This is a genomic window from Curtobacterium sp. Curtsp22 (assembly GCF_059492135.1).
In genome coordinates this window covers 2,928,753-3,155,578 of sequence record NZ_CP168519.1, presented here as the reverse complement: position 1 = coordinate 3,155,578, position 226,826 = coordinate 2,928,753, and the positions used below count along the sequence as shown (strand labels likewise).

Below are 226,826 nucleotides of genomic sequence, written 5' to 3'. Positions count from 1 at the left end.
GACGCGGTGCGACCTCGAGCGCGGCACGCAAGGGGGCCGCGTTCTTGAACGTCACGGTGCCGGCGAACGACATGTACCAGCCGCGCTCCGCGCAGAGCCGGGCGAGGTCGGGACCGCCGGAGAAGCAGTGGAACACGGTCTTCTCGGGAGCGCCGACACGGTCGAGGACCTCGACCACGGCGTCGTGCGCGTCGCGGTCGTGGATCGTCAGCGCGAGGTCGTGCGCCTTCGCGATGCGGATGTGCTCCTCGAACGAGCGGACCTGGGCGTCGCGGCCGTCCTCGCCGGTGCGGAAGAAGTCGAGACCGGTCTCACCGATCGCCCGGACCCGGGGCAGTGCCGCGAGCCGTTCGATGCCGGCGAGGTGCTCGTCGAGCAGACCCTGTTCCTGCAGCGACGGCGCCTCGTTCGGGTGCAGCGCCACCGCGGCGAGGACCCGGGGTTCCCGTGCGGCGATGGCCGCCGACCACTCCGAGGTGGCCAGGTCGGTGCCGACCTGCACGACACCGCGGACACCGACGCTCGACGCGCGGTCGAGGTGTTCACGGTAGTCCAGCGCGCCGTCGCCGCCGTCGGCGATCTCCATGTGGGTGTGGTTGTCGTAGACCGGGACGACGAGCGCCTCGGGCAGGGGCGGGTAGGTCAGGTCCCGCTTGGACCCGCCGCCGTCACCACGGGCGCGGAGGTGGGCGTCGGTCACGCTGCGCCCTGCTCCGACTGATCGATGCGCGGGAACAACCCGGACTCGAGCGGGACCACGGTCGAGGCACCCTGCCACTCCCAGGCACGGTTCACCCGCTGCTCGGCGATCGATCCGCCGGCACCGATCGAGGCCCAGAGCTTCTCGGTCGCCTTCGGCATGACCGGCGAGAGCAGGACGGCGACGGTACCGAGCCCACGGAGCGCGGTGGCCAGGACGGTGCCGAGCCGCTCGCGCTGCGCGTCGTCCTTCGCCAGCGCCCACGGCTGCTGCTCGGTGATGTACCCGTTCAGCGCGTCGACGAGCTCCCACACCGCGGCGATGGCCTCGTGCGGTGCGAACGCGGCGATGGCGGCGTCGGCGCGCTCGGTGACGGAGACCGCGAGCGCGTCGATCGCTTCGTCGGACGAGGTCAGCGACCCACGCTCGGGCACCGCACCGTCGAAGTACTTCTGCAGCATCGCGACGAGGCGGGAGGCGAGGTTGCCGAAACCGTTCGCGAGCTCGGCCTGGTAGCGGGCGGAGATGTCCTCCCAGCTGAAGTTGCCGTCCTGCCCGAAGGTGATGGCGCGGAGGAAGTAGTAGCGGAAGGCGTCGGACCCGAACGTGTCGGTGATCTCCGACGGCGCGATGCCGGTCAGCTTCGACTTCGACATCTTCTCGCCGCCGACGAGCAGCCAGCCGTGGCCGAACACGCGCTCGGGGACGGGCAGCCCGGCGGCCATGAGCATCGCCGGCCAGATCACCGCGTGGAACCGGGCGATGTCCTTGCCGACGATGTGCACGCTCGGCCAGAGGCGCTGGAAGGCCTCGTCGTCGTCGGTGCCGTACCCGAGCGCCGTGACGTAGTTGAGCAGGGCGTCGAACCACACGTACAGGACGTGGTCGTGGTCCCACGGGATCTGGATGCCCCAGTCGAAGCTCGACCGCGAGATCGACAGGTCGCGCAGCCCCTGCTTGACGAACGAAATGATCTCGTTGCGGACGCTCTCCGGCTGGATGAACAGCGGGTTCGACTCGTACAGGTCGAGCAGACGCTGCTCGAAGTCGGACATGCGGAAGAAGTAGTTGCGCTCGGACAGCACCTCGACCGGGATCGAGTGGATCGCGCAGACCTGCTGCCCCTCGTACGCACCGGTGCCGGGCACGAGGTCGCTCGGCTGCTTGTACTCCTCGCAGCCCACGCAGTAGAAGCCCTCGAACTCGCCCGCGTAGATGTAGCCGTCGTCGTACAGCTTCTGCAGGAACGCCGTCACGCCGCGCTCGTGGCGCTCGTCCGTGGTGCGGATGAAGTCGTCGTTCGCCACGTCGACCGTGTCGAGGAGCGGCTTCCACGCCTCGGTCACGAGCCGGTCGGCCCATTCCTTGGGCGTGACGTCGTTGGCCGAGGCCGTCCGCAGGATCTTCTGCCCGTGCTCGTCGGTGCCGGTGAGCAGCCACGTGTCGTCGCCGCGCTGCCGGTGCCAGCGCGCGAGGACGTCCGCGGCGACCTCGGTGTACGCGTGCCCGATGTGGGGCACGTCGTTCACGTAGAAGATCGGCGTGGTGATGCTGAACGAGGACCCGTCGGACATGCGGACCATCCTACGGGCGGGCGGGAGCCGCATGACGCGCCCCGCGCGCCACCTGTGGAGAACCGGACGGGAGGCGCGGTGCGTGTCCGGAGCCGCGCCTCCAGTCCGGTGACGCTCGCGTCTACCGCGCCGCCAGCGCGCCCTCGTAGAGGTCGCGCTTCGACAGCCCCGTCGCGTCCGCGACGGCCGCGGCCGCCTCCTTCATGCGCGACCCGGCGGCCACCCGCTCCAGCACGAGCCGGACGCCGTCCTCGATCGTCGTGTCGTCGAGCGCACCGGTCGACCCCTCCACGACCACGCAGATCTCACCGCGCACCCCGTCGGCTGCCCACGCCGCGAGCTCCGCGAGGGACCCGCGCCGGACCTCCTCGTGCAGCTTCGTCAGCTCGCGGCAGACGACCGCGCGCCGGTCGTCCCCGAAGCCCGCGGCCATGTCCGCGAGCGTGTCGCCCAACCGGTGCGGCGACTCGAAGAACACCATCGTCCGCTGCTCCCCGGCGAGCGACGCGAAGAGCCGCCGACGTTCCCCGCCCTTCCGCGTCGGGAATCCCTCGAAGCTGAAGCGGTCGGTCGGCAGCCCCGACACGGCGAGCGCCATGAGCACCGCCGAGGGGCCCGGCAGCGCGGTCACCGTGACCCCGGCGGCCGCAGCGGCCTCGACGAGGGGGAAGCCCGGGTCGCTGATGGCGGGCATGCCGGCGTCGGTGAGGACGACGACGTCCTCGTCCCGCGCGAGCTCGACGACCTCGGCCGCCTTCGCCCGTTCGTTGTGCTCGTGCAGCGCGATGAGGCGCGGGCGGTTCTCGATGCCGAGCGCCCGCATGAGGTGGATCGCGGTGCGGGTGTCCTCGGCGGCGACCACACTCGCGTTCGAGAGGGTCTCGACCAACCTCCGGGAGGCGTCTCCGAGGTTGCCGATGGGCGTTGCTGCGAGCACGATCACGGGACCATTGTGGTCGCCTGTGTGCGGCTGCGGGGACATGGCGGCGATCCGTAGGATGCTCTCCGATGACCAGCGAGCTGACCGACGACCGCACCGCCGTCCCCGACGGGCCGGTCGGCTCCCGTCTCGACGACTGGTGGGCGCGCACGCTCTCCACCGCCAAGCGCGTCGCCGTCTGGCGCTGGGCCGGGCCCCTGGCCGTCACGCTGCTGGCCGCGGTGCTGCGGCTCGTCGCCCTCGGACACCCGCACTCGCTCGTGTTCGACGAGACGTACTACGTCAAGGACGGCTGGTCGATCGTGCACCTCGGGTACGAGGGCACCTGGCCGGGCAACCCCGCCGACAGCTCCCAGCCGACGACGGACCAGCGGTTCGCGTCCGGTGAGACCTCGCTGTTCACCAGCGCTGCGGAGTTCATCGCGCACCCGCCGCTCGGCAAGTACCTCATCGGCCTCGGGATGCTCCTGTTCGGCGCGGACAACTCGTTCGGCTGGCGGTTCGCCGTGGCGGTGCTCGGCATCGCGACCGTGTTCCTCACGGCGGTCATCGCCCGGTCGCTCTTCCGCTCGACGCTGGTCGGCACCCTCGCCGGCTTCCTGCTCGCGATCGACGGGCAGGCGATCGTGCTGTCCCGTGTGAGCCTGCTCGACGGGATCCTGACGTTCTTCGTGGTGCTCGGCTTCGGCGCGCTGCTGCTCGACCGTCGCTGGACGTCCCGGCGGCTCGACGCCTGGGTCGCCCGGCGCACGGCAGCCGGCCGCGACACGCTCTGGGGACCGGTGCTCTGGTGGCGTCCGTGGCTGATCGCGATGGGGGTGGCGCTCGGACTCGCGACCGCGACGAAGTGGTCCGGCATGTACTTCCTCGCGTTCTTCGCGGTGTACTCCGTGCTGACCGACATGATGCTGCGGAAGCGGGCCGGCATCGAGTTCTGGTCCTCGAGCGCCTGGCTGCAGCAGGGACCGGCGTCGTTCCTGCTCACGGTGCCGATCGCCGCGGTCACCTACGTCGCGTCGTGGACCGGGTGGTTCGTGTCGAAGGACGGCTGGGACCGCGACTGGATCGCCACGGGCGGGCAGCGCTGGACCGGCGTGCTGTCGTGGGTGCCGGACAGCCTGCAGAACTGGTGGCACTACCAGTCCGAGATCTACGGCTTCAACATCGGCCTGCACACCCCGCACTCGTACCAGGCGAACCCACTGCTCTGGCTGCTCATGCAGCGGCCCACGTCGATGTACTACGTCGGCACGAACGCCGGTCAGGACGGCTGCACGGCGACCCGCTGCGGGGAGGCCATCACCGGCATCGCGAACCCGTTCATCTGGTACGCGGCGGTCATCGCGACCGTGGCGCTGCTGGTGCTCTGGATCCTGCGCCGCCAGTGGGAGTACGCCTTCGTCCTCATGGGCGTCGCGGCGGGGTACCTGCCGTGGCTGCTCTACGTGAACCGAACGGTGTTCCAGTTCTACACGGTCTCGTTCGAGCCCTTCATGGTGATGGCACTCGCCGCGGCGATCGGGTTGGTGCTCGGGTCACGGGACGATGCCCGGCCACGCCGGACCCGTGCGGTCGTCTGGGTCGGCGTGTACCTCGGGGTCGTCGTGCTCGCGTCGGCGTACTGGTTCCCGATGTGGACCGGCATGCAGATGCCGTGGGACTTCGTGCGGTCGCACTACTGGGTGCCGAGCTGGTTGTAGCGCGTGCGCGGTGTCAGGACTGCGCGTGCGCGGCGTCAGGACTGCGCGTGTGCGCCGTCAGGACTGCGCGTGCAGTGCTCGCTCGATCGATTCGCGGTCGAGCGGCTCGCCGAGCATGGGCGCTTCCCGTTCGCCCGGGAGCACGCCCTCGATGAGGACCTCGGCGTAGCGGCGCCACGCGTTCGGGTCGTGCGCGCGGGTGGTGTCCGCGACGGCGCCGACCATCGAGGTGAGCATCGGCAGGTCGCGGTAGTCGAACCCGACCCGCACGACGCCGGCGTCCCGCGCACGGCGGATGATCTCGGAGACCTGGGTCTCGAGTCGATCGCGTTCCTGCACGATCGACGGACGCGACTTGCCGGCACGCACGATGGCGTCGGCGAGGGCCCGGTCGCGTGCCCGGAACTCGAACACGCCCATCAGGTACACCCGCAGGGACTCGCGCGGATCGGACTCGTCCGCTGCACGTGCCGCGGCGTCGTTCATCGCCTCGAACTTGGTGGCGAGCAGCGCCTCGATCAGGGAGTCCTTGTCGGCGAAGCGGCGGTAGACCGTGCCGACGCCGACCCCGGCCTCGTGCGCGATGTCGTTCAGCGTGACCGACAACCCGCGTTCCGCGAAGCACTTGCGTGCCGTCTGCAGGATCAGCTCGCGGTTGCGTGCTGCGTCGGCGCGGAGGGGGCGCTCGAGGTCGGTGGTGCTCACGGCCTCGACGCTAGTTGAACTTTCTGGGAATAAGCGGATGCGGACCTTCCGTTTCGGTCTACACTGGTCACAAGCGGATGCACCGCATCCGCTTCATCCTCCCTCTCCCGGAGCGCCCGACGGCGCGTGCTCCACCATCCCTCCACCTTCTCGAAGGAGGCTGCCGTGACGGCAGAACAGACCGTGCCGACCCCCACCGGGACAGCACCCACGACTTCCGGCTCCACGCCCGACAAGAGCAACCACCGTTGGATCGCCCTGGCGGTCATCGCCCTCGCGCAGCTGATGGTCGTGCTCGACGCGACGATCGTCAACATCGCACTGCCCTCGGCCCAGGCCGACCTCGACTTCGGCACCGACCAGCGCCAGTGGATCGTCACGGCGTACTCGCTCGCGTTCGGGTCGCTGCTGCTCCTCGGCGGGCGGCTCGGCGACCTCTTCGGCCGGAAGAACACCTTCATCATCGGGCTCGTCGGCTTCGCCGTGGCGTCCGTGCTCGGCGGCCTGGCGGACTCGTTCGGCCTGCTCGTCGCCGCTCGTGCACTGCAGGGCGTGTTCGGCGCGCTGCTCGCCCCCTCCGCGCTGGGCATGCTGACGACGACCTTCCGCGACCCGAAGGAGCGCGGCCGTGCGTTCGGCATCTTCGGGTCGATCGCCGGCTCCGGTGCCGCGATCGGCCTCCTCCTCGGTGGCGTGCTCACCGAGTACGCGTCGTGGCGCTGGTGCCTCTACGTGAACGTCGTGTTCGCCGTCCTCGGCGTGATCGGCGCCCTGGTCTTCATGGCGAAGCCGCCGAAGGTCGAGCGTCCGCGCATCGACGTCGCCGGCGTCCTCACGATCACGGCTGGCCTCGTCGGCGTCGTCTACGGCTTCTCGAACGCCGAGACGAACGGCTGGGACTCCCCGCTCACGATCGTCATGCTCGCGGCCGGCGTGGTGCTCATCGCGGCGTTCGTGTTCATCGAGACCCGTGTCGCGCACCCGCTGCTGCCGCTCCGGGTCGTGCTCGACCGTGACCGCGGTGGCTCGTTCATCGCGATCGGCCTGGTGGCGATCGGCATGTTCGGCATCTTCCTGTTCCTGACCTACTACCTCGAGCAGACCCTCGGGTTCAGCTCGCTGCAGACGGGTCTGGCGTTCCTGCCGATGCCGCTGTCGATCATGATCTCGGCGACGCAGATCGGCGGTCGCCTGCTCCCCCGCGTCGGGCCGAAGGTGCTCATCTTCGCCGGTGGTCTCGTCGCGTCGATCGGCCTGCTGCTGCTCCTCCGCACGGACCTCGACAGCTCCTACGCGGGCACCGTCCTGCCGGCGCTCATCGTGATCGGCCTCGGCATGGGCACGATCTTCTCGTCCGCGATGAACACCGCGACGACCGGGGTCGCCCGTGCCGACGCGGGCGTGGCCTCGGCGACGGTGAACACGATGCAGCAGATCGGCGGCTCGATCGGCACCGCGCTCCTGTCGACGATCTTCGCCGACGTCGTGGCGAACAGCCTCTCCGGGCTCTCCGCGGCGCCGACGAAGCTCCAGCAGGCGCAGGCCGTTCTCGACGGGTACCACGTGGCGTTCGGCATCTCGGCGGGCGTGCTCGTCCTGGTCGCCCTGGCCGGTGGGCTCCTCATCAACCGCCAGTCGGTGCGGCTCGCGAAGCTCGAGCACGCCAGCGCGGCGACGACGGGCAGCATCCCGACCGCGGCGCACTGACCCACCCCGCTCGACATGAACGGCCCGTCCCGGTTCCCCGGGGCGGGCCGTTCGTCGCTCGCGGGCTCGCCCTGGGTTGCACGCGGTCTTCGACAACCCGCGGGTGGATCGACTCGCGGAACGTCGCACTCCGCGCGGGACCCCCTCGCGCCCCGACCCGATCCGCGCCAGGATCGAGGGGTGACCGAACACCAGGAAGACCACGCCGCCGTCGTCTCCGTCAGCCGCGACACCGACCACCGGTTCAGCAAGCCGGTCGTGGACGAGGTCGTGCTCGTCGCCGGCTGGGGCATCGAGGGCGACGCACACGCCGGCACCACCGTCCAGCACCGGTCCCGGGTCGCGCGGGACCCCTCGCAGCCGAACCTGCGGCAGGTCCACCTGCTGCACACCGAACTCTTCGACGAGGTCGCCGAGGCCGGATACGAGGTCGCCCCGGGCCAGATGGGCGAGAACGTGACCACCCGCGGCGTCGACCTGCTCGGGTTGCCGACCGACACGCTCCTGCACCTCGGCGACGACGCCTGCGTCCGCGTGACAGGCCTGCGGAACCCCTGCCAGCAGATCAACGACTTCGAGCCCGGGCTCCTCCGCGCCGTGCTCGGTCGTGCCGAGGACGGCTCGGTCGAGCGCAAGGGCGGCGTGATGGCCGTCGTCGTCACCGGCGGGGTCGTCCGCCCCGGAGACCGCATCCGCGTCGAGGTCCCCGCCGGCGCGCCGGAACCGCTCCGTCCGGTCTGACGATCCGCCGCAGGACGCGGCCCGGTTGCGCCGTGTGTCGGTTTCCCTCGCACACGTCAGGGGTGCCGATTACCCTTTCCGGCATGGCCCCCGTCCTGACCTCGCCGCTCGTGTCGACGCAGTGGCTCGCAGACCACCTCGGTGCTGACGAACTCGTCGTGCTCGACGCGTCCGTGCACACCGCGGGGACCGGTCTCGAGACGACGTGGCAGACGGCGCGGGACTCCTACGAGCAGCGCGGACACGTCCCGGGTGCCCGGTACGCCGACCTCGTCGAGGCGTTCTCCACGCCCGACGCCGACGTCCCGTTCACCCGACCCGGCGCCGAGCGGTTCGAGTCCGCCGCCGGCGACCTCGGCGTGACGAACACCTCGACGGTCGTGGTCTACGACGACAGCGTCGGCGAGTGGTCGGCGCGGCTCTGGTGGATCTTCCGCTCGTTCGGCTTCGACTCCGTCGCTGTGCTCGACGGGGGCTTCACGAAGTGGCGGGACGAGGGTCGCCCGGTGCGCGTCGGCGCGCTCCGATCGGCGCCGAAGCCAGCGTCGACCCCGGCGTCGCACGTGGGCGACGCGACGGCGACCACGACCTTCCTCGCGGGCGAGGAGCGTCCGCTCTGGGCCGACCACGAGCGAGTCCTCCGTGCCGTCTCGGGCGAGCAGCCCGCGTCGCTGGTGTTCGCCGCGCCCGAGTCCGCCCTCGGCGCCGAACACCCGCCGATCGTCCCCGGCAGCACCCCGATCACCGTGGACACGCTCGTGGACCCCACGACGAACGCGTACCTGCGCCGTCCCGCCCTCGAGCAGGCCTTCGCGTCCGTGCTCGACGCCGATGAGATCGTCACGTACTGCGGTGTCGGCAGTGCCGCGTGCGTCGACGCCCTCGCGCTGACGGTGCTCGGCCACGAGAAGGTCCGGGTCTACGACGGGTCCCTGCTCGACTGGTGGCGGCGCGAGCCCGAGGCACTGGCCTCCTAGCCCGACGACCCCGGGCGCCAACGCCGGCGGCCGTCTCGGGTTGCACCGCGCCCGCGCCGACTACCGTTGACCCATGAGCACCAGACGCGCGGTCGTCCTCGGCGGTACCGGCGGGATCGGTTCGGCCGTCGCGCGTGCGCTCCTCGACGCCTCCGGACGCGGCGGCGGCGACTGGCAGGTGGACGTGGTCGGCCGGCGCGGTGGCCCCGTCGCCGACGAACTCACCGCGGCGGGAGCGACGTTCACCCCGGGCGACCGTCGCGACACCGCCGTCCTCCGCGACCTCCTCCGCCCCGGCGCCGACCTGCTGGTGGACACGGTCGGCCTCACCCGCGACGACGCCCGGCAGCTCCTGCCCTTCCTCGAGGACGTCGGCTCGACCGTGTTCGTGTCGTCGAAGGCCGTGTACGCCGACGAGCAGGGTCGGCACGCGAACTCGCTGGACAAGCCCGTGTTCGGCGGCGCAGTGACCGAGCTGCAGCCGACCGTCGCGGCGGGCGACGGCGACCCCACCGGTCGTGACGGCTACGGCGCCGCCAAGGTCGCCGCCGAACAGGTGCTGCTCGACCACGGCGCCCCGGTCACCGTGGTCCGGCCCTCGAAGGTGTACGGCGTCGGCATCGGTCGGCCCCGCGAGTGGTTCGTCGTCCGGCGGGCGTTGGACGGTCGGGAGCGCATCCTCCTCGCCGACCACGGCCGCAGCGTCGACCACACCACGGCGGCCAGCGGCATCGGTTCCCTCGTCCGCCTCGTCGCCGACGCACCGGACCGCCGCATCCTCAACGTCGCCGACGACACCGCGCCGAGCGTGCTCGAGATCGTCCGGACCATCGCCGGTCACCTCGACCACCCGTTCGACGAGGTCCTGCTCGACGCCGACGCCCCCGCGTTCGTGGGCACCACCCCGTGGACCACGCCGACGCCGTTCGTGCTCGACACCACCGCTGCACGCTCCCTCGGGTGGGAGCCGCCCGTGTTCGCGACCGCGGTCCGGCCGGAGCTCGACTGGCTCGTCGAGACGGCGCACGCGGTCCCGGTCGGCAGCGACGTGCCGTGGGCCGACGACCCGTTCTGGGACCGGCTGTTCGACTACGGCCCCGAGGACGCAGCCCTCGCCCTCCTGTCGCTCAGCCGGGACTGACGCCGTGCCCCGCTCCGAGGTCCTCTTCATCGGGGGCAGGTCCGGCGTGGGCAAGTCGACCGCGGCAGAGGCACTGCACGACCTGCTCGTCGCCGCCGACGTCCGGCACGCCGTCATCGAGGGCGACTTCCTCGACCTCGCCCACCCCGCGCCGCACGTCGAGCACCCGGAGGCCCGCCTCGCCGAACGGAACCTCGCCGCGATGTGGGCCCGGTACCGCGAACTCGGCCACCACCGGCTCGTGTACACGAACACCGTGTCGGTGCTGGAGCGGGACGCGTTGGCCGAGGCGATGGGCGACGATCCCGTCGTGACCGCCGTGCTGCTCCGCGCCGGCGACACGACGACCGCCGACCGGCTGCGCCGTCGATCTGGTGGGCACCTTCCCGAGGCGCAGCTGGCGCACAGCACACGGACGGCCAGGAGGCTCGACTCGGCTGTCCGAGACGACGTCACCCGGGTGGACACCGACTCCCGGTCGCCGGCCGACGTTGCCGCGCAGCTCGCGTCGCTCGTGGGCTGGGTCGGTCTGCGGCTGCCTGTGGACACCGCGGATCCGTCCACAGATCGCGACTGAGGGCAGCGCACCCAGGACGGTCGAGGCAGGCTGGACGCATGACCGACAACCGCCTCGGCTCCGCCGTCAGCCCGTACCTCCGCCAGCACGCCGACAACCCGGTGGACTGGCGTGAGTGGGTTCCGGAAGCCTTCGCCGAGGCCCGCGAACGCGACGTCCCCGTGCTCGTGTCGGTCGGCTACGCCACGTGCCACTGGTGCCACGTCATGGCACGCGAGAGCTTCTCCGACCCGGGCATCGGCGAGCTCCTCCGCCAGGACTTCGTCGCGGTGAAGGTCGACCGCGAAGAACGGCCGGACGTGGACGCCAGCCTGATGGCCTCGGCGAGTGCCTTCACGCAGCAGCTCGGCTGGCCCCTGACGACGTTCCTCACACCGGACGGGCACGTGTTCTTCGCGGGGACGTACTTCCCGCCGTCGCCCGTCGGGCAAGTGCCGGCGTTCCGGCAGATCCTGGCGGCGGTGCTCGACGCGTGGACCGAGCGCCGGCACGAGGTGGACGCGAACGCGAGTGCGATCGCGGCGGCGATCCGGCAGGGGGCCGAGGCGGACCGGACCGCCCGCGGTGGCGCGGGCGGTGACGGGGACGAGCCGCGCCTCCCGAGCGTCGACGACGTCCGAGCCGTCGTCGACCAACTGGCACAGGCCGAGGACACCACATACGGCGGATTCGGCGGTGCCCCCAAGTTCCCGAGCGCGCCGCTGCTCGAGTTCCTGTCAGACGTCGCCGCCGACGACGCTCGGGCGTCCGCGCTGCTCGAACGTTCCCTGCACGCGATCCGCGCGAGCGAGCTGACCGACGCCGACGGCGGGGTCTTCCGGTACGCGACCAAGCGCGACTGGTCGGTGCCGCACTACGAGCGGATGCTCTACGACAACGCGGGAGTGCTCGCGGTGGCCGGGGCGGAGCAGGCCCGGGGCATCGCCGACTTCCTGCGGGACACGCTCCGGCGTGCGGACGGCGCGTTCGTCGCGGCGCAGGACAGCGAGTCCACCATCGACGGCCGGCGGGTCGAGGGCGAGTGGTACCGACTCCCGCTCGACGAGCGCGGGCGGCTCGATCCCCCGCCGCTCGACGACCAGGTGCTCACCGGGTGGAACGGCCTGGCGATCCGGGGGTTCGCCATCGCCGGGGCCCGCCACGGGGATGCCGAGATGATCGCGCTCGCACGGGGTGCGGCCGACGCGATCGTCGCCGGGCACCTCACGGACGGACACGTGTCGGTGCGGTCGAGCACTCCGCGCGGCGCGTCGACGGCGGCGCCGACCATCGAGGACGTGGGACTCCTCGCCGAAGGGCTCCTCGAGCTCGCCCTCGTCACCGGGGAGCTCCCCTACGCCGACGTCGCGCGCACGCTGGTCGACGACGGCCTGGCCGGGCGGTTCGACACCGACCCGGTGCTCGCGGCAGCCGGCACCGCCACGGGCGAGCAGCCGCAGACCGCCATGCGCTCCGGCACGGTCGCACTCGCCGCGGCCGCCGCGACGCTCGCCGCACTGACCGGCGACGAGTCGTACCGGGGGGCGGCGGTGTCGCTCGTGACCGACCGGGCCGTCACCGGGACGGAGCGGCCGCTCGGGCACGCCGATGCCCTCGGGGTCGCGCTCGCGCTGCAGCGTCCCTCGCGCGAGGTCGTCGTGGTCGCCTCGGACCCGGATGACCCGATCCGTGCGGCGGCCCGCGGCGCTCGGCGTCCGGGGACCGTCGTCGCCACGGTGACCCCGGCGCAGGCGACCGACTGGTCCACCGCGGGCTTCACGCTCTTCGAGTCCCGCGACGGGCTCGACCCCGCCGGGTACGTCTGCCACGACCGCGTGTGCGCCCTGCCCGCGCGGTCGGTCGGCGAGCTGACGGCACAGCTCAGCGCCCCGGACGCCTGACGGGTATCCTGGAATGCTCATGTCGACCACGCTGCCCGTCATCACGTACCCGCCCGAACTGCCGGTGTCGCAGCGGCGGGACGACATCGCTGCCGCCATCCGCGACAACCAGGTCGTGATCGTCGCCGGTGCCACGGGTTCGGGCAAGACCACCCAGCTGCCGAAGATCTGCCTCGAGCTCGGACGTGAGCACATCGGGCACACCCAGCCCCGACGGATCGCTGCCCGGACCATCGCCGAGCGCGTGTCCGAGGAACTCGGGGGCGAGCTCGGCGGCCTCGTCGGGTACCAGGTCCGCTTCACCGACAAGGTGTCCTCCGACACCCGGGTCAAATTGATGACCGACGGCATCCTGCTCAACGAGATCCACTTCGACCGCGACCTCAAGCGGTACGACACGATCATCATCGACGAGGCGCACGAGCGGTCCCTCACCATCGACTTCCTGCTCGGCTACCTCAAGCGGCTGCTCTCCCGTCGGCCGGACCTCAAGCTCATCATCACGAGTGCGACGATCGACCCCGAGTCGTTCTCGCAGCACTTCGGCGGCGCACCGATCATCGAGGTGTCCGGCCGCACCTACCCGGTCGAGATCCGGTACCGCCCGCTCGTCGCGGAGGACGCCGACGACGCCGACCGCGACGACGAAGGCGACGAGGACGATCCGCGGACGGACGACCACGGCGGGCGCACGGCCGACGACCGCGACACGATGCAGGGCATCACCGACGCGCTCGACGAACTCGCGCAGGAGGACCCGGGCGACGTCCTCGTGTTCCTCTCCGGCGAGAACGAGATCCGCGACGCCCAGGACGCCATCGAGGGCAAGCGCTACCCCGGTACCGAGGTCCTCCCGCTCTACGGCCGTCTGTCCGCCGCCGACCAGCACCGGGTCTTCGAGCGGCGCACCACACCGGGCATCCGACGCCGAGTGGTCCTCGCGACCAACGTGGCGGAGACGAGTCTGACGGTCCCCGGCATCAAGTACGTGATCGACGTCGGCACCGCCCGCATCTCGCGCTACTCGCCGCGGGCCAAGGTGCAGCGACTGCCGATCGAGGCGATCTCGCAGGCGAGCGCGAACCAGCGCTCCGGTCGCGCGGGCCGCACGAGCGCCGGCATCGCGATCCGGCTCTACTCCGAGGACGACTTCGAACGCCGCCCGGAGTTCACCGACCCCGAGATCCTGCGGACGAACCTCGCGGCGGTGATCCTGCAGATGATCTCGCTGGGGTTCGGTGACATCGAGGCGTTCCCGTTCCTGCAGCCGCCGGACTCCCGGGGTGTGAAGGACGGCCTCGACCTGCTCCGCGAGCTCCGAGCCGTCGACGCCGCGGGCACGATCACGAAGACCGGCAAGCAGCTCACCCGGTTGCCCATCGACCCCCGGCTCGGACGCATGGTGCTCGAGGCCGGTCGGCAGGGCGTCGGGCGCGAGGTCATCGCCGTCGTGAGCGCCCTGAGCATCCAGGACCCGCGCGAGCGCCCCCTCGAGAAGCGCGCGCACGCCGATCAGCTGCACTCCCGGTTCGCCGATCCGACGAGCGACTTCCTCACCCTGCTCAACCTCTGGAACCACATCGAGGACAAGCAGGACGAGCTCTCGTCCAGTGCGTTCCGCCGCCTGTGCAAGGCCGAGTTCCTGAACTACCTCCGCATCCGCGAGTGGCAGGACCTGTACCGGCAGCTCTCCCGCGCGGCGAAGCAGGTCGACGTCCGCATCGGGCAGGCGCGCTCCGACGACGGCGACGCGGTGCACCGTTCCCTGCTGGCCGGACTCCTCAGCCAGATCGGCCTGCGCGACCGTGAGAAGCGCGACTACCTCGGCTCGCGGAACACCCGGTTCGTGGTGTTCCCCGGCAGTGTCCTCGCCAAGAAGCAGCCGGACGCGGTGATGGCCGCCGAACTCGTCGAGACGAGTCGGCTCTTCGCCCGGACGGTCGGTCGGATCGACCCGGCGTGGGTCGAGCCGCTCGCCGGGGACCTCCTGAAGCGCACGTACGGTGAGCCCCACTGGGAGAAGAAGCAGGGGGCGGCCGTCGCCTACGAACGGGTCACCCTGTTCGGCGTCCCGATCGTCCAGCGCCGCCGCGTGCAGTACAAGCGCGTCGACCCGGAGCACTCGCGTGAGCTCTTCATCCGGCACGCGCTCGTCGAGGGCGAGTGGGACGCGCAGCAGGCGTTCGACCGCGACAACCGCAAGCTGCGGCGCGAACTCGAACAGCTCGAGGAGCGCACGCGTCGCCGCGACATCCTCTTCGACGACGAGCGGGTCTTCGAGTTCTACGACGCCCGCATCCCGGCCGACATCGCGACCACGCGCGACTTCGAGGGCTGGTGGCGGCAGACGAGGCGCGAGCAGCCGGACCTGCTCACGATGCGCCGGTCGGACCTGCTGGACGAAGACGCGGCCGAGGCCGCACAGGACCAGCAGGAGTACCCGACCCAGTGGCGGAGCGGCGACCAGCGCCTCGCGATCAAGTACCGGTTCGAACCCGGCGCGCAGGACGACGGCGTGAGCGTGCAGGTGCCGCTCGCACTGCTCCCGCGCATGCGCGAAGAGGGCTTCGACTGGCAGGTCCGCGGCCTCCGCAAGGAGCTCGTCACGGCGCTCATCAAGTCCCTACCGAAGCAGATCCGGAAGAACGTCGTCCCCGCTGCCGACTGGGCCGAGAAGATCGTCGCCGAGCTCCCCGACGACGCCCCGACCGAGCCGACCGAGTCGTTCCGCGCCACCCTCGCCAAGGCGATCCAGCGCATGACGTACGTGCCGGTGTCGGAGGCGGACTTCGACCTCTCGCGGGTACCGGCCCACCTCCTGCCGACGTGGGCGATCGTCGACGAACGCGGCCGTCGGGTCGAGGCCGGCAAGGACCTCTCGGCCCTGCAGACGAAGCTCAAGGACCGGACACAGCAGAGCGTCGCCTCGGCGACGACGCGCGCCGCAGGGCGTCCAGGAGGCGCGGCTCGCGTCGCGTCCGCTACCTCCGGTGGCGCCGTGGAGCGGTCAGGACTCACCACCTGGCCGTCCGACGACCTGCCGCAGGTGCTCGACACGAAGCAGGCGGGAGGCGTGATCCGCGCGTACCCGTCCCTCGTGGAGGAGGGCGACGGCCCGAAGGCGACGGTCGGCGTCCAGCTGCTCGCGACGCCGTCCGACCGGGCCGTGCGGATGCCCGCGGGTGTCCGGCGGCTGGTCATGCACGCGGTGCCCTCGCCGGTCTCCTACATCCAGTCCCACCTGACCGCGCAGGAGAAGCTCGCACTCGCCGCCAGCCCGTACCCCTCCACCGCGGCGCTCTTCGACGACGTCCTCGCGGCGGTCGTGGACGCCGGGATCCGCCGGGCGCACCCCGACGGGCTGGTGTTCACGAAGACCGACTTCGAGTCCGTGCGCGACACCGTGTCCGCGACCGTCGTCGACACGATGTTCACCGCCGTGTCCGAGGCGGCCGCGGTCCTCGCCGCGCACCGGGCCGCGGAACGGTCGCTCAAGCAGGCGAACTCGATGTCGCTCCTGCCGGCGCTCACGGACATGCGGCAACAGATGGAGCGGCTTGTGTTCCCGGGGTTCGTCTCGGTCGCCGGGCTCGATCGTCTCCGGCGCATCCGGGTGTACCTGCAGGGCGTCGACGCCCGCGTGCAGAAGCTCCTGCAGAACCCCGGGCGGGACGCCACGTGGATGCGCGAGGTCACCGTCGCGACCGACCGGTACATCGACGCGGGCGGCACCTTCCCGCCGTCCGTCGGAGCGCACCCCGAACTCGTGCACACCCGCTGGATGCTCGAGGAGTTCCGGCTCAGTCTGTTCGCGCAGGAGCTCGGCACCGCCGAGACGGTCTCGCTGCAGCGCATCACGAAGGCGCTGGCCGCCGCCCGCTGATCCCGCTAGCCTCGGGACATGGTGGGGACGACGGCAGGGCCGGAACGGGTGCAAGCCCGCTACGGCAGGGCGATCGAGCGCAGGGACGGGCGGGACTTCCCGTACTACGACGGTGATCCGCTGCCGTTGTCGATCCTGCAGTGGGTGGCGGTGATCGCCGCGTGTGCCGTCGGGTTCCTCGTCCTGAGCTTCACCCCCGCGGCGGACAACGTCCAGTCGCTGGTCCCCCGGTTCCTCTTCGCCGCGATCCCCCTCGCGGTGTTCATCGTCTTCACCCGGCGGCACTGGTCGCGGATCTTCCAGCGGACCACGGGGCGGGACGTCCTCACGATGGTGCTGTTCGCGATCGCGAACATCGTCGTGAGCTTCGCGATGGGCATCCTCGTCAAGTACGTCTTCGGCGCGAACGCGAACGGCGCGACGGACGGCGTCCACGGCGCTGCGGAGATCACGACGTTCTACCTCGGCACGGCGATCCAGCTGTTCGGCGAGGAGCTCTTCTCGATCCTGCCGTTCCTGGCCGTGATGTCGTTCTGCTTCCGCGGCGGGATGTCCCGCAACCGGGCGGTCCTGGTGGCCTGGCTCGTCACCGCCGTCTGGTTCGGCGCGGCGCACCTCCCGACCTACGACTGGAACTTCGCCCAGGCGCTCCTGGTCATCGGTGTCGCACGACTCGTCCTGACGCTCGCGTACATCCGCACGAAGAACATCGCCGTCAGCACGGGCGCACACATCATCAACGACTGGGTCCTGTTCACCTCCACCATCCTCACGACGGGAGCACTCCTGTGATCGGCACACTCGACGTCATCGTCCTCGACTGCGCGGAGCCCCGGGCACTCGCCCGCTTCTACGCCGAACTGCTCGGCGGTGAGATCGTCGGCTACGACGAGGAGTGGGCCGAGGTGGCCCTGCCCTTCACGGACCACCGGCCGATCCTCGCCTTCCAGCAGGTGGCGGAGTACCGCGCCCCCGAGTGGCCCGGCCAGGACGTCCCGCAGCAGAGCCACCTCGACGTGAAGGTCGACGACCTGGACGTCGGCGAGACCGCGGTCCTGGCCATCGGGGCGACGGCGACGGGCTCGGGGACGGACACGTTCCGCGTGTACCTCGACCCGGCCGGGCACCCGTTCTGCCTCATCCGTCCGAACGACTGACGGCTCGTGACGGGCATCCGCGCGGTCCTGTTCGACCTGGACGGCGTCATCCGACACTTCCAGCCGGAGCACGTCGAGACCATCGAACGCGCGCAAGACCTGTCCCCGGGAACGATCGAGGCGGTGGCGTTCGCCGCACCCCTGATCGACGAGGTGACGACCGGCCGGATCACCCGAGCCGAGTGGGTCCGGGCCATCGGTGAGCGCATCGGCGACCAGGCCGCCGCCGAGGCCTGGGGCCGACACCCGTTCACCCCCGACGCCGACGTGCTGGCCCTCGCGGACCAGCTCCGCGCCGCCGGGTGCACGACGGCGGTGCTCACGAACGGCACGGACGGCATCCCGGCCGAGGTGGCCTCGTTCGGCCTGCAGGACCGGGTCGACGCCGTGTTCAGCTCGCACGAGATCGGGTTCGCGAAGCCCGATGTCCGGGCCTTCCGGCACGTGCTCGACGCGCTCGGGTTGGACGGACCCGAGGTGTTCTTCACGGACGACTCGGAGCGGAAGCTGGCCGGGGCCGTCGAACTCGGCATGCGGGTCCACCACTTCACCGGGGTCGACGGACTCCGGGCTGCCCTGCGCTCGAGCGGCGTCGACGTCGCCGACAGGTCCAGCCATCGGGCCCGCATCGATCTGCTCGAGGAGGCGATCGACGGGTTCGAGGCGGTGCTCCGGTCCGGTGACCACAGTGCCGTGGTGCCGTCCTGCCCGGGGTGGACGCTGGCGGACCTCGCCGGGCACCTGACCGACATCCACCGCTGGGCCCTCGGTCAGCTCACCAGAACCGAGCCGGACGACCCGGGCGACCCCGACGACCCTGAAGCGCCGGAGCCCGCCGACCTCGCCGACCGGTTCCGCGCCGGCGCGGACCGCCTCGTGGCCGCGCTCCGCGCGCGTCCCGCAGACGCGGCGTGCAGCGCGATCTACCCACCCGACACGGCCGGCACGTGGGTACGACGGCAGCTGCACGAGACGACGATCCACCTGTGGGACGCGCAGCAGGCGGTCGGGGGCGAGCCGCGCCTCCAGGCCGACACCGCGGCCGACGGCGTGCGCGAGGTGGTCGGCGACCTGTACCCGCGCCAGGTGCGCCTCGGCCGCGTCGACCCGTTGTCGGAGACCGTCGTGTTCCGGTTCCCGGACGCCGACGGCGAGGCGGAGCTCGTCGGGACGGCGGGTGCCGGACCGGCGGTCCGGGTGACGGGGCGGGCGGAGGACCTGCTGCTCGTCCTCTGGGGCCGACGCCCGCTCGACACGGTCGCCGTGACGATCGACGGGGACCGTTCGGCACTCGACCAGGCGCTCGCGACGAAGCTGGTCCCATGACCGAGCTCCGCCCCGTCGACCTCGACCGCTGGCCCCGACGCGAACACTTCGAGCACTACCGCGACCGGGTGCCCTGCACGTGGGAGATGACCGTCGAGCTCGACGTCACGGACTTCGCTGAGACCGTGCGCGCCACGGACCGCCGCACGTACGCGTCGCAGATCTGGGCGATCGCCTCGGTGGTGAACCGGCACGCCGAGTTCCGGATGCAGCTGCTCGACGACGGGTCGCCCGCCGTCTGGGACGTGGTGCACCCGATGTTCACCGTGTTCCACCCCGACACCGAGACGTTCTCGGTGCTGACCGTGCCGTACGACGACGATCCGGCGCGCTTCCACGAGGCCGCGGTCGCCACGATGGAGCGCTACCGGGACGACCACCGGATGTTCCCGCAGGAGGACCGCCCGCGGAACGTGTTCGACATCTCGACCCTGCCCGGGGCGTCGTTCACCGGGTTCGCCCTGCACGTGCGGGACGGCTGGGACCACCTGCTGCCGATCTTCACCATCGGCCGGTACCGGTTCGTCGAGGGACGCACCCTGATGCCGCTCGCGCTCCAGGTGAACCACGCGGTCACGGACGGCTTCCACGGGTCCCGGTTCGTCGACGAGCTCCAGACGGTGCTCGCCGAGGCGGGGTGGCTCCGCCGCTGAAGGCCCCTGGTGCCCGCCGCCGCGGTCAGGTCCGGAGTTCGGTCCGCCGCGGCTTCAACCGCTCGGGGGCGTCGGTCGCCGGCGTCCACTCGCAGGTGAACGTCCCGCGGTAGCCGAACAGGAACCCGAAGACGCGGTTGTGCACCTCGAGGTCGACGTGGAACGCCTGGTCGTCGTCCGACCACCACTCGTGGAGGGTCGCGCGACCGCTGAACAGCATCGGGAAACGGAACGCGATCGGCCCCTCGTAGAACCGCTGCGCCTCCGAGGTCAGGACGAGGCCACCGCGGTCGTCGACGGTCAGGTCGAGGTCCACCGCGAGGTGCTGGTGGGAACCGAGGTAGTCGAGCATCCGGCCGTCGACGAGCACCATCGTGGCGTCGAACCGAGCCGTCCGCCCGGGCTTGGTCGTGTAGGTCCGGACGAACGTCACCGTCTCGCGGCCGTACCGGTCACGGTAGGGGTAGTTCTCGATCGTGAACGGCACGTCCGTCCCGACGTCCGGGACGAGGATGTTCCGCAGACGCCCGATCTGCAGGAACGGCACGGTCCACCACGGTCCCCGGCGGATCGACGTCATGACCCCGCGGCCGGTGCACGCCTCGGCGGCGTCGAGACCGACGCCGAACCTGCGGCGCATCTGCGGGTGCAGCCGCTGGAAGTCGGCGCCGAGCGCCTCCTCGAACACCGAGCTCATCGGTCGCCTCCCGGGTCGGGCAACGCTGCCAGGGTGGCGGGCGCGTCGTGCAGCTGGTCGCCTCGCCGGGTGCCCCCGACGGGCGCGCGGCGGGTCCTGGAGGCGCGGGGCCGGTCCCGCCGCCACGGCTGCAGCACCGAGGTGAGCGGCCAGGCCTCCGGCTCGGCCCCGCCTTCCAGCCAGATCCGGAGCCGGTCGAAGCTCCACGCGGTCACCCAGCCGAGGAGCGGCCGGACCACCAGGTCGAGCGGGCCCCAGCCGGAGTCGTAGTCGTAGCCGGTGACGAACCGGGTGCGCCCGTCGTCGGTCGGGACGTACCGCCAGTAGCCGCGGCCGGCCCGGATCGGCGACAGCCGGTCGTCGGTCGCGAACCGGAGCGCCGACGTGCGGGTGCCGTCCGCCCGACGTCGCTCTCCGATGCTCACGCCGGTGCCGTGCACGTCGTGCACCGGGGAGCGCCGGACGTACGTGAAGCGGGCGGCACCGTCGGCGTCCGCCGGCTCGGGGACGATCTCGGAGAAGCGGACGTCCCACCGGACGTGCTGCTCGGGGTCCTGCGTCGCCGCCCACACCCGGTCGACGTCCGCGTCGATGACCGTCTCGACGTAGATGCCGCGCTTCCCCACAGCCCGAGCGTAGGGCACGGAGCGCGCCGGGTTCGGGCAATCCGCGCGACCTGTGACCGTTCCGGTTCGCGATCCCCGGGTTCCGCGAACCGGAACGGTCACGACCGGAGGCGGATGCGGACGTCCGCGAGCCAGCGGAGTCCGGTGGGGGGGGTGGGCGCGCCGGGCTGCGGGACGGGAGGGGCGGGGCGGGGCCGACCCGCGCCTCCCGTCCGTCAGCAGCCGCGTCAGGAGGCGCGCGCCTCCAGCGCCTGCTCGTACTCGCGGCGGATCGCGTCGCCGCCCCGGCGGCGCCAGTCGCGCACCGTCGCCCGCCACGACGAGACCGTCGCCCGCCCGAGCAGCACGTCGTTGATCGCGTTCGTCGCGAACGTGCCGACCGCCGGTCCCTTCGTCGAGTTCGTCGGCGAGTACAGGCCGTAGACGGGGTTCGGCAGTCCGCGGTCGAGCCAGGACGCCAGCGACTCGTACACGGTGTCGGTCATCGTCGGGTTGCCCGCGTAGTAGAGCGGCAGCGGGCACTCGGTGAAGTACTGCAGCGGGAACTCGCCGAGCGCGGTCTCGCTGTTGCCGGTCTTCGTCAGGACCGGGGCGCCGTCGCGGTACTCGAAGTCGCGCCCCTCGATGCCGAACTTGCGGTAGGTCCAGGCCTCGGTGCCGAACGGCGACGCGCACCAGTTCAGGACCTCGAGGAGCATCCGCACCCGGGACTCGGAGCCCGCGGCCACGGACGTGATCGTGTTGTTCAGGTCGCCCAACCAGGGCTTCGCAGCGCCTCCCGACGGTCCGACGAACGGGGCGATCGTCAGCTCGAACCCGGAGCCGGGCGTGGCCTGCTGCAGGAGTCCCGGGATCGCGCTGTACGTGTCGGACAGCATCAGCGCGGAGCCCTGCACGAACCAGACCTTGCCGTTGTAGGCCGTGACGCTGTCGGGGTGGACGAGATCCTCGGCGATGAGCCGGCGCGACACGTCGAGGAGCTCCACGTACTCCTCGAGCTCGTACATGTGGGTGAGGTGCCCGCCCTGCTCCTGCCACTGGTTCGGCAGGCCGAGCATCGGCGCGAGGATGCTCGTCGGCACCGAGGCCAGGGCCCATCGGTTCGCGTGCGGGTCGGAGGCCTGCCGGCAGAGCTGCACGAACTCGTCGACGCTCGAGAACGACGGGTCGACGCCGAGCCGCTCGAAGCGGTCCTGGCGGCGGTGCAGCGCCTGCGAGGTCAGCGGCCCCCGGGGCACGGGGACGCCGTAGATGCCGCCCGAGAACACCGTCCCGCGCCACGACGCCGTCGGCAGGTTCGCCAGGTACGGGTAGTCGCGGACGCCGTTGCCGGAGAGGTACGGGCTGAGGTCGGCGGCCTTCGCCTCGAGGAACTGCGGCAGGTAGGAGAACGCCTGGTTGATCGTGAAGACGTCGCCGAGGGTGTCGCCCGCGACCTGGGTGGCGAACTTGTTGCCGAAGTCCGCGTTCGGGGTGATCGTCAGGTCGAGGTCGATCCCCATCCGCTCGTCGAGGCCCTGCCAGTACGGGTTGCTCCCCTTCGAGGGCGGGACGGGCGAGTTGGTGGGAACGCTGCCGTGCACGGTCGAACCATCGCCGGGCTTGCCCCTGGTCGGCACGAGGGTCGCCGGGATCTTCCGGAAGGCGCTCGGCATGAGCGGGCTCGTCTTCGGCAGGACGGGCTCGGGGCCGCCGGTCCACGGGACGTAGTCCGGCAGCTGGACGGCCTTGTTGATGGCCCGGACGTCGGTGGACCGGGTCACGGTCGAGCAGCTGGCCAGGAGGGTCGTGGCGGCGATCCCGAGTCCGCCCGCGACGAGCGCGCGGCGGCTGATGGAGGTGGTCATGGTCAGCCCTTCACCGCGCCGGTCAGGACACCCTTGGCGAAGTGCCGCTGCAGGAACGGGTAGACGATCAGGATCGGCACGATCGAGACGACGAGGATCGCCATCTGGATCGAGGCCTGCGGGGGCAGCGCGTCGGAGGACGTGCCGAGGTCGGCGCCGCCGAGCTGTGCGTTGTTGATGACGTAGGTGCGCAGGACGAGCTGGAGCGGCCACTTCGCGGTGTCGTTGATGTAGAGCAGCGCGTTGAAGAAGGCGTTCCAGTAGCCGACCGCGTAGAACAGGCCGATCACGGCGAGGACGGCCTTGGACAGCGGGAGCACGATCCGCCAGAAGACCTGGAAGTCGCCGGCGCCGTCGATGCGGGCGGACTCGATGAGCTCCTTCGGGATCGCCATGAAGAACGACCGCATCACGATGACGTTGAACGCGCTGAGGGCCGTCGGGAGGATCAGGGCCCAGTACGAGTCGAGCAGCCCGAACTCCTTCACGACGAGGTAGTTCGGGATGAGCCCGGGCGCGAACAGCAGGCTGACCAGCACGAGGCTCAGGACGAACCCGGAGCCGTACGACCCCGGACGGCTCAGGGCGTAGGCGAGCATCGCGCTGACGAACAGGCTGATGAGCGTCCCGACGACGGTGATCCCGATGCTGACGAGCATCGCGCGGGTGACGACGCCGCCGGCGAAGATGCTCTGGTACGCGCCGAGGTCGAGTCCCTGCGGCCACATCACGAACCCGCCGGCGTCGTTCACCTGGGCGACGGGCGCGAGGCTGGTCGACACGATGCCGACGAACGGCAGGATGACGACGAGGCAGATCACGAGCAGGACGAACCCGGTGAGCAGCCGTCCGGGCAGCGGGGGCGCGTCCGGGCCACCGCGGCGGCGCTTCTTCGTCCGGGGGACGGTCACGGTGTGCGTGGCGGTCACTTCGCCTCCTTCTGGTAGACGCCCGCTTCGCCGAAGACGTGCGCGAGCTTGTTGGCGCCGAGGACGAGCAGGACGCCGACGACGCCCTTCACGAGCCCGACCGCTGCGGCGACGCCCCACTGCCCGCCGAGCACGCCGTTGTTGTAGACGTAGGTGTCGAGGACCTCGCTCGCGGCCCGGCCGACGGCCTGCTGCTGCAGGAGGATCTGCTCGAACCCGACGGTCAGGGAGTCGCCGAGCCGGAGGATGAGCAGCAGGATGATGATGCCGCGCATGCCGGGCAGCGTGACGTGCCAGAGCTGCCGCCAGCGACTCGCGCCGTCCATCTTCGCGGCCTCGTACAGGCTCGCGTCGATCTGGCTGAGGACCGCGAGGAACAGGATCGTCGCCCACCCGGTGTCCTTCCAGATCACCTGGCTGGTCAGCAGGGCGATGAACCCGTTCGGGTTGCCGAGGAAGTCGATCGCGTCACCGCCGGCCGCGCGGATGGCGTTGTTCACGAGTCCGGAGCCGCCGAGGATCTGCTGGAACACCGCGACCACGATCACCCACGACAGGAAGTGCGGCAGGTACAGCACCGACTGCACGACCTGCTTGATCCGCTCGGAGAGCAGCGAGTTGAGCATGAGCGCGAGGATGATCGGCGCCGGGAACACGAACACGACCTGCACGAGCGTGATGAGCAGCGTGTTGCCGAGGGCGCGGAGGAACTCGGGGTCGCCGTCGAAGATGACGGAGAAGTTCTCGACGCCGACCCAGGGGCTGCGGCCGAGCGGCACGAAGGGCAGGTACTCCTGGAACGCGATGAGGTTCCCGAGCAGCGGCAGGTAGTGGAACCCGAGCAGGAGCGCGACGCCGGGCAGGCCCATGAGCAGGAGGACGCGGTCACGGCGGATCCGCTGCCACGTGCTGCGCCGACGGAGCCCGGGGTCGGGTGGTGGTGCCGCTCCCGGGTCGCGCTGTGCAGCGGTCCTCGTGCGGTTCGTCGCACGGTCGTCGAGCTTCGTCACTCGGTGGCCCCCTCCGTTGGATTCCTGGAGCGACCCTGGCGGTGACGGCAACCGTGCGGCAACCCGTTGCCAAACGTTTCCATCGTTGTAACGGTCCATCGGGACGAAGCCGGGTCGCATCGCCGCACCGCGTCCGGCGGACCTCTACGCTGGCTCCATGACGCTGCAGTCAGCACCCCGACCACGCCGGCGGATCGGACTCGTGGGCGCCGGCGGCATCGCGGTCGCGCACGTCCCCGGGCTCCTCCGCCTGGGCGACCTCGTCGTGCACTCGCAGGACGGTGCGCCCGCGCTCGCCGCCGCCTTCGCGGACGAGGCCGCACGGGTCGGCAGCACGATCACCGTCGCCGACTCACTCGACGAGCTGCTCGCCGCGGTCGACGTCGTCGACGTGGTCGTCCCGACACCGGCCCACGCCACCGTCGTCCGCGCGGCACTCGCGGCGGGCAGGCACGTCGTCTCCGAGAAGCCCCTCGCCCGCACCGACGCCGACGCCGACGACCTCGTCGCCCGGGCGGCGGACGCGGGCCTACAGCTCTACCCGGCGCACGTCGTCCGCTGGTTCCCCGCGTACCGGCGCCTGCACGAGGCCGTCACCACGGGCCTCCTAGGCGACCTCGCCGTCCTGCGCTTCTCCCGCTCCGGGGCGTTCCCGACCCGAGTCGCGTGGTTCGGCGACCGGGCACAGTCCGGCGGCATCGTGATGGACCAGATGATCCACGACCTCGACATCGCCCGCTGGGTCGCCGGCCCGGTCACCCGGGTGTCCGCCGTCACCGTCCGCACGGGCGACGACGAGCGCCCGGTCGAGGCCGCGCACGTCCTCCTCACGCACGCGTCCGGCGCGATCAGCCACGTCGCCGGACTCTGGGGACCACCGCACCTGGCCTTCAGCACGGAGTACTCGGTGACCGGCACGCGCGGCAGCCTGTCGCACTCGTCCCTCGCCGAGGAGGACACCCGCGCCGACCTCGCGACCCCGACCGCTGTCGACGGGTTCCTGCCGGCCGTCGACCCCACCGAGGACCCGTACGCCCTCGAGCTCGCGGACTTCGTCGCCGCGTTCGACGGCGGGCCGCTCCCCCGCGTCAGTGCGGCGGACGGTGCCGTCGCGGTACGCCTCGCCAATGCCGCCCTGGCGTCGATCGAGTCCGGACAACCCGTGGAGGTGACGCTGTGACCCTCCGCGTCGGCGTCCTGTCCTTCGCCCACACGCACGCGATCGGGTACCTCTCGGCGCTCGCCGCGATGCCCGACGTCGAGGTGCGCGGGACGGACCCCGGCGGCGTCTCGACCGGCACGACCCTCGGCGAACTCCGGGGCGCTGACCTCACCGGAGCGCTCGGCGTCGACCACGCCGACACGGTCGACGACCTCCTCGCGTGGGGACCGGACGCCGTCGTGGTCACCAGCGAGAACGTGCGGCACCGCGAGTTCGTCGAACGGGCCGCCGCCGCCGGCGCACACGTGCTCTGCGAGAAGCCGCTCGCCACCTCGTGGGAGGACGGCCTCGCGATCCGCGACGCCGTGCAGCGCGCCGGGGTCACGCTGATGATGGCCTACCCGGTGCGGTTCGCGTCGGCGTTCGACCGGTTGCGGGCCACGCACGCGTCGGGTGCGCTCGGCACGGTGTTCTCGGTCCGTGGCGCGAACAACGGCATGCTGCCGCTCACGCGCGACTGGTTCACGGACCCGGCGCTGAGCGGCGGCGGCGCGATCGTCGACCACGTCGTGCACGTCGCCGACCTCGTCGACGGGCTGACCGGCGCGCGACCGGTGTCCGTCACCGCCGTCGCGAACCGCGTGCTGCACGCCGAGCGCGCACGGGCCGAGACGGCCGGGCTCGTGACGGTGACCTACGACACCGGGATGGTCGTCGCGATCGACTGCTCGTGGAGCCGCCCGGACACGGCGCCCGCGTGGGGCGGCCTGACGCTCGACGTCGCGGGGACGGGCGGCACGGTGTCGGTCGACTTCTTCGGCGCGGCGGCCAGGGGGCTCGACGCGGTCGGCGGCCGGCCGATCGAGCTGCGGTACGGGGCGGACCACGACGTGCCGATGCTGCGGACGTTCCTCGACGCGGTGCGGGACGGCGTGCAGCCCAAGCCCGACGTGCAGGTCGGGTTGCGGACGCTGTCGATCGTCCTCGCGGCGCAGGAGTCGGTGCGGACCGGCAGGACGGTGCCCGTCCCGACGGCGTGAGCGACGCGTCGCCCGGCGACCCCACTGCGGACGGGAGGCGCGTGGCGGCCCCGCCCCGCGCCTCCAGTCCGTCACACGGCCGGCCGGGAGGCACGCGACCGGCCCGACCCGCGCCTCCGGTCCGCCACCCGGCCGGGCGGGGCATGCTGGACGCATGACCCTCGAGGAGTACGCCAACTCGTTCGGAGCCGCCGCCGACGCCTACGAGCGCGGACGGCCGGGGTACCCGGACGCGGCGGTCGACTGGCTCCTGCCGGCGGACGCCCGACTCGTCGCCGACGTCGGCGCGGGGACCGGCAAGTTCACGCGGAGCCTCGTCGGACGCGCCGCCGAGGTCGTCGCCGTCGAACCGGACCCGGCGATGCGCGAACGGCTCACCGCGGTGCTGCCCGACGTGCGGGCGCTCGCGGGGACCGGCGAGTCGATCCCCCTCGCCGACGGGAGCGCCGACGCCGTGACCTTCGCGCAGGCGTGGCACTGGGTCGACCCGGTGCGGGGGTCGCAGGAGGCGGCCCGGGTCCTCCGCCCCGGCGGCGTCCTCGGTCTGGTGTGGAACGTCCGCGACGAGACCCGGCCCTGGTCCGCCCGGATCAGCGCGATCCTGTCCCAGCCCGAGTCGCGGGCGAGCGTCCAGAGCGCACCGGTCGTCGGAGCACCGTTCGACGGCGGCGCCGTCGAGCACGAGCGGTTCCCGTGGGTGCACGAGCAGGACCGGTCGGCGTTCCTCGACATGGTCGCCTCGCGCAGCTACGTCATCGTGCTGCCGCCGGACGAGCGCACCGCCCTCCTCGACCGGGTGCGGCGTGTGCTCGACGACGATCCGGAGACCGCCGGGAGCGCGACCGTCCCCGTCGGCTACACCACGTACGTGCACCGGTACGTGCGTCCCTGAGCCGCAGCCGCGCTACGCTCGTGGCGATGCGCGCGACCGTGCGGGACGTGGCTGCCCTCGCCGGGGTGTCGCCGAAGACCGTCTCCAACGTCATCAACGGCGGTGTCGTGGTGCGCCCGGAGACCCGCGCACGGGTCGAGCAGGCACTCACCGAGCTCGACTACGTGCCGAACCTGTCCGCCCGGGGTCTGCGCAACGGACGCTCGGGTGCGATCGCCCTGACGCTCCCCGAGATGGCCAGCGCCTACTCGGCCGAACTCGCGCAGTGGTTCGTCGAACTGTCGCGGGAGCGCGGTTGGACCGTGCAGCTCGACCAGACCGCGAACGACCCCGCCCGCGAGCGGGACCTCGTCTCGCGTGCCCGAGCGCACCTCGTCGACGGGCTGATCCTCAACCCGGTGTCGCTCAGCGCGAGCGTGCTGGCCTCGACCGAGGGGCTGCCCCCGACCGTCGTCATCGGCGAGGTGGAGCCCGAGCACGTCGACCAGGTGCACGTCGACAGCCGTGCCGCGGCCGAGCAGGTGACGTCGTACCTCGTCGAACAGGGCCACCGTCGGATCGCGATCGTCGGTGCCGCCCGTGACGTCGAGGCCACCGCGACGAGCGAGTTGCGGGAGCGCGGGTACCTCGCGGGCCTCGCGGCGGCGGGCATCGGTGCGGACCCGGAGCTGCGGGTCCCGCTGCCGGCGTGGTCGACCAGCGCGGCGGCGTCGGCGTTCGCGGCGTGGCTCGACGAGCACCCGCTGCCCGACGCGGTGTTCGCGTTCACCGACTCGATCGCGTTCGGCGTGCTGCACGTCCTCGCCGCGCGTGGCGTGCGGGTCCCCGAGCAGGTGAGCGTGATCGGGTTCGACGACGTCGACGGGGCCGCGTACGCGATCCCCGCGCTGAGCACGGTGTCGTTCGACCGACGGGCGTTCGCGACGGCGGCGCTCGACCTGCTCACCCGGCGGATCGAGGACCGCGAGGCTCCGCCCGAGACCGTCGTGGTGCCGCACCGGATCGTCGAGCGCGCGAGCGTGGCCACGCGCTGACCGGGGCGGGCGGGTCCGGCGTACGCTCCGCCGCATGAACGCTGCCGACCCGTCGATGCCGACGCTCGCCGCCACCGTGTTGCAGTCGCCGGACCCCCTCGCGCTCGCCCGGTTCTACGGCGCGCTGACCGGCTGGACCGTCCACGAGGACGACCCGACCTGGGCGCGCATCCGCCCCGAGGACGGCCCGGGCCTCTCCGTGCAGTACGAACCCGCCTACGTGGCGCCCACGTGGCCCGGCACCGAGGACGCCCCCGGCATGCAGCTGCACCTCGACTTCCAGGTGGAGGACCTGCCGGCGGCGGTGACCAGGGCGGAGGGGCTCGGCGCTCGTCAGGCGGCGTTCCAGCCGCAGGACGACGTCCGCGTGCTGCTCGACCCCGACGGACACCCCTTCTGCCTGTTCCTGCCGGGCGCCTAGGGCTCAGGCCGGGGTCGGGCCAGGCCGGGGCTCGGCCGGGGTCGGGCCGGGCCGGGGCTCGGCCGTGCCCGGGTGGTCCGGATCCGCCGCGGCCAGCACCGCCGCACGCGTCCGCGGGTCGCCGAGGATGCGGAAGTGCCCGCCGACCGGGACCCGCACGTTCGTCGCTCCGGCGAGCGCACTGCCCTCGGGGATGAGCGTGTCGAAGACGCCGTACACGCTGGTGATGCGGGCGTTCGCGTCGAGCTCCCGTGCGAGGCCGGCGAGCACCGGGTCGCTCGACCGGAACGCCCGCAGGTGGCGGACGGGTGCGAGCCGCGCGTACCCGGAGCCCGCGAACGGCGTCGACACTGCCACCATGCGGTCGATCCGCCCGTGGTCGTCGAGGCGCGTCATCGCGTACTTCCCGATCAGCCCGCCCTTGCTGTGCGCGACGAGCAGGACGTCGCGGAGGTCGTGCTCGTCGAGGTACGCCAGCACCTCCGCCGCGGACTCCGGCACCGGACGCAGGTTGTGCCGCAGCACCGGCAGCACGTGCACGGGGTGTCCCCGGTCGTGCAGGGCGTCCATGAGCGGACGCATGAAGTGCCAGGTCTCGTAGACGCCGGGCACGACGACGACGGGCTGGCCGTCGCCGCTCCGGTAGTCGTCGGCGGTGGTCGGCCCGAGGCTCCGCACCTGCCAGCGGATCGCGTACCACCAGTCGAGGACGGCCCACCGGGTGCGGCGGAGCAGGGAGACGCGGACGGGAGGCGCGGTGCGGTCCGTGCGCGTCCCGTCCGTCCCCGACGTGGTCGCGTCGGTCACCGCAGCCCCTCGAGGGTCTGCACGCGGCGGAACTCCCCCACGAGCCGCGCGAACGCCACCGGATGGCGCTCCTGCACGTGGTGCGGCCCCGGCAGCTCGACGAACGCGCCGCGCGGGGCGGTGGCGGCGACCCGGGCGGACCAGTCGGGGCGTGCGATCGGGTCCTCGGTGCCACGGACGACGAGCACCGGCTGCGCGAGCTCGGCGACGGTGTCCTCGAGGCGGTAGCGGAGCATCGGTCGGAGTTCGGGCACGTACTGCCGCACGCTCCGCAGGTAGTCGGTCACGAGGACGGCGTTCATCCGGGCGCCCTCGACGAAGCCGTCCCGCCCGAGGTCGAGCGCCTGCGTGAGCAGTCGGCGACGACCGGCGGCGATGACCGGACCGACGAGCACGACCGAGGCGACGGCGTCCGGGTGCCGACGGGCCGCCTCGGCGACGACCTGCGTCCCCATCGACTGCCCGACGAGCACGAGGTCCCCGGCCCCGCGGGACCGCACGGCGCGGACGACGAGGTCCCCGAGTTCCGTCATGGTGAGGCGCCGGCTGGCCGCCGGGAGCCCGCCGAAGCCCGGCAGGTCGACGCTCACGGTCCGGTGCGTCGCGGCGAGCGCCCGCTGCGACCGTGCGAACGACCGGTGCGACATCCCGATGCCGTGCACGAGCACGACCGTCGGGGCGAGGGCGTCGTGCACCCTGCCGGCCGGCGCGAGGGTGTGCAGGCGCACGGGGAGTCCGTCGATCCGGACGGTCTCGACTCTCGCGCGCACGATGCGAGGCTACGCGGACGGCGCTGTGCACAGTGACGCACCAGCGTCGTCATCGCCCACGCACAGGCGACCGGTCTGTACTCGTCCTCATGACCGAGCGCACCCCCGTGAACCCCGAGTCCCGCGACGGCGTGGACCCCGCTGCCCACCAGCCCACCACGCCGTACCCCGCCAGCCCGGCCGGCTGGGGCGCCGCACCGACGCCCACCTCGACCGCGACGCTCGACGCCCCGGCGCCGGCGCCCGAGCACCCGTACGCGACACCGGCACCCTCCGCGGGCTCGTGGAACCCGGGCGCCCCGAACGGCGCGACGCCCTGGTACGGGTCCGCGGCGACGCCCCGGCGCGGGCGCGGCCCGCGACCGCCGTGGTTCTGGCAGGTGCTGGCCGTCGGGGTCGGCCTCGGGGCACTGCTCGTCGGTGGCGGCATCGGCTTCGCCATCGGACACGCGATCGGCGGCGGCACGAGTCAGTCCACGACGCAGGTGCCGGGCACGAACGGCGGCACGAACCAGTTCCCCGGCGGCGGCACCGGACAGTTCCCGGGCAACGGCACGCAGGGCGGCACCGGGAGCGGTACCGGCACCGGATCGGACACGAGCGGTTCCTCCGCGAACAGCTGAGGGCTACGCTCCGACCATGCGCAAGGTCACCGCTGGACTCTTCACGTCGGTCGACGGCGTCGTGCAGGACCCGTACACCTTCCAGTACGACTCCTTCGACGACGAGCTCGGTGCGGGCATGGGCGCGTTCATGGCCCGCACCGACACCGTCCTCCTCGGCAGGAACAGCTACCTGGAGTGGTCCGAGTGGTGGCCCGCCCACCCCGACGACCCCTTCGGCCAGTGGATCAACCCGATCGAGAAGCACGTGGCGTCCACCACGCTCGGCGACGACCTGGCGTGGGAGAACAGCACCCGGATCACGGGCGACGTGCCGGAGTTCGTCCGCGGGCTGCAGCAGCGGGACGGCGCCGACATCGCGGTGTGCGGCAGCGTCACGCTCGTCCGCAGCCTGTTGTTCGCGGGGGTCCTCGACGAACTGCAGCTCATGGTGCACCCGGCGATCGCCGGCTCGGGCCGCAGGCTCTTCGAACCGACCGACCCGCCCACGCGCCTGCGCTTGGTCGACAGCACCGTGACGAGCAAGGGCAACGTCGTGAGCACCTACGCGCCGCGCGACGCCTGACGGAGGTGCGCAGCGCCTCCAGGCCGTCGAACGACTGTCCGAACCGCGCGTACCCTCGGTGGTGACCATCTCACCATCCGAGGAAGCCGGAGTCAGCATGCCCCAGGACACCCGCCCGCACGTCGTCATCGTCGGCGGTGGATTCGCCGGTGTCGCGGCCATGCGCGAGTTCGCCGACGCACCGGTGCGGGTCACCCTGGTCGACCGCCACGTCTACAACATGTTCCAGCCGCTCATGTACCAGGTGGCGACCGGTGGGCTGAACGCCGGCGACGTGACGTACTTCCTCCGGAGCCTCCGCGCGAAGCAGAGCAACGCCGAGTTCCGGCACGGGCTGCTCACCGGCATCGACCCGGTCGAGCGGGTCGCCGAGATGTCCGACGGCGAGCACCTGCACTACGACTGGCTGATCCTCGCGAACGGCGTGAACACGAGCTACTTCGGCACGCCCGGCGCGTACGAGTACGCGTACTCGATGTACTCCCGCTCGCAGGCGCTCCGCATCCGCGACGAGCTGTTCACCCGCCTCGAGGAAGCCGCCGCCAACCAGGGCCCCGACGAGATCAAGATCGTCATCGTGGGCGGTGGCGCGACCGGCGTGGAGATGGCCGGCGCGCTCGCCGAACTCCGCGACCAGGCCCTCGTCGGCGCGTACCCGGAGATCGAGCGGGGCAACATCTCGATCACCCTCGTGCACCGCAGCGGCGAGCTCCTCAAGCCCTTCGCCCCGCGGCTGCGTCGCTACGCGGCCAAGGTCCTCCGCAAGCGCGGTGTGGTCCTGCGCCTCAACACCGGCGTCTCCGAGGTCAAGCCCGACGGCGTGATGACGGCCGAGGGCGAGTTCATCCCGGCGTCGCAGGTCATCTGGGCGACCGGTGTGGCCGCGCACAAGGAGGTCTCCGGCTGGGGCATGCCGCAGACCCACGGCGGACGCATCCAGGTGAACGACGACCTCAGCGTGAAGGGCGTCGAGCGGATCTTCTCCGCCGGTGACATCGCCGCGCAGGACGACGCCCTCGCGCAGCTCGCCCAGCCGGCACTGCAGGGCGGACGGCACTCGGCGCGGCAGATCGTGCGGCTCATGGCGGGCAAGCCGACCGAGCACTTCAAGTACTTCGACAAGGGCACGATGGCGACGATCGGCACGAACGCCGCGGTGGCCCAGCTCCGCGGGGGCATCACGATGGTCGGGCCCGTCGCCTGGGCGGCGTGGGTGGCCGTGCACATCGCGTCGCTGCTCGGCAACGGCAACCGGCTGTCGACGCTGTCGCACTTCTTCGTGCGGTACCTCTGGTTCATGCGGAAGCGGGCGATCCCGATCGTCGGCGACGTCCGGCCCGTGCGGCCGAACGGCGACCGCGAGCCCGAGCCCTGGCAGATGCAGAAGGCGGAGTAGGCGCGCGCGGGCGCGCGCTCCGCGGTGGTCCGGACCGGCGACGGCCTGGAGGCGCGGGGCGGGGCCGCCACGCGCCTCCAGGCCGGTGGTCGGTCGCGCTACGCCACCCGCACGTCGGAGTGGGCGCCGGCGGCGATGTCCTCGAGCAGCCCCGGCCCGGTGGGCTCCCACCCGAGGAGCTCGCGCGTGGCCTCGGACGTCGCCGACATCTCCATGCCGAAGAACTGCCCGATGAACCCGAAGTGCGACAGCGCGTCTTGCGGATCGATCGAGGTCACCGGCAGCCCGAGGGCGTCGCCGATGGCCTCGGCGATCGCGCGGGTCGGGATCGCGGTCTCGGCGACGGCGTGCAGCTTGGTGCCCGCGGGTGCCTGCTCGAGCCCGAGCCGGACGAGCCGCGCGGCGTCCGTGACGTGCACGGCCGCCCAGCTGTTGGTGCCGTCGCCGACGTAGCCGGACTCGCCCCGCTCCTGGGCGGCGGCGACGATCGCGGCGATGAACCCGTGGTCGCCGGTGCCGTGTGTGGTTGGGCTGAAGCGGGCCGCGATGGTGCGCACGCCCTGGTCGACGAAGTCGAACCCGCGGTTCTCGCTGCCGCCGCGCATGCTGTCGGGGCCGACGAACGGGCTCGGGTCTGCTTCGGTCGACGGGCGACCCGGGGCGAGGCCGGCGACGCCCGAGGCGACGACGAACGGCCGGTCGGTGCCGACGAGTGCCTCGCCGATGGTCTCGACCGCGGCGCGTTCGCTGGCGTTCGTGGCGGCCGGGTTCGCCCAGTCGTGCTTGTTCGCGAGGTGCAGGACCCCCTCGGACGCGGCGGCCCCGCGGCGGATGGTGTCGAGGTCGTCGAGGTCACCGCGGACGACGGCGACGCCCTTCGCCTCGAGCGCGGCGGCCGACGAGTCGGAGCGGGCGAGGCCGGTGACGGTGTGTCCGGCGGCGAGGAGCTCGTCGACGGTGTGGGAGCCGATCCATCCGGAGGCCCCGGTGACGAACACGTGCATGTGCTTTCCCTTCGCAGGTGTCCACGGCGGTGATGTCATGAACTGACATCACCGTAGCACTCGATGTCAGTCGCTGTCATCAGTAGACTGCGGACATGGCAAGATGGCAACCCGGGACCCGTGAGCGACTGCAGGCCACGGCCCTGCAGCTCTTCGCGGAGCAGGGGTACGACGAGACGACGGTCGCCGAGATCGCCGCCGCGGCCGAGGTCACCGAGCGCACCTTCTTCCGACACTTCGCCGACAAGCGTGAAGTGCTGTTCGCCGGGCAGGACGACTTCCTCGGCATGTTCACCACCCCGATCGAGGCAGCACCGGCCGGCACCCCGCCCTTCGACCTCGTCCGGCTCGCGCTCGACGCCAGCGGCGCGTTCTTCCCCGACGAGCGCCGCCCGTGGTCGCGCGCACGCCAGGGCATCATCGACGGCAACCCCGCACTCGGCGAACGGGAGCTCGGGAAGCTCGCGACCCTGAAGGTCCGACTGGGTGAGGTCCTGCGCGACCGCGGCGTCCCGGAGCCCGCCGCGACCATCGCCGCCGAGACCGCCGTCACCGTGTTCCACCTGTCGTTCGCGCAGTGGATCGCCGACGACGAGGACCGCCCGTTCGCCACCATCGCCCACGAACGGCTCGACGCCCTGACGACCCTGGTGCACCCCGGTCGTTGAGACGGCTCTTACCTTCCGCGAGCATCATGTAACGATCCGGTCACGGCCCGACGGCCCGTGACCCCATCGACAGCATCGCGCAGGAGGCGTCCGTGGCCATCACCACGACCTCGCCGGAGCGGACCCGCACGACATCCGCACCGGCCGACACCGACGGCAGGCACGCACGACCCACGCCCCCGCCGCCGCTCACGAACCGTGCTCCGGCGCTCGACGGGCTCCGGACGGTCGCGATCCTCATCGTGATCCTCTACCACCTGCACGTGCCGCAGTTCGAGGGCGGGTTCATCGGCGTGACGGTGTTCTTCGTGCTCTCCGGGTTCCTCATCTCGACGCTGCTCCTCGGCGAGCACCGCCGCACCGGGCGCATCCGGCTCGGCTCGTTCTGGACGAAGCGGCTCCTCCGCCTCTACCCGGCCCTGCTCGCGCTCGTCGTCGTCGGGCTCGCGCTGTGGAACTGGGTCGGCGACTACAAGGGCGCCTCGTTCTCCCCCGGCGAGGCGGCGTTCATCGCGCTGAGCTACACCGGCAACCTCTTCCGCTCGTACTGGGACACCACGCAGGGCGTCTTCGCGCACACGTGGAGCCTGTCGATGGAGGAGCAGTTCTACCTCGTCTGGCCGCCCGTCCTCGTGCTCCTGTTCGCACTGCGGTCGCGTCGGCGCTGGCTGATGACCGGGCTCGGCGTCGTGATCGTCGGTGCCGCAGCGGCATCGTGGCTGAGCTACCGGACGCCGAACAGCGGCGCGACCCCGGACGTGTACTTCTCCCCCGTGCTCGGCGTCGTGCCGCTGGCGACCGGGTGCCTGCTCGCACTGTTCCTCGACGACGAGCGCTTCCGGACGTGGGCCTCCGGGATCGCCGGCCACGTCGGCACCTGGCTCGGCATCGGGCTGCTCGCCGCGGTGCAGTTCTGGATCGACGACGACTGGACGCAGCACGCCTGGTCGTTCGGCGTCGTGCTCCCGGTGACCGGGCTGATCTCGGCGCTGCTCATCGGTGGGCTGGTGTCGGTGCGGTCGCCGCTGTCGGCAGCGCTCGCGTGGACGCCCGTGTCGTGGTTCGGTCGTCGCGTGTCGTACTCGGCGTACCTCTGGCACCCAGTGGTCATCGCGCTGCTCGGCACGTTCGCGATCGGGGCGTGGGGCAAGGTGTGGCTGGTGGGGGCGGCCCTGCTGGTCGCGGTCGGGGCGGCCTACGCGGTCGAGGTGCCGGTCGAGCGGCTGCGGAAGCGGTTCCGTGAGGCCCGACGGTTGGTCGCCGCGGACCGGTCCGCTCGCGAGACGGCGGACGCGACCGCCTGACGGACGGGAGGCGCGGGTCGGCCCCGCACCGCGCCTCCCGACCCACGGTCTGCCGGACGCGCGACGACCGACGGCGCGTGCACCGCGCCTCCCGACCCGCGGTCTGCCGGACGCGACACGGCTGACGGCACGTGCAACGCGCCTCCGGGATCCGCGTCAGCGGGTGCGACGGCTGCGTCCGACCAGCAGCCCGACGGCGCCGACCACGAGCACCAGCGCGACGACCACCGGCAACCGGAAGGCGAGCTCGGTGACGACCCCGGCGACGCCACCGCCGCCGAGGAACACCCGACCGGCGATCCCGAGCACGGCCAGGACGACGATCGCGCCCGCGGCCACCACGACCGCGGCCTCCCACCGAGCGGGCGGCGGCATCCGACGCGGCGTGCTCCGTCGCCACCACACCACGGCCGCGACGACGAGCCCGAGCAACCCGAGCACGCTCGAACCGTCCTGCACGCCGGCCCAGACCGGGTAGGCCGCCGGACCCTCACGGAGGAACGGGATCGCCTGCACCGCCCACCCGGCCTGGTGCGAGAACGCGTCCCACACGACGTGCGTCACGCTCCCGACGAGACAGGCGACGACGACCGCGACCGCCCGGCGGACCGGCCGGTCCCCGGCACGCGGAGGGGCCGACCAGCTCGCCGGAAGCCGCTCGCGCACGCTCGGTACAGCCTCCGCCCACGCGGGCCGCACCAGGTACCACCAGGCCACGAGGACGACCAGCGCGACCACCAGGTCGATCGTCACGACGCCCACCCACGAGTGCGCCACGACGTAGGGCGGCAGGAACGGCGCGAACAGGACGGCGTCCGGCGCCATGGCTCCGACGGCGACCGCCGCGACGGGCAGCGGGGTGCGGCGGGCGGCCAGGGCGACGACCGCGTGGCTGACGGTGAAGGGCACGACCCCAGCATCGCGGACGGCCCCGGCGGAGCGCTTCGGTCGAGCGGATGACCCCGGGGCGCCGATCGGCTGGGCGGGCGCTGCGTCGACCGTCCGTAGGCTCGGGCCGTGACCACGGAGCGCGTCGACGTCCTCGTCGTCGGCGGTGGGCCCGTCGGCCTCTTCGCCGCGGCGCTCCTCGCGGCCCGCGGGCTCGAGGTCGTGGTGTGGGAACGGCGCGAGGGGGCACCGACCGGGTCCCGCGCGATCGGGATCCACCCGCCGTCCCTCGACGCGTTCGCCGCGATCGGGCTGGACGGGCCGGTCCTCGCCGAGGCCGTCCAGGTCCGCCGCGGGGTCGCGCGCAGCCGTGGCCGGGAGCTCGGCGCCCTGACGTTCGACAACGCGTCGGCCACGCACCCGTACGTCGCGACGCTCGACCAGCACCGGACCGAGGCCCTGCTGCGGGAGCGTCTCGCCGCGGCAGCGCCGGACGCGCTCCGGACCGGCACGGTGCTCTCGGCGCTCGAGCGGCACCCGGACCACGTCGACGCGGTCGGGACCGGCCCCGACGGCGCGGTGGCCGTGCGGGCCCGGTTCGTCATCGGGGCGGACGGCTCGCGGAGCACCGTGCGGGACCTGCTCGGCATCGCCACCACCGGTCGCGACTACCCGGACCGCTACGCGATGGGGGACTTCGCCGACGTCGAGGACCCCGCCGCCCGGACGGACGCGCTCGTCGACGTCGGACCGGCCGGCGTGGTGGAGTCCTTCCCGTTGCCCGGCGACCGTCGTCGGTACGTCGTGCTCCTGGCGTCCTCGGACGATCCGTCGCCGAGTGCCGCGGACCTCGCGGCGATCGTGGCGGCACGCACCGGTGTCCGGCCGGACCCGACGTCCTGCAGCATGCGCAGCGGGTTCGGTGTCCGACGCCGGGAGGCCGAGCGGGTCGGCGTCGGCCGGGTCGTCCTCGCCGGGGACGCGGCGCACGAGATCAGCCCGATCGGCGGGCAGGGCATGAACCTCGGGTGGCTCGACGCGGCCGAGCTCGCGCCGCTCCTCGCGGAGGCGGTCGCCTCGGGCAGCGCCGGCCCGTGGCCGGAGTACGCGCGGCGGCGGCAGGCGGTCGCGCGGCGGGCGGCGCGGCAGGCGGAGGTGAACATGGCGCTCGGCCGTCCGTTCGGCCGTCCGTTCGGCAGGGTGGGGGCGGCCGGACGGGAGGCGCTGCTCCGGACGGTCCTGTCCCTCCCGACCGCGGATGCGCTGGCCGGTGTGTACGCGATGCGGTGGGCGTGACGGGTCACGGAGGTGCGCGGGCGCTGGTGCGTGCGCGGTGGCTGGTCGCGCGGGCCGGGCGCGCGGGCGGGGCGCGCGGGCGGCGGGTCAGGCGACCAGGCGGGCGCCGGCGACGCCGAGCTCGACGACGAGCACGAGCGACGACGCGATGACGAGTCGGAACAGCACCCGCGATGCCCGCCCGGCCAGCACGAGCCGCACCCCGACCCCGGCGAGCGCGACGACCACGACGGTCCCGAGCGCCGCGAGCACCACCCCCGCGCCCCGGACCGGACCGTCCCCGAGCACCTGACCACCGAGCACGAGCAGCGCCGCCACGACGAGCGATCCGAACGCCGTGACGCCCGCGCCCCGGAGCCCGAGCCGGTGCGGGAAGCCCCGGACCCCGGTGGCCGCGTCGTCGACCAGGTCCGGCAACACGTTCGTGCAGTGGATCGCCACCCCGAACACCGCCCCTGTCGCGATCGCCCACCACGCCGGCCAGTCGCCGTCCCGCCCGGCTGAGACCGCCACGACCGGGAGCAGCCCGAACGCGACCACGAACGGCACGACGGACCAGACCGTGCGCTTGAGCCCCGCGTCGTACGCCCACCCCGCGGCCACGAGCACGAGGTGCGCGACGGCGGCGACCGGCCCGAGGAACACCGACAGGACGACGGACGCCCCGGCGGTGCCGAACGCCGCGCGACGGACCGTGCCGACGGCGATCGACCCCTGCGCCACGGGCTTGTCCGACCTGCCGACCGCCCGGTCGCGGTCGGCGTCGATCCAGTCGTTCGCGAGCCCGATCGAGAGCTGCCCGGCGACGACGGTCAGGGCGACGAGGACGACCGTCCACCACGCGTGCCCGACCGCCACGGCGATCACCGTCGCGAGCACGGTCACGGTGACGGTGGGCCCCGGGTGCGACGACGCGAACAGCAACCGTGCGGTCGAGGCCCTGCCGGTGTCGCTCACGTCGTCAGCGTACGCAGGGCCGGCTTCAGGAGCGTGCCGGCACCTCCGCGCCGAAGCGCTCGACGAGCTCGCGCTTGAGCACCTTGCCGCTCGGGCCGAGGGGCAGCGCGTCGAGGACGTGCACCGCCCGGGGGTACTTGTAGGCGGCGATCTCGGCGGCGACGAAGTCGATCAGCTCCTGCGGCGTCGCCGTCGCCTCGGCACGGAGCACCACGGCGGCCTCGATCTCCTGCCCGTGCAGCTCGTGCGGGACACCGAACACCGCGGCCATCGTGACGTCGGGGTGGGTCGCGAGGACCTCCTCCACCTGCCGCGGGTACACGTTGTAGCCGTTGCGGATGATCATGTCCTTCGTCCGGTCGACGATCGTCAGGTAGCCGTCGTCGTCCTTCGTCCCGAGGTCGCCCGTCCGGAACCACCCGTCGACGATCGCGGCGGCGGTGTCCTCGGGACGGTCGAGGTACCCGTTCATGAGGTTGTGCCCGCGGATGACGAGCTCGCCGATCTCGCCGTGGGGCAGCATCACGATCGCGTCGTGCTGCTCCGGGTCGGCGATCTCGACGTCGACGCCCCACACGGGGGTGCCGATCGTGCCGGGGCGCGGCGGCCGTCCGACGTGGTTGAAGGTCGCGACCGGCGAGGTCTCGGTGAGGCCGTAGCCCTCGTGGATCGGCGCGTCGTAGACGTCCTGGAACCGCTCGAGGACCGCCAGGGGCAGCGAGGCGCCGCCGGAGATCGCGTACCGCAGCGTCGGACGGGCATCGGAACGGGTCGCCGCGTCGAGCAGCGCCATGTACATCGTCGGGACGCCCATGAAGATGCCGCACCCGTGCTCGACCATCGCGGCGAGCGCCGTGTCGCCGTCGAACTTCGGCAGCATGACGATCGTCGCGCCGACCCGGAAGCCGGTGTTCATCGTGCAGGTCTGCCCGAAGGTGTGGAACAGCGGCAGGGCGCCGAGCAGGACGTCCCCGCGGTGCATGTCGAACGTCGTCATCAGGTTCGTGTTGACCTGTTCGAGCAGCGAGAAGTGCGACCCCTCCGCGCCCTTGGGCTTGCCGGTGGTGCCGCTCGTGTAGAGGATCGTCGCGGTGTCGAACGGGTGCCGGGGGACGTAGGTGTCGAGCGGTTCCGCCTGCTGCGCGAGCGCTTCGAGTCGGTTCGGCGAGTCGGCCGGGGCGAGCACCGTCACCACGTCGACCTCGGCGAGCTCGGCACCGGCCGCGCCCTCGCCGAGCAGCGGTGCGGCGCAGACGAGCAGCGCGGCGCCGCTGTCGCGCAGGACGTACTCGATCTCGCGTCGCTTGAGCAGCGCGTGCACGGGGACCGCCACGGCGCCGAGCGCGAGGGTCGCGTAGTAGACCCGCGGGAAGTCCTCGACGTTCGGGACGAGCATCGCCACGCGGTCGCCCGGTCCCACGCCGCGGGCCCGCAGCGCACCGGCGTACGCGAGCGTCTGGCTCCAGAGCTCGGCGTAGGTGGTGTGCCGGTCACCGACGATGACGGCGACGTCGTCCGGGTACCGCGCTGCGGACTCGGCGAGGATCGCTGCGACCGAGGCGGTGGCGCTGGTGTGGTGGGTGGCGGTCATGACCGGTCTCCGTCTCCGTCGACGACTCCGTGGACGACTTCTCGGCCCGATCCTACGGCCGCGGTCGCTCTCGGATCCGGCCCCCGTTCAGGCGGGAGCCCGCACGCCCAGACGCCGCCGGCCCACCACGCCCGACGCCAGCGCGATGCCGAGCATCACCACGAGTCCCCCGACCGGCTCGTTCCACCGGACGTGCTCGCCGAGGACCAGCACGCCGAGCACCACCCCGACGACCGGCGTCAGGTAGGTGACCGTCGAGGCGCGACCCGCTCCCCACGCCTGCACCAGCCGCGTGTTCCAGGCGTAGGCCAGCCCCGTGCCCACGCAACCGAGTGCGACCATCGCCCCCACGATCCTCCAGTCCAGCCGTACCGGACCCGTGGCGATGACGGGCGCGACCAGCAGGAGCAGTCCGGAGGCCAGCGTCAGCTGCACCGTCGCGAGCGTGACCGGGTCGTACGCGCTGCCGACCGCCACCCGCCGCAGGTACGCGAGGCCGATGCCGTAGCACGCGGTCATCCCGAGCAGCGCGACCTGCCCCGGCACGCTCGCCAGGACCTCCGGGTCCCCGATGACGTTCCACGGACCGACCAGCACCAGGACACCGACGATCCCGAGCACGATGCCCGCGACCTGCCGTCCGCGGAGCCGCTCGGACGGCACGAGCACCGCGAGGGCCGCCAACGTCATGATCGGCGTCGTCGCGTTGTAGATGCTCGCGAGACCGGACGGCACCGTCTGCTCCGCCCACGCCATGAGCGACGACGGCACCGCGTTGAGGAACACCGACACCACGAGCAGGTGTCCCCAGACCCGTGGCTCCCGCGGCCAGCGACGTCGGGTCGCGAGCAGCACCGCGACGAGCGTGAGCGCGCCGAGGACCGTGCGCACCGTGGCGACCTGCTGCGGTGCGAGCCCGTCGAGCCCGATCTTCGCGAACAGGAAGCTCGAGCCCCAGGTCAGTGCCACGAGGAGGTAGAGGACCGCGTTCATGTCGCCTAGTGTCGACATCCTCGGCGCATGCGGCAAACGCATGTCGCTCATGAACGGATGAGGAAGACGCATGACCGTCTCGGTGCCCCAGCTGCGCGCGTTCGTCGCCACCGTCGACGCCGGCTCCTTCACGGGTGCGGCGTCCACGCTCGGCGTCGGGCAGTCCGCCGTGTCGCACGCCCTCGCCGGGCTCGAGCGCGAGGTGGGCGGTCCGGTGGTCCGGCGCGGGGCGGCCGCCGTCACGACGCCCCTCGGCGACCGTCTGCTGGCCCACGCCCGCAGCGTGCTCGCCTCCGTCGAGGCCCTGGAGGCAGTGGTCCGGCCCGCCTCGGCGCGCGGCACCGTGCGCCTCGCGGCCGTCCCCACCGTCTGCCAGGGCCTGCTGCCGCGGCTCCGCGAGCTGTGGGCGGTGACGCTGCCGGACGTCGACGTGCAGGTCTACGAGGGCGACGACGACGAGATGCCCGAGTGGCTCGAGGCCGGCACGGTCGACGCCGCCGTGCTCGTCGACCCGACGCCGGTGCCGCCGGGCGGTGTGGTCGTCGCGCAGGACGAGATGGCCGCGGTGGTCCGCCGCGACCACCCGCTCGCCGACCTCCCCGCGCTGACGCTCGACGACCTGCACGAGGACGGGCTCGTCGCGGGCGGTGGCGGGTGCGAGCACCAGATCCAGCGGCTGCACGAACTCGACGGGCAGCCGTTCCGGTACGCCCACCGGGTGCGGGAGATGAGCACCATGTTCGGGATGATCGAGCGGGGCGAGGGCGTGTCCATCGTGCCGACGCTCGGGCGGGTTATGCTGCCGCCGGACCTCGTCATGGTGCCGATGGTCCGGCGGCTGTCACGGACGCTCGTGCTGAGCGGACCGACGTCCCGCGAGTGGCACCCGCTGGCGAGGGCGCTCGTCGACGCGGTCTGACCCGCTACCGAGGTGGCGTCGGCAGGATGGGGCGATGGCCGAGACCCACGTGAAGACCTTCGCCTCCCCCGACGAGGCCGCCGCCGAGGCAGCCGGTCTGGACTGGCTCGCCGAGGCCGAACCCGACGGCGGCACCCGGATCGCCCGCGTGCTCGGTCGACCCCGCCCGACGGTCCTCGACCTCGAGCTGATCCCGGACGGTTCGCCGTCGACGCGGCAGGCCGAGCGGTTCGGGCGGTCCCTGGCGCACACCCACGCCGCGGGCGCCGAGCACTGGGGCGCGCCGCCCTCCGGCTGGCCGACGGACACACCCCTGCGGATGGGACGCTCCCGCACGCCGTTCGTCGCCGCGGCGGACGCGCCGGCCACCTGGGGCGAGTTCTTCGCGGAGTACCGGATCCGCGACTTCGTCCGCCGCATCGTCGACGCCGGCGGGTTCGACCACGCCCAGGCAGCCGTGTTCGACCGGGTCGCCGACCGGATCCAGGACGGGACGCTCGGGTCCGCGCAGCCGAAGCTCGTCGGGGACCGGCCGGCGAGGCTGCACGGCGACCTCTGGGCGGGCAACGTGCTCTGGCCGACGGACGCGGAGCCGGTGGACGGGACGACGCCCACGGGAGCGGTGCTCATCGACCCCATCGCGCACGGTGGGCACGCCGAGACGGACCTGGCGCTCCTCGGGCTCTTCGGACTCCCCCGGCTCGAGGCCGTGCTCGCCGCCTACGACGCCGAGTCCCCGCTCGCCGCCGGGTGGCAGGAGCGGGTCGAGCTGCACCAGCTCGCGCCGCTGCTCCTGCACGTGTTCCTGTTCGGCGGCTCGTACACGGGGGCGGCGCTGCGCGCGGCGCAGCGGTACGCGTGACGTCGCACGGTGGGAGGTCGCGGCCGCACTGTGCGGGGTGCCGCGCAGTGTATGACTCGCGGGGCATCCCACCGCGCGCGGAACCTCGCACACTGTGCACCCCCACCGCCGCGGCCGCGCGTCTTAGGGCGCGCATAGCCGACGCAGGGTGACAGTCGGGGAACGCCCGGAATCCTCACTGCCATGACCACGTACCCGATACCCGTGACCGATCGACGCGAGACCGCGCGCACCGACGCGCGGGATCGGCGCCGCAAGCCCGTCGCCCGCCTGTTCCTCGGCGAGCGCGAGGACGCCCGCTGGCTCCGGCCCGCGTTCTGGGCGCTCCTCGCCGTGACCGCCGTGGTGTACCTCTGGGACCTCAGCGTCTCCGGGTACGCGAACAGCTTCTACGCCGCCGCCGTGCAGGCCGGCACGAAGTCGTGGGAGGCGTTCTTCTTCGGCTCCCTCGACTCGTCGAACTTCATCACGGTGGACAAGCCCCCGGCCTCGCTGTGGGTGATGGTGCTGTCTGCCCGGCTGTTCGGCTTCTCGAGCTTCAGCCTCCTGCTCCCCCAGGCCCTCATGGCCGTCGGGTCCGTCGCGCTCGTGTGGGGCACGGTCCGCCGCACACTCGCCCGGCTCGGGGCCACCACGGCGAACGTCGGCGCGCTGCTCGCGGGCTTCGTCGTCGCGGCGACCCCGGCCGCCGCGCTGATGTTCCGGTTCGACAACCCGGACGCGCTGCTCGTCCTCCTCATGACCGCGGGCGCGTACTGCACCGTGCGGGCGCTCCCGAGGGGCAGCTGGAAGTGGATCGCCCTCGCCGGGGTTGCCCTCGGGTTCGCCTTCCTGACGAAGATGCTGCAGGGGCTGCTCGTCCTGCCGGCGTTCGGCCTCGTCTACCTGTTCGCCGCTCGCACCACCTGGGGCAGGCGCGTCGTCGGCCTGCTCGTCGCCGCCGGGTCCCTCGTCGTCGCAGCCGGCTGGTGGGTGGTCGCCGTGTGGCTGTGGCCCGCCGAGTCCCGCCCCTACATCGGCGGCTCGACGAACAACACCGTGCTCGACCTGGTGTTCGGCTACAACGGCCTCGGTCGGATCTTCGGCGGCTCGGGCAACGGCGGCGGAGGCGGCGGCATGACCGGCGGCACCGCGGGCGGTTCGTTCGGCGGGTCGACGGGTCTGAACCGGCTGTTCTCGTCCGAGATGGGCCTCGAGATCTCGTGGCTCCTGCCCGCCGCACTCATCGCGCTGGTCGTCGGCCTGGTCGTCGTCGGCCGCCGTCACCTGGCCGACCCGGCCCGCGCCGGACTCGTGCTCTGGGGTGGCTGGCTGCTCGTCACCGGACTCGTCTTCTCGTACATGTCCGGCACGATCCACCCGTACTACACGGTCGCGCTGGCCCCGGCGATCGCCGGACTCGTCGGCACCGGTGGCGCCCTGCTCTGGCACGCCCGCGAGCGCTTCACCGGCCGCATCGGCCTCGCCGCCATGATCGGCGTCACGGCCTTCTGGGGCTGGTGCCTGCTCAACGAGAACCCGACGTGGCTGCCCTGGCTCCGCTGGGTGATGCTGGCCGGCGGCCTGCTCTCGGCAGCGCTCGTCGTGATGGGCAGCGTGCCGTCGCTCCGCAGGCTCGTCACGATCGGTGTCCTCGCCGGCACCCTGTTCGGGCTCAGCGGCACCACGGCCTACGCCCTCGCCACGACGACCGTCGCGCACTCCGGCTCGATCCCGAGCGTCGGTCCGGCGGGCAGCAGCTCCGGTGGGATGAGCGGCGGTGGCACGGGTGGCATGCCCGGAGGCGCGGGTGGACCCGGCGGGTCGACCTCCGGTTCCGAGAGCGGCGGCTCCACCTCCGACGACGGCTCCCAGCAGGGTCCCGGCGGGACCCCGCCGGAGGGCATGACCGGCGAGGCACCGGAGGGTGCCGACGGGACGGCGCCCGGTGGCGCCTCCGGGACCACCGAGGGCTCGACCGACGGCGCCCCGAGCGGCATGGGCGGTGGCGGGTCGACGACCTCGTCGGCGTTGCAGAAGCTCCTCGAGGCGTCCGACGCGAAGTGGGCCGCTGCCGTCAGCGGCTCGCAGTCGGCAGCACAGCTCGAACTCGACACCGACACCGCCGTCATGGCGATCGGCGGCTGGTCGAGCGACCCGGCACCGACGCTCGCCGAGTTCCAGGCGTACGTCGCCGACGGGGACATCGGGTACTACGTGTCCTCCGGCTCGGGCGGCGGCGGCATGGGCGGCGGATCGTCCACGGCGTCGGCCATCCAGGAGTGGGTCGCGGCGAACTACGAGTCCACGACCGTCGGCGGCCAGACCGTCTACGACCTGAGCAGCACGAAGTGATCGACGACGAGGGCGCGGTGGATAGGCTCGCGGGCGTGACCGGGCAACCGCTGCAGCGCACCGACGGCTCGCCCGTCCGCGCCCTCGTCGTCGACGACGAGCACGCCCTCGCGGACGCCGTCGCCCTCGCGTTCGCGGGTGACGGGTGGGAGGTGCGGGCCGTACACCGCGGGCGTGACGTGCTGTTCGCCGCCCGGGACTTCCGACCCGACGTGGTCGTGCTCGACGTGATGCTGCCGGACATCGACGGGTTCGAGGTGCTCGAACGCCTCCGGGACGCCCGGGACGACGTGCGGGTGCTGTTCCTCACGGCGCGGGACGCCCCCGAGGACCGGCTCGCCGGACTCACGGGCGGCGGCGACGACTACCTGACCAAGCCCTTCGGCATCGACGAGCTGCTCGCCCGGGCGCGGATCCTGGCCCGGACGTCGCCCCGGGTCGCGGCCGTCGGGAGTCCGGCCGCGACGAGCGTCGGCGACCTCCGGCTCGACGAGGACGCCAGGACGGTCACGCGCGCCGGTGAACCGATCGACCTCACCCCGACCGAGTACGAGCTGCTGCGGCACCTCGCGCGGAACGCCAACCGCGTGCTCTCCCGGGAGCAACTCCTGGCGAACGTCTGGGGGATGGACTTCGGCACGTCGTCCAACCTCGTGGACATGTACGTCTCGTACCTGCGCAAGAAGCTCGACGCCGGACGCGAACCGATGCTGCAGACCGTCCGCGGAGCCGGGTACGTGCTCCGGCCGACGACGTGAGCCGACCGCGGACGGCGAGCCGCGCCTCCCGGGCCCGGAACGGCACCGACCGTCGGCGGCGCGCGCCGTCGCTGCGGTGGCGGATCGTGGCGGCCGTGGCGCTCCTGCTCGTCGCGACCAACGTCGTCGTCGGAGCGGTGACGGTCCTCGCGTTCCGCGGGTACCTGGTCGACCGGCTCGACGCGGAACTCGCGACCGCGGCCGAGCGGACCGTCGGCGGACCGGACGGCGAACGGCCACCGCCCCCGTCGACCGGTACCGGCTCCGGCTCGGACCCGGACAACGCGTTCATCGGCGCTCCCGGACAGTCCGCCGGCACCGTCGTCGCGATCCTGCGCGACGGCGCGACCGTCCTCGGCGGGTACACGGACAGCACCGGCCGGCAGCACGGGCTGTCGTCGGCGCAGGAGGCGACCCTGTCGCGCATCGCCAGCGACGGCGACCCCGTGACGGTCGACCTGGGGAAGCTCGGCACCTACCGGGCGCAGGCCGTCGGCGACGACGGCGAAGTCTTCGTGACCGCGCTGCCGCTCGGTGACCTCGACGCCGCCATCGCCCGCCTCCTGCTCGTCATCGGTGTCGTGACGGTCGTCGGGCTGCTCGTCGCGGCCTGGGCGCTGACCCTGCTCGTCCGGCGATCGCTCCGCCCGCTCGAACGGGTGGCGGCCGTGGCCTCCGACGTCACCGAGCTCGACCTGGAGCGCGGGGACACGGACATCCCGGTGCGGGTCTCGGCCGGGGACCTCGCGGCGAACCGCGAGGTCGAGCAGGTCGGCACCGCGCTCAACCGCCTCCTCGGACACGTCGCCCGGGCGCTCACGGTCCGACGCGAGGCCGAGACGGGCATGCGGACGTTCGTCGCCGACGCGTCGCACGAGCTGCGGACCCCGATCGCGACCGTGCGGGCGTACGCCGAGCTCTCGGCGTCGTCGGACGACCCCGACGCGGTCCGCCGCAACGTCGACCGGATCGGGCGCGAGGCGGTGCGGATGGGCGACCTCGTGGAGGAGCTGCTCCTGCTCGCTCGTCTCGACGCCGTCGCCCTGGCGTCCGGACCGGCACCGGCGCGCGAGCCGGTCGACCTGACGTCGATCGTCGTCGAGGCGACGATGGACGCGCGCGCGACCGCACCCGGACACGGGTGGACGCTGCAGGTGCTGGACGACCACCCGCTCGTGGTGTCCGGGGACGCGACGCAGCTGCGGCGGGTCGTGACGAACCTGCTGGCGAACGCGCGGACGCACACGCCGGAGGGCACGTCCGTGGTGGTCTCCCTGCAGCGGACCGGCGACGTCGTGCGTCTCGTGGTCGCGAACGACGGACCGGTCATCCCCACCGAGGTGCTCCCGACGCTGTTCGACCGGTTCACCCGCGGCGAGGCGTCCCGGTCCCGCGAGCACGGCACGAGCGGCCTCGGGCTGGCGATCGTCCGGGCCGTCGTGACCGCGCACGACGGGCTCGTCCGGGTCGCCTCGGAGCCGGGACGGACGGCGTTCACGGTCGATCTGCCGGGTCGGACACCGGACGCCGGCTGACCGGGCCGGTTCGCTCGGGAGCGGCCGAGCAACTAGGTTCGGACGGTGCCCTCACGACTGTCCGCACTCGCCGGTGACCTCCGCATCCGGGCAGGAGTGGCGGCCGTGGTCCTGCTCTGGGCCCTCTACCAGTGCTTCTGGAACATCGGCGGGCCCAACATCACCGGCGACGAGGACATCTACCTCCGCGCCGGGTGGCAGTACGTGCACGGCGACTTCTCGTTCAACCGCGAGCACCCCCCGACCGCGAAGTACCTGTTCGGTCTCGCGCAACTCGTCGCCGGACAGGGGCCGATCGGTCCGCGCGTGCTCGTCGCCCTGCTGACCTTCGGCGTCGGCGTCGCGCTGTACTGGTGGCTGCGGCGCGAGATCGGCTACTGGGGCGCCCTGCTCGCCGCCGCCCTCTGGTGGCTGACGCCGCGCGGTGGTGCCGGTCCGCGCGTCGACCGTCTGGCACTGCTCGACCCGGTGATGACCGCGTTCGCCGTGCTCGCGGTGGCCACGGCGTGGGTGTGGATGCGCGGCGACCGGTGGTGGCTCGCGCCGGTGTCCGGTGCGCTGATGGCCCTGTCGGTGACGTCGAAGGTCTCCACCGTGGTGCTGCTGCCGGTGTTCCTGCTGCTGCCCGTGCTGTTCCGGGCCTGGCGTCGACTGCTCGTCGGCGGCGCGATGTGGGCGGCCGCGTTCGGGCTGGTGTTCGTCGTGTCGTACGTGCCGATGGGGATCCGGTCCGCGATCCGGTACATGATCGAGTTCCAGGAGGGGCAGAACACCACCGGCCACCCGATCACCATCGGCGGCACCGTCTACCGGTTCGCGCCGTGGTGGGCGAACCTGCACTTCATGGAGGCCGGAACGGGGGTGCTGCTGCTCGTCGTCCTCGCGGTCGGGGTCGTCGCGGCGCTGGCGATCCGGGCCGACCGGCTCGTCGCGTACGTCGGCATCGCCCTGGCGCTGCTCGTGGGCTTCTACGTGGTCGTCGCGAAGATCGCGCTGCCCACGTACTACTCGGCGTGGATGCCGTTCCTGCTCGTCCTGGCCGCGATCGGGCTGGCGCGACTGCCGCGTGTGCCGGTGCGGCGGGCGGCCCCGGTCGCGACGGCGCTGTCGCTCGTGCTGGTCGTCTCACTCGTCGTGCCGTCCGTCCGGCTCAGCCAGGACATCGCACGCCAGCACCCGACGGGCATCGCGCTGCTCGGGGACTACCTCGAGGAACAACACGTGCCCGACGGCAAGATCCTGTTCGTGTCGGCGACCCCGGGGCTCTTCGTGCCGTACGTCGCCGAGCGCGGCACCACCCGGGCCGACCAGGGGCCGTACGTCGCGATCGTGGTCGGGAACGACCGACGCTTCCCGCCGTCCGGGGCCGTGACGCAGCTGTTCGACTCGGAGCGGTCGCGGTTCTCGGTCGCCGAGGTCGGCGGACTCCAGGTGTGGCTGCCGAAGGACGGGCGGGTCGTCCTGCAGTCGGGAGCGCTCACCGTCCAGGGCTGACCCGCAGCTCGGCCGCCGGTGGGCTCGCGGCCAGCAGCTCGTCCGCCGGTGGGTGCGCGGCCAGCGCTGAGGCCGTCCGCGCCGTCTGGCACACTGGACGGGAACGGACGGGGTCCCGCATGCCGAACGACTTCGCACGACTGCCGGAGCGGCCGCGCGCCGACGACCTCGTGGTCGAGGTGCCCGCGTTCGAGGACGACCGGCCCCAGCCCGAGCCCGCGCCGCCGGCCGCGGCCCCGGAGCTCGTCGCGGCGACCGAGTTCGCCCGGACGTCGCACGCGCCGGCCACGATCCGGCGGACGCAGGTGCGCGCCGGGGTCTGGATCGCGGGCGTCCCCATCGCGGTGCTCGTGGTCATCGCGGTCGTGCAGGTGCTGTTCGCGCGCTGAGGCGTCGGGACGCCAGGACGCCGAGCTCGGCGCTCGGCGCTCGGCGCTCGGCGCTCGGCGCTCGGCGCTCGGCGCTCGGCGCTCGGCGCTCGGCGCTCGGCGGGAGCTTGCCTCGTCCGCGCCGAGGGTGTCCCGATCGTCAGACGATCGTCCAACGTCCCGCCCGATCGCGTGCGATCGGGCGGCGACCGTCGCAGGCTGGTCCACGTCCGAGCAAGACGACCCGAACGGGTCACCACTGCAGAGATGGGATCGAAGACCATGAAGTCCTTCAAGTCCAAGACCGTGAAGACCCTCGCCGGCACCGCCCTCGGCGGCGCCGTCCTCGCCGGAGCGCTCGTCGCCGCTCCGGCCCAGGCGGCCACCCCCGCACCGACAGCCTCGCAGTCGAGCAGCGTCGACGGCAGCGGGAACGTCAACGTCAACCTCGACCCGGTCGCGATCGTCAACGCGATCCGCGACGCGGTGAACGACCAGAGCGACCGCGGCGGTGCCGTCCAGGCGGCACTCGACGTCGGCTACTGGAACGCCGGCAACCCGGACCGCCTCACCGTCGCGGTCGTGAACAAGAACCAGGACATCTCGGTCGAGGGCGACGTCGCGGACGCCCAGTCCATCGACATCAAGGGCGGAAACTACGTCATCTACTGGTTCAAGGGTCCCGGCCGCATCACCAACAACGGTGACGGCGGCTGGCTGAACTGGGGTGCGTTCGGCAACATCGAGCGCATCGACAACGTCATCAGCGTGAACGGCGGCTGATCCCCCCCTCCCGTTCGACGCCCCCTGGGACCTCGGTCTCAGGGGGCGTCGTCGTGCGCGGCGGCGCCGAGTTCCCGGGACCCGCGAACCGTACGAGCGACGCCACGCACCTCACAGCGGGACCGGATCCAGCCCTTCATGAAGGCGACGGACACCATCGCCGTGCGGTTCGGTGCCCTCCACGAGCGCATCAGCCGACCGAGGTGCCACGCCACGGCCTGCCTGCTGTAGGACGTCTCGCGTGCGATCTCGTCGTTCGACAGACCTCGCGCGGCGAGGGCGAGCATGGTCTCCTCGGTCTCGTCGAGCCCCGGGACCTGCGCGACGAGGTCGATCTCACCGGTCGTGATCTCCGGGGCGAGCGAGGTCTCCTCCGCCGCCGAGGCCACGGGTGCGGACGCCCGACGCCGTTCGTGTGCCCAGGCCTCCGCCCAGCAGGAGCCGAGCTCGTGCGCCACGAGCGACGCACGACTCATCGCGAGCATCGTTCGGCCGGCGTGGTCGACGGCCACCCCGCCGTCGCGCACCACCGAGTGCATGACGACGGCGAACACGCGGATCGCGGGCAGCGCTCCCCGGAGCACGACGGAGACGTCCACCCGCGGGTCCTCGGCGCTCGCCGCCGCCACCGCCCGCAGCCGCGCGAGGCACCCGGCATCGACGGGCTCCCCGTGCTCGACCGCCCGGAGCGCGGCGGGGAGCACGAGCGGGACGATCTGCTCGTAGCGCTGTCGGAGCCAGTCGTGTCCGGCCGGCCGGATGCCGTGGAGCGGCGGAGCGAGCAGGAGCTCCTGGAACTCCTCGCACCGTTCGTCGAGCGCCAGGCCCAACCGTTCCCCCGGCAGCAACGCTGCGGTCCGGTGCGGGTCGTCCTGTGCGGCCACGGCGCCTCCTCGTCAGCACCCGTCGCCCTGACCGACGGGTGTCGCGCTCCTGACGGTACCGATGCACGTCGCGATCGGTTCGCCGTCGGACGTGAACGGTCGCCGAACACCCTCCAGCGTTCTTAGACGCGGCACAGCGGGCTGCTGCGGTCCCCGTATGCCCGGTCCCGAGCATGTGCGGTATGACGGAGACGAACCACACCCTCGACATCGACATCGTCGTCCCCTGCTACAACGAGCAGGACACGCTCGCCGCCCACGTCCGCCGCTTGCACACCTTCTGCCGGACGTCGCTCCGGAACACCTGGCGCATCACGATCGCGGACAACGCCTCGACCGACGACACCGCGCGGATCGCCGACGACCTCGCCGCGATGCTGCCCGACGTGCAGGCGGTGCACCTGCCGGAGAAGGGCCGGGGCCGTGCGCTCAAGGCCGTCTGGGCAGCGTCGCCGGCCACCGTGCTGGTGTACGTCGACGAGGACCTCTCCACCGACCTCGCCGCGCTCGAGCCCCTCGTCGCCCCGCTGCTGTCCGGGCACTCGGACGTGGCGATCGGCACCCGGTTGGCAGGTTCGTCACGTGTGGTGCGCGGCGGGAAGCGCGAGTTCATCTCCCGCTCGTACAACCTGCTGCTCCGCACCACGATGGGGGTGTCCTTCTCGGACGCGCAGTGCGGCTTCAAGGCGATCACCCGGCAGGCCGCGGAACACGTCCTGTCACTGTGCGAGGACGACGCGTGGTTCTTCGACACCGAGCTGCTCGTGCTGGCCGAGCACGCCGGACTGCGGATCCACGAGGTCCCGGTCGACTGGGTGGACGACGTGAACTCGTCGGTGCACATCGCCTCGACCGCGACCGAGGACCTCAAGGGGATGTGGCGGGTCTCCCGCGGGCTCGCGACCGGACGGGTGCCGATCGGCGCCGTGTACGACGCCATCGGCCGCCGTCCGTTCACGCCGCCGCACGTCGGGATCGTCGGGCAGGTGCTGCGCTTCGGGACGATCGGCGTGCTGTCGACGATCGCGTTCGCCGTGCTCTACGCCCTGTTCCGCCCGGCGATCGGTGCCCAGACGGCGGACTTCCTGGCGCTCCTGGTCACCGCGATCGGCAACACGGCGCTCAACCGACGCTTCACGTTCGGGGTTCGGGGACGTGCCGGCGCGGGGCGGCACCACGTGCAGGGGCTGGTGGTGTTCGGGATCGCGTGGGCGATCACGTCCGGGTCGCTGGTGATCCTGCACTCGGCGGCACCGGGATCGTCGCACGGTGCGGAGATCGTGGTGCTCACGGCCGCGAACCTCGTGGCGACGCTGGTCCGCTTCGTCCTGTTCAAGGCGTGGGTGTTCCGGTCCCGGCGTCGTCCGGAGCTCATCCGCCCGGGCACGACCCCGGCGGCGGACGCGAGCACGGCGGCGACCGAGCCGATCGCGGTCGACGAGCGCCACGCCGCCTGACGCCGGCGGCCGGCGGCCCGGCCGGCCCGCGGCCGCCGCGCGGCCCGCGGCCGGGCCGGGCGTTCGCACAACGGAAGTCACTCCGCGCCACGGGGATCCGCGGCGCGGAGTGACTTCGTTGTGCGGAAGCGAACCGCACCGCACCCCCGCCGCACCCGCCCCGCACACCCCCGCCGCGCCCGCGCCGCGCACCCCGGCCCCGCGGTGTTGCGCGGGCGGTATACCGCGCCGTAGCATCGCCTCACCGCACCACAACCCCACAGGGCCCGACTGCCACCATCGGTCTGCCCGCGGCGAGCGCTCCACTGATGCAGCCTGGCCGTCCGCTGCCGGCAACGCCCCACTGGACCTGCACACGTGAACCCCTCCTCCTTCGGTCTCTACGACCCTGCCCGCGAATCGAGCGACTGCGGCGTCGGTTTCATCACCCGACTCGACGGGACGCCGAGCCACGACGTCATCCGCAAGGGCGACGAAGCGCTGTGCGCCATCCCCCACCGCGGCGGCAAGTCCGCCGAGGGTGTCGGTGACGGCGCGGGCGTGAGCATCGACCTGTCGGTGGAGTTCTTCAGCGCGATCACCGGCGAGGAGCTCCGCGCGGGCCACTTCGGTGTCGCGAACTGCTTCGTGCCGAGTGGCGCAGGCCCGGCTGCGGACGCCGAGCGCGCCCGTGCGCAGCAGACCGTCACGGACGCCATCGAGCAGCAGGGCTTCGAACTCCTGCTCGTCCGCGACGTCCCGGTGGACCACTCCGTCGCGCGCCCCGAGGCCGAGCAGTACCAGCTGCCGATCGTGCAGTGGGTCTTCCGCGCCCCCGAGGCGTGGACCCGCGCCGAGGTCGACGCCGCCGCCAACCGCGCCCTCCTCGCGATCGAAGCGGTGTCGTACGGCCAGGCCGCCGCCGACCGCGCCGAGCACGCCGCCCTGTACCCGCTGTCGCTCAGCGCCCGGACCCAGATCCTCAAGGGGCGGCTGAACTCCGGCGAGGTCATCGGGTACTTCACCGACCTGCGTGACCCGCGCCACTCGGTCCGGACGCTCTACTTCCACACCCGGTTCTCGACGAACACCGAGCCGCACCCGACGATGGCGCAGCCGTTCCGCCTGATGGCGCACAACGGCGAGCTGAACACCGACCGGAAGAACCGGCTGTCCGACGAGGCCCTCGCCCGTGCACGGACCCGCAGCATCGTCCGCCCGCCCGGCCAGTCCGACTCGAGCCGCCTCGACCAGACCCTGCAGAGCCGGGTGTTCGACGACGGCCTCGAGATCGTCGAGGCCGTGGTCTCGCTCATGCCCCCGGCGTGGGAGAACGACCGCACCCTGACCCCGGCGGTGCGGGACATGCTCGAGTTCTTCTCGCTGTACGAGGAGAAGAACGACGGCCCGGCCGCCGTGATCTTCAGCGACGGCGACGTGGTCGGCGCACGGCTCGACCGACTGGGATTGCGCCCGCTGCGCTCGGTGCAGACCGCCGAGTACCTGATGGTGTCGTCCGAGGCCGGTCAGGTCGAGTTCGAGCCGGAGGACGTCGTGCACCGCGGCCGCATCGAGGCGGGCGGCATGCTCGTCGTCGACCACCGCACCGGCACGCTCATGCGCACGCGTGAGGTGCTCGAGATGCTCGCCGCGCGGAAGCCGTACGGGACGCTCCTCGACGCCGCGCGCGTCAACCTGGACGACGTCCCGGCGCCGGAGTACCAGCGCACGACGACCACGCTCGGCTACGAGGGCGACCTGTCGCTCGCGGGCCGCTACGTGGCGTACTCGCTGAACCAGGAGAGCTTCCGGTTCATGCTCGACCCGATGCTGCAGAACGGCTCGGAGCGGATCTCGGCGATGGGCTACGGCAACGCCATCAACGCCCTGAGCGACACCGAGGGCGGCATGGCGAAGTACTTCTCGCAGCGCTTCGCCCAGGTGACGAACCCGCCGCTCGACTCGATCCGCGAGGCCGACGGCATGTCGATGCGCGTCGCCCTCGGCGCGAAGCCCGACGGGACGGGTTCGGCGACGCGGCAGCTCGTCGTGGCGTCCCCGATCCTCGGGCACCTCGACATGGTGCGGCTGCGCGAGCAGGACATCGTGCCGCTCGAGCGCTTCGACATGCTCTACGTGCCGGTGCTCGGCGACGAGCAGGCGAACGCCGACGCGGTCCGCACCGCGACCGAGCACCTCGCCGACGCCGTCGCCGCCTTCGCCGAGCGCACCGGCGGCATCGCCGTGCTCACCGACCGCAACGTGTCGTCGACGCACGCGCCCCTCCCCGTCATCCTCGCCGTGGCCGCCGTCAACCAGCGGCTCATCGAGACCGGTCTGCGCCTGCGGATCTCCGTCGTCGCCGAGTCCGGTCAGCTGCCATCGTCACACCACGTGGCGACGGCGCTCGGCTTCGGCGCCGCAGCGGTGTACAGCCTCTCCGCACGTCTCCGTGCGGAGGAGAAGTACCCCGCAGCGCCCGCCCCGGCCGGCGAGCTGACCGCGACCGACCTCGCCCTCAAGCGCTTCCGGAAGGCGGCCGAGAAGGCCCTCGCGAAGACGATGGGCCGCGTCGGGCTCTGCACGGCCGAGAGCTACATCGGCGGCGAGTTCTTCGAGCCGAACTACCTCGACACCCGCGACGACCTGCTCGCCCGGGTCTTCCCGCACATGCAGGCCCCGGTCGGCGGCGTCGGGTTCGCCCGCATCGCACAGGCCGCGACGGACTGGCACGAGCGCGCCCGTACAGTCGAGTCCGAGGGCCAGGTGCCCATGCTCGGCCTCTTCAAGGAGCGCTCGGACGGCGCTGGGCACTCGTTCGGCGTCGCGAGCGTGCGCGGTTTCGGCGGCATGACCGAGGAACGTCCGGCCTTCGAGCGCTCCGGTGACTCCGAGGCACTGCGGCTCCTCACGCTCGGCCAGCTCGACGACGCGTTCGGCATCACCGACACCGCCTACCGCAACACGGGCTACGACCGGCTCAGCGACGCCGAGATCGACGCGCACCGGATCACCCCGGGCTACGTCACGTTCCTCCAGACGACGCACGACGAGCGGTCGCGCCGTCCCGCGGCCCTCCGCGACGTCCTCGCGCTGCCCGCGGACGTCACCGGCATCGACACGGCAGAGGACTTCGCCCGCGAGCTCGGCCGCTTCTCGACCACCGGCAACGCGAGCGTCACGGTGCGCGGGCTCTCCGGCTCGCGTCCGGCCGACGACGGGGACCTTCCAGGAGGCACGGCTCGCTTCCGCCTCGAGCTCACGTCGACGGGGACCACGGGTGCACTGCGCCACGCGGCCCTCGCGGACGGCCTCGCGCTGCTGCACCCCGGCCAGGTCGACGTCGACTCCGTCGACGACACCCAGGTGACGCTCCGCGCCACCGGCTCCGCCGTCGAGATGCTCGCACTGCTCGACCACGCCCCGGCGAGCGTCGCGCTCGACGAGGTCCAGCCGGCGCACGAGATCACCCGGACCCTGGCGTCCGGCGCGATGAGCCACGGCGCGCTCGTCGCCACCGCGCACGAGGCGGTGGCGCACGGCACGAACATGGTCGGCGGCATGTCGAACAGTGGTGAGGGCGGCGAGCACCACTCCCGCTACGGCACGATCCGCGGCTCGCGCATCAAGCAGTTCGCCTCGGGACGGTTCGGCATCTGGGCGGGCTACCTCGCCGACCCGATGCTCGAGGAGCTCGAGATCAAGATCGGCCAGGGCGCGAAGCCGGGCGAGGGCGGCCAGCTGCCCGCGCCGAAGGTCACGGTGGACATCGCCGCGGCCCGTGGTGGCACCCCCGGCGTCGAGCTCATCTCGCCGCCGCCGCACCACGACACGTACTCGATCGAGGACCTCGCGCAGCTCATCCACGACTGCAAGGCCGCCCGTGTCCGGGTGATCGTGAAGCTCGTGTCCTCCGAGGGCATCGGCACCATCGCGGTCGGCGTCGCCAAGGCCGGCGCGGACGTCATCAACGTCGCGGGCAACACCGGTGGCACGGGCGCCGCGGCCGTCACGAGCCTGAAGTACGCCGGCCGCTCGGCGGAGATCGGCGTCGCCGAGGTCCACCAGGCGCTCGTCGCGAACGGCCTCCGCCAGAAGGTCACGCTCCGCTGCTCGGGCGCGCACCAGACCGGTTCCGACGTGGTCACGAGCGCGCTGCTCGGCGGCGACAGCTTCGAGTTCGGCACGACCGCGCTCATGATGCTCGGCTGCGTGATGGCGAAGAACTGCAACGTGAAGTGCCCGGCTGGCCTCACCACGAACGCCGAGGCGTTCGAGGGCGACCCCCGTGCGCTCGCGCAGTACCTGCTCAACATCGCGCACGACGTGCGGCAGATCCTCGCGCGCCTCGGCCTGCGCTCCCTGCGCGAGGCCCGCGGTCGCACCGACCTGCTGCAGCTCCTCGACCACCCGGCGAGCGTCGGGCGCCTCGACGTCCGGGCGCTCCTCGCGCAGGTCCCCGAGAAGCTCGTCGAGGACCCGGAGTACCTCGAGAAGGACTTCCACACCGACGACGCGCTGCTCGAGCGGGTCCGCACGGCCCTGGTCGACCACGAGCAGGCGCACGTGCTCGTGCACGGCGCGCTGCTCGGCAACAGCGACAAGTCCGTCGGCGGCCAGCTCGGCATCGACGTGGAGCGCCTGCTCAACCACGAGCTGCGCGACACCGACCTGTCCGGGCACCCGGCGATCACCACGGACGACCGCGGACGCCGCCGACTCGTCGACGGCGCAGTCACGATCCGCACGCTCGGGTCGGCCGGGCAGTCGTACGGCGTGTTCAACAACGACGGCATCGTGCTCGAGCACACCGGCACCGCGAACGACGGCGTCGGCAAGAGCCAGAGCGGTGGCCGGATCATCGTCCGCGCCCCCGGTGGCGGCAGCGCCGGGCACGGCGGCAACGTCCTCGTCGGCAACTTCGCGCTGTTCGGGGCGACCGGTGGCCGCACCTTCGTCGAGGGCGAGGCCGGCGACCGGTTCGCCGTCCGCAACTCCGGCGCGACCGCCGTGGTCGAGGGCGTCGGGGACTTCGGCTGCGAGTACATGACGGGCGGTGCCGTGTTCAACCTCGGCACCTTCGGCAAGGGCCTCGGCAACGGCATGTCCGGCGGGTTCCTCTACCAGTACGACCCCTCCGGCGAGGTCACCGAGCGCGCGAGCACCGACTCGCTCCTCGTGTTCCCGGTCACCGACACCGAGCGCGGGGCCTTCCACGAAGCAGCGGCGCGCCTGCTGCTCGAGTGGCACCTCGAGGCGACGGGCTCGGCGCTGGCCGAGCGTCTGCTCGCCGAGTGGGAGACCACCCGCCAGCACGTCTTCGTCGGCATGCCCCGGGCGCTCCTGCTCACCCAGGACGCCGGCGAGATCCTGGCCGCGGCGAGCCGGAACGAGCTGCTCGACGAACTGGCGACCTCGATCGCGACGGACAAGCTCCGCGCGTTCAAGGTCGACTACCGCGACCAGCGCGCCGTCCTCGGCGGCCGTGCCCCGTCCCTCGGCGACCAGGGCGACGACATGTTCTCGCTCCTGTCCTCGTACACCGTGCTCGGCGTCGCCCAGGACCTCGCGCTCGAGCGGGTCCCCGGCGCGGCCGGCCCGAACGACCCCCGGGTGACCGAGGCGGTCAAGAACCTCATCCTCACCGAGGACTTCTTCGTGAAGCAGCGCGTCGTGAAGTACCTGCGCGGCACGCTGGACCGCTTCGCGGACGACGAGCTCGCGACCCTCATCGCGATCAAGCGCCTCGACGACTACAAGCGCGCGCTCACGCAGCGGAACAACCGCAGCATGGACGCGCCGGGCACCACCGGGTGGATCATGCACCAGAACGCCAAGAACGACGGCCGCGTCCGCGAGGCCCGCTTCGACGAGCTGCTCGCGAACGCAGCGCTCGAGGACATCGCCCGCCGTGCACCGCAGGCGCCGACCGAGGCGGTGTCCGCGTGAGCCTGCTCCCCCCGACCGGATCGCTGATCCCGGTCGACGCACCGTTCTCGCAGGCCCAGGAGTCCTGGCTCGCCGGGTTCATCGCCGGCATCGCCGCCGCGGGCAAGCGGGCCTCCGGCGGCGCCCCGACGACGACGATCGACGTGCTGTTCGGCACGCAGACCGGCAACGCGGAGTTCCTCGCCGACGAGCTGGTCGCCGGCGCGAAGGCCCGCGGGCTCGGCGGTCGTGCCACCGCGCTCGACGCCGTCACGCCGGAGCAGCTCGCCGGGATGTCCCACGTGCTCGTGGTCACCTCGACGTACGGCGAGGGCGAGATGCCCGACAACGCCGGACTGTTCTGGGACGCGATCCAGGCGAGCACCGTGCCGCGGCTCGAGGGACTGCAGTACGCCGTCCTCGGGCTCGGCGACACGAGCTACGACGAGTTCTGCCAGGCCGGCAAGCTCCTCGACACCCGGTTCGAGCAGCTCGGCGCCACCCGCATCCACGACCGCGTCGACTGCGACGTGGACTACGAGGACCCGGCCGCGCTCTGGACGGCCGCGGTGCTCGACCGTCTGGCGGCGGAGGCGGGCGTGCAGCCCGGCGCGACCACGGCGGTGGCGGCGACCGGTGCGACGACCGCGGCCGGCGGGGCGGGCGCGAGCCGTGCCTCCAGGCCCGGCGCCCAGTGGAACAAGCGCAACCCGTACCCGTCGACGCTGGTCGAGAACCGGCTGCTCTCCTCGCCGCGCAGCGCGAAGGAGATCCGGCACTACGAGTTCGACCTCGGCGACTCCGGGATCGAGTACTCGGCGGGCGACGCGCTCGCGGTCGTGCCGGTCAACGACGAGGTGTTCGTCGGCGAGCTGCTCGAGCAGGTCGGCGCGAACGGCTCCGAGACGCTCGACGGCCGCCCGGTCACCGAGGTCCTGCGGACCGACCGTGAGATCCGGACGCCCTCGAAGGACCTCATCGCGGACCTCGTCCAGCGCGCACCGTCGTCGGAGCTCGCCGCCGTCGTCTCGCACGGTGACAAGCACGAGCTCGACCGCTGGCTGTGGGGTCGCGACGTGCTCGACCTGCTCCGCGACGCCGGACCCGCGGCACCCGGACTCGACGAGCTCCTGCCGAACCTCCGACCGCTGCAGGCGCGCCAGTACTCGATCTCGTCGAGCCCGCTCGCGCACCCGGACCGCATCCACCTGACGATCGCGTCCGTCCGGTACGGGGACCCGCACCGCATGTACGCCGGCGTCGCGTCGACGTTCCTCGCCGACCGGGTCGCCCCCGACGGCACCGTGGACGTCTACCTGCAGCCGAACGCGTCGTTCGGGGTCCCCGCCGACCCGTCCGCGCCGATGATCATGGTCGGCCCGGGGACCGGCATCGCACCGTTCCGCGGGTTCCTGCACGAGCGTGCGGTCTCCGGGGCGACGGGCCGGAACTGGCTGTTCTTCGGCGACCAGCACCGCGACACCGACTTCGTCTACGAGGACGAACTCACCGAGCTGCAGGAGCAGGGCGTCCTGGACCGCCTCGACCTGGCGTTCTCGCGCGACCAGGCCGAGAAGGTCTACGTGCAGACCCGGATGCTCGAACACGCCCCGGAGCTCTACTCGTGGCTCGAGGACGGCGGACACTTGTACGTGTGCGGTGACGCCTCACGGATGGCGAAGGACGTCGAGCAGGCGCTCCTGGCCGTCATCGGGAGCCAGCGGGGCAAGGGCGAGGACGACGCGCAGGCGTACCTCGCCGACATGCGGCGCGGCAAGCGCTACGTCCGCGACGTGTACTGAGCGGCGCGCGCGGCCGGTGCCACGCCCGTCGCCCCGGTGCGGAACCCGAATCCACGACCGGGGCGACGGCGAGGGGGCGCTGTGGGCCGGGAGGCCCCTGATCCGGGACTCCTCGCGCGTCGCGTGGTTCCCCCCTCCGACCGCGGAGCCACCGTCACCGGCTCCCTGGGCCGGAGTCGATCACTCGCGCGGTACGCCCACCGTACTCAGACTGCACGGACGTGCGCGACCCGTTGACCGTTCACGGGCTGTGTGCTACCCGGCGTCGTCGGTGCCGGAGTCGTCGTCCGCGTCGCCGGGCACCACCGCGCGGGACCACGCCGAGTCGTCCGCCGTGCTCGTGTCCGACGGCTCCGGGGTGAGCACGAGACCGGAGCCCGAGGTGGCTGCGGCGTAGAGGTCCTCGAGCCAGCTGCGGTTGATCCGGGGCACCCGGCTGCCGGAGAACTTGAAGTGCAGGCTCACGTTCGGGTGCATCCAGATGGTGCTGCGCCCGTTGCCGTGGACGGCGTCGTCCTTCCACGAGAACGCGAACCGGTGCTCCCGCCGGAGCATGTTCACGATGACGATCTGCAGGTGTGTGAGCGCTCGGTCGTCGATCCGGAGGTCGAGCGGCTCTCCGTCGTAGATGAGCTGACCCATGGGTCCTTGTACACCGCGGGGGTTGTGCGGCGGGCAGGACCGTCGTAACGTACAACCAAATGGTTGCACGAATCGAACTGAGCGATGCCGAGGTCGACCGGGTCTTCCACGCCCTGGCCGATGCGACCAGACGCGACATCGTCCGTCGCACCCTGGTCGGCGAGGCCTCCGTGAGCGCGCTCGCGGACGCCTACGCGATGTCGTTCGCCGCCGTCCAGAAGCACGTCGCCGTCCTCGAAGGAGCAGGACTCGTGACCAAGGAACCCCGGGGCCGCACCCGCATCGTGCGCGCCGAGCCGGGACAGATCGATCGCGTCCGTGGGCTGCTCGACGGCTACGCGGACCTCTGGCGCGGCCGGATCGACCGGCTCGACGCACTGCTGGGAGCAGACCGCGCGCCGCGCGGCGACGACCGAACGCAAGGGAGCCACTGATGCCGACCACGTCCGTCCACACCGACCCCGAGGAGCTCACCATGACCCTCGTGGCCGAGTTCCCCGTCCCCGTCGAACGCCTCTGGGCAGCGTTCGCGGATCCCCGGCAGCTCGAACGCTTCTGGGGTCCGCCCGGGTTCCCCGCCACGTTCACGTCGTTCGACCTCCGTCCCGGCGGCGTCGCCCACTACCGGATGACCTCGCCCGAGAACGAACGGTTCCACGCACTCTGGCAGGTGTCCGAGGTCGACGAACCCCGCCGGATCGCCTTCCGCGACCTGTTCTCCGACGCCGAGGGCACCGTCGACGACTCGCTGCCCGCGAGCGAGACCGTGCTGTCGTTCGACACCGTCGGCAGCGGGTCACGGGTGACGGTGCTGACGTCGTTCGCGTCCTCCGCCGACCTCGACGCCATGCTCGAGATGGGCATGCTCGACGGCTACGAGCAGGCGTTCGGGCAGCTCGACACGGTGCTGGCCGACCTCCGCGAGTACGCCCTCGGCCGGGGCACGGTCACCGAGATCGTGGACGACACCCACGTGGCCATCACCCGCGCGTTCGCGGCGCCGCGGCACCTGCTCTGGCGTGCGCACACGGAGCCGGAGCTGATGCGCCGCTGGCTGCTCGGCCCGGACGGGTGGGAGATGACGGTGTGCGAGGACGACCTGGTCGTCGGCGGCTCGTTCCGGCAGGCCTGGGCGCCCGTCGGGGACACCGAGGGCGAGGCGTTCGGGTTCGAGGGCGAGAACCTCGTCATCGAGCCGGAACGCCGCATGGTCACGACCGAACGGATGACCGGTGCGCCGTTCCCGGCCAACGTCAACGACCTGCAGTTCGACGAGGCCGACGGCGTCACGCTCATGACGCTCCGCATCACCTACCCCGACCGGGAGCAGCGGGACATGATCCTCGCGACCGGCATGACGGACGGCATGGAGACGAGCTACCAGCGTCTGGAACGCGAGGTCCTGTCCGCAGCGGCGTGAGTCGTGACGGACGGGAGGCGCGGTGCCGGCCGGCACCGCGCCTCCCGTCCGTCAGCCGGTCACGTCAGGGACGCGCGGTCACGTCAGGGGCGCGTCGCCTCGTAGCGGCGCGCGCCGCCGCGGACGCCGGCGAAGCGGTACGGCGCAGCCGTGACCCGCGGACGCTCGACGTCCTCGCTCGTCGCGGCACCCGCGGCGTGCAGCTCGCGGTAGGCGTCGACCGAGAGCGGCACCCGGGCGGCGAGGAGCTCGCGGACCCGACCCACACGGCGGTGCTCGCGGTACGCCGGCTGCACGATGCCGGTGATGAGCTCCCCGACGCTGCCGGACCCGTAGCTGAACAGGCCGATGCGCTCCCCGGCGAGGTCGTCGTCGAGGTCGAGCAGTGCGGCCAGCCCGATCCAGAGCGACGCCGTGTAGGTGTTGCCGGTCTGCTTGTTGTACGTGAACCCGAGGGCGAGCTCGGACTCGTCGAAGGGCACCCCGACGTGCTGCGTGAGCTTCCGGTGCGCCTTGAGCGCCATCTTCGTGAACGGCTGGTGGTGGACGAAGCGCACGATGTCCTCGTACGCCGGGCCGCCCTGCCCCGCGAGGTCGTCCCACGCCCCGACGAACGCGTCGACGTAGGCGCTCACGGACAGGCGGCCGTCGACGAGCGCGGTGGAGCGGTCGTTCGGCCGCCAGAAGTCGTCGACGTCGGCAGTGAAGACGCCCGCGGCCGGCTCGATCTCGATGAGGTCGGGGTCGGCGGCGATCAGGATCGCGGCGGCGCCGGCACCCTGCGTCGGCTCGGCGGCGGTGTCGACGTCGTAGCGCGCGACGTCGGCGGCGATCACGAGCACGCGCTCCCGCGGAGCACGCGCGACGATGCCGAGGGCGAGCTGGACGGCAGCGGTCCCGCCGTAGCAGGCCTGCTTCAGCTCGACGACGCGGACGTTCTGCGGCAGCCCGAGCAGGCCGTGCACGAACACCCCGGCGGCCTTCGACTGGTCCACGCCGGACTCGGTGGCGAAGAGCACCGTGCGGATGCCGTCGGCACCGTGGCGGTCGATGATCTCCTTCGCGGCGGCGGCGCCCATCGTGACGATGTCCTCGTCGGGAGCGGGCACGCTGAACGCGTCCTGCCCGATGCCGACGTGGTACTTCGCCGGGTCCACCCCGAGGCGCTCGGCGAGGTCGTCGAGCTCGAGCACGTGGTGCCCGGTCGCGACGGCGAGGTCGTGGATGCCGATGCGGGTCACGCTGCACCTCCGGCGGGCTTCGCGCCGCGACGTTCCATCGCGACGTGGGCGGCCATCAGCTCGCCCGGGTTGGTCTGCGCGGCGAGCAGGGAGAGCTCCCCGCACAGGACGGTCGCGGCGCAGAGGGCGGCGAGCCGGCGTGCGTTGGCACCGGGCTCGCGGTCCTCGCGGCAGCCGAGGCGCACGAGGGCGTCCTCGACGACGGGCAGGTCCCCGCCCTTGCCGTTGCCGACCGTGCCGACGATGAGGTGCGGGAGCGAGGTGGCGAAGTACAGGTCACCGTCGCGGTCCTCGGCGCTCGTGATGCCCTGGGAGCCCTCGACGATGTTCGCCGCGTCCTGCCCGGTGGCCAGGTAGAAGCCGAGGAGCATGTTCGCGTAGTGGGCGTTCGCGGAGCGGATGGCCCCGGCGATGGTCGACCCGACGAGGTTCTTCGCGACGTTGAGCTCGGCGATGCGTGCCGCGCTCGACCGGAGCCGCTTCTCGACGACCTCGCCCGGGATGACGATCTCGGCGACGGTGTTCCGGCCGCGTCCGCGGATGCCGTTCACCGCGGTGGCCTTCTTGTCGGTGCAGAAGTTGCCCGAGACGCTGACGTACCGCAGGCCCGGCTCCCACGCGAGGATCGCCGGCAGGAGCTTGTCCGCCGCCTGCGTGACCATGTTGTGCCCGGAGGCGTCGCCGGTGGTGAACGCGAAGCGCAGGAACAGCAGGTCCCCGACGATCTCCGGGTGCACCTCGATGAGCTTCGCGAAGCGGCTCTGGCCGGCGACGATCTGCTCGAGCTCGTCCTGCCGGGCGAGGATGCGCCCGGTCGCGAGGTGTGCCGCGGCCGCGCTGTCGGCACGGACGACGACCGAACGGGTCATGCGCTCGTCGACGACGGTCGCGACGATGCCGCCCTCGACCATGCGCGAGATGCGGGCACCGCGGCCGACGGACGGCCAGAGCGGCGACTCGTACGTGGCGAGCGGCACCTCGTGCTCGCCCTCCACCGCGTTGCCGCTGATGCGGATCGGCCCCACCCACTTCGTGGGGATCGGGGTCAGCAGGTCAGTCATCGACGCTCCCTTCGGGCGCTTGCACCGCGACGCTGAGGTGTCTGATGTCGTGCGCCTCCCAGGCGCGGTGGATGCCGGCGAGGTCGGTGTCCGCCGGGACGAGCGCGATGCCGCAGTCGCCGCCGCCGGCACCGGACGGCTTGGCCGCCCCGCCCGCGGCTTCGACGACGTCGCACAGGGTCGCGAGTCGCTCGGTCTCGATCTGCGAGCCGACCGACGTGCCGAGGCGCTGGAGCAGCCCACGGGCGCGCCGGAGTGCCCCGAGGGTGCGCTCGGCGTCGCCGGTCTGCAGACCGACGGTGAGGTCGTCGACGCAGGTGCGACTCTCGTCGAGGAACGCCTGGTAGCCGCCGTTGCGGTGCCGACGGACGACACCGACGAGCTTCGTGGTCGAGGCCGGAGAACCGGTCCAGCCCACGAGCAGCTCGAGGTTCTCGGGGGCGGGCAGCCGCTGGACGTCGAAGCCCTCCCACGCGTCCGCGTCGCCGAGGATCTCGGTCACGGTGCGGGTGTCGAGCTGCGCCGCGAGCCGTTCGCGGTCCGGTGCGCTGTAGCGGAGCCAGCCGCCGAAGGTGCTCGCGGCGAGGTCCCCGCCGGATGCGCGCGGGTTCACCCGGATCGTGGCGAGCAGGGCGACCTGGAAGCGCTTCCGCTGCGAGAGCCCGAGTCCGTAGAAGCGGTCGAGGGCCCCCACCGTGGCGACGGTCACCGCCGCGGAGGACCCGAGCCCGAACTTCCGGCCGCTCGCGTCGTCGAGCTGGCTGTGGATGCGGAGGTCGTGGAACCGCGGTGCGATGCCCTGCTCGGCGCGGAGCTTCTCGACGAGGTCGATCGTCGCCATCACGTAGTCGTACGGGTGGTGCTCGGTGTCGAGCGCGATGCCGTCCTCGGCGCGGGTCCAGGTGAGCGGGAGGTGTCCGTACTCCTCGGAGTGCACGCTGCCGGCGCCGTGGCCCTCGCGCACGCGCGCGGTGATGGCGCGGTCGAGGGCGATGATGACGGACGGCTGGCCCGGCTCGACGACGGCGTACTCGCCCGCGACGAACAGCTTGCCGTGGGCACGGAACTCGATCACTCGGCGGACTCCTCTGGTCGGACGACACCCGGTGCGGGTGCCTCCGGGTCCTGCGTCGCAGGGACTTCGGAGCCGAGCAGGCGCGCGCCTGGTCCGGTACCGGACTCGATCACGTCGCCGAAGCCCGCGAGCGCGGACGCGACGGCGCCCCGGTCCTCGGGCTTCGTGAGCACGACGACGTTCGGGCCGGCGTCGGCGGTGGCGTACGCCTCGACCCCGGCGGCACGGAGTTCGGCCACGGCGTCGAACACGGCGACGCTGCGGGCGTTGAGGTAGCGGATGGGCGGGAAGGCGCCCTCGATCGTGGCGTGCATGCGGAGGGCGTTGCTCTCGGTCAGCTCACCGATGCGGGTGAAGTCCCCCGCGGCGCAGGCGGTGAGCATGTCCCCGACGGTCTCGGTGGTCGAGGTCACCCAGGCGGGGTAGAACGGCGACGTCGCGATGGTGCGCCGCATCGCCTCGCGCGAGCCGATCGCCTTCGGGCCGGCGTCGATCGTCACGACGACCATGGCCATCGGCGGCGCGGGGATCGGCTCGGCGTAGGAGCCCTCGTCGTCGCCGGCGTGCCAGACCGCCACGCCACCGGGGATCGACCGGGTGGCCGAACCCGAGCCGCGTCGGGCGAGCCGGGACAGGTCGCGCGCGGAGAGGTCGAGACCGTACGCCGCCGCGGCCGCGGTCGCGAGCGCCGCGAACCCCGAGGCGCTCGAGGCCAGTCCGGCTCCGGTCGGCACGGTGTTCTCGGACACCACCGACGCACGCGCCGAGGACCCGGCGAGCTCGCGCACGAGGTCGAGGAACTGCGCGACCCGCACGAGCGCCCCGTCGGTCGAGACCGAGCCGTTGAGCGTGAGGGTGTCGTCCGCCGTGTCGCCGACGGTCACCGACGTCGTCGTCGGGAACACGTCGAGTCCCATCGAGACGCTGCCGGTCGCCGGCAGGGCGAGTGCGGCGTCTGCCTTGCCCCAGTACTTGACGAGGGCGATGTTGGGGTGCGCGACGGCGGTGGCGGTCATCAGGCGCGGTCTCCGATCGTGGTGGTCCAGGTGGCTGCGGCACCTGCGCCGCGCAGTGCGGCCGCGATGCGGTCCGCGTGGTCGACGTCCGTGGCGAGGGCGATGACGCATCCGCCGCGGCCCCCGCCCGTGAGCTTCGCGCCGAGGGCGTCGGCCGCACGTGCGGCGCCGACGAGCCGGTCCAGGTCGTCGCTCGACACGTCGAGGTCGCTGAGCAGCTCGTGCGCGGCGTCCATCGTGGCACCGAGCGCCTGTGCGTCGCCGTCCACGAGCGTCGCCCGCGCGCGTCGGGCGAGTGCGCCGATCCGGTCGATCACGGCACCGGTGCCGTCCGGGTCGGCGTCGTGACGGGCACGGACGGCGGACACCGCCTCGCGCGTGTGGCCGGGGACCCCGGTGTCGGCGACCACGAAGGCGAACCGGGCGCCGAGCTCGACCGGCTCGATGCGGCCGCCCTCGAACCAGACCGGTGCGTCGGCGACGACCCCGCGGGCGTCGAGTCCGGACGGTCGACCGTGGGCGACCCGCTCGCACTCCTGGATGAGTCCGTGGTGCGCCTCGGCGTCGAGCGTCTCGCCGAGTGCGTCCGCGACCGCCGCGGTCACCGCCGCTGCCACCGCCGCGCTCGATCCCATGCCGCGAGCGGTGGGGACCTCGCTGTCGACGCGCACGTGGAAGCGGCGGTCCGTCACGCCGAAGTGCCGCAGCGTGGCGGTGACCGCGGTGACGGTCGGCATCACGGCGGCGGGTGCGAGGTCGAGCGGGCCGGTGTGCACGGTCGACTCGAGGTGGTGCCCCTCGGCGTCGTCGATCGGCGTGACCGTCGCGACCACCACGGCGTCGATGACCGGCAGGACGAGCGCGGGTGCGCCGTAGACCACGGCGTGCTCCCCGATCAGGATCGTCTTGCCGTGGGACGACGCCCTACCGGTGCGGCGGGTGGGGCCGGCTCCAGTGGTCGCTGAGTTGTCGAGGTCGTTGGTGGTCATCGTGGGTCACGTCAGCCTAACCGTCCCGGCCATGCGCGCGCTCGACGGTGTCCGTACCCCGCCCGTGAGCCCGCTCCACGAGGTCGCCGTTCCGGGCGTACGGTGTGCCGGTTCGTCTACGGGTTCGGTGTCGGGCTCGCGACCGCGCAGCTCACGAGCGTCGTGCTGCGGGACGTCCCGGTCGAGCGGAGCGGCGAGGCCTCCGGCGCCCAGAGCGCCGCCCGGCAGATCGGGTCGGCGCTCGGCATCGCGGTGCTCGGCACGGTGCCGTTCACGTCGACCGGCACGCTGCTGCAGCACCGGCTCGAGGACGCCGGGGCCTCGATCGCGTCCGCGTCGCAGATCGCGGACGCCGTGGTCGCGTCCTCCGGCGGGTCGATCGCGGCACCCACCGAGCAGAGTCCGACTGCGGGAGCCGCTGCGGCCGAGGCGTTCAGTGACGGCACGCGCGCGGCCGCCTGGTCGGCTGCGGGCTTCCTGGTGCTCGGCCTCGCGGCGACCCTGCGCCTGCGCAGTCGCTCCGAGGACACCGAGGAGGCGGGACCGGACGCCGCCCCGGCGACCGCCGACGCGACCGACTGACGGACGGGAGGCGCGGGTCGGCCCCGCCCCGCGCCTCCCGTCAGCCGCACCGGACCCCACGCCGGGGGAGACACTCTCGTCCGCGCAGGTCGCGGGCATCGGCCTCGTCCTCGCCGCGGTCGGGACGGCGGTGACCATGGGCGGTCGACCGGGGCGTGACCGAGACAGATCGGCAACGGGCGTCCCCGATACGGTTGTGCACAACTGAGTTGCGTGCAATGCTTGTTCCATGCCCGTGACCGACGAGATGGTGTGCTTCTCCCTCTACGCGGCGAGCCGTGCGACCACACAGGCGTACCGGACCCTGCTGGAACCGTGGGGGCTCACCTACCCGCAGTACCTCGTCCTCGTGACGCTGTGGATCGAGGGCGACCAGACCGTCTCCGGTCTCGGCGACCACCTGCAGCTCGACTCCGGGACCCTCTCACCGCTCCTGCGCCGCATGGAGCAGTCGGACCTCGTCCGTCGCGAACGTCGCAGCACCGACGAGCGGGTCGTCACGATCACCCTCGGTGACCGCGGCCGCTCGATCCGCGGCGAACTCGCCCACATCCCGTCGACGATCGCCGCCGGGATGGGCCTGCCCGACGAGCACGCGGCGACGGAACTCATCGCGACGCTGCACCGGCTGACCGAGACCATGCACGCCGCTGCGACGCCGAACCGCGCCGCCGCGGACCACTGACCCCACGAAGGAAGGAACACCATGGAAGCCCTCTACACCGCCGAGGCCCTCTCCACCGGCGCCGGCCGCGACGGCCGCGTCGCCACCAGCGACGGCTCGTTCGCGCTCGACCTCGCGATCCCGAAGGAGATGGGTGGCTCCGGCGCCGGCACCAACCCCGAGCAGCTCTTCGCCGCCGGGTACGCCGCGTGCTTCCACTCGGCACTGCAGGGTGTCGCCCGCAGCCAGAAGGTGAAGATCGCCGACTCCTCCGTCGGTGGCCGCGTGCAGATCGGCCCGAACGGCGAGGGCGGCTACCAGCTGGCCGTGCTGCTCGAGGTCGTCCTGCCCGGGCTCGAGCACGACCAGGCACAGGCCCTCGCGGACGCCGCGCACCAGGTCTGCCCGTACTCGAACGCGACCCGCGGCAACATCGACGTCACCATCACCGTCTCGGAGGACTAGTCCATGAGCACCACCCCCACCACCATGCGCGCCGTCGTCCACGAGACCTTCGCCGAGCCGGCCGAGGTCCTCGGCGTGCAGGAGCGCCCGGTCCCCACCCCCGGCGCCGGCGAGGTCCTCGTCCGCACGGTCCTCTCCCCAATCCACAACCACGACCTCTGGACCGTCCGCGGCACCTACGGCTTCAAGCCCGAACTGCCAGCGGCCTCCGGCACCGAGGCGCTCGGCGTGGTCGAGGCCCTCGGCGAGGGCGTCACGAACCTGCAGGTCGGCCAGCGCGTCGCCGGCGGGGCGTTCGGCGTCTGGGCCGAGTACTACACGGCGAACGCCGCCGGGCTCGTCCCGGTGCCCGACGCGATGCCCGACGAGGCCGCGGCCCAGCTCGTCTCGATGCCGTTCAGCGCGATCAGCCTGCTGCACTCGCTCGACCTGCACGAGGGTGACTGGCTGATCCAGAACGCCGCGAACGGCGCGGTCGGCCGCATGGTCGCCCAGCTCGGCGCCGCGCGTGGCATCAACGTGATCGGGCTCGTCCGCCGCGCCGCCGGCGTCGAGGAGCTCCGCGAGCAGGGCATCGAGCGCATCGTCGCCACCGATGCGGACGACTGGAAGGACCAGGTCGCTGCGATCACCGGCGGTGCGCCGATCGTCGCGGGCGTCGAGTCCGTCGGCGGCAAGGCCGCCGGCGACATCGCGAGCGTGCTCGGCGAGAACGCCACCCTCGTCGTGTTCGGCGCGATGGCCTCCCCCACGCTCGAGATCCCGTCCGGCAAGGTCATCTTCGGCCAGCTCACGGTGAAAGGCTTCTGGGGCAGCGTCGTCAGCAAGACGATGCCGGCCGAGACGAAGGGGCAGCTCTTCGGCGAGCTCATCACCCGCGTGCTCGACGGTTCACTGACGCTCCCCGTCGCGGAGACGTTCGCCTTCGAGGACGTCCGCGACGCGGTCCGTGCCTCGGACACCGCCGGCCGCGTCGGCAAGGTGCTCCTGCGCCCGTAGACGCGACAGCGCAACGGACTGGAGGCGCGGTGCCAGCTGGCACCGCGCCTCCAGTCCGTTGCGTCGGTGGGCTCTACCGCCGTGCCTGCTTCGCGGGGACCGTGAAGATGTTGCCGGTGGTGACGCCCTCCTCGACCTCTTCGAGGGTGCGGCCGCGGCTCTCCGGGACGAACTTCCAGATGAAGAGCAGGGCAAGCACGCCGACGATCGCGAATCCGAAGAAGGTCCCGGTGATGCCGGTCGCGGCGACGATGGTCGGGAAGTACAGCCCGAGGAACGCGTTCGCGATCCAGAGGCAGAACACCGCGATGCCCATGCCGAGCGCACGGATCTGCGTCGGGAAGATCTCGGACAGGATCACCCACGTGGCGATGTTGAGGAACGTCTGCATCGAACCCACGAACGCGACGACGAGGAACAGGATGACCCACGGGCGGGCCGGGTTCCCCTCGACGAGCGTCATCGACGCGATGCCGATGAGGAAGTGGCAGACAGTCGTCAGCGAGTAGCCCAGGATGAGCGTCGTGCGCCGGTTGATCTTCTCCATGTTGTAGATCGCGATCACGCCACCGATGACGGCGATGATACCGGGGGCGATGTTCGCGATGAGTGCCGCCGACTGCTGGAAGCCGGACTCGATGAGCACGGTCTGGCCGTAGTACATGATCGAGTTGATGCCGGTGAGCTGCTGGGCGACACCGATGCCGGCGCCGATGAGCACGATGCGGATCAGCCACTTGTTGCCGAGCAGGGTGCGCCAGCCGCTCTGCTGCTGGACCTTCGACTCGAACTCGTTCGACCGCTTGATGTCCTCGAGCTCGGCCTCGGCGCGTTCCTTCGAGCGGATCTGCCCGAGGACCTCGAGCGCCTCGTCGTTGCGGCCCTTCGACGCGAGCCAGCGCGGCGACTCGGGGACGCGCAGCATGCCGACGAACAGTGCGATGGCGGGGAGCGCGCAGACGGCGAGCATGACGCGCCAGACGCCGTTGCCCTCACCCCAGAGGTTGCCGATGATCGCGTTCACGACGAAGGCGGCCAGCTGCCCGATGACGATCATGAGCTCGTTGCGGCCGGAGAGCGACCCGCGGATCTCGTAGGGGGCGAGTTCGGCCAGGAACACCGGGACGACCGTGGACGCACCGCCGACCGCCAGGCCGAGCAGGACACGACCGACCACCATCACGCCGAACACCGGCGCGAACACGCAGATCAGGGTGCCGACGAAGAACGTGACCGCGAGCAGGATGATCGTCTTGCGGCGACCCCAGCCGTCCGCGATCCGACCGCCGAGCATGGCGCCGATCGCGGCACCGAAGAGGAGCGAGCTCGTGACGACGCCCTCGGTGAGGTTCGTCAGGCCGAGCTCCTGCTTCATCGGCAGGAGCGCGCCGTTGATCACGCCGGTGTCGTAGCCGAAGAGCAGACCGCCGAAGGTGGCGACGAGCGCGAGGACGCCGAGGCGGCGGACGTGCGGGCCCTGTCCGACGGGCGGGAGCGGGACGCTCGGGGCTGTCGGTTTGATGTCGACCATGCGGGTGACTCCTTCGTCAGTGATCAGGCTGCATCGCTTGGAAGGATCGTAACCCGAATCCATGTCCTGTCAATCCGTCATGAAGACAACATGACGATTGGATCGCTCCACGAAAGTCCTGGTCAGCGATCATTCGTCGTCGTCGGCCGGCTCGTCCAGCACGTCCCCCAACGACGCCATGTCCGCACCGTGGTCCGTGTAGCGCCGGACCGTCCGTCGCGCCGCGGCGCTCGCGGCACCCGAGAGTCGTGGGTTCTTCCGTGCGGCGTCGGCGACGCGTCCGGCGTGCCCCGCGGTCGACAGCAGGATGTTCGCCAGGGCCCGCGCGTCGCCCGGTTCCGGCACACCCGTGACCGTCCACGCCGTGCGGACCTGTTCGTCGGGCGTGACCCCGCGCCGCGTGCCCATCCGGTGCCAGTCCGAGAGCGAGCCCTCGGTCCGGGAGGCGGCACGGTCGGCCTCTCCCGCCCGCCGACGGTCGGCGTCACGCGCGGCGTCGTCCGCGGCTTCGCTCCGCTCGATCCGGTCGACGAGCCCGTCCGCCCGCTTCCGGACGAGTTCGGCCCGTTCGCGGGCAGCGGCGTCGTCACCGCCGGCTTCGGCGATGCGGGCGGCGTGCGCGGCAGCCGCCGCGGCGAGGATCTCCGAACGCTCCATGCTCCGACGGTAACCCGTGCAGCCGACAGCGCCGCACACGAACCGCGCGCACGGGTTCCGGATAGCCTCCAGCCAGCAGCGGCACCTCGTGCGCTCCCGCACGGTCAGCCGACGACCACGAACGGAAGTGGACGACCATGGCAGGACTCGACGACCTCCTCGGGGCGATCCCGATCGGCGACATCGCGAAGAAGCTCGGCATCGACGAGGCGACCGCGAGGAACGCCGTCAGCCAGGCGGTCCCGGCGCTCGTCGGTGGGCTGCAGAAGAACGTGGAGAACGGTGGCGCGGCCTCGCTCGACAAGGCCCTCGACAAGCACGCCGCGAAGCCGGACCCCAGCACGATCGACGACGTCGACGAGGAGGACGGCAACAAGATCGTCGCCAACGTCTTCGGCGGCAAGCAGCAGGACGTTGCGGCGGCGCTCGGCAGCACCGGCGGCGGCGTGGACCTCGGCGGGATCATCGGCAAGGTGCTCCCGCTCGTCGCCCCGATCGTGTTGAGCAAGCTCGGGAACCAGAAGGCGGCGACGCAGTCGGGCGGTGGCGGGTTCGACATCGGCGGGCTGCTCGGGGGCTTCCTCGGCGGCGGATCCGGTGCGGCCGGCGGGCGGGCGGCGGCAAGGGTGGCGGCGGCCTCGACGTCGGCGGCATCCTCGGCAGCCTGGGCGGCCTGCTCGGCGGCGGCAAGAAGTAGCGCGGCCGGCCGGACTTTCGTGCCCACCGACACTTCACGGACCCGGCGGCGCGTGGACTGTCGGTGAGCGCGAAACGGCCGCCGGCCGCAGGGCGACCAGCAGACGGACGGGAGGCGCGGTGCCAGCCGGCACCGCGCCTCCAGTCAGTCAGGTGCGTGCGTTACTCGCCGCGCAGCTCCAGGTACTTGGCGATGAGCGCCTTCGTCGAGGAGTCCTGCGCGTCCAGCGCAGCCTGGTCACCGTCGACCGCCGGGGCGATCTGCAGCGCCAGCTGCTTGCCGAGCTCGACGCCCCACTGGTCGAACGAGTCGATGCCCCAGATGGTGCCCTCCGTGAACACGATGTGCTCGTACAGCGCGATGAGCTGGCCGAGGACGCTCGGGGTGAGCTCCGGCGCGAGGATCGACGTCGACGGCTTGTTGCCGGTGAACGTGCGGGCGGAGACGATGGCCTCGTCCGTGGTGCCCTCGGCGCGGACCTCGTCCGCGGTCTTGCCGAACGCGAGCGCCTTCGTCTGCGCGAAGAAGTTCGCGAGGAACAGCGCGTGCACGTCCTGCCCGGGCTGCACGGCCCCGCCGTCGCCGGTCTCGTCCTTGAGCGGACGAGCGGGCTTCGCGACCGTGATGAAGTCCGTCGGGATGAGTCGCGTGCCCTGGTGGATGAGCTGGTAGAACGCGTGCTGGCCGTTCGTGCCCGGCTCGCCCCAGAAGACCTCGCCGGTCTCGGTGGTGACGGGCGAGCCGTCCCAGCGGACGCGCTTGCCGTTCGACTCCATGGTGAGCTGCTGCAGGTACGCGGCGAAGCGGTGCAGGTACTGCGTGTACGGCAGGACCGCGTGGCTCTGCGCGCCGAGGAAGTTCGAGTACCAGACGTTGAGCAGGCCCATCAGGACGGGGACGTTCTGCTCGAGCGGCGTCGTGCGGACGTGCTCGTCGATGGCGTGGAAGCCCGCGAGGAACTGCTCCCAGTTCTCCGGGCCGATGGCGATGACGACGCTCGTACCGATGGCGGAGTCGACCGAGTAGCGGCCGCCCACCCAGTCCCAGAAGCCGAAGGCGTTCTCCGGGTCGATGCCGAACGCGGCGACCTTGTCGAGCGCGGTCGAGACGGCCACGAAGTGCTTCGCGACGGCGTTCGACTTCTCGTCGTCGGAGGCGTCGGTGAGGCCGAGCCGCTCCCAGAGCCACTGCCGCGCGAGGCGGGCGTTCGTGAGGGTCTCGAGCGTGCCGAAGGTCTTCGACGCGACGATGAAGAGCGTCGTCTCGGGGTCGAGGTCCGCGGTCTTCTCGTAGATGTCCGCGGGGTCGATGTTCGAGACGAAGCGCGCCTCGAGCCCGGGCTGCACGTACGGCTTCAGGGCCTCGTAGACCATGACCGGGCCGAGGTCCGAGCCACCGATGCCGATGTTCACGACGGTCTCGATGCGCTTGCCGGTGACACCGGTCCAGGACCCGTCGCGGACCTTCGTGGCGAAGGCGTAGACCTTGTCGAGCGTGGCGTGCACGTCGGCGTCGACGTCCTGGCCGTCCACGACGAGCGCCGGCGAGGCACCCTTCGGGCGGCGGAGGGCGGTGTGCAGGACGGCGCGGTCCTCGGTGGCGTTGATGTGCTCACCGGCGAGCATCGCCTGGAAGCGCTCGGCGACGCCGGTGTCCTTCGCGACCTGCAGCAGGTCCTGGAGGATCTCGTCGGTGACGAGGCCCTTCGACAGGTCCACGGTCAGGTCGGCGGCCTGGAACGTGTAGCGCTCGGCACGACCGGGGTCGGTGTCGAACCACCCTCGCAGGTCCGGGGTGAAGCCGTCGGCGATGCCGGCGAGCTTCTTCCAGCCGTCGGTCGATGTGGGGTCGACGGGAGCGGATTCGGTCACTTGGGTCCTCCTGGGATCACCTTCAAGACGTACAAGCCCGCGGGTCACCGCAGCGCTGCGTCGCGGACCGTCTTCGAGCGTAGCGCCGTCCGACGGGTGGCGCGCACCGCCGGACGGGAGCCGCGGGGTGCGTTCGCTGCGCGCGTCACCCGGGCAGCGGGGTGAAGCGGCGCAGGCGCAGGCTGTTCGTCACGACGAACACCGACGAGAACGCCATCGCGGCACCGGCGAGCACCGGGTTGAGCAGCCCCGCCATCGCGAGCGGGATCGCCGCCACGTTGTACGCGAACGCCCAGAACAGGTTCCCCTTGATCGTGCGCAGGGTGGCCCGGGACAGCCGGATCGCCTCGGCCACGACCGTCAGGCGGCCGCTGACCACCGTGATGTCGCTCGCTGCGATCGCCGCGTCCGTGCCGGCCCCCATCGCGATGCCGAGGTCGGCAGCGGCGAGGGCCGCGGCGTCGTTCACGCCGTCGCCGACCATCGCCACACTGCGCCCCTCGGCCTGCAGGCGACGGACGGTCTCGAGCTTCGAGGCCGGGGTGGCGCGGGCGTGCACCTCGTCGATGCCGACCGCGGCGGCGACGGCACGGGCAGCGCCCTCGTTGTCGCCGGTGAGCAGCACCGGGTGCAGGCCGAGCTCCACGAAGCGCCGGACGGCGTCCGCTGCCTCGGGCTTGACCGTGTCCGCGACGACGACCACGCCGAGCGCGCGTCCGTCCGTCGCGACGACGACCGCCGTGCCGCCGTCCGCCTCGGCATCCCGGACCGTCTGCGCCACGGCGTCGGGCACCGTGATCGCCCACGACTCCTCGAGCCACGCGACGGTCCCGACGAGGACGACCTCGCCGTCGACGACCGCCTGGACGCCGGCGCCGGGCGTCGCGGTGAACTGCGTCGCACCGGCGACGTCGAGTCCGCGGGCCCGTGCGGCCGTGACGATCGCCCGCGCGACCGGGTGCTCGGAGCCGTCCTCGACCGCGGCGGCGAGCCGGAGGACGGCCGCGTCGTCGGTGTCCGGCGTGCCGGTGACCGAGCGGAGGGCCATCGACCCCGTGGTGACCGTGCCGGTCTTGTCGAGGACGATCGTGTCGACGCCGCGGGTCTGTTCGAGGACCTGCGGACCGCCGATGAGGATCCCGAGCTGCGATCCCCGGCCGGTCCCGACGAGCAACGCGGTGGGGGTCGAGAGTCCGAGCGCGCAGGGGCACGCGATGATGAGCGTGGCCACCGCCGCGGTGAAGGCCGCCGTCAGGGAGCCGCCGAGGACGAGCCACCCGACGAAGGCCAGCACCGCGAGCCCGATGACGATCGGGACGAAGACGCCGGACACCCGGTCGGCGAGGCGCTGGACCTCGGCCTTCCCGGTCTGCGCGTCCTCGATGAGACGACCCATGCGGGCGAGTTCGGTGTCGGCGCCGACCCGGGTGATCGTGACGACGAGCCGCCCGCCGACGTTGATCGTGGCGCCGGTGACGTCGTCGCCCGGGCGGACCTCGACCGGTACGGACTCGCCGGTGAGCATGCTGAGGTCGACGGCCGACGAACCCTCGCGCACGGTGCCGTCGCTCGGGATCCGCTCCCCCGGCCGCACGACGACCACGTCGCCGACGACGAGCGAGGCGGCGGGCACACGGGACTCGGATCCGCCGCGGAGCACCGTCGCGTCCTTCGCCCCGAGTTCGAGCAGGGCGCGGAGCGCGGCCCCGGACTGCTGCTTCGCGCGGGCCTCCATGTACCGCCCGGCGAGGATGAACACGGTCACGGCGGACGCGACCTCGAGGTACAGGTCGCTCGCCTCGGGGTCGGTGGCGAACCACGAGAAGGTCATGTGCATGCCGGGCATCCCGGCGTCGCCGAGGAACAGCGCGTACAGCGACCACCCGAACGCCGCGAGGACGCCGACGCTCACGAGGGTGTCCATCGTCGCGGCACCGTGCCGGGCGTTCACCCACGCAGCGCGGTGGAAGGGCAGGGCGCCCCAGACGGCCACGGGGGCGGCGAGTGCGAGGGCCAGCCACTGCCAGTTCGGGAACTGCAGCACGGGCACCATCGACAGGACGACGACGGGGAAGGCGAGGACGGCGGAGACGACCAGGCGCTGGCGGAGCGCCGCGGACGCATCGTCCTCGCGCGGAGTGCCGGAGTCGTCCGGTGCGGGCGGAGCGGGCACGGACGCCCCGTACCCCGCCGACTCCACGGCCGCGATGAGCGCGCCGGTGTCCGAGCTGCCGGAGACCGTGGCCTTCTCGGTCGCGTAGTTCACGGTCGCCGTGACGCCGGGGAGCTTGCCGAGCTTCCGTTCGATGCGGGTCGCGCACGAGGCGCACGTCATCCCCGTGATGTCGAGTTCGACCCCGCCGTCCGTCACGACCGCACGACCTCGTAGCCGGCCTCGGTGACCGCGGCGCGGAGCGCGTCGGACGGCACCGGGGCGTCGGACGTCACCGTGACCTCGGACGCACCGCCGGGCACGAGTCGCACCCGGACGTCGGACACGCCGTCGAGCTCGGTGAGTTCCTCGGTGACGCTCATCACGCAGTGGTCGCAGGTCATGCCCTCGACGAGCAGCAGTTCGGTGTTCATGGTGGTTCCCTTCAGGAGCGGACGAGTCGGGCGATGGCCTCGCTGGCTTCGCGGACCTTGGCGTCGGCAGCCTCGCCGCCCTCGGCGACGGCCTCGGCGACGCAGTGCTTGAGGTGGTCCTCGAGCAGCGACAGGGCGACACGCTCGAGCGCCCGGTTCGCTGCGGAGATCTGGGTGAGGACGTCGATGCAGTACGTCTCGTCCTCGACCATGCGGGCGATGCCGCGGACCTGACCCTCGGCTCGGCGGAGTCGCTTGAGCAGGTCGTCCTTGTCGCCGATGTAGCCGACGTGTTCGTGCATGCTGGCCTCCGTCATGGTCAATACGGTACCCCCCTAGGGTATTCCCGAGCACAGAGGATGCAACCGTGGCAGGATGCGCCCATGACCGAGGCGGCGACGAACGGCTTCCGCAGGCTGCGGTTCGCGGACGCCGACGGCTCGGACTACTCCGACATCTTCGAGGCCGAGTACCACGGCTCGGACTTCGCCTCGGACACGTTCGCGACCGAGGACGCCCGCTACGAGTACACGGTCGTGGGCGACGACGACCTGACGCTCCGCACGATGCGCGCCGAGGGCGGGAAGCGCGGTGGCGTCATCGGCCCGCGGGACGACCACGTCGTGTTCTGGCTCACCAGGGGCCAGCTCGAGATGCACTTCGCGGACCGCTCCCGCGTGGTGGAGCCCGGGAGCCCGTACATCGCCTCGGCGTCCGAGGCCTACCGCTTCGAGTCCACGGGCACGGTCTACAACGGCGTGCACATCGCCGACCGGTTCCTCCGCACGGTCGGGCGGGACCTCGGCTTCGCGCTCCCCGACGGCCCGCTCCTGTTCGAGCAGCAGGACGAGGCCGTCGCGCGCCAGGAGCCCCTCCGCCACCTCGTCCGCGAGATCGGCCCGATGCTGGTCGACGACCGCGTGCTCGGACCGATGCGGACGGCACTCAACCGGCGGCTCGCCGTCGTCGTCCTCGACACCTTCCCGATCCGGAACCGCGGATCGGACGTCCCGGTGGCGAACCGTCTGCGGGACGCGGTGCGGTTCATCGAGGAGCACGCCGCCGAACGTCCCTCCGTCCCCGAGATCGCCGTCGCGTGCGGGCTCAGCCAGCGGGGGCTGCAGGACGTCTTCGCGAGAACGCTCGACTCGACCCCGCACCGGTTCCTCCGCGACCACCGGCTCGACCGCGTCCGACGCGAGCTCCTGCACTCGGACGGCGACGAGAGCGTCACCGAGATCGCCCGACGCTGGGGCTTCACGAACCACGGTCGCCTCGCCGGCGCGTACCGCGACCGGTACGGCGAGGACCCGGCCACGACGCTCCGCTCGTCGCGCGCCGCCAAGCCGGGCCGCGCCTCCTGGCGGCTCCGCCGAGCCGTCGAGTTCATCGAGTCGCACCCCGACGAACCGGTGACGCTGCAGGCGATCGCCGACGCGGCGGGCGTGCGTCCGCGCCGGCTCCAGCAGCTCTTCCGGGAGGAACGGGGCGAGTCCCCGATGGCGGCCGTACGGTCGATCCGTGGTGCTGCAGGGCGCAACCAGTCGGACGGAATCAGCGCGGTCCACTGAACGTCCCACCAGCCGGGGTACGGAAACACAGGCATCCGGCGGTGTCTCTGAAAAGTTCCTGAATCCGATCACCCCCGTGTGACGAACGTCTGGTGGGCCCCGTCTCATCCGTGAACAGCAACCGCTGGGAACGCCCGGCGGGTCAACGGAAGGAACGAACATGGCTGACACCACGACCACCACGACTGCTTCGGCTGCGACGGCTTCGGCGGTCGCTCGGAACACGGGCACCCACAGCGGCGGCGTCACGGGCAAGACCACGATCGATGACACGGTCGTGTCGAAGGTCGCGGGGATCGCTGCGCGTGAGGTCAACGGGGTGCACTCCCTCGGCAACGGCGCCGCGCGTGCGATCGGCGCGATCCGTGACGCGATCGGCCAGCGTGACTTCGGTCAGGGCGTCAAGGTCGAGGTCGGCGAGAAGCAGGTCGCCGCGGACATCGTGATCGTCGCGGAGTACCCCGTCGCACTCCAGCAGGTCGCCGACGGCGTCCGCGCCGGTGTCGCCCGTGCGCTGGAGCAGATCGTGGGCATGGAGGTCGCCGAGGTGAACGTGACCGTGCAGGACGTGTTCATCCCGGGTGACGACGACGACAAGGACGACGAGAAGAAGGAAGCGCGAGTCGCATGAGCAACACACTGATCGGAGCCCTCATCGGGGCGATCCTCGCCGTCGTGGCGCTGCAGTTCGGGTTCTGGGGCTTCGTGCTCGTGGTCGTGTTCGGTGCCGTCGGGGCCCTCGTGGCCGCGCTGGTCACCGGCCGCATCGACCGGGGTGCCCTCGCCGACGTGCTGACCGGACGCCGGAGCTCCCGGTGAACGCCGGCCCGGACGTCCCGGGCCGCGTCGAGATCACCGCTCGCGCACTGACCTCGCTGGCGCGGGCCGTCGCAGCCGAACGGCTCGGCGCCCCCGCCAAGCGGGTGCGCGTCGGTCTCGGCGACACCTCCGGCGCGCTCGCGCTCGACATCACCGGCCCCATCGCCGCGGGCGACGACATCGTCACCCGCACCGCCCGGGTCGCGGACGAGGTCAAGGGCCGTGTCGGGGAACTCACCGGCCGCCGCGTCGGCAGTGCCCACATCGAACTCACCGGGATCGTGCGCGAGCACCGGTCCCGGATCGCCTAGGAGGCCATCATGAGCAACGGTTCCGTCGAACGACGCATCCGTCGCCGGAGCGTGCACCGCTCCCGCTCGACCGCCGTGGCGGTGTCGCTCGTGGTGCTCGCCCTTGTCGCTGCGTGGATCGGCACCGAAGCGGTCCTCGCCGCCATCGGCCGGCCCCCGCTGATCGCCGACCCGCAGACCGTCGTCGACGCCGCGCTCCGCCCGGACGCCGCGTTCGTCACGATCGCCGAGGTCATCGCCGTGGTCCTCGTGGTCCTCGGTGTGGTCCTGATCGTCCTGGCCCTGAAGCCCGGCCGGCAGCACCGCTCCGTCATCGACCACGACCGTGGTGCCGTCGTCATCGACACCCGCATCCTCGCCTCCACCGCCGCGAACGCCGCGGGGATGGCCGCCGGTGTCCCGGAGGGCAACGCCTCCGCGACCGCCCGCGGACGCTCCACCAAGGTCCGTGTGGTGCCCGTCAGCGGGATCCCCGTCGACGACGCGGTCATCCGTGACGCCGTCCGGGACCGCCTGTCGGGGTTGGACGAACGCTTCGGCCGACGCGTGAGCGTCACGGTCGAGGAGAAGGGAACCCTCGCATGACCAAGAGCAACCGGACCCTGAACCGGATCATCCTGTTCGTCCTCGGCCTCGTCGCGGTCATCGTCGGCATCACCATCGGCGCGGGCGTCCTGCCCGCCGTCCGCGACGCCGTCGAACCCTACGCGACCCTCCCGAACCGGCTGAGCGTGCCGGCGTCGTCGCTGTGGATCATCGTCGCGGTCTGCGCCGTGGTGATCGTCCTGGCGTTGGTGTGGGTGTTCACCCGCGGTGGTGGCGGCACGTCCGTCGCCGTCCGGGAACGCTCCGGCGACGACCAGGTCACCGTCAACGTCGCCCTCGTCCGCGACGTCGTCGACCACGAACTCGACGGTGTCCGCGACGTCATCAGCGCCCGCGTGGACACGTACCTCGTCCGACGCCAACGCGCCGCACGCATCCGCGTCGCGGTCCGCCGCGGCGGCGACGCCGTCACCGTCCTCACCGCCGTCGACCAGGCCATCACCGTCCTGGACCGCACCCTCGGCCGGCAAGTCCCCGTCCTCGTCCACCTCACCGGCGGCACCCGCTCCACCCTCGCCAAACCCACCCGCGTCCACTGACAGCCGTCAGGCGGACGTGAACCGGGCCTGCCGGTCCACCAGATCACCACCCACCGGGCACGCGCCCGACCGAAGAAAGGACCCGTCATGGGACTCGACGACAAGATCAAGAACGCTGCTCAGGACCTCGCGGGCAAGGCGAAGGAAGCGGTCGGCAAGGCAACGAACGACGACTCGAAGGTCGCCGAGGGCCAGAAGGACCAGGCCGCCGCGAGCGTCAAGCAGACCGGCGAGGACGTCAAGGACGTCTTCAAGAAGTAGGACGCACGAACCGTGTCGGGGCACTCGCCTGGTCGAGTGCCCCGACGCGTTCCGGCGGACCGAACGAGGAGGAACCATGCAGCACGACCCGAATGCGCACACACAGGTCACCGAGGTGGCCCTGCCCGCGGAGCTCACGCAGCCGCTCCCAGACGACGCGAGCACCGTGGCGATCGTGGCCCGGACCGCGGCGGAGACCGCACTGGGCGTCCCCGGCGTGCACCACCTCGGCGGGATCGCCGCCCGCGCCGCCGACCAGCTCCGACAGCAGCTCGGCCGCAGCGCCGGCACCGCTGGGGTGCAGGTCGACGACGAGGACGGCGCGCTGGGCGTGCGGGTCTCCGTCGTCGTCAGCTACCCGCACCCGGTGATCGCCGTCGCGGACGAGGTCCGCAAGCAGGTGACGGCGGCCACGCGCCAGCTCTCGGACGTCCCCACGTCGGTCGACGTGCGGGTGCTCGACGTGCACGGTCCGTTCGACGACGAGCAGTCCCCGCTCGGCCGCGCGGCAGAGGCCACCGGCGACGCGGTCAAGCAGGCCGCGACCGCCACCGCCGACGCCACCAAGCGGGCCACCGACGCCACGGGTGAGGCGCTCAAGGAGGCGGCGACGGTCACCGCGGACGCCACGAAGCGCGCCGCGTCCGCCACGGCCGACGTGACGAAGCGCACCGCCGAGGCGACGGCCGACGTCGCGCGGCAGGCCGCCGACGCCACCCGCGACGCCGCGGAGGCCACCGTCGAGCAGGCCGGCAAGGCAGCCGATGCCACGGCCGACGCCACCCGCCGTGCGGCCGACGTGACCGCCGACGCCACGAAGCGCGCCGTCGACAGCGCAGCCGAGACCACCGGCAACGTCCGGGACGCGGCAGCAGAGGCGCTCGTCCGGTCCTCCGAGTTGGCAGCGGACGCCGCCGACTCGGCGAAGGACGCCGCGGCCGGCGCACGTGACGCCGTCGTCGACACCGTGTCCGAACCTGCTGCCACCGGGTCCGCGGCGCCCGCAGATCGTGCGGCTGCGGCTGCCGAGGCAGCGGAGGACGCTGCCGACGCCGCGGAGGACGCGGCCGCAGCAGCGGCCGAGTCAGCCGACGCAGCCGCACAGGCGGCCGCTGACGACGCGCCGGTCGTGTCGGACGCCGAAGCACCGGTCGTGTCGGACACCGACGCGCAGGCCGGTCGACACCGCCAGGACCGCTCGTGACCACCGCGTGGTCGGGCAACCGCCGGACGAGGGTCCGGCGGCCCCGCCCCCGCGGCGTCTGGATCGCGAGCGGCATCGGCGTCGTCCTGGTCCTCGGGACGTTGCTCGGTGCGTTCCTCCCCCTCGTCGGGTTCCTCGGCGGGGTCACCGCCACCACCGCCGGACTCGTCCCGTTCCCGTTCGTCCGGGTGACGATCGTGGCGCTGCTCGGGGCCGTCGTGGTCCTCGGGCTGCTGCTCCTGGCGTTCACCCGGCGGCACACCACCACGGCGACGATCGCCGTCGTGCTCGCCGTCCTGATCAGCATCGCCGTGACCGCGGTCCCGGTCGTCCTGGTGGCCGTCGGTTCGGCAGACCGTGCCGGAGACGTGTGGCCGATCGTCACGGAGCTCTGGAACCGCTTCACCGGCTGAGGTCCTCGGCCGCCCGCACCACCATCGAAGGAGTCCCCATGCGCAACCGCATCATCCTCATCGGCGCCATCGTCTTCATCGGGTTCTGGTTCGGCGCGCGCGCCACCCGCCCCGTGAACAAGAAGTCGAAGACCCAGACCGCGCGCGAGCTGTGGAACGACCCGCGTTCGCGGAAGGCACGCAAGAAGCTCGGCAAGAAGATCGCCAAGGCGACCAAGCACTGACACCACCGGAGGCGCGGTGCACGTGACCCGATCTGGGTCACGTGCACCGCGCCTCCAGTCCGCTACGGTCGCTCCGTGCGTCGTCTCTCCCCTGCCCAGCGATGGGTCATCGGTCTCGGCGCGTTCGCGCTGCTCTGCTTCGTCGTCGGTCTCGTCGGCCTGGTCGTCGGGCTCGCGAACCGGTACGGATGTCTCGGCGCGGACGAGACCTGGCCGGAGTACCGCTGCACCGGCGACGACTCGGGCATCATCTGGGGCAGCGTGCTCGGCGTCGTCGGACTGCTCCACCTCGGCCTGACCGGACTCGCGGGGGCGATCGTGTGGACGTCCGCGCCGTCGATCGCTCCCCGTCGTCCGCGTCGCCCGGCGCCGAACGTCGGCGTGAACCTCGTCTTCTCGTACGGCACCCTCCGGCAGCCCGAGGTGCAGGAGACACTGTTCGGCGGGCCGGTGCCGACCACGGAGGACTCGCTCCCCGGCTGGCGGCTCGACTGGGTGACGATCACCGACCCCCGCGTGATCCGGACGAGCGGCTCGGACCGGCACCCGATCCTGCGCCGGGGCACCCCGGAGGACCGTGTCGAGGGTGCGTCCCTCACGCTCGGCCACGAGTGGCAGATGCGTGCCGTCGACGACTACGAGGTCGCCGACTACCAGCGCGTCGAGGTGACCCTCGGGTCGGGCGCGACGGCTTGGGTCTACGTCGCCGCCGACGAGGCCTGAGCGGCAGCGAGCCGGCCGAGCCCCTCGTCGATCGACACCGCGGGCGTCCACCGCAGGTCACGACGGGTGCGCCGCTGGTCGAACCAGTGCGCCGTCGACAGCTGCTCGGCGAGGAACCGGGTCATCGGCGGCTCGTCCGCGCCCGGACGCACACGCCAGACCGCCTCGACGAGCGACCCTGCGAACCGGGCCACCCCGGCCGGCACGTGCACTCGCGGCGCCGGGACCCCGGACGCGGTGCAGATCCCGGCGAGCAGGTCCCCGACGGGCCGGGGCTCCCCGTTCGTCACGACGTACGCGTTGCCGTGCACCCCGTGGTCGGCGGCGTGGTCGAGCGCGGCGACCATCGCGGACGCGGCGTTGTCGACGTAGAGCGTGTCGATGAGCGCGGCGCCGGAGTCGAGCAGCGGCAGGCGCCCCGTGCGGGCACGGTCGACGATCCGGCCGACGAGCTGCGTGTCACCGGGTCCCCACACGAGGTGCGGGCGGACGGCGACGACGGCGAACCCGGGGGCGTCCGCGGCGAGAGCGAGCAGCTCGGCCGCGGCCTTCGTGCGGGCGTAGTCGCCGCGGGCCCGCGCGGGCTCGGCGGGTCCGGCGTCCGCGCCGACGAGGGACGACCCGGTGTGCGCGACCGAGGGCGAGGAGACGAACACGAACCGCTCGACCCCGGCGCCACGTGCAGCGTCGAGGAGCGTCCGGGTGCCGTCGACGTTCACGCGGACGAAGTCGTCCGGGTCGCCGGCGAGCGAGACCTTGGCGGCGAGGTGCACGACCGCCTCGATGCCGTCGACGGCCCGGGCCACGGCTGCGGGGTCGGTCATGCTGCCGAGCTGATCCGACACTCCCTCGACCCCGGAGGGCCGTCGCTGGAACGTCCGGACCTCGTGTCCCGCAGCACGCACGGCCGCGGCGGTCGCCTGCCCGAGGAACCCGCTCGCACCGGTGACGAGGACCCTCACGGCCGGACCATCCGTCCACCGGACAGCACCGAGGCCGCCCACCGGGACAGCCGTGCACGGTCGACCTTCGAGTTGTGCCGGATGTCGGTCGGGAGCTCGGGCACCGTCAGCACCGCGGCGACGGGGATCCCCGCGGCGGCCCGGACGGCCCGGGCGAGGTCGGGGGCGGCGAGTGCCGGCCGACGAGTCCGGCGCCCACCGGTCGTCTCCACGACGGCGACGGCCTGCTGCGTGCCGCGGGGCCCGATGCCGGCGAGCCCGGCGCGCCCGACGCCGGGGACGCGCTCGATCCGCTGCTCGGGACCGACGGGCGTGACGACCCCGTCCGCCGTGGTGAGGACGTGCTGCAGGCGTCCCTCGACCCAGAGCCGACCCGCGGCGTCGAGGTGGCCGACGTCACCCGTGCGGTGCCCGCGCGGGTCCGCCACACCGAGTCGCGACACCCGGTTCTGGCGCCAGAGCCGGTCGTACCGCTCGCGGACGTGCGGCGCCGCGACGACGATCTCGCCCGTGACGCCCGGGTCCTCGGTGAGCGCACCGGTCGGCTCGCCGGAGTCGTCGAGCGGGGCGATCCGCACGCGGACGCCGGCGGCGGGGCGGCCCACGCAGATGCCGTCCTCGTCCGGGGCGTCGGCGGCTGCGGCGCGCACACCGTCGAGGTCGACGTCGGTCATCAGCAGCCCCTCGGTCATCCCGTAGGGCGTGTGGGCGCTCGCGTTCGGCATGAGCTCGGTGGCCGCGGCCAGCAGCGCGGCCGACACCGGAGCACCGGCCGACAGGAACAGCCGCACGCGACCGAGCGCCGAACGGTCCGCTGCCGTGAGTGCGCCGGCGGTGGCCACGACGTTCGCGACGGCCGCGGGTGACAGGAACACGACGGTGGCGTCCGCCGCGGTGACCGAGTCGGCGACTGCTCGAGCGGTCAGGGTCCGGGGCGCGGTGACGTCCATGTCGGGTGCGACCGACCGGGCGCCGAGCGCGGGACCGAGGAGCGCGAACGGGGCGAACCCGGCGACGAGGCCGGTGCCGACGCCGATGTCGTACTGCGCCGCGAGGGTGTCGCGGACCGCGCCGAGCTGCCCGTGCGTGTACACGACGCCCTTGGCAGGCCCGGTCGACCCGGACGTGAAGAGGACCGCTGCCGGCGCCTCGGACGACGGCGCACCGGGCAGCGCGGTGCCCCGTGCGAGGCGCTGCGCTCCGCGTCGTGCGACCTCGACGAGCGTGTGCTCGACCCGGAGTGCCCGACGAGCAGGCGCCGGCAACGACACCGTCGCGATGCGCCGACCGGGCCAGCCGAGCGCGCGTGCGGCCCCGAGGCCGGGCAGCGCGCCGATGATCCAGTCGGGACGGGCACCGCGCACCGCACGGGTCAGGCCGCGCAGGCCGAGCCCGGCATCGGCCACGACGACGACCGCCCCGATGCGCACGCTGGCGTACAGGACGGCGGTCAGGTCGGCGCCGGGGGTGACGAGGAGCGAGACGCGGTCACCGGCGCGCACGCCGAGGTCGACCAGTCCGGCCGCGATCTCGTCGACCCGGCGGGCGAGCAACCGCCACGAGACGGTCCGGGGACCGCCGGCGGCGGCCATCTCGACGAGCGCGGCCTCGTCGCTGTCGCGCAGCTCGTGGAGTGCGGCCCAGAGCGGGCGGCGCACGTCGGCGTCGTCGTCGGTGGGGGCCTGGAGGGACGGCTCGGCCCCCACGGGCACGCGACCGTCCGGCAGGTGGTCACCGAGCCACTCGACGACCGTCCCGGCGACGTCGGCGTCGTCCGGCAGCAGGTGCCCGGCGCCCTCGAAGCGGTGGACGTCCGCGTGCGGCAGCCGCTCCGCGAGGTCGTCGAGGTAGCGCTCCAGGAACACCGGGTCGCGCGGCCCCCACATCACGAGGGCGGGGACCTCGAGCGCGGCGACGCCGGCGGCGATCCGGTCGAGCTCGGGTGCGCTCGGGTGGTCGCCGTCGACGGGGATGTCGGCCACGAACCCGCCGACGCCCCCGCGACGGGCCGCCCCGCGGTAGGGCGCGCGGTACGCATCCGCGGTGGGACGGTCGAGCCGCGGGTGGGCGATCGCGAGCGTCGTCTCGAGGAACGCCGGCGTCAGGACCGTGGCACGGCCGAGGAGCTCCGGACGGAGCGCGAGCCGCAGCGGTGCGGGGATCGGGGCGTCGTCGGGCTGGTGCACCGCGGTGTTGCACGTCGTGACGGCCACCACGAGGTCCGGGTGGTCGACCGCCCAGCCGAGGGAGACGACACCGCCCCAGTCGTGCCCGAGGGTGACCACCGGGCCGGACAGCCCGAGTTCGTCGGTCAGCGCGCCGAGGTCCCGCACGCGGTCCGCGAGCCCGTGCTGCACGCCGGTGCGCTCCGAGAAGCCCATGCCGAGCTGGTCGACCGCGACGACCCGCCACGCCGGACCACCGGCGGCGGCGACGTCGAGCGAGGTGCGGAGCACCGACCGCCACAGGTACGACCAGGTCGGGTTGCCGTGCACGCACAGCAGGGTGCCGACGGGTTCCACGCCGAGCGCGGCCAGGGAGCCGGCCGTGTCGAGGAGGTGCCACGAGCGCTCGGGGCGAGCCGCGCCTCCTGGACCCACAGCGGCGGGGACCGTGACGATGCGCGACCAGGCGGGGTCGAGTCCGGGCAGGGGCGGCGGGGGCGTCGCCGGAGCCGTGGCAGCGGCGACGCGCGGGAGGCCGGACCTCACCAGCGCAGTTCCATCATCGCCGTGTTGATGCCGGAGCCGACACCGCCGAGGAACACCCGGTCGCCGGGGCGGATGGCGCCGCGGGCGACCTCGTCCGCGAGGGTGATCGGGATCGACGCCGGACCGACGTTGCCGAAGCGCTCGTACGTCGTCGGGACCTTGTCGCGCGGGACGCCGATGGCCTCGACGAAGGCGTTGGTGTGCACGTCGGAGACCTGGTGGAGCACGTAGCGGTCCATGTCGGCCCAGTCGAAGTGGGAGCGTGCCTCGTTCCAGGCGGCGACGACGAGTTCCATGCCGCCCTTGAGGAGCATCTTCGCGTCGGTGAACATGCCGTCGACGCTGCCGACGCAGAGGTCGTACCACTGGGTCGCCGCACGGGTGACGCCGCCGACGATCCGGTGGCCGCCCGGGTGCATGTCCGCCGGGCCGAGCACGGCCGCGGCGGCGCCGGACCCGAGCGTCAGGCTGGCGAACTCGCTCATGAAGTCCTTGCGGTTGCGGCCGCCCTGGTTCAGGCGCTCGATGGTGTTGAGCTGCACCTGGTCGGCGTCCTCGCCGTCCACCACGAGCGCGTACTTGATCTGACCGGAGTCGATCATGCCCGCGGCGACGCTCATCGCGTTGACGAACCCGAGGCAGGCGTTCGCGATGTCGAAGTTGATCGCGGACGACGGCAGGCCGAGCCCGTGGTGCAGGCGCACGGCGACCGACGGCTCGAGGTGCGGGCGCGTCACCGACGTGTTGATGAGCAGGCCGACGTCCTCGGGGCGGATGCCCGCCTCGGCCATGGCGCGGCGTCCGGCGTCGATGGCGGCGTCCTGGAAGGACTGGCCCTCGCCCCAGTTCCGGCGTTCCTTGACCCCGGCCACGCGCTCGAGGAGCCCCATCGGCAGGCGCAGGCGTCGCAGCACCCCGCGGAGCTTCTCCTCGATGTCGGCCGAGGTGGTCACGCGTTCCGCCACGGTCGTCGCGACCGAGAGCAGCGCGACGTTGTCGTGCTTGGCCGTGGCGTTGCCGGGCCGCTCCGTTTCGGTGCTCGTCGCCTGGTCGACCGGCCGTTCCGTCATGATCGTCACCGACACATACTTCCGCATCTGGCCTGGGTACGCGATCCGGATGCGCTGACAGGCGGGGGACAGTGCACTCCGATCGTGCCCGACACGCCCGGGTGGAACTCGTTTGTCAGGGTCGGGACGCACGCGACACTTCCGGGTGAGAGGGGGAACCGTGGACGCGAACGACGGCAGCGACGTCGACCTGGCCGGTCGACTCGCCCGCGGCGACCGGACCGCGCTGGGCGAAGCGTTCGATCGTCACGCGGCCGCGGTCACCAGGTACGCGTGGGCCGTCGCAGCGTCGCCAGCGGCTGCCACGGAGGCCGTCCAGGACACCTTCGTCGCTCTCTGGGACCGGGCGACCGCACTCCGTCTCGCGACCGACTCGTTGCTCCCCTGGTTGCTCGTCACCTGCCGCGACCACGCTCGGGACGCGTCGGAACCGTTCGCCCCCGCCCGAGGCGCTGCCGAGCACCTCCGCTGGCTGCGGGACGACCTCACCGCCCTGTCGGCGGCCGACCGCGGCATCGTCGAGCGGTGCCTGGTCGACGGCGCGTCGTACACCGAGGCCGCGGACGCCCTCGACCTCACCCCCGTCCCCGTCGTCCCGGGCAGCCGAGCCGCGCGGAGGACCGGACGCACCCGCACCGGGACAGGAGGTGGTGCGCGATGAACACGGAGCCCCCGGTCGGCGATGACCTCCAGCGCATGCTCGTCTCGATGAAGGAGACGGTCCTCTCGCGAGCGGCCGACCGCCCCCGCCGATCTCGGTCGCGCGGACGCATCGGCGTGGTCGCCGGCGTCGTCGCCCTGCTCGGGATCGGCGTCGCCAGCGGCAGCATCGCGCTCGGCATGATCCCGCAGCCGTTCTCCGCGGCGCCGAGCGCGTCCCCCACGGCCCCTGCCACCACGACGCCGACACCGTCGTCGGCCCCGATCGTCGGGATGCCGACACCCACGCCGACCACGACCCGGGCGGCGTTCGCCCTGGACGACCCGACGACGTGGACGATCACGCCCGCGGAGGTCGGGCCCGTCGCGATCGGCGGCACCCTCGATGCCGAGAGTGACGACCTCGCTGCGGCCTACGAGCACCTCGAGTCTCCGTACCCGAACTGCGAGCCGTCCACGCTCTGGGGACGCGACGGCGGGACGACCATCGAGCTCTCGTGGGGTCAGGACCAAGGGGACGACGTCGCCAGCGTGTTCGGGGTCATGGTCGCCGCTCCCGGCGGGATCACACCGTCCGGTCCGGTCCCCGGCCCGACGACGGCTGCCGGGATCGGCGTCGGGTCCACCCTGTCGGAGTTGCGTGCGGCGTACCCGACGCTCGGCACGTACTACAAGCCGACCGACGCGGACGCGTACACGATCTGGTCCGTGCGGGACGATGCAGGGGTGCTGCTGTTCGACGTGGGCGACGACGGACAGCACATCCGCAGCGTGTGGGCGAGCACCGACCCGAGCCAGCCGATCGCGCTCTGCGGCTTCGTCTGACGAGCGTCACGCGTCGGGCTGACGCGGCTCCTTGGGCAGCTTGCGCACCTTCGCGCGGCGCTTCCGGCGCTCGGGGATCATCGAGCGCATCTCCTCGAGCTTGCCGAAGCAGAGCAGGCGGTCACCGGGCTCGAGGGCCACGCCGCTGCGCGGGTTCGGGATGACGCCCGAGCCGCGGTGCAGCGTCAGGACGGTGATGTCGCGGTCCCAGAGACCGGACTCCTTGATGGTCTTCCCGACGAGGTCGGCGTTCGTGTGCACGAGCAGCTCGGCGACGCCGTAGCCGGTCGAGACGGAGAGCCGCTGCCGGACGTCGATCTCGGGGAAGGCCACCTGGTTCGCGATGAAGTCGATGATCGCGCCGGCGATGTCGAGGCCGGTGGCGCGCTCGATGCCCTCGAGCCCCGGGGAGGAGTTGACCTCCATCACGAGCGGCCCGTCGTTGCCCTCGAGCATGTCGACGCCGGCGACCCGCAGGCCCATGATCTGCGCCGAGCGGACGGCGGCCTCTTCGTACTCGGGCGTCAGCGTGACCTTCTCGACGGTCCCGCCGCGGTGCACGTTCGACCGGAACTCGTCGCCGGAAGCGCTCCGACGCATCGCCGCGACCACGCGGTCACCGACGACGAGCGCGCGGATGTCCTTACCGCGGCTCTCCGAGATGAAGCTCTGGATGAGCACGTTCTGCTTCGTGGAGTGCAGGGTCTCGACGATCGACTCGGCGACCTTCGCCTCGGGAGCGAGGATCACGCCGATGCCCTGCGTGCCCTCGAGCAGCTTGATCACGACGGGCGCTCCGCCGACGCGCTCGATCGCCCCGCGGACGTCGGCGCGGCCGTTCACGAACGTCGTCGCGGGCATGCCGATGTCGTGCCGCGAGAGGATCTGGTTCGCCCGCAGCTTGTCGCGCGAGTTCGTGATCCCGTTGGCGGTGTTCGGCGTGTAGACGTCCATCTGCTCGAACTGCCGGACCACTGCGGTGCCGTAGTAGGTGATCGAGTTCCCGATGCGCGGCAGCACGGCGTCGTAGTCGGACAGGAGCTTGCCGCGGTACTGCAGGTCGGGGTCGTCGCCGGTCAGGTCGATCGCGAACCGGAGCGTGTTGAGCACCTTCACCTCGTGCCCGCGGTCGATCGCGGCAGCCCGGAGGCGCTCCGTCGAGTACGCGTGCGGCGCACGCGACAGGATGGCGAGTTTCATCGGGGAGGCTCCGGGGTTGGTATCGACGGCGACGCTCCATCCAAGCATGCGACAGGATGGGCACATGGCCCGAGTACCGAAGTCCCCGAACGGCGGTCTCGTGGTCGCCGGCTGGCGGGAGTGGGCGGCCCTGCCGAGCCTCGGCATCCCGTGGATCAAGGTGAAGCTCGACACCGGTGCGCGCAGCTCGGCGCTGCACGCGTTCGACCTCGAGGAACTCCCCGGCGACCGGGTCCGATTCTCGGTGCACCCCTGGCAGGACACCGACGCCGACGCCGTCACGATCGAGTGCGACGTGCACGACCGGCGCATCGTCCGGAGCTCCACCGGGCACACCCAGGAGCGCATCGTGGTCCTCACCGAGATGTCCCTCGCCGGGCGTGTCTTCGAGGCCGAGGTCACGCTGAGCAACCGCGACCAGATGGGCTTCCGGATGCTCGTCGGCCGCGAGGCCCTGCGCCAGGGCTTCCTCGTCGACCCGGCTCGCTCGTTCATGGCCGGCCGGGCGCCGAAGGAGATCCGCCGCCGCAACCGCGGTCGCGCCTGATGACCGGACCGTCGGGCGCCTCCGGATCCGCCGAGGGCGTCCTCGCGCGCATCGTCGCCGGCGTGGACGCCGAGCGACTCGGGGCGTACGGCGTGCACGTCCGGATCGGCGCCGACGAGGCCGAGCACCGGTGGCGGAGCGACGACCGGGTGAACGTGTACTCGGTGTCGAAGGGCGTCTGCGCGCTGGCGATTGGCATCGCAGTCGACGCGGGCCTGCTCACGCTCGACACCCGTGTCCCCGAACTCCTCCCCGACGTCCCGCTCGGCGACGGCGTCGAGGCCGTCACCGTCCGGCATCTGCTCACCATGACGAGCGGCATCGACTTCGCGTGGTTCGGCGACGAGGTCGTGCCGTGGCCGGACCTCGCTGCCGAGATGCTGCGCCGCCCCACGGACGGCCCCGGGGCGGTGTTCCGGTACAGCGACGCCAGCCCGTACGTCGCGATGCGCATGCTCGGCGCGGTCGTCGGCGACGTACGCGACTGGCTCCTCCCTCGCCTGTTCGAACCGCTCGCCATCCACAACCCGCAGTGGCACCGGTGCCCGCTCGGCTGGATCGTCGGCGGCAGCGGACTCGAGCTCCGGACCTCCGAGCTCGCGCGCATCGGCACGCTGCTGCGCGATCGTGGGCGATGGGGCGCGGCCCGGATCGTCCCGGCAGCGTGGGTCGACCGGATGCACACGGACTGGGTGACGACGGGCGGCGGTGCACCCTTCGAGCGCTACGGACTCGCGGTGTGGGACGGCCCCGGCGAGACGTGGCGGCTGGACGGCAGGTACGGCCAGTACGTCGTCGTGGACCAGGCGCGGGACGCCGTCGTGACGATCACCGCCCACGAGGAGACGAACGACCACCGGCTCGCCGAGCTCGCCGCCGACGCAGTGCGCGGCGCGCGCGGGATCCGCTGAAGTCGTCCGCGCGGTGACCGTTCCGGTTCGCGGATCCCGGGGATCGTGAACCGGAACGGTCACCGACGGGACCGGGAACGGCCGTGGGCCGGACCCATGGGCGGTCGGGCGGTGGGCCCCACCCGCCGGTACCGGCGTGACGCGCCAGCGGCACGACGGCCGAGACGGGAGGGACGGTGCGGGGCCGACCCGCGCCTCCAGGCCGCCGTCGGCGCGGGTCAGGCCTGCAGGTGCCGGCCCAGGAACCGCAGCTGCTGCGGCGCGAGCCGCCGCCAGTAGGCGGTGGTGTGCCCGCCCGGCTCGAACCCGCCGGCCGGTGCGGTCGCGAAGCCGTCGACGTACGCGCGCACGGCGGGCTCGAACCCGTCGCCGGTGCCACAGTCGACGCGGACCGCGACGCCGTCGAGGGACGACTGTCGGCCGAGCACCGTGTTCGCGGCGAAGTCCGCGGGGTCGTCGAAGGCGCCACGTGCCGTCTCCCCCGCCGACCGCCACAGCGCGGGGCTGATCGCGGAGACCGCACGCACCCGCGCCGAGCCGAGCGCGCCGGCGATGTGGAGCGCGCCGTAGCCGCCCATCGAGTAGCCGGTGAACGCGAGCCGCGCGGTGTCGAACCCGCGGCGGGCGAGCAGCGGCAGGAACTCGTCGACGACCATCGCGACCGGGTCGTCGCCGTCCGCGCGGCGGTGCCAGTAGCGGTTGCCGCCGTCGACCGCGGCGATCGCGAACGGCGCTCCGCCCGCGGCGACGTACGCGGCGAGGAACCGGTCGTAGCCGAGGTGGGAGCCGAAGAAGTCCGCGTGGTCGTCGCCGTAGCCGTGCATGGCGACGGCGATCGGCAGGGGGCCGTCGGAGTGCGGCGCGGCGATCGTCCAGCCGACCTCGAGGCCCTTCCGAGCGCGCGACGAGAACGACCCGGACACGGTCGGCACCGGCGTGACGTCGGGGACGGTGCCCGCCGGTCCGTCGAGGCCGAGCACGCGGTACATCGTCGAGCGGCCGGGGAGCAGCCGGAGGTTCACGGCCTCCGCAGCGGCACCGGCCACGACGACCGCGGCGCCGCCGGCGAGGAGGGAGCGGCGGGTGATCCGGGCCGCGCGCGAGCTGGTCATGCGAGGGGGACGATGCCGTCCGCGGTCACACGCGTCGTCACGAAGGTCGAGGGGATCCGGTGCACACCGGGCAAGCTACCGAGTCGGGTACCGGAGCACCTCGGGTACACGCGGACGTCAGGTGTGAAGTCCCGCAGGAACCGGTCGCCCCGCCGCTCCGAGGAGCGCGTCGGCGACGGCACGCGCGGTACCGGTTCCGAGGCCGGGTCCGCGGAGCCGCATCGCGAGGTACCCCGAGACGAGGAGCAGCAGCTGCTCGGCGAGTGCCCCGGCGTGCGCGCCGACCAGGGGCTCTGCCGACTCGGTCAGGCGTCGCCGCAGGGTGTCCGTCTCGCGGTCGAGGACGGCGCGGACGTCGGACGGGGCGTCGACGTACTCGGCCGCCGTGCCGAGGAACGCGCACCACCGCGACCCCGACGGCGTGGAGCGGTACGCGTCGAGGGCGTCGAACACCGCCAGCAGTCGGCCGCGGTCGTCCTCGGCGGCGTCGACGGCCCGGTCCCACGTGGCGAGCCAGTCGTCGTGTCGACGGGCCAGTGCCGCGGCGACGAGCGACTCCTTGCTGGCGTACCCGCGGTAGAGCGTGGCGCTCGAGATCCCCGCGCGCTCGAGGACGGCGTCGATCGGGGTCGCGGCGATGCCCTGGGTGAAGAAGAGCTCCTCCGCGGCGTCGAGCAGCTTCTGCTCGGTTCCTGGACGCATCGCCATGAGAGCACCCTAGGCTCTCAAAAGTGAAACGATCGTTTTCGTTACGACAGTCGGTGTTCCTGGGGAGCGGCCTCGGCCTGATCGCCGCGACGTACGGCCTGGTCCGGCTGGCGTACGGGCTGTTCCTGCCCGACGTCCAGCGGGACCTCGGGCTGCGCGCCGACGCTGCGGGGTGGGTCTCGTCCGGAGCCTCGGCGCTGTACTGCGTGGGTGCAGTGGTCGGGTACCGCTGTGCCGGTCGCGTGCCCCGGGTCCTCGTGGCGGTCGCCGCCTCAGTCGCGGGCGGTGGTGCACTCGGCATGGCCGCGGCCCGCGACCCCACGGCGTTCGCGATCGCATCGGTCGTCGGTTCGGCGGGCGCGGGGCTGGCCTCGCCCGCACTCGTCAGTCTCGTGACGACCCTCGTGCCGCAGCCGGCGCAGGGCCGGGCGCAGGCCGTGGTGAACGCCGGGACGGGCCCCGGCCTCGTCGCCGCGGGCGTGCTCGCGCTCGTGCTCCTGCCCGACTGGCGGACCGCGTGGACGTGGTCCGGGATCGCGGCGCTGGTCGTCGGGGTGGTCCTGCTCGCGTCCTCGTTGTCGTCCCGCCGGACGGCGACGACCGGGCAGGACCCCACGAAGCGAGCACCGGCCCCGGACCGGGCGTGGTGGACGGCGCACCGTGCGGTCCTCGTGCTCGCCCTGCTCTTCGGCGCAGGGTCGGCGGTCGTGTGGACCTACGGCCGCTCGGTGCTCGTCGACGCCGGCGCACCGGTCGCCGTCTCGGTGTCCGCGTGGACCGCGCTCGGCGCGGGCGGTGCCGCCGTCGTGGCGACCGCCCGGTGGACGAGTCGGCTCCGTGCCCGGACGCAGTGGACGCTCACCACCGCCGCCGTCGCCCTCGGTGTGCTGGCGCTCGGCACGATGCCGCAGTGGACGCCCGTGGCGCTCGTCGCGTGCGCGGTGTTCGGCTGGGGGTACACGGCGGCGACCGGGGCCCTGATCGCGTGGACCACCGAGGTCGATCCGGAGCGGTCGTCGGCCGGTACCTCGGTGCTCTTCGTGGCGCTCGTCCTCGGCCAGGCCGGCGGTGCCGCGGCGGCGGGAGCGGTCGTCGAACCGCTGGGGTCGCTCGGCACGTTCGGGGCCGGGGCGCTCGTGACGGCCGCCTGCGCGGTGCTCGGCACCCGGGTCAGAGCAGCGGGCGCAGCTCGATCTTCCGGTTGCACGCCACCGACGCCTCCTGCGCGACCCGCAGCGCGGTCTCGGCGTCCGGCAGGTCCATGACCCAGAACCCGGCGACGAACTCCGCCGGGTCCCCGACGAGCCCCGGGGTCGTGGTCGGCTCGGCACGCCGGGCGTCGACCACCACGGCGTCCGACGGCGCGGACACCCCGGCCGCGAAGACGACGGCGTCGCCGAGCCGCTCGTTGAGCGCGTCGACCGCGTCCGCCTCGGTCCGTGTCGCGGACTCGGCCCGACCGGCGGCCTCCGCCTGCCCGTCGTCGATGACGTTGACGAGGAACTGCATGGTGCCTCCCCTGTTCGGTTGGCGGCAGGCTACTCCGGCCGTCGCACCCGCTACCGTGGTGACCATGGGGACGACCGCGGAGTGGTCACGGCTGCCGGTGGGGCGCCGCGAGTTCCGCCAGGACGCCCTCCTCGCACTCGTCCTCGGCGCCGGACTGGCGATCACGACGATGCTCTACGGGTCGGCCGGGACCTACGGCGACGACCAGGCGGCGTGGTGGGTCTCGGCACTGCTCGTCGTGGCGAACGCCGCACCGGTCGCGTTCCGCCGCCGCTGGCCGATGACGATGGCGGTCGTCTCCGCGCTGGCCTTCGCGGCGACGCAGATCCTGCACGTGCCCGAGGTCTTCCTCGTGAACTTCACGCTGTTCATCGCCCTGTACACGGTCGGTGCGTGGTGCTCGGACCGTGTCCGGGCCGAGGTCGTGCGCTGGGTGGTCATCGGCGGCATGTTCGCCTGGCTGTTCGTCGCGATCGCCTTCGGCTGGGCGGTGCCGAACGCGCTGCCGAACGACGACGGCGGCCTCATCCCGCCGTACATCGCGCTCTCGCTGCTCAACATCGTGATCAACGTCATCTACTTCGGCGCTGCCTGGTACGCCGGCAACCGGGCCTGGGCGTCAGCGGTGGCGAAACACGAGCTCGACCTCCGCACCGCCGAGCTCGCCGCCGAACGCGAGCGGAGCGCTGCCCAGGCGGTGACGATCGAGCGCGTGCGCATCGCCCGCGAACTCCACGACGTCGTGGCGCACCACGTGTCGCTCATGGGGGTGCAGGCCGGCGCGGCTCGACGCGTGATCGGCCACGACCCCGAGCAGGCGACGGCGTCGCTCGGCGTGGTCGAGCAGAGCGCCCGGACCGCCGTCGAGGAGCTCCGCCGGATGCTCGGCACCCTGCGCGCCGACGAGGACGGCGGCGACGACGTCCGCGCCGCTCCGAGCACCGAGGGGCTCGGCCGGATCGGCGAGCTCGCCGACTCGGCCCGGACCGCTGGGCACCCGACCGAGTACGTCGTGGTGGGCAGCGTCCGCGACGTCCCACCCACGGTCTCGACGGTCGCGTACCGGATCGCGCAAGAGGCCGTGACGAACGTCCTCAAGCACGCCGGCCCGACGGCCCGGGCGGACGTTCGGGTGCGGTACCTCGACGACGGCGTCGAGGTCGAGGTCACCGACGACGGACACGGCGACCGGGCACCGCGGAACACCGCGGGCAGCGGACTCGGCCACGTGGGGATGCGCGAACGCGTCGCCGCGGTGGGCGGACGGATCGAGATCGGGCCGCGCGCCCGGGGAGGCTGGCTGGTGCGGGCATGGCTGCCGACGACCTGACCATCGTGCTCGCGGACGACCAGGACCTCGTCCGGGCCGGCTTCCGCGTCATCCTCGAGTCCGAGCCGGGGTTCCGGGTCGTCGGCGAGGCCGCTGACGGCGCCGATGCGGTCGAGGCCGTGCGGGCGCTCCGACCGGACGTGGTGTGCCTCGACGTCCAGATGCCGAACGTCGACGGGCTCGAGGCGGCGCGTCGGATCGCCGCGCTCCCGGAGCCACCGGCCGTGCTCGTCCTGACGACCTTCGACCACGACGACGCCCTCTTCCAGGCGCTCGAGGCCGGGGCGAGCGGGTTCCTGCTGAAGAACGCCTCCCCCGAGCGGCTGATCGACGCCGTCCGCACGGTGGCGGCCGGCGACGCGCTGCTCGCCCCGGACGTGACCCGCCGGGTGATCAGCCGCGCGACCGCCGGGTCCGGGGCGCCCGCGGCACCGGACGGCGACGAGGCGGTCGTCACGGCAGGGCTGACCGAGCGTGAGACCGAGGTCCTCCGGCTGCTCGCCCGCGGGCTGAGCAACGCCGAGATCGCGACGGCGCTGTGGGTCGGTGAGGCGACCGTGAAGACCCACGTGTCGAACGTCCTCCAGAAGCTCGGACTGCGCGACCGCATCCAGGCGGTCGTCTGGGCCTTCGAGCACGGCGTGGCCGGAACCCCCGCCTAGACCCCCGTCCGACCCGCGCACCCCCACGCGCCGGAGCCCGCGGCGCCCCGATCCCCGTCGCCAGCCGGAGGCGTCCGTCGCACCCCGCGCAATAGCGTCGACGCAGGCGGAGCGAACCGCCGCGAGAGGGGAACGACATGCTCACCATCGACGGGGTGACCAAGCAGTACGGCGACCGCCGCGTGCTCGACGACGTGACGTTCACGGTCGGCGACGGACGCCTGACCGGGTTCGTCGGCGGCAACGGCGCCGGCAAGACCACCACGATGCGGATCCTGCTCGGCGTGCTCCAGGCCGACGCCGGCACCGTGTCCATCGACGGCACCACGATCGGCCCGGCCGACCGTCGCCGTTTCGGCTACATGCCGGAGGAGCGCGGGCTCTACCCGAAGATGCCGGTCGCCGAGCAGATCACGTACTTCGCCCGGCTGCACGGCGTCGACAAGCGCACCGCGGCGAGCCGCACCACCGACCTGCTCGACCGGCTCGGCCTGGCGCCGCACGCCACGGACGCCGTCGAGAAGCTGTCCCTCGGCAACCAGCAGCGCGTGCAGGTCGCCGCCGCGCTCGCCCACGACCCCGAGGTCCTCGTGCTCGACGAGCCGTTCTCCGGCCTCGACCCGATGGCCGTCGACGTCGTGCTCGCCGTCCTGCGCGAGGCAGCGGCGGGTGGCGTGCCCGTGCTCTTCTCGAGCCACCAGCTGGACGTCGTCGAGCGGCTCTGCGACGACGTCGTGGTGATCGCCGGGGGCACGATCCGCGCCGCCGGCCCGCAGGACGAACTGCGGAAGCAGGCCGGCCCCGCCGCGTGGGAGCTCCTCGTCGACGGGGACGTCGCCTGGCTCCGCGACGAACCGGGCGTCACCGTCCGCGAGTTCGACGGCGGGTACGCCGTGTTCGAGGCCGACGACGCCACCGCGCAGCGCGCCCTGCAGCGGGCCGTCCAGCACGGCACCGTCGGGTCGTTCTCGCCGCGTGTCCCGCGGCTCAGCGAGGTCTTCCGGGAGGTCGTCCGATGAACGGCTCGTTCGTCCAGTCCGTCCGACTCGTCGCCGCGCGCGAGATCCAGGCCCGCGTCCGCAGCAAGGCGTTCGTCGTGTCCGCCTGCATCCTCATCCTCATGGTCGTCGCGTCGATCGTCGTCGGCGGCATCGTCGGCAAGGCCACGGCGGGCGACACCACCCCGGTCGCGGTCGTCGACGGGGTCAGCCTGCCGACCAGCAAGGGGCTCGACGTCACCGAGGCGCCGACCGCTGCAGCCGCCGAACGACTCGTCGAGAACGGTGACGTCGACGCGGCGGTCCTGCCGTCCGACGATCCGCTCGGCTACAAGGTCGTGGGGCTCGACGACGCCCCGACCGACGTCGTCCAGGCGCTGAGCGTCTCCCCCCGCATCGAGCTGCTCGACCCGAACGCGATCCCCGGTGGCCTGATCTACATCGTGGCGCTGGCCTTCGGCGTCGTGTACTTCGCGTCCGCCGTGACCTTCGGTCAGTCGATCGCGCAGAGCGTCGTCGAGGAGAAGTCCACCCGCGTCGTCGAGATCCTGATGGCGGCGATCCCGGCCCGAGCGCTCCTGGCCGGCAAGGTCCTCGGCAACAGCGTGATGGCCTTCGCGCAGATCGTCGCGGTGGCGATCGCGGCGGCGGTGACGCTCGCGGTCACCGGGCAGGACAACATGTTCACGGTGCTCGGCCCGAGCATGCTCTGGTTCGTCGGGTTCTTCGCGATCGGCTTCGTGCTCATCGCCTCGCTGTTCGCGGCGGCCGCGGTGCTCGTCTCCCGTCAAGAGGACGTCGGCAGCGTCACCACCCCCGTGATGATGCTCGTGATGATCCCGTACATCCTCATCATCGTCGCGTACAACAACCCGACGATCCTCGGCGTGATGTCCTACGTGCCGTTCAGCGCGCCGATCGGGATGCCGATGCGGATATTCCTCGGGACCGCCGAGTGGTGGGAGCCGATCCTGTCCCTCGTCATCGTGGCGGTCTCGGTCGTGCTCGTCGTGGTCGTCGGCGCCCGGATCTACGAGAACGCGCTGCTGCGCACCGGCAGCCGGGTGAAGCTGACGGAGGCACTGCGCGGCTGACGCCGCAAGACCGGACGGGAGGCGCGGTGCGGGTGAGCGGATCTGCTCACCCGCACCGCGCCTGGCGTCCCTGCGTCACGCCGGGAACGCGCGCAGCGCACGTTCCACGACGGCCGCGAGCTCGCGTCGGCTCGCGCCGCCGCTCGCCTGCACGGCGAGCCCGGCCGACACCGTGGCGACGTACTTCGCGAGTTCGTCCGGGTCCTCGTCGACTGCCAGGTCCCCGGCGTCCCGTGCGGCGCGGAACCGGTCGGCGATCCGCCGCTCACCGCCGGCGCGGCTCTCCTCGAGGAACTCCACGATCCGGCGGTCCTCGTCACCGGATGCGAGCCCGCCCTGGATGGACAGGCACCCGGCCGGCCGCCCCGGGGCCGTGACCGCGGCGACGTTGCTGCGGAGGTAATGCTCGGCGACCGCGCGCGCCGTCGGTTCGGCGAGCGCGTCCCCGACGTACGCCATCTCGACCTCGGCGTAGCGTCCCAGAGCCTTGCGGAACGTGGCCTCCTTGTTGCCGAACGCTGCGTAGAGACTCGGCCGGTTGATGCCCATCGCGGTGGTGAGGTCCTCGAGGCTCGTGCCGGCGTACCCCTGCCGCCAGAACACCTCGACAGCGCGCTCGAGCGCCTCGTCGGTGTCGAACGCACGTGGTCGTCCTCGTGTCGCCATGCCGAACCCCTCGATCTGTACCGCTGGGACCAGAATACCGCCATGGCCGGTTCCGTACCAGTCGGTACAGATTTGACAACCGGTGAGATCGGGTCTAGGTTCCATATCTGTACCGACCGGTACGCAAATGCTCCCGCGGGAGCTGGAGAGAGGAACGACCATGGGTGAGTTCACCGGGACCACAGCACTCGTCACGGGCGGGACGTCGGGCATCGGCCTGGCCGTCGTCCGTCGACTCGTCGCCGAGGGCGCGCACGTCGTCGTGACGGGACGTCGTCAGCACGCGCTCGACGCGGTGTCCGACGAACTCGGCGACGCGGTCACGACCGTGCAGGGCGACGTGGCGGTCGCCGCCGACGTCGAGCGGGTGTCCGCGGCGATCGCCGCCCGCGGGGAACAGCTCGGCCTCGTCTTCGCGAACGCCGGCGGCGGCGAGTTCGCGCCGCTCGGCCAGATCAGCTGGGACCACTACACGACGACGTTCAACGCGAACGTCGGTGGCGTCGTCAACACCGTGCAGGGAGCGCTGCCGCACCTGGCACGGGGCTCGGCCATCGTGCTGACCGGCTCGAACATCGACGTCAAGGGCAACCCGGCGTTCAGCATCTACGCCGCGACGAAGGCGGCGGTCCGATCACTCGCGCGGAGCTGGGCCGCCGAGCTCGTCGAGCGTGGCGTGCGGGTCAACGTCGTCGCTCCCGGGCCGATCGGCACGCCCGGCCTGTCCGGTCTGGCCGGCAGCCCCGAGGACGCCGAGGCGCTGCTCGGCGGGCTCGCGTCCGGGGTGCCGATGCAGCGACTGGGCACCGAGGACGAGGTCGCGGACGCCGTGCTCTTCCTCGGTTCACCGCGCAGCAGCTACGTCACGGGTGCGGAGCTGTACGTCGACGGGGGCGCGAGCCAGATCTGACCCGCCGCGGGCGCGCGCAGGCGCTCAGGCGCTCAGGCGCTCAGGCGCTCAGCGTCGCGAAGGCGGACCGGTGCCAGACCAGCGGGCTGTGCGCGAAGTCCGACATGAGCCCGAGGACCCGGAGCACGACGATGTCGTGGTCACCCGCCGGGTAGGTGTGCTCGACAGCGCACTCGAGCCAGATCGGAGCGCCCTCGAGGAAGACCGACCCCGACTCGGACACCGTCGTGTCGACCCCGACGAACCGGACCGACTTGTCCTTCGACGCGAGCTGCCGGGTGACCTGCGCGTGCCCCTCGCCGAGGATCGAGACCCCGATCGTGCCGGCCGCACGCAGCACCGGCCACGTCGACGACGTGTGCTGCACCGCGAACATCACGAGCGGCGGGTCCTGCGACACCCCCACGGTGAAGGACGAGGCGACGAGCACGGTGGGCTCGTCGTCGACGACGGCGGCGAGCGCCGCGACCCCGCAGGGGAAGCCGGAGAACGCCTGACGGAGGGCACCGAGGTCGGGGGCCTCGGGCGAGTAGGGGCTGATCATGAGCGGGTTCCTTCCTGGAGGCTCGCGGTCGCGCCGAGGACGACGTCGCGCCACCGGGCGAGCCAGACCTCGGTCGATGCGGGCTCGGAGTACTGCTTGTCGTTGAGGTACAGGGCCGGAGCCGGGACGGTCGCACCGAGCTCGACGAGCACAGGCTTGAGGAAGACCTCGGGGGCGAGGGCGTGCGCGGGGCCGGCGCCGAGCATGAGCGGGACGGCGACGACACCGGCGAGGCCGTCCCCGGTGGCGAACTGGTCGAGGAAGAGCTTGAGGACGCCGGTGTAGGTCGCCTTGAACGTGGGCGAGGCGACGACGACGAGGTCGGACGCGGCGACGGTGCGCACCGCGTCCGACACCGCGTCGTCGCCCCAGCCGAGCAGGCCCGGGCCGAGGTCGATCACGTCGACGACGTGGTCGGGTGCCCGACCGGTGAGGCGTTCGAGCACGACCGTGGCCGCGTCGAGCGTCCGAGATGCCGGCTTGGGGTTGCCGGCAACGACGGTGGTGATCATCGATCTGCTCCTGCGGTCGGGGACGGTATGCGACTGCAGTCCATCCGCCGTTCGTTTCGCCTCCGTGGCGCGCCCGTATCGGGTGGGTTACGCCAGGGGGCGCCGGATGCCACGGCGGGGAATGCCCTGGTCAGCGGGTGCCGCTCCGGGCGGGTCCGTCGCATTCCGCCAGCGGGGTCCGCTCGGCCGACCGCCGACTTGTGAGAGACGCGTTACCGGAAGTCGGCGCGATTGCTTCCGGGGTGTTTCGCCCGGGCGGCGCCGCCGCACGGACGCGCGGATCCGCACCGCTCCGGGGTGGGGCGGCGGGATCGCCCGCCCCGGAACGGCGCGGCACGGCGGCTCGTCGACGCCGTGGTGCCGGTGGCCTAACACCGGCGAAACAAACGCCTAACAGGACCGTTACCGCCGGGCACCCGCTGGCGGCCCGCAGCCCGTTACATTCGCATCAGCCCCACCGGAGCGGCCCAGTCACCCCCCGACGCATCGCCCCCGGCGGAGCGCTCTCCCACACCCCGAAGTGACCGACGCCCCTCGTCGTCATGCCCACCCCGCGCCGCGGGGTGTTCGGCGTACCCGCAGCACCGGCAGCACCCGCACCCGCACCCGTCCCCGCACCACGTCCTGGAGGTCCTCGACCGATGTCGTCCCCCGCACCCACCCGAACGCGGCTCGCACGTCCCGCGCTCCTGGCCGCCGCACTCAGCGGTGTGCTGTTCTTGTCCGCCTGCTCCGCCACCTCGACGGCCTCGACGGACTCGTCCGACGACTCCGCCGGGGTCGAGCACGCCACCAGCCAGATCACGGCGGCGAGCGTCGACCCGGAGTTCACCTTCGAGGGCAAGCCGTTCGACATGTCGAAGATCGCGGGCAAGACGATCTTCAACATCCCGAACTCGTCCGCCGTGCCGTTCATCGTGTCCGTCGACGAGGCGGGGCAGCAGCTCGCCGAGGAGTACGGCGCGAAGTGGATCGAGTACACGAACCAGGGCACGCCGACCGAGCAGTCCGCCGGCATCGACCAGGCGATCAGCCGGAAGGCCGACATCATCGTCCTCGCGCAGGGCGTCAACGGCGAGCTCATCGTCCCGGCACTCAAGCGCGCGAAGGCCGCCGGCATCCCGGTGCTCATCAGCCACACGTACCAGACGGGTGAGGCGCTCCCCGACCAGCTGCAGGACCTCGTCGCCGCCCAGGTGACCGCGCCCTTCCACGAGGCCGCGAAGCTCAACGCCGACTGGGCCATCAAGGAGACGAAGGGCGCGGGTGACGTGCTCATCATCACCTCGTCGGAGGTCCCGCCGTCGGACGGCATCGTCAAGGCGATGCAGGAGGAGTTCGACGAGTACTGCTCGGGCTGCAAGGTGAAGGTGACGAACGTGCCGGTCGCCGACTGGGCGACGAAGATCTCGTCGACCGTCCAGTCCGCGATCCAGTCCGACCCGAACCTCGACTACGTCCTGCCCGTGTACGACTCGATGGCCCTCTTCGTCGAGGCCGGGGTCACGGCGGCCGGCAAGACCGGCCAGGTCTTCACGTCCTCGTACAACGGGACGCCCGCGGTGATGAAGATCCTGCAGGAGGGCAACGTCATGACGATGGACATCGGCGAGAACATGGAGTGGCTCGCCTACGCCACGCTCGACCAGGCCGGTCGCGTCCTGACCGACACCCCGATCATCGAGGACGGCGACGAGCAGACCCCGCTCAAGGTGTTCACGAAGGACAACGTCGACGAGGCCGGCACGCCGCCCGCGCCGAGCAAGGGCTACGGCGACGCGTACAAGACCGGGTACGAGGAGATCTGGGGTCCGGCGAAGTGAGCGCCACCCGGGAGGCACGGCGCAGATCCGCAGCGTCCGCTGCGGTCGTCGAGGCGGGTGCGACCACCGCGCCGGTCCTGCGGATCAGCGGGCTCACCAAGCGGTTCGGCGGACTGACCGCGCTCGACGACGTCGAACTCGAGGTCCGTCCGGGCCAGGTGCACGCGCTGCTCGGCGAGAACGGTTCCGGCAAGTCGACCCTCATCAAGATCCTGTCCGGCACCTACGAGCCGGACCCGGGAGCGACGATCGAGGTCCGTGGCTCCCGGCTCCCGCTGCCGGTGCCTCCCGGGTACTTCCGCCGCGTCGGCATCAGCTTCGTGCACCAGGACCTGGCCCTCGTGCCGTCGCTCGGGGTGACCGAGAACCTCCGGCTCGCCACCGTCGTCGCCGGCCGCGGTCCGTTCGTCCGCTGGGGCGCCGAGCACAGGGCGGCCGCGGAGCTCTTCGCCCGCTACGGCGTGGACATCGACCCGCGGGCCCGGATCGAGGAGCTGACCGACACGCAGAAGGCGCTCGTCGCGATCCTGCGGGCCGTCGCCGAGCTGGGCGACGACCGGGCGCTCATCGTCCTCGACGAACCGACGGTGTTCCTGCCGAAGGAGGACGCGGACCTGCTCTTCCGCGTCGTCAAGGACCTCGTGTCCGACGGCCGCACGTCGGCCCTCCTCGTGTCGCACGACATGTCCGAGGTCCTCGAGCACGCCGACCGCGTGACGGTCCTCCGGGCCGGTCGGGTCCAGGCGCACCGGGACACCGCGACCACGACCGCGGACGAGCTCGTCTCACTCATCGTCGGACGCGGGCTCGACGGCGCGGCCGCACGCAGTGCCCGCCCCGCCACCACGGGCGACGCGGTCGTGACGGTCCGGGACCTCCGGGCCGGTGTCGTCGACGGGCTCTCGTTCGACGTCGCGGACGGCGAGGTCGTCGGCATCACCGGGCTCGCCGGCTCGGGCGTCGAGGACGTGCTTCCCGGCCTGTACGGCGCCCGGGCAGCGACCGGGACCCTCACGGTCCGGGACGCCACGGTCGACCTCGGCGCCACCAGCCCGGCGACCTCGATCGCCCGCGGGGTCGTCTACGTCCCCGCCGACCGCAAGCGCGAGGGCGGTGCCCTGACCCTGTCCGTCGAGCAGAACGTGACCCTGCCCGTCCTCGGGAAGCTCCGCGGACTGCTCGGGCTGTCGCCGGCACGGGAGCGGTCGCACGTCGAGGGCCTCGTCCGCGACTGGGACGTCCGCCCCGCCGACCCCTCCGCACTCTTCGGCACGCTCTCCGGCGGCAACCAGCAGAAGGCCGTCCTCGCGAAGTGGATGCAGGACGACCCACGGCTCGTGCTGCTCCAGGAGCCGACGCAGGGCATCGACGTCGGCGCCCGTGCGGCGATCTTCTCGATGCTCCGCCGGACCGCCGACCAGGGCGTCTCGATCGTCTGCGCCTCCACCGACTACGACCAGCTCGCCCAGATGTGCGACCGGGTCGTGGTCCTCGCCCACGGCCGCGTCCACGACGTGCTCACCGGCGACCGGATCGACCGCGACGTCATCGCGGCGGCCGTCGTCGCCAGCCTCGTCGATCCCGCTCCCTCCTCCCCCGACTCCTCCCCCGTCAAGGAGACCGCCTGATGTCCACCACCGCCGAACCCGCCCTCGAGACGTCGATCGTCCGCCCCACCCGCCCGCGCTTCTCGTGGGGGCACACCGAGCGCTACGCCCTGCTCGGCGCCTGGCTCGTCATCGTGATCGCGTTCAGCATCGCGCTCCCCGACACCTACCCGACCCTCGGGAACCTGCAGAACATCCTCGGGTCCCAGTCGGTGCTGCTCATCCTGGCGCTCGGCTTCCTGTTCCCCCTGACCGCGGGTGAGTTCGACCTGTCCGGCGCCTCGACGATGTCGCTCTCCGCCATGACGATCGCCGTCCTCAACGCCAAGATGGACATCCCGCTGCTGCCGGCGATCCTGGTCGGCCTGGCGATCGGCGTGGTCGTCGGCCTGGTGAACGGCCTGCTCACGGTCGCGTTCCGGATCGACTCGTTCATCGTGACGCTCGGCACCTCGACCTTCATGATCGGGATCATCCAGTGGATGAGCGCGTCCTCGTCGGTGACCGGCATCGACCCGGCGCTCGTCCAGGCGACCGTCGGGTGGCGCGGGCTCGCCGGGCTGCCCCTGGCGTTCGTCTACGGCCTGATCGCCACCGTGGTCGTCCTCGTCGTCCTGAGTGCCACGCCGGTCGGTCGACGGCTGCTGTTCGTGGGCACCGGTCGCACCGTCGCCGAGCTCTCCGGCCTGAACGTCCGCCGGCTCCGCGTCGGCGCGTTCGTCGGCGCGGGCCTCACCGCCGCGGTGGCCGGGGTCGTCTACGCCGGCACGCTCGGCGGAGCGGACCCCTCGAGCGGGCAGTCGTTCCTGCTCCCCGCGTTCGCCGCCTGCTACCTCGGGGCCACCGCGATCATCCCCGGGCGCTTCAACGCCAGCGGCACCTTCATCGCCGTCTACTTCCTGTTCTCCGGCGTCGTCGGGCTCCAGATGCTCGGCGCCGACAACTTCGTCCAGCAGCTCTTCTACGGCGGTGCGCTCATCGTCGCCGTCGCGGTCTCCCAGACGATCCGACGGCACTCCGTCGCGAGCGCCGCCAAGGCCGCCGCCAAGCAGTCCTGACCCTCCTCCACACACAGAAAGCGAGTCCCCCATGGACATCGGAGTCTTCATCCCGATCGGCAGCAACGGCTGGCTCATCTCCACCACCTCGCCGCAGTACAAGCCCTCGTTCGACCTCAACCTCGAGATCGTGCAGAAGGCCGAGTCGTACGGCTTCGACTTCGCCCTGTCGATGATCAAGCTGCGCGGCTTCGGCGGCCCGAGCGGGTTCTGGGACGAGAACCTCGAGTCCTTCACCCTGATGGCCGGCCTCGCTGCCCGGACGGAGCGCATCCGCCTGTTCGCCACCACGGCCGTCCTCACGATCCCGCCGGCGATCGCCGCACGCATGGCCGCCACGGTCGACTCGATCTCGCACGGGCGCTTCGGGCTGAACCTCGTCGCCGGGTGGCAGAAGGCGGAGTACGACCAGATGGGGCTCTGGCCGGGCGACGAGGTGCACTTCAAGCGTCGGTACGCCTACCAGACCGAGTACATGCAGGTCATGAAGGAGCTGTGGGAGGACGGCGTCAGCAACTTCCAGGGCGAGTACTTCCAGATGGACGACTGCCGGATGCTGCCGAAGCCGACGTCGCACATCCCGATCGTCTCGGCCGGGCAGTCCTCGCAGGGCATGGCGTTCGCGGCGGAGTACTCGGACTACAACTTCTCGATGGGCGTCGGCGTGAACACCCCGACCGCGTACGCCGAGCAGAACGAGGCGCTCCTCGCCGCGCGGGAGAAGACCGGGCGCGACGTCGGGTCCTACGTGCTGTTCATGGTCATCGCCGACGAGACCGACGAGGCCGCGCAGGAGAAGTGGCAGCGCTACAGCGACGGCGTTGACGTCGAGGCCATCGCCTGGATGACCGGGCAGGCGCTCACCGACACGAACGGCGAGGACGGCAACACGGCGAAGCGGATCTCGCTGCCGGAGGGTGCCGTGAACATGAACATGGGCACGCTCGTCGGCTCCTACGAGCACGTCGCGGCGATGCTCGACGAGGCCGCCGACGTCGCGGGCACCAAGGGCATCATGCTCGTGTTCGACGACTTCCTGCAGGGCATGGACGACTTCGGCACCCGCATCCAGCCGCTCATGCGCACCCGCGAGGGCGTCGTGTCGTCGGCGCCCGCCGTCACCCCGAGCGCGGTCACCGCATGACGGCCGGCAGCACGGCGCCGACCCTCGAGGTCGCGGTCGTCCAGGCCGGGCAGATCCCCGCCGACGGCGACGCCGCGCTCGACGGCCTCATCGCGCTGTTCGAGCAGGCCGCCGAGGGCGCCGACCTCGTCGTCTTCCCCGAGCTCACCACGACGCCCTACTTCTGCGGCGTCCGGAACGACAGCCGCAAGGCCTGGGCGCAGCCCGTGCCCGGTCCGGCGACGGCCCGGTTCGCCGAGGCCGCGCGGCGACTCGGCACGGCGGTCGTCTTCGGCCTCTACGAGGACGCCGGCGACGCGCAGTACAACAGCGCGGTGCTCATCGACGCCGACGGCACCCTCGTCCACGGCACCGACGTGCACGGCGACCGCGTGCCGGCGTACCGGAAGACGTCGATCCCGACGAACGCGATCTCCGACGTCGACGAGAAGCACTACTTCGCGCCGGGGTCGGGGCCGGTCGTGTTCGACGCGCTCGGCACCCGGTTCGGCATGCTCATCTGCTACGACCGGAGCTTCCCCGAGTACTGGCTCGCATCGCGTGCGGCCGGCGCCGAGGTGATGCTCGTGCTCGTCTCCTCGATGGGGTTCCGCGAGACGCTCTTCACGCAGGAGCTGCAGGTCCGCGCCCTCGAGACGCAGACCTGGGTCGTCGCCCCGAACCGCGGCGGCGAGGAGACCGTGGACGGCAAGACCGTGAGCTACTTCGGCCGCTCGTCGGTCGTGTCGCCCCGCGGCGAACTCGTGGTCTCCGCCCCGGCGCACGAGGCCGGACCGATCGTCCGGGCGACGCTCGACGTCGCCGAGGTGGCCGCGGTGCGGGAGGACTTCCCGCTCGGGCGCGACCGGCAGCCCGGGGTGTTCCGGTACCTCGCGGACGCCCACGCTGCGGCGGTGCCGGCGTGACGGACGTGTTCGCGGTCGTGCGCGGGACGATCGCGCCGCAGCTCGACCAGGCGCTGCGGGACAGCCGGGCGAACCCGCTGCCGGCCGCCCCGTCGTCGCTCCCCGCGGAGCCTGGGCACAGCCAGGCGCTGTTCACCCGGCTCCTCGCGGTGGCGATCGACGCGGCACCGACCCCGGCAGCACCGGTCGCCCCCGCTCCGGCGTCCACGGTGTCCGCGGTGTCCACGGCCGCGACGGCGTCCGACCCCGCGGCGGCGAGCGTCACCGAGCTGCTCGCGGCCTACCGCGACGGCTCCACCACCCCCACCGCCGTCGTCGGAGCCCTCGCCCCGCACTGGACGAGCGACGACGTGTGGTCCGACGCCGTCCTCCGCCTGGTCGACGGCGCCGAGCAGGCAGCGGCCGAGTCGACCCGGCGCTGGGCCGCGGGCGAGGCCCGTGCGCTCGAGGGCGTGCCGTTCGCGGTGAAGGACATCATCGACGTCGCGGGGACCGTCGTCACGAGCGGCTCGCTGCAGACCGGTGACCGCGTGGCCCCCGCCGACGCCACCGTGGTCGCCCGGCTCCGTGCGGCCGGGGCGATCCCGGTGTTCACGGCCGCGACGACCGAGTTCGCCTGCGGCGGCCCGCACAACGCCCGGTACGGCGCCGTGCGGAACCCGTGGGACCCCGAGCGCTGGACGGGCGGGTCGTCGACGGGCTCCGGTTCCGCCCTCGCCGCACGCATCGTCCCGCTCGCGCTCGGGTCGGACACCGGCGGATCGATCCGGGTGCCGTCGGCGCTGTGCGGGACGACCGGCATCAAGCCGACGTACGGCCTCGTCCCGCGCACGGGCGTCGCGAGCCTGTCGTGGACGCTCGACCACGTCGGACCGATGGCCCGCACCGCCGAGGACCTCGCGCTCGTGCTCGCCGTGATCGCCGGTGGCGACGGGCAGGACCCCACGACGCACACCGCGGTCCCGCTCGTCGAGGCGGCACCGGGACGGATCGCGGGGATGCGCATCGGCGTGCCCCGGGCCTGGTTCACCGAGCGGGTGGACCGTGCGGTGCTCGACGCGCACGCGGCCGCGGTCGACCGGTTCGCGGCACTCGGGGCCCGGATCGTGCCGATCGAGTTCGACGACCTCGAGGCGATCGACGCCGAGTGCTGGACCGTCTTCTACGGCGAACTCGCGGCCAACCAGGAGGCCAACGCCGCCACCGCCGACCTGTTCGACGCCGGCACCCGTGCGCGGTTCGACGTCGCGTTCACGCCGACGGCCGCGGACTACCTCCGGTCCCTCCGACGCCGTCCGCTCGTGCAGGCCGCGATGGTCGCACGGATGGACGAGGCCCGGGTCGACATCGTCCTCACGCCGGGGATCGGTGCCACGGCGCCCCGACTCGACGACCTCACCATGACGGTCGACGGCGTGCCGTACAACCTGCACGACGTGATCCCCCGGAACACCCGGGTCTTCGACTACGTCGGCTTCCCGGCGCTCATGATGCCAGCCGGAACCGCGCCGGACGGTCTGCCGGTCGGCGTGCAGCTCGTCGCACGCCCGTGGGACGACCGACTCGTCCTGTCCGCCGCCGCCGCGTTCCAGGAGGTCACCGACCACCACCACCGGGTGCCGCCGGCATCCGCCACGAGAGGGTCGACCGATCAGTAACCGCACCACGGACGAGGACGGCGCCCGCCGACGCGCGTGGCAGGTGCTCTGCGCGTCGAGTCTGAGCGTCGTCCTCGTCTTCATCTCCTCGAGCGCCCTGCTCGTCGCGCTCCCCGACGTCAGCCGTGACCTCGACGCCTCCGCCCTGCAGTCCAGCTGGGTCCTGCTCAGCTACATGCTCACCACGACGACGCTCATCCTCGTCTTCGGGCGGATCGCGGACCTCGTCGGGCGTCGCCGTCTGTACATCGCCGGCATCCTCGTCTTCCTCCTCGCCTCACTCGCGTGCGGTGCAGCACCGGACGCCGCCGTCCTGCTCGCCGCCCGACTCGTGCAGGGCGTCGGTGCCGCGGCCATCGTCACGAACACCACGGCGCTCCTCACCGACGTGTTCCCGGAGTCGATCCTGTCGCTCGGCCTCGGGCTGAACGCCACCGTCGCCGCCGTCGGACAGGTCATCGGTCCGGTCGTCGGCGGCCTCGTCGCGGAGTCGTTCGGCTGGCGGTGGATCTTCCTCGCCGGGGTCCCGATCTCGCTCGCGGGGCTCGTCTGGTCGCTGCGACTCATCCCCCGCACCGCCCGGCCACGCTCCGGCGAACGCCTCGACGTCCCGGGCTCGGTGCTCTCCGTGGCCGCGGTCGGGCTGCTGGTCGGCGCCGTGTCGGTCGGCGGTTCCGCGGGCTGGGCCGCCGTCCCGGTCGTCGCGATGGCCTCCGGCGCGGTGCTGCTCGGAGCGGTGTTCGTGTGGACCCAGCGCCGGGTCCCGCACCCGCTCGTCGACCCGGCGATCTTCCGCGACCGGGCGACCATCACGCTCTTCTCGGCCGCCGGCCTCTGCGCGCTGTCGAGCTACGCCCTCGTGCTCCTGGCGTCGCTGTCGTTCCAGGCCGTCTCGGGCAAGGACGCCGTCGAGGCCGCGCTCTGGGTGCTCCCCACCCCGATCGGCACGACCGTGGCCGCGGCGAGCGCCGGGGTCCTCGCCCGCCGGGTGCCCGCGCGCACGCTCTCCACCATCGGCATGCTGCTCATCGCGGTCGGGGCAGCGGTGCTCGCGGGGTCGCTCGCCGACGACGGCGCCTACGCCGTGACGGCCGTCGGACTCGGTGCCGTCGGCGTCGGCGTCGGCGTGTTCATGACGCCGAGCACCTCGGCCCTGATGACCCGCGTCCCGGAGCACCGCCGGGGCATCGCGAACGCCATCCGGTCGGCGCTGCAGAACGCGGGCTTCCTGTTCTCCACGGCGCTCGGTCTGGCGATCGCCACGAGCGGGCTCTCCGCCGCGCAGCAGGCCGCGGCGTACGACGGCAGCCTGCTCGGCCTGCCGGCGACCGACGTCCAGGCCTTCGTCGACGGCGTGCGCACCGCCGCGCTCACGTTCGCCGGGTGTGCGGTCGTCGGCGCGCTCATCGTCGCGTTCGGTCCGTTCGGCCCCCCGGACCGCCAGGCACCGCTCCGACCGGACACGTCCGGCCCGGTGCCCGAGCCGGGGACGAGCGCATGACCGCCACGACCGGCACCGACCGCGCGCACGGGCCGACCGCCGGCCGACGTGCCGGGGTCGAGCCGCGCCTCCAGGCCCCCACCAGCCAGCCCCACGACGGAAGCAGGACCGCATGACCGACGACCACGACGACTACGTCTCGGCCGGCTACACCGGTGCGCTCGAACCGGGCCGACGGGCGGCGCTCGTCGTCGTCGACCCGGTGAACGCCTACGTCGACCCGGCGTGCGGGCTGTACGCCGGCGTCGAGGAACCCGTCGAGCGGATGCGCGAGCTCACGGCCGCGGCCCGGGCGGCCGGCGTGCACGTCGCCGTCACGACCATGGCGCTGTCGGCCGACGGCTCCAACGCGGGGGTGTTCTTCCGGAAGGTGCCGGCCCTCGCGGCGTACCTGCCCGGCACGTCCACCGGCGCGTTCATCGAGGGGCTCGCGCCGGTCGACGGGGACACCCTCGTGCCGAAGCAGTACCCGAGCGCGTTCTTCGGGACCTCGCTGGCCGCCGACCTCGTCGCACGAGGGGTCGACACGCTCTTCATCGCCGGACTCTCGACGAGCGGGTGCATCCGGGCCACCGCGACGGACGCGATGCAGCACGGCTTCGTGCCGATCGTCGTGCGCGAGGCCGTCGGCGACCGGCTGCCGAGCGTGCACGAGGCGAACCTGTTCGACATCCAGGCGAAGATCGGCGAGGTGTGGGGCATCGACCGGGTACTCGCGCTCTGGAGCGCCGCGTGAGCACCGAGGCCCCGGTCCGCGGACGGCCCCGCAACGCCGCGGTCGACGAGGCCGTGTACACGGCGTGCATCGCGATCCTCGCCGAGGGCGACCCCCGCGCGTTCACGATCCGGGCGGTCGCCGACGCCGCCGGGGTGGGCGCGGCGACGATCTACCGGCGCTGGTCCAGTCGCGACGTGCTCCTCACCGAGACCGTCATCCGCCTGATGGAGGAGTCGATCCCGACGATCCTCGACGCCCCGATCGACGAGGGCGTCCTCGGGCTCACCCGCGGCTGGGTGCACGCGCTCGTCGCGACCCCGGTCGGCCGGGCGCTGCCGCTCATCGTGGAGCTCGCCTCGCACGAGCCCCGGGTGGCCGAGGCGGTCGCCGCGTGGCACCTCGACCGACGGGTCCGGGTGAACGCGATGCTCCAGCGGGCGATGGACGCCGGCGACCTGCGGCCCGACGTCGACCTCGGGATCGCCGTCGACCTGCTCGGCGGTCCGACCTTCTACCGCCGGGTGTTCGTGTCCATCGACATCCAGGCACCCGACTACCCGGTGCGCCTCGCCCGGGAGTTCCTCCGGTGGGCCGGGTGGACCGGCGACACCACGACCGTGGGGGTGGTCTCGTGACCGACGTCGCACCGGACGACCGACTGGACGGCACCGCGGGGCGTCGTCCGGTCCCACCGTGGACGGACATGGCCATCGGCGATGTCACGCCCGGGCACTGGATCGGCTTCAACCGTCGCTCGGACGCCGCCCGGCAGGTGTCCGACCTCATCCGCGCGGACATCGTCGCCGGTCGGTTCACCGGACCGCTGCCGTACGAGTGGGAGCTCCTCGACCTGTACGGCACGACGCGGAACGTCCTGCGGGCGGCGCTGACGCTCCTCAAGGAACAGCGGCTGCTCACCCGGGCACCGCGGTCGGGCACGTTCGGCGTGCGTCCGGTGGCCTCGGTGAGCCTCGCCCGGACCACCGAGGAGGTCACGATCTACGGCGAGAACACCGGCGGCAGCGTGTTCGACTCCCCGCGGCTGAGCATCGTGCACCTGTGCGTCCAGCTCGTGCCGGCGCCCGAGACCGTCCGGCGGAACCTCGAGATGGAGGGCAGCGCCGCGTACTTCGTCGAGAGCCTCATCTCGTTCGACGGGGAGCCGAGCCGGGTGCGGACGAGCTGGGTGCCGCAGGAGCGGTTCCCGGACCTCGTGTCGGAGCCGCTCACCGAGTACGTGCCGGACGTGCTCGTGCGGCGGGTCGGGCAGCGGCCGGTCGCTCGTCGACTGCTGCTCAGCACGGTGAACGCCGACCAGTGGAGCGCGGACCTGCTCGACATCGATCCGGGGCAGGCGATCTTCCACATCGAGCGGCTGATGTGCCTGGCCGACGGGACCCCGGTGGAGTACGGGTTCTCGCGGTACCGGGGCGACCGGGCGGTGATCGACTCGCGCATCGTGTGAGCCCCGACGCCGTCAGAGGAGCCCGAACACCGCCTGCGCGCCGAGGCTCGTCCCCGCCACGAGCACCCACAGGGCGATCCCGAGCAGCATCGGCCGGAACCCGGCTCGCCGGAGCGCGCCGAAGTCCGTCGAGACCCCGATCGCGGCGAGCGCCACCGTGATGAGGAACGTCGCGGCGGTGGAGAACCCCGGGGCCGCTGCGGCCGGCAGGACCCCGAGGGTGCGGAGGAGCACGACCACGAGGAACCCGATCAGGAACCACGGGACCAACCGGAACACGCGGAACCCGCGGACGCCCCCGGCGCGGCCCGTGTCCACGCCGGACGCGACCTGCTCGCGGGAAGTGCGCCGCGCCTCCAGGCCGGCCAGCCCCACGACGATCGGGATGATCATGAGCGTCCGGACCAGCTTCACGACCACCGCCGTGTCGGTCGCCTGGCGACCGTAGACGGTTGCCGTGGCGACCACCGACGAGGTGTCGTTCACCGCGGTGCCGGCGAAGACGCCGAACGCGTGCTGCGAGAGCCCCAGCGCGTGACCGACCAGGGGGAAGACGAAGACGGCGGCGATGTTGCACAGGAAGATCGTCGACATCGCGTAGGCGACGTCCGCACTGACCGCGCCGATCACGGGCGTGACGGCCGCGATCGCCGAGGCGCCGCAGATCCCCGTCCCGACGCCGATGAGCGTGCGGAGGGCACTCGAGACCCGGAGCAGCCGACCGATCCCCCACGCTGCGACGAGGCACACGACGAGGGTCGTCAGCATCACGGGCAGCGTCTCGCCGCCGATGCGGAGCACCTCGGCGATCGAGAGCTGGGTGCCGAGCAGCACGACGGCGAACTGCAGTATCCGGCTCGAGGCGAACTTCACGCCGGGCTGCAGCAGGCCGAGATCGCCGCCCGAGCCCGCGCCGGTGCCGTCGCGCTGTCGTCGTCGGCGGACGAGCCACCCGACCAGGGCGCCGAGCACGACCGCGGGGACCGGGCCGCCGACGACCGGGAGCTCGCGGCCGACGACGGTGGCGGCGAGCCCGATGACGAGGGCGAGCGCGACGCCCGGCCAGGCGGTGCGGAGGAACGGCATGGCGTCCAGCATGACAGGACACCCGGCGGACGGCAGCCGGCGTGCGGCGTCGCGGCTCAGCCGGCCGGCGGCACCTGCCCCGTCATCACCACGCGCCCGGCAGCGTCGTCCCACCGGAACGTCGCGTCCGCCCGACCGCTCGCGTCCGCCGTCGACTCGTCCGGCTTCGCGTAGCGGTAGGCCACCGCGATCGTCGACGGGTCGGTCCGGCTGATGTCCGGGACGAAGCCGTACTGCTCCTTCGTGGCCGTGCCGAGGTACCGGCCGTCGTGGAAGAGCAGGATCGCGACGGGCGAGCTGCCGGTCGCGAGGTCCAGGCTCACCGTGACCCAGGACAGCGGGGCGCACGCCTCGTACCCGGACGTGTCGGCCCGTGCGGCGTCCCACTTCGCGTCCTCGAGCCCGGCCGGCAAGGGCAGGTCGGCGATCGGCTGGGCGGCGGCCTCGGCACCGCTCGACGGGCCGCACGTCGGCGTGGGGGTCGGAGTCGACGTCGGGGTCGGGCTCTCGGCGACCGCAGTCGGCGTGGCGGTCACGGTGCGGGTGGCGGTGGCGGTGGGGCCGGCGGTCGTCCCGCCGCTGCACCCGGTCAGGGCAACGGCCAGGACGGCGGCGAACAGGATCCCCCCGGTGGTGTTCACGGTGCGCATCCGGACAGGTTCCTCCTCGCCCTGCACAGAGTTCTCGGCGTATTCTTGGTTTCGGAAGCAACGACGATTCCGGCCATGCCTCGTCGTGTCGCGTTCCCCGACCTCGACGGGCCCCGACCCGACCAAGAGCCCTCGTGTCTGAACACCTCATCGAGTACGTCGCCCGTGACCGCACGGGCATCACTGCCGTCGTGACGACCACCAGCGTCATCGACGTCGACACGGTGATCAAGCACATCCACGCCGGGCACGCCGGGTACTACGTCGCGGCCGACTCGTGGAAGCGCACGCCGGTGCGGAGCCTGTCGTTCCTCGGGGGCGCGTACCTGTTCGCGAACTGGGACGGCTCGAAGCGGAACATGCTGCACGATCTCGCGCTCCGCGCTCCGACCCGGTCCATCGAGACGAAGCCGGTGGCGCGGCGTCCGCGGTTCTCGCGGATGCTCGACGCGATCCTCGGCCGACGGCGGTCCCACCGGCACTGACCGCACCGACTGACGGACGGGAGGCACGGTGCGGGCCCGCCCCGCGCCTCCCGTCCGCCGCCGGTGCGCGAGATCAGTCGTCGTCGCGGCGACGCGACCGCGTCCGCCGGAACCGCTTGCCGGTCTCCTCGTCGACGGCGATGCTGCCCGTCGGCAGGTTCGAGAAGTCGGGCGCGATGACGGTCGGCTCCGGGACGCCACCCGGGCCGTCGAGGACGAGGATGTTGCTCGTGCTCGTGAGCGTCCGCCCCCGGAAGAAGTCCGGGGACCGCAGCCACCAGACGACCATCAGCACGACACCGATGAGGATCGCGCCGACACCCACCACGGCGACCGCTCCGATGCCGAGGATCGTGACGTCCTTGCCGTCGTCGCCCTGCAGCCAGTCGGGTTGGGCGAACTGCACGAGTCCGTAGACGAACGTCACCGCGAGCGTCAGGCCGCCGAGCAACGGGACGAGCCCCCGCATGACGAAGTTCCGTGCGGTGCGCAAGAGCGTCCGTCGGTAGACCCAGACGCACGCGAAGCCGGTCAGCCCGTAGTAGAACGCGATCATCAGGCCGACGGAACCGATCAGGGCGGTGAGCAGGTTCGTCGAGATGACGGTGAACAGCACGTAGAAGCCGATCGACGCGATGCCCATCCCGATGGTCGACCAGGTCGGCGTGAGGAAGCGCCGGTGGATCCGGGCGAAGTGCGACGGCAGGGCCTTGTAGACCGCCATCGAGAGCGATGTCCGTGCGGTCGGCATGATCGTGGTCTGCGTCGAGGCGGACGCCGAGGTGAGGATCGAGAACGACAGCAGGGCCATCGCCGCGTGCCCGAGGAACGAGTTGCCGAAGAGCGCCGGGCCGATCGCCGAGAACACGTCGTCTGCGTTGCCCTGCGCCCCGAGGCCGATGCCCTTCGTCCCGACGCCGGCGAACGCGATCGCCGCGATCGACACGAGGGCGTAGATGACGAGGAGCAGGACCGTGCTGATGACGGCTGCGCGGCCGGGGGTCTTCTCGGGGTCCTTCGTCTCCTCGTTGAGCGAGACGGCGGTGTCCCAGCCCCAGTAGATGAAGATCGCCGTGAGCATGGCGGGGGCGATGACCGAGCCGAAGTCCATGCCGCTCGGCCACAGCCACGACAGCGACGGCGTGATCGAGCCCTCGACGCCGTTGCCGGTGCCGACCCGCACGAGCGCGACGACCGCGAACATCACGAGCACGAGCACCTCGATGCCGAGCAGGACGTACTGCAGCCGGGCCGACACCTCGACGCCGACGTAGCAGATGAAGGTCATCACGGCGATCCAGGCCACCCCGGCGACGGTCGACCAGAGCGTGCTGTTCCCGAGGGCGCTGATCGCCGGGTCGTTCGTCAGGACGCCGACGAAGGAGTACCCGTACGAGCCGGCGATCTGGGCGAGGTTCGCCATCACGATGACGTCCGCGGCGATGATCCCCCACCCGCCGAGCCACCCCGTCACGGCACCGAAGGCCCGGGTCGCCCAGGTGAACGTCGTGCCGCAGTCGGGGTCCTCGCGGTTGAGCTCCTGGTAGGCCACGGCGATCATCCACATCGGGATGAAGGCGAGCAGCATGATCGCCGGGGCCTTCACCCCGGCGAGGAGCGCTCCCCCACTCGCCACGACCAGCCCGAGGCTCGCGGCCAGGCTGTAGGCGGGCGCGGTGGACGAGATGCCCATCACGACGCTGCCGACCAGGCCGATGGCCCCCGGTCGCAGTCCCTTCTCCGTGCCGACGGTCTCGGTCGACACCGTCACGACCCGTTCGTCTCGCATGACCACCACGCTCTCTCGATGGCGAGCGACGGAAACCGTCGCCGTCGCTCCACGACTCTGTGGATACGAGCACTGAAACTAGACCTCAGCAACGATTTCCGCACCTGGCTGTGTCAATCTTGATCCAGTCCCGAGAGGAGCACCAGCATGGAGGACACCGACGTCGTCGTGATCGGTGCGGGCGTGGCGGGGCTCGCGGCCGCACAGGTGCTCGCCGGGGCCGGGCGCCGGGTCGTCGTGCTCGAGGCCCGGGACCGGATCGGCGGTCGGGTCCACACCGACCGGACCGACGGGCACGTGACGGACCTCGGCGCCTCGTGGATCCACGGCGTCGAGGACAACGCCGTGGCCGACGCCGTCGCCGCGTTCGACATCCGCACGGTCGAGTTCACCGTCGGCGGGTACCAGGTCGACAGCCGGCCGATCGCGTACCACGGGCCCGACGGTCGTCGGCTCGACGCCGGTGCAGCCGCCCGGTTCGCCGACGACGTGCGCACGGTCGACCGCGCCCTGGCCGACGAGGTCGATCGATCGGCGCCGCTCGACAGCTACCGCGACGTGGTCGCCCGGGCCGTCGCGGCGCAGGGCTGGGACGCCGAGCGGGCGGAACGGGTCAGCGAGCACCTCGAGCACCGGAGCGAGGAGCAGTACGGGGTCGCGAGCGACGAGCTCGCCGCGCACGGGCTCGACGACGACACGATCGCGGGTGACGAGGTGGTGTTCCCGGACGGCTACGACGCCCTGCCCGCACACCTCGCCGCGGGGCTCGACGTCCGGCTCGGGCACGTCATCGAGCGCATCGACCACGGGGACGGCGGGGTGGTGGTCACGAGCGGCCGCGGCCCGTTCCACGCCGAGGCCGTCGTCGTCACGGTGCCCGTCGGGGTGCTGCACGCCGGCGACCTCGTGATCGAGCCGCCGCTGCCCGCACGGCACCGGCAGGCACTCGGACGGCTGCGGATGAACGCCTTCGAGAAGGTCGTCCTGCGGTTCCCGGAGCGGTTCTGGGACGCCGACGTCTACGCGGTCCGGCAGCTCGGTCCGGCCGGACGGTGGTGGCACTCCTGGTACGACCTGACGCGGCTCGACGGGGTGCCGACGCTGCTCACCTTCGCGGCCGGTCCGGCAGCGCGGGCGATCCGGGGCTGGAGCGAGGAGCGGGTCGCGGACTCGGTGCTCGAGCAGCTCCGGCGACTGTACGGCGACGCCGTGGGGACGCCGACCTCGGTGCTCGTGACGGCGTGGCAGGACGACCCGTTCGCCCGGGGCTCGTACGCGCACATGCTGCCGGGGTCGACGACGAGCGACCACGACGACCTCGCGGTGCCGATCGCGGGGCGCGTGCACCTGGCGGGTGAGGCGACGTGGACCGACGACCCGGCGACGGTGGCCGGCGCGCTGTACTCGGGGCACCGTGCGGCGGTCGCGGTGCTCGGCCACGACGTCCCGATCGACCGGGTCTGGACGGGCACACCCGCCGGGTGACCTGTGCGAGGATCGTCGAGCACGCCGGCACGAGGGGTCCGGCACGAGGGGGAGAGCATGCTCGCGAGCGATGTGGCGAACGCGAAGTTCGCACCGACGAAGTGGCGCGAAGGGTACGACCAGCGCGAGGTCGACGACTTCCTCGACCGGGTCCGGGCGACCCTGGCCGGGTACGAGGCCGGCCGTCCGGTCGACCCGCTGACGCCCGAGGACGTCACCCTGGCGCGCTTCCAACCGACCAAGTTCCGCGAGGGCTACCGCCAGGACGAGGTCGACGACTTCCTCGACCGCGTGGTGGTCGCGCTGCGGCAGCACGCCACCCGCCGCTGACCGGCACCGTCAGGCGCTGACCGCGCCCGCGGCCTCCCCGATCCGCAGCCCGGTCGCCACGAGCCGCGCGACCGCTGGCGTCTCCCGCCCGACCGGCCACCCGAGCACCGTCGTCGCGAGGGGCGCGTCGAGCACCGGCACCGCGACGTGCTCGGGCCACTGCCAGGCCCGGCTCGAGCGTGGGATCACGAGCAGCGTCCGACCGAGCGCGACGAGCTGCGCCAGCTGCGACTGCGAGTGCACCTCCGGCCCCGGTCCCGGCGGGTAGGTCCAGTCGGCGAGCGGCCACCGCGCCATCGGCAGGTCGGGGACCGACGACACCTCGGCCATCGTGAGGGACCGGCGGTCGGCGAGCGGGTGGGACGCGGGGACGATCGCGACCTGCGGCTCGGAGTACAGGTCGACCGACTCGATCCCGGCGAAGTCGTCGAACGGCCGGTGCATGACCGCCACGTCCGCCGTGCCGTCGAGGAGGAGTCCCGCCTGCTCACCGATCTCGCACAGCACCACGTCGACCGGCACGTCCTCGGGGGCCGCGTCGAGCAGGGCCTGCAGGAACTCGTGCGACGACCCGGCCTTCGTCGCGAGGACGAGCCGCTGCTCCGGTGCCCCCGCGCGTCGGGTCCGCCGGACGGCCGCGCGCACGGCGTCGAGGGCGGCCGGGGCTTCGCGGAGGAGCGCCGACCCCGCGTCGGTGAGGGTCACGCCGCGACGGTCGCGGTCGAAGAGCCGGACCCCGATCCGCTCCTCGAGCTGCCGGATCGCCCGCGACAACGGCGGCTGCGCCATCCCGAGCCGGAGCGCCGCGCGGCCGAAGTGCAGTTCCTCGGCGACGGCGACGAAGTACCGGAGCTCGCGCGTCTCGACATCGTCCACGACTTGCAGCCTACGCCGACCGATACCCGGCGAGTATCACCACCCACCCGATCGGTGTTGGACGCGGGAACCACCCCGGACCGACGATCGAGCACATGGAGAACGACAAGACGACCGCGCTGGTGACCGGCGCGAACAAGGGCATCGGGTACGCGATCGCCGAGCAGCTGGGTGCGACGGGGATGCGCGTGCTCGTCGGGGCACGGAGCGACACCGGTCGCGAGGAAGCGGTGGAACGACTGCGGGCGAGCGGGGTCGACGCCCACGGGGTCCGGCTCGACGTGACGAGCGACGAGAGCGTGGCGGACGCTGCGGCGGAGGTCGAGGAGCGCTTCGCCCGACTCGACGTCCTCGTGAACAACGCCGGGATCTCGGGCCCGTTCGACCCGGTGACGTGGACGCAGGACCCGACGACGCTCGACCTCGACGTCGTCCGGCAGGTCGTCGACGTCAACGTCTACGGCGTCGTCCGCGTGACGAACGCGATGCTGCCGCTGCTGCGCCGCTCCCCCGCGCCGCGCATCGTGAACGCGTCGAGCAGCATGGGCTCCCTCGGCCGCCAGCCGGGTCCGGTGATGGCCGCGTACGCCCCGTCGAAGACGTTCCTCAACGGGATCACGACCCAGTACGCGAGGGCGTTCGCGGACACCCCGGTCATCGTCAACGCTGCATGCCCGGGGCTCGTCGCGACGGACTTCAACGGCTTCAGCGGCGACCGCACGGCCGCGCAGGGCGCGGCGACCGCGGTGCGGCTCGCGACGCTGCCGGACGACGGCCCGCGCGGTGGCTTCTTCGAGGACGCGGGCGTCGTCCCCTGGTGACCACGGACACGACGGGAGGCCCTGCGCACGTTCCGCACGCGGCGGACGTGAGCAGGGCCTCCTGTCTGGTGCCCCGGTCGTCAGACCGCAGCCGGCGCCGTCTCCAGCGTGGCATCGAACGGGTCGAAGTCCTCAGGCAGGGACGCGATCGCCCCGACGGTGGACTCGACCTCGACGAACGACCGCCGCTCGATGGACTCCTCCACCGAGACCATCGCGTCGAGCACGTGGTACCCGACGGCGCCGGTCGCGATGTGCGCACCGCCGCCGCGGATGGCCCGCGCCATGTCGAGCACGCCGAGGCCCCGGCCGACCGTCGGCTCCTCGTCGAGGAGCGTCTCCCACTCCTGTTCGAACGGCCACGAGGCACCGACGGGGATCGGTCGGGCGATCCGGATCGGGTGCCCGCCGCCGAAGGTGTTCGGGTCGGGCAGGACGATCGTGCCCTCGGTGCCGTTGACCTCGAAGACGCCGTGCCGGAACAGCGGGGTGTCGAACGACAGCAGCGACTGCGCGTTGCCACCCTGCTCGAACGACGACAGGACGGACACGTGGGTGGGCACCTCGACGGGGAACGACTGGCCCGCGTTCGGCCCGACGACGAGCTCCCGGGTCTCGCGGGACCGCGACCCGGTCGCGACGACGGAGTCGATCGGCCCGAGCAGGTGCACGAGCGCCGTGAAGTAGTACGGGCCGATGTCGAACAGCGGGCCGGCACCCTTGGCGTAGAGGAACGACGCGTTCGGGTGGAACACGTCCGGCCCCTGCCACTGCATGCTCGTGACCGCGGTGAGCGGCGTGCCGATCGCACCGGCCTCGATCGCCCGCTTGGCGGTCTGCCACCCCGGGCCGAGCACGGTGTCGGGCGCGATGCCGAGCTTGAGCCCGAGCTCGTCGGCGAGGGCGACCAGGCCCGCAGCGGACTCTCGGTCGACCCCGATCGGCTTCTCGCTCCACACGTGCTTGCCCGCGCGGAGGGCGTCCGTGGACACCGCCACGTGCGTGGCCGGGAGCGTGAGGTTGATGACGATCTCGACGTCGGGGTCGGCGAGGACCGACGCTCCGTCGCCGGAGGCCGCGACGCCCCACTTCTGCGCGGACGCCGCCGCCCGTTCCGTGTCGATGTCGCCGATCCGGACGACCTCGACGTCGGGGAAGGTCGTGAGGTTCGCCAGGTACTGCTCGCTGATCATGCCGGCGCCGATGAAGCCGATGCCGACCTTGCCCGTGCGGGTCATGCGGACACCGCCGATCCGCTCGGTGCGAGCTGCGCGGCGAGCCACTCGTACGACTGGGCGACCCCGTCGAAGACGTCCCCCGCGAACCCGTCGAACTCGATCACGGCGTACTCGAGGGCCGTCGCGGCGCGCAGCGCCTCGGCGAGCCGGACGTCGCCCTGGCCGGCCGGGGTCTGGTCGGTGGGGATCGTCGCGGTGGAGATGTCGTCGCGCAAGGGGCCGTCCTTGACGTGCACGGCGACGATGCGGTCACCGAGCTCCTCGATGAACGGCACGAGGTCGATGCCCGCGGCGGAGGCCCAGTACAGGTCGAGCTCGAGCACCACGCCCGGGTCGAGCAGCGAGGCGAGCACCTGCAGTGCGGGCCGGCCGTCGATCTGCGGTCGGAGCTCGTGGTCGTGGTTGTGGTAGCCGACACGGAGTCCGTGCTCGGCCGCCTCGGCAGCGGCGGCGTTGAGTCGGGCCGCGACGCGCTCGACGCCCTCACGGGTGGTCCAGTGGTCGGGGCCGACGAACGGGTCGATGACGATCTCGAGGCCGAGCTCCTTCGCCGCGGCGAAGGTGTCGGCGTGCGACGGAGCGGTCATCACGGTGCCGTCGGGCAGCGGGATGGTCTCCTCGACGAGGAAGGCGTGGCCGGTCTTCGCGGTGATCCCGTGGGCGTCGAACGCTTCCTTGAGCTGCGCTGCTCGGTCGACGAACGCGAACGCCTCGACAGTGTCGAAGCCGATGTCGGCGAGGCGGCGGACGCCGCCGTCGAGGTCGGGCTCCAGCGCGGCGTTCACCGTGTAGAGCTGCAGGGAGATGGCGGGTGCCATGACTGGTCCTTTCAGGGAGGCTTGCGGTGTGTGCGGTGACCGCCTGGAGGCGCGACTCGCCTTCGTGAGTCGGGTCGCGCCTCCAGGACCGTGCGCTGGTGCGCCGTCTACCGGACCGACTTGATGGGGAAGATCACGAGAGCGCCGAGGATCACCGCGACGCCGGCGCCCCAGAGCATGAGCGTGTAGTTCTGACCGCCCCCGACGCCGAGGAGGAAGAGGCCGACGGCCGGGGCGAGCGACTGCGGCAGCGCGTTCGCGATGTTGATCACGCCGAGGTCCTTGCCGGGGCGCTCCGGGTCGGGCAGCACGTCGACGATGAGGGCGGTGTCGATGGCGGAGTAGATGCCGAAGGCGAAGCCCATCACGATCTCGGCGAAGTAGAACCCGCCGACCGTGTCCACGTGCGCCAGGATCACCAGGCCGACGGCGGTGAGGGCCGTGGAGCTCCACACGAAGACCTTGCGGCGGCCGACGCGGTCGGACACCCACCCGGAGAGCGCGGCGCTGACCAGCAGGGCGACGGTGTAGAGGAGCACACCGAACGCGACGATGCCGACGGCCTCCTTCTGCGGGAGGCCGATCCGGTCCTCCATGTACAGCAGGCGGTAGGTCGTGAACATGAACGTACCGAAGGTGATGAGGAAGCGCCCCCACCAGGCGAGCCCGAAGTCGCGGTGCTTGATCGGGTTGGTCCAGAACGACGAGATGAGGTTGACCCAGCTGAACGGCTTGATCGGCGTCGTGGGCAGCTCGTCGCGGGCCACGAACGAGTAGACGAGGATCGCGATGATCGCGATGATGCCCGGGACGATGAAGAGCATCGGCAGGTTGCCGACCAGGTAGACGGCCAGGTACAGACCGGCGAGGATCGCGGTGTTCTGCGCGAGCGCGATGACGCTCGAGGCCTTGCCGCGCTGGAACTCCGGCACGTTGTCGGCGAAGCTCGCGGTCAGGGTGGCGAGGACCGCGTTGGCGGTGACCTGCGCGAGGACCCAGGCCAGGGTGAGCTGCAGGACGTTCGGCGAGAACGCGAGCCAGGCGAGCGCACCGACGAAGACGATGACGCCGCCGACCATCCACGGCCGACGACGACCCCAGCGGGTGCGGGTGCGGTCCGAGATCGCGCCGAAGAGCGGGTTCGCGAGCAGGGCACCGATCGCGCCGAACGGCAGGACCGAACCGACGATCGTCTCGGGGTTCGACGGGTTGAGCTCGGTCGCCTTGATCGACATGCTCACGAAGACCGGCGTGAGCAGGGCGACGAAGAGGCCGAACTGGGCGAAGCTGAGGCCCCAGAGGTAGCCGCGGCCGACCCGCATCGTGCTGACGGACTGCGTGATGCCCTCGACCGAGAACGCTCGGGACGCCGCTGCGTCCGTGGCGGTGGCGCCGGCGGCTGCGGTGACCGCGGGGGTCGCGGTTCCGGCGATGCCGCGTGTGGGTTCTTCCTTCGACGTCGGTGTCGACATGACTCCTCCTCGAGTCATAGGGGGCTTCGGGGCCCGCTGAATCCCTAGTGCTACTAGGTGATCGGGACAGTAGCACCCAAAACCTCCGACCGGAAGTTTTTGTTCCGGTACTTTGCGGGAGCGCTTCGGCGACTCATGGCTGCCGGTAGGTTGGTCCGAGTGACCTCCAACGATGGAACTGGCAGCCGCGGGCCGTACGCCAAGGGCGTGCAGCGTCGGCAGGAGATCCTCGACCAGACGCTCGAGGTCGTCGCCTCCCGCGGCATCGACGGGACCTCGCTCCGGGCCATCGGCGAGGCGATCGGCATCTCGCACGCCGCACTCCGGCACTACTTCTCGTCGCGCGAGGCCCTGCTCGTCGAGGTGCTGCGGGAGCGTGACGACGCGTCGAACCGGGCGTTGGGCGACACCGGCGGCGTGTTCCCCCGGCTCGAGTTCGTCGCCCACCGGAACGTGAGCGAGCCGGCCCTGGTGACGCTCTACACGACGCTGCTCGGTGCCTCGGTGGAGGTGGGGAACGAGACGGCGCGGTCGTACTTCGCGGCGCGGTTCACGACGGCGCGCAGCGAGCTCGCGGAGCAGCTGCGCGACGAGCTCGCCGCCACCGGTCGGCACAGCGATGCGGACCTCGACCAGGTCGCGTCGCTCATCATCGCGGCGTTCGACGGGTTGCAGGTGCAGTGGTTGCTCGACCGCGACGTGGACATCGCGGGGACGCTGCGGTTGTTGGAGCGGGTGCTCTAGCCTCCGAGCTCACCGTCCGGTGCGGCCTGCGCTTCGGGCCGTCAGTCGAGCCAGACCTCGGCGACACCGCTCCCCCGGCACTGCAGGGGTGCGCCGAAGCCGTAGTCCGTCCAGGCCAGTTCGACGCCGCGCTCGTCGAGCCGCGCACCGTCGGCGTCGAAGAGCGCCACGCGGCCGCGTTCGTCCTGCGTCTGCTCGACCGGGACCGTCCAGGTCGCGCCGTCGACCTCGGACGTCGCCGACTCCTGCTCGGGCGTGCAGTCGGCACCGACGCACACGGCGACCGACTCGACGGTGGTCGCGAGGTGGTCGGGCACGACGACGTTCACCGTGTTGCCCTGCCCGTAGTCGGCGCAGACGGACCCGGGCGACGAACACCCGGCGAGCGCCAGGGCCAGCCCGACCCCGATCGTGGCGGTGACGAGCATCCTCATTCCGTGCCGTCGTCTTCCTCCGGGTTGAAGTGCGAGTCGTCGCCCACGTGTCCGGCGGCGAGGCCGTCGGGCTCGTTGGGGATCGTGCCGTCCTCGCCGAGGCCGTCCGGCTTCGGGGTGCCCTCGGGGTCGTTCTTCGGTGCGGTGCCGTCGGTGTCGCTCATGGTCTGCTCCCGTGCAGTGTCGGTGCGGGACCGCCGTGGTCCCGGTGGTGCTGACTCGGAACGTACGGGTCGTGCCTCGGAGATCCCCCGGGGGCGCACCTTCCGGATGTTCCGCCTCGGAGCGCAGCACCTAGGCTGACGACGTGAACCCGGCGCGTCAGCAGCTCTCCGCGCTCGTCGGTCCCGGTGCCGCCCCGCTCGTCACGGGCATGCCGGTGGCCAGCGCCTCCCGCAACGCGGCCGTCCTCATCCTGTTCGGCGAACTCGACGACGTGCCGAGCGACCGCCCCGCCGTCGGAGCCGCCGGCACCGAGGTCTCGCGGGACCTCGACGTCCTGCTGCTCGCACGGGCCACCACGCTCCGCGCCCACCCCGGCGAGATCGCGTTCCCCGGCGGCCGGGTCGATCCCGGGGACACGGACGCGACCGCCGCGGCACTCCGGGAAGCCCGCGAGGAGACCGGCATCGACACCGCGGGCGTGGACGTCCTCGGCACGATCGCCCCGGTGCCGCTCGCGTTCTCGCGGCACCTCGTCACGCCGGTGATCGGGTGGTGGCGCGAGTCCTCGCCCGTCCGGGTCGTCGACGAGGCCGAGTCCGCCGCGGTGTTCCGGGCGCCGGTGGCCGACCTGCTCGACCCCGCCCACCGCGGCGTGACGGTGATCCGCCGCGGCGGTCAGGAGTGGCGCGGCCCGGCGTTCACGATCGACTCCGGCCCCGAGCAGCACGTCGTCTGGGGCTTCACCGCGATGCTCCTCGACGCCCTGTTCGACCGCCTCGGCTGGGCCGAGCCGTGGGACGACCGCCACGAGATCCCCCTGCCGGGCTCGCGCCCCTGAGCGGCGCCGTCCCGTACTGTTCGACTGTGCGTACCGGTCCAGCTGATTGGTTCCTCTCCCGCGACGAGCGAGGCAACCTGGCCACCGGCGTGCACGCGGGACGCCCCGACGACGACACGGACCAGAACCGACCCGACGCCGAGGGGGACACCGGCGCCGACGCGGCACCGTGGTCTGAGGGCAACCACGTCCGGCCGCTCGTGCACGGCGCCGCCTACTTCGACCGCATCCACGCGGAACTGACCGCCCTCCGCCCCGGTGACCGCGTCTGGTTCACCGACTGGCGCGGCGACGCCGACGAGCGGCTGCTGCCGGACGGCCCGACGATCGGGGACCTGCTGGCCGACCGTGCACGAGCGGGCATCGAGGTGCGCGGGCTCATCTGGCGGTCCCACGGCGAGCGCGTCTCGGCGTCGATCAGCGCCCGGTCGAACGAGCTGCTCGGCCGGAAGATCAACGACGCCGGCGGCCAGGTGCTGCTCGACCAGCGCGTCCGGGTGTTCGGCTCGCACCACCAGAAGTTCTTCGTCATCCAGCACCGCGAGGACCCATCCCGCGACGTCGCGTTCGTCGGCGGGATCGACCTCTGCCACAGCCGTCGCGACGACGCCGCGCACGAGGGCGACCCGCAGCCCGTCTCGATCGACGCCCGCTACGGCGAGCGCCCGGCCTGGCACGACGCGTCGATGGAGCTCCGCGGGCCGGTCGTCGCGGACGTGCTCGCCGTGTTCGCCGAGCGCTGGGACGACCCGCTCCCCCTCGACCGCAGCCTGCCGTACCGGATGCTGCTGCAACGCCTCGTCCACATGCCGCGGCACACCGAGCCCCTGCCCGAACGGACGGCGCCACCACCACCGGCCGGGCACCACGCCGTGCAGCTCCTCCGCACGTACGGCGTGAAGCACCCGCCGTTCCCGTTCGCGCCCCTGGGTGAGCGCAGCATCGCCCGCGCGTACGGCAAGGCCTTCGCCCGAGCGCGATCGCTGCTCTACATCGAGGACCAGTACCTCTGGTCCCGCGAGGTCGCGACCGGCATCGCCGAGGCCCTCGAACGCAACCGGGAGCTCCGTGTCGTCGTCCTCGTGCCGCGGTACCCGAACTCGGACGGGCCGCTCGGCGGTCCCCCGAGCCGGTTCGGCCAGATCGAGGCGCTCCGGACGCTCCGCCGCACCGCACCCGACCGTGTCGGCGCCTTCGACCTCGAGCACGAGGACGGCCGCCCGATCTACATCCACGCCAAGGTCTGCATCGTCGACGACGAGTGGTTCACGATCGGCTCGGACAACTTCAACCGCCGCTCGTGGACGTCCGACAGCGAACTCACGTGCGCCGTCGTGGACACCTCGGACGACGACCGGCCCCTCGCCCGTGACCTCCGCCACGAGCTCTGGGCGGAGCACCTCGCGACGACGCCCGACGACGAGCGGTTCACCGGGTCCGGCGCGGACCTGCTCGCCCTCTGGCGGTCCACGGCACGTGCGCTCGACCACTGGCACGAGGACGGGCAGCCCGGCCCGCGACCCCCTGGGCGCATCCGCCAGCACGAGCCGGAACCGGTCTCGGCACTGCAGCGTCTGTGGGCGCGTCCCGCCGCGCGCCTCGCCGTCGACCCCGACGGCCGGCCGCGCCGGTTGCGCGGCTCGACACGCTTCTGACGGGAGGCGCGGTGCGAGCCCGACCCGCGCCTCCCGTCCGCCGTCCACTCGCGTCCACCGCCCCCGCCTACGCTGGGCGCATGGGGGCACGAGAGGACTGGTGGGACGATCCCGGCGACGACCTGGTGCTGCACCCGCCGCGAGCCGAGCAGGCGCCGCCACCCCGCGGCCCCGGCTCGGTCGACCTCGTCGCCACCGTCCTGCTCCTCGGCGCGGCCGTCCTGGTGAGCCCGGCGGCGTGGTTCGTCGTCCTCATCGGGCAGCTCGCGTTCGCCGGGTGCGCGCAACCGTCGCCGGGGTGCAGCAGCGCTGACGACCCCGGTGCGGCCGTGCGCAACTGGCACCTCGTCCTCACGCTCGTCGTCCTCGTCGCGGGGATCGTCGGTTCGATCGCGCGCCGTGCCCGACGCCGGACGGGGTGGCCCGTCGCGCTGTCGACACTGGTCGGCGTGCTGGTGGTCTTCGCCGGAGCCCTCGTCGCGATCCAGGTCGCCAGCGGCGGCAACCTGTTCTAGCCACCCTCGGCCGGGGACCCGCTCGGGATCAGTTGTAGGACGCCAGCCGGTTGGGGGCGGTGTTCCCCGCCGGCGTCGGCACCGCTCCCCCGACCCCGTTGATCACACTCGAGATCGTGCCCGTGTCACCGAGGGACACCGTGACGAGCCCGTGCGCACGGACGCCGGCGGTCTGCGGGACCTCGAACGCCCGGTCGGCGTGCACCGCGGGGTTCGTGTTGAAGAAGCAGTAGACACCGCCGCCCCAGATCTCGTGGCTCGTGACGTTCGCGGCGACCTTGTAGGCGGCGTAGCCGGCACCGGTCGGGCTCTGCCACGACGCGTTGTCCGGCACGTCGTACGGCATCTCGTTCTGGAAGAAGATCGTCCGTCCGTTGTTGCCGTTCCACTGCACTTCGTACTTCTGGTAGTGCTCGACGAACAGACCGGTCGCGAGGACATCGTTGCCGTTCACCTCGACGCCGGTCGCGCCGGTGTTGACCGTCCACCCGGTGGCGGCTCCGCCGTGGTCGGCGCGCCAGGCCCAGATGTGGTCGACCAGGGTGTCGTCGGCGTTGACCTGGAGGGTCGTCGTCGCCTTGCCCTGGATGCTCGAACCCACGCGGAAGAACACGTCCTGGATGCTCTGCGGGTCGGCGGCGTGGTCGACGTGCGAGCCGCTCGTGCCGAGTCGGACCAGCTGGGCGCTGTTCTGCGAACCGGCGTCGACGACGAGGTTCGACACGTTCACGCCGGCGACGTCGGTCGAGGTGAGCACCGCGTTGCCCTGCGTCGGCACGAGCGTCGGGAAGCCGATCCCGGTGACGACCGTGTCAGGACGAGTGACCGCGATGGGCGCGTTCAGCTGGTAGGTGCCCGGTGTGAACAACAGGTTGAGGCCCTGCGACAGCGCACTGTTGATCGTCGCCGCCGAGTCACCCGGGTGGGCGACGTAGAAGTTGCGCATCGGGATGTCCGTGCCGGCGGTGTTCGGCCAGGTCACGCCCGACGAGTTCTGCCGGAGCGAGGGGACGAACACGTGGTACTTGTCCGACGAGTCGACGTACAGGCACGGCTTCTCGCGGGTCGTCGGCGTGGTGGACAGGGTCGTGTAGCTCTTCGAGAAGTCGTTCGCGGGAGCGCCCTGCACGCCCGAGAACGTCATGTTCCAGTTGCCGCCCTGCCAGGACCCGATCGACGAGTTGCGGGTGTACCACTGCTGCTGCGAGCCGGAGATCACCGTCCCGTCGACCTTCGTGTCCGCGATGTACCCGCCGGAGGAGTACCCCTGGCCGCCGTCCTGGTTCGAGGGGCCCATCGTGAGGTTCCCCTTGATGTGGACCCGCCGCATCGGGGCGGCCTGGGACACCGCCCAGCGGTCGGTCCCGCCCTCGGGGACGATCGCCACGTTCTCGACCGACCGCCAGAAGTTCTGCGTCGCGTTCCTCTCGTCACCGGCGTTCCACCCGGAGTCGACGTTCACGGCGCCGTTGATGGTCACGTCGTCGGGGTTCTTCCCCAGGCCGGCGACCGTCGTGTAGAAGCCGAGGTTGGCCCACACCCGTCCGTAGCTCCCGGGCTTGAACAGGAAGGCGGAGCGCTGCGTCCCGAACTGCGCGGTCGTGCTCCGGAGCTGTGCGTTGAACGCCGCGTCGACGTCGGCCTGGATCGTCGAGGTCGGCGTCGAGGGGCTGTAGATCTTGACGTTGCTCCCGAAGTCCGGGGTGTCGCTCGTCGTGACCGCCTGGGCGGCGACCGCGGGCAGCAGTGCCCCCACGACACCGGCGCTCAGCGCGATCGCGACGAGGTGCTTCATCCGTCGTTGCATGATGCTCGATTCGTCATCGTGCGGCGTCGTTGCCGCACGCAACAGACGCTAGACCCGACCGTGCCCGGGAGCAGTCCGACGATCAGAGGACCAGGACGTGCCCCGAACAGCCCAGCGTGCGCCTTCGTGCTCGGCCCGCCGGGCGAGCAGCGATGTCAACCGCTGGACTGACGAACCACCCGCCGCGCCCTCCTATCGTTGGACCGCCGCAGCGCACACTTGCGCCGCGGAGGACGAGGGAGAACGACGTGCTCGAGAACCTGGGCGGCGCACACGTGCTGGTCCTGCTGGTCGTGCTGGCGCTGGACGTCCTCGCGCTGGTGCAGGTGTGGCGGGACCGACGTCGGAGCGACCTCGTGAAGATCGTCTGGACCGTCGTGATCGTCGCGGTGCCGGTCATCGGCGTGGTCGGGTGGGCCGTGAACTGGCTCCTCGGGCGTGCGGCCGACCGGTTGAACCGGACGAGCGGCCCGAGCGCCTGACGCCGACGGCCTCGGCTGGTGGAGCCACGTCCCGATGCGCCGCGCGGGGCGGCGGCGCTGACCCAGCCGGGTCCGGTCGTCGGCCCGGCAGCCGTGGACGCGACCACGGCCCGACCAGGAGGCGCGGTGCGGCGCGGACCCGCGCCTCCCGACCCACACTCGCTGCGGTTCAGAGCCGCTTCGCGTACCACCGGTCCGAGTAGGGGTCGTCGGTGAAGGCGGGCACGCGCTCGAACCCGAGCCGCTCGTAGAGCGCACAGGCCTCGGCGAGTTCAGCACGGGTGTCCAGCCGGAGCACGCCGATCCCGCGGCGACGGCACGCCGCCTCGAGCTCGCGCACGAGCCGGGCCGCGGTGCCCCGTCCACGAGCCTCGGGCAGGGTGAAGACCTTCGTGAGTTCGGCGACACCGAGACCGACACCGGCGCCGAACCGCGCTCCGGCGCACGCGATCGCTCGACCCTGCTCGACGGCGACGAGGAACACCCCGGACGCACCCTGCAGGTCGTCGTACGGCTCGTCGCGCAGCGCCTGGTCGACCTCCTCCTCCGTCGCCGGGCGTCCGTACCAGCGCGACGCGACCTCGGCGAGGTACGTCCGCACGATCCCGTCGGCCACCGGGTCACCGGGGTGGACGACCTCGACGTCGACGCTCGACCCGTCGCTGATCCGTCCGTCCACGGTCCTCCCTCCGCTCCTGCGACCGTACCGGTGGAGCGGTGTCGAACGCAGTCCAGCCCCGCAACGGAGGAACCTTGCGCGGCGCGATCGGTTCGGAGCGCGGGGCCGTCGGACGCGCACGTTTCCGCCGCAGATGGGCAACTTTGCGTCCCCCGATCTTCCCTAGGCTCGATGCACCAGCGCACCCGCAGCCAGCCCAACGACGGGAGGTACGACATGTCGCAGTTCGTCCAGGAGTTCTCGAAGGACGCCATCGTCGGAGAACCCGAGGTCGTCGAGGACCGCCTGTCCGTGCGCGAGGTCGCCGCCCACCCGGCCTGGCTCCGGCTGAAGGACGCCGTCACCGCGCTGCAGACCGTCCAGGCGCAGGACGGCTCCGTGCCCGAGCCGGCCGACCACGCTGCAGCGACCGAGCACGTCGCGACGATCGTCCCCGCCATCGCCGAGCTGGCACCGCAATTCCCGCACGACGCGGCCTTCCTCGAGGCCGTGCAGCACGACTTCGCCCGGTGGCGCGACGAGGGGTTCGGCGTCCCCGACTTCCTCGACTCCCTGAACGCGTTCCAGCCGCAGCAGCACCGCGTCGACGGGCTCGGTCACCTCGTCGTGTTCCCGATGGTGACGCAGAACGGCAGCTCCTCGCGGTTCGTCGAAGCCGTCCTGGTCGAGGTCATCTGGCCCGAGTTCATCGCCGAGCTCGAGGCCGGGGACTACGGCAACGCGCTCTTCGTCGCGCTGCGGTTCGTCGACTTCACCCCCGGGTACGACACGAACTCCGCCGTGCTCTTCCCCGAGACCGTGGCGATGCGCGAGCTGCCGACGTTCACGTGGGGCGCGATCTTCCAGGACCGCGAGGCCGCTCGCTACCGCCGAGTCGTCCGCGCAGCCGCCGAGATCACCAAGCTCGACCTTCCTGACGACGCACGCGCGATGCTCGACGACCAGGAGCTCACCGAGCAGGTCTTCGTGATGTGGGACATCATCCACGACCGGTCGCACATGCGCGGAGACCTGCCGTTCGACCCGTTCATGATCAAGCAGCGGATGCCGTTCTTCCTCTACTCGCTCGAGGAGCTGCGCTGCGACCTCACCGCGTTCCGCGAGTCCGTGCGTCTGGAACGCACCCTCTCGGCGCTGCCGGATGCGAGCCTCCAGGACGCGCAGCGCGCCATCCGTGACCACGCGCGCCTCGTGCAGTACGCCGTCGTGTTCGACCGCATCTTCCGCTTCGCGATCACCGGCAGCCGTGTCCGCAACTACGACGGCCTCGGCGGCCAGCTGCTCTTCGCGTGGATGCACCAGCACGACGTCCTGCACTGGACGGACACGCAACTCACCATCGACTGGGAGGCCGTCCCGGACGTCATCATCGCCCTCAGCGACGAGATCAACGAGCTGTACCGGCGCTCGATCGACCGGCCGAAGGCGGCGCACTGGCTCGCCGCGTACGAGATGCTCACCCGGACGCTCACGCCGCACCCGGCCTCGGCCTGGGCGCGCGGACTCCCCACCGAGACGCTCGCCGGACCGCCGAAGGGCTACACCGACGCGGTCATGGACGACGAGTTCCCGCTGTCGATGTTCTACGAGGCGCTCAACAAGAAGATGGCGCCGGTCATCGCGTCGACGGCCGGGATCACCGGGACGACGGAGGTCGCCGCGTGAGCGATGGGCCGCTCACCGGTCGCGTGGTGCTGGTCGCGGGCGCGACCAGCACCAGCGGCGAGGCCGTCGCGCGGTCGCTGGTCACCGCCGGTGCGACGGTGGTCGCGGTCGGCACGAGGGCAGCGGGCCTGGAGGCGCTCAGCACCGCCGTCCCGGGCGTCACCACCCACACGTGCGACCTCTCGTCGCGTGCGGACGTCGCCGCACTGGCGTCGCGGATCCACGCGGACCTCGGGCCGATCGACGGGCTCGTCCACCTGGTCGGTGGCTGGCGTGGTGGTGGCAGCATTGCCGGCCAGTCGGACGACGACTGGGACTTCCTCGACCGGGCCTTCCGGACGCTCCGGAACACGACGCGGGAGTTCTTCGCCGACCTCGTCGCCTCCCCCGCCGGACGCCTGGCCTTCGTCTCCTCCACCACCGTCGACTCGCCCACCGCCGGCGCCGCGAACTACGCCGCCGCGAAGGCCGCTTCGGACGCCTGGGTCCGCGCCGTCGCCCAGGGGTTCGGCACGGACGCGCCCGACACCGCCGCCGCGGTCGTGTTCGTCGTGCGCGCACTCGCCGGCCTCGAGGCGCGACTCGGCGACGAGGTCGTGCGGCTCTGGTCGGCCGACCCCGCAGCCGTGAACGGCACCCGCGTCCCGCTCTCGGCGGGCGACGCCCCGAACCTAGGATGAACGCGTGACCCTTCGACTCCACGACCTGGACCTGCGGGGCTTCGCCTCGGACAACTACGCCGGCATCCACCCCGAGATCCTCGCGGCGATCACCGCGGCCAACGACGGCCACCAGATCGCCTACGGCGAAGACGTGTACACCGCACGGCTCAACGAGGTCGTCGGGGAGCACTTCGGGTCGCAGGCGCAGGCCTTCCCGGTGTTCAACGGCACCGGCGCGAACGTCGTCGGACTGCAGTCGATGCTCCCCCGCTGGGGCGCCGTCGTGTGCACCTCCACCGCGCACATCCACACCGACGAGGCCGGCGCCCCCGAGCGCGTCGGCGGGATCAAGCTGCTGCCCGTCGAGACGCCGGACGGCAAGCTCACCCCCGAGCTCATCGACAAGGAGGCCTGGGGCTGGGGCGACGAGCACCGCGCCCAGCCGCTCGTCGTCTCGATCACCCAGACCACCGAGCTCGGCACCGCCTACTCGGTGGACGAGGTCCGCGCGATCGCCGACCACATCCACCCGCTCGGCATGACGCTGCACATGGACGGCGCCCGCATCTCGAACGCGGCCGCGAGCCTCGGGCTCCCGCTGCGCGACTTCACCACCGACGCCGGCGTCGACGTGCTGAGCTTCGGCGGGACGAAGAACGGGATGCTCTACGGCGAGGCGATCGTCGTCCTGAACCCCGAGGCATCGGAGGGCCTGCACTACCTCCGCAAGCTCAACATGCAGCTCTCGTCGAAGATGCGCTTCGTCTCGGCACAGCTCATCGCCCTGCTCAGCGACGACCTCTACCTCCGGTCGGCCGGGCACGCCAACGCCATGGCGCAGCGACTCCGCGGCGCCCTCGAGGCGGGGATCGCCGACGGCAGCATCCGCGGCGTCGGGTTCAGCCAGGAGACCCAGGCGAACGGGGTCTTCGCGACGCTGCCGGCCGGCGTGGCCGATCGGCTGCGCGAGCACTTCCGGTTCTACGACTGGGACGCCAGCCGGAACGAGGTGCGGTGGATGTGCTCGTTCGACACCTCGGAGCAGGACATCGACGCGTTCGTGGCGGCGCTGACACGGGAGCTCGCCGCCGTCTGACGACCGCGCAGCGGACGGGAGGCGCGGGGCGGGCCCGCACCGCGCCTCCCGTCCGTCAGCCGGTCACGTGCGGGGCCGGACCAACTCGACCAGGCGCAGCGCCGGGGCGGCTGGCCCCTGCCCGAGCAGACGGAAGTCGCGGGAGCGACCGCTCGCCCGGAACCCGCGACGTTCGTAGAAGCGACCGGCCGGCACCGCCTGGTCGTACACCTCGAGACGGAGCCGCTCCCCGCGCCCCGCTGCCCACCCGACCACGTGGTCGAGCAGCGCATCCGCGACGCCGTTCGCCCGACCGCGGGACGACGGCGTGACGTACACGCCGGTGAGCACGGGATCGTTGCCGTACGCGTCACCGACCTGGCCGCTCATCATCCCGATCCAGCGACCCGTCCGGTCGATCGCCACCACGCTCGTCGTCTCGATCCCCTCGCCACGCCTCGCGCGGAGCCGCCAGTCGTCCTCGGTCATCGCGAGCGTGTACTCGAGCGTCGCCCCGTAGGAGATCGGGTCGTCCGTGGCGTTCTCGATGCGGAGAGCGCGCACCTGCTCCCAGTCGCGCTCGGTCGTGGTTCGGATCGTGAAGTCCCCCGGCATGTCCGCAGCGTACCGGCGGCGGGGTGCTCAGCCCGTGAGACCGAACAGCCGACGGGCGTTCCCCGACGCGAAGGCATCGCGGGCCTGCTGATCGGGCAGTGCCGTGAGGAAGGCCGTGATCTCCTCGCGGGTGGGCTGCTGGAACGGGTGGTCGGTCGAGAACAGGAGCCGGTCCGGCGTCGTGATGCTCAGGGCGTGCTGCAGCATCGCCGGGTCGAGCATGCCGGAGGCCGTGATCCAGACGTTCTCGCGCAGGTACTCCGTGATCGACCGTTCGAGGCCGGCCGCACGTGCGAGTCCGTCGGCGCGGTCGTGCCAGAACAGCAGGAGCTCGCCCCAGTGCCCGAGCATGAGCTGCAGCGACGGGTGGCGATCCAGCACGCCGCGCGCCATGAGCCGGAGCGCGGCCGTTCCCGCTTCGAGGTGCCAGCCCCACGAGAAGGTCGCCAGCGCGAGGTCGGGCAGGCCGCCGAGCCCGGTGTAGGAGGCGTCCCGGACGGCCCGCGGAGGGATCTGCGGGTGGATGAACACCGGCTGCCGGAGTTGCTCCGCGACGGTCCAGAGTTCCTCGAAGCGCGGGTCGTCGATCAGGACGTCCCCGGTGCGGCCGTGCAGCATGACGCCGACGAGGCCGAGTGCTGCGGCGCGCTCCAGTTCGACGGCGGCGGCGTGCGGGTCGGCGAGCGGCAGGGTCGCGAAGGCCCGGAAGCGATCCGGGTGTGCGGCGACCGCGGCCGCGACCTCGTCGTTCGCATCGCGGCTCAGGGCGATCGCGTCGACCGCGTCGAGCCCCTGCGTGCCCGGCGGGGCGAGGGACAGGACCTGCATGTCGACGCCCTGTGCGTCCATCGCGGCGAGGCGCTCGCTCTCGATGTCGCCGAGGCGCCGCGCGGCATCGCCGTGGTCGTTGAGGACGAGGCTGTCGTCGCGCCGATCAGCCGGCAATGCACGCTGCGCATGGTCGATCCCCTCGTGCACCCAGTGCTCCTCGATCCCGATCAGCAGATCCGCCATGGTGTCGTCCTCTCGCTCACCCCCTGTCGAGTGAACCGTACGGCCGACGTCGGCGACCATCTGCGGACGGTCCTCTGGGCACGCTGCGGAGCATGATCGACCCGTGCACTCGTGGACACGCTCGCTGCGATCACCGCTCGGCACGGACATCGTGCTGTCGGTCCCTGCCGTCGCGCGTCCGACCGGCACGACGTGGGTGCTGCTCCACGGGTCCGACGGTCACGAGACCGACCTCCTCCCCCTCGCGGATCGGCTGGCACCCGACGATGCCAAGATCGCGCTGCGCGGCACCGAACCGACGCCGCAGGGGTACGCGCACTTCCGCCGTCGCCCCGACCGGAGCCTCGACGAGGACGACCTGCGGGCGCGCATCGCGCTGCTCGCCGACGCCGTCGACCACGGGAGTGCGCAGCTCGCTCCGACCGCACACCGGTTCGTGCTCGGCTTCTCGAACGGGGCGATCGCGGCTGCCGCCCTCCTCGAGCTGTGTCCGGACCTGTTCACCGCCGGAGTCCTCATCCGGCCGCAACCGCCCTTCCAGTCCGGACCGGTCGGCACCGGCTCCGGCGTCCCGGTGCTGGTGCTCGACGCCCGGTTCGACGCCCGCCGCAGGGCGAGCGACGGCCTCCGGACCGCCGAGCGCCTGCGTGCCACGGGAGCCGTCGTCGACCACGTCACCCTCCCGGTGCGCCACGGGATCACCGCGCTCGACGAGGACGCCATCCGGCGCTGGTCGGGCGGCTCGGCACCAGGCCAGGTCCCCCGCGATCTGGGGTAAGCACTCCAACCCTCTCGACGTGACCCGATTCCGAATCCCCTGGATGCATCCGCCCGAGGATCGGAGCCCACCGTGCTCATGCGCGCCCCCACCGCAGCACCACCGCAAACCGCCGACTTCGCATCGATCGTGCGACGGCACACGCCGCTCGTGCACGCCACCGCCATGCGCGTCCTGCACTCCCATGCCGACGCCGACGACGTCGTGCAGGAGACGTTCCTCGCGGCGTGGACGCACCTGGGGACGATCGTCGATGCAGCGGCGATCGGCGGTTGGCTCGTGACCACCGCTCGGCGGCGGAGCTACGACCGGTTCAGCGGGGCCGCGGCGCGGGTCACCGGCCGGCTCGACGAGTCGACGCCCGCAGCGGACGACCACGCCCCGACCGGTGTCACCGAGCGTGCGTCGCTCGCGCAGGCTGCGACGGCGGTGCTCACGACCTTGCCCGCGACGCAGCGCCGGTGCTGGGAGCTGCGGCACGTCGAGCAGCTGTCCTACCGGGAGGTCGCCGATGCGCTCGGGCTGCCGGTCTCGACGGTGCGCGGGATGCTGGTCCGGGCGCGGGCGACGCTCTCGCGTGAGCTGGCGGCGTGGCGGTGACCTGACGGTGGACGGGAGGCGCGGTGCCAGCTGGCACCGCGCCTCCCGTCCCGCAGTGGTCGCCTACCGGACGGCCAGCACCCGCACGTCCCACGCCCCGAGCGACAGCTCGGACCCGGCGGCGAGCGCCGTGCCGTCGAGGACGTCCTCCGCCGCGACCGGCACCTGGAAGGTGCTCGGCGTCCACGACCAGTTGTGGACCACGTGCACGGTCTCCCCGCGTCCGTTGACCGAACTCTGCACCGACTGCGTGTCGCTCTGGGGACGCCAGCCGGGTGCTCCGTCCGCCCGCGGAGCCGCCCAGGCGACGAGCGCCGCGGCGAGCGCCGGGTCCGGGACGGTCCCGACGAAGGTCACCCGCCCGGCACCGTGTGCACGGGTGGTGACCGCGGCGAACCGGCCGTGGTGCGGGTGGTCGTACCCGACGAGCACGTCGGCATCGTCGACGAGCAGGCCGTCCGCCCACCGGGTCGCCGTGGCCCCGACCGGCACGGAGAACCCGTGGTCCGTCGCGGCGGCCCCGGCGGACACCGGGATGCGGCGACCGAGGTTGCTGAACTCGTCGTAGTGGACGCCCGCCGCGACGTCGAGGAATGCGGGCTTGCGCTCGAGCCGGGCACGCGCCTCCTCGTCCTCGTAACCGGTGCGGATGCCGACCACGAGGTGGCCGCCGGCCTCGGCGTAGGCGGCGAGCCACTGCAGCTGCGCGTCGGTGGCGATGGTGAACGCCGCGGCGACGAGGACCGGGCGCTCGGCGGCGAAGGACGCCGGGTCGCGGTCGAACACCTGCGACGGGTGCACCGTGTTCGCCTGGAGCCCGGCGTCGAACACCCCGCGGGCGAAGGCGTCGTAGACCGTCTGCCACGATCGGCGGTCGGGCTCCATGCCGTCGCCGAGCGCCGGGTGTTCGTTCAACGCCCACTTCGACTCGTTCGAGAAGAGCAGCGCGACGTCGGCGTGCGGCCGGAGTCCGGCGACCCGGTCCCCGGCGTGGGCGAACTCGGCACCGATCCGGGCGATCTCCTCGTACGTCCGCCCCGGCTGCTGCGAGTGCGGGAGCACCCCGCCCCAGTACGTCTCGACCCCGTAGTGCAGCGTGTGCCAGTGCCAGTACTCGATCATCGAGGCGCCACGGGACACGAGCGCCCACGCAGCCTGGCGCCACTGTCCCTCGTACGCCGGCTCGTTCATCCACGAGAAGCCGATGGCCTGCGCGTTCGTCTCCGTGACGAGGAACGGCGCCTGCTTCGACCCGTACATCCGGTCGCCCGACGCGACGATCGACCAGGCGCCGGACGACGTCCAGAACTGGGCCGGCTCGTCGGTGCTCGGGAGCTCGAGCGCGTCCTGCATCCGGTAGTAGGGGTTGCCGGCCGTGACGTCGAGGGAACGGGTGAGCACCTCGTCCTCGACGGTGGGCCGCTCGTAGGCGATGCACGTCGTGACGAACTGGTCCGCACGGGAGTACTCCCGCACGACCGACGCCTGCCAGGCGATGAAGTCCGTCGTGATCGAGGCCTGGAACCGACGCCACGCGAGGTCGTACTGCGGCTGCGCGTTGCCGTCCGGGGTCCACAGGTCCGCCCAGGTCGAGAGCCGGTGCGACCAGTAGGTCAGCCCCCACTCCTCGTTGAGCCGCTCGACGCTCCCGTAGGTGTGCCGCAGGTGGTCGACGAACCGCTGGAACACCTCGGGGTTCGCGATGAGCTCGTTGCCCGGCTCGTTGTCGACCTGGTACCCGATCACGGCCGGGTGGTCGGCGTACCGGGCGACGATCTTCCGGATGACCCGCTCGGCGTGGAACAGGAACGCGGGGTGGGCGTAGTCGATCTCCTGGCGAGCCCCCCAGCCCATCGCCTCGCCGCCGGTCCGTCGCCGGACGTTGATCTCCGGCACGATGCGGGCGAGCCACATCGGCACCGCGTAGGTCGGCGTTCCGAGGACCACCCGGATGCCGTGCTCGTGTGCGGCGTCCAGCACCGGGGCGAGCCACTCGAGGTCGAACCGGCCGTTCTCCGGCTCCCAGGTGCTCCAGACCGACTCGCCGACGCGGATGACCGAGAACCCGGCCTCCTGCATGAGGCGCATGTCCTCGTCGAGCCGCGGTGTGGGCTGGTACTCGTGGTAGTAAGCGGCGCCGAAGAGGACGCGGTCGTGCTGCATGGTGCGGGGTACTCCGTTCGAGGGTGCTTGGTCGCGGGTCATGTCTCAGCCCTTCACGGCGCCGGCCGTCAGGCCGTCGAGCAACTGCTTGCGGAGGAGCAGGAACACGAGGATGGTCGGCACGCTCGCGAGCACGGCGCCGGCGAGCACGAGGTCGTACGAGCGGTTCTCCGAGGCGAAGATCGCGTTGAGGCCGAGCGGCAGGGTGTACTGGTTCGAGTCGGACAACAGGACCAGCGGCCACTGGAACGAGTTGTAGCTCTGCAGGAAGCTCCACACGGCGAGTGCGCCGAGGGACGGCCGGAGCAACGGGAGCACGACACGACGGAACGTGCCGAACTCCGAGTTGCCGTCGATGCGGGCGGCCTCGATGATCTCGTCCGGGATCGCCTGGACGATGAACTGCTGCATCATGAAGATGCCGAACGCCGGCGCCACCCACGGCACGACGAGCGAGAACCACGGGTTCGTGAGCCCCGACTTCACCACCAGGATGAAGAGCGGCACGAGGATCACCGCGAACGGCACGGACAGCGACGAGAACATCACCGCGAACAGCACCCGCTTGCCCCGGAACCGGAACTTCGCGAACCCGTAGCCCGCCATCGCGCAGACGAAGACGGACACGACGGTGGCGATGAGCGCGGTCCCGACACTGATGCCGAACCATGCCCAGAACGGCTGGGTCGACAGCAGGTTGGAGTAGTTCTCGCCGGTCGCCGGGTTCGGGATCAGCGACGGCGGTGTCGCGAAGATGTCGCCGCGTCGCTTGAACGAGCCGGACAGGGCCCAGAGCAGCGGGAAGACGAACACGAGCAGCAGGGCGATGAGGGTCGCGTAGAGCAGCCCACGGCGGGCGACCCACCCGCGCGTGCGGGGCGGGCCGGAGCGGGGAGCCCGACCTCCGGCGGTCGTGACGGCCCGGGTGGTCGGGCGGTCGGTGGTGGCGGTCATGCGTCCCTCCCGATGGCGAGTGCGCGGTTGAGGATCTGGCTGACGCCGAAGACGATGACGAACAGCACGACCCCGGCCGCCGCCGCGTACCCGAACTGCTGTCGCTCGAACGCGGCGCGGTAGATGAACATGGCGACGGACAGGGTCGCTTCGCCCGGGCCGCCCTTCGTCAGCAGGTACGGCTCGTCGAAGAGCTGCGCGGCGCTGATGAACGACGTGACGACGACGAAGCTCGTGACCGGTCGGATCTCCGGCAGGGTCACGTTCGTGAACTTCCGGAACGTGCCGGCACCGTCGAGCGACGCGGCCTCGTACTGCTCCGGCGACACGTTCTGGAGCGCCGCGAGGAAGAAGATCGTCAGGTACCCGACCGTGCGCCAGAGGAGCACGAACCCGATCGCGACCTTCGCGAGTGTCGGGTCCCCGAGCCAGTCGGTGTTCGGCAGCCCGAACAGCGCCTTGAGCGAGGCGTTGAGCAGCCCGTAGTTCGTGTCGAACACCAGGCTGTAGATGAGCGCGATGACGATCGGCGACAGCACCATCGGGATGAAGAACGTCACGCGGAACAGGTCGCGGGCGCGCAGCCCCTTGGCGTTCAGCGCCTGCGCCACGAGCAGGGAGACCGGCACGATGACGAACACGGCGATGAGCGTGTAGATCAGCGAGTTGACCAGGGCGGTGCCGAAGCTGGTGTCGCGGAACAGGTTCGCGTAGTTCGACAGCCCGATCCAGTTCGGGGCACCGAGACCGACCCACTCCGTGAGCGACAGGTACACGGCGGCGAGCACCGGCACGATCATGAACAGGCCGTACAGCACGTAGAACGGCGCGATGAACAGGTACGGCGCGCTGCCGCCGTTCGTGTTGAGCCGTCGTCGTCGGGCCGGCGGATCGGCCGTGGTGGCGGACACCGGGATGCCGGTGGCGGTGGATGTGGACAACGTCGTCCTCCTCAGGCGCGGGTCTGGCCGCGGAAGTCGGCCGCAGCGGCGTCGAGCGCCTGCTTCGGGGAAATCTGGCCCTTGTAGGCCTTGATGATGTAGCCGCTCAGGACGGTCTGCAGGATCGCTGCGTCGGCGCTCTGGTGCTGCGACGGGACGTCGTCGACGACGGACTTGTAGACGCCGAACAGCTGCTGCCCACCGAAGTACGGGTCGCTCATCGCGGCGAGGCGCGGGTCGTCGTAGACCGATCGCAGGGTCGGCAGGTACCCGAGGTCCTGGTACCGCTTCACCTGCTGGTCCGGGTCGAGGTACGCCGCGAGCACGAGGTCGATCCCCGCCTTCGTGAGGGGCTTGTCGCGGAGCACCGCGAACCCGGTCCCGCCGCCGACGCTCGTCGTGCTGCCGCCACCGGCGAACCGGGGCAGGTTCCGGACGCGCCACTTCCCCTTCTGCTCGGGGACGTTCGGCTTGATGCCGTAGCTGGCGTACCAGGAGGGCATGTCGACCGCCAGGATCGTTCCGCCCTTCAGCCCGGACTGCAGGCTCGGCCCGTACATGTCCGCGACCGTGGCGATCGCTCCGGACTGCACCCCGTCGACGAGGAACTGCAGGGTGCGCTCGGCCTCCGGGGTCTGGATGGCGATGCCGCCGTCCTCGTCGTACAGGTCACCGCCGCGCTGGAGTAGCAGGATCTGGTAGCTCTGCAGCGTGCCGCCCGGATCGGTGACCGCGACCGCGTGCAGCGAGACGCCCTTGCTCTTGTTGAGCTTCGCCCCGAGGTCCATGTACTCCTCCCACGTCGTCAGGTCGTCGGGGATGCCGAGGGCCTCGAACCGGTCGGCACGGTGGTAGTACACGCAGAGCGGGGTGTCCGAGTCGAGCGCGTAGAGGTGTCCGTCCTTCGAGAACGGCGTCAGTCGTGCGGCGATCAGGTCGTCCTGCTGCGCGGCCACCGACGGCGACAGGTCGCTCAGCAGCTCCTTCGCGATGTCGCCGCGGAGCATCCGGCAGAACGCTCCGATCTCGAGTCCCGCGACGTCCGGTGTGCCCGTGCCCGCGACCGCCTGGGCGATGAGCTTCGTCGGGATGTCGGCCGCCGCGATCGTGGTGATGTCGAGCGCGAACCGGAAGTCGGACTTCCGGTCGGCGACCGGCAGCGCCTGGGTGAAGAACTTCTTGTAGCCGGGGTCGTGCGTCCAGAACGCCAGGTCGGCGCGTCCGGAGCGGACGGCCGCGGTCGACTGCGGTGAGCAGGCGGCCAGCAGACCGCTGAGCGCGAAGGCTCCGCCGGCAGCGGCGCCCCACCGGAGCAGGTCGCGTCGGCTGGGTCCCCGGCTCGCGTTCCGGTCGGGAGGCGCGGCTGCGGCGGTCGTGCCGGGTCGCGGTGGTACTGGGGTCACGTGTCGTCTCCTGACGTCGTCGTCGAGGTGGGTGCGGGTGTGGAGGCGAGCGCGCGTGAGCGCTCACTCACGGGACGGCGGCAAGCCGCGCCTCCCGTCCGGTGTTCAGTCGGCGGGGCGGAGGTGACGCCGCTCCGGTGACGGCGGCGCGCTGGTGGCGCGCGTGATGAGCTGGCCGGGGAGCATCCGGTGCCGCTCGGCCGGTGGGTGGCCGTCGAGCGTCCGGAACAGGCGGTGCATCGCGAGACGGGTGGCCTCGTCGAAGTCCTGGCGGATGGTGGTGAGGGGCACCGGCAGGAACGCCGCGATCGGCATGTCGTCGAAGCCGACGATGCTGATGTCGCCCGGGACGGACAGACCCGCCTGCTGGATCGCGGACATCGCGCCGATCGCCATCTGGTCGTTCGCCACGAACACCGCGGTCACGTCGGGTCGGCTGAGGAGCGCGCGCATCGCGTCGTGGCCGCTCTGCGGCGACCAGTCCCCCTCGACCGGTTCGTGCTCGGCGACGCCCGCGTCCTGCAGGGCCGCGCGCCAACCGGTCTCCCGGCGCTGGCTCGAGGTCCAGTTCCCGGGGCCGGCGATGTGCCACACGGTCTCGTGACCGAGGGCCAGCAGGTGGTCGGTCGCAGCGAAGGCGGCACCGGTCTCGTCGAGGCCGACCGCGAGGGTGTTCTCACGGTCGGCGACGTCGGGCGGCCCGAGCGTCAGGACGGTCACGCCCGAGGGCATGCGGAGCTGGTCCATCTGGTTGTCGACCGGCTCCGAGAAGACGATCGCCTCGACGTCCTGGCCGATGAGGGAGTCCACCGCGGGTTGGAGCTCCTCGGCGGTCGCGGTCAGCGTTCGGACCACGGCGAGGCTGTAGCCGTGCGTGCGGCAGGCCTGCTCGACGCCGGTGAGCATCGCCGTCGGGCCGTACAGGTTCGTGCCGATGGTGATGAGGCCGACGCGGCGGGAGCGCTGGGACTTGAGGGAGCGGGCGGCGGCGTTCGGGCGGAAACCGAGCTCGGAGATCGCGGCCTCGACCTTGGCGCGGACGGCCTCGGTGACGTGGGGCTCGTCGTTCACCACGCGGGAGACGGTCTTCTGGGAGACACCCGCGAGGGCGGCGACGTCGGTCATCGAGGCGGGGCGCAGGCGGCGGACGGGGGCAGTGTCACTCATGTGCCAGCTCCTTCGCTGCAGCCTCGGGCCCGAGGGGGATCGGGTGTGGAAGACAGGTAATCACGGGGTTGTCTACGTAGTCAAGCGTCATCTTCCTCGTACCGCTCGCACCCGTGAGGTTGCACCGTTCGCTGATGTGCAGCATTCTGGTCTCTGTCGCCTCGCCCGGGGCGATGATTCGGGGAGGGTGAACACGAGCGTTGACGAGTGGCGATCCCTGACTGCGCACCGGGGGATCGGCGACTCTTCGCAACCGATCGACGGCAGCGAGCGATGAGCGGGTCGCTTACGAGACCATCCATCGCCCGAGGCACGGCCGTCGTCCTCGCCGTCGGCGCCTGCTGCGCGGCGTTGCTCGCGATCGACAATCTGCTGGGCTTCACCGGGCACCACGTCTTCGGCGCGATCGTCGTACCCGTCCTGGCCGCGACGTCGGTGGCAGCAGGGTCGATGGCTGCCGCTGGTGGAGCGTTCACCCGCGATGCCGTGCGCACCCTCGTCGCCGCCGGCGTCGTCGGCTTCGTGGCGACGCAGTCCCCGGCGACCAGCAGTCAGCTGTGGTTCCCCATCGCGCTCGTCCTGCAGGCACTCGTCCCGCTCGCCTTCGTCGCAGCTGGGCTCCGCTCCGTACGGCAGCCCGTGGAACCCCGTGCCGTCCGGGTGCTCGGGGTACTGCTCCTGGTGCCGGCCACCGCGTGGATCGTCACCGCCTTCGCCTCGGTTGCGCTCGTGGTGTTCCTGATCGCGCAGGCCTGCACGCTGCTCGTCGCGGCAGCCGAGGAACTGCACCCGGTCCTCCGCCGGGCGTGGGGACTCGCGCGCGGGCTCTGGTCGAGTGCTGCTGTCCGTTGAGGCGTTCGTGCATCAGACGCTTCGACCGCGGATCGCGTGGTCGGGGAACTCACGCGCTCCGCGGAGCGGGCGCGGGGCGGGCGCGGGGCATCACTGCTGAGTCTGATGGGTGACAGCCGTCGCCGCTGACGCCCGCTCCCCCGACTCGCTCGCTGATGACGGCTGCGTCAGCGCATCCCGGATGATCCGGCGCGGGTCGTACCGACGCGGGTCGAGCTCGGACCAGTCGATCTCGACGCCGATCTCCTCCTCGACCTGGGCCTTCGTGGATTCCGCCCAGTGACGGAGCTGTCGGACGACCCCAGCGAGCTGCTGCGCGAGACCGACGAGGCGGTGCGGTCCGACGAAGACCGCGGCGACGATCCCGATGACGATCAGCTTCTCGGCGTCCACGGTTCGCTCCGCTCGGCTCGAAGCGGTGTCGTCACTCGACGGGCGTCGTCGGGGTCGACGTCGCGGCGGGAGTGGAAACGCCGGTCGCGGTGCCGTGCGGCTCAGTGTCGCGGACCTCGCGGCGGAAGATCGTGAGCGACTGCCCGAGACCCTTCGCCAGGGCGGGGAGCTTGGTGGCGCCGAAGAGCAGGATGACGATGCCGAGGATGACGAGCAGGTGGACGCCGGTGAGGTTGCCGAGCATGGTGTTCTCCTTCGAGGGTTCGGGTGGTGGACGAGGGTCGGTGGGTCCGCACGGTCGACGCGGTCACCGGACGGCCTTCGGGCCGGAGGCCAGACGGACGTCGTCGATGGTCGGCAGGTCGGCCCCGCGCCGTCCGACCGTGATCGCCGCGGCGATGGAGCACGTACGACCCAGCTCCCGCAACGCGGTGCCGTCGAGGTGTCCCAGCGACGAGCCGCTGCCCGTCGACGACGAGTCCGCCGGCCACGGCCGCGAGCAGGTCAACTGCCAGAGGAGCGCCGCGGTGTAGGTGTCCCCCGCGCCCACCGTGTCGATGACGGCCGTGCGCTCCCCCAGCACCGTCACCCGCTCCGAGGCCGTGGACAGGACGGATCCCGATGCCCCGGCGGTGACGACGGCGAGCTCCGCCCCGAGCCGGATGACCGCGTCGAGCACCGCGTCGGTGTCACGCCCGGGCCAGAGCCATGCCGCGTCCTCGTCGGAGAGCTTCACCACGGTCGACAGGGCCGCCAGCTCCTCGAACCGGGCGCGTGCTCCGGACCGGGTGCCGAGCAGGGCGGGGCGCACGTTCGGGTCGAACGAGACGATCCCACCGGTGGCCGTGGTCCGTTCGGCCGCAGCGAGCACCTTCTCTGCCCCCGGCTGGAGGAACGCGGCGATCGATCCGATGTGCAACCACTCCGGTGTCCGCTGGAGGCGCGGGAGGTCCCACTCGATGTCGAACGCGTAGCTGGGCTGCCCGTCCGCACCGAGCAGCACCGTCGCGGATGACGTCCGTGCAGCGCCGAAGCCGCCGGCGACGAGCTGCACGCCCGAGGCCTCGAGGTGCCGCGCGACGCGCTGTCCCCGCTCGTCGGCACCGAGCCAGGTCGCGAACTCGACCTCGGCGCCGAGCCGCCCCAGGCCGAGCGCAACGTTCGCGGGCCCGCCGCCGGGGACCTCGCGGCCCTGACCGACGACGTCGACCAGCGCTTCGCCGGCGACGGTGATCATCGACACGTCCGTGTCCTTCCCGGACCGGCGACGGGGCCGTACCGCGACGACATCAGGCAGTCCCGGCCCCGGCGACGACCGCTCGCGGAGCGGACGCCACCGAGGTGACCGCGCACTCGAGCGGCCACCACGACGCGCCCTCCGGGGCCTCGACGGTCCACGGCGGTGCCTGCACCGGGTAGACCCGCGTCGTGACGGAGCGTCCGGCGCTGGTGAAGACCTCGACCACGGAACCGTCGAGCAGCACGCGCACCGCGGGGCGGTCCGCCTCGGCGTCGAACGGATGACGGATCTCGGCTGGGCGCCGGTCCGCGCGCTGGTCGGTGCTGGCGCAGGACCGGTCGACGGTGAGCGTGTCCGCCTCGGTGTCGACGACGATGTCGAGGAACTCGGCGTCGGAGAACCGGACCCGGATGCGGCCGGTCACCGGGTCCTGGAGCACGATCTCTGCCTGGGCGCCGATCGTCTCCGCGCGGCCGTCCGTCGCCGAACCGACGCGCAGCGCATCGAGGGCCGGGTGGGGCTCGGTCAGGAGCCGTCCGTCCGCGACCCAGGCGCGGCGCGGCAGGGAGATCGCACCCGACCAGCCGACCTGCTCGGTCCACTCCCGGCTCCGGCCCTCGGTGATCCACCCGAACAGCACCGGGCCCCACGACCCCGTCCGCATCACCGAAGCCGCGTAGAAGTGCTGCCCGTCGTCGATCCGGGAGGGCCGCAGGGCACCGGTCAGGGGCACCGCGAGCACGTCGCCGGGCCCCTCCGCGTGGGACCACGACGCGACGATCGCCACGTCGGCGCCGTCGATCGTGATGATCTGCGGGCACTCCCAGCCCTCGCCGGTGTCGATGCCGTGCACCGTCGCGCGCGGCATGGCGACGAGGTCGCCGACGAACGTCCAGTCGACACCGTCGGTCGAGCGGTAGTGCCGGACGGACGCCACCTGGTCGGCGTCCGCGGCGCCGACGGCCATCGACCACCCGTCTCCGTCGGACCACACGAACGGGTCGCGGAACATCGTGATCGATTCCTCGGCTCCGGGGTCCGCGACGACCTGCACGGGGGCTCCGAAGGTGGCTCCGCCGTCGGTGGACTCGGCGAGCAGCACCGACTGGAAGGGGCTGTGGTCGACCTTGCCGGAGTAGTAGGCGCGGACGACCCCGTCGTGCAGGACCGTGTTGCCCGACCAGGCACCACCGGAGTCGGCACCGCCCGGGACCGGCACGATCGCCGGACGGTGGAGCGTCCAGTGCACGAGGTCGTGGCTCGTCACGTGCCCCCACTCCACCGGGACGTCGAGGTCGACGCGCGGCCGGGACTGGAAGTACAGGTGGGCCTGACCGCCGATGTCGATCGGGCCGTTCGGGTCGTTGACGTAGCCGCGAGGCAGGCGGACGTGGAACTGCGGGAGGTGGTGGTCGGCTGGTGCGATCACGGTCGGTGCTGCTTCCTGGGACGGGGTGGGGACGGCGCGGGCGTCGGCCGGCGGGGCCACTGCCGAAGGCGCCTCGGTCACGGGGGTGTCGGTCATCGTGACGACCCCGCCGTGACGCCCTCGATGAAGTACCGCTGGGCGACGATGAACAGCAGCACGCTCGGGATCATCGTCAGGACCACGCCGGCGAGCACGACCGAGATCGAGCCGGTGCCGAGGTTGCCCTGCAGGCCGACCAGGCCGAGCGGGAGCGTGAACGTGTCCTGCTGGTTCAGGAAGATCAGCGGCCGGTAGTACTCGGCCCAGAACCCGGAGAAGTTCAGGATCGCGAGCGTCGCGATCGCCGGGCTGGCCATCCGCGAGTACACGTGCCAGAAGACGCCGAACTGCGTCGCTCCGTCGATGCGCGCCGCCTCACCGAGCTCCTTCGGCATCTGCATGAAGTACTGCCGCATCAGGAAGGTGCCGAACGCGCTGCCGAGGGCCGGGACGATGAGCGAGGCGATGGAGCCGGTCAGTCCCATGTCCTTCAGGATGACGAACACCGGGATGATGATCGTCTGGATCGGCACCATCATGGTGGCGAGGAAGATCCCGAAGATCGTGTTCTTCCCCGGGAAGCTGATCATCGCGAACGCGTAGCCCGAGAGCGTGCAGGTGATGGTCTGGCCGACCACGATGAGCAGTGTGACGAGCACGCTGTTCACGAAGAACTGGCCGATCGGGATCTGGTTGAACACGGCCGCGTAGTTGCTGAAGTCCCACGAGAGCGGGATCCACTGCGGCGGGTTGTCGAACGACTCGGCCGGGGTGCGGAGCGAGGTGGTCAGGGTCCAGAGCAGCGGCCCGAGCGCGAACACCGCGGCGATGATCAGGATGACCAGCCCGATGACGCTGCCGACCTTCGCCACCGGTCGGCGGCGACGGACGATGTGGGCGACGCTCGGCTGCGCGACGGTCTCCGGCGCGTGGAGCGGGTTGATGACGTCGGTGGTCGTCATTGGTAGAACACCAGCTTTCGTGCGGCGATGAACTGGATCCCGGTGATGATGCCGATGATGACGAGCAACAGGATCGCGATGGCGGAGGCGAACCCGAACTGCAGGTTCTGGAAGCCGGCTTGGTAGAGGGAGATGGTCGCGGTCGTCGTCGCGGTGCCCGGCCCGCCCTTCGTCATGATGAACGGCTGGTCGAACAGTTGCATCGCGTTGATCATCGCGATCACGGTGGCGAAGAGGATCGTCGGGCTGATCAACGGGATCTTGATCCGGAAGAGGGTGCGCCACGGCCCGGCTCCGTCGATCGCTGCGGCCTCCTGGACGTCGACCGGCACGGACATCAGGGCGGCCACGAACAGGACGAACGTGAAGCCCACCTGCTGCCAGACCACCACGAGCACGACCGTGACCTTCGCCCAGAACGGGTCGTTGAGCCAGTGCGCGCCCGGGAGCCCGATCTCGTTCAGGTAGTAGTTGATGAGCCCGAACTTGGTGTCGAAGATGTAGCCCATGAAGATCGACACCGCCGCGGACGACGCGAGCAGCGGCAGGTAGAACGACGTCCGGAAGAACACGCGCGTGGCGTTGCGCTTCCGGTTGTTCGCCAGCACCGCCAACAGCATGCCGAGCGAGATCTGCAACGCGACGATGCAGACCGCCAGCACGACGGTCACCCCGAACGAGGCCAGGACCGGACCGTCGGTGAACAGCCGCACGTAGTTGTCCAGGCCGACGAACTTCGGACTGCTGATCACGTCCCACGACGTGAAGGAGAGCGCGAGCGACGCGAGGATCGGGATGAAGGTGAAGACGGCGACGAAGACCACCGCCAGTCCGATCATCGCGTAGCCGAACGAGGCTTCACGGCGCCGGACGCGCTTGGCCGCCGGCCGGCGGGCTGCGACCTCGGCAGCCCGCCGGGAGCGGAATCCTGTCGTCGCGGTCATCACGACGCCTGCGCGGCGGCCTTCTCGATGTCGGCCTGCAGGCCGTCGAGCGCCTTCTTCGCGTTGCCGGACGAGATCGCCTGCGTGGTGCGCTGGTTGAGGGCCGTCGCGAGCGCGTTGTAGTAGGGCGGTGCGGAGATCGGCACCGAGTTGTCGAGCTGGTCGTAGAACACCGACCAGTGCTCCGGCCCCGTGGTCTTGTACCGATCGGCCGTCAGCAGCGACTTCTGCGCCGGTGTCGTGACGTTGCCGGGCCAGAGCGCGTCGAAGCTCTCCGGCTGCACCATCAGCTTGATGACCTCGAACGCCAGGTCCTTCTGCTTCGACGAGTCGAAGATCCCGTACCCGCCGGCACCGAAGAGCGACTTGTTGCTCTTCCACGTCGGGAACTCCACGACGTCGAAGCTGCCGTCCTTCATGCCCGCGTTGTGGAGACCACCCGCCCAGAACCCGCCACCGATCGTCATGCCGATGCGCCCGGACGCGAAGAGGCCCTGCAGCGTGCCGCCACCGCCGACGTCGGGCGACGGGGACGCCCCCGACTTCTGCAGGTCGATCACGTACTGCAGCGCCTCGACCGCAGCGTCGGAGTTCGCCGTCGGGTCGCCCCACTTCCAGCCGCCCTTGCGGCCGCTCACGCCCACGGCGTTGCCGTCGAACGCCTTGCTGCCCCAGAGCCAGTCGCCGCCGGAGTAGCGCCCCTCCTCGAGGAGGTTGCCGTCGTTCGCGTAGAGGAACGAGGTCCAGCTGCCCCAGAGCCGCACGACCCAGTCGAAAGCGTAGGTGCTGCCGCCGACCTTGGCCAGGCTCTCCGCCGAGGAGTGGAAATCGTCCATCGACCAGTTCGCGGCCGGACGCGAGAGCCCCGCCTTGTCGAACAGCGACGTCGAGTAGAACATGCTGCCAGCGTTGAAGCTGTCGGGCAGCGTGTAGAGGTGCCCCTGGTACATCGTCGACTCGACCAGCGAGGGGTGGATGCCCCTGAAGTACGTCGACAGCCCGGACAGGTTCTTGGTGACGAGGTCGTCGAGCGGCGTCAGCAGGTTCTTCGAGGCGAGCAGCTGCTGCCCCTCGGTCGCGACACTGACGATGTCGGGCACGTCCCCGGAAGCGATCTGCGTGAGCACCTTCGCCAGGAAGTCGTTCCAGTCGGTGCCGTTGATGGCCGTGACCTGCAGCTTCGCCGTCTTGTCGAGCTGCCGGATCTTCGGCTCGATGGCCTTCTGGAGTGCGGTCGCCGCGCTCTGCTCCCCGAAGTAGAGCATCTTGATCGTGCCCGTCGCGCCACCGCCACTGCCGGAGGTGGAGCACGCCGCGAGCGATCCGATGCCGGCCAGTGCGAGTCCGGCACCACCGAACTTGAACAGCGTGCGTCGGTCGATCGGAGTGCTGAATCCGTTCGCCATGGGTCGCTCCTCTCTGAGCGATCGTGGCCCCGTCGAGTCGGAGCCAATACGTATTTGCTCGCTGACTGTACACACGTCGTCCAGATGAGGCAATACGTATTTGCTTCTGCCATGATGAGCATGTCGAAGGAGGACAGATGGCGAGCCGAAAGCAGACGGAACCGTCGCACCGCGTCACGATGAAGGACGTCGCGCGGCATGCCGGCGTCTCGCAGCCGACCGTCTCGTTCGTGCTGAACGACCGGCGAGACGTCTCGATCGCCGCAGACACCCGGGCCCGTGTGCTCGAATCGGCGAAGGCGCTCAACTTCCAGCCAAACCGTGCCGCGCAGTCCCTGCGGTCGAACCGTTCCTACACGGTCGGGGTCATCGCGGACCGGCTCGTCTCCCAGCCCTACGCCGGTCACATCGTGCTCGGTGTGCAGCAGGCCGTGCAGGAAGCCGGGTACGTCTGCTTCGTCGTCGAGACCGCGCAGACGTCCGACGGCGGCACGGCGGCCGTCGCGAACCTCGTGCAGCAGGGCGTCGCCGGCCTGATCTACGCCGCCCCCGGCCCCGAGGACGTCACGCCGGTGTCGGGCGTCGAGGGCGTGCCGACGGTCTTCGTGAACTGCTTCCCGCCGGACGGCGCCCCGGCCGTCACCGTGCTGGCCGACGAGTTCCAGGGTGGCCACGACGTCGCCGCTGCCGTGTTCGCCGCCGGGCACACCGACGTCGCGTTCCTCGGCGGTCCGGAGGACGACTACGCCTGCCGCGAGCGCAAGCGCGGGTTCGACGAGGCCGCGGCCGAAGCCGGTCTCCGAGCAGACGCCGTCCCCGTCCGGTACGGCACCTACCAGGTGGGCTCCGGCTACGACCTCGCGATGGAGTTCCTCGCCGACGACCCGCCGACCGCCCTCGTGTGCGGGAACGACCGCATGGCCGTCGGCGCATTGATGGCGGCGCAGTCCCTCGGGCTCCGCTGCCCGGAAGACGTCAGCATCGTCGGCTTCGACGACCAGCCCGACCTCGCCGACCAGATGCACCCGCCGCTGACCACGGTCGCGCTCCCCCACCAGCAGATGGGCTTCGACGCCGGCACGCTCCTGCTCGCCGAGACGCACGATCCCGGGCGCCACCTCGTGCCCTGCGAGTACGTCCCGCGAAGCTCCCTCGCAACGCCACGGGACGCCCCAGCCCCCGCACCTGCACCCGCACCCGATCCGCAGGAGCCCCAGTGACCGCCGAACCCAGCACCCACTTCCGCCCGCCGAACGGCTTCGTGGGCGACGTCATCCCGTTCGCGGCCGACGACCGGGCCTGGCTGTACTACCTGCTCGACGAACGGCCGGACGCGGCACCCGTCGACCGTGCGACCGGCATGCCCTGGGGCGCGGTCTCGACGACGGACTTCGTGACCTTCGAGGACCACGGCGTCGTGCTCCCCTCGGGCGGACCCGACGCCAGCGACTTCGACTGCTACACGGGCAGCGTCGTCCGCGACGACTCCGGGCTCCTACACCTGTTCTCCACCGGCCACAACCCGCGCATCACCACCGACACCGACCTCGGCCGGAAGGACGTCCAGGTCGTCTGCCACGCGACCTCCGACGGGGACCTCACGCGCTGGACGAAGCACCCCGAGTGGGACCTGCCAGCACTCCCCGGCTACGCGCCCGAGGACTGGCGCGACCCGTTCGTCTTCCGCCCGTCGCCCGAGCGCCCGTGGCAGATGCTCCTCGCGACCCGCCGCCCGGACGAGCCCTACCGCCGCTCCGGTCTCGTCGCCCGCCTCGAGTCGGACGACCTCGTCACCTGGCGCGACGCCGACCCGTTCTGGGCGCCGCACCGGTTCATCGCCCACGAGTGCCCGGACGTCTTCCGATGGGGCGACTGGTGGTACCTCGTGTACTCCGAGTTCTCCGACGCGTTCTGCACGCGCTACCGCGTCGCGACGTCGCCCGACGGACCGTGGCTCGCGCCCGCCGACGACACCGTCGACGGCCGCGCGTTCTACGCCGCGAAGACCGTCGCCCTCGGCGAGGACCGCTTCTTCGTCGGGTGGATCGCCACGAAGGAGGGCGAGCACGACGCCGGGGCGTGGCAGTGGGCCGGCACCATGGCGACCCTCCAGGCGCACCAGCGAGCGGACGGATCGTTGCGCTTCGACCTCCCTCGGACGCTCCGAGCGGCGTACGCGAACGAGGTCGACGTCACCGATGTCTTCACACCCGTGAACGGCGCGGCACCGGTCGTCGGAGACGGCGCATCGAGCCGCTTCGCATCCTGGACCGGGCCGGAGTTCCCCGCCGAGGCACTCGTCACGATCGAGCTCGACGTCGCCCCCGACACCCGGTCGTTCGGCGTGCTCCTGCGCACGAGCGACGACGCGGAAGCCGGCTACGCGCTCCGCCTCGAACCGGACCGCTCCCGACTCGTCCTCGATCGGTGGCCGCGCGGTACGACCGGCGGTGAGCAGTGGCAGATCCTCGGTGACGTCCCGCACGCGGTCGAGCTTGAGCGCCCGGTCCCCCTCGCTCCCGGCCCGCACCGCATCGACGTGCACCTCGACGGCGACCTCTGCGTCGCCGTCGTCGACGGTTCCGTCGCGTTGAGCACGCGCCTCTACGACCGCCCGTCCGGGCGTCTCGCGCTCTTCGCGCAGGACGGCGCGTTCGCGCTGACCCGGGTCACCGTCAGCACTCGCTGACGGGCTCCGCACTGACGGACGGGAGGCGCGGTGCCAGCTGGCACCGCGCCTCCAGTCCGTCAGTCGTCCTCGTGCGCAGCCAGGGTGGCGAGCACGAGCTTCGCGATCCGCCGTTGGCCGGAGTCGTTCGGGTGGATGCCGTCCGTCGAGTAGATCCCAGTGCCCGAGTGGTCGGCCCGCGGGAGAGCGTCCGCCAGGCCGACGAAGGCAGCGCCACCCTTCGCTGCGGCGTTCTCGATCTCGGCGAGGTAGGTCGACCACGGGCTCGCCATGCCGTCCGTCATGCTCGAGGCCGGGTCGAACTCACCGATCACGAGCAGCGAGGGCTTCGTGGGGAGCGCCGCGAGGGCCTTCAGGAACGCCACGTACTGCGTGCCGAGTTCCTCGGGGGTGAGCTTCGACGCGTCGTTGCCACCCAGCGTGATCGTGATGAGGTCCGGAGCGGCACGACGCATTGCCGTGAGGAAGCCCTCCTGGTTCTTCGTGAACGTCGCGATCGTCGCTCCGGAGTGCGCGGAGTCGTAGCGGTGGATGCCCTTGCCGCGGTCACCGTCGTAGATCGTGAACCCCAGCAGGGAGAACGGCGAGACAGCGGTGACGGTCACCGTGTGCTCGCCGCTCGACAACCCGTCCACCGTTGTGGTCGTGCCGGTGCTGGCGGTCCCCGTCGTGGCGACGGTCTCCGGTGCGGCACCGTCGACGCTGTAGGTGAACGCACCGGACCCGGGGTACCGCGCCCACCAGATGTCGATCCCGGTGCCCGTGAAGGCGTACGTCCGCGAAGCGCCGGCCTGCATCGCGACCGACCGGTAGCCGAGGTCGGGCACGGTGGCGTCGAACTGGCTCGACCCCGAGCTCGCCGTCGCCCAGTCACCCCACGTCGAGTCCGGGCCGTACACGGCGAACTGTGCCGGGAGGTACCCGGCACCACCGGTGGCGCCGTCCGTCGGGTGCTGCGTGCGGAGCTCGTCGAGCGCGAGGTCCATCCACCTGGTGGAACGGGCGGAGGCGCCCTGCCCCTCGGTGATCGAGTCCCCCAGGGCGACCCAGTTCGCGGGTTCGTCGGCACGGTCGGCCACGGCCGCGTTCCAGGTGGCGAGGGGATCGGCGGCCTTCGGGGCCGTCTGCGTGGAGCACCCCGACACGACGATCGCCAGGAGCGCGACGGCCACACCGGCCACGACCCGGGCTCCCCCTCGACGCCGTCCACGAGCAGTGCTCCGCAGTGGGCCGTTCACGTTGCCTCCCGTGCGTTGGGGTGTGGTCCGCGACCGAGTGCCGGGTCGGGCAATGCTACGCGACCCGCTCTCGGAGCTCGAGACCGGACGACTACGGGAGCACCTGCTGGAACACAGCGACGGCCCGACCGATCCCGACGATGATGCCGATGACGACAACGGCGATGCTGATCCACAGCGGCCACATGGGCCGTCCCGGTGCGACCTTGCGGACGACGACGTACCGGCCGATGACGTAGACGATCGGCGACAGGAACGCCCAGGGCCAAGAGAACGGCCGGACGACGCCACGCCGCCCGAGGGCCCGGTGGTCGAAGAACGCGAGCACGACGTTCGCGGCGTACAGGAGCACGGAGAAGGCCTGCAGCAGGAAGTACCCGGCGGTGTAGATCGAGGTCGGGTCCACCGTCCGGACGCCTCCCGGACCGACGCCGTACCGGACGTGCGGTTGGTAGAGGAAGGTGACGGGGAGCGAGAGCAGCGGGAGCAGCGCGAGGACCCAGACGAACCAGGTGTCCGTCGGCACCTGCTCGGGGAGCCGCGGACGCGGCAGCTGCGAGATCGGCGGCCCGACCTGAGCGGTCCACTGGGTGCCGTCCCACCACCGGGTGGCGTGCTGACCTGACGGATCGGGGTACCAGCCTGGCGGCGTCGGTGACGACACGGTGCGCTCCTCGGAGTTCGACGGGAGCGTCAGCCCCCGTGCCGACCGTAGTGCAGCACGGCGGTGACCGCCGCAAACCACGGCATGACGGATCGCTCAGGTCCTGGTCACGCCTCGGCGCGCGACCGACCCGCTTCGTCCGGAGCGACGTCCTGCTGCACCGCGAACTGCGTCCGGTGCAGTTCCTCGTACCGCCCACCCGCCGCGAGCAGCTCCTCGTGCGTCCCGCGCTCCACGATCGAGCCGTCCTCGACGACGAGGATCTGGTCCGCGCTCCGGATGGTGGAGAGTCGGTGCGCGATCACCATCGCCGTCCGTCCCTCGAGCGCCTCGCTGAGCGCAGCCTGCACCGCGGCCTCCGAGGTGGAGTCGAGGGCCGCCGTGGCCTCGTCGAGGATGACCACCCGCGGCTGAGCGAGCAGGAGCCTCGCGATCGTCATCCGCTGTCGCTCCCCGCCGGACAGCCGGTAGCCGCGCTCCCCCACCATCGTGTCGAGCTGGTCCGGCAGGGACCGGATCAGCGTCTCGAGGCGCGCGCGGCGGACCGCGTCCCACACCTCGTCGTCGGAGGCGTCCGGCCGCGCGAGCCGCAGGTTCGAGCGGATGGTCTCGTGGAACAGGTGCCCGTCCTGGGTCACCATGCCCATCGTGTGCCGGAGGGACTCGAAGGTCACGTCGCGGACGTCCTCACCGGCGAGCCGGACGGCGCCCTGGTCGACGTCGTAGAGCCGCGAGAGCAGCTGCGCGATCGTGGACTTGCCCGCGCCCGAGGTCCCGACGAGCGCGACGGTCTGTCCGGGCTCGATCCGGAACGAGATGCCGTGCAGGACCTCGTCCCCGCCGCGGGTGTCGAGCGTGGAGACCTCCTCGAGCGAGGCCAGCGACACCCGGTCGGCGGAGGGGTAGGCGAACCGGACGTCGTCGAACTCCACCGCGACCGGACCGTCCGGCACGGTCACGGCACCGGGCTTCTCCTGGATGAGCGGTTCGAGGTCGAGCACCTCGAACACCCGCTCGAAGCTGACGACCGCGCTCATGATCTCGACGCGGGCGTTCGCGAGGCTGGTCAGCGGCACGTACAACCGGGTGAGCAGGAGCGCGAGCGTGACCACGTCACCGGTGTTCAGCTGGCCGCCGAGCGCGAGGACCCCGCCGAGGCCGTACACGAGCGCGAGGGCGAGCGCCGCGACGAGCGTCAGGGCGGTGACGAACACGAACTGCAGCATCGCCGTGCGCACCCCGATGTCCCGCACGCGGGCCGCACGGACGCGGAACTCCTCGGACTCCTCGTCCGGCCGCCCGAAGAGCTTGACGAGGGTGGCGCCGGGTGCCGAGAACCGCTCGGTCATCTGCGTGCTCATCGCCGAGTTGTGGTCGGCGGCCTCGCGACGCAGGGCCGCGAGTCGACCACCCATGCGGCGGGCGGGCACGAGGAACACCGGCAGCATGAGCACCGCGATCACCGTCACGAGCCACGACGTGCTGAGCATCACGGCGAGGGTGAGGACGAGGGCAACGAGGTTCGTGACCACGCCGGACAGCGTGCCGCTGAAGGCCTGCTGCGCCCCGATCACGTCGTTGTTGAGGCGGCTGACGAGCGCGCCCGTGCGGGTCCGGGTGAAGAAGGCGATCGGCATCTTCTGCACGTGGTCGAACACCGCGGTACGCAGGTCGAGGATCACCCCTTCGCCGATCCGGGCGGAGTACCACCGGGTCGCGAGCGACGAGGCGGCATCGGCCACGGCGACGACGGCGATGACCACCGCGAGCCAGACGATCGTGCCGACCGCCCCACGAGCGGCGATGACGTCGACCACCTGGCCGGCGAGCACCGGGGTCGCGACCGCGAGGAACGCCCCCACGACCGAGAGCGCGATGAAGACCACGAGCTTGGCGCGGTACGGCGTCGCGAACGTCATGATGCGCTGGAGCGACTCGCGGGAGATCCCGTGCTTGCCGTCCTTGGCCGTCGAGATCTTGTAGAGCGAGCTCCAGGCCGCGCCTTCCATGCTCATGGCAGTTCCCTCCGCACCGCGGAGTCGACGCGGGCCGGCAGCCAGGATACGGCGGTCCGGTGACGCTGGACGCGTTTGCAGAATGGCGACCGAGTGACGGACGGGAGGCGCGGTGCCGGCTGGCACCGCGCCTCCCGTCCGTCATCGCTCGGGCCGATCGACCGGTCCGGCGGCGTCCGGTCGCAGGTCGTCCTAGATCAGGTCGTCTGAGACCCTTCAGAAGCTCGCGTTCGAGCGGCTCTCAAGATTGCAACGAGGAGTTCGACGAGGGTCGGTACGAGCATAACCCCCGAGGCAGAGGCGACGGCCAACGGGACTGCGGGCGCGCTCGTGTCGATTGACTGAACGAGGAGCGCGAGACACAGGAGGCAGGTGAGCGCCGACTGACGTACCAGCAGCTTCCCGGCGTCACCACGCAGTTTCTCGTCAAACAGGTGCCAATTGAGGACGATCGCGATGCATGCAGAAATGACGACGAGCATCCAGAAGAGGATGACGTAGCCCCACAAGCCAGCATGATCACGAATCAGCACTCCGATGGCGATACCGCCGAAACTGGCGCCGACGTATCCGTACCAAAGCTCGAGCCTGAACGACGCTTGCGTCTTCTTCGGGAACGGATTCGTGAGGAGCGTCGTTTCGCTTCGCGAGACTGCGGTCACGATGACGGCCAGGAACGCGACCGATGATGCGAACAACAACACCACGACGCCTCGTCCGAGCACCTCGACCAGCGGCTCCGGACCGTTGGACTTCGCGTCCGGCGGCAGGACGACGAGTGCAGCACCGGCGACCCCGACGAGCAGGCAGCACAGGGCATGCCACCGGAATCGCCACGGCGCGCGCGCCGTCTTCCCGCTCGTGGGCGAAGCCTCCGAGCTTGCAAGCCAGATGAACTCGCACGCCCCCATGATCCCCATGGAGGTGTACCCAAGCACCGGCCTGCCCCACAGCCCGACAGCGACCACCGCGAATACGAGAGTGACTATCCCGAGAACAAGGGACGCGGTCGAGATGATGGGTGCCCGCTCCTTACACCATCCGGCAGCTCTTCGAAGCCACCTGTCCACGTTCACGGTCTCATCATTCATCTGGTGCCCCTGTCGGCAGCAGGCGTTCTTCCGTAACCGAATCCGACAGACTCTTCGATGAAACCTCGTGTTCAGCGCCACCTCTCAACCCCCGGTGGCGGACTACCCGAGCGGCTCGACGCCGTAGCTCGTGACCACCGCTCGCAACTCGTCCAGGTACGCCTGCGCCTGGACGGTGAGGGGAACCGAGGCGTGGGCGATCCACCCGATCTCGATGCGTTCGTCGACGTCGAGCGGGATGGCGACGATCTCGGGGTCGAGGTCGTCGCTGATGAGGCCCGTCGAGATCGTGTACCCACCGAGGCCGACCATGAGGTTGAAGATCGTCGCCCGGTCCGAGACGCGGATCTCCCGCTTGCTCGACATCGTCGACAGGATCTCCTCGGCCAGGTAGAAGGAGTTGTTCGCGCCCTGGTCGAACGTGAGTCGGGGCAGGTCGGCGAGGTCCTCGAGGGTCGCGCGCTCCCGCGACGCGATCGGGTTCCGCCGGGAGACGAAGATGTGCGGCTGGGCGACGAACAGCGGGGTGAACACGACGCCGGCGTCCCGCAGCAGCTTCCCGAGGACCTGCTTGTTGAAGTCGTTGCGGTAGAGGATGCCGACCTCGCTCCGCAGCGTGCGGACGTCCTCGATGATGTCCCAGGTGCGGGTCTCACGGAGCGAGAACTCGTACTCGTCCGCGGCCGCCGCTTCGACCATCCGGACGAAGGCCTCGACGGCGAACGAGTAGTGCTGCGCCGACACCCCGAGCAACCGACGCGACGCCTGCCGCCCGACGTACCGCTGCTCGAGCAGGGAGACCTGCTCGACGACCTGCCGGGCGTACCCGAGGAACTCGACGCCGTCGACGGTGAGCACGACGCCTCGGGCCGAACGGGTGAAGAGCGGGCGACCGATCCGTGTCTCGAGGTCCTTCATCGCCGCGGACATGGTCGGCTGCGACACGTAGAGCAGATCGGCCGCGGCGCTCATCGAGCCCTCGGTCGCGACCTCGATGAAATACCGGAGCTGCTGCAGGGTGATGTCGTTCGAGACCCGGGCCATAGGCCGAGGCTATACCGCCGCATAGTGTCTCGGTATTACCTGATGACCTCGGGATCCCGCCATGATCGACACATCATGGCGAGCGAGATCACCTTCAGCATCACCCGGACCCGGTTCGACGAGGACTACTCCCCGTCGGACAGCTCCCGGCTGACCACGAACTTCGCCAACCTGGCGCGCGGCGAGCGCCGGCAGGAGAACCTCCGTGCCGCGCTGGCGATGATCGACGAGCGCGCGAACGAGCTCTCGGCTGCCGGTGATCGCTACCGCCTGCAGCTCGACATCGTCTCGGCCGCACTGCAGTTCTCCGACGGTGGATCGGACGCCGAGTTCCCGCTGCTCGAGATGCTCGACGTCACGATCGTCGACCAGCACACCGGCGAGCACCACCACGGCATCCTCGGCAACAACTTCTCGTCGTACCTGCGCGACTACGACTTCTCGGTGCTGCTGCCGTCGTCGCCGGGCCTGCCGTCCGACTTCGGTGTGCTGCACGGGGCCCTCTTCCAGCGGTTCCTTTCGTCGTCGGCGTTCCACGACGGCTTCGGCGCCGAGCCCGTCGTCTGCATCAGCGTCTCGACGAGCCAGACCTACCGCCGGACCGGGTACGTCCACCCCGTCCTCGGCGCCGAGTACGAGCACGAGCACTCCTCGCTCACCGACGACTACTTCGGCCGGATGGGCATGCGGGTCCGGTACTTCCAGCCCGCCGGAGCGTCGGCCCCGCTCGCGTTCTACTCACGCGGCGATGTCACCACGGACTACACGGACCTCCAGCTCATCGGCACGATCGCCACCATGGAGACGTTCCAGAAGATCTACCGGCCGGAGATCTACGCCGCGAACACCCCGGCCGGCAGCACGTACCGCCCCTCCCTCGACCACACCGACTTCAGGCCCACCCCGGTCACCTACGACCGTGAGGAGCGCAGCCGCCTCGGGATCACCCAGGGCCGGTGGACCGAGGAGCACCTCGTGACGCCACACCGCGCACTCCTCTCGCAGTTCGCTGCCGAGCCCGTCCCCGCCCGCTGACCGTCTGGACCGTCACCTCCATGAGTTCTCTCCTCCCCACCGCGATCGTCGGCAGCCTGCCGAAGCCGTCCTGGCTCGCCGAGCCCGAGCGCCTCTGGTCCCCCTGGCAGCTCGACGGCGCCGCCCTGACCGAGGGCAAGCAGGACGCACTCCGATCCGCCGTGCACGAGCAGGAGCACCGCGGGATCGACATCGTCAGCGATGGCGAGCAGACCCGCCAGCACTTCGTCACGACGTTCATCGAGCACCTCGACGGCATCGACCAGGAGCGCAAGGAGACCGTCCGGATCCGCGACCGCTACGACGCTGCCGTCCCCACGGTCGTCGGCGCCGTGAGTCGCCCCGCCCCGGTGTTCGTCGACGACGCCAAGTTCCTCCGCGCGCAGACCGACCGGCCGATCAAGTGGGCACTGCCCGGCCCGATGACCATGATCGACACGCTCTCCGACCAGCACTACAAGTCTCGCGAGAAGCTGGCGTGGGAGTTCGCCACGATCCTCAACCAGGAAGCCCGGGAGCTCGAGGCCGCCGGCGTCGACATCATCCAGTTCGACGAGCCCGCCTTCACCGTGTTCCACGACGAGGTGCAGGACTGGGGCGTCGCCGCGCTCGAACGCGCCACCGAGGGCCTCCGCGCCGAGACCGCCGTGCACATCTGTTACGGGTACGGCATCGAGGCGAACAACAAGTGGAAGGAGACGCTCGGGGCGGAGTGGCGACAGTACGAGCAGTCGTTCCCGCTGCTCCAGCAGTCGTCGATCGACATCGTGTCGCTCGAGTGCATCCACTCTCACGTGCCGCTCGACCTCGTGGAGCTCATCCGGGGGAAGAAGGTCATGCTCGGGGCGATCGACGTCGCGACCGAGGTCGTGGAGACCCCGGACGAGGTCGCGGAGGTGCTGCGGCGGGCGCTCGAGTTCGTGGATGCGGACAAGCTCATCCCCAGCTCGAACTGCGGGATGGCGCCGTTGGCGCGGGGTGCGGCGCTCGGGAAGCTCAGTGCGCTGTCCGCTGGTGCGGATATCGTGCGAGCGGAGCTCAGCAGCATCCCCGTGCCGGCAGCGCTGTAGCGGCCAGGCTCCACAGCAGCGCGCCTCGACAACAGGGCGAGCCGTTCGTCGTTTCGTGCCGGAGCGGCCCGCCGAAATCGAGTCGCGACCAGCCCGTCAGCTATATCAGGTCGACTCAGGCAATTTGGCATCTCGCCGCTGCGGCACCGCGGCTGGCCATCGTACGTTTCACACACTGGAGATCGCGAGCGAGCCTGTGCGCATGACTGTCCGCCCCCTCGGTGGCGGTCAACCAAGTCCTCTCAATCCCGAACTTGGCTGTCGGTTGGTGGACGGTCCCGCGGCGCCTGCGCCGCGGGCTTTCGCCCATACGCTCTGCAACGTCAGCAGCAGCGAGCGGAAGGCCATGGACACGGCCAAGATCCTCGCCGGTCAGTGTGACGCGGAGGTCGAGGCACCGCTGACCTCGGTGACATTGACCGCAGGTCGACCAGCTAGCTCGAACCGAGGAGTTCGAAACGACCGTCGACGCGTTTCTCCCAAGCCATGTCGGTGTGTACGAGGCAGGGCACGGGCCGCTGACAACCAGGCCGCGTCGGGCGGCCGGTCAGACACATCGCGGCACAGACTAGCGATGAGGGCGTCGTCTCAATCGCCCGCGGCAGGGTCGGTGAGTCCTGCAGCCGGAGAGCCTCCGACGTGAGCGCACCAGTCGCACACTCGGCCAGCCCACGACGGTCTGGTCCTCCACCATTTACCTCCCAGCACTGAACCCTGCCGTTGTCGTGGGAGTGTGTCCGCTGAAGCGGGCGTGTGCTGCGGCCAGCAAAAGCGCGCGGTCAGTGGACGGCAGCCAGAATTCTATCCAGATGCTCCTGACTAGCCCGGTTGTTCTGCTCCTCGGCCGCGAGGGCTGCGCCTAGCCATGCTGAACCTTTACGGACAGCTACTCCTGGGGCCAGCCGCTCCAATTCACCTTCTCGAACGGGAACGACGCCTGCCTCGGACAACAACTCGAGGAGTCGAAGCACATGACTATAGCTCTCCCCTCGGAAAGCGCTCACCCCGTGGGACTTCACTTGGGCCCAAGGTGAATCATTCGCGCGAATTGCCGCAGACACGGCGTCTCTTAGTTCCCGCGAGTATTGCTCCGCTTGCCTCCCGTCAAGCAGTCCTGTAACAGCATCGAGCACGTGCGAAACCTTCACGGTCTCGCGCGGAGCACGCAAATCAGCAGTTGCCTTCTCCCACACTTCCTGCAACTCATCACGCCAAACACAGCCGAGCGCGCGCACCAATCCACTCAGGCGGACGACGTCGTTGATGATATCGAGATCCGGCGCAGCCACAACGGGAACGTTCAAGGCTCGAAGCGCCTGGCAAACCTTCGCCATCCCGTCCTTGCCCCCAGTCGGAACGAACAAAACTTCGCTGCGCGGCAGCGGGTCATCTCTCCCATGGTTATCAAGAGCCGCCGCCAGGTATGCACAATCTCCGTCGGCTTCAGCTACTACCACCAAACGATGGAAGAGACCATCGAGCACATTCGAATACTTAAGTACAGGATCAGCCCATACGGCTCGCAGATCAGTGGAATTGAGCTGGTGAACCGAGGCGTGACCCCCGTCCCGCGACAGCCTGACTACCGTGATTGGCACGTCGACCTCAAGAAGACCGGCCAGCAGATTGCGGTCGTGGGTCGCAATTATTATTTGCGCTCCCTGTGACGATAGGGTACCGAGCTCTCTCCCGAGAGCATGAGCCTGGGGAGGATGGAGGAAAGCTTCTGGTTCGTCTAGGAGCACGACCTCGTGCGAAGCGGTTACCAGGGGCAAAAGTTGCCCCATGACACTCCGCATACCGTCACCCTGGGAGTCGAGGTCAGGAAGTGCGGCCATCGCCGCAAGGTATTCATGGCTAATCGCGTCGACCGGCGGCGCAGGCACTCCGACCGAACCAATTCGAAGGCGCAAGGTTCGACCAAGATTATCCAAGGTAAGAGACTGCCCGAATATGCGCTCGGCGACGCCTCGAATGCGCTCCAACATCTCACTGGAATCTTGGAGGTGATGGATGGGGCTCGTCGCTGGATCTGTAATCGATGAGCGCATTTCGGCAGCGCCGCCAACGTTGAATCTTCCCTGAGCGTCCCCATGGAACATAAGATACGGCGCTAACGCACCGAGACCCGGATCCCCATGACCCCAGTTCATCGCCAGGCTGCCAGGGGTGATGTGGCCCCAATTTGGTATGAGAAAGCCCCGCGCCCCAAGGTGCTCTTCGTAGTCGAGCCGCTCCGCGCTCCAGGCCACGAGGTCAGCTTGGGTGCCTTCGGTGGTGATTTGAATAGACTCCAGAGCGATACCTTGGCCCGAACTCTGGCCCGGCTGAGCCATCAGTTTAGCTGCGATTTCGCGCAGTAGTGTGGATTTGCCCGCGTTGTTTGCGCCCACGAGGACAGTGACGCCCGAGTGCTGCGGAACAAAAGTTGCTCCACCGTTCAGGTGCACCGCGTCAACCGACAGTCCCACCGCAGTTGAAGCGCCTCCTGCGAGGTGCCCCTCGCCGACAGCGGATAGACGGTCGCGCCAATTACTGCTCATCACTCGCCCGAAAAGGACTCAGAAGTCCCAGTCCTCGTCCTCGGTCTTCTCGGCCTTGCCGATAACGTACGACGACCCGGAGCCCGAGAAGAAGTCGTGGTTCTCGTCGGCGTTGGGCGACAGCGCCGACAGGATCGCCGGGTTCACGTCCGTCGTCTCCTTGGGGAACATCGGCTCGTAGCCCAGGTTCATCAGCGCCTTGTTGGCGTTGTAGTGCAGGAACTTCTTGACGTCCTCGGTCAGCCCGACGCCGTCGTAGAGGTCCTGCGTGTACTGCACCTCGTTCTCGTAGAGCTCGAAGAGGAGGTTGAACGTGTAGTCCTTGATCTCCTGCTTGCGCTCCTCGGAAGCGCCCTCGAGGCCCTTCTGGAACTTGTACCCGATGTAGTACCCGTGGACGGCCTCGTCGCGGATGATCAGGCGGATCAGATCGGCGGTGTTCGTGAGCTTCGCCCGCGAGGACCAGTACATCGGCAGGTAGAAGCCGGAGTAGAACAGGAACGACTCGAGCAGCGTCGAGGCGACCTTGCGCTTCAGGGGGTCGTCACCGGTGTAGTAGTCAAGGACGATCTGGGCCTTCCTCTGCAGGTTCACGTTCTCAGTGGACCAGCGGAAGGCGTCGTCGATCTCGGGCGTCGAGGCCAGCGTCGAGAAGATCGACGAGTAGCTCTTCGCGTGGACCGACTCCATGAACGCGATGTTCGTGTAGACGGCTTCTTCGTGCGGGGTGATCGCGTCGGGGATCAGGCTGATCGCGCCGACGGTGCCCTGGATGGTGTCGAGCAGCGTCAGGCCGGTGAAGACCCGCATGGTGAGTTGCTGCTCCGCCGGCGTCAGTGTGTTCCACGACTGCACGTCGTTCGACAGCGGCACCTTCTCGGGCAGCCAGAAGTTGTTGACCAGCCGGTTCCAGACCTCGACGTCCTTGTCGTCCTGGATGCGGTTCCAGTTGATGGCACTGACCGCACTGATCAGCGGGATGGACTTGCCCGTGGCGTGGACCGGGTCGGTGAGGGTCATGGATGTTGTCTTCCGGATTCGAGATGGTGATCTGATGGCGGACTGGAGGCGCGGTGCGGGGCCCGCCCCGCGCCTCCAGGAAGAGAGCAGCAGCTCTACAGCATGCAGCTGACGCAGCCCTCGACCTCGGTGCCCTCGAGCGCGAGCTGGCGGAGACGGATGTAGTAGATCGTCTTGATGCCCTTGCGCCATGCGTAGATCTGCGCCTTGTTGATGTCGCGCGTGGTGGCGGTGTCCTTGAAGAACAGCGTCAGGGACAGGCCCTGGTCCACGTGCTGCGTCGCCGCAGCGTACGTGTCGATGATCTTCTCGGCACCGATCTCGTACGCGTCCTGGTAGTAGTCCAGGTTGTCGTTCGTCATGAACGGCGCCGGGTAGTAGACGCGACCGAGCTTGCCTTCCTTGCGGATCTCGATCTTCGACGCGATCGGGTGGATCGACGACGTCGAGTGGTTGATGTACGAGATCGAACCGGTCGGCGGGACGGCCTGCAGGTTCTGGTTGTAGATGCCGTGCTCCTGGATGGACGCCTTCAGCGCCTTCCAGTCGTCCTGCGTCGGGATCGTGATGTTCGCGTTGTCGAAGAGCGAGGCGACGCGAGGCGTGGCGGGGGTCCACGCCTGATCGGTGTACTTGTCGAAGAACTCACCCGACGCGTACTTCGAGTCGCGGAACCCGTCGAAGGTCTCGCCGGTCTCGATCGCGATCTTGTTCGACGCACGAAGGGCGTGGAACAGCACCGTGTAGAAGTAGATGTTCGTGAAGTCGATGCCCTCTTCGGAGCCGTAGTACACGCGCTCACGAGCGAGGTAGCCGTGCAGGTTCATCTGGCCGAGGCCGATGGCGTGCGACTTGTCGTTGCCGTCCTCGACGGAGCGGACCGACGTGATGTGCGACATCTGCGACACCGAGGTGAGGCCGCGGATGGCGGTCTCGATGGTGCGACCGAAGTCCGGCGAGTCCATCGTCAGCGCGATGTTCAGCGAGCCGAGGTTGCAGGAGATGTCCTTGCCGATCTCGTTGTACGAGAGGTCCTCGTTGAACGTGGTCGGGGTGTTGACCTGCAGGATCTCCGAGCACAGGTTGGACATGTTGATCCGACCCTTGATCGGGTTGGCCTTGTTCACCGTGTCCTCGAACACGATGTACGGGTAGCCCGACTCGAACTGGATCTCGGCGATGGTGGTGAAGAAGTCGCGCGCCTTGATCTTGGTCTTCTTGATGCGCGAGTCGTCGACCATCTCGCGGTACTTCTCGGAGATCGGGACGTCGCCGAACGGGATGCCGTAGACCTTCTCGACGTCGTACGGCGAGAAGAGGTACATGTCCTCGTTGTTCTTCGCGAGCTCGAACGTGATGTCCGGCACGACGACGCCGAGGGACAGCGTCTTGATGCGGATCTTCTCGTCGGCGTTCTCACGCTTGGTGTCGAGGAACCGCATGATGTCCGGGTGGTGGGCGCTGAGGTAGACCGCGCCGGCACCCTGACGCGCACCGAGCTGGTTCGCGTAGGAGAAGGAGTCTTCCAGCAGCTTCATCACGGGGATGATGCCCGAGGACTGGTTCTCGATCTGCTTGATCGGGGCGCCGGCCTCGCGGATGTTGGAGAGGAGCAGGGCCACGCCGCCGCCGCGCTTCGAGAGCTGCAGCGAGGAGTTGATGCCGCGCGAGATCGACTCCATGTTGTCCTCGATGCGGAGGAGGAAGCAGGAGACGAGCTCGCCGCGCTGGGCCTTCGCGGTGTTGAGGAACGTCGGGGTCGCGGGCTGGAAGCGGCCGGCGATGATCTCCTCGACGAGGTCGATCGCGAGCTGCTCGTTGCCCTGTGCGAGGCCGAGGGCGGTCATCACGACGCGGTCCTCGAAGCGCTCGAGGTATCGCTTGCCGTCGAACGTCTTGAGCGTGTAGCTCGTGTAGTACTTGAACGCACCGAGGAACGTCTGGAACCGGAACTTCTTCGAGTACGCCAGGTCGTTGAGCTTCTGGATGAAGTCCAGCGAGTACATGTCGATCGTCTCGCGCTCGTAGTACTCGTTCTCGACCAGGTAGTCGAGCCGCTCCTTCAGGTTGTGGAAGAAGACGGTGTTCTGGTTGACGTGCTGCAGGAAGAACTGCTTCGCGGCTTCACGGTCCTTGTCGAACTGGATGTTCCCGTCCGCGTCGTAGAGGTTGAGCATCGCGTTGAGGGAGTGGTAGTCCATCCCCGTCTGCGGCGACGTCAGATCGACGTCTGCAACTGCTGCGTCCAAAATGCATCCAATCCTGTGTTGACCGCTGACACGTCGTCAGGAGTCCCGAAGAGTTCGAATCTGTAGAGGACGGGGACGTTGCACTTGCGTGCGATGACGTCCCCCGCGAGACCGTAGGCCTCGCCGAAGTTCGTGTTGCCCCCGACGATCACACCGCGGATGAGCGAGCGGTTGCGTTCGTCGTTGAGGAACTTGATGACCTGCTTGGGGACCGCTCCCTGCCCGTTGCCGCCACCGTAGGTGGGCAGCACCAACACGTACGGCTCGTCCACGTGGAGGAACGGGTCGTTCGGGTAGAGCGGGATCCGGTCCGCGTCACGGCCGAGCTTCTCGACGAAGCGTGCGGTGTACCCGGACACGCTCGAGAAGTAGACCAGTCGGCTCATGGTGCCCCTCCGATGAGAAGGTGCGGACAGACGGACCAGGCGGGCAAGGGGACGCAATTTGCGCCTCCCGAAATGCCCTGACCTGCGGGCCCCTTCGGGGCCCGCAGGATGACTACGCGAGTTCGGCGCTGAGCGTCGCGATCTTGTCGGGACGGAAGCCCGACCAGTGGTCGTCGTCCGTGACGACGACGGGCGCCTGCAGGTAGCCGAGGCTCTTGACGTGCTCGAGCGCGGCTTCGTCGGTGGAGACGTCGTGCACTTCGTACTGGATGCCCTTGTTGTCGAGCGCGCGGTACGTCGCGGTGCACTGGACGCAGGACGGCTTGGTGTAGACGGTGACGGCCATGATCTCCCCTGGTTCTGCTGTTGCTGTGGTGGTTGTACTGGTGCCTGTGTGCAGCAGGTTCCGGGAGGGGCCGCTGCGATGCCTCCACACTACATCTAGTGGCTGGCGGAGTCACCGACCACAAGAGGAAGTGTTACAGCCGTGTAGTTCTCCACAAGCTCCTCCACAGTGTGAAGAGCTCGGAGAGGCCCGTGATTCCGCCATTCTCCGGCGGACCACCGACACTTCCCCACACCCGTGGACAGCATCGGTCCACATGTGTGGAATCAGCGTGTCGGCGTGTCGCGGGCAGCTCGCCGTCCAGACCTCCCCCGGACGGGTGACAGGGCCGTCCGTCCGGTCCGTACACTCGTCTCGTGAGCACGTACGGCCCCCTCCTCAAGACTCCCGGCGTGGGTCGCGTCATCGCCGCGCAGCTCACCGCACGGTTCCCCTTCGGCATGCTGTCGCTGGCCTACCTGCTGCACGTCGAGCACGTCTTCGACTCGTACGGCGCCGCCGGTCTCGTGCTCGCGACGACGAGCATCGGGCAGGCGATCGCGGGTCCGCTCACCAGCCGCTGGATGGGCAGCTGGGGCATGCGGCCGGTGCTCATCCTGACGAGCCTCGTCGCGCTCGTGAGCATGGCCGTCATCGCGTTCTTCGTCATGCCGCTGTGGGCCTACGTGGTCGTCGGGTTCCTGGGCGGCCTCGCCGTCCCGCCCGTGCAGCCGGCGGTGCGCACCATCTACCCCAAGATGGTGACCTCGTCGCAGCTCACGCCGCTCTTCTCCCTCGACGCGAGCGCGCAGGAGCTCATCTGGGTCGCCGGCCCGGTCATCACGACGTTCGTCGCGACGCAGATCGGCACGATCCAGGCGATCGTCGTCGCGATGGTGTTCCTCGTCGTCGGCGGCACGTGGTTCATCGCCTCCCCCGAGCTCGGCCGGGTCCGCATCCCGCGGTCGAAGCGAGCGTTCGGCGTGGTGCTGAAGCGGCCGTCGGTCGTCGTCGCCACCCTCACGGGCCTCCTCCTCATCGGGGCCTGCGCGGCGGTCGAAGCGAGCGTCACGAGCGTCTTCGGCGAGGGCAGCCCGAACGCCGGCATCGTCCTCGCCGTGTTCGCCATCGGCTCGCTCATCGGCGGCCTCACCCTCGGCCACCTGCCGATCTCGCGCAACACCCTGTGGACGCGCATGTCGATCGTGTTCGTCGGACTCGCGCTGGCCGTGGGCGGCACGAACTTCTGGTGGCTCTGCCTCGCCCTGGTCATCGCCGGCGCCGGCATCGCTCCGGCCCTCGCGGTCATGTTCGGCTCGGTCTCGGCGACGGTGAAGTTCTCCGACACGGCCGAGGCGTACGGCTGGATGGGCACCGGCCAGCTCATCGGTGCTGCGGGCGGTTCCGCGGTCGCCGGCTTCCTCATCGACAGTCAGGGGGCGACCGGCGGGATGATGGTCGGCGCCGTGATGGCCGCGGTGGGCGTCGTCCTGCCGCTCGTCACGAGGCGCTGGCTGCCCGACCTGCGTGGTCGCGACGCGAGCCCCATCCCCGACACCGAGCCGGTGAACATCCCCACCTAGGCGCGAAACACGCGTGTTCCGACATCGCGCGCGTCGATCGACGCGTGTCACGTCGATGACGTGGTGCGACGCCCAGCCTGGAGGCGCGGCGCACCCCCGCCACGATCGGCAGGATGGGTGCATGGTCACCTCAGTCCCCCTCCGCGACGGCGCATCGATCCCCGCCATCGGCTTCGGCGTCTACAAGGTCGACGACACCGAGGCCGAGACGGCGGTCGGTCTCGCGCTCGACGCCGGCTACCGGCACGTCGACACCGCCGAGATGTACGGCAACGAGACCGGCGTCGGGAAGGCGATCCGCGCCTCCGGGCTCGACCGTGACGACGTCTTCGTGACGACCAAGGTGTGGAACGACCACCAGGGGCGCGACGCGACCCTGCGGGCGTTCGACGCGAGCCTCGAGCGACTCGGGCTCGACACCGTCGACCTCTACCTCATCCACTGGCCGGCCGCGGCGAACGACCGTTACGTCGACACCTGGCGCGCCCTCGTCGAGCTGCGCGAGTCGGGGCGCGCGCGCAGCGTCGGGGTCTCGAACTTCCAGATGCCGCACCTCGAACGGCTCATCGAGGAGACGGGCGAGGTCCCGGCGGTGAACCAGGTCGAGCGGCACCCGTGGCTGCCGCAGCGTGAGCTCACGGCGTTCCACGCGCAGCACGGGATCGTGACCGAGGCCTGGTCACCGCTCGGACGCGGGCGGCTCATCGACGAGCCGGTGCTCACCGGCATCGCGGACGCCCACGGGGTGAGCGTGGCGCAGGTGCTCGTGCGGTGGAACGTGCAGCAGGGGGTGGTGGTGCTGCCGAAGTCGGTGACGCCGTCGCGGATCCGGTCGAACCTCGACGTCGACGGGTTCGTGCTGAGCGACGACGACCTCGCGGCGATCGCGTCGCTCGAGTCGGGGCAGCGCACGGGGTCCCACCCGGACTCGGTGTCCTGACCCGCGTAGGTTCTTCGGGGTGAACGATCCTCAACAGACCGCGCGTGAACACCTCCGGCCGGACGAGCACCTGTACTGGGCGGGGACGAGCGATCCGGCGAAGCTGTTCGCCGGACAGGACGTGTTCCTGGTGCCCTTCTCGGTGCTCTGGTGCGGGTTCGCCGTGTACTGGGAGCTCACCGCCGCGACGTCCGGCGCACCGGCGTTCTTCCTCGTCTTCGGGGGCGTCTTCGTCCTGCTCGGCCTGTTCTTCGTCTTCGGCCGGTTCCTGCTGAAGGGTCACCGGAAGCGCACGACGGTGTACGCGGTGACGTCTCGCCGAGCGCTCGTCATCACGCCTCGAGGCTCGCGGGAGGTCTCGGTGGGCCGCACCGACCGGACCATCACGTGGAGCAAGGACCGGCAGCACTGCTCGGTGGAGTGGAACACCGGCCAGCCGTCTGGGCTCCAGGCGTTCGTCAGCGGTTCCGGAGCGGCACGCCTCTACGCGAACACGGGTCTCGACGCGATCGCCTTCGGCCCGCAGCCGTTCGCGTTCTGGGACGTCCGCGACGGTGAGGAGCTCGTCCGCGAACTCGACCGGGTGGCGAGCTAGCCCCGGCGGTCCTCCTCCGACTGCCACGGCAGGTGCAGGTCGCCGGGCTCCGGCTCGACGTCGCCCGCGTCGTCGGCGCCACCCGTGCCCGGAGCGGCGACGATCCGCGAGGGGTCGATGCCGTCCGCCTCGAGGTCGGCACGATCGCGCTGCGACGTCTGCGACGCCTCGGTCTCCCGCTCGCTCGACGGGCTGTACGAGGTGTCGGCCGCGCGCTGCTCACGCTCCCCGACGCCGTCCGCGCCCTCGTGGTGTGCAGCCTCGCGCAGGGCGTCGGCGCGTGCGCGGTCGTCGGAGTCCTCGGGGCCCGGGACGTCGGGGATGCTGTCGCTCATGGCGCCGACCGTAGGCCTCGCTGCCCGAGCGACGTCCCCGGCAGTCCGATCGACGCACCCGACCGGTGGTCCGCCCGAGGGCGACCGCTCGATCCCGCAGCATCGGTACCGATCCGGTCACGAGTCCGGAACGCGCCTCGACCCCACGCTACGATCACCGCGAGCCAGGCGAGATCCGACGCCGGCCGGGGACGAGGGGGATCATGCGACGAGCGGTGACGAGGGGACGGACGACTGCGGTGGTGCTGCTGTCGGCGGTCGCAGCCATCGGACTGACCGGCTGCTCGGTGCTCAGCGGACCCGATCCGGTGCCGAGTCCGACCCGGTTGGCCGTGCAGGGACCGGACGCCACCGAGCGACCGACGCCCTCCGCCTCCCCGACCCCCGAGCAGGTCCTCCCCGCCGGGACCGTCGCCGCCGAGACCGACGTCGTGTCGAAGACCGGGGACACGTCGATCCACGTGCGGGTCACGGCCGATGCCGACGGCGTGTTCACGGTGCACCTCTCGGACTACCGGACGACGAACCCGCAGCCGATGTCGATCCAGTTCCGCCACCGCGTCGCCGGGTTCCAGGACGGCTACGACGCGGTCGCCCGTGGGTTCGTGCAGTGGGACCGCGCGTCCGGGCCGCCCGACTCGTACACGCTCGACGCCGGCGCACGGCCCGACTACCTCGCGAGCGCCGTCCTGGTGCCGATGTCGTCCGGCGACGGCAGCAGCGACGCGGACCGCCCGTGGGTCGGCTCGGTGCTCGCGGTCGGCACGCTGACGTGGAAGATCCCGAACCCCTACCCGGACCTGCGCGTGACCGTGGGGAAGGCCCGCCCGGGTGCGTACGGGTACGTGAAGGACGTCGACGGCACGCCCACCTGGTACATGGTGTCGCACGGCGACGACCTCACCACGGTGTCGAAGCGCTTCGGCGTCACCCCGGCGCAGTTCGAGTGGATGAACCCCTACCTCGAGCTCCGCGGCGACAAGTGGCTCAACGAGGACGCCACCCTCAACATCTCCCCCGCGAACCGCTGACGCCGGGGGTCGGTCCGGTCCGTTACGGTTGACCAGCACTCGCCACACGCAGGAGGTCCCACCGTGACGATCGTCGCCGCAGCAGACGGCTCAGCCCTCGGCAACCCCGGCCCGGCCGGCTGGGCCTGGTACGTCGATGACGACCGCTGGGCCGCCGGTGGGTGGCCGAACGCCACGAACAACCAGGGCGAGCTGACCGCCGTCCTCCAGCTGCTCCGTGCCACGAAGGACACCGGCGAGCCGCTGCACATCCTCTGCGACAGCCAGTACGCGATCAAGGCGTGCACCGAGTGGCTCGCGGGCTGGAAGCGGAAGGGCTGGCGGAAGGCCGACGGCAAGCCCGTGCTGAACGTCGAGATCATCAAGGAGCTCGACGCCGAGCTGCAGGGCCGCAAGGTCACGTTCGAGTGGGTCCGTGGACACGTCGGGCACGAGATGAACGAGGCGGCCGACGTCCGCGCCCGCGGTGCCGCGACCGCCTACCAGCAGGGCACCGAGGTGCCGCACGGCCCGGGGTGGCCGGGTGTCGAGGTCACCGAGCCGGCCGCGCTGCCCGAGGCGACCCCGCCCGCGACCCTGTTCTGATGCAGCCGCGCGACGCTCAGTAGGTGCCGTCGCGACGATCCTGACGCGTGATCTGCTCCCCGGACGCCGGGTCGACCCCGCTCCGCGTCGTGGTCGTCGTACGACGTCCGCCGAACGCCACTGCGAGGCTGATGACGAGCAGGACCACGCCCGCTGCCATGAGGATGTAGCCGATCAGGCGCAGGTCGACACCCGCGAGCTGGATGTTCAGGGCGAACGCCACGATGGCGCCGACGACGATCAGGGCGATGCTCGATCCGATGCGCACGGTGGGGTCCTCTCGATCCTGGTCGCGGACCGATCGGCCCGGGACTGGCGTCGAACGTACCCGTTCGTCAGAGCGCCCGTTCCCAGAGCGCGACCGTACTGACGAGGTGGTCGTACCGGTACGGCTTCTCCTCCCCCGTCGGCTCGTACCCGAGCGCCCGCCAGAACGGCTCCGCCACCGCCGCGTTCGACGCGACGATGGCGAGGCGCAAACGCTCCACACGCAAACGCTCCAGGCGCGAGCGCTCCACGCGCGAGCGCTCCACGCCCGAGCGCTCCACGCCCGAGCGCTCCACGCCCGAGCGCTCCACGCCCGAGCGCCCCACGCCCGAGCGCCCCGACGCCGCCCGGACCCGCTCGACGACCGCGTCGTGCATCGCCCGCCCGAGCCCCCGACCCTGCTCGCCCCCTCGGACGACCAGCAGCCCGATGTACGCGGCGGGCGGCGACGGGTACCCGAGCAGCACGTCCGCGAACGCCACGAGCCGCTCCCCCTCCCACAGCCCGAGCCCGACCTTCCCCACCGGATCGAACCCGTCCGGCACCGACAGCAGCGCGCTCAGCCCGTCGGACGGCCCCGGCGGGTACCCGGTGATCCGCAACGCGTAGTCCGGCACCGACTCGAGCAGGTCCTGCAGCGCGGCGACGTCGCCGTCGGCCGAGGAGCCGCCGAGCTCGCGCACCACGGGCATCAGTCGACGTCCACGTCCGACCAGCCGTCGAAGCGCCCGATCTCGGTGACCCGCACCACGGCCTCGCCCGCTTCGTCCGACGCGTCGAGGTCGATCGTGGCGGAGAACCCGAAGTCCTTGTCGCCGGCGGGGTCGGCGAAGATCTGCCGCGCACGCCAGACGCGTGCCGAGCCCGACGCGGCCGCCGCACCGGACACCCCGGTGGCCCCGGCCTCGTCGAGCACCAGGTACTGCATGGACCGGGCGTCGGCACCCGTCCCGATCTCGTCGTGCGCCTCGTAGTACTCCTCGAGCACGGCGTCCCACGCGTCCTCGCCGAAGCCCGCCGCACCGTCCAGCGCCGCGAGTCCGGCGACGTCGTCGGCGGCGGCGAGCAGCACCCGCTGGAACAGGGCGTTGCGCACGAGCACCCGGAACGCCCGCGGGTTCCCGGTGAGCCGCGAGGGCTGCGGCGGCGCGATCTCCTCGTGTTCCTCCGACGCGAGCAGGACGTCACCGTTCAGCAGCGCCTCCCACTCGTCGACGAGCGAGGAGTCGGTCTGCTTGACGACCTCGCCGAGCCACTCGATCAGGTCGTCGAGCTCGGGGGTGCGCTGCTCGTCGGCGATCGTCTGCCGCATGGTCCGGTACGCGTCGGACAGGTACCGGAGCACGAGCCCCTCGGAGCGGGTGAGCTGGTAGAACCGCACGAAGTCGCCGAAGGTCATCGCCCGCTCGTACATGTCACGCACGACGGCCTTGGGCGAGAGCGCGAAGTCGAGCACCCACGGCTGCTCGGCCGCGTAGGCCTCGTACGCGGCCTCGAGCAGTTCCGCGAGGGGACGGGGCCACGTGACCTCCTCGAGCAGCTCCATCCGCTCGTCGTACTCGATCCCCTCCTGCTTCATCCGAGCGACGGCCTCGCCGCGCTCCTTGAACTGCTGCTGCGAGAGGATCGCCCGCGGGTCGTCGAGGGTGGCCTCGACGATCGAGACCATGTCGAGCGCGTAGCTGGGAGACGAAGGATCGAGCAGCTCGAACGCCGCGAGCGCGAACGGCGAGAGCGGCTGGTTGAGCGCGAAGTTCGGCGCGATGTCGACGGTCAGCCGGTACTCCCCGTCGACCTTCTCGATCACCCGCGCGTTGATGAGCGTCCGCGCGATGGTCAGGGCCCGCCGGGCCATCGCGAGCTGGCGCGACCGGGGTTCGTGGTTGTCGAAGACCAGCGACCGGACGGACTCGAACGCCGAACCGCCGCGCGCGACGACGGAGAGCACCATCGCGTGCGTGATCCGCATCCGCGAGACCATCGGCTCGGGCTCGGCCGCGATGAGCCGCTCGAACGACGCCTGACCCCACGACACGAAGCCGTCCGGTGCCTTCTTCCGCTTGATCTTGTTCTTCTTCTTCGGGTCGTCGCCGGCCTTCGCGACCGCCCGCGCGTTCTCGATGTCGTGCTCCGGCGCCTCGGCCACGACGTCGCCCTCGGTGTCGTACCCCGCACGACCGGCACGACCGGCGATCTGGTGGAACTCTCGAGCGGACAGCTGCCGCATCTTCGTGCCGTCGAACTTCGTCAGCCCGGTGAGCAGCACCGAGCGGATCGGCACGTTGATGCCGACGCCGAGGGTGTCGGTGCCGCAGATCACCGGCAAGAGCCCGCGCTGGGCGAGCTGCTCGACGAGCCGCCGGTACTTCGGGAGCATGCCGGCGTGGTGGACGCCGATGCCCGCCCGGATGAGTCGGGACAGGGTCTGCCCGAACCCGGCGCTGAAGCGGAACCCGGCGATGGCCTCGGCGATCTGGTCTCGGCGTTCGCGTGACGCGACGCGCGCCGACATGAGCGCCTGCGCCCGTTCGAGTGCGGCGGCCTGGGCGAAGTGGACGATGTAGATCGGCGCCTTGCCCTCCTCGAGCAGCCGTTCGACCGTCTCCTGCACGGGCGTCATCACGTACTCGTACTCGAGCGGCACCGGACGCGAGACTCCGGTGACCCGCGCGGTCGGCCGTCCGGTCCGGCGCGAGAGGTCGTCCGCGATGGTCGTGACGTCGCCGAGCGTCGCGGACATGAGCAGGAACTGCGCCCGTTCGAGGACGAGCAGCGGCACCTGCCACGCCCAACCGCGGTCGGGGTCGCCGTAGTAGTGGAACTCGTCCATCACGACGACGTCGACGTCGGCGTCCGGTCCCTGCCGGAGCGCGAGGTTCGCGAGGATCTCCGCCGTGCAGCACACGATCGGGGCATCGGCGTTAACGCTCGAGTCGCCCGTGACCATGCCGACGTTCTGGGCGCCGAACAGCTCGACGAGCTGGAAGAACTTCTCGGAGACGAGTGCCTTGATCGGCGCCGTGTAGTAGCTCCGCTTCCCCTCGGCGAGCGCGGCGAAGTGCGCCCCCGCGGCCACGAGTGACTTGCCGGTGCCGGTGGGCGTCGAGAGCACGACGTTGGCGCCGGAGACGAGCTCGATCACGGCTTCGTCCTGCGCCGGGTACAGCGGGCGCCCGCCCTCGGCCGCCCAGGCCGCGAACGCCTCGTACACGGCGTCCGGGTCGACGACACCGTCGACCGCCGCCGGCAGGGCGGCGACGAGCGGGGGCTGGGTGGTGACGTCGGTCATGGCACCATCCTCCCAGGTAGGTGATGACGGACGGGAGGCGCGGGGCGGCGCCGAGCCGCGCCTCCCGTCGGTCAGACGCGACGGGAGGCGCGGCTCGATACGCGCGCATAGACTCACGTCGTGCGCGAACTCGGCTTCCTCTCCTTCGTCCCGAACCACGGCGGCACGGCCGGCGCCGCCGCTGCCCTCGAGGACGGCCTGCGGCTCTTCGAGACCGCTGAGTCGCTCGGGTACGGCACCGGCTGGGTCCGCGGGCGCCACTTCGAGCCGTTCCTGACCAGCCCGATGACCTTCTTCGCGGCCGCCGCCCAGCGGACCAGCTCGATCGGCTTCGGCACCGCGGTCCTCGGCATGCGCTACGAGGACCCGATCCGCCTCGCCGAGGACACCAGCACCGTCGACCTCCTCAGCGACGGCCGCGTGCAGCTCGGCATCTCGACCGGCATCGCGGGCTACGGCCCGATCCTCGACCCGGTGTTCGGCGCGTCCGACCGCAGCTTCCGCGACGAGGCCGAGGCGCGCGCGTCCCGCCTGCTCGAGGTGCTGCAGGGCGAGCCGCTCGGCACTGCCGGCACGGGCTACGAGAGCATCCCGGCCGGTGCCGAGCTGACGCTGCAGCCCCTCAGTCCCGGACTCCGCGACCGTGTGTGGTGGGGCGGCGGCAGCATGGGCACCGCGGTGCGGACGGCCGAGAAGGGCCTGCTGCTGCACTGTTCGACCCTGAACACCGAGGACACCGGTGCGCCGTTCGCCGAGGCGCAGGCGGACCAGATCGCCGCGTACCGCGAGCGCTTCGCCCAGCTGCACCCCGACCGCACCCCGAAGGTCGCCGTCGGCCGGATCGTGGTCCCGCTGCTCGACGACCACGACCGCGCCGTGCACGAGGAGTTCCTCACCGGGTACGCGAGCGGCATGGACGACGAGGGGCGCCCGCTCTCGGGGAACCCGCCGTTCCGCTTCAGCAAGGTCGTCTCCGGCGAGCCGTCGGCCATCGTCGACGCGCTGCTCGCCGACCCGGCCGTGCGGTCGACCGACGAACTCGTGATCACCCTGCCCGCGAACGGTGACGCCGCGTCGCACGAGCGGATCCTGCGCATCGTCGCCGAGGACGTGGCACCCATCGTCCGAGCGGAGTGATGCGGGGCATCCGGCGGGCCCGCGCCGGGGCTTGGTGAGTTCCCCCGGGAGCCCGACCGGATGACCATCTCGTCCCTGATCCGCACGGGATGGTGCACCCATCGTTCCACCTACCGAGTGGTTTGTCACACCGGATTGCGGTTGATGGACCGAAAAAGTGACGTTCGTTCACTGGTTTCTCCCAGGCGGGAAGAAGTCAACCGGTTGGCATCTGCCGGAACGAACGAATGCGTCCCCGCGCGGACGCGGGGACGCATTCTGGACGCACCAGGGCCACCAGGGCTCCATCGGCCGGATCAGGAGACCGTGTCGCACGCATGGCGACCCCGTTCTCGGTGCGCACGCCGACGGTAACCAGCCGCCTGGCGCAGATCGATGTTACTGAACGCGGCTCGGTCCTGCGCGGAAACCGGACGACTTCACGCGGATTGGACCGTCACGGTGCCGGATTCGTCCGACACCGATGCGCCGACGTGCAGCGTGAAGGTGCCGGACTCGTGAGCCCATGCACCGTCCCAGTGCGCGAACGCCCGGGCCGGGACCTCGATCGAGACCTCGGTGGACTCCCCCGCGTCGAGCCGCACGGGCGCGAAGCCGACGAGCCAGCGGACCGGACGGTCGACCGCCGAGGACTCCCGCGAGGCGTAGACCTGCACGACGTGCTTGCCGGCCCGGTCGCCCGTGTTCGCGACGGTCGCGGTGACGATGACCGCGTCGCCCTCGCGGACGGTCGGCGTCGCGGTGACGCCGTCGATCGTCCAGGTCGTGTAGCCGAGTCCGTGGCCGAACGGGTACGCCGGCTCGGTGCCCGCGCGGAGCCAGGCCCGGTAGCCGATGTGCACGCCCTCGTCGTAGGACACCTTCCCGTCGACCGGGGTGACGTCGAGCACGGGCACGTCCGCCATCGCGACCGGCCAGGTGGTGGGCAGACGGCCGCCCGGCTCGCGAGCACCGGTGAGGACGTCGGCGAGCGCGTTGCCGTACTCCTGTCCGCCGAACCACGTGAGCAGGACCGCGGCGACGTCGTTCCGCCACGGCATCTCGACCGGCGAGCCAGCGTTCACGACGACCACGGTGTTCGGGTTCGCCGCGGCGACCGCGCGGACCAGGTCGTCCTGGTGACCGGGGAACGCGAGCGAGGAGCGGTCGTAGCCCTCGGACTCGACCTTCGAGTTGGTCCCGACCACGACGACGGCGATGTCCGCCCCGGTCGCGGCAGCCACGGCCGCGTCGATCAGCACCGACGGGTCCTCGTCGCTCGGCTCGGTACCGAACTGGTACGCGAGCACGCCGCCGAGGGTCTCGTCCTGGATGACGTCGTACTCGATGCGGATCGCGACCTGCTGGCCGGCCGTCACGGACACGGGCACCGACCGTGCCGGCGGGTTGAGGAACGCTGCGCCGAGCTGGTCGCCCTCGGACGGGACGTCCTCGTCGAGCACGAGCTCGCCGTCGATCCACATGCGCGAGCGACCCGCTGCGCCGATGCCGATCCGGACCGTGCCGGTGGACGGCGCGGTGTAGGTCGTGGTGATGTCGAGCCGGTCGGCCTCGCGCGTGGGGGCGTCGCCGCCGAACCAGAACAGCGCGGTGGCACGGCGGTCCTCGACGTACAGCTCCTCGCCGTCCTTGACGAACGCGACGCGGGCGCCGGGCTCGCCGGTGCCGGGGTTGGTGATGGTGGACAGCGGGAACTCCGCGATGCCCTCCTGCACGACGGCACCGATCGCGTAGTCCACCGTGGCGCCCGGGAACGCCGAACGGATCCCGTCGAGCGGCGAGACGACCTGCGACGGCACGACCGTGGCCGAGCCACCGCCCTGCGTGCGGGCCTGCTCGGCGTTGTGGCCGATGACGGCGATGCGTGAGACGGCGGGCGCGTCGAGCGGCAGCACGCCCGTGTTGCGGACGAGGACGGTGCCCTCGGCCTCGGCCTCGCGGACGAACGCGACGCCGTCCTCGACGTGCACGGGCTGCGCGGCCACGGGCTCGAAGCCCTCGAGTGCGCCGACGCGGGCGGCGAGGGTGAGGATGCGGCGGACCTTCCGGTCGATCGCCTCGATCGGCACGTCGCCGGACTGCACGGCGGCGAGCAGCGGCCCCTCGCTCCACCACTGGTTCGGCCCGGGCATCGCGACGTCCTGGGACGCCTTCGCCGAGTCGACCGAGCGGACGCCGGTCCAGTCGGAGACGACGATGCCGTCGAAGCCCCACTCGGAGTTCAGCGGCGTCTCGAGCAGCTCGTTCTCGGACGCGGTGACGCCGTTGATCGAGTTGTACGACGACATGATCGCCCAGGCGTGCGCCTCGGTCACGGCCTTCTCGAACGCGAGCAAGTAGAGCTCCCGCAGGGCACGGTCGGAGACCTCGGTGGACGCGGTGAAGCGGTCGGTCTCGTAGTCGTTCGCGATGTAGTGCTTCGGGGTCGCGGCGACGCCGTTCTCCTGCACGCCCTCGACGTACGACGCCGCCAGGTCGCCGGTGAGCACCGGGTCCTCGCTGAACGCCTCGAAGTGCCGGCCGCCGAGGGGCGAGCGGTGCAGGTTGATCGTCGGGCCGAGGACGACGTCGACGCCCTTGCGGCGGGCCTCGACGGCCGCTGCGGCGCCGTAGCGCTTCGCGATCGCGCGGTCCCACGAAGCGCTCAGCGCCGTCGCGGACGGCAGGTTCAGCGACGGGTCGCGCTCGTCCCAGACCTCACCGCGGACGCCGGACGGGCCGTCCGACATGAGGATGCGGCGCAGCCCGATCTTCTCGATCGGCCAGGTGGTCCAGAAGTCGCGCCCCGTCAGGAGCTGCACCTTCTCGTCGGTGGTCAGCTGGCCGACGAGCGCCTCGATGCGCTCGGCCGTACTGGAGGCGGTGGTCACGTCGTCCACGGTAGTCACGGTGGTCGGTCCTTTCGTTCAGAGCCAGAACAGGTGGTCAGCGCACGCCGCGGATGCGGGACACCGAGGCGATGCCGAGCAGTCCGACGACGGCGCCGGTGATGAAGAAGCCGCTGTACCCGCCGGTGAGGGCGATCACACCGGGGGCGGAGGCGGGGACGATCGACTGCGGCAGGGCCTGCGCGATGTTCACCACGCCGAGGTCCTTCGCGTTGTCCTCGTCGGAGGGGAGCACGTCGGTGATGAGGGCGAGGTCGACGGCGTAGAAGACACCCATGCCGGCGCCCATCACGAACTCACCGACGAGCACCATGCCGAGCGACGGCGCGAGCGCGATGAGCACGAGGCCCACCACGCCGACGACACCGGCCACGGCGACGAAGAGCTTGCGGCGGCCGAGCCTGTCGGACAGCCACCCGGCGACGAGGGATGTGAGGACGATCCCCACGACGTTCCACAGCGTGCCCTGGAACACCGCGTTCGCGACGTGCTCGGACTCGACGCCGATGTCGTCGCGCAGGAAGTAGGTCAGGTAGCTCACCGCGGTGTACTGCGCGGCGACCATGAGGAAGCGGGTCAGCCAGGCCCAGCCGAGGTCGGGGTGCTTGACCGGGTTGAACACGAACGACCCGAAGACCTGCCCGACGCTGAGCTTCGACGTCGGTCGGTTGGTGAGCACGCGGTCGCGGAACACGAGCGCGTAGAGCACGACGACGATCGACCCGATCGCGCCCGGGATGATCATCTGCGTCGCCGAGGTCGAGAAGAGCTGCACGAGGAACGTGCCGCCGACGAGCGCGAGGTTCTGGGAGAGCCCGAGCAGCGCCGCGACCCGGCCGCGCTGGGACCGCGTGACGTGGTCCGGCATGACCGCGGTCAGCGCCGCGATCGTGGCGTTGTAGGCGATCTGCGTGACGCCCCACGCGAGGACCAGCGCGACGGTCGAGGTGGTCGTCGCGACGACCACGAGGCCCGCGAAGCCGACCACGGTGCCACCGATGATCCACGGACGACGCATGCCGAGCCTCCCGGCAGTCCGATCGCTGAAGCGACCGGCAAGGGGGTTGGCGACCATCGCGGCGAACGCGCCCACACCGAGTGCCAGGCCGAGCACGCCCGCCTGGTCGTCCGGCGCGATCTCGGCGACCTTCAGCGCCATGGCGACGAGCACCGGCGGCAGCAGCGCGATGTACAGGCCGAGCATCGCGATCGGCATGCCGAGCGTGTACATGAGCGGATTGCCCCGGCCGCGCGTGGGGGCGACGGCGGTCGGGGTGTCGTTGACGGTCAGGGCATCGTTGGCCACTGCAACCTCTTCTCGGGGACGCCGCCTGCGTCGGCGACTCGCACGCCTTCGTCGGCGGCTCGTGCCACCGTAACACCAAAACCAACCGGGGCTAGGTTTTCTGGGCGGTCGCCGAGAGCGGTACAGTCCTGCCATGGCACGACGGGGTTCGTACGCGAAGGGCATCGCGAAGCGCGAGGAGATCCTCACGACGGCGCTCGACCTCGTCGCGTCGCAGGGCTTCCGTCGCACGAGCATCAAGGACATCGCCGATGCCGTCGGGCTGACGCAGGCCGGGTTGCTGCACTACTTCGACTCGAAGGACGAGCTCTGGGTCGAGATCCTGCGGCGCCGCGACGAGATCGACCTGCAGCACGACTGGCACGCCCCGGACCCGGCAGCGCTGCTCGCCGCCATCGTGCGGCACAACGCCGAGGTCCCCGGCCTCGTGCAGATGTTCGTCAACCTCTCCGCCGCGGCCGCGACCGACCCGGAGCACCCGGCGCACGAGTACTTCCGCGAGCGCTACGAGCGCAGCCGCCGCGACCTGTCCTCCGACTTCCGCGCCATGCAGGAGGACGGACGACTCCGCGTCGACGTCGACGTCGAGGAACTGACGAGCGTGCTGCTCGCGGTCTCGGACGGCATGCAGATCCAGTGGCTGTTCGACCCGTCGCGGGACATGGCGCAGCACGTCGAGCTCGTCGCACGGCTCGCGATCGCCCAGGTCGCCCCCACCGCCTGACCCCGGGCAACGGGGTACGGACAGGGCCTGGTCGGGTCAGGTCGCGCCGGGCAGGATGGAGCCAGCCCGCGAGGGCGACCCGACGACGATGTGGAGTGACGCGATGACGCGTGTAGTGGTGACCGGCGGCAGTGGCAAGCTCGGGCGAGCGGTGGTGCGCGACCTCGATGCACACGGGTACGACGTGGTCCTGGTCGACCGCGTGCCCTTCCCCGACAAGCCCGAACGGGTGCAGTTCGTCCGCACCGACCTCACCGACCACGGCCAGGTGCTGAACGTCCTGCTCGGCGTCGACGACCGGTACGACCACGTCGACGCCGTGGTGCACCTCGCCGCGGTCCCCGCTCCCGGGCAGGTGCCGGACGTGGCGCTCATCACGAACAACGTGACGTCGTCGATCAACGTCTTCCACGCCGCTCGTGTCGCGAAGATCAAGAACCTGGTGTGGGCGTCGAGCGAGACCCTGCTCGGCATCCCGATGGGCGAGCACCACCCGCCGTACCTGCCGGTCGACGAGGAGTTCGCGGTGCGCCCGCAGTCGTCGTACTCGCTCGGCAAGGCCGTGGAGGAGGAGATGGCCCGCCACTTCACCCGCTGGGACCCGGAGCTGAAGATGATCGGTCTGCGGTTCTCGAACGTGATGGACGAGACCGACTACCCCGCGTTCCCCTGGGACGCCACCCCCGAGGCGAAGACGTTCAACCTCTGGTCGTACATCGACTCCCGCGACGGCGCCCAGGCCGTGCGCAAGGCCCTCGAGGCCGAGCTCACCGGGTTCGAGGCGTTCGTGATCGCGAGCCCGGACACCGTCATGGACACCCCGACGATCGAGCTCGTCGAGCGCTACGTGCCGGACATCGAGCGCCGCGCGGACATCGACGGCGTCAGCTCGCTGCTCTCGTCCGAGAAGGCCCGCGAGCTGCTCGGCTACGCCCCCGAGCACAGCTGGCGCGACCACCGCGCCTGATCGTCAGGCGGCCGGGACGAGCAGGCCGTCGAGCACCAGATCGCGCGCCGCCGGCAGCAGGTCGGCGGCGAGCACCTGCTCGTCCACCCCGGTGATCTGCGCGAGGGCGCCGACGATCGCCGCCACCGACAGCTCCCCGTCGCAGGCCCCGACGAACGCGGCGAGCGCGGTGTCGGCGTCCACACGGCGTCCGAGTCCGCCGCCCTGCACGAGCGTCATCACGGTCGGGTCGTCGTTGCCCGGCCAGTAGAAGCGCTCCTCGGTGACGTCACCGGCGACCGCGAGGTGGGCGGCGGCGAGCGCGACGTCGTCGTGCGCGGCGAGCCACGCGGCCGCGTCGAGGACCCGCGCGACCGTCGCGCCGAGACCCGCGGGGTTGGAGCCGAGCGTATCGGGGACGCGCTCGAAGCGGCGGAGGTGCGCCGCGCCTCTCCCCACGGGCTCGGCCGCCACGTCGCTCCGCAGGCTCCGCGACGCGCCGGAACCGGCCCGCGTGGGCCCCGGCCGGGGCTTCCGGACCACGACGTACCCGAAGCCGACGCCGGTCACCCGACGGTCCGCGAAGTCGTCGAGCCACGCGCCGACCAGCCGGTCGAACTCGGGCGTCCCGGGCTTCGTCCCGCCGTCCCGGATCCACGTCTCGGCGTAGGCCGTCGGGTCCTGCCGTTCCCGCTCGATGACCCAGGCGTCGAGCCCGAGTCCGTCGGTGTCGGCCCGCTCGAACCAGGACCGCACGCGGTCGAGGCCGTCCGTGCCCCAGTGGTACTCCCAGTTGCCGAGCAGCTGCGCGGTCCCGCCGGGTTCGAGGTGGTCGCCGAGCCCGGTCAGGACGGTCTCGACGAGGGCGTCGCCGACCATGCCGCCGTCGCGGTACTCGTAGGCGGGAACGCCCTCGCTGCGGGGCGTGATGACGAACGGCGGGTTCGAGACGATGCGGTCGAAGCGCTCGCCAGCGACCGGTTCGAACAGGGAGCCGAAGCGGAACTCGATGCCGTCGATGCCGTTGAGCTGTGCGTTGAACCGGGCGATGTCGAGGGCCCGGCGCGAGATGTCGGTGGCGACGACCTCGTCGGCGAAGCGTCGGGCGTGCATCGCCTGGATGCCGCAGCCGGTGCCGAGGTCGAGCACGCGACGGACGGGCACGGGGACCTGCAGGCCGGAGAGCGTCGTGGTGGCACCGCCGATGCCGAGGACGTGCTCCTCACCGAGGGCCGTGCCGAGTGCGAGTTCGCCGAGGTCCGAGACGATCCACCAGCTGCCGGCGCCGAGGTCGTCGACGAAGGCGTAGGGGCGGAGGTCCACGGCGGGAGTGACGGAGTCGGCGTCGACGCGGACCAGACCGCTCGCTTCGACGGACTGCACGCCGGTGGACGGGAACGCGGCGTCCGCGTCGGCACGACGGACCGGGAGCCCGAGCACGAAGAGCGTCGCGAGGGTGCCGAGCGGTGTCGTGTCGCGAGCGGCGAGCGCCCGGAGCGCCGCGACGCGCGAACCGCGGTGGAGCGACGCGGCGGCCTCGGCGCCCCACAGGGCGTCCACCCGCTCGACCGTGAACCCCGCGTCGGTCAGGTCCTGGCGCAGTGCGTCGGTGACGGCGGCGTCGGCGCCGATCGTCGGGAGCGTGTGCGGGGTCCCGGTGGACGCGGCGAAGTCGGCGGAGGAGGCGGAGGCGGCGGCGGCGTTCATGCGGCGCCCTCGGCGAGGTCCGTGCGCATGAGGGCCGCGGGGACCTCCCACGCGAACACGAGGTCGAGGAGCCCGGGGAACCGCTGCTCGACGTCCTCGATGCGGACGCGGCTCGACCGGGTGAGCCCCTCCTGGTGCTGCTCGAGGAGCCCGGCCTCGCGCAGGACGCGGAAGTGGTGGGTCAGCGTGGACTTCGGCCGGTCGATGCCGACCCAGCCGCAGCTGCGGATGCCACCGGCGGCGTCGACGAGGTAGCGGTGCAGGATCGCGAGCCGGATCGGGTCGCTCAGGGCGTCCATCACGACCGGCAGGTCCATCTCGGCCACGGTCGGCTGCGGCAGGTGTTCGGGAGCATCCACGGTCGCGGGCATGGACGGGACGCTACCACCGTTCCGCTCATAGTACGACTTGCGTCGTACAGCACGACTCGATACTGTACGACTCTCTTCGTACTGTCCCGCTCGCAACGGAAGGTGGCGCACATGGCGCAGTCAGCTCGCTCGGTCGCCGGGTTCTGGATCCTCGCGGCGATGCTCCTCGTGTCCGTCGCCTCGTCGGCGGTCCCCTCGCCGATCTACCCCGTGTACGCCGCGGAGTGGCACCTCACCCCGCTCATGCTCACCGGCGTGTTCGCCATCTACGTCGCGGGGCTGCTGGCCAGCCTGCTCGTCGCCGGGCGCCTGTCCGACCACGTCGGCCGCAAGCCCGTGCTCGTCGTCGGCGGCCTCGGCGTCGCACTGTCCCTCGGGCTCTTCGCGGTCGCGGACGGTGTCGGCGCCCTGATCGTGGACCGCATCGTGCAGGGCGTCTCCGTCGGGCTGCTCATCGGCGCCCTCGGAGCGGCGCTCATCGACAACTCGCTCGAGCGTTTCCCCACCCTCGCCGGGGTGCTGAACGGCGTCATCCCGCCGATCGCCCTCGCGACCGGTGCGATGTCGAGCGGCGCCCTCGTGCAGTGGGGTCCCGCGCCGGAGCAGCTCGTGTACCTGCTCTTCGGCGCGCTGCTCGTCCTCATGGTGATCGCACTCGTCGTCGTCCCCGAGCGGGTCACCCCGCGACCGGGTGCCCTCCGCTCCCTGGTCCCCCGGATCAGCGTGCCCCGGTCCTCGCGGCGACTGTTCCGCAGCGTCGCCGGATCGCTCATCGCGAGCTGGGCCCTCGGCGGGATGTTCCTGTCGCTCGTCCCCTCGGCGCTCGGCGCGGTCTTCGGCATCACGAACCACTTCGCCGCCGGTGCCCTGATCGCCGTCGTCACCGGGGTCGGCGCGCTGACCGGCCTCGCGACGCAGCGGATGGACGCCCGTCGCGCGGTGCTGATCGGCCTGGTCGCCCTCGTGCTCGGACCGATCGTCACGGTGGCGTTCGTGATGGCGCACTCCCTTCCCGGGCTCGTCGTGGGCAGTGCGGTCGCGGGCGTGGGCTTCGGCGCAGGGTTCCAGGCACCGTTGCGGATGCTGCTCGCCACCGCGGCACCGACGCACCGTGCGGGGCTGCTCTCCACGATCTACGTCGTGAGCTACCTGGCGTTCGGCGTGCCGGCCGTCGTCGGAGGACTGCTCGAGCCGACCGTCGGGCTCGTGCCGGTCATCGCCGGGTACGGGGCGTTCATCGTCCTCGCCGCGGTCGTCGCCCTCGTGCTGCAGCTCGTGTCGCGGGACGCAGCCGCCGTCGAGGAGCAGGCCGCCGAGGTGCTCGAGCGCACCTGCACCGGCTCGGTCCGGGTGTCCCCCGCCGAGTAGGCGCGACGGGCGCGGGGCTCAGTGCCCGGGCCGCGCCCGCTTCGCGCCGCGCCCGCGCACCCCGACCGTCCGGGCAGCACCGGTGTGCGCCGCGTCGACGTCCGCCTTGCCGCGGTCGGCGGCGTTCCGGAGCCACTGCGGCCCGTGCGCCTTCGCCCAGTCCCAGAAGCGGTGCAGCTGGGCACGGAGCCACGTGATGATCCGGTGGAAGAAGTGGAACTCGCTCGCGAGGATCGTCAGCCCGATGAACACCACCAGCCATCCCGGCCCGGGCAGCGGCACGAGGATCAGCCCGATCACGACGACGAGCCCGCCGACGATCCCGACGAGCACCTTGTAGAAGAGGTGCAGGTGGGGACGCGCGTGGATCCAGGCGCGGACGTCGTGGAACCACTGGAACCGCCGGTGCGGCGTCTCGGCACGTTCGACCGCGTCGGTCCGGTCGTTCGGGTCGCCTTCCATGTGCCGCAATGTAGGGCGCGCGGCTGGGAAACCGCGGCGCGCGCGGTGGACGTGCGGTGCGTCCGTGACGGCAGGCGCGTGTCGGGGGCGACCCGCGCCTCCCGTCAGACGGTGCGGGCCAGGAGGCGCGTCACGCGTGCGCCACGCACGTCGCGGCCCACGGGACGGCGGCGAGGCGCGCCTCCGGGATCGGTTCCCCACCGACCGCACAGCGGCCGTAGGTCCCGGCGTCGAGCCGCGCGAGCGCGGCGTCCACCAACCGGATCCGCTCGCGGGCGTCGTCCCGCACGGCGCCGAGCGAGCCGCGCTCCCAGGCGAGGGTCGCGCCCTCGGGGTCGTGCTCGTCGTCGGAGTTGGCGTCCTGCCGGGCGTCGCTGACGTCCCGCATGCTCCGCTCGACGTCCGCGAGGAGCCGCTCGTTGCGCGCCCGCTCCGCGACCAGTGCCTGGCGAGGATCGTCCATGCCGGCCACCGTAGTCGGCCCGGAATGACCGTGCTGTCGGATGCGTTCGTATCCACATGACGAAGATCGGGTTCCTGTCGTTCGGACACTGGCGCGACGTGCCGGGGTCGAAGGTGCGCAGCGGTCGTGAGGCCCTGGTCCAGGCGATCGACCTCGCGGTCGCCGCCGAGGAGGCGGGCGTCGACGGCGCGTACTTCCGGGTCCACCACTTCGCGCCCCAGCAGGCGGCGCCCTTCCCGTTGCTCTCCGCGATCGCAGCGAAGACCAGCCGCATCGAGATCGGCACCGGCGTCATCGACATGCGCTACGAGAACCCGCTGTACATGGCGGAGGAGGCGGCTGCGACCGACCTCATCTCCGGTGGTCGGCTGCAGCTCGGCGTATCCCGGGGCTCACCCGAGACCGCCCTCGCCGGTTACCAGCAGTTCGGCTACGTGCCGGACGCCTCCGACGAGAACGGCGGGGACATGGCCCGTGCGCACACGTCGGTGTTCCGACGGGCGATCGCCGGCGAACCGATGGCGAACGCGAACCCGCAGATGACCGGCTCGGTCGGGTCCCTGCCGATCTCGCCGCTCTCCGACTCGCTCGGCGACCGCATCTGGTGGGGCGCCGGCACCCGGGCCACCGCGGAGTGGACGGCCGAGCAGGGCATGAACCTCATGTCGTCGACCCTGCTGACCGAGGACACCGGTGTGCCGTTCGACGAACTCCAGGCCGAGCAGATCGAACGCTTCCGTCGGGTCTGGGCCGAGTCCGGCTGGGAGCGGACCCCTCGGGTCTCGGTGTCCCGCAGCATCATCCCGATCATCGACGACGAGTCGCGGCATTACTTCGGTGTCCGGGCACAGGTCGAGGGCCAGGACCAGGTCGGGCACCTCGACGGCGGGCTCGCACGGTTCGGCCGGTCGTACATCGGATCCCCGGAGGACCTGGTGGCCGAACTCGCGGCGGACCAGGCCGTGCGGGCTGCCGACACCGTGCTCGTCACGGTGCCGAACCAGCTCGGCGTCGAGTTCAACGCCCGGCTGCTCGCCTCGGTGAAGGACGTCATGCGCGAGGTGGACGCGGCGCCCGTCCCGGCGTGACGGGCGGTCAGGCGACGGCGGTCGGGTCCGGGGCCGGCGGGGCCGTCGCCGGTGCGGGCGGGGTCGTCGCCGGTGCGGGCCAGACGAGCCGGAAGCGTTCGCACACGACCGGCATCCGCGGATCGAACCCGCGCGGGTCCTCCGAGTGCGCGCGCCAGTACGCCTCGTGCACCCGGCGCCAGTGCGCGAGCGTCCGGTCGCCCTCCCCCTCGGCCCGGGCATGGTCCGCATCGACCTCGTCGAAGGGGACGATCCGTACGCTGGTCGTCTCGACGACCGCCCGCGGTGCCCCGGTGGAGTCCGTGACGATGCCGATGTCCCCGACCGCCGGCACGCGGTCCCCGGACGCCTCGTAGTCCCAGAACGACGACGCCGTCCCGTCCTTCACCCCGCGCAGCACGAGGTCGAGCAGATCGTCCGCCTGCACCGGCGTCGCGCCGAACGACCACGCCTCCGGCAGGGCCGACGGCAACTCCGGTCGCTCGCCGCGCCGGTCACGCCAGAAGTCGTCGAGCGTCGAGGTCACCCGCCCGACGCTACTGCACGCGGGTAGTCCCCCTTCCTGCCGACACCCGGGCTGGGACTGTGGGCGGGCGGCGCCGTTCCGTAGCGTCGACGTGCACCTTCCCACGCACCCCGAGGAGCACCCCGTGACGCTGCCGGCCGCCGGCTGGTTCCCCGATCCGCAGGACGCGAGCCGCCTGCGCTGGTGGGACGGGCGCGCCTGGGGAGCGGCGACACGGGTGCTGCCGAGCCGGACCGAGCCGATCGTCCCGGTGGTCGTCGCGCCCGTCGGACCGTCGTTCTCGGTGCAGCCGGCGGCGATCCGGACACGCTCCTGGGCGTCCGGGGGCTCCGGCGTCCACCGGTTCAGTGCGTTCTCGACCCTGGCGGTGCTGCTCGCGGCGGCCTCCGTGGTGGTGAACCCCTGGGGTGCGAGCAGTGCGGCGGCGATCGTGGCGGGGCTGCTCGGCGTCGTGTGGCCGGGGGCGACCGGGGGCTGGCGGGTGCTGGCGCGGAGTGCTTCGGCGAGCGCCCTGGTCCTCGGGGTGGCGACGGCTGCCGTGGTGGCGTCCGCGCAGTTCCACCTGTTCTGAGCGGTTCCGCCCCGCTGGCGTGCGGACCCTACCGCCGCGCCCGCGGGTGCGCCGTCTGGTACACGTCCCGCAGCATGTCCGCCGTCACCATCGTGTAGATCTGCGTCGTCGCCACACTCGCGTGCCCGAGCAGCTCCTGCACGACCCGCACGTCCGCTCCCCCCTCGAGCAGGTGCGTCGCGAACGAGTGCCGGAACGTGTGCGGCGACACATGCTCGGAGAGCTCCGTACGCTCCGCTGCCGCCTGGATCACGAGCCACGCACTCTGCCGTGACAGCCGTGCGCCCCGGGCGCCGAGGAACAGCGCCGGCGTCGACGCTCCCCGTGCCGCGAACACCGGCCGCGCCCGCACGAGGTACGCGTCGATCGCCGCTCGCGCGAAACTGCCGAGCGGCACCACCCGCTGCTTGTTGCCCTTGCCGGTGACCTTGACGACGGACAGCCCGTCGTCGAGGTCACCGGAGCCGTCGGACAGCGTCGTCACGTCGTCGACCGAGAGCCCGACGGCCTCCGAGATGCGCGCTCCCGTGGCGTAGAGGAGTTCGAGCAACGCCCGGTCCCGCAGCCCCACGAGGTCGTCGGCGGCACCGTCGGGCGACCCGGCGGACGCGGCCCCGAGCAACCGCTCCATGTCGTGCACGGAGATCGCCTTCGGCAGCCGCATCGGGGCCTTCGGTGGCCGCACGGACGCGCCGGGGTCGAGCTGGAGCCACCCCTCGCCGGCGGCGAACGCGGTGAACGACCGCACGGAACTGAGCATGCGTGCCACCGACCTCGGCGCGAGCGGCCCGGACGGTCGGGTCGCGAGGTGCTCCACGAACCCCGCGAGGTCCGCGCGCGCGATCCTCCCGACGTCGTCGAGCACCGCCGATCCCCCGGCACGGTCGGCGCCGTCCGACTCCACGACCGGAGCGGACGCGAGCCATTCCGCGAACGCCAGCAGGTCCCGCCGGTAGGCCGACAGCGTGTGCTGCGAGAGCCCCCGCTCGATCGCGATGTGCCGCAGGTACGTCTCCGTGGCACGCTCGAACGGGATCACCCCACGAGGCTAGCGTCGCTCGGGGAGCGTCAGTGCAGCGACCCGTCCGGCTCCCCCACGCGGAACCCGGTGAAGGCGACGGTCAGTCCCGCGCGGGACGGTGCCGCGCAGAGCAGCCCCGCCGACACGTGGGCATCGGGGTCGAGGTACGCCACCCGCACGAGCCGCGGCGGCTCGTCGTCCGCCCACGCCCGGATCGTCACGGCATCGCCGTCGCGGCTGGCCCGGACCGTGACGACCCGACCGGTCCACTCCGGCACGGGGGCCACCGACCAGTCCGACGCATCGCGCGTGACGACGGCTCCGACCTGGGGCGTCCCGTCGGCGAACTCGACGCCGGCCTTGATCCAGTTCCGCTCGTCGACCCGCAGGAACACCCCCGCCTGGTCGAACTGCTCCGTGTAGTCGAGCACGAACGACACCTCGACCGAGAACGCCCCGTCGACCGGGCGGAGCAGCGCGTGCTCGGAGTCGTGCACGAACCCGTACGAGGTGGTGCGCCAGGCGTCACTGCCCTCGACGGCCGTCACCCGCAGGGCGTCGCCGTCGAGCGTCGCCGCAACGGGCTCGTGCGTCCACCGCCCCTGGTCAAGCAGCGCCGCGAGGCTCACGCCGCGCGCCGCTCGAGCGCGTCCACCGCGAGCACGGCCACGACGAGCCCGGAGTTGTGCAGCCGACCGTCGAGGATCGCCTCCACCAGCTCGGCCCGGGGCACCCACCGCTTCACGATGTCGGCCTCTTCCGCTTCGCGGTCGAACGCCGTCGCGGTCGCCCGCACCCCACGGGCGCGGTAGATCTGCAGGAACTCGTCGCTGCCGCCGGACGAGGTGTTGTAGGTGACGAGGGGCTCCCAGTCATCGGCCTCGAGGTCGGCCTCCTCCGCCAGCTCGCGCTGCGCCGCGGTCAGGTGGTCCTCGCCCGCCATGTCGAGCAGCCCCGCCGGCAGCTCCCAGTCGCGCATCCGCACCGGGTGCCGGTACTGCTGGATGACGAGCACGCGGCCCTCGTCGTCCTCGGCGTAGACCGCGACGGCACCGGTGTGGTCGATGTACTCCCGGACCATCGTGTCGTCGTGGTACGCGATGCTGTCGCGGCGCACGTCCCAGACGGCGCCCTCGTACACGACGGTGGACTCGGTGACCTCGAACGAGGCGGGTTCGTCAGCGATGGGTGCGTCAGTCACGCGACCATCCTGGCACTGGCGCGCCCCGCTCGGCGGCAACGCGAAGCGTTGCGCGGGGCGCGCCGACCGAGCCTGCGAGGGAGGACGGTGCCAGCTGGCACCGCGCCTCCCGTCAGAGTGCACTCGCGTTACGCGACCTGCTCCTCTTCCTGCGGGTCGAAGAGACTCGACGCCTCGTGCCGCTCGATCGCGGCACCGACGAGCCCCGCGAACAGCGGGTGCGCGTCCGTCGGACGCGAGCGCAGCTCGGGGTGCGCCTGCGTGGCGATGTAGAACGGGTGCACCTCGCGCGGCAGCTCGACGTACTCGACCAGCGTGCCGTCGGGCGACGTGCCCGAGAACACCAGGCCGGCGTCCGCGATCTGCTCGCGGTACTTGTTGTTCACCTCGTAGCGGTGACGGTGCCGCTCGGACGCCTCGGGAGCCCCGTACAGCGATGCCGCGAGCGACCCCTCGGTGAACGTCGCCGGGTAGAGGCCGAGGCGCATGGTCCCGCCGAGGTCGCCGCCCGCGATGATGTCCACCTGCTCCGCCATGGTCGCGATGACCGGCGTCGAGGTCTCCGGGTCGAACTCGGTGCTCGACGCGTCGGTCAGGCCGACCTCGTGCCGGGCGTACTCGATGACCATGCACTGCAGGCCGAGGCACAGGCCGAGCGTCGGGATGCCCTGCTCGCGCGAGAACCGCAGTGCGCCGAGCTTGCCCTCGATGCCGCGCACGCCGAACCCACCGGGGATGCAGATGCCGTCGACGTCGCCGAGCTGCTTCGCCGCACCCTCGGGCGTGGTGCAGTCGTCGGAGACGACCCACTTCAGCGTGACCTTCGCGTCGTGCGCGAAGCCACCCGCACGGAGCGCCTCGGTGACCGACAGGTACGCGTCCGGCAGGTCGATGTACTTGCCGACCAGGGCGATCGTGACGTCCTTCTTCGGCTCGTGCACGGCACGCAGGACCGGGGTCCACGAGGTCCAGTCGACCGGACCCGCCGCGAGCCCGAGCGCGTCGACGATGACCTGGTCGAGGCCCTGGTTGTTCAGCAGCGTCGGGAGGTCGTAGATCGACGGCACGTCCACCGCGTTCACCACGGCGTCCTCGTCGACGTCGCACATGAGCGCGATCTTCTTCTTGTTCGAGTCCGACACCGGACGGTCCGACCGCAGCACGAGCGCGTCGGGCTGGATGCCGATCGAGCGGAGCGCAGCCACGGAGTGCTGCGTCGGCTTCGTCTTCTGCTCACCCGAGGCGTTCATGAACGGGACGAGCGACACGTGCACGAAGAACACGTTGTTGCGGCCGAGCTCGTGGCGGACCTGCCGCGCGGACTCGATGAAGGGCTGGGACTCGATGTCACCGACCGTGCCGCCGACCTCGGTGATGATGACGTCGGGCTGCGGGTCGTTCTGCGCCTGCTCGCGCATCCGACGCTTGATCTCGTCGGTGATGTGCGGGATGACCTGCACGGTGTCGCCGAGGTACTCGCCCCGACGCTCCTTCGCGATCACCGTCGAGTAGACCTGGCCGGTCGTGACGTTCGCGGACTGCGACAGGTTGATGTCGAGGAAGCGCTCGTAGTGCCCGATGTCGAGGTCCGTCTCCGCGCCGTCGTCGGTCACGAAGACCTCGCCGTGCTGGAACGGGTTCATGGTGCCCGGGTCCACGTTGAGGTACGGGTCGAGCTTCTGCATGACGACTTTGAGGCCACGAGCCGTGAGGAGGTTGCCGAGGCTGGCCGCCGTCAGGCCCTTGCCGAGGGACGAGACGACCCCGCCGGTCACGAAGATCTGCTTCGTCACCTTCGGGGTCGCGTTCGAAGAATTGGTTCCGCCGCTGAGAGTGTCCGCCACGGGATTCCATCGTACGTCAGAACTGCCAGGAGGCGCGACCTCGGTTCGCCGTGGGCGTTGCGTCGGGCGTGTGGCCGGGTCTCCGGGCGCTCCGGCGGACGGTCGGGGCGGCGGCCGGGAGCCGCCGCGTTCGCACCGTGCGCGTTCTGTCGCCCGGTGCGAGGTTGCACGCACGGTGCCCGGCTACGACCCCGCACCGAGTCGGGAGCCTCGCACCGACCGACACCCGACGCGCGGTGCGAGGCGGGGCGCGAGCCGCGCCTCCTGGACCGGCAGGCGGGGACGCGATCAGGCCTTCTGGCCGGCGACGTCGAGCAGCTCGCGCGCGTGCTCCATGCCGCTGGCGCTGTCCTCGAGCCCGGAGAGGAGCCGCGCCATCTCCTGCAGACGGCCCTCGCCCTCGAGGCGACGGACGCTCGACGACGTGACCGCCCCACTGGCGTCCTTCACGACGTTGAGGTGGTTGTTCGCGAACGCTGCCACCTGCGCCAGGTGCGTCACGACGATGACCTGCGTGCGTTCCGCGAGCTTCGCCAGACGACGACCGATCTCGATGGCCGCCGCACCGCCGACACCGGCGTCGACCTCGTCGAAGACGAACGTCGGCACCGTCGTGCTGCCCGCCATGACCACCTCGATCGCCAGCATGACGCGGGAGAGCTCGCCACCCGACGCACCCTTGCCGATCGGCCGCGGGTCGGTACCGGAGTGCGGCTGCAGCAGGATCGACACCTGGTCGCGGCCGTGGTGCCGGTAGTCGCCGGCGTCCGAGACCTCGACCACGAGGGTCGCCCCGGCCATCGCGAGGGACTTCAGCTCGGCGGTGACGCGCTCGGCGAGGTCCTTCGCCGCCTTGGTCCGTGCCGTCGTCAGGGCCGCGGCGGCACCGGCGAGCGTCTGCTCGTCCTGCTCGACCGCCTGCTGCAGCGCCACGATGCGGTCGTCGTCGCCGTCCAGTTCGAGCAGCCGATCACTCGCGCGCTGCCCGTAGGCGATCACGTCGTCGACGGTCTCGCCGTACTTGCGCGTGAGGCCGGCGAGCAGGGCCCGCCGCTCGTTGATGAGTTCGAGGTCGTGGCCGGCGTCGGGTTCGAGCGAGCCGAGGTAGCTCGACAGGCTCGCGGAGGCCTCGGACGCCTGGATGCCGAGCTCCGTGAGTTGCTCGAGCACGGGCTGCAGTTCGGCGTCGGACGCCGCGACCCGCTCGATCGCCCGGCGAGCGGACTCGACGAGGCCCACGACGTCCTGCACGCCGTCGAGCGACTCGCTCGAGAGGGCTTCGTGCGCGAGGCCCGCGGACAGCCGGAGTTCTTCGAGGTTCCCCAAGCGCTCGGCACGGTCGGCCAGCTCGACGTCTTCGCCGGGCTGCGGATCCGCCGCTTCGATCTCGTCGGACGCCGCGCGGATGCGTTCGGCCTCGGCCACCCGGTCGTCACGGTCACGGGTGAGGGTCTCGAGCTCGCCGGTGTGCTGCTGCCAGGTGTCGTAGGCCCGCACGTACGCCGCGAGGACCTTCTCGAGCGCCGGACCGCCGAAGCCGTCGAGTGCGGCACGCTGCGCGGTCGCCGAGGTCAGCCGGATCTGGTCGGACTGTCCGTGCACGGTGACCAGCTGGTCCGCGAGCTCGCCGAGCACCGCGACGGGAGCGCTGCGGCCGCCGACGGTCGCGCGGCTGCGACCTTCGGCCGAGACCGTGCGCGTCAGGATGAGCTCGCCGTCCTCGACGGTGCCACCGGCGTCCTCGACACGTTCGGCGACGGCGTCGTGCTCGGGCACGTGCCAACGCCCCTCGACCACGGCGGTCGACGCGCCGCGGCGGACGGACCCCGCGTCGGCACGGGCGCCGAGGAGCAGCCCGAGCGCGGTCACGATCATCGTCTTGCCCGCACCGGTCTCACCGGTCACCACGGTGAAGCCGGGGCCGAGCTCGAGGGTGGTCTCGCCGATGACCCCGAGGTCGGAGATGGAGATCTCCTCGATCACAGGGTGTCCTCGTCGTCCTGCTGCGGGCCGCGCCACCCGGCGACGGGGAGCTGGAACTTGGCCACGAGCCGATCGGTGAACGGGGCGTCCTTGAGGCGGGCGACACGCACCGGGTCCGGCGAGCGCCGGACCTCGACGCGGGCACCCGGAGGGAGGTCGTGCGTGCGTCGACCGTCGCACCACAGGACGCCGACACCGCTCGTGCGACGCAGCACCTCGATCGCGAGGGTGCAGTCCGGGCCGACCACGATCGGTCGCGCGAAGAGGGCGTGGGCGCTCAGCGGCACCATGAGGAGCGCGTCGACGTCGGGCCAGACGATCGGCCCGCCTCCGGAGAACGAGTAGGCCGTGGAGCCGGTCGGGGTCGACACGACCACACCGTCGCAGCCGAACGACGACAGCGGGCGGCCGTCGACCTCGGTCACGACCTCGAGCATGCGTTCCCGGGAGGCTTTCTCGATGGTCGCCTCGTTGAGCGCCCAGGACGAGTAGACGACCTCGTTGCCGACGACGACGTCCACCTGCAGGGTGACGCGTTCCTCGACGTGGTACTCGCCGGACAGGGCTCGTTCGACCGTCGCCCGGAGCCCGTCCCGCTCGCTCTCGGCGAGGAACCCGACGTGTCCGAGGTTGACGCCGACGATCGGGGCGCCCGTCCCGCGCACGAGCTCGGCCGCGCGGAGGATCGTGCCGTCGCCACCGAGCACGATGACGATCTCGAGCTGGTCGGCCTGGACGTCGACGCCGAGGATGTCGACCTGCCCGACCGAGGCTTCGGCGCGGCGGATGTCGGCGTACTCGTCGAACGGCATGACCGGGACGAGACCAGCGGCGTGCAGGAGGTCGCAGACCTCGACCGCAGCGTCGATCGAGTCGCGGCGGCCCGTGTGGGACACCAGGAGGATGTGCCGGTCGTCGCTCATGCCGTCCCTTCCGTCAGTTCGGTCGCCCGGACGATCCATTCTGTCGGATTGGCACCGACATCCCGCTGGAAACGCGCCAGGTACTCGTGGTTGCCGTGCGTGCCGACGATCGGCGACGCCGCGAGCCCCGAGGTGCCCAGACCGAGGTCCCACGCTGCCCAGAGGACGTTCATGAGCGCGTCGTTCCGGAGCGCCGGGTCACGGACGATGCCCTCACGGACACCACCGCGGCCGACCTCGAACTGCGGCTTCACGAGCAGGACGAAGTCGTCGGCGGGGACGGACTCGACCAGCGCCGGCAGGACGAGCCGGAGCGAGATGAACGACAGGTCCCCCACCACGAGGCTCGTCTCGGCCGCGGCGGGGTCGAGCGCGAGGTAGGCCTCGGCCGTGAGGTTGCGCGCGTTCGTGCCCTCGACGACGGCGACACGGGAGTCGAGCGCCACCAGGGGGTCGAGCTGCCCGTGCCCGACGTCGAGTGCCACCACGCGTCGTGCGCCGCGGCTCAGGAGCACCTGGGTGAACCCTCCGGTGCTCGCACCGACGTCGAGCGCGACACGGTCCGACGGGTCGACGCCGAACGTGTCGAGCGCGCCGAGGAGCTTCAGCGCAGCACGCGACACCCATTCGTCCGCACCGGCGACGTGGATCGGGGCCGATGGCCGCACCGGCGCCGACGGCTTGACGACCGCGGTGCCGGCGACGGTCACGCGGCCGTCCTGGATCAGTTTCGACGCTGCCGTGCGGGACTTCGCGAGCCCGCGGGAAGCGAGGAGGGCATCGAGTCGGACGGGCCGTTCGTCCTGCAGTGTCTCGTCGCCGTTGCCGTGCTCGTCAGGCACTCGTGCTGCCGCCGCTCTCGAGACGGGTCCGCAGTTCGTCGTGCAGCGCGGAGAACGCATCGGCGCGCTCGGCCAGCGGCAGCGATTCGGCCGCGGCGGTGCGCTGCCCGAAGTCATCCGTCACGGCGTGGTCGTCCGTCCGCACCTGGTCCGGGTCGCCCGGGCGGGCGTCACGCTCGGGGTCCCGCTCGTCGTTCGACACCTCGGTCACGCTACTCGCCACCGTACAGCTTCGGGTCGACGTCGAGTCCGTAGATCGCGAGCCCGGACTCCCAGATGAGGGCGGTCCCGGCGCGGAGCAGGTCGATCGCGTCGCCGTCGTCGAGCACCCGTACGACGTGGCCGCGCATCGCCACCGTGACGGCACCGACCGTGGCGTAGCGGGTGCCGTCCGGGTCTTCCCGCCGGACGGTCACCGGGTAGGGCTCGGACAGGCCACGGAGGTCGCCGAGGATGTAGGTGGGACGCGAACGCTGGTCGGCCGCGAGCACCTGCTTGGCCTTGTCGATCCCGGTGAGGACGAGGACGCTGGGGATACCGGCGTCGTTCGCGCCCTTGATGTCCGTGTCGAGGCGGTCGCCGATGAACAAGGGGTGCTCACCACCGAAGCGCGCGAGGGCTGCGTCGAAGATCGGCCGCTCGGGCTTGCCGGCGACCACGGGCATCCGACCGACGGCCTGGTGCACGGCGGACACGAGCGTGCCGTTGCCGGGCGCGATGCCGCGCTCGACCGGGATCGACCAGTCCATGTTCGTCGCGACCCACGGCACGTCCGGGTCGGCCAGGGCGAAGGATGCCTCGGCGAGGTGGGTCCACCCGAGGTCGGGGGAGAACCCCTGGATGACCGCGGCCGGCGAGTCCTCGGCGCTGGACGTCACGGTGAAGCCCGCTGCCTCGACGATGCTCGTCAGCCCCAGACCACCCGTGACGAGCACCGTCGCGCCCGCCGGGACGAGCGTCTCGAGCAGCCGGACGCCCGCCTGCGACGAGGTCACCACGTCGTCCTCGGACACCTCGAGCCCGTACCGCTCGAGGTGCTCGGCGACGTCGACTGGTCGGCGCGATGCGTTGTTCGTGATGTAGCCGACGCGGGCGGTCAGCGAGGCGCGGGTCAGCGCCTCGACAGCGTGCGGGATCGCGTTGCGGCCGCGGTACACGACGCCGTCGAGGTCGGTGAGGACGACGTCCACACCGTCCGTCGGCGGCTTCGGCAGGTCAGTCGGCTGCGGACCCGTCGACGTCGGAGGGGTTGTCGTCGTCGATCTCGCCGGGCTCGTCTCCGGCCGGCTCGTCGTCGTCGGGCTCGTCACCGAGGGGCTCGTCGGCGAGCTCGGCGTCGGGCTCGTCGGCGACGGCTCCGGCGAGCTCGTCTGCGGGTCCTTCGACTTCGAGCGTTTCCTCGACCACATCAACTGTCTCCCAAGCGTTCTCGTCGGCGACCTCGGCCAGGGCCGCTGCCGCACGATCGACACGGGCCCACCACTCGTCGGCCTCGTCCTGGCGGCCGAGCTCCTCGAGCGTGGCCGCGTAAGCACTGTAGAGCGCCGGGGACCAGCTGTAGGCAGTGGACGGGTCGAGCTGTGGAATCTCCAGCTCGCCGAGTGCAGCTGTGGGATTCCCGAGGTCGAGGCGCGCACCGGACATGGCGATGGCGAGCTCGACCTGCACGGCCGTGTCCAGCGCCGCGCGGTCGACGGACCGGCCGAGCTCGAGCGCCCGCTCGGGACGGCCGAGACCACGCTCGCAGTCGACCATCATCGGCAGCTGGTCGTTCCGGCCGGAGATGCGTCGGTAGGTCCGGAGCTCTCGCAGCGCCGTCGCGAAGTCACCGAGGCGGTACGCCGTGATGGCCGCTGTCTCACGGACGACGCCGACCCGGCCGGCTCGACGAGCCGCGCTCAGTGCGTGCTGGTTTGCGGTCTTGGGGTCCTCGTCGACCAGGAGTGCCGCGGCCACGAGGTGGCGGGCGACCCAGTCGGCGTTGTCCTTGCTGAGCGTCTTGAGCTCCGCCCGGGCGACCTTGTCGAGATCGCGTGCCTGGATGTCCTCGGGGATCTCCGGGTCCTCGTGGCGGGGGCGGATCGACTTGGTGCCGTACGGGTCGCGGTCCTCCCAGTCGTCCCGCGAGGCCTCGCCGAACCGCGCACCGGCGTGCCGGCTGCCGTCGCCGAAGCGCTGACGATCGTCGCGACCACCGCGGTCACGGTCCTGGCCGCCGCGGAACGGACGGTCCCCGTCACGACGGGGTCGGTCGCCATCACGAGCCGGACGGTCCGAGCGGAACGGACGGTCACCGTCACGACGGGGTCGATCGCCGTCACGGGCGGGACGGTCCGAGCGGAACGGGCGGTCGCCATCACGAGCCGGACGGTCCGACCGGAACGGACGGTCACCGTCACGACGCGGACGGTCATCGCCGCCACGGAACGGGCGGTCACCATCGCGACGCGGACGGTCGGCACCCCCACGGAACGGACGGTCGCCATCACGAGCCGGACGGTCCGACCGGAACGGACGGTCCCCGTCACGACGCGGACGGTCGTCGCTACCACGGAACGGACGGTCCCCGTCACGACGGGGACGATCCCCATCGCGAGCCGGACGGTCTGAACGGAACGGACGGTCGCCATCACGACGAGGACGGTCGGAACCCCCACGGAACGGGCGATCCCCGTCACGCGCAGGACGATCCGAGCTGCGCGGACCGTCACCACGAGGAGGACGACTCGAGTCGTCACGGTCACCACGCCACGCGGGCCGCCGGCCACCATCGCGGAACGGACGATCGCCGTCCCGGTAGGAGCGCGCCCCGTCACGGGACGAACCAGCATCCCGAGCAGGACGATCCCCATCGCGTCGGGGAACGTCGCGCCGGGGAGCATCGCGCCGGTCGCCCTCGCGGCGCTCGAAGTCGCGCGGCCCGGACGACCAACGGTTCCCACCGTCACGCCGAGGGGACCGGTCGCCATCGCGACCTCGTCGGTCTCCACGATCGCCGTCGTTCCGCCGCTGATCGTCGTCGTTCGCCACCGTTGCTCCTCATTGCGTGCCCGAGCGCTCGCCCAGGCCATCGTCCGCTGTGTCGTTGTGTGTGTCGGCGCCGCACTGTCCCGCCCGTACGCGTGCACCCAGTCCATCACGAACGAGCGCACGAGTCGAGCGAGGTGCGGCAGAAACAGAAGTAGCCACCGGCCTCCCGAGAACGAGGGTCTCCCCTACGAGTTCTCGATGGAGGGCCGATGGCCACATCTTCTTACTAAATTGAGTCCGGCGGCGTCCTACTCTCCCACAAGGTCCCCCTTGCAGTACCATCGGCGCTGAGAGGCTTAGCTTCCGGGTTCGGAATGTGACCGGGCGTTTCCCTCTCGCTATGACCACCGGAACACCTTCGACCCAGATCCTGGATCAAAACCGTTCCTTCAGTACAAGCTGAAGTATTCAGTTTGATTCCCGATCGTCTGTCGGGAACCACAAAGTGGACGCGAGCCCCACACCGAAGTGTGGGAAATAGTTGTGTTGTCAAGTCTTCGGCTTATTAGTACCGGTCAGCTCCACGGGTCGTTAGTCCCCGCTTCCACATCCGGCCTATCAACCCAGTAGTCTGCTGGGAGCCTCTCACACTCAAGGTGCATGGAAATCTCATCTCGAAGACGGCTTCCCGCTTAGATGCTTTCAGCGGTTATCCGGTCCGAACGTAGCTAATCAGCGGTGCCCTTGGCAGAACAACTGACACACCAGAGGTTCGTCCATCCCGGTCCTCTCGTACTAGGGATAGATCTTCTCAAATTTCCAACGCGCGCAGCGGATAGGGACCGAACTGTCTCACGACGTTCTAAACCCAGCTCGCGTACCGCTTTAATGGGCGAACAGCCCAACCCTTGGGACCTACTCCAGCCCCAGGATGCGACGAGCCGACATCGAGGTGCCAAACCATGCCGTCGATATGGACTCTTGGGCAAGATCAGCCTGTTATCCCCGAGGTACCTTTTATCCGTTGAGCGACAGCGCTTCCACAAGCCACTGCCGGATCACTAGTCCCGACTTTCGTCCCTGCTCGACCTGTCAGTCTCACAGTCAAGCTCCCTTGTGCACTTACACTCGCCACCTGATTGCCAACCAGGTTGAGGGAACCTTTGGGCGCCTCCGTTACTCTTTGGGAGGCAACCGCCCCAGTTAAACTACCCACCAGGCACTGTCCATGAACCCGATCAGGGTCCTACGTTAGACATCCAGAGTGACCAGAGTGGTATTTCAACAACGACTCCACGAACACTAGCGTGCCCGCTTCACAGTCTCCCACCTATCCTACACAAGCCACACCGAACACCAATACCAAGCTGTAGTAAAGGTCACGGGGTCTTTCCGTCCTGCTGCGCGTAACGAGCATCTTTACTCGTAGTGCAATTTCGCCGAGTTCGCGGTTGAGACAGCTGGGAAGTCGTTACGCCATTCGTGCAGGTCGGAACTTACCCGACAAGGAATTTCGCTACCTTAGGATGGTTATAGTTACCACCGCCGTTTACTGGGGCTTAAATTCAGAGCTTCGCCCAAAGGCTAACCCTTCCTCTTAACCTTCCAGCACCGGGCAGGCGTCAGTCCGTATACATCGTCTTGCGACTTCGCACGGACCTGTGTTTTTAGTAAACAGTCGCTTCCCACTGGTCTCTGCGGCCTTCAACGCTCAGCGGAGCAAGTCCGCATCACGTGTCCGGCCCCCCTTCTCCCGAAGTTACGGGGGCATTTTGCCGAGTTCCTTAACCACGATTCTCTCGATCTCCTTGGTATTCTCTACCTGACCACCTGAGTCGGTTTCGGGTACGGGCGGCTGCAACCTCGCGTCGATGCTTTTCTCGGCAGCATAGGATCACTGATTTCCCCTTACGGGTACGCGTCGGATCTCAGGCATCTAGACGACGGATTTGCCTATCGTCAGCCCTACATCCTTACACCAGGATCACCTTACGGATACCATCGCCTGGCTCAGCTACCTTCCTGCGTCACACCTGTTCATACGCTAACCGCACCAGCATGGGGTCGAGCGTTAGACCGCACGCCATCACCCCGAAGGGATCCGGTCAATGCGGGTTAGGACTCTTAGCACCACTGGATTAGCTTGGGCGGTTGTTCGCCGGTACGGGAATATCAACCCGTTGTCCATCGACTACGCCTGTCGGCCTCGCCTTAGGTCCCGACTTACCCAGGGCGGATTAACCTGGCCCTGGAACCCTTGGTCTTTCGGAGGACGGGTTTCTCACCCGTCTTTCGCTACTCATGCCTGCATTCTCACTCGTGTAGCGTCCACGGCTGGATCACTCCGCCGCTTCACTCGCCACACGACGCTCTCCTACCACTCCGCACGACTGAACCACGAAGGCTTATCGAGTGTGCGAAATCTACAACTTCGGCGGTGTGCTTGAGCCCCGTTACATTGTCGGCGCGGAATCACTTGACCAGTGAGCTATTACGCACTCTTTCAAGGGTGGCTGCTTCTAAGCCAACCTCCTGGTTGTCTATGCAACTCCACATCCTTTCCCACTTAGCACACGCTTAGGGGCCTTAGTTGGTAGTCTGGGTTGTTTCCCTCTCGACGATGAAGCTTATCCCCCACCGTCTCACTGCTGCGCTCTCACTCACCGGCATTCGGAGTTTGGCTGACGTCAGTAACCTGTTGAGGCCCATCGGCCATCCAGTAGCTCTACCTCCGGCGAGAAACACGCAACGCTGCACCTAAATGCATTTCGGAGAGAACCAGCTATCACGAAGTTTGATTGGCCTTTCACCCCTATCCACAGCTCATCCCCTCCATTTTCAACTGAAGTGGGTTCGGTCCTCCACGACGTCTTACCGTCGCTTCAACCTGGCCATGGATAGATCACTTCGCTTCGGGTCTAGGACATGCGACTGAATCGCCCTATTCAGACTCGCTTTCGCTACGGCTGCCCCACACGGGTTAACCTCGCCACATATCACTAACTCGCAGGCTCATTCTTCAAAAGGCACGCCGTCACCCCTACAAGGAGGCTCCGACGGTTTGTAAGCAAACGGTTTCAGGTACTATTTCACTCCCCTCCCGGGGTACTTTTCACCTTTCCCTCACGGTACTTGTCCGCTATCGGTCATCTGGGAGTATTTAGGCTTATCAGGTGGTCCTGACAGATTCACACGGGATTTCTCGGGCCCCGTGCTACTTGGGATACACATCCGGCCATAACACCATTTCGTCTACGGGGCTGGCACCCACTACGGCCCGGCTTTCAAACCGGTTCGACTATGATGCGCTGTAACCGCCCCAGTCCGGCAGAACTGAGCGACGTGTCCCACAACCCCGACCATGCAACGCCCGCCGGCTATCACACATGATCGGTTTAGCCTCATCCGCTTTCGCTCGCCACTACTCACGGAATCACATGTTGTTTTCTCTTCCTGTGGGTACTGAGATGTTTCACTTCCCCACGTTCCCTCTACCCGCCCTATATATTCAGGCGGGAGTCACCAGGTCACAAAAGCGCCCAGCGGGGTTTCCCCATTCGGAAATCCTCGGCTCACAGCTCGATTATCAGCTCCCCGAGGCTTATCGCAGATTTCTACGTCCTTCTTCGGCTCCAGATGCCAAGGCATCCACCGTTTGCTCTTAGAAACTTGACCACAAAGATTAAAATTGCGATCGACTCACAACAACGACAACCCGAAAGTCATCATCGTTCCGAGCGATCTAAGATGCTCGCGTCCACTGTGTAGTTCTCAACATACGATCGGCACCACACTCCCCCAGAAGCAACGCTCCCAGCATCATGCGGCCCACCGAAGAACCCAACCAGAACCCAAAGGCCCCAGTCACGGCTCAACCCCCGACCATCACGGTCAGGAAGCCTGGTCCCTCAGGACCCAACAACGTGCACCAGCCGACCCGCTCACCCCCAACCCGTTCCAACCCGAACCACGAAGGCCCCGGCGTACTGAGATCAGAAGCTGCGCTCCCGACTGCACTGTCAATGTTCCACCCATGAGCTACCGGCGAGAACGTTCGTCTCGATCCGGCGCCTGGACCCACCGTCCCCCGAAGGACACGACGAGCCAGATGCTCCTTAGAAAGGAGGTGATCCAGCCGCACCTTCCGGTACGGCTACCTTGTTACGACTTAGTCCTAATCACCGATCCCACCTTCGACGGCTCCTTCCACAAGGGTTAGGCCACCGGCTTCGGGTGTTACCGACTTTCATGACTTGACGGGCGGTGTGTACAAGGCCCGGGAACGTATTCACCGCAGCGTTGCTGATCTGCGATTACTAGCGACTCCGACTTCATGAGGTCGAGTTGCAGACCTCAATCCGAACTGAGACCGGCTTTTTGGGATTCGCTCCACCTTACGGTATCGCAGCCCTTTGTACCGGCCATTGTAGCATGCGTGAAGCCCAAGACATAAGGGGCATGATGATTTGACGTCATCCCCACCTTCCTCCGAGTTGACCCCGGCAGTCTCCTATGAGTCCCCGCCATAACGCGCTGGCAACATAGAACGAGGGTTGCGCTCGTTGCGGGACTTAACCCAACATCTCACGACACGAGCTGACGACAACCATGCACCACCTGTACACCGACCACAAGGGGGCGACCATCTCTGGCCGTTTCCGGTGTATGTCAAGCCTTGGTAAGGTTCTTCGCGTTGCATCGAATTAATCCGCATGCTCCGCCGCTTGTGCGGGCCCCCGTCAATTCCTTTGAGTTTTAGCCTTGCGGCCGTACTCCCCAGGCGGGGCGCTTAATGCGTTAGCTACGACACAGAAACCGTGGAAAGGTCCCTACATCTAGCGCCCAACGTTTACGGCGTGGACTACCAGGGTATCTAATCCTGTTCGCTCCCCACGCTTTCGCTCCTCAGCGTCAGTTACGGCCCAGAGATCTGCCTTCGCCATCGGTGTTCCTCCTGATATCTGCGCATTCCACCGCTACACCAGGAATTCCAATCTCCCCTACCGCACTCTAGTCTGCCCGTACCCACTGCAAGCCCGAGGTTGAGCCTCGGGATTTCACAGCAGACGCGACAAACCGCCTACGAGCTCTTTACGCCCAATAATTCCGGACAACGCTTGCACCCTACGTATTACCGCGGCTGCTGGCACGTAGTTAGCCGGTGCTTTTTCTGCAGGTACCGTCACTTTCGCTTCTTCCCTACTAAAAGAGGTTTACAACCCGAAGGCCGTCATCCCTCACGCGGCGTTGCTGCATCAGGCTTTCGCCCATTGTGCAATATTCCCCACTGCTGCCTCCCGTAGGAGTCTGGGCCGTGTCTCAGTCCCAGTGTGGCCGGTCACCCTCTCAGGCCGGCTACCCGTCGTCGCCTTGGTGAGCCATTACCTCACCAACAAGCTGATAGGCCGCGAGTCCATCCCCAACCAAAAAATCTTTCCACCACCAGACCATGCGGCCGGCAGTCATATCCAGTATTAGACGTCGTTTCCAACGCTTATCCCAGAGTCAGGGGCAGGTTACTCACGTGTTACTCACCCGTTCGCCACTAATCCACCCAGCAAGCTGGGCATCATCGTTCGACTTGCATGTGTTAAGCACGCCGCCAGCGTTCGTCCTGAGCCAGGATCAAACTCTCCGTAAAAAATTACAACCAACACCCGAAGATGTCAGCGAGTTGATTCTGACTGTTGACTGTCTACTGACAATCTTCAATCCAAAAGGAATTGCCTCCGAACCCACCAGCAAGCTGATGAGTCACGGGGTCAATAAATTGGCATTGACAATGTGCACGCTGTTGAGTTCTCAAGGACCAGACGCACTCCCCACTCGACCTCGAAAGAGGTTCCGCCAGAGAGGCTTTCGTTCTTGGTTTGACCACCGGTGTGTCGTCGGACCCTGAGGCCCAGTGGCTCATCCCGTAGGAGAGAACCGGTGGAGTAGTCATCCTAGGCGTCGAAGCGATCCAGCGCAAGGCCAGATCTGAACTTCAGTGGAGGATGGTCCCGCTTGAGGGCCGGCGTGCTCCGGGCTTTCGCTCCAGCCGCTCCGCCGCACCTTTGGGGTGACGAGTAAGAACTATACGCAGCGTTCAGCGGGTGCGCCAAGACGGGCCACATCCCGGGCGTGTCGCGTTGTGCAACACGCGCGGCCCGGACGCAGCGATGCCCGGCTCCCGCCAGGGGAACCGGGCATCCACGAGCGGCGACGATCAGGAGAGCGTCACGCCGGCCAGGGTCTTCTTGCCACGACGGAGCACGAGCACTCCCCCGGGGAGGGCGAGGTCGGACAGCGGCGCGGTCGGGTCCTCGGCGCGGGTGTTGTTCACGTACACACCACCCTGGTCGATGGCGCGACGGGCTTCGCCGAGGGACTTCACCAACTCGGTGTCGACGAGCGCTCGGGCCACGTCCGCATCACCGGGCAGCGCCACCGACCCCGGGAGCTCCGCGATCGCCGACCGCAGGGTGGTGGCGTCGAGCGCGCCCAGGTCGCCGTTGCCGAACAACGCCGCGGAGGCATCGATCGCCGCCTGCGTCGCCTCGACCCCGTGCACGACCGCCGTCACCTCGAACGCGAGGGTCCGTTGCGCCTCGCGCCGGAACGGCTCGTCGACCACGGCCTGCTCGAGCCGCTCGATCTCGGCGCGGGACAGGAACGTGAACTGGCGGAGCCGGGCGATCACGTCGGCGTCCGTCGTGTTGAGCCAGAACTGGTAGAACGCGTACGGCGAGGTCATGTCCGGGTCGAGCCAGATCGCGTTGCCCTCGCTCTTGCCGAACTTCGTGCCGTCGGAGTTCGTGATGAGGGGCGTCCCCAGCGCGTGCACCGTCGCCCCCTCGGCACGACGGATGAGTTCCGTCCCCGAGGTCAGGTTGCCCCACTGGTCCGAGCCGCCCGTCTGCAGGGTGCACCCGTACTGGCGGAAGAGCTCGCGGTAGTCGAGGCCCTGCAGGATCTGGTAGCTGAACTCGGTGTAGCTGATGCCCGAGTCGGAGTTCAGGCGCGCGGCGACGGCGTCCTTCTTGAGCATCGAGTTCACGCGGAAGTACTTGCCGATGTCGCGCAGGAAGTCGATCGCGGACAGCGGTGCCGTCCAGTCGAGGTTGTTCACCAGCCGCACGCCGTTCTCGCCGTCGGGGCTGAGGAACCGCGACACCTGGCCCTGCAACCGCGTCACCCACTCCTGCACGGTCTCGCGGGTGTTGAGCGTCCGTTCGGCTGTCGGCCGCGGATCGCCGATCAACCCGGTGGAACCGCCGACGAGCGCGAGCGGCTTGTGCCCGGCCAGCTGGATCCGGCGCATGGTGAGCAGCTGCAACAGATTCCCGCAGTGCAGGGACGGCGCCGTCGGGTCGAAACCGCAGTAGTACGTGATCGGCTCGCCGTCGAGGGCCTCCTTGAGTGCCGTCTCGTCGGTGGAGACGTGCACCAGATCACGCCAGCGCAGTTCGTCCCAGACCGAGGCGAAGGTCGGGTCGTTCTGCTGGCGCGTCAGGACATCGTGAGCGGATTCACTGGACACCCAGCCATCGTAGCGGCGCGCGCGGTCCAGGAGGCGCGGGTCGTGTCCGTCAGTCGAGGGCGCCCTTGTGCCGCCGGTACGTCGACACCGTCGGGTCACCGGTGAGCCAGAAGCGCCAGGGGAACCGCGCGCCGCCGGCGATGCCGCCGACTCCGGTGCGCGGCCCTCGTGATATCCGCGGGACCGGACCGTTCCCCGCCGGGCCGGTCACGGTCTCGGACAGGAGTTCCTCGACGACGCTGGTCGGTCCGACGGCGGCGATCCGCGCCTCCAGGCCGGGAGCCAGTGTCAGCACGTACGGGCCGGAGCCGTCGAGGAGTCTGCTGCCGTCGTCCTCACCGAGCACCGCACCGAGCGCTCCGCCGAGGTTGCCGGGACCGCGCGCGAGCGCGACGTCCGTGACGGAGCCGCCGCGGCGGGAACGGGCGGTCTCGAGGCCCTCGACGACCTGCGCGCCCCGCAGCAGCGATCCCGACGACGTGCCCTCCGGCGCACTGACGACGTTGACGCACGTGTGGATGCCGTAGGAGCGGTAGGCGTAGAGCGTCCCGGGCGGTCCGAACAGGTGCCGGTTGCGCGGCGTCGGGCCGCGGTGGCCGTGCGAGCCGGGGTCGGTGGGGCCGAAGTAGGCCTCGACCTCGGTGATGCGCAGGGTCACGCCCTTGCCCGCGATCGTCGCACCGAGCAACGCCGGCGCGGAGACCGGCGCCGGTTCGGACAGCAGCGCGAGCGTGGGGTCGGTCATCGGGTGAAGGGCACGCCCTCCGCGAGGTCGCGGACGCGACGGGTGAGCGACACGAGCTGTTCGGCGACGCGGTCCGGCGCGGTGCCGCCGATGCCGGCGCGCGACGCGACGGAACCCTCGATGGTGAGGACGCCGCGGACCTCGGGCGTGAGGTGTTCGGACACCGTCCGGTACTCGTCGTCGGTGGGGTCGTCGAGTTCGATCCCGCGCTCCTCGCAGTACCGGACCAGCGCGCCGGACACCTCGTGCGCGTCACGGAACGGCACCCCCTGGCGGACGAGCCACTCGGCGACGTCCGTCGCGAGCGAGAAGCCCTGCGGCGCGAGCTCGGCCATGCGGTCGGTGTCGAACGAGAGGGTCGCGACCATGCCGGTGAAGGCGGGGAGCAGGACCTCGAGGGTGGCGACCGAGTCGAAGACGGGCTCCTTGTCCTCCTGCAGGTCGCGGTTGTAGGCGAGCGGCAGGCCCTTGAGCGTCGCGAGCAGGCCGGTCAGGTTGCCGATGAGCCGGCCCGACTTGCCCCGGGCGAGCTCGGCGATGTCCGGGTTCTTCTTCTGGGGCATGATGCTCGACCCCGTGGAGAACGCGTCGTGCAGCCGGACGAAGCCGAACTCCTTCGTGTTCCAGAGGATGATCTCCTCCGCCAGGCGGGAGACGTCGATGCCGATCTGCGCGAGGACGAACGCGAACTCGGCGACCACGTCACGAGCCGCCGTGGCGTCGATCGAGTTGTCCGCGGGGCGGGCGAACCCGAGCTCGTGGGCGATCGCCGAGGGGTCGAGGCCCAGCGAGCTCCCCGCGAGGGCGCCGGCGCCGTACGGGCTCACGCTCGCGCGGTCCGACCAGTCGCGGAGCCGCTCGAGGTCACGGACCAGGGGCCACGCGTGTGCGAGCAGGTGGTGTGCGAGGAGGACCGGCTGCGCGTGCTGCAGGTGCGTGCGACCCGGCATGATCGCGCCGGGGTGCTCGTTGGCCTGCTGGGAGATCGCGTCGACGAGGTCGATGACGAGGTGCCCGATGCGGCGACCGTGGTCGAGCATGTGCATCCGACCGAGCGTCGCGATCTGGTCGTTGCGGCTCCGGCCGGCGCGCAGCTTCCCGCCGAGCTCGGGGCCGAGGTCGGCGATGAGGAGTCGTTCGAGGGCGCCGTGCACGTCCTCGTCGCTGTCGGCGGGCTGCAGCGTGCCGTCGGCGTGCGCGGACTCGAGGCGGTCGAGGCCGGCGAGCATCCGCTCGAGCTCGTCGGCCGTCAGGTACCCGGCGGTGTTGAGGGCGCGGGCGTGGGCGCGGGAGCCGGCGATGTCGTAGGGGGCGAGCTGCCAGTCGAAGTGGGTCGATCGGGAGAGGGCGGCGAGTTCGGCGCTCGGGCCGTCCGCGAAGCGGCCACCCCAGAGGGCGCCGGTGTTGGTGGCGTCGGTCTTGGCGGCGGGCTGGTTCGCGTCGGTCATGGTTCTCTCGTCGTCCGGTCGTGGGTTTGGGGGCGGGGTGCCTGGGCGCTCAGTTGGCCAGGTCGCGGCGGGCGGAGATCTTGCTCGGCAACGACCAGATGTCGATGAACCCCTTCGCGTGCGACTGGTCGAAGGCGTCGCCCGTGTCGTAGGTCGCGAGGTCGAAGTCGTAGAGGCTCTGGCTGGAGCGGCGTCCGGTCACGACGGCTCGGCCCGCGTGGAGCCGGAGTCGGACGTCGCCGGAGACGTGCTGCTGGGTGTGGGCGATGAAGGCGTCGAGGCTCCGCTTCAGGCCGCTGAACCACAGCCCGTCGTAGACCAGGTCGGCCCAGTCCGACTCGACCTGCCGCTTGTACCGGTTGACGTCGCGTTCGAGGGTCAGGTTCTCGAGCTCCTCGTGCGCGGCGATCAGGGCGACGGCGGCCGGCGCCTCGTACACCTCGCGCGACTTGATGCCGACGAGGCGGTCCTCGACCACGTCGATCCGACCGACACCGTGCTTGCCGGCGAGCGCGTTGAGCTCCTGCACGACGCGCAGCACGCTGAACCGCTGTCCGTCGATGGCGACCGGGACGCCCTGCTCGAAGGTGATCGTCACCTCGTCCGGAGCACGCGGGACGGTCGGGTCCTGCGTGTAGGCGTAGAGCTCCTCCGCCGGGGCGTTCCACGGATCCTCGAGGTGACCGGTCTCGACCGCTCGACCCCACACGTTCTGGTCGATCGAGTACGGCGAGCGCTCCGACTGTTCGATCGGCAGCCCGTGCTGCTGGGCGTAGGCGATCGTTCGGTCGCGGGTGAGCGCGAGGTCCCGCACCGGTGCGATGCTCGTCAGGTCCGGGGCGAGGGCCGCGACCGCCGCCTCGAAGCGGACCTGGTCGTTGCCCTTGCCCGTGCACCCGTGCGCCACGCTGTCGGCGCCGAGCTGCTTCGCCGTGAGCGCCAGGTGCTTCGCGATGAGGGGACGGCTCAGCGCGGAGACGAGCGGGTAGCGCTTCTGGTACAGGGCATTGGCCTGCAGCGCGGGGACGAGGTAGTCGTCGGCGAACTCGTCCTTCGCGTCGATGACGATCGACTCGACGGCGCCGCAGTCGAGCGCGCGCTGCCGGATCGCCGCCATGTCCTCGCCGCCCTGGCCGACGTCGACCGCGAGGGCGACGACGTCCTTGCCGGTGGCGTCACGCAGCCAGCCGATGCCGACGGACGTGTCGAGTCCGCCGGAGTACGCGAGGACGACGCGGTCTGCCACGGTGGTCTCCCTGGTCAGGCGGTCGCGGGGGCGCCGGTCGCGGCGGTCGCGGCGGGAGCGCCGGTCGCGTTCGCTGCGAGGAGCCAGGCGAGCAGCGCCTTCTGGGCGTGGAGACGGTTCTCCGCCTCGTCCCAGATGATGCTCCGCGGACCGTCGATGACCTCGGCCGTGACCTCGAACCCACGGTCGGCGGGCAGGCAGTGCATGAACACGGCGTCGTCGGCGGCGTGCGCCATCACCGCGTCGTCCACGCGGTACCCGTTGAAGGTGTCGAGCCGCGCCTGCTTCTCGTCTTCCTTGCCCATCGACACCCAGGTGTCGGTCACGACGACGTCCGCTCCGGAGACGGCCGCGACCGGGTCGGTCACGACGAGCACGGAACCGCCGGTCACGGCAGCACGACGCTCGGCGTCCGTGACGACCTCGGCCGCCGGGGAGAACTCGGCCGGTGCCGCGACGCGGACGTGCATGCCCGCGGTGGCCCCGGCGAGCAGGTAGGACTGCGCCATGTTGCTCGCGCCGTCGCCGATGAAGGCCACAGTCTGCCCCGCCAGGGTCCCGCGGTGCTCGCGGATGGTCAGCAGGTCAGCGAGCAGCTGGCACGGGTGGAAGTCGTCCGACAGGGCGTTGACGACGGGGACGCTCGTGTTCGCCGCCATCTCCTCGAGCCCGGCCTGGCCGTAGGTGCGCCACACGATCGCCGACACCATGCGCTCGAGGACGCGTGCGGTGTCGGACGGCGTCTCCTTGCCGCCCAGCTGGCTGTTCGCCGTCGAGATGATGAGCGGGCTGCCGCCGAGGTCGGAGATACCGACGTGGAAGGACACCCGGGTGCGGGTGGACGACTTGTCGAAGATCACAGCGACGCTCTGCGGTCCGGCGAGGGGCTTGGCACCCCACCGGTCGGCCTTCATCTGCTCGGCGAGGTCGAGGATCGCGGACTGCTCCGCCTGGCTGAGGTCGTCGTCGCGGAGGAAGTGACGGGTCATGCGGAGGTCTCCTGGGTGGTGGTGCCCTGCTCGGCAGCGACTGCGGCCAGGCTCTCGCCGAGGATCGACACGAACTCGTCGATCTCGGCGTCGGACACGACGAGCGGCGGCGCGATGCGCAGGCTCGACTCGTTCGGGGCGTTGATGATCAGGCCGCGCTCGAGCGCGGCGGCGTTGACGGCGGCGGCGACCGGGCCGGTCAGACCGACCCCGATGAGGAGGCCGGTGCCACGGACCTCTTCGACGAGGGGCGAGCCGATGCTCGCGATGCCCGCACGGATCCGCTCCCCCTTCGTCACCGCACCGGACACGAGGTCCGCGCGCTCGATCTCGGCGAGGACGGCGTTCGCCACCCGGGTGCCGAGCGGGTTGCCACCGAACGTCGAGCCGTGCTGGCCGGCCGAGAACAGTTCGGACGCCCAGCCGAAGGTGACGAGGGCGCCGATCGGGAACCCGCCCGCGATGCCCTTCGCGATCGTGATGGCGTCCGGCTCGAACCCGTGGCCCTGGTAGGTGAACCAGTTGCCGGTCCGGCCGACGCCCGTCTGGATCTCGTCGAGGATCAGCAGCGCGCCGTGTTCCGCGGTCAGGCGGCGAGCGGCGAGCAGGAACCCCTCGGGCAGGTCGACCACGCCGGCCTCGCCCTTGATCGGTTCGACGATGAGCGCGGCCACGGTGTCGTCGATCGACTCCTCGAGCGCGGCGACCGTGGAGTCGATGTGCTCGACCCCGGGGACCATCGGCAGGAAGTCCTCTTGCAGGGCGGGCTTGCCGGTGAGCGCGAGCGCGCCCATCGTGCGGCCGTGGAAGCCCTGCTTCAGCGCGAGGATGCGGGTCTTCTGCCCGTCGGCGCCCTTGTTCAGCCGTGCGAGCTTGAACGCGGCCTCGTTGGCCTCGGCGCCGGAATTGCCGAAGTACACACGGCCGGCCTCACCTGCGCCCGTGATCCGCTTGAGGCGCTCGGCGAGCTCGAGCTGCGGCGGGGTCGCGAAGTAGTTCGAGACGTGCACGAGCTTGGCGGCCTGGTCGCTGATCGCCTCGACCAGCGCGGGGTGCGCGTGGCCGAGCGAGTTGACGGCGATGCCGGCGAGGAAGTCGAGGTACTCGTTGCCGTCGACGTCCCAGACGCGACAGCCCTCGCCGCGCTCGAGCATGATCTTCGGCGGGGTCAGGGATCGCATGAGCGACGCCCCGAACCGGTCGTTCCAGGTCTCGGTCTGCGTCTCGGTGCTCACTGCGGCTGTCCCTTCTCGGTCGTGCTGGCCACGTGTTGGCCGGTGGTGCTGCTCGTCGACGGTGCTGCGACGCGTCGGCCGATCTCGGCGTGGGTCATCTGGTTCTCGGTGCGTCGGCTCGGGTCCGGGATCACCTCGGTGCCGGCGCCGCGCAGGGTGAAGACCTCGAGCAGGATCGAGTGCGGGATCCGCCCGTCGATGATCGTCGCGCCGCCGACCCCGCCGACCACGGCGTCGAGGCACGCGGTCATCTTCGGGATCATGCCCGACTCGAGCGACGGCAGGAGCGCGCGGAGTTCCTCGACCGCGATGAGGTCGACGATCGAGTCGCGGTCCGGCCAGTTGCGGTACAGGCCGGGGACATCGGTGAGCATCATGAGCTTCGACGCCTTGAGGGCGATCGCGAGCGCGCCCGCCGCGGCGTCGGCGTTCACGTTGAGCGCCTGGTCCGGGTGGGCGTCGTCGATGGCGATGCTCGACACCACGGGGATGCGGCCGGCCTCGATCGCGGCGAGCACACCGGAGGGGTCGACGTGCGTGATGTCGCCGACGTGCCCGAGGTCGAAGTGCTCGCCGTCGACGACGACGCCCTTCTTCTCGCCGGTGAACAGCGAGCCGCCGTCGCCGAAGACGCCGACCGCCAGGCCCTCGCCGTGCTCGTTCACCAGGTCGACGATCTCGCGGTTGACCTCGCCGGCGAGCACGTCGCGGACGACCGTGATCGCCTCGGTCGTGGTGACGCGGTAGCCGCCGCGGAACTCGGACGCTATGCCCTGTTCCTTCAGCGCCGCCGAGATCTGCGGGCCGCCGCCGTGCACGACCACCGGGTGGAGGCCGGCGTACCGGAGGTAGACCATGTCCTCGGCGAACGCGCGCTTGAGGTCCTCGTTCACCATGGCGTTGCCGCCGAACTTGACGACGACGATCTTGCCCGAGAACCGCTTCAGCCACGGCAGGGACTCGATGAGGGTCGCGGCCTTGACGGTCGCGAGCTCGTGCTCTTCTTCCTTCGAGAGGATGCTGTCGTCGGCCATCAGCTGGAGTACGCGCTGTTCTCGTGGACGTAGTCGTGCGTGAGGTCGTTCGTCAGGATCGTCGCCGAGAACGGTCCGACGCCGAGGTCGATGAGGACGTCGGTGTCGCGCGGCGTCAGGTCGACGCGGTCGCTCGGCTCGTCCGGTGCGCCGGCGTGGCAGACACGGACCCCGTTCATCGAGACGTCGACGGCGTACGGGTCGAACTCGGCGTCGGTGGTGCCGATCGCCGCGAGCACCCGGCCCCAGTTCGGGTCGTTGCCGAACACCGCGGCCTTGAACAGGTTGTTCCGGGCGACGCTCCGGCCGACCGTGACGGCGTCGTCCTCGGTCGCGGCGTTCACGACGTGGATCGCGATGTCGTGGCTCGCGCCCTCGGCGTCCTGCTGCAGCTGCCGTGCGAGGTCGGCGCAGACCGCGGTCAGGGCTTCTTGGAAGTCGCCGACCTCGGGCGTGACGCCGCTCGCACCGGAGGACAGCAGCACCACGGTGTCGTTCGTCGACATGCAGCCGTCCGAGTCGACCCGGTCGAAGGTGACGCGGGTGGCGGCCCGGAGCGCCTGGTCGAGCTCGTCCGAGCCGACGACGGCGTCCGTGGTGATCACGACGAGCATCGTCGCGAGCCCGGGTGCGAGCATGCCCGCGCCCTTGGCCATGCCGCCGACGGTCCAGCCGTCCTCGGTGACGACCGACTGCTTCGGCTTCGTGTCGGTGGTCATGATGGCGGTCGCGGCGTCCGGACCGCCGTCGGCCGACAGTGCCGCACTCGCGAGATCGACGCCCCTGAGGACGTTGTCACGGAACGTCTGGTCGCCGACCCCGATGAGGCCGGTCGAGCAGACGACGACGTCGCCGGCGCCGATGCCGAGCGCCTCGCCCACGGCTTCGGCGGTCATGTGGGTGGTCTGGAAGCCGAACGGACCGGTGAAGCAGTTCGCGCCGCCGGAGTTCAGGACGACCGCTCGGGCGGTGCCGTCACCGACCGCCTGACGCGACCAGATCACGGGGTGCGCCTGGGCACGGTTGCTGGTGAAGACCGCGGCCACTGCGGCGTCCGGCCCGTCGTTGACGACGAGGGCCACGTCGGGCTTGCCGCTCGACTTGAGACCGGCCGTCACGCCCGCCGCGCGGAAGCCCGCTGCCGCGGTGACGCCCTGGAGGCCCGGGTCGGTGTGGGTGGGCTGGCTTGCGTCGGTCACGGTGCGACTCCGTCCACGCTGAGGCCGAGGGTCTCCGGGAAGCCCAGGGCGATGTTCGTCGACTGGACCGCGGCACCGGCGGTGCCCTTGGCCAGGTTGTCCAGCGCGCTCACCGCGACGACGCGACCGGCGGCTTCGTCGACCGCGAGCCCGATCAGTGCGGTGTTCGCGCCGATGGTGTCGGCGACCCGGGGGAACTCGCCCTCGGGCAGGAGGTGCACGAACGGCTCGTCGGCGTAGGCCTGCTCCCAGGCGAGCCGGACGTCACGGGCGCTCACACCGGGCGCGAGCTTCGCGGTCGTCGTCGCCAGGATGCCGCGGGACATGGGGACGAGGACCGGCGTGAACGAGATCGTCACGTCGGACGCGCCGGCGACCACGAGGTTCTGATGGATCTCCGGGATGTGGCGGTGATTCCCGCCGACCGCGTACGCGCTCGCGGAGCCCATGATCTCGGACGCCAGGTACGTGTTCGCGAGCTTCTTGCCGGCACCGCTCGGGCCGACGCTCAGCACGGCCACGAGGTCGTCCGACTCGATCAGCCCGGCCTGGATGCCCGGCTGGATGCCGAGCGTGACCGCGGTCACGTTGCACCCGGGGACGGCGATCCGCTTCGTCCCCACGAGCGCCGCCCGCTGCCGGCTCTGCGTCTGGATGTCGTCCACGTCACGCCACTCGTCCGCCGACCCGGGCGTCGGCGCCGCGTGCAGCAGCTCCGGCAGCCCGTAGGTCCACGCGCCGTGGTAGTCGCCGCCGTAGAACGCTTCCCACGCCGCCGGGTCCGTCAGCCGGTGGTCCGCGCCGCAGTCCACGACGAGGGCGTCGTCGCCGAGCTCCGCGGTGATGGCCCCGGACTGGCCGTGCGGCAGCGCGAGGAACACGACGTCGTGTCCGCGCAGGTTCTCCGCCGTCGTCGGCTCGAGGGTCAGGTGCGACAGCGAGCGGAGGTGCGGCTGCGTCGCGATGAGCGGCTGTCCGGCGTTCGAGAACGCCGTCACCGTCCTGACGTCGAACTCGGGATGGGCGGAGAGCACGCGCAGGAGCTCACCGCCCGCGTAGCCGGAGGCTCCCGCCACGGCGACGGATACGGACATGGGATTCCACCTTTGGTCGGACTGGTCGTCGAGAGAGTCGGAGGCGGCGGCCCCGGGCGGTGCTGGTCCCGATGGGATCAGTCGCGCAGGGTCGCCCCGAATCGCTCGCCGGCACGTCGGACGGCGCCGTCACGGGCCTCAGTGGCCTCGGCAGCGGTCAGCGTGCGGTCCGTGGCACGGAAGCGCAGCGCGAACGTCAGGGACTTCTGTCCCTCGTCCACGCCGGTGCCCCGGTAGTCATCCACGAGCCGAGCATACTCCAACAGCTCTCCGGCACCAGTGCGCACCGCATCCAGTACGTCACCCGCCGGTACGTCGGCACCCACCACGAGGGACAGGTCCTGCGTCGCCGCCGGGTAGGACACGATCGGTGCCACCGAGACCAGTTCGGGTGCCGCCCGGACCATGGCGTCGAGGTCGAGTTCGACGATCGCGACGACGCGCGGCAGGACCGCTGCCTCGGTCAGCTCGGGCAGGAGTTCACCCGCGACGCCGACGACGGTCCCGTCCACGAGGAGCGATGCCGCGCGGCCCGGGTGCAGGGACGGGTGCGTCGTCTGCGCCACCGTGAGCTCCACACCGACCGCCCACGCGACGGCGCGCGCGACGTCGAGTGCGTCCGCGATGCCGTACGGCTCGGGCTGCACGCCGGGCTGCTTCACGACCCGGTTGCCGGTGAGCAGCGCGGACACGTGGAACGGCTGCGGCGGCAGGGACGCGTCGAGCGCGGCGAGGGTGTCGCGGTCCGGGAGCACGGCGCCGGCCGGGACCGTGTCGGTACCGAGCGTCTCGCCCACGACCGGCAGGAACACCCGCGAGGTCTCGTAGAGCGCGACGTCGACGAGGCCGCGCGACACGTTGCGGCGGGCGGCGTCGACGAGTGCCGGCACCCCGCTGCGACGGAGGAGGCTCTGCTCGCTGTCGAGGGCGTTCGCGAGGACCACGCTCGGCCCGCCGGCGCCGTCGATGCCCGGGTAGGCGTCCTGCGTGGCCTGCGACACGAAGGGTGCGGTGACGACCTCGACCAGGCCGTCGGCGGCGAGTGCGGCGGCGACGCGGCGACGTGCCTGCTGGTGACCGGTCAGGCCACGGCCGGGCGGCGCGACGGGGAGGACGCTCGGGATGCGGTCGTAGCCGACGATGCGCGCGACCTCTTCGACGAGGGTGGTGTCGTCGGTGAGGTCGGGGCGCCAGGTCGGCGGCACCACGGCGAGCGTGTCCCCGTCGACGTCGACCGACGCACCGATCGCGCGCAGGGTGTCGATGACCTCGGCGTCGGTGTAGTCGACGCCGACGAGCTCGGCCGGACGGGCGATGCGCATCGTGACCGTCGGACGGGGCTCGGTGTCGACGAGCGTCGAGCCGAGGGGGTCCGCGGTGCCGCCCGCGAGCTCGACGAGGAGCTCGACCGCACGGTTCGCAGCAGCCTCGGCCACAAGCGGGTCGACACCGCGCTCGAAGCGTCGGGACGCCTCGCTCGGGAGCTTGTGCCGACGCGCGGTCCGGGCGATGGAGGTCTGGTCGAAGCCGGCGGCCTCGATCAGGACGTCGGTGGTGGCGTCGGAGATCTCGGTCCGGGCACCGCCCATCACGCCGGCGAGGCCGACGGGACCGGAGTCGTCGGTGATGACGAGGTCTTCCGGGTCGAGCGTCCGTTCGACGTGGTCGAGGGTCGTCAGGGTCTCGCCGGCAGCAGCACGACGGACACCGAGCCCGCCCTGCAGCGTCCGGAGGTCGTACCCGTGCAGCGGCTGACCGAGCTCGAACATGACGTAGTTCGTGATGTCGACGGGCAGCGAGATCGACCGGACACCGGCGAGGGCGAGACGCGAGACCATCCACGCCGGGATCTTCGCGGTCGGGTCGATGCCACGGACGACACGGGTGACGAACGTGTGCGCGCCGACCCGGCCACGCACCGGGGCCTGGTCGTCGATCACGACCGGGAAGCCCTCGGCGCTGCGGGGGGTGACCCGCTCGACCGGGTCGTGGAAGGTCGCGCCGGTGGCGTGGGCGTACTCGCGGGCGACGCCGCGCATGCTCAGCACGTACCCGCGGTCCGGGGTCACGTTGATCTCCACCGCGGCGTCGTCGAGACCGAGGAGCGCGATGGCGTCCGCGCCGACCTCGGGCTCCATGCCGAGGTCCGCGAAGCGGAGGATGCCGTCGTGCTCGTCGCCGAGACCGAGCTCGCGTGCCGAGGCGATCATGCCGTCGGACACGTGCCCGTAGGTCTTGCGTGCTGCGATCGGGAACGGCCCGGGCAGGACGGCGCCGGGGAGCGTGACGACGACGAGGTCGCCGACGTCGAAGTTGTGCGCGCCGCACACGATGCCGCGTGGCTCGGGCTCGCCGACGTCCACCTGGCACCAGTTGATCGTCTTGCCGTTCTTCTGTGGCTCGGGCTCGCGCTCGAGCACGCGGCCGACGACGATCGGGCCCGTGAGGTCGTAGGTGTGGACGTCCTCTTCCTCGAAGCCCACCGACACGAGCGCCGCGTGGACGTGCTCGAGGGTGACGTCGTCGGGGAGGTCGACGGACTCGCCGAGCCAACGGAGTGGGACGCGCATCAGACCACCGTTCCGAACTGCTGCGAGAAGCGGATGTCGCCCTCGAGGAAGTCACGCATGTCGTTCAGGCCGTTGCGGAACTGCAGCGTCCGCTCGATGCCCATGCCGAACGCGAAGCCCTGGTACTCGGCCGGGTCGATGCCGGCGGCGCGCAGGACGTTCGGGTTGACCATGCCGCAGCCGCCCCACTCGACCCACCGGGCGCCGCCCTTGGCGTTCGGCTGCCAGACGTCCATCTCGGCGCTGGGTTCGGTGAACGGGAAGTAGTTCGGGCGGAGACGGATCTGCGCCTCGGCCCCGAACATCTGGCGCGCGAAGTGCTCGAGCGTGCCGCGCAGGTGCGCCATCGTCAGGCCCTTGTCGATCGCGATGCCCTCGACCTGGGTGAAGACCGGCAGGTGCGTGGCGTCGAGCTCGTCGGCGCGGTACACCCGGCCCGGCGCGATGACGTAGAGCGGCAGGTCGCGCGAGAGCAGCGACCGCACCTGCACCGGGGAGGTGTGCGTGCGCATGACGAGGTGGCGCTCGACCGGCTCGACGAAGATCGTGTCGGCCATGGCCCGGGCCGGGTGGTCCGGGTCGAAGTTCAGCGCGTCGAAGTTGAACCACTCGTGCTCGAGCTCGGGGCCTTCCGCGACTTCCCACCCCATGCCGACGAAGATGTCGGCCACGGTCTCGTTGAGGAGCGACAGCGGGTGCCGCGAGCCGGGCGCGCGGCGGACCGGGAGCGCGGTGACGTCGATGCGCTCGGCGTCGAGGCGTGCACGTTCCTCGGCTTCGGCGAGCACGGACTCCTGCTCGGCGATCGCCGCGTTCACCTGCCCACGGGCCTGTCCGACGAGCTTGCCCGCGGCCGCCTTCTGCTCCTTCGGCACGCTGCGCATCGACGCGTTCATCCGCGCCAGCGCGGACTGTTCGCCGGTGTGCTCGGCCCTGGCCTGCTTCAGCTCGGCGACGGTCGTCGTGGCGCGGACCGCCGCGAGGGCCCGGTCCACGGCGTCGGCGACGGCCGATTCGCTGATCTCGAGAGGTTCTGACACGAGACCCAAGCCTACCGGCCCGTGGGATACCGCCGTCCGGTACCGGACGGTCTGGGGAGGAGTCCCCCGATCAGTCGCCTGTGGAGGGACGAGCCGTGCGCTGCGCGAACGCCGACTCGTACAGGCAGACGGACGCCGCGGTCGCGAGGTTCATCGACTCCGCCTTGCCGTAGATCGGTACCTTCACGGCGCGGTCGACGAGGGCGAGGTCCTCGGTGGTCAGACCACGTGCCTCGTTGCCGAACACCCACGCGGTCGGACCGTCGAGCATTCCGTCGGCGCGGACCTCGGGCAGGTCGTCGCCCGAGACGTCGGCGGCCAGGATCGTGTACCCGAGGCCCCGGGCACGGGACACCGCGTCGGCGAGCGTCACGCCGACCGACACCGGCACGTGGAAGAGCGAGCCCGTGGTCGACCGCACGACCTTCGGGTTGTACGGGTCGACGCTGCGCCCGGTGAGGACCACCGCGTCGGCGCCGGCGGCGTCGGCCGCACGGATGATGGTGCCGGCGTTGCCCGGATCACGCACCTCTTCGAGGATCGCGACGATCCCCGACAGGCCGCCACGCGCCTCCTGGGCGGCACCGGCGTCGGGGAAGACGTCCTTCACCGACGTCGGGAACTGCTGGCACACCGCGACGACGCCCTGCGGCGTCACGGTGTCCGCCATCGCGTCGAGGACCTGTTCGGTCACGAACCACGTGTCGACCGGCGCGTCGTCGAGGCCGTAGCGCGCGGCCGCCGTCGGGGTCACGTAGAGCTCGCGGAGGAGCTCCGGGCGGTACTCGATCGCCTCACGCACCGCCTGCGGCCCTTCGAGCAGGAACAGGCCCGTGTCGGCGCGCACGTCCTTCTTCGACAGCGCTGCGACGGCTCGGACACGGCCGGCCTTGGGGTTCTCGAGGAGATCGCTCACGGGACAAGTCTAGGAACGACGAAACCCCCGCCGGACCGGCGGGGGTTTCGCGAGCAGAAGAACTGACTACGCAGCCTTCGGGGCCGAGGTGTCGGCCGGGAGCGCCTTCTTGGCGGTCTCGACGAGCGCCGCGAACGTCTCGGGGTTGTTCACCGCGAGGTCCGCGAGGATGCGACGGTCGACCTCGACGCCGGCAAGGCCGAGGCCCTGGATGAGGCGGTTGTAGGTCAGGCCGTTCGCACGCGACGCGGCGTTGATGCGCTGGATCCAGAGGCGACGGAACTCGCCCTTCTTCGCGTGACGGTCGCGGTACGCGTAGACGAGGGAGTGGGTGACCTGCTCCTTGGCCTTGCGGTACAGACGCGAACGCTGACCGCGGTAGCCCTCGGCGCGCTCGAGGATGACGCGGCGCTTCTTGGCGGCGTTGACCGCTCTCTTTACTCGTGCCATTGATCTATTCCTTTACGTTCTGCGGGGCTCAGTGGCCGAGGAGCTTCTTGACGTTCTTCGCGTCAGCCTTG

Annotated in this window: 211 protein-coding genes, 3 rRNA genes and 2 pseudogenes (2 of these 216 cut by a window edge); 104 read left to right on the top strand and 112 right to left on the bottom strand. The window is 71.2% G+C overall.

The features are described 5' to 3' along the window. The 3 genes from ACEN8D_RS15295 to rsmI form a co-directional block, all read right to left on the bottom strand. A protein-coding gene (locus ACEN8D_RS15295; RefSeq protein ID WP_413398463.1) for a TatD family hydrolase crosses the window boundary here: on the bottom strand, positions 1 to 700 show its 5' portion. The gene continues 209 nt to the left of window position 1, outside the view; the window shows 700 of its 909 coding nt (coding positions 1-700); the start codon lies at positions 698 to 700; the stop codon falls past the left edge of the window. Continuing rightward, on the bottom strand, positions 697 to 2,274 hold the full coding sequence (gene metG / locus ACEN8D_RS15290; RefSeq protein ID WP_413398462.1) for a methionine--tRNA ligase: 1,578 nt from the start codon (positions 2,272 to 2,274) through the stop codon (positions 697 to 699). The genes ACEN8D_RS15295 and metG overlap by 4 nt, the downstream gene beginning before the upstream one ends. 121 nt (positions 2,275 to 2,395) lie before the next feature. Further along, positions 2,396 to 3,217: a 16S rRNA (cytidine(1402)-2'-O)-methyltransferase gene (rsmI, locus tag ACEN8D_RS15285; RefSeq protein WP_070418096.1), complete on the bottom strand. Its 822-nt coding sequence runs from the start codon at positions 3,215 to 3,217 to the stop codon at positions 2,396 to 2,398. 65 nt (positions 3,218 to 3,282) lie between these two features. Here rsmI and ACEN8D_RS15280 point away from each other — a divergent pair, with 65 nt between their 5' ends. After that, positions 3,283 to 4,914, top strand: coding sequence for a dolichyl-phosphate-mannose--protein mannosyltransferase (locus ACEN8D_RS15280; RefSeq protein WP_413398461.1), 1,632 nt, complete (start codon positions 3,283 to 3,285; stop codon positions 4,912 to 4,914). Between the two features lie 57 nt (positions 4,915 to 4,971). Here the strand turns inward: ACEN8D_RS15280 and ACEN8D_RS15275 are convergent, their stop codons facing one another. Then, positions 4,972 to 5,619, bottom strand: a complete 648-nt coding sequence (locus tag ACEN8D_RS15275; RefSeq protein WP_070418094.1) for a TetR/AcrR family transcriptional regulator — start codon at positions 5,617 to 5,619, stop codon at positions 4,972 to 4,974. A 165-nt stretch (positions 5,620 to 5,784) separates the two neighbouring features. On the opposite strand from ACEN8D_RS15275, the gene ACEN8D_RS15270 reads away from it, so the two are divergent. From ACEN8D_RS15270 to ACEN8D_RS15220, 11 genes are all read left to right on the top strand, one after another. Next, positions 5,785 to 7,326, top strand: a complete 1,542-nt coding sequence (locus tag ACEN8D_RS15270) for an MFS transporter (protein ID WP_309776680.1) — start codon at positions 5,785 to 5,787, stop codon at positions 7,324 to 7,326. A gap of 180 nt (positions 7,327 to 7,506) precedes the next feature. Further along, positions 7,507 to 8,067: an MOSC domain-containing protein gene (locus ACEN8D_RS15265; RefSeq protein ID WP_413398460.1), complete on the top strand. Its 561-nt coding sequence runs from the start codon at positions 7,507 to 7,509 to the stop codon at positions 8,065 to 8,067. Between the two features lie 83 nt (positions 8,068 to 8,150). Then, positions 8,151 to 9,044: a sulfurtransferase gene (locus tag ACEN8D_RS15260; RefSeq protein ID WP_071296072.1), complete on the top strand. Its 894-nt coding sequence runs from the start codon at positions 8,151 to 8,153 to the stop codon at positions 9,042 to 9,044. Between the two features lie 73 nt (positions 9,045 to 9,117). Continuing rightward, positions 9,118 to 10,185 carry an NAD-dependent epimerase/dehydratase family protein gene (locus tag ACEN8D_RS15255; RefSeq protein WP_413461317.1) on the top strand — a complete coding sequence of 356 codons (1,068 nt, stop codon included), beginning with the start codon at positions 9,118 to 9,120 and terminating at the stop codon, positions 10,183 to 10,185. A 4-nt stretch (positions 10,186 to 10,189) separates the two neighbouring features. Beyond that, positions 10,190 to 10,762, top strand: a complete 573-nt coding sequence (locus tag ACEN8D_RS15250) for a P-loop NTPase family protein (RefSeq protein ID WP_413400153.1) — start codon at positions 10,190 to 10,192, stop codon at positions 10,760 to 10,762. Positions 10,763 to 10,800: 38 nt separating this feature from the next. Continuing rightward, positions 10,801 to 12,642: a thioredoxin domain-containing protein gene (locus ACEN8D_RS15245; RefSeq protein ID WP_413461316.1), complete on the top strand. Its 1,842-nt coding sequence runs from the start codon at positions 10,801 to 10,803 to the stop codon at positions 12,640 to 12,642. A 19-nt stretch (positions 12,643 to 12,661) separates the two neighbouring features. Continuing rightward, entirely contained in the window at positions 12,662 to 16,525 is a 3,864-nt protein-coding gene (gene hrpA / locus ACEN8D_RS15240) for an ATP-dependent RNA helicase HrpA (RefSeq protein ID WP_413399382.1), read from the top strand. 18 nt (positions 16,526 to 16,543) lie between these two features. After that, positions 16,544 to 17,317, top strand: a complete 774-nt coding sequence (locus ACEN8D_RS15235) for a CPBP family intramembrane glutamic endopeptidase (protein WP_309886095.1) — start codon at positions 16,544 to 16,546, stop codon at positions 17,315 to 17,317. Then, positions 17,314 to 17,682, top strand: coding sequence for a VOC family protein (locus ACEN8D_RS15230; protein ID WP_309886093.1), 369 nt, complete (start codon positions 17,314 to 17,316; stop codon positions 17,680 to 17,682). The genes ACEN8D_RS15235 and ACEN8D_RS15230 overlap by 4 nt, the downstream gene beginning before the upstream one ends. 6 nt (positions 17,683 to 17,688) lie before the next feature. Continuing rightward, positions 17,689 to 19,008: an HAD-IA family hydrolase gene (locus ACEN8D_RS15225; RefSeq protein ID WP_413461315.1), complete on the top strand. Its 1,320-nt coding sequence runs from the start codon at positions 17,689 to 17,691 to the stop codon at positions 19,006 to 19,008. Beyond that, complete coding sequence (locus tag ACEN8D_RS15220; protein ID WP_071296078.1) at positions 19,005 to 19,661, top strand: CatA-like O-acetyltransferase; 657 nt, start codon at positions 19,005 to 19,007, stop codon at positions 19,659 to 19,661. The genes ACEN8D_RS15225 and ACEN8D_RS15220 overlap by 4 nt, the downstream gene beginning before the upstream one ends. A gap of 25 nt (positions 19,662 to 19,686) precedes the next feature. Here ACEN8D_RS15220 and ACEN8D_RS15215 read toward each other — a convergent pair whose 3' ends face one another. From ACEN8D_RS15215 to ACEN8D_RS15195, 5 genes are all read right to left on the bottom strand, one after another. Then, a complete protein-coding gene (locus ACEN8D_RS15215) occupies positions 19,687 to 20,358 on the bottom strand; it encodes a DUF4166 domain-containing protein (protein ID WP_413400173.1) in 672 nt (223 codons plus the stop codon). Then, positions 20,355 to 20,984 carry an SRPBCC family protein gene (locus ACEN8D_RS15210; RefSeq protein ID WP_495601063.1) on the bottom strand — a complete coding sequence of 210 codons (630 nt, stop codon included), beginning with the start codon at positions 20,982 to 20,984 and terminating at the stop codon, positions 20,355 to 20,357. The genes ACEN8D_RS15215 and ACEN8D_RS15210 overlap by 4 nt, the downstream gene beginning before the upstream one ends. Positions 20,985 to 21,211: 227 nt before the next feature. After that, complete coding sequence (locus tag ACEN8D_RS15205; RefSeq protein WP_413461758.1) at positions 21,212 to 22,831, bottom strand: type 2 periplasmic-binding domain-containing protein; 1,620 nt, start codon at positions 22,829 to 22,831, stop codon at positions 21,212 to 21,214. A 2-nt stretch (positions 22,832 to 22,833) separates the two neighbouring features. Beyond that, entirely contained in the window at positions 22,834 to 23,760 is a 927-nt protein-coding gene (locus tag ACEN8D_RS15200) for a carbohydrate ABC transporter permease (RefSeq protein WP_175496031.1), read from the bottom strand. Continuing rightward, complete coding sequence (locus ACEN8D_RS15195; protein ID WP_254790898.1) at positions 23,757 to 24,770, bottom strand: ABC transporter permease; 1,014 nt, start codon at positions 24,768 to 24,770, stop codon at positions 23,757 to 23,759. Before ACEN8D_RS15195 ends, ACEN8D_RS15200 begins: the two co-directional genes overlap by 4 nt. 157 nt (positions 24,771 to 24,927) lie before the next feature. On the opposite strand from ACEN8D_RS15195, the gene ACEN8D_RS15190 reads away from it, so the two are divergent. The 5 genes from ACEN8D_RS15190 (at position 24,928) to ACEN8D_RS15170 (ending at position 29,319) form a co-directional block, all read left to right on the top strand. Beyond that, a complete protein-coding gene (locus ACEN8D_RS15190; protein ID WP_413399398.1) occupies positions 24,928 to 25,950 on the top strand; it encodes a Gfo/Idh/MocA family protein in 1,023 nt (340 codons plus the stop codon). Continuing rightward, a complete protein-coding gene (locus ACEN8D_RS15185) occupies positions 25,947 to 26,972 on the top strand; it encodes a Gfo/Idh/MocA family protein (protein ID WP_495601062.1) in 1,026 nt (341 codons plus the stop codon). Before ACEN8D_RS15190 ends, ACEN8D_RS15185 begins: the two co-directional genes overlap by 4 nt. 154 nt (positions 26,973 to 27,126) lie before the next feature. Beyond that, a complete protein-coding gene (locus ACEN8D_RS15180; protein ID WP_413461893.1) occupies positions 27,127 to 27,864 on the top strand; it encodes a class I SAM-dependent methyltransferase in 738 nt (245 codons plus the stop codon). Between the two features lie 26 nt (positions 27,865 to 27,890). Beyond that, the gene (locus tag ACEN8D_RS15175; protein ID WP_413461894.1) at positions 27,891 to 28,898 is read left to right on the top strand and encodes a LacI family DNA-binding transcriptional regulator; all 1,008 of its coding nucleotides are present in this window, start codon (positions 27,891 to 27,893) and stop codon (positions 28,896 to 28,898) included. Positions 28,899 to 28,932: 34 nt separating this feature from the next. Continuing rightward, on the top strand, positions 28,933 to 29,319 hold the full coding sequence (locus ACEN8D_RS15170) for a VOC family protein (protein WP_413400403.1): 387 nt from the start codon (positions 28,933 to 28,935) through the stop codon (positions 29,317 to 29,319). Between the two features lie 3 nt (positions 29,320 to 29,322). Here ACEN8D_RS15170 and ACEN8D_RS15165 read toward each other — a convergent pair whose 3' ends face one another. After that, positions 29,323 to 30,126: an esterase/lipase family protein gene (locus ACEN8D_RS15165; RefSeq protein ID WP_495601061.1), complete on the bottom strand. Its 804-nt coding sequence runs from the start codon at positions 30,124 to 30,126 to the stop codon at positions 29,323 to 29,325. Then, on the bottom strand, positions 30,123 to 30,896 hold the full coding sequence (locus tag ACEN8D_RS15160) for an alpha/beta fold hydrolase (RefSeq protein ID WP_413400231.1): 774 nt from the start codon (positions 30,894 to 30,896) through the stop codon (positions 30,123 to 30,125). The genes ACEN8D_RS15165 and ACEN8D_RS15160 overlap by 4 nt, the downstream gene beginning before the upstream one ends. An 89-nt stretch (positions 30,897 to 30,985) precedes the next feature. On the opposite strand from ACEN8D_RS15160, the gene ACEN8D_RS15155 reads away from it, so the two are divergent. The 3 genes from ACEN8D_RS15155 to ACEN8D_RS15145 all read left to right on the top strand — a co-directional run bounded on the left by ACEN8D_RS15155 (position 30,986) and on the right by ACEN8D_RS15145 (position 33,480). After that, entirely contained in the window at positions 30,986 to 31,519 is a 534-nt protein-coding gene (locus ACEN8D_RS15155; protein WP_413461824.1) for a hypothetical protein, read from the top strand. A 16-nt stretch (positions 31,520 to 31,535) separates the two neighbouring features. Continuing rightward, on the top strand, positions 31,536 to 32,084 hold the full coding sequence (locus ACEN8D_RS15150; RefSeq protein WP_413461825.1) for a dihydrofolate reductase family protein: 549 nt from the start codon (positions 31,536 to 31,538) through the stop codon (positions 32,082 to 32,084). A gap of 61 nt (positions 32,085 to 32,145) precedes the next feature. Beyond that, the gene (locus tag ACEN8D_RS15145) at positions 32,146 to 33,480 is read left to right on the top strand and encodes an NAD(P)/FAD-dependent oxidoreductase (protein WP_413400187.1); all 1,335 of its coding nucleotides are present in this window, start codon (positions 32,146 to 32,148) and stop codon (positions 33,478 to 33,480) included. A 98-nt stretch (positions 33,481 to 33,578) separates the two neighbouring features. Here the strand turns inward: ACEN8D_RS15145 and ACEN8D_RS15140 are convergent, their stop codons facing one another. Then, positions 33,579 to 34,484, bottom strand: coding sequence for an SDR family oxidoreductase (locus ACEN8D_RS15140; RefSeq protein ID WP_413461865.1), 906 nt, complete (start codon positions 34,482 to 34,484; stop codon positions 33,579 to 33,581). A 95-nt stretch (positions 34,485 to 34,579) separates the two neighbouring features. Here ACEN8D_RS15140 and ACEN8D_RS15135 point away from each other — a divergent pair, with 95 nt between their 5' ends. Continuing rightward, on the top strand, positions 34,580 to 35,152 hold the full coding sequence (locus tag ACEN8D_RS15135; RefSeq protein WP_070418073.1) for a TetR/AcrR family transcriptional regulator: 573 nt from the start codon (positions 34,580 to 34,582) through the stop codon (positions 35,150 to 35,152). 92 nt (positions 35,153 to 35,244) lie between these two features. Next, positions 35,245 to 36,456, top strand: coding sequence for an acyltransferase family protein (locus tag ACEN8D_RS15130; protein ID WP_413400140.1), 1,212 nt, complete (start codon positions 35,245 to 35,247; stop codon positions 36,454 to 36,456). A 156-nt stretch (positions 36,457 to 36,612) separates the two neighbouring features. On the opposite strand, the gene ACEN8D_RS15125 is transcribed toward ACEN8D_RS15130, so the two are convergent. After that, positions 36,613 to 37,365: a DUF4184 family protein gene (locus tag ACEN8D_RS15125; protein ID WP_413461910.1), complete on the bottom strand. Its 753-nt coding sequence runs from the start codon at positions 37,363 to 37,365 to the stop codon at positions 36,613 to 36,615. A gap of 108 nt (positions 37,366 to 37,473) precedes the next feature. Here ACEN8D_RS15125 and ACEN8D_RS15120 point away from each other — a divergent pair, with 108 nt between their 5' ends. Continuing rightward, on the top strand, positions 37,474 to 38,640 hold the full coding sequence (locus tag ACEN8D_RS15120) for an FAD-dependent oxidoreductase (protein WP_495601060.1): 1,167 nt from the start codon (positions 37,474 to 37,476) through the stop codon (positions 38,638 to 38,640). 87 nt (positions 38,641 to 38,727) lie between these two features. Here the strand turns inward: ACEN8D_RS15120 and ACEN8D_RS15115 are convergent, their stop codons facing one another. The 3 genes from ACEN8D_RS15115 to ACEN8D_RS15105 all read right to left on the bottom strand — a co-directional run bounded on the left by ACEN8D_RS15115 (position 38,728) and on the right by ACEN8D_RS15105 (position 42,181). Next, positions 38,728 to 39,597, bottom strand: a complete 870-nt coding sequence (locus tag ACEN8D_RS15115) for a UbiA family prenyltransferase (protein WP_495601059.1) — start codon at positions 39,595 to 39,597, stop codon at positions 38,728 to 38,730. Positions 39,598 to 39,622: 25 nt separating this feature from the next. Then, positions 39,623 to 41,188 (bottom strand): long-chain-fatty-acid--CoA ligase, encoded by a 1,566-nt coding sequence (locus ACEN8D_RS15110; RefSeq protein ID WP_413399805.1) that lies wholly within the window; start codon positions 41,186 to 41,188, stop codon positions 39,623 to 39,625. Between the two features lie 87 nt (positions 41,189 to 41,275). Next, entirely contained in the window at positions 41,276 to 42,181 is a 906-nt protein-coding gene (locus ACEN8D_RS15105) for a DMT family transporter (protein WP_413399806.1), read from the bottom strand. 70 nt (positions 42,182 to 42,251) lie between these two features. Between ACEN8D_RS15105 and ACEN8D_RS15100 the strand changes: the two genes are divergently transcribed. From ACEN8D_RS15100 to ACEN8D_RS15065, 8 genes are all read left to right on the top strand, one after another. Beyond that, a complete protein-coding gene (locus ACEN8D_RS15100) occupies positions 42,252 to 43,100 on the top strand; it encodes a LysR family transcriptional regulator (protein ID WP_413461559.1) in 849 nt (282 codons plus the stop codon). Positions 43,101 to 43,134: 34 nt separating this feature from the next. After that, the gene (locus ACEN8D_RS15095) at positions 43,135 to 43,962 is read left to right on the top strand and encodes a fructosamine kinase family protein (protein WP_413399665.1); all 828 of its coding nucleotides are present in this window, start codon (positions 43,135 to 43,137) and stop codon (positions 43,960 to 43,962) included. Between the two features lie 204 nt (positions 43,963 to 44,166). Beyond that, positions 44,167 to 46,296, top strand: coding sequence for an ArnT family glycosyltransferase (locus tag ACEN8D_RS15090; protein ID WP_495601058.1), 2,130 nt, complete (start codon positions 44,167 to 44,169; stop codon positions 46,294 to 46,296). A 35-nt stretch (positions 46,297 to 46,331) separates the two neighbouring features. Next, positions 46,332 to 47,054 carry a response regulator transcription factor gene (locus ACEN8D_RS15085; protein ID WP_309776717.1) on the top strand — a complete coding sequence of 241 codons (723 nt, stop codon included), beginning with the start codon at positions 46,332 to 46,334 and terminating at the stop codon, positions 47,052 to 47,054. Beyond that, positions 47,051 to 48,589, top strand: a complete 1,539-nt coding sequence (locus tag ACEN8D_RS15080; RefSeq protein ID WP_413461561.1) for a sensor histidine kinase — start codon at positions 47,051 to 47,053, stop codon at positions 48,587 to 48,589. Before ACEN8D_RS15085 ends, ACEN8D_RS15080 begins: the two co-directional genes overlap by 4 nt. A 45-nt stretch (positions 48,590 to 48,634) precedes the next feature. Next, positions 48,635 to 50,083, top strand: coding sequence for an ArnT family glycosyltransferase (locus ACEN8D_RS15075; RefSeq protein ID WP_413461562.1), 1,449 nt, complete (start codon positions 48,635 to 48,637; stop codon positions 50,081 to 50,083). Positions 50,084 to 50,202: 119 nt separating this feature from the next. After that, positions 50,203 to 50,472 carry a hypothetical protein gene (locus ACEN8D_RS15070; protein ID WP_071302863.1) on the top strand — a complete coding sequence of 90 codons (270 nt, stop codon included), beginning with the start codon at positions 50,203 to 50,205 and terminating at the stop codon, positions 50,470 to 50,472. A gap of 246 nt (positions 50,473 to 50,718) precedes the next feature. Beyond that, positions 50,719 to 51,234 carry a hypothetical protein gene (locus ACEN8D_RS15065; protein ID WP_309776722.1) on the top strand — a complete coding sequence of 172 codons (516 nt, stop codon included), beginning with the start codon at positions 50,719 to 50,721 and terminating at the stop codon, positions 51,232 to 51,234. 38 nt (positions 51,235 to 51,272) lie between these two features. On the opposite strand, the gene ACEN8D_RS15060 is transcribed toward ACEN8D_RS15065, so the two are convergent. Next, positions 51,273 to 52,118 carry a helix-turn-helix transcriptional regulator gene (locus tag ACEN8D_RS15060; RefSeq protein WP_495601057.1) on the bottom strand — a complete coding sequence of 282 codons (846 nt, stop codon included), beginning with the start codon at positions 52,116 to 52,118 and terminating at the stop codon, positions 51,273 to 51,275. Between the two features lie 173 nt (positions 52,119 to 52,291). On the opposite strand from ACEN8D_RS15060, the gene ACEN8D_RS15055 reads away from it, so the two are divergent. The 3 genes from ACEN8D_RS15055 (at position 52,292) to ACEN8D_RS15045 (ending at position 61,284) form a co-directional block, all read left to right on the top strand. Continuing rightward, entirely contained in the window at positions 52,292 to 53,575 is a 1,284-nt protein-coding gene (locus ACEN8D_RS15055) for a bifunctional glycosyltransferase family 2/GtrA family protein (RefSeq protein WP_413399906.1), read from the top strand. Positions 53,576 to 53,932: 357 nt separating this feature from the next. Then, positions 53,933 to 59,503, top strand: a complete 5,571-nt coding sequence (locus ACEN8D_RS15050) for a glutamate synthase-related protein (RefSeq protein WP_413461458.1) — start codon at positions 53,933 to 53,935, stop codon at positions 59,501 to 59,503. Further along, positions 59,500 to 61,284, top strand: a complete 1,785-nt coding sequence (locus tag ACEN8D_RS15045; RefSeq protein WP_413461459.1) for a sulfite reductase subunit alpha — start codon at positions 59,500 to 59,502, stop codon at positions 61,282 to 61,284. Before ACEN8D_RS15050 ends, ACEN8D_RS15045 begins: the two co-directional genes overlap by 4 nt. A gap of 255 nt (positions 61,285 to 61,539) precedes the next feature. Here the strand turns inward: ACEN8D_RS15045 and ACEN8D_RS15040 are convergent, their stop codons facing one another. Continuing rightward, entirely contained in the window at positions 61,540 to 61,926 is a 387-nt protein-coding gene (locus ACEN8D_RS15040; protein ID WP_070418059.1) for a DUF7882 family protein, read from the bottom strand. Between the two features lie 59 nt (positions 61,927 to 61,985). On the opposite strand from ACEN8D_RS15040, the gene ACEN8D_RS15035 reads away from it, so the two are divergent. Further along, positions 61,986 to 62,360, top strand: a complete 375-nt coding sequence (locus tag ACEN8D_RS15035) for an ArsR/SmtB family transcription factor (protein ID WP_309776727.1) — start codon at positions 61,986 to 61,988, stop codon at positions 62,358 to 62,360. Continuing rightward, positions 62,360 to 63,346, top strand: a complete 987-nt coding sequence (locus tag ACEN8D_RS15030) for an SRPBCC family protein (protein ID WP_413399056.1) — start codon at positions 62,360 to 62,362, stop codon at positions 63,344 to 63,346. The genes ACEN8D_RS15035 and ACEN8D_RS15030 overlap by 1 nt, the downstream gene beginning before the upstream one ends. 83 nt (positions 63,347 to 63,429) lie before the next feature. On the opposite strand, the gene ACEN8D_RS15025 is transcribed toward ACEN8D_RS15030, so the two are convergent. Genes ACEN8D_RS15025 through mvk form a run of 5 tightly spaced genes read right to left on the bottom strand, consistent with a single transcriptional unit; the run spans position 63,430 to position 68,728 of the window. Further along, on the bottom strand, positions 63,430 to 64,587 hold the full coding sequence (locus tag ACEN8D_RS15025) for a hydroxymethylglutaryl-CoA synthase (RefSeq protein ID WP_413399082.1): 1,158 nt from the start codon (positions 64,585 to 64,587) through the stop codon (positions 63,430 to 63,432). Continuing rightward, a complete protein-coding gene (locus ACEN8D_RS15020) occupies positions 64,584 to 65,648 on the bottom strand; it encodes a hydroxymethylglutaryl-coenzyme A reductase family protein (RefSeq protein WP_070418055.1) in 1,065 nt (354 codons plus the stop codon). Before ACEN8D_RS15020 ends, ACEN8D_RS15025 begins: the two co-directional genes overlap by 4 nt. Beyond that, positions 65,641 to 66,723, bottom strand: coding sequence for a phosphomevalonate kinase (locus tag ACEN8D_RS15015; protein ID WP_070418054.1), 1,083 nt, complete (start codon positions 66,721 to 66,723; stop codon positions 65,641 to 65,643). Before ACEN8D_RS15015 ends, ACEN8D_RS15020 begins: the two co-directional genes overlap by 8 nt. Further along, a complete protein-coding gene (mvaD, locus tag ACEN8D_RS15010; RefSeq protein ID WP_413399083.1) occupies positions 66,720 to 67,739 on the bottom strand; it encodes a diphosphomevalonate decarboxylase in 1,020 nt (339 codons plus the stop codon). The genes ACEN8D_RS15015 and mvaD overlap by 4 nt, the downstream gene beginning before the upstream one ends. Then, entirely contained in the window at positions 67,739 to 68,728 is a 990-nt protein-coding gene (gene mvk / locus ACEN8D_RS15005; RefSeq protein ID WP_083413974.1) for a mevalonate kinase, read from the bottom strand. The genes mvaD and mvk overlap by 1 nt, the downstream gene beginning before the upstream one ends. 102 nt (positions 68,729 to 68,830) lie before the next feature. Between mvk and ACEN8D_RS15000 the strand changes: the two genes are divergently transcribed. The 4 genes from ACEN8D_RS15000 to ACEN8D_RS14985 all read left to right on the top strand — a co-directional run bounded on the left by ACEN8D_RS15000 (position 68,831) and on the right by ACEN8D_RS14985 (position 71,438). Then, a complete protein-coding gene (locus ACEN8D_RS15000) occupies positions 68,831 to 69,310 on the top strand; it encodes a hypothetical protein (RefSeq protein WP_495601056.1) in 480 nt (159 codons plus the stop codon). A gap of 229 nt (positions 69,311 to 69,539) precedes the next feature. Then, positions 69,540 to 69,995: a MarR family winged helix-turn-helix transcriptional regulator gene (locus tag ACEN8D_RS14995; protein ID WP_175473692.1), complete on the top strand. Its 456-nt coding sequence runs from the start codon at positions 69,540 to 69,542 to the stop codon at positions 69,993 to 69,995. Positions 69,996 to 70,016: 21 nt separating this feature from the next. Next, on the top strand, positions 70,017 to 70,439 hold the full coding sequence (locus tag ACEN8D_RS14990) for an organic hydroperoxide resistance protein (RefSeq protein ID WP_022905450.1): 423 nt from the start codon (positions 70,017 to 70,019) through the stop codon (positions 70,437 to 70,439). Positions 70,440 to 70,463: 24 nt separating this feature from the next. Then, positions 70,464 to 71,438 (top strand): zinc-binding dehydrogenase, encoded by a 975-nt coding sequence (locus ACEN8D_RS14985; RefSeq protein WP_071302910.1) that lies wholly within the window; start codon positions 70,464 to 70,466, stop codon positions 71,436 to 71,438. Positions 71,439 to 71,511: 73 nt separating this feature from the next. On the opposite strand, the gene ACEN8D_RS14980 is transcribed toward ACEN8D_RS14985, so the two are convergent. Then, positions 71,512 to 72,969: a sugar porter family MFS transporter gene (locus tag ACEN8D_RS14980; RefSeq protein ID WP_070418050.1), complete on the bottom strand. Its 1,458-nt coding sequence runs from the start codon at positions 72,967 to 72,969 to the stop codon at positions 71,512 to 71,514. Positions 72,970 to 73,098: 129 nt separating this feature from the next. Further along, on the bottom strand, positions 73,099 to 73,626 hold the full coding sequence (locus ACEN8D_RS14975) for a hypothetical protein (protein WP_070418049.1): 528 nt from the start codon (positions 73,624 to 73,626) through the stop codon (positions 73,099 to 73,101). Positions 73,627 to 73,763: 137 nt separating this feature from the next. Between ACEN8D_RS14975 and ACEN8D_RS14970 the strand changes: the two genes are divergently transcribed. After that, entirely contained in the window at positions 73,764 to 74,390 is a 627-nt protein-coding gene (locus ACEN8D_RS14970; protein ID WP_495601055.1) for a DUF937 domain-containing protein, read from the top strand. 94 nt (positions 74,391 to 74,484) lie between these two features. Here ACEN8D_RS14970 and pgi read toward each other — a convergent pair whose 3' ends face one another. The 4 genes from pgi to ACEN8D_RS14950 form a co-directional block, all read right to left on the bottom strand. Then, the gene (gene pgi, locus ACEN8D_RS14965; RefSeq protein WP_070418047.1) at positions 74,485 to 76,194 is read right to left on the bottom strand and encodes a glucose-6-phosphate isomerase; all 1,710 of its coding nucleotides are present in this window, start codon (positions 76,192 to 76,194) and stop codon (positions 74,485 to 74,487) included. Between the two features lie 145 nt (positions 76,195 to 76,339). After that, a complete protein-coding gene (locus ACEN8D_RS14960) occupies positions 76,340 to 78,565 on the bottom strand; it encodes a heavy metal translocating P-type ATPase (protein WP_413399230.1) in 2,226 nt (741 codons plus the stop codon). Beyond that, entirely contained in the window at positions 78,562 to 78,780 is a 219-nt protein-coding gene (locus tag ACEN8D_RS14955) for a heavy-metal-associated domain-containing protein (protein WP_070418044.1), read from the bottom strand. Before ACEN8D_RS14955 ends, ACEN8D_RS14960 begins: the two co-directional genes overlap by 4 nt. Positions 78,781 to 78,791: 11 nt before the next feature. Next, positions 78,792 to 79,097: a metal-sensitive transcriptional regulator gene (locus tag ACEN8D_RS14950; protein ID WP_139199276.1), complete on the bottom strand. Its 306-nt coding sequence runs from the start codon at positions 79,095 to 79,097 to the stop codon at positions 78,792 to 78,794. Between the two features lie 66 nt (positions 79,098 to 79,163). Here ACEN8D_RS14950 and ACEN8D_RS14945 point away from each other — a divergent pair, with 66 nt between their 5' ends. From ACEN8D_RS14945 to ACEN8D_RS14895, 11 genes are all read left to right on the top strand, one after another. Next, entirely contained in the window at positions 79,164 to 80,351 is a 1,188-nt protein-coding gene (locus ACEN8D_RS14945; protein ID WP_413399229.1) for a helix-turn-helix domain-containing protein, read from the top strand. 160 nt (positions 80,352 to 80,511) lie between these two features. Beyond that, complete coding sequence (locus ACEN8D_RS14940) at positions 80,512 to 80,982, top strand: Asp23/Gls24 family envelope stress response protein (RefSeq protein ID WP_261647440.1); 471 nt, start codon at positions 80,512 to 80,514, stop codon at positions 80,980 to 80,982. Continuing rightward, positions 80,979 to 81,170 carry a DUF2273 domain-containing protein gene (locus tag ACEN8D_RS14935; RefSeq protein WP_070418041.1) on the top strand — a complete coding sequence of 64 codons (192 nt, stop codon included), beginning with the start codon at positions 80,979 to 80,981 and terminating at the stop codon, positions 81,168 to 81,170. The genes ACEN8D_RS14940 and ACEN8D_RS14935 overlap by 4 nt, the downstream gene beginning before the upstream one ends. Beyond that, on the top strand, positions 81,167 to 81,481 hold the full coding sequence (locus tag ACEN8D_RS14930; RefSeq protein WP_309776741.1) for a hypothetical protein: 315 nt from the start codon (positions 81,167 to 81,169) through the stop codon (positions 81,479 to 81,481). The genes ACEN8D_RS14935 and ACEN8D_RS14930 overlap by 4 nt, the downstream gene beginning before the upstream one ends. Before the next feature lie 9 nt (positions 81,482 to 81,490). After that, positions 81,491 to 82,066 carry a DUF6286 domain-containing protein gene (locus ACEN8D_RS14925; RefSeq protein WP_495601054.1) on the top strand — a complete coding sequence of 192 codons (576 nt, stop codon included), beginning with the start codon at positions 81,491 to 81,493 and terminating at the stop codon, positions 82,064 to 82,066. Continuing rightward, positions 82,063 to 82,626 carry a hypothetical protein gene (locus tag ACEN8D_RS14920; RefSeq protein WP_495601053.1) on the top strand — a complete coding sequence of 188 codons (564 nt, stop codon included), beginning with the start codon at positions 82,063 to 82,065 and terminating at the stop codon, positions 82,624 to 82,626. Before ACEN8D_RS14925 ends, ACEN8D_RS14920 begins: the two co-directional genes overlap by 4 nt. Positions 82,627 to 82,713: 87 nt before the next feature. Next, entirely contained in the window at positions 82,714 to 82,887 is a 174-nt protein-coding gene (locus ACEN8D_RS14915) for a CsbD family protein (RefSeq protein ID WP_070418037.1), read from the top strand. A gap of 76 nt (positions 82,888 to 82,963) precedes the next feature. After that, positions 82,964 to 84,091 carry an Asp23/Gls24 family envelope stress response protein gene (locus ACEN8D_RS14910; protein ID WP_495601052.1) on the top strand — a complete coding sequence of 376 codons (1,128 nt, stop codon included), beginning with the start codon at positions 82,964 to 82,966 and terminating at the stop codon, positions 84,089 to 84,091. Next, entirely contained in the window at positions 84,088 to 84,504 is a 417-nt protein-coding gene (locus ACEN8D_RS14905) for an MFS transporter permease (RefSeq protein ID WP_413400343.1), read from the top strand. The genes ACEN8D_RS14910 and ACEN8D_RS14905 overlap by 4 nt, the downstream gene beginning before the upstream one ends. A 38-nt stretch (positions 84,505 to 84,542) precedes the next feature. Continuing rightward, positions 84,543 to 84,728 carry a hypothetical protein gene (locus ACEN8D_RS14900; RefSeq protein WP_070418034.1) on the top strand — a complete coding sequence of 62 codons (186 nt, stop codon included), beginning with the start codon at positions 84,543 to 84,545 and terminating at the stop codon, positions 84,726 to 84,728. Between the two features lie 75 nt (positions 84,729 to 84,803). Beyond that, positions 84,804 to 85,451: a gamma-glutamylcyclotransferase family protein gene (locus ACEN8D_RS14895; RefSeq protein ID WP_495601051.1), complete on the top strand. Its 648-nt coding sequence runs from the start codon at positions 84,804 to 84,806 to the stop codon at positions 85,449 to 85,451. Here the strand turns inward: ACEN8D_RS14895 and ACEN8D_RS14890 are convergent. Genes ACEN8D_RS14890 through ACEN8D_RS14880 form a run of 3 tightly spaced genes read right to left on the bottom strand, consistent with a single transcriptional unit; the run spans position 85,427 to position 90,194 of the window. After that, positions 85,427 to 86,413: an NAD-dependent epimerase/dehydratase family protein gene (locus ACEN8D_RS14890; protein WP_413461611.1), complete on the bottom strand. Its 987-nt coding sequence runs from the start codon at positions 86,411 to 86,413 to the stop codon at positions 85,427 to 85,429. The two genes, ACEN8D_RS14895 and ACEN8D_RS14890, sit on opposite strands and share 25 nt — an antisense overlap. Next, complete coding sequence (locus tag ACEN8D_RS14885; RefSeq protein WP_413461612.1) at positions 86,410 to 89,124, bottom strand: alpha/beta fold hydrolase; 2,715 nt, start codon at positions 89,122 to 89,124, stop codon at positions 86,410 to 86,412. The genes ACEN8D_RS14890 and ACEN8D_RS14885 overlap by 4 nt, the downstream gene beginning before the upstream one ends. Further along, positions 89,121 to 90,194 (bottom strand): 3-oxoacyl-ACP synthase III, encoded by a 1,074-nt coding sequence (locus ACEN8D_RS14880; protein ID WP_070419407.1) that lies wholly within the window; start codon positions 90,192 to 90,194, stop codon positions 89,121 to 89,123. Before ACEN8D_RS14880 ends, ACEN8D_RS14885 begins: the two co-directional genes overlap by 4 nt. Positions 90,195 to 90,354: 160 nt before the next feature. Here ACEN8D_RS14880 and ACEN8D_RS14875 point away from each other — a divergent pair, with 160 nt between their 5' ends. Beyond that, entirely contained in the window at positions 90,355 to 90,855 is a 501-nt protein-coding gene (locus ACEN8D_RS14875) for an RNA polymerase sigma factor (RefSeq protein ID WP_309776767.1), read from the top strand. Continuing rightward, positions 90,852 to 91,679, top strand: a complete 828-nt coding sequence (locus ACEN8D_RS14870) for a hypothetical protein (RefSeq protein ID WP_309776769.1) — start codon at positions 90,852 to 90,854, stop codon at positions 91,677 to 91,679. Before ACEN8D_RS14875 ends, ACEN8D_RS14870 begins: the two co-directional genes overlap by 4 nt. Positions 91,680 to 91,685: 6 nt before the next feature. Here the strand turns inward: ACEN8D_RS14870 and rimK are convergent, their stop codons facing one another. Next, positions 91,686 to 92,879, bottom strand: coding sequence for a 30S ribosomal protein S6--L-glutamate ligase (rimK, locus tag ACEN8D_RS14865; RefSeq protein ID WP_309776770.1), 1,194 nt, complete (start codon positions 92,877 to 92,879; stop codon positions 91,686 to 91,688). Positions 92,880 to 92,943: 64 nt separating this feature from the next. Between rimK and ACEN8D_RS14860 the strand changes: the two genes are divergently transcribed. Then, complete coding sequence (locus ACEN8D_RS14860; protein ID WP_070418031.1) at positions 92,944 to 93,426, top strand: ATP-dependent zinc protease family protein; 483 nt, start codon at positions 92,944 to 92,946, stop codon at positions 93,424 to 93,426. Then, positions 93,426 to 94,337 carry a serine hydrolase domain-containing protein gene (locus ACEN8D_RS14855; protein WP_309889052.1) on the top strand — a complete coding sequence of 304 codons (912 nt, stop codon included), beginning with the start codon at positions 93,426 to 93,428 and terminating at the stop codon, positions 94,335 to 94,337. Before ACEN8D_RS14860 ends, ACEN8D_RS14855 begins: the two co-directional genes overlap by 1 nt. Before the next feature lie 218 nt (positions 94,338 to 94,555). Here the strand turns inward: ACEN8D_RS14855 and ACEN8D_RS14850 are convergent, their stop codons facing one another. Together ACEN8D_RS14850 and ACEN8D_RS14845 are read right to left on the bottom strand one after the other, a co-directional pair. Beyond that, entirely contained in the window at positions 94,556 to 95,449 is an 894-nt protein-coding gene (locus tag ACEN8D_RS14850) for an alpha/beta hydrolase (protein ID WP_413461691.1), read from the bottom strand. A 117-nt stretch (positions 95,450 to 95,566) separates the two neighbouring features. Continuing rightward, the gene (locus ACEN8D_RS14845; RefSeq protein ID WP_413400092.1) at positions 95,567 to 96,157 is read right to left on the bottom strand and encodes a TetR/AcrR family transcriptional regulator; all 591 of its coding nucleotides are present in this window, start codon (positions 96,155 to 96,157) and stop codon (positions 95,567 to 95,569) included. Positions 96,158 to 96,210: 53 nt separating this feature from the next. Here ACEN8D_RS14845 and ACEN8D_RS14840 point away from each other — a divergent pair, with 53 nt between their 5' ends. After that, complete coding sequence (locus ACEN8D_RS14840) at positions 96,211 to 97,422, top strand: MFS transporter (RefSeq protein WP_495601050.1); 1,212 nt, start codon at positions 96,211 to 96,213, stop codon at positions 97,420 to 97,422. Here ACEN8D_RS14840 and ACEN8D_RS14835 read toward each other — a convergent pair. Next, on the bottom strand, positions 97,328 to 97,666 hold the full coding sequence (locus tag ACEN8D_RS14835; RefSeq protein ID WP_413400248.1) for a YciI family protein: 339 nt from the start codon (positions 97,664 to 97,666) through the stop codon (positions 97,328 to 97,330). The genes ACEN8D_RS14840 and ACEN8D_RS14835 overlap by 95 nt on opposite strands. 64 nt (positions 97,667 to 97,730) lie before the next feature. On the opposite strand from ACEN8D_RS14835, the gene ACEN8D_RS14830 reads away from it, so the two are divergent. From ACEN8D_RS14830 to ACEN8D_RS14815, 4 genes are all read left to right on the top strand, one after another. Next, the gene (locus ACEN8D_RS14830) at positions 97,731 to 98,996 is read left to right on the top strand and encodes a sensor histidine kinase (protein ID WP_495601049.1); all 1,266 of its coding nucleotides are present in this window, start codon (positions 97,731 to 97,733) and stop codon (positions 98,994 to 98,996) included. Further along, on the top strand, positions 98,978 to 99,658 hold the full coding sequence (locus tag ACEN8D_RS14825) for a response regulator (protein ID WP_413461694.1): 681 nt from the start codon (positions 98,978 to 98,980) through the stop codon (positions 99,656 to 99,658). The genes ACEN8D_RS14830 and ACEN8D_RS14825 overlap by 19 nt, the downstream gene beginning before the upstream one ends. A gap of 137 nt (positions 99,659 to 99,795) precedes the next feature. Further along, positions 99,796 to 100,677 carry an ABC transporter ATP-binding protein gene (locus ACEN8D_RS14820; RefSeq protein WP_413398321.1) on the top strand — a complete coding sequence of 294 codons (882 nt, stop codon included), beginning with the start codon at positions 99,796 to 99,798 and terminating at the stop codon, positions 100,675 to 100,677. Continuing rightward, positions 100,674 to 101,750, top strand: coding sequence for an ABC transporter permease (locus ACEN8D_RS14815; protein ID WP_070418023.1), 1,077 nt, complete (start codon positions 100,674 to 100,676; stop codon positions 101,748 to 101,750). The genes ACEN8D_RS14820 and ACEN8D_RS14815 overlap by 4 nt, the downstream gene beginning before the upstream one ends. Before the next feature lie 75 nt (positions 101,751 to 101,825). Here ACEN8D_RS14815 and ACEN8D_RS14810 read toward each other — a convergent pair whose 3' ends face one another. Then, the gene (locus ACEN8D_RS14810) at positions 101,826 to 102,416 is read right to left on the bottom strand and encodes a TetR/AcrR family transcriptional regulator (protein ID WP_413398322.1); all 591 of its coding nucleotides are present in this window, start codon (positions 102,414 to 102,416) and stop codon (positions 101,826 to 101,828) included. Positions 102,417 to 102,576: 160 nt separating this feature from the next. Here ACEN8D_RS14810 and ACEN8D_RS14805 point away from each other — a divergent pair, with 160 nt between their 5' ends. Next, complete coding sequence (locus ACEN8D_RS14805; protein ID WP_309776791.1) at positions 102,577 to 103,326, top strand: SDR family NAD(P)-dependent oxidoreductase; 750 nt, start codon at positions 102,577 to 102,579, stop codon at positions 103,324 to 103,326. A 40-nt stretch (positions 103,327 to 103,366) separates the two neighbouring features. On the opposite strand, the gene ACEN8D_RS14800 is transcribed toward ACEN8D_RS14805, so the two are convergent. After that, positions 103,367 to 103,870: a flavin reductase family protein gene (locus ACEN8D_RS14800; RefSeq protein ID WP_070418022.1), complete on the bottom strand. Its 504-nt coding sequence runs from the start codon at positions 103,868 to 103,870 to the stop codon at positions 103,367 to 103,369. Then, positions 103,867 to 104,382, bottom strand: a complete 516-nt coding sequence (locus ACEN8D_RS14795; RefSeq protein WP_071303005.1) for an NADPH-dependent FMN reductase — start codon at positions 104,380 to 104,382, stop codon at positions 103,867 to 103,869. Before ACEN8D_RS14795 ends, ACEN8D_RS14800 begins: the two co-directional genes overlap by 4 nt. Before the next feature lie 641 nt (positions 104,383 to 105,023). Here ACEN8D_RS14795 and ACEN8D_RS14790 point away from each other — a divergent pair. The 10 genes from ACEN8D_RS14790 (at position 105,024) to ACEN8D_RS14745 (ending at position 116,261) form a co-directional block, all read left to right on the top strand. Then, positions 105,024 to 106,205 carry a sugar ABC transporter substrate-binding protein gene (locus ACEN8D_RS14790; protein WP_070418020.1) on the top strand — a complete coding sequence of 394 codons (1,182 nt, stop codon included), beginning with the start codon at positions 105,024 to 105,026 and terminating at the stop codon, positions 106,203 to 106,205. Further along, positions 106,202 to 107,833, top strand: coding sequence for a sugar ABC transporter ATP-binding protein (locus ACEN8D_RS14785; RefSeq protein ID WP_413398323.1), 1,632 nt, complete (start codon positions 106,202 to 106,204; stop codon positions 107,831 to 107,833). The genes ACEN8D_RS14790 and ACEN8D_RS14785 overlap by 4 nt, the downstream gene beginning before the upstream one ends. After that, positions 107,833 to 108,870, top strand: coding sequence for an ABC transporter permease (locus ACEN8D_RS14780; RefSeq protein WP_413398324.1), 1,038 nt, complete (start codon positions 107,833 to 107,835; stop codon positions 108,868 to 108,870). The genes ACEN8D_RS14785 and ACEN8D_RS14780 overlap by 1 nt, the downstream gene beginning before the upstream one ends. 31 nt (positions 108,871 to 108,901) lie before the next feature. Further along, on the top strand, positions 108,902 to 110,014 hold the full coding sequence (gene rutA, locus ACEN8D_RS14775; RefSeq protein WP_070418017.1) for a pyrimidine utilization protein A: 1,113 nt from the start codon (positions 108,902 to 108,904) through the stop codon (positions 110,012 to 110,014). Further along, a complete protein-coding gene (locus tag ACEN8D_RS14770; RefSeq protein ID WP_413398325.1) occupies positions 110,011 to 110,919 on the top strand; it encodes a carbon-nitrogen hydrolase family protein in 909 nt (302 codons plus the stop codon). Before rutA ends, ACEN8D_RS14770 begins: the two co-directional genes overlap by 4 nt. Next, positions 110,916 to 112,577 carry an amidase gene (locus tag ACEN8D_RS14765; RefSeq protein ID WP_413398326.1) on the top strand — a complete coding sequence of 554 codons (1,662 nt, stop codon included), beginning with the start codon at positions 110,916 to 110,918 and terminating at the stop codon, positions 112,575 to 112,577. The genes ACEN8D_RS14770 and ACEN8D_RS14765 overlap by 4 nt, the downstream gene beginning before the upstream one ends. 43 nt (positions 112,578 to 112,620) lie before the next feature. Next, the gene (locus ACEN8D_RS14760; RefSeq protein ID WP_413398327.1) at positions 112,621 to 114,078 is read left to right on the top strand and encodes an MFS transporter; all 1,458 of its coding nucleotides are present in this window, start codon (positions 112,621 to 112,623) and stop codon (positions 114,076 to 114,078) included. A gap of 112 nt (positions 114,079 to 114,190) precedes the next feature. Further along, positions 114,191 to 114,814, top strand: a complete 624-nt coding sequence (locus ACEN8D_RS14755) for an isochorismatase family protein (protein ID WP_071295724.1) — start codon at positions 114,191 to 114,193, stop codon at positions 114,812 to 114,814. Further along, positions 114,811 to 115,431, top strand: a complete 621-nt coding sequence (locus ACEN8D_RS14750; RefSeq protein ID WP_070418012.1) for a TetR/AcrR family transcriptional regulator — start codon at positions 114,811 to 114,813, stop codon at positions 115,429 to 115,431. The genes ACEN8D_RS14755 and ACEN8D_RS14750 overlap by 4 nt, the downstream gene beginning before the upstream one ends. After that, entirely contained in the window at positions 115,428 to 116,261 is an 834-nt protein-coding gene (locus ACEN8D_RS14745; protein ID WP_413398328.1) for a GntR family transcriptional regulator, read from the top strand. The genes ACEN8D_RS14750 and ACEN8D_RS14745 overlap by 4 nt, the downstream gene beginning before the upstream one ends. A gap of 12 nt (positions 116,262 to 116,273) precedes the next feature. On the opposite strand, the gene ACEN8D_RS14740 is transcribed toward ACEN8D_RS14745, so the two are convergent. Together ACEN8D_RS14740 and ACEN8D_RS14735 are read right to left on the bottom strand one after the other, a co-directional pair. After that, on the bottom strand, positions 116,274 to 117,347 hold the full coding sequence (locus tag ACEN8D_RS14740; protein WP_495601048.1) for a YeiH family protein: 1,074 nt from the start codon (positions 117,345 to 117,347) through the stop codon (positions 116,274 to 116,276). Between the two features lie 56 nt (positions 117,348 to 117,403). Next, positions 117,404 to 117,997, bottom strand: a complete 594-nt coding sequence (locus tag ACEN8D_RS14735) for an LppP/LprE family lipoprotein (protein ID WP_070418010.1) — start codon at positions 117,995 to 117,997, stop codon at positions 117,404 to 117,406. Between the two features lie 134 nt (positions 117,998 to 118,131). Between ACEN8D_RS14735 and ACEN8D_RS14730 the strand changes: the two genes are divergently transcribed. Continuing rightward, positions 118,132 to 118,482: a hypothetical protein gene (locus tag ACEN8D_RS14730; RefSeq protein ID WP_309776810.1), complete on the top strand. Its 351-nt coding sequence runs from the start codon at positions 118,132 to 118,134 to the stop codon at positions 118,480 to 118,482. 73 nt (positions 118,483 to 118,555) lie between these two features. On the opposite strand, the gene ACEN8D_RS14725 is transcribed toward ACEN8D_RS14730, so the two are convergent. After that, the gene (locus ACEN8D_RS14725) at positions 118,556 to 120,271 is read right to left on the bottom strand and encodes an APC family permease (protein ID WP_413399781.1); all 1,716 of its coding nucleotides are present in this window, start codon (positions 120,269 to 120,271) and stop codon (positions 118,556 to 118,558) included. A gap of 147 nt (positions 120,272 to 120,418) precedes the next feature. Here ACEN8D_RS14725 and ACEN8D_RS14720 point away from each other — a divergent pair, with 147 nt between their 5' ends. The 3 genes and pseudogenes from ACEN8D_RS14720 to ACEN8D_RS14710 form a co-directional block, all read left to right on the top strand. Next, positions 120,419 to 121,756, top strand: a complete 1,338-nt coding sequence (locus ACEN8D_RS14720; protein WP_413399782.1) for a flavin monoamine oxidase family protein — start codon at positions 120,419 to 120,421, stop codon at positions 121,754 to 121,756. A 57-nt stretch (positions 121,757 to 121,813) separates the two neighbouring features. After that, positions 121,814 to 121,909, top strand: a pseudogene (locus tag ACEN8D_RS14715) (DivIVA domain-containing protein); the annotation flags it as partial. A gap of 45 nt (positions 121,910 to 121,954) precedes the next feature. Next, positions 121,955 to 122,068 (top strand): annotated as a pseudogene (locus ACEN8D_RS14710) (DivIVA domain-containing protein); the annotation flags it as partial. A 27-nt stretch (positions 122,069 to 122,095) separates the two neighbouring features. On the opposite strand, the gene ACEN8D_RS14705 reads toward ACEN8D_RS14710, so the two are convergent. Then, positions 122,096 to 122,962 (bottom strand): LysR family transcriptional regulator, encoded by an 867-nt coding sequence (locus tag ACEN8D_RS14705; protein WP_070418005.1) that lies wholly within the window; start codon positions 122,960 to 122,962, stop codon positions 122,096 to 122,098. A gap of 95 nt (positions 122,963 to 123,057) precedes the next feature. Here ACEN8D_RS14705 and ACEN8D_RS14700 point away from each other — a divergent pair, with 95 nt between their 5' ends. Next, a complete protein-coding gene (locus ACEN8D_RS14700) occupies positions 123,058 to 123,783 on the top strand; it encodes an SDR family NAD(P)-dependent oxidoreductase (protein ID WP_413398973.1) in 726 nt (241 codons plus the stop codon). 80 nt (positions 123,784 to 123,863) lie between these two features. On the opposite strand, the gene ACEN8D_RS14695 is transcribed toward ACEN8D_RS14700, so the two are convergent. From ACEN8D_RS14695 to ACEN8D_RS14685, 3 genes are all read right to left on the bottom strand, one after another. Continuing rightward, positions 123,864 to 125,021 (bottom strand): Gfo/Idh/MocA family protein, encoded by a 1,158-nt coding sequence (locus ACEN8D_RS14695; RefSeq protein ID WP_413398972.1) that lies wholly within the window; start codon positions 125,019 to 125,021, stop codon positions 123,864 to 123,866. Continuing rightward, positions 125,018 to 125,839 (bottom strand): sugar phosphate isomerase/epimerase family protein, encoded by an 822-nt coding sequence (locus tag ACEN8D_RS14690; protein ID WP_413398971.1) that lies wholly within the window; start codon positions 125,837 to 125,839, stop codon positions 125,018 to 125,020. The genes ACEN8D_RS14695 and ACEN8D_RS14690 overlap by 4 nt, the downstream gene beginning before the upstream one ends. Before the next feature lie 107 nt (positions 125,840 to 125,946). Further along, positions 125,947 to 127,311 (bottom strand): MFS transporter, encoded by a 1,365-nt coding sequence (locus ACEN8D_RS14685; RefSeq protein ID WP_309776822.1) that lies wholly within the window; start codon positions 127,309 to 127,311, stop codon positions 125,947 to 125,949. A 159-nt stretch (positions 127,312 to 127,470) separates the two neighbouring features. On the opposite strand from ACEN8D_RS14685, the gene ACEN8D_RS14680 reads away from it, so the two are divergent. Then, positions 127,471 to 128,055 (top strand): TetR/AcrR family transcriptional regulator, encoded by a 585-nt coding sequence (locus tag ACEN8D_RS14680; protein ID WP_309776824.1) that lies wholly within the window; start codon positions 127,471 to 127,473, stop codon positions 128,053 to 128,055. Positions 128,056 to 128,096: 41 nt separating this feature from the next. On the opposite strand, the gene ACEN8D_RS14675 is transcribed toward ACEN8D_RS14680, so the two are convergent. Both ACEN8D_RS14675 and ACEN8D_RS14670 read right to left on the bottom strand, forming a co-directional pair. Then, on the bottom strand, positions 128,097 to 128,483 hold the full coding sequence (locus ACEN8D_RS14675) for a hypothetical protein (protein ID WP_309888995.1): 387 nt from the start codon (positions 128,481 to 128,483) through the stop codon (positions 128,097 to 128,099). Positions 128,484 to 128,485: 2 nt separating this feature from the next. Continuing rightward, on the bottom strand, positions 128,486 to 128,653 hold the full coding sequence (locus ACEN8D_RS14670) for a hypothetical protein (protein ID WP_175473708.1): 168 nt from the start codon (positions 128,651 to 128,653) through the stop codon (positions 128,486 to 128,488). A 209-nt stretch (positions 128,654 to 128,862) separates the two neighbouring features. Here ACEN8D_RS14670 and ACEN8D_RS14665 point away from each other — a divergent pair, with 209 nt between their 5' ends. The 3 genes from ACEN8D_RS14665 (at position 128,863) to ACEN8D_RS14655 (ending at position 131,662) form a co-directional block, all read left to right on the top strand. Continuing rightward, complete coding sequence (locus ACEN8D_RS14665; RefSeq protein WP_413461364.1) at positions 128,863 to 129,492, top strand: NUDIX hydrolase; 630 nt, start codon at positions 128,863 to 128,865, stop codon at positions 129,490 to 129,492. A 26-nt stretch (positions 129,493 to 129,518) separates the two neighbouring features. Further along, the gene (locus ACEN8D_RS14660) at positions 129,519 to 131,147 is read left to right on the top strand and encodes a phospholipase D-like domain-containing protein (protein WP_413461363.1); all 1,629 of its coding nucleotides are present in this window, start codon (positions 129,519 to 129,521) and stop codon (positions 131,145 to 131,147) included. Positions 131,148 to 131,227: 80 nt separating this feature from the next. Next, complete coding sequence (locus ACEN8D_RS14655; RefSeq protein ID WP_413399926.1) at positions 131,228 to 131,662, top strand: hypothetical protein; 435 nt, start codon at positions 131,228 to 131,230, stop codon at positions 131,660 to 131,662. Between the two features lie 28 nt (positions 131,663 to 131,690). On the opposite strand, the gene ACEN8D_RS14650 is transcribed toward ACEN8D_RS14655, so the two are convergent. Further along, a complete protein-coding gene (locus ACEN8D_RS14650; RefSeq protein ID WP_413461362.1) occupies positions 131,691 to 133,469 on the bottom strand; it encodes a pectate lyase-like domain-containing protein in 1,779 nt (592 codons plus the stop codon). A gap of 248 nt (positions 133,470 to 133,717) precedes the next feature. Between ACEN8D_RS14650 and ACEN8D_RS14645 the strand changes: the two genes are divergently transcribed. Next, entirely contained in the window at positions 133,718 to 133,951 is a 234-nt protein-coding gene (locus ACEN8D_RS14645; RefSeq protein ID WP_022907408.1) for a PLDc N-terminal domain-containing protein, read from the top strand. A 169-nt stretch (positions 133,952 to 134,120) separates the two neighbouring features. Here ACEN8D_RS14645 and ACEN8D_RS14640 read toward each other — a convergent pair whose 3' ends face one another. After that, complete coding sequence (locus ACEN8D_RS14640; RefSeq protein ID WP_413399727.1) at positions 134,121 to 134,630, bottom strand: GNAT family N-acetyltransferase; 510 nt, start codon at positions 134,628 to 134,630, stop codon at positions 134,121 to 134,123. Between the two features lie 216 nt (positions 134,631 to 134,846). On the opposite strand from ACEN8D_RS14640, the gene ACEN8D_RS14635 reads away from it, so the two are divergent. Genes ACEN8D_RS14635 through ACEN8D_RS14625 form a run of 3 tightly spaced genes read left to right on the top strand, consistent with a single transcriptional unit; the run spans position 134,847 to position 138,053 of the window. Beyond that, on the top strand, positions 134,847 to 136,295 hold the full coding sequence (locus tag ACEN8D_RS14635) for a DUF6421 family protein (protein ID WP_309889059.1): 1,449 nt from the start codon (positions 134,847 to 134,849) through the stop codon (positions 136,293 to 136,295). Further along, complete coding sequence (locus ACEN8D_RS14630; protein WP_413399728.1) at positions 136,292 to 136,975, top strand: SDR family oxidoreductase; 684 nt, start codon at positions 136,292 to 136,294, stop codon at positions 136,973 to 136,975. Before ACEN8D_RS14635 ends, ACEN8D_RS14630 begins: the two co-directional genes overlap by 4 nt. A gap of 4 nt (positions 136,976 to 136,979) precedes the next feature. Next, positions 136,980 to 138,053, top strand: a complete 1,074-nt coding sequence (locus tag ACEN8D_RS14625) for a threonine aldolase family protein (protein ID WP_070417992.1) — start codon at positions 136,980 to 136,982, stop codon at positions 138,051 to 138,053. 63 nt (positions 138,054 to 138,116) lie between these two features. Here ACEN8D_RS14625 and ACEN8D_RS14620 read toward each other — a convergent pair whose 3' ends face one another. Beyond that, positions 138,117 to 138,647 (bottom strand): GNAT family N-acetyltransferase, encoded by a 531-nt coding sequence (locus ACEN8D_RS14620; protein WP_413398136.1) that lies wholly within the window; start codon positions 138,645 to 138,647, stop codon positions 138,117 to 138,119. Between the two features lie 27 nt (positions 138,648 to 138,674). Beyond that, positions 138,675 to 139,661 (bottom strand): amidohydrolase family protein, encoded by a 987-nt coding sequence (locus ACEN8D_RS14615; RefSeq protein ID WP_413398137.1) that lies wholly within the window; start codon positions 139,659 to 139,661, stop codon positions 138,675 to 138,677. A 103-nt stretch (positions 139,662 to 139,764) separates the two neighbouring features. Between ACEN8D_RS14615 and ACEN8D_RS14610 the strand changes: the two genes are divergently transcribed. Together ACEN8D_RS14610 and ACEN8D_RS14605 are read left to right on the top strand one after the other, a co-directional pair. Continuing rightward, positions 139,765 to 140,439 (top strand): alpha/beta hydrolase, encoded by a 675-nt coding sequence (locus ACEN8D_RS14610; protein ID WP_309888973.1) that lies wholly within the window; start codon positions 139,765 to 139,767, stop codon positions 140,437 to 140,439. Between the two features lie 78 nt (positions 140,440 to 140,517). Beyond that, positions 140,518 to 141,039 (top strand): RNA polymerase sigma factor, encoded by a 522-nt coding sequence (locus ACEN8D_RS14605; RefSeq protein WP_413398138.1) that lies wholly within the window; start codon positions 140,518 to 140,520, stop codon positions 141,037 to 141,039. A gap of 63 nt (positions 141,040 to 141,102) precedes the next feature. On the opposite strand, the gene ACEN8D_RS14600 is transcribed toward ACEN8D_RS14605, so the two are convergent. From ACEN8D_RS14600 to ACEN8D_RS14580, 5 genes are all read right to left on the bottom strand, one after another. Next, complete coding sequence (locus tag ACEN8D_RS14600; RefSeq protein WP_413398139.1) at positions 141,103 to 143,202, bottom strand: beta-galactosidase; 2,100 nt, start codon at positions 143,200 to 143,202, stop codon at positions 141,103 to 141,105. 45 nt (positions 143,203 to 143,247) lie between these two features. Next, on the bottom strand, positions 143,248 to 144,156 hold the full coding sequence (locus ACEN8D_RS14595; protein WP_070417984.1) for a carbohydrate ABC transporter permease: 909 nt from the start codon (positions 144,154 to 144,156) through the stop codon (positions 143,248 to 143,250). Then, complete coding sequence (locus ACEN8D_RS14590) at positions 144,153 to 145,097, bottom strand: carbohydrate ABC transporter permease (RefSeq protein ID WP_229085480.1); 945 nt, start codon at positions 145,095 to 145,097, stop codon at positions 144,153 to 144,155. Before ACEN8D_RS14590 ends, ACEN8D_RS14595 begins: the two co-directional genes overlap by 4 nt. Before the next feature lie 11 nt (positions 145,098 to 145,108). Next, entirely contained in the window at positions 145,109 to 146,500 is a 1,392-nt protein-coding gene (locus ACEN8D_RS14585) for an ABC transporter substrate-binding protein (protein ID WP_413398140.1), read from the bottom strand. 105 nt (positions 146,501 to 146,605) lie between these two features. Next, positions 146,606 to 147,667, bottom strand: a complete 1,062-nt coding sequence (locus ACEN8D_RS14580) for a LacI family DNA-binding transcriptional regulator (RefSeq protein ID WP_413398141.1) — start codon at positions 147,665 to 147,667, stop codon at positions 146,606 to 146,608. Positions 147,668 to 147,940: 273 nt separating this feature from the next. Here ACEN8D_RS14580 and ACEN8D_RS14575 point away from each other — a divergent pair, with 273 nt between their 5' ends. After that, the gene (locus ACEN8D_RS14575; protein ID WP_413398142.1) at positions 147,941 to 148,519 is read left to right on the top strand and encodes a hypothetical protein; all 579 of its coding nucleotides are present in this window, start codon (positions 147,941 to 147,943) and stop codon (positions 148,517 to 148,519) included. Positions 148,520 to 148,609: 90 nt separating this feature from the next. Here ACEN8D_RS14575 and ACEN8D_RS14570 read toward each other — a convergent pair whose 3' ends face one another. From ACEN8D_RS14570 to ACEN8D_RS14540, 7 genes are all read right to left on the bottom strand, one after another. Next, positions 148,610 to 148,912, bottom strand: coding sequence for a twin-arginine translocase TatA/TatE family subunit (locus ACEN8D_RS14570; RefSeq protein ID WP_413398143.1), 303 nt, complete (start codon positions 148,910 to 148,912; stop codon positions 148,610 to 148,612). Between the two features lie 31 nt (positions 148,913 to 148,943). Then, the gene (locus ACEN8D_RS14565; protein WP_413398144.1) at positions 148,944 to 149,156 is read right to left on the bottom strand and encodes a twin-arginine translocase TatA/TatE family subunit; all 213 of its coding nucleotides are present in this window, start codon (positions 149,154 to 149,156) and stop codon (positions 148,944 to 148,946) included. Between the two features lie 63 nt (positions 149,157 to 149,219). After that, a complete protein-coding gene (locus tag ACEN8D_RS14560; RefSeq protein ID WP_413398149.1) occupies positions 149,220 to 150,149 on the bottom strand; it encodes a carbohydrate kinase family protein in 930 nt (309 codons plus the stop codon). 52 nt (positions 150,150 to 150,201) lie between these two features. Further along, a complete protein-coding gene (locus tag ACEN8D_RS14555; protein ID WP_413398145.1) occupies positions 150,202 to 151,677 on the bottom strand; it encodes a glycoside hydrolase family 32 protein in 1,476 nt (491 codons plus the stop codon). Next, a complete protein-coding gene (locus ACEN8D_RS14550; RefSeq protein ID WP_083295207.1) occupies positions 151,674 to 152,582 on the bottom strand; it encodes a carbohydrate ABC transporter permease in 909 nt (302 codons plus the stop codon). Before ACEN8D_RS14550 ends, ACEN8D_RS14555 begins: the two co-directional genes overlap by 4 nt. Then, complete coding sequence (locus ACEN8D_RS14545) at positions 152,579 to 153,526, bottom strand: carbohydrate ABC transporter permease (RefSeq protein WP_413398146.1); 948 nt, start codon at positions 153,524 to 153,526, stop codon at positions 152,579 to 152,581. The genes ACEN8D_RS14550 and ACEN8D_RS14545 overlap by 4 nt, the downstream gene beginning before the upstream one ends. Further along, positions 153,526 to 154,932 carry an ABC transporter substrate-binding protein gene (locus ACEN8D_RS14540; protein ID WP_070417978.1) on the bottom strand — a complete coding sequence of 469 codons (1,407 nt, stop codon included), beginning with the start codon at positions 154,930 to 154,932 and terminating at the stop codon, positions 153,526 to 153,528. The genes ACEN8D_RS14545 and ACEN8D_RS14540 overlap by 1 nt, the downstream gene beginning before the upstream one ends. A 137-nt stretch (positions 154,933 to 155,069) precedes the next feature. Between ACEN8D_RS14540 and ACEN8D_RS14535 the strand changes: the two genes are divergently transcribed. Together ACEN8D_RS14535 and ACEN8D_RS14530 are read left to right on the top strand one after the other, a co-directional pair. Beyond that, complete coding sequence (locus ACEN8D_RS14535; protein WP_413398147.1) at positions 155,070 to 156,152, top strand: LacI family DNA-binding transcriptional regulator; 1,083 nt, start codon at positions 155,070 to 155,072, stop codon at positions 156,150 to 156,152. Then, positions 156,149 to 157,621, top strand: coding sequence for a GH32 C-terminal domain-containing protein (locus tag ACEN8D_RS14530; RefSeq protein WP_413398148.1), 1,473 nt, complete (start codon positions 156,149 to 156,151; stop codon positions 157,619 to 157,621). Before ACEN8D_RS14535 ends, ACEN8D_RS14530 begins: the two co-directional genes overlap by 4 nt. Positions 157,622 to 157,680: 59 nt before the next feature. Here ACEN8D_RS14530 and ACEN8D_RS14525 read toward each other — a convergent pair whose 3' ends face one another. From ACEN8D_RS14525 to ACEN8D_RS14505, 5 genes are all read right to left on the bottom strand, one after another. After that, positions 157,681 to 158,802 (bottom strand): SGNH/GDSL hydrolase family protein, encoded by a 1,122-nt coding sequence (locus ACEN8D_RS14525; protein ID WP_413461419.1) that lies wholly within the window; start codon positions 158,800 to 158,802, stop codon positions 157,681 to 157,683. A 148-nt stretch (positions 158,803 to 158,950) separates the two neighbouring features. Further along, on the bottom strand, positions 158,951 to 159,523 hold the full coding sequence (locus ACEN8D_RS14520) for a DUF2510 domain-containing protein (RefSeq protein WP_413399700.1): 573 nt from the start codon (positions 159,521 to 159,523) through the stop codon (positions 158,951 to 158,953). A gap of 107 nt (positions 159,524 to 159,630) precedes the next feature. Next, on the bottom strand, positions 159,631 to 161,538 hold the full coding sequence (locus ACEN8D_RS14515; RefSeq protein ID WP_413399701.1) for an ABC transporter ATP-binding protein: 1,908 nt from the start codon (positions 161,536 to 161,538) through the stop codon (positions 159,631 to 159,633). Positions 161,539 to 161,735: 197 nt separating this feature from the next. Beyond that, positions 161,736 to 162,629, bottom strand: coding sequence for a hypothetical protein (locus ACEN8D_RS14510; protein ID WP_413398092.1), 894 nt, complete (start codon positions 162,627 to 162,629; stop codon positions 161,736 to 161,738). 102 nt (positions 162,630 to 162,731) lie between these two features. Next, on the bottom strand, positions 162,732 to 163,673 hold the full coding sequence (locus tag ACEN8D_RS14505; protein ID WP_413398091.1) for a LysR family transcriptional regulator: 942 nt from the start codon (positions 163,671 to 163,673) through the stop codon (positions 162,732 to 162,734). A 75-nt stretch (positions 163,674 to 163,748) separates the two neighbouring features. Between ACEN8D_RS14505 and ACEN8D_RS14500 the strand changes: the two genes are divergently transcribed. Both ACEN8D_RS14500 and ACEN8D_RS14495 read left to right on the top strand, forming a co-directional pair. After that, positions 163,749 to 164,708, top strand: a complete 960-nt coding sequence (locus tag ACEN8D_RS14500; protein WP_413398090.1) for a putative oxygenase MesX — start codon at positions 163,749 to 163,751, stop codon at positions 164,706 to 164,708. A gap of 20 nt (positions 164,709 to 164,728) precedes the next feature. Next, on the top strand, positions 164,729 to 165,778 hold the full coding sequence (locus ACEN8D_RS14495; RefSeq protein WP_413398089.1) for a methionine synthase: 1,050 nt from the start codon (positions 164,729 to 164,731) through the stop codon (positions 165,776 to 165,778). A gap of 779 nt (positions 165,779 to 166,557) precedes the next feature. Here ACEN8D_RS14495 and ACEN8D_RS14490 read toward each other — a convergent pair. The 5 genes from ACEN8D_RS14490 to nrdH form a co-directional block, all read right to left on the bottom strand. Beyond that, positions 166,558 to 168,321 (bottom strand): ATP-dependent nuclease, encoded by a 1,764-nt coding sequence (locus ACEN8D_RS14490; RefSeq protein ID WP_413398088.1) that lies wholly within the window; start codon positions 168,319 to 168,321, stop codon positions 166,558 to 166,560. Between the two features lie 18 nt (positions 168,322 to 168,339). Next, a complete protein-coding gene (gene nrdF, locus ACEN8D_RS14485; RefSeq protein WP_413398087.1) occupies positions 168,340 to 169,341 on the bottom strand; it encodes a class 1b ribonucleoside-diphosphate reductase subunit beta in 1,002 nt (333 codons plus the stop codon). Positions 169,342 to 169,436: 95 nt separating this feature from the next. Next, positions 169,437 to 171,542, bottom strand: coding sequence for a class 1b ribonucleoside-diphosphate reductase subunit alpha (gene nrdE, locus ACEN8D_RS14480; RefSeq protein WP_413398086.1), 2,106 nt, complete (start codon positions 171,540 to 171,542; stop codon positions 169,437 to 169,439). A 17-nt stretch (positions 171,543 to 171,559) separates the two neighbouring features. Beyond that, positions 171,560 to 171,976: a class Ib ribonucleoside-diphosphate reductase assembly flavoprotein NrdI gene (gene nrdI / locus ACEN8D_RS14475; protein WP_022906556.1), complete on the bottom strand. Its 417-nt coding sequence runs from the start codon at positions 171,974 to 171,976 to the stop codon at positions 171,560 to 171,562. Between the two features lie 112 nt (positions 171,977 to 172,088). After that, positions 172,089 to 172,322: a glutaredoxin-like protein NrdH gene (gene nrdH, locus ACEN8D_RS14470; protein ID WP_022904483.1), complete on the bottom strand. Its 234-nt coding sequence runs from the start codon at positions 172,320 to 172,322 to the stop codon at positions 172,089 to 172,091. Between the two features lie 356 nt (positions 172,323 to 172,678). On the opposite strand from nrdH, the gene ACEN8D_RS14465 reads away from it, so the two are divergent. The 3 genes from ACEN8D_RS14465 (at position 172,679) to ACEN8D_RS14455 (ending at position 175,419) form a co-directional block, all read left to right on the top strand. Next, the gene (locus ACEN8D_RS14465; RefSeq protein ID WP_413398085.1) at positions 172,679 to 173,884 is read left to right on the top strand and encodes an MFS transporter; all 1,206 of its coding nucleotides are present in this window, start codon (positions 172,679 to 172,681) and stop codon (positions 173,882 to 173,884) included. Positions 173,885 to 174,005: 121 nt separating this feature from the next. Then, the gene (locus ACEN8D_RS14460; protein ID WP_413398084.1) at positions 174,006 to 174,824 is read left to right on the top strand and encodes an aldo/keto reductase; all 819 of its coding nucleotides are present in this window, start codon (positions 174,006 to 174,008) and stop codon (positions 174,822 to 174,824) included. A 19-nt stretch (positions 174,825 to 174,843) separates the two neighbouring features. Next, positions 174,844 to 175,419 carry a hypothetical protein gene (locus ACEN8D_RS14455; protein WP_413398083.1) on the top strand — a complete coding sequence of 192 codons (576 nt, stop codon included), beginning with the start codon at positions 174,844 to 174,846 and terminating at the stop codon, positions 175,417 to 175,419. On the opposite strand, the gene ACEN8D_RS14450 is transcribed toward ACEN8D_RS14455, so the two are convergent. Next, the gene (locus tag ACEN8D_RS14450; RefSeq protein ID WP_413398082.1) at positions 175,416 to 175,754 is read right to left on the bottom strand and encodes a hypothetical protein; all 339 of its coding nucleotides are present in this window, start codon (positions 175,752 to 175,754) and stop codon (positions 175,416 to 175,418) included. The two genes, ACEN8D_RS14455 and ACEN8D_RS14450, sit on opposite strands and share 4 nt — an antisense overlap. Before the next feature lie 203 nt (positions 175,755 to 175,957). On the opposite strand from ACEN8D_RS14450, the gene ACEN8D_RS14445 reads away from it, so the two are divergent. Beyond that, positions 175,958 to 176,785 carry a hypothetical protein gene (locus tag ACEN8D_RS14445; protein WP_413398081.1) on the top strand — a complete coding sequence of 276 codons (828 nt, stop codon included), beginning with the start codon at positions 175,958 to 175,960 and terminating at the stop codon, positions 176,783 to 176,785. Between the two features lie 63 nt (positions 176,786 to 176,848). Next, complete coding sequence (locus ACEN8D_RS14440; RefSeq protein ID WP_070417909.1) at positions 176,849 to 177,370, top strand: ribonuclease H family protein; 522 nt, start codon at positions 176,849 to 176,851, stop codon at positions 177,368 to 177,370. Between the two features lie 16 nt (positions 177,371 to 177,386). On the opposite strand, the gene ACEN8D_RS14435 is transcribed toward ACEN8D_RS14440, so the two are convergent. The 3 genes from ACEN8D_RS14435 to ACEN8D_RS14425 all read right to left on the bottom strand — a co-directional run bounded on the left by ACEN8D_RS14435 (position 177,387) and on the right by ACEN8D_RS14425 (position 180,926). Beyond that, the gene (locus tag ACEN8D_RS14435; protein ID WP_079237130.1) at positions 177,387 to 177,638 is read right to left on the bottom strand and encodes a DUF6458 family protein; all 252 of its coding nucleotides are present in this window, start codon (positions 177,636 to 177,638) and stop codon (positions 177,387 to 177,389) included. A gap of 67 nt (positions 177,639 to 177,705) precedes the next feature. Continuing rightward, positions 177,706 to 178,323, bottom strand: coding sequence for a GNAT family N-acetyltransferase (locus ACEN8D_RS14430; RefSeq protein WP_495601047.1), 618 nt, complete (start codon positions 178,321 to 178,323; stop codon positions 177,706 to 177,708). 5 nt (positions 178,324 to 178,328) lie between these two features. After that, entirely contained in the window at positions 178,329 to 180,926 is a 2,598-nt protein-coding gene (locus ACEN8D_RS14425; RefSeq protein WP_413399901.1) for a DEAD/DEAH box helicase, read from the bottom strand. Positions 180,927 to 181,046: 120 nt separating this feature from the next. Between ACEN8D_RS14425 and ACEN8D_RS14420 the strand changes: the two genes are divergently transcribed. Next, a complete protein-coding gene (locus ACEN8D_RS14420; protein ID WP_413398733.1) occupies positions 181,047 to 182,063 on the top strand; it encodes an LLM class flavin-dependent oxidoreductase in 1,017 nt (338 codons plus the stop codon). 419 nt (positions 182,064 to 182,482) lie between these two features. On the opposite strand, the gene ACEN8D_RS14415 is transcribed toward ACEN8D_RS14420, so the two are convergent. Continuing rightward, the gene (locus ACEN8D_RS14415; RefSeq protein WP_495601046.1) at positions 182,483 to 184,942 is read right to left on the bottom strand and encodes a glycoside hydrolase family 3 protein; all 2,460 of its coding nucleotides are present in this window, start codon (positions 184,940 to 184,942) and stop codon (positions 182,483 to 182,485) included. Between the two features lie 46 nt (positions 184,943 to 184,988). Next, positions 184,989 to 186,257 (bottom strand): MFS transporter, encoded by a 1,269-nt coding sequence (locus ACEN8D_RS14410; protein WP_413398735.1) that lies wholly within the window; start codon positions 186,255 to 186,257, stop codon positions 184,989 to 184,991. A 133-nt stretch (positions 186,258 to 186,390) separates the two neighbouring features. On the opposite strand from ACEN8D_RS14410, the gene ACEN8D_RS14405 reads away from it, so the two are divergent. Beyond that, positions 186,391 to 186,981, top strand: a complete 591-nt coding sequence (locus ACEN8D_RS14405) for a TetR/AcrR family transcriptional regulator (RefSeq protein WP_083295193.1) — start codon at positions 186,391 to 186,393, stop codon at positions 186,979 to 186,981. Between the two features lie 103 nt (positions 186,982 to 187,084). Then, positions 187,085 to 187,948, top strand: coding sequence for an NAD-dependent epimerase/dehydratase family protein (locus ACEN8D_RS14400; protein WP_413398736.1), 864 nt, complete (start codon positions 187,085 to 187,087; stop codon positions 187,946 to 187,948). Between the two features lie 3 nt (positions 187,949 to 187,951). Here ACEN8D_RS14400 and ACEN8D_RS14395 read toward each other — a convergent pair whose 3' ends face one another. After that, positions 187,952 to 189,634, bottom strand: a complete 1,683-nt coding sequence (locus ACEN8D_RS14395; RefSeq protein ID WP_413461346.1) for a DUF7059 domain-containing protein — start codon at positions 189,632 to 189,634, stop codon at positions 187,952 to 187,954. Further along, entirely contained in the window at positions 189,631 to 190,005 is a 375-nt protein-coding gene (locus ACEN8D_RS14390; protein WP_070417905.1) for an ArsR/SmtB family transcription factor, read from the bottom strand. The genes ACEN8D_RS14395 and ACEN8D_RS14390 overlap by 4 nt, the downstream gene beginning before the upstream one ends. 111 nt (positions 190,006 to 190,116) lie before the next feature. On the opposite strand from ACEN8D_RS14390, the gene ACEN8D_RS14385 reads away from it, so the two are divergent. Continuing rightward, complete coding sequence (locus ACEN8D_RS14385; RefSeq protein WP_413400161.1) at positions 190,117 to 191,373, top strand: MFS transporter; 1,257 nt, start codon at positions 190,117 to 190,119, stop codon at positions 191,371 to 191,373. An 18-nt stretch (positions 191,374 to 191,391) separates the two neighbouring features. Here ACEN8D_RS14385 and ACEN8D_RS14380 read toward each other — a convergent pair whose 3' ends face one another. Next, positions 191,392 to 191,835, bottom strand: a complete 444-nt coding sequence (locus ACEN8D_RS14380) for a TIGR02611 family protein (protein ID WP_070417903.1) — start codon at positions 191,833 to 191,835, stop codon at positions 191,392 to 191,394. 130 nt (positions 191,836 to 191,965) lie between these two features. Further along, a complete protein-coding gene (locus ACEN8D_RS14375; RefSeq protein ID WP_071295664.1) occupies positions 191,966 to 192,298 on the bottom strand; it encodes a TraR/DksA family transcriptional regulator in 333 nt (110 codons plus the stop codon). Positions 192,299 to 192,354: 56 nt separating this feature from the next. On the opposite strand from ACEN8D_RS14375, the gene ACEN8D_RS14370 reads away from it, so the two are divergent. After that, entirely contained in the window at positions 192,355 to 193,386 is a 1,032-nt protein-coding gene (locus ACEN8D_RS14370; protein ID WP_267484136.1) for an LLM class flavin-dependent oxidoreductase, read from the top strand. Between the two features lie 7 nt (positions 193,387 to 193,393). Here ACEN8D_RS14370 and ACEN8D_RS14365 read toward each other — a convergent pair whose 3' ends face one another. Continuing rightward, positions 193,394 to 193,912 carry an ASCH domain-containing protein gene (locus ACEN8D_RS14365; RefSeq protein ID WP_413461345.1) on the bottom strand — a complete coding sequence of 173 codons (519 nt, stop codon included), beginning with the start codon at positions 193,910 to 193,912 and terminating at the stop codon, positions 193,394 to 193,396. Between the two features lie 91 nt (positions 193,913 to 194,003). Between ACEN8D_RS14365 and ACEN8D_RS14360 the strand changes: the two genes are divergently transcribed. Continuing rightward, positions 194,004 to 194,483, top strand: a complete 480-nt coding sequence (locus ACEN8D_RS14360) for a DUF2510 domain-containing protein (RefSeq protein ID WP_413398705.1) — start codon at positions 194,004 to 194,006, stop codon at positions 194,481 to 194,483. A 28-nt stretch (positions 194,484 to 194,511) separates the two neighbouring features. Here ACEN8D_RS14360 and ACEN8D_RS14355 read toward each other — a convergent pair whose 3' ends face one another. From ACEN8D_RS14355 to ACEN8D_RS14310, 10 genes are all read right to left on the bottom strand, one after another. Beyond that, a complete protein-coding gene (locus tag ACEN8D_RS14355) occupies positions 194,512 to 195,519 on the bottom strand; it encodes a site-specific tyrosine recombinase XerD (protein ID WP_413398710.1) in 1,008 nt (335 codons plus the stop codon). A gap of 32 nt (positions 195,520 to 195,551) precedes the next feature. Continuing rightward, a complete protein-coding gene (locus ACEN8D_RS14350) occupies positions 195,552 to 196,133 on the bottom strand; it encodes a DUF1349 domain-containing protein (protein ID WP_309776944.1) in 582 nt (193 codons plus the stop codon). Further along, a complete protein-coding gene (locus ACEN8D_RS14345; protein WP_309776945.1) occupies positions 196,130 to 196,705 on the bottom strand; it encodes an NUDIX domain-containing protein in 576 nt (191 codons plus the stop codon). Before ACEN8D_RS14345 ends, ACEN8D_RS14350 begins: the two co-directional genes overlap by 4 nt. A gap of 128 nt (positions 196,706 to 196,833) precedes the next feature. Next, complete coding sequence (pyrG, locus tag ACEN8D_RS14340) at positions 196,834 to 198,549, bottom strand: CTP synthase (RefSeq protein WP_413398706.1); 1,716 nt, start codon at positions 198,547 to 198,549, stop codon at positions 196,834 to 196,836. A gap of 288 nt (positions 198,550 to 198,837) precedes the next feature. After that, positions 198,838 to 200,532 (bottom strand): DNA repair protein RecN, encoded by a 1,695-nt coding sequence (gene recN / locus ACEN8D_RS14335; RefSeq protein ID WP_413398707.1) that lies wholly within the window; start codon positions 200,530 to 200,532, stop codon positions 198,838 to 198,840. Next, positions 200,529 to 201,455, bottom strand: coding sequence for an NAD kinase (locus ACEN8D_RS14330; protein ID WP_070417894.1), 927 nt, complete (start codon positions 201,453 to 201,455; stop codon positions 200,529 to 200,531). The genes recN and ACEN8D_RS14330 overlap by 4 nt, the downstream gene beginning before the upstream one ends. Continuing rightward, positions 201,452 to 202,297 (bottom strand): TlyA family RNA methyltransferase, encoded by an 846-nt coding sequence (locus ACEN8D_RS14325; protein ID WP_309776950.1) that lies wholly within the window; start codon positions 202,295 to 202,297, stop codon positions 201,452 to 201,454. The genes ACEN8D_RS14330 and ACEN8D_RS14325 overlap by 4 nt, the downstream gene beginning before the upstream one ends. Then, positions 202,290 to 202,508: a hypothetical protein gene (locus tag ACEN8D_RS14320; RefSeq protein ID WP_070417893.1), complete on the bottom strand. Its 219-nt coding sequence runs from the start codon at positions 202,506 to 202,508 to the stop codon at positions 202,290 to 202,292. Before ACEN8D_RS14320 ends, ACEN8D_RS14325 begins: the two co-directional genes overlap by 8 nt. A gap of 1 nt (position 202,509) precedes the next feature. Further along, on the bottom strand, positions 202,510 to 203,487 hold the full coding sequence (locus ACEN8D_RS14315) for an HAD-IIA family hydrolase (protein ID WP_309776951.1): 978 nt from the start codon (positions 203,485 to 203,487) through the stop codon (positions 202,510 to 202,512). A 25-nt stretch (positions 203,488 to 203,512) separates the two neighbouring features. Then, a complete protein-coding gene (locus ACEN8D_RS14310; RefSeq protein ID WP_413398708.1) occupies positions 203,513 to 204,253 on the bottom strand; it encodes a hypothetical protein in 741 nt (246 codons plus the stop codon). 195 nt (positions 204,254 to 204,448) lie between these two features. On the opposite strand from ACEN8D_RS14310, the gene ACEN8D_RS14305 reads away from it, so the two are divergent. Next, a complete protein-coding gene (locus tag ACEN8D_RS14305) occupies positions 204,449 to 204,907 on the top strand; it encodes a hypothetical protein (protein WP_413398709.1) in 459 nt (152 codons plus the stop codon). Between the two features lie 655 nt (positions 204,908 to 205,562). On the opposite strand, the gene rrf is transcribed toward ACEN8D_RS14305, so the two are convergent. The 17 genes from rrf to rpmI all read right to left on the bottom strand — a co-directional run. After that, positions 205,563 to 205,679 (bottom strand): 5S ribosomal RNA (gene rrf / locus ACEN8D_RS14300). Positions 205,680 to 205,812: 133 nt separating this feature from the next. Further along, positions 205,813 to 208,942: ribosomal RNA gene (locus ACEN8D_RS14295) — 23S ribosomal RNA — on the bottom strand. Between the two features lie 444 nt (positions 208,943 to 209,386). After that, positions 209,387 to 210,908: ribosomal RNA gene (locus ACEN8D_RS14290) — 16S ribosomal RNA — on the bottom strand. The 16S, 23S and 5S rRNA genes sit together here, the layout of an rRNA operon. Before the next feature lie 567 nt (positions 210,909 to 211,475). Beyond that, entirely contained in the window at positions 211,476 to 212,789 is a 1,314-nt protein-coding gene (gene tyrS, locus ACEN8D_RS14285) for a tyrosine--tRNA ligase (RefSeq protein WP_413398337.1), read from the bottom strand. 49 nt (positions 212,790 to 212,838) lie between these two features. Then, a complete protein-coding gene (locus ACEN8D_RS14280) occupies positions 212,839 to 213,534 on the bottom strand; it encodes a DNA-3-methyladenine glycosylase (RefSeq protein ID WP_413398338.1) in 696 nt (231 codons plus the stop codon). Next, positions 213,531 to 214,982, bottom strand: a complete 1,452-nt coding sequence (gene argH, locus ACEN8D_RS14275) for an argininosuccinate lyase (protein ID WP_413398339.1) — start codon at positions 214,980 to 214,982, stop codon at positions 213,531 to 213,533. The genes ACEN8D_RS14280 and argH overlap by 4 nt, the downstream gene beginning before the upstream one ends. Positions 214,983 to 215,031: 49 nt before the next feature. Then, entirely contained in the window at positions 215,032 to 216,228 is a 1,197-nt protein-coding gene (locus tag ACEN8D_RS14270) for an argininosuccinate synthase (protein WP_413398340.1), read from the bottom strand. A 14-nt stretch (positions 216,229 to 216,242) separates the two neighbouring features. Further along, positions 216,243 to 217,217 carry an ornithine carbamoyltransferase gene (argF, locus tag ACEN8D_RS14265; RefSeq protein ID WP_413398341.1) on the bottom strand — a complete coding sequence of 325 codons (975 nt, stop codon included), beginning with the start codon at positions 217,215 to 217,217 and terminating at the stop codon, positions 216,243 to 216,245. After that, positions 217,214 to 218,452 carry an acetylornithine transaminase gene (locus ACEN8D_RS14260; protein WP_309776960.1) on the bottom strand — a complete coding sequence of 413 codons (1,239 nt, stop codon included), beginning with the start codon at positions 218,450 to 218,452 and terminating at the stop codon, positions 217,214 to 217,216. Before ACEN8D_RS14260 ends, argF begins: the two co-directional genes overlap by 4 nt. Continuing rightward, positions 218,449 to 219,486, bottom strand: coding sequence for an acetylglutamate kinase (argB, locus tag ACEN8D_RS14255; RefSeq protein WP_071302045.1), 1,038 nt, complete (start codon positions 219,484 to 219,486; stop codon positions 218,449 to 218,451). Before argB ends, ACEN8D_RS14260 begins: the two co-directional genes overlap by 4 nt. Continuing rightward, complete coding sequence (gene argJ, locus ACEN8D_RS14250; RefSeq protein WP_413398342.1) at positions 219,486 to 220,685, bottom strand: bifunctional glutamate N-acetyltransferase/amino-acid acetyltransferase ArgJ; 1,200 nt, start codon at positions 220,683 to 220,685, stop codon at positions 219,486 to 219,488. The genes argB and argJ overlap by 1 nt, the downstream gene beginning before the upstream one ends. Then, entirely contained in the window at positions 220,682 to 221,779 is a 1,098-nt protein-coding gene (locus ACEN8D_RS14245) for an N-acetyl-gamma-glutamyl-phosphate reductase (RefSeq protein WP_413398343.1), read from the bottom strand. The genes argJ and ACEN8D_RS14245 overlap by 4 nt, the downstream gene beginning before the upstream one ends. A 77-nt stretch (positions 221,780 to 221,856) precedes the next feature. Continuing rightward, a complete protein-coding gene (pheT, locus tag ACEN8D_RS14240) occupies positions 221,857 to 224,349 on the bottom strand; it encodes a phenylalanine--tRNA ligase subunit beta (protein WP_413398344.1) in 2,493 nt (830 codons plus the stop codon). Then, complete coding sequence (gene pheS / locus ACEN8D_RS14235; RefSeq protein WP_413398345.1) at positions 224,349 to 225,389, bottom strand: phenylalanine--tRNA ligase subunit alpha; 1,041 nt, start codon at positions 225,387 to 225,389, stop codon at positions 224,349 to 224,351. Before pheS ends, pheT begins: the two co-directional genes overlap by 1 nt. A gap of 70 nt (positions 225,390 to 225,459) precedes the next feature. After that, positions 225,460 to 226,305 (bottom strand): TrmH family RNA methyltransferase, encoded by an 846-nt coding sequence (locus tag ACEN8D_RS14230; protein WP_413398346.1) that lies wholly within the window; start codon positions 226,303 to 226,305, stop codon positions 225,460 to 225,462. Positions 226,306 to 226,371: 66 nt separating this feature from the next. After that, positions 226,372 to 226,755, bottom strand: a complete 384-nt coding sequence (gene rplT / locus ACEN8D_RS14225; protein ID WP_022908516.1) for a 50S ribosomal protein L20 — start codon at positions 226,753 to 226,755, stop codon at positions 226,372 to 226,374. 28 nt (positions 226,756 to 226,783) lie between these two features. Continuing rightward, positions 226,784 to 226,826 carry the end of a 50S ribosomal protein L35 gene (rpmI, locus tag ACEN8D_RS14220; RefSeq protein ID WP_022903519.1) on the bottom strand. Its footprint extends 152 nt past the window's final position, so only the last 43 of its 195 coding nucleotides appear in the window; its start codon lies beyond the right edge, outside the window; the stop codon is at positions 226,784 to 226,786.

Bases quoted from the DNA above. Each gene is read 5' to 3' on its own strand.
- ACEN8D_RS14810 (WP_413398322.1), bottom strand. From the start codon at position 102,416: ATGGCGACACGAGGACGACCACGTGCGTTCGACACCGACGAGGCGCTC.
- mvk (WP_083413974.1), bottom strand. From the start codon at position 68,728: ATGACCACCAACGACCTCGACAACTCAGCGACCACTGGAGCCGGCCCC.
- ACEN8D_RS14510 (WP_413398092.1), bottom strand. From the start codon at position 162,629: ATGAATGATGAGACCGTGAACGTGGACAGGTGGCTTCGAAGAGCTGCC.
- ACEN8D_RS14615 (WP_413398137.1), bottom strand. From the start codon at position 139,661: ATGGCGGATCTGCTGATCGGGATCGAGGAGCACTGGGTGCACGAGGGG.
- ACEN8D_RS14805 (WP_309776791.1), top strand. From the start codon at position 102,577: ATGGGTGAGTTCACCGGGACCACAGCACTCGTCACGGGCGGGACGTCG.
- ACEN8D_RS14245 (WP_413398343.1), bottom strand. From the start codon at position 221,779: ATGTCCGTATCCGTCGCCGTGGCGGGAGCCTCCGGCTACGCGGGCGGT.
- ACEN8D_RS14395 (WP_413461346.1), bottom strand. From the start codon at position 189,634: ATGAACGCCGCCGCCGCCTCCGCCTCCTCCGCCGACTTCGCCGCGTCC.
- argH (WP_413398339.1), bottom strand. From the start codon at position 214,982: ATGACCGACGCGAACCAGCCCGCCGCCAAGACCGACGCCACCAACACC.
- argB (WP_071302045.1), bottom strand. From the start codon at position 219,486: ATGGCCGACGACAGCATCCTCTCGAAGGAAGAAGAGCACGAGCTCGCG.
- ACEN8D_RS14945 (WP_413399229.1), top strand. From the start codon at position 79,164: ATGACCGAGGCGGCGACGAACGGCTTCCGCAGGCTGCGGTTCGCGGAC.
- ACEN8D_RS14955 (WP_070418044.1), bottom strand. From the start codon at position 78,780: ATGAACACCGAACTGCTGCTCGTCGAGGGCATGACCTGCGACCACTGC.
- hrpA (WP_413399382.1), top strand. From the start codon at position 12,662: ATGTCGACCACGCTGCCCGTCATCACGTACCCGCCCGAACTGCCGGTG.
- ACEN8D_RS14515 (WP_413399701.1), bottom strand. From the start codon at position 161,538: ATGAGCATGGAAGGCGCGGCCTGGAGCTCGCTCTACAAGATCTCGACG.
- ACEN8D_RS14675 (WP_309888995.1), bottom strand. From the start codon at position 128,483: ATGCTCGTCACCGCCACGATCGGGGTCGGGCTGGCCCTGGCGCTCGCC.
- ACEN8D_RS14685 (WP_309776822.1), bottom strand. From the start codon at position 127,311: ATGTCGACACCGACGTCGAAGGAAGAACCCACACGCGGCATCGCCGGA.
- mvaD (WP_413399083.1), bottom strand. From the start codon at position 67,739: ATGACCGCCACCGCCGTCGCGCACCCCAACATCGCCCTCGTCAAGTAC.
- ACEN8D_RS14400 (WP_413398736.1), top strand. From the start codon at position 187,085: ATGACGCGTGTAGTGGTGACCGGCGGCAGTGGCAAGCTCGGGCGAGCG.
- ACEN8D_RS15235 (WP_309886095.1), top strand. From the start codon at position 16,544: ATGGTGGGGACGACGGCAGGGCCGGAACGGGTGCAAGCCCGCTACGGC.
- ACEN8D_RS14720 (WP_413399782.1), top strand. From the start codon at position 120,419: ATGGAGGACACCGACGTCGTCGTGATCGGTGCGGGCGTGGCGGGGCTC.
- ACEN8D_RS14390 (WP_070417905.1), bottom strand. From the start codon at position 190,005: ATGCCCGCGACCGTGGATGCTCCCGAACACCTGCCGCAGCCGACCGTG.
- ACEN8D_RS14725 (WP_413399781.1), bottom strand. From the start codon at position 120,271: ATGCGAGACGAACGGGTCGTGACGGTGTCGACCGAGACCGTCGGCACG.
- ACEN8D_RS14460 (WP_413398084.1), top strand. From the start codon at position 174,006: ATGGTCACCTCAGTCCCCCTCCGCGACGGCGCATCGATCCCCGCCATC.
- ACEN8D_RS15065 (WP_309776722.1), top strand. From the start codon at position 50,719: ATGGGATCGAAGACCATGAAGTCCTTCAAGTCCAAGACCGTGAAGACC.
- rimK (WP_309776770.1), bottom strand. From the start codon at position 92,879: ATGAAACTCGCCATCCTGTCGCGTGCGCCGCACGCGTACTCGACGGAG.
- ACEN8D_RS14740 (WP_495601048.1), bottom strand. From the start codon at position 117,347: ATGCCGTTCCTCCGCACCGCCTGGCCGGGCGTCGCGCTCGCCCTCGTC.
- metG (WP_413398462.1), bottom strand. From the start codon at position 2,274: ATGTCCGACGGGTCCTCGTTCAGCATCACCACGCCGATCTTCTACGTG.
- ACEN8D_RS15245 (WP_413461316.1), top strand. From the start codon at position 10,801: ATGACCGACAACCGCCTCGGCTCCGCCGTCAGCCCGTACCTCCGCCAG.
- ACEN8D_RS14770 (WP_413398325.1), top strand. From the start codon at position 110,011: ATGACGGCCGGCAGCACGGCGCCGACCCTCGAGGTCGCGGTCGTCCAG.
- ACEN8D_RS14620 (WP_413398136.1), bottom strand. From the start codon at position 138,647: ATGCCGGGGGACTTCACGATCCGAACCACGACCGAGCGCGACTGGGAG.
- ACEN8D_RS14690 (WP_413398971.1), bottom strand. From the start codon at position 125,839: ATGGCACCCGCCATCTCCCTGCAGCTCTACACGGTGAACGCCGCGCTG.
- ACEN8D_RS14830 (WP_495601049.1), top strand. From the start codon at position 97,731: ATGGGGACGACCGCGGAGTGGTCACGGCTGCCGGTGGGGCGCCGCGAG.
- ACEN8D_RS14405 (WP_083295193.1), top strand. From the start codon at position 186,391: ATGGCACGACGGGGTTCGTACGCGAAGGGCATCGCGAAGCGCGAGGAG.
- ACEN8D_RS15255 (WP_413461317.1), top strand. From the start codon at position 9,118: ATGAGCACCAGACGCGCGGTCGTCCTCGGCGGTACCGGCGGGATCGGT.
- ACEN8D_RS14695 (WP_413398972.1), bottom strand. From the start codon at position 125,021: ATGACCCGCACGGGCAAGGTCGGCATCGGCTTCATCGGCGCCGGCATG.
- ACEN8D_RS14855 (WP_309889052.1), top strand. From the start codon at position 93,426: ATGACCGGACCGTCGGGCGCCTCCGGATCCGCCGAGGGCGTCCTCGCG.
- ACEN8D_RS14425 (WP_413399901.1), bottom strand. From the start codon at position 180,926: ATGACCGACGTCACCACCCAGCCCCCGCTCGTCGCCGCCCTGCCGGCG.
- ACEN8D_RS15170 (WP_413400403.1), top strand. From the start codon at position 28,933: ATGAACGCTGCCGACCCGTCGATGCCGACGCTCGCCGCCACCGTGTTG.
- ACEN8D_RS15150 (WP_413461825.1), top strand. From the start codon at position 31,536: ATGCGCAAGGTCACCGCTGGACTCTTCACGTCGGTCGACGGCGTCGTG.
- ACEN8D_RS14925 (WP_495601054.1), top strand. From the start codon at position 81,491: ATGAGCAACGGTTCCGTCGAACGACGCATCCGTCGCCGGAGCGTGCAC.
- ACEN8D_RS14860 (WP_070418031.1), top strand. From the start codon at position 92,944: ATGGCCCGAGTACCGAAGTCCCCGAACGGCGGTCTCGTGGTCGCCGGC.
- ACEN8D_RS14490 (WP_413398088.1), bottom strand. From the start codon at position 168,321: ATGAGCAGTAATTGGCGCGACCGTCTATCCGCTGTCGGCGAGGGGCAC.
- ACEN8D_RS14755 (WP_071295724.1), top strand. From the start codon at position 114,191: ATGACCGACGACCACGACGACTACGTCTCGGCCGGCTACACCGGTGCG.
- ACEN8D_RS14535 (WP_413398147.1), top strand. From the start codon at position 155,070: ATGGCGAGCCGAAAGCAGACGGAACCGTCGCACCGCGTCACGATGAAG.
- argF (WP_413398341.1), bottom strand. From the start codon at position 217,217: ATGACCCGTCACTTCCTCCGCGACGACGACCTCAGCCAGGCGGAGCAG.
- rutA (WP_070418017.1), top strand. From the start codon at position 108,902: ATGGACATCGGAGTCTTCATCCCGATCGGCAGCAACGGCTGGCTCATC.
- ACEN8D_RS14540 (WP_070417978.1), bottom strand. From the start codon at position 154,932: ATGGCGAACGGATTCAGCACTCCGATCGACCGACGCACGCTGTTCAAG.
- nrdI (WP_022906556.1), bottom strand. From the start codon at position 171,976: ATGAGCCGACTGGTCTACTTCTCGAGCGTGTCCGGGTACACCGCACGC.
- ACEN8D_RS14445 (WP_413398081.1), top strand. From the start codon at position 175,958: ATGCGACGAGCGGTGACGAGGGGACGGACGACTGCGGTGGTGCTGCTG.
- ACEN8D_RS15260 (WP_071296072.1), top strand. From the start codon at position 8,151: ATGGCCCCCGTCCTGACCTCGCCGCTCGTGTCGACGCAGTGGCTCGCA.
- ACEN8D_RS14880 (WP_070419407.1), bottom strand. From the start codon at position 90,194: ATGACGGAACGGCCGGTCGACCAGGCGACGAGCACCGAAACGGAGCGG.
- ACEN8D_RS14650 (WP_413461362.1), bottom strand. From the start codon at position 133,469: ATGCAACGACGGATGAAGCACCTCGTCGCGATCGCGCTGAGCGCCGGT.
- ACEN8D_RS14655 (WP_413399926.1), top strand. From the start codon at position 131,228: ATGGGGGCACGAGAGGACTGGTGGGACGATCCCGGCGACGACCTGGTG.
- ACEN8D_RS14665 (WP_413461364.1), top strand. From the start codon at position 128,863: ATGCCGGTGGCCAGCGCCTCCCGCAACGCGGCCGTCCTCATCCTGTTC.
- nrdE (WP_413398086.1), bottom strand. From the start codon at position 171,542: ATGGACTACCACTCCCTCAACGCGATGCTCAACCTCTACGACGCGGAC.
- ACEN8D_RS14605 (WP_413398138.1), top strand. From the start codon at position 140,518: ATGCGCGCCCCCACCGCAGCACCACCGCAAACCGCCGACTTCGCATCG.
- ACEN8D_RS15155 (WP_413461824.1), top strand. From the start codon at position 30,986: ATGACCGAGCGCACCCCCGTGAACCCCGAGTCCCGCGACGGCGTGGAC.
- ACEN8D_RS14580 (WP_413398141.1), bottom strand. From the start codon at position 147,667: ATGAGTGACACTGCCCCCGTCCGCCGCCTGCGCCCCGCCTCGATGACC.
- ACEN8D_RS15095 (WP_413399665.1), top strand. From the start codon at position 43,135: ATGGCCGAGACCCACGTGAAGACCTTCGCCTCCCCCGACGAGGCCGCC.
- ACEN8D_RS14385 (WP_413400161.1), top strand. From the start codon at position 190,117: ATGGCGCAGTCAGCTCGCTCGGTCGCCGGGTTCTGGATCCTCGCGGCG.
- ACEN8D_RS14575 (WP_413398142.1), top strand. From the start codon at position 147,941: ATGAGCGGGTCGCTTACGAGACCATCCATCGCCCGAGGCACGGCCGTC.
- ACEN8D_RS14910 (WP_495601052.1), top strand. From the start codon at position 82,964: ATGCAGCACGACCCGAATGCGCACACACAGGTCACCGAGGTGGCCCTG.
- ACEN8D_RS14795 (WP_071303005.1), bottom strand. From the start codon at position 104,382: ATGATCACCACCGTCGTTGCCGGCAACCCCAAGCCGGCATCTCGGACG.
- ACEN8D_RS14940 (WP_261647440.1), top strand. From the start codon at position 80,512: ATGGCTGACACCACGACCACCACGACTGCTTCGGCTGCGACGGCTTCG.
- ACEN8D_RS14980 (WP_070418050.1), bottom strand. From the start codon at position 72,969: ATGGTCGACATCAAACCGACAGCCCCGAGCGTCCCGCTCCCGCCCGTC.
- ACEN8D_RS14375 (WP_071295664.1), bottom strand. From the start codon at position 192,298: ATGGACGATCCTCGCCAGGCACTGGTCGCGGAGCGGGCGCGCAACGAG.
- ACEN8D_RS14595 (WP_070417984.1), bottom strand. From the start codon at position 144,156: ATGACCGCCACCACCGACCGCCCGACCACCCGGGCCGTCACGACCGCC.
- ACEN8D_RS15030 (WP_413399056.1), top strand. From the start codon at position 62,360: ATGCCGACCACGTCCGTCCACACCGACCCCGAGGAGCTCACCATGACC.
- ACEN8D_RS15040 (WP_070418059.1), bottom strand. From the start codon at position 61,926: ATGGGTCAGCTCATCTACGACGGAGAGCCGCTCGACCTCCGGATCGAC.
- ACEN8D_RS14820 (WP_413398321.1), top strand. From the start codon at position 99,796: ATGCTCACCATCGACGGGGTGACCAAGCAGTACGGCGACCGCCGCGTG.
- ACEN8D_RS14800 (WP_070418022.1), bottom strand. From the start codon at position 103,870: ATGATCAGCCCCTACTCGCCCGAGGCCCCCGACCTCGGTGCCCTCCGT.
- ACEN8D_RS14565 (WP_413398144.1), bottom strand. From the start codon at position 149,156: ATGCTCGGCAACCTCACCGGCGTCCACCTGCTCGTCATCCTCGGCATC.
- ACEN8D_RS14900 (WP_070418034.1), top strand. From the start codon at position 84,543: ATGCGCAACCGCATCATCCTCATCGGCGCCATCGTCTTCATCGGGTTC.
- ACEN8D_RS15110 (WP_413399805.1), bottom strand. From the start codon at position 41,188: ATGACCGCCACCCACCACACCAGCGCCACCGCCTCGGTCGCAGCGATC.
- ACEN8D_RS14935 (WP_070418041.1), top strand. From the start codon at position 80,979: ATGAGCAACACACTGATCGGAGCCCTCATCGGGGCGATCCTCGCCGTC.
- ACEN8D_RS15055 (WP_413399906.1), top strand. From the start codon at position 52,292: ATGTGCGGTATGACGGAGACGAACCACACCCTCGACATCGACATCGTC.
- rplT (WP_022908516.1), bottom strand. From the start codon at position 226,755: ATGGCACGAGTAAAGAGAGCGGTCAACGCCGCCAAGAAGCGCCGCGTC.
- ACEN8D_RS15205 (WP_413461758.1), bottom strand. From the start codon at position 22,831: ATGACCACCTCCATCAGCCGCCGCGCGCTCGTCGCGGGCGGACTCGGG.
- ACEN8D_RS15140 (WP_413461865.1), bottom strand. From the start codon at position 34,484: ATGCACGTGTTCGTCACCGGGGCCTCCGGATGGATCGGCTCCCACACC.
- ACEN8D_RS14975 (WP_070418049.1), bottom strand. From the start codon at position 73,626: ATGGAGCGTTCGGAGATCCTCGCCGCGGCGGCTGCCGCGCACGCCGCC.
- ACEN8D_RS15020 (WP_070418055.1), bottom strand. From the start codon at position 65,648: ATGACTGACCTGCTGACCCCGATCCCCACGAAGTGGGTGGGGCCGATC.
- ACEN8D_RS15280 (WP_413398461.1), top strand. From the start codon at position 3,283: ATGACCAGCGAGCTGACCGACGACCGCACCGCCGTCCCCGACGGGCCG.
- ACEN8D_RS14920 (WP_495601053.1), top strand. From the start codon at position 82,063: ATGACCAAGAGCAACCGGACCCTGAACCGGATCATCCTGTTCGTCCTC.
- ACEN8D_RS14950 (WP_139199276.1), bottom strand. From the start codon at position 79,097: ATGACGGAGGCCAGCATGCACGAACACGTCGGCTACATCGGCGACAAG.
- ACEN8D_RS14995 (WP_175473692.1), top strand. From the start codon at position 69,540: ATGCCCGTGACCGACGAGATGGTGTGCTTCTCCCTCTACGCGGCGAGC.
- ACEN8D_RS14500 (WP_413398090.1), top strand. From the start codon at position 163,749: ATGGCGAGCGAGATCACCTTCAGCATCACCCGGACCCGGTTCGACGAG.
- ACEN8D_RS14985 (WP_071302910.1), top strand. From the start codon at position 70,464: ATGCGCGCCGTCGTCCACGAGACCTTCGCCGAGCCGGCCGAGGTCCTC.
- ACEN8D_RS15220 (WP_071296078.1), top strand. From the start codon at position 19,005: ATGACCGAGCTCCGCCCCGTCGACCTCGACCGCTGGCCCCGACGCGAA.
- ACEN8D_RS15215 (WP_413400173.1), bottom strand. From the start codon at position 20,358: ATGAGCTCGGTGTTCGAGGAGGCGCTCGGCGCCGACTTCCAGCGGCTG.
- ACEN8D_RS15180 (WP_413461893.1), top strand. From the start codon at position 27,127: ATGACCCTCGAGGAGTACGCCAACTCGTTCGGAGCCGCCGCCGACGCC.
- nrdH (WP_022904483.1), bottom strand. From the start codon at position 172,322: ATGGCCGTCACCGTCTACACCAAGCCGTCCTGCGTCCAGTGCACCGCG.
- ACEN8D_RS15100 (WP_413461559.1), top strand. From the start codon at position 42,252: ATGACCGTCTCGGTGCCCCAGCTGCGCGCGTTCGTCGCCACCGTCGAC.
- pheT (WP_413398344.1), bottom strand. From the start codon at position 224,349: ATGCGCGTCCCACTCCGTTGGCTCGGCGAGTCCGTCGACCTCCCCGAC.
- ACEN8D_RS15035 (WP_309776727.1), top strand. From the start codon at position 61,986: ATGGTTGCACGAATCGAACTGAGCGATGCCGAGGTCGACCGGGTCTTC.
- ACEN8D_RS15070 (WP_071302863.1), top strand. From the start codon at position 50,203: ATGCCGAACGACTTCGCACGACTGCCGGAGCGGCCGCGCGCCGACGAC.
- ACEN8D_RS14550 (WP_083295207.1), bottom strand. From the start codon at position 152,582: ATGACGACCACCGACGTCATCAACCCGCTCCACGCGCCGGAGACCGTC.
- ACEN8D_RS15135 (WP_070418073.1), top strand. From the start codon at position 34,580: ATGGCAAGATGGCAACCCGGGACCCGTGAGCGACTGCAGGCCACGGCC.
- ACEN8D_RS14635 (WP_309889059.1), top strand. From the start codon at position 134,847: ATGTCGCAGTTCGTCCAGGAGTTCTCGAAGGACGCCATCGTCGGAGAA.
- nrdF (WP_413398087.1), bottom strand. From the start codon at position 169,341: ATGACCCTCACCGACCCGGTCCACGCCACGGGCAAGTCCATCCCGCTG.
- ACEN8D_RS14670 (WP_175473708.1), bottom strand. From the start codon at position 128,653: ATGAGCGACACCGACGGCACCGCACCGAAGAACGACCCCGAGGGCACC.
- ACEN8D_RS14495 (WP_413398089.1), top strand. From the start codon at position 164,729: ATGAGTTCTCTCCTCCCCACCGCGATCGTCGGCAGCCTGCCGAAGCCG.
- ACEN8D_RS14825 (WP_413461694.1), top strand. From the start codon at position 98,978: ATGGCTGCCGACGACCTGACCATCGTGCTCGCGGACGACCAGGACCTC.
- ACEN8D_RS14790 (WP_070418020.1), top strand. From the start codon at position 105,024: ATGTCGTCCCCCGCACCCACCCGAACGCGGCTCGCACGTCCCGCGCTC.
- ACEN8D_RS14560 (WP_413398149.1), bottom strand. From the start codon at position 150,149: ATGATCACCGTCGCCGGCGAAGCGCTGGTCGACGTCGTCGGTCAGGGC.
- ACEN8D_RS14380 (WP_070417903.1), bottom strand. From the start codon at position 191,835: ATGGAAGGCGACCCGAACGACCGGACCGACGCGGTCGAACGTGCCGAG.
- ACEN8D_RS14555 (WP_413398145.1), bottom strand. From the start codon at position 151,677: ATGACCGACACCCCCGTGACCGAGGCGCCTTCGGCAGTGGCCCCGCCG.
- ACEN8D_RS15190 (WP_413399398.1), top strand. From the start codon at position 24,928: ATGACGCTGCAGTCAGCACCCCGACCACGCCGGCGGATCGGACTCGTG.
- ACEN8D_RS14970 (WP_495601055.1), top strand. From the start codon at position 73,764: ATGGCAGGACTCGACGACCTCCTCGGGGCGATCCCGATCGGCGACATC.
- ACEN8D_RS15175 (WP_413461894.1), top strand. From the start codon at position 27,891: ATGCGCGCGACCGTGCGGGACGTGGCTGCCCTCGCCGGGGTGTCGCCG.
- ACEN8D_RS14915 (WP_070418037.1), top strand. From the start codon at position 82,714: ATGGGACTCGACGACAAGATCAAGAACGCTGCTCAGGACCTCGCGGGC.
- ACEN8D_RS14990 (WP_022905450.1), top strand. From the start codon at position 70,017: ATGGAAGCCCTCTACACCGCCGAGGCCCTCTCCACCGGCGCCGGCCGC.
- ACEN8D_RS15105 (WP_413399806.1), bottom strand. From the start codon at position 42,181: ATGAACGCGGTCCTCTACCTCCTCGTGGCACTGACCTGGGGCTCGAGC.
- ACEN8D_RS14450 (WP_413398082.1), bottom strand. From the start codon at position 175,754: ATGAGCGACAGCATCCCCGACGTCCCGGGCCCCGAGGACTCCGACGAC.
- ACEN8D_RS14370 (WP_267484136.1), top strand. From the start codon at position 192,355: ATGACGAAGATCGGGTTCCTGTCGTTCGGACACTGGCGCGACGTGCCG.
- ACEN8D_RS14845 (WP_413400092.1), bottom strand. From the start codon at position 96,157: ATGGCGATGCGTCCAGGAACCGAGCAGAAGCTGCTCGACGCCGCGGAG.
- ACEN8D_RS14815 (WP_070418023.1), top strand. From the start codon at position 100,674: ATGAACGGCTCGTTCGTCCAGTCCGTCCGACTCGTCGCCGCGCGCGAG.
- ACEN8D_RS14505 (WP_413398091.1), bottom strand. From the start codon at position 163,673: ATGGCCCGGGTCTCGAACGACATCACCCTGCAGCAGCTCCGGTATTTC.
- ACEN8D_RS14280 (WP_413398338.1), bottom strand. From the start codon at position 213,534: ATGACCGACCCCACGCTCGCGCTGCTGTCCGAACCGGCGCCGGTCTCC.
- ACEN8D_RS14735 (WP_070418010.1), bottom strand. From the start codon at position 117,997: ATGCGCACCGTGAACACCACCGGGGGGATCCTGTTCGCCGCCGTCCTG.
- ACEN8D_RS14870 (WP_309776769.1), top strand. From the start codon at position 90,852: ATGAACACGGAGCCCCCGGTCGGCGATGACCTCCAGCGCATGCTCGTC.
- ACEN8D_RS14330 (WP_070417894.1), bottom strand. From the start codon at position 201,455: ATGAGCGACGACCGGCACATCCTCCTGGTGTCCCACACGGGCCGCCGC.
- ACEN8D_RS14780 (WP_413398324.1), top strand. From the start codon at position 107,833: ATGTCCACCACCGCCGAACCCGCCCTCGAGACGTCGATCGTCCGCCCC.
- ACEN8D_RS14545 (WP_413398146.1), bottom strand. From the start codon at position 153,526: ATGACCGCGACGACAGGATTCCGCTCCCGGCGGGCTGCCGAGGTCGCA.
- ACEN8D_RS14850 (WP_413461691.1), bottom strand. From the start codon at position 95,449: ATGACCAGCTCGCGCGCGGCCCGGATCACCCGCCGCTCCCTCCTCGCC.
- ACEN8D_RS14600 (WP_413398139.1), bottom strand. From the start codon at position 143,202: ATGCAGCACGACCGCGTCCTCTTCGGCGCCGCTTACTACCACGAGTAC.
- ACEN8D_RS14835 (WP_413400248.1), bottom strand. From the start codon at position 97,666: ATGCAGTTCCTCGTCAACGTCATCGACGACGGGCAGGCGGAGGCCGCC.
- ACEN8D_RS14700 (WP_413398973.1), top strand. From the start codon at position 123,058: ATGGAGAACGACAAGACGACCGCGCTGGTGACCGGCGCGAACAAGGGC.